Origin of the sequence: Microbacterium sp. HD4P20 (assembly GCF_019449275.2) — a bacterium.
In the GTDB taxonomy this organism is placed as follows: Bacteria; Actinomycetota; Actinomycetes; order Actinomycetales; family Microbacteriaceae; genus Microbacterium.
This window is the reverse complement of record NZ_JAHZQZ020000022.1, coordinates 57672-288357: the sequence shown is the minus strand read 5'-3', so window position 1 is coordinate 288357 and position 230686 is coordinate 57672. Positions and strand designations below refer to the sequence as shown.

The following is a 230686-nucleotide window of genomic DNA, read 5'->3' as shown; positions in this document are numbered from 1 at the left end:
GACTACTACGTGCTGGGCAACACGGCGCTGTCGTTCCCCGACGACGCAGGCATGATCCGCGTCGACGAGCACTCCGGGCTCGGCTTCGCGATCGCCACCGACTGCAACGGCCGGTACTGCCAGCTCGACCCCTACGCGGGTGCGCAGCTCGCCCTCGCCGAGGCCTACCGCAACGTCGCCGTGACCGGCGCGATGCCGACCGCCGTCACTGACTGCCTCAACTTCGGCTCGCCCGAGAACCCCGAGGTCATGTGGCAGTTCTCGCAGGCCGTCGACGGCCTGTCGGACGCATGCCTCGAGCTCGGCGTTCCCGTCACGGGAGGCAACGTCTCGTTCTACAACCAGACCGGCGACCAGCCGATCTTCCCGACCCCGGTCGTGGGCGTGCTCGGCATCATCGACGACGTCGCCCGCCGCATTCCGTCGGGCTGGCAGGACGCCGGCGAGAACATCTACCTGCTCGGCGTGACCGCCACCGAGCTCAGCGGCTCGCAGTGGGCCGGCACGATCCACGGGCACCTGGGCGGTCGCCCCCCTGCGGTCGACCTGGCCAACGAGAAGAAGCTCGCCGAGCTGCTGCACGCAGCCGGACAGCAGGCGCTGGTCTCGTCGGCGCACGACCTGTCGTCGGGCGGGCTGGCGCAGGCACTGGCCGAAGCGGTCATGCGCTTCGGGGTCGGCGCACGGGTGTGGCTGAACGAGATCATGGAGCGGGATGGAGTGGATGCCGCGACCGCGCTGTTCTCGGAGTCCACCGGCCGCGTGATCGTGAGCGTGCCCCGCGAGGACGACGTGAAGTTCCGCGGCCTGTGCGAGGGACGCGGCTACCCGGTGCTGCGCATCGGCGTCACGGACGCGGCCGGCGATGGCGATGACCCGGCGCTCGAGGTGCAGGGCCTGTTCACGGTGCCGCTCGACGAGCTGCGCGACCTGTCGACCTCGACGCTGCCGGCCGCGTTCGGCGCGACGGTGTCGGAGCCCGCGGCCTAAGATCTACTCATGGCGGCGGACGACGAAGAGTACAGCGGTTTCAACGACACGCGGCAGCGTCGCGTCAAGATCATCGCGTGGGTGACGATCGTCGCCCTCATCCTCGTCGGTGGCGGAGCCACCGTCTTCGCGCTCCTCTTCGGCTGAGAGCCCGCCGGGCAGACTTCCCGCGAGGCGTGCGTGCCTGTAGGTTCGGGCCAGGAGGATCCCATGGCCCAGAAGCAGTCCCTGTGGACGCGCATCAAGAACTTCATCTCCCCGCCGCGCGAGAGCTACGACTCCCGACAGGCGCGCCCCGGCGATGCGGGCGCCGGCCCGGGCGATCCCGTCTACGAGGCGACCGACCGGCGTCGGCATGGCGGCACGATGGAGATCGGTCACTGACTCCGCGGCACCGACCCAGCACACTCGCGGCCGCGGCGTCGACGCGCGCGGCTAGCATGGCAGGGTGGAGCCGATCCTCCTCATCGTGTCGAGCTGGTGGTGGGTCGCCCCGGCGGCCGCAGGCGTCGGAGCGATGTCGTACGCCGGCCTGACGGCCCGGGGGCGTCGCGCCCGCCGGATCGAGCTGGACGCTGCCAGGCACGAGGAACGCGCGGCATACCGCGCTCTGCATTCCGCGCGCGCCGAACTGCGCGCCGCCAAGGCCGAGGCGCTCGCGGTGAAGGCCGGACGCGATGCCCGCGCGCTGGCCGACGCCCGGCGCAAGCTCGCCACGACGCGGCAGACCGAGCGCGCCGCTTCGCTGCACCTGCGGGCTGCACGCGACCGTCTGCGGGCCACCGCCCTGCGGTACCGCGCGATGCGCCGCGACTCACCGCACCCGATCGCGGAGCTGGTCGCCCGCCACGACGCGGTCACGGCGCGATGGCTCGAGTACGAGACGGATGCCGGCAAGGCTCTGTCGTTCCCGCAGATGCTCGACCCCCAGCATCCGCCCACCCTCGCTTTTCTGCGCGCACAGCGTGAGGCTCAGACGCTGCGCGGGGCCGCGACGCAGGACAAGGTCGCACCCGAGACGTACCTGGCCTACCGGGACGCGGTGCAGGCGGCGGAATCCGCGTTCCAAGCCGCCGAGGACGATGCGCTCGGCATCGCCCGTGAGAGCGTGTCGGGTCTGTCGTGGGACGCGCTGCCGGCCCCGCTCACCACGTGGCTGCCGCGCGCGGCCGATGCGATCGGCGAGGCTGCGCGCGTGGTCGCCGACGTGCGCGACGCCGTCGCGAAGCGGCAGGGCGGGGGCGCGCCGCCGCCCGACGAGCCGCCGCGCGGCTGATCCGGCCGGCGGATCCCCAGCGACCTCCCGGGCGCCCGGCGCGGAGGCGACGGCTACCATGACAGGGTGGAGCCGATTTTCGAGTTCCTTGGGAACTACTGGTGGCTCGCCTTCCCGCTCTTCGGCGTGCTGGCGTCGGTCGGTAGCGCCTGGGAGCGGGGCGCGCGTCGACGCCACAAGCGACGCCTCGAGGTGCTGCACGCGAAAGCCGAGCTGAAGGCCGCCCAGGCCGCAGCGCGCGGCAAGCCGGTCGCCGCGGCATCGCTTCCCCCGGTGACAGCGGCCACGGCGACCCAGATCACGGCGCCGGCGGAGTCACGCGAGACGCAGGCGGCGCAGCTAGACCGCCTGTTCGCGACGCACGACGCGGTGACGGCGCGCTGGCTCGAGTACGAGCTCGACGTCGCCAAGATGATCGCGTATCCGGCCATGAGCGACGGCCGCCAGCCGCTCACCGCCGCGTTCCTGCGCGCGAAGCGCATCGCGGACGGTCTGCGGCCCGCTTCGTCCAAGGCGCGGCTCACGAGCGAGCAGCTCACCGAGTACCGCAACGCCGTCGCCGACTTCGAGGTGGCGTTCGACGTCGCCGAGCGAGATGCCCGTCGCCTGCGCGACTCGAGCTTCACCGAGGTCGAGCGCAAGCGCCTCGACACCGCCAAGCAGCTGCTGACGGTCGCGATCGACCAGGCGGCGACTCCGGCCGAACGCCAGCTCGCCTACCGCCGCGTCCGCGAGGAGCTCGATGGGCTCATCTCGATCTCGGATGAGGCGATCGAGGTGCTCGAGACCAAGGTGATGCTCGAGATCGCCCCGGCCGCGAAGGCCGCCGCCACGTCGGAGCCTGAGCCCGAGTCAAACGCCGAGCCTGAACCGCTGCCGGTGAAGCGCCCAAGCACCACGCCGCCGCCGAAGACGGCGCCGTGGCCGGTGCCGTCGCGGGGCAGCGGCGATGTGCCCGGGCGCGTGGTGCGCCCGAAGCCCCAGCACCCCGGCCGCTGACGACATCGATCGCGCGGCCGGGCCGGAACGACCTTCGCCGGCCGAGCGGGCCTGTAAGGCTCACCACTCGACCGGCGAAGAGTCCGGCTCACGGCCGGAATGGCCTCAGGACGTGAGGCCGTCGACGTACTCCTGGTTGTCGGCGATCCACTGCGCCACGACCTCGTCGTAGTCATCGCCGTCGAACTGGTTGAACATGGCGTCCTCCAGCGAGTACAGCAGGTCGCTGGGCATCTCGAAGTTCGAGATCCACTCGCTCACCTCGGGGAACTCGTCGCCGAACGCCGTCGACGACACCGAGTGGATGCTCTCGGCGTCGCCGAGCAGACCCTGCGGGTCTTCGAGGTCCTTCAGCGGGAACGCGTTGTACGCCCAGTGCGGACGCCACAGGGTCACGGCGATGTTCTCGCCGGCGTCGGTGGCCGACTGCAGCTCGGCGAGCATGGCCGGGGTCGACGCCTCGATGAGCGTCATCCCGTCCAGTCCATAGCCGGGCACGACCTCGTCGCCGGTGATGCGCATGAGGCCCGAGCCGGGCTCGATGCCGACGATTTCGTTGCCGAACAGGTCGGCGTTGGCCGCGAGCTCGTCGAGCGAGTCGATCGGTGCGTCCTCGTTCACGGCGATGGTGAGCTTGGCTTCGTCGTTCCACGCTCCGAGGTCGACGACGTCATCGCCGTACTCCTCGATGTAGTCGGCGTGCGTGATCGGCAGCCACGTGTCCAGGACGAGGTCGAAGTCGCCATTGGCGAGCCCGGCGTAGACGGGCGCCACGTCGGCGTACGTCAGCTCGACGTCATAGCCCTGCTCCTCGAGGACGGCCTCCCACAGGTGCGACGCGGCGATGCCCTCGTCCCAGCCGTTGAAGACGGCGATCTCGATCGTGCGGTCCGCGCCGCCCGTCTCGCCGCCGGTGTCGCCGGAGCCGGCGTCACCGTCTCCGCCGCCTGCGCAGCCGGTGAGCACCAGGGCGGCCGCGCCTGCCAGCGCGATCCCCGAGGCCAGGTTCTTTCTCTTGGTCATCATGAGTGACGTCCTCTCCATCCGCGTTGCTGTCCGCGGATCGGTCGTTGTTTGTCAGGCACGCGAGTCTCGTGCGCCTCCGGCGGGCTGATGGACCCGCCCGGTCTTGTGGAGTGACGGATGCTGCGAGCCGCGGCATCCGTCATCTGAGTCAGTGCACGGGGATCCGGCTCACCGAGCCGGCCGCGTCCTGCTTGTCGCGGGTGGTGCGACCCGACGCGACGCGACGCGCACGCGCGCGTTCCGGGTCGGCGAAGGCCGAGGTGACCCGGTCGAGGATCATCGCGATGACCACGACCGAGATGCCGGCCTCGAACGCCAGGCCGATGTTGATGCGGCCGAGCGCTTTCACGATCTCGCCACCCAAGCCACCGGCACCCACCATGCCCGCGATGACCACCATCGACAGGCTGAGCATGATGATCTGGTTGACACCGGCCATGATGCTCGGCAATGCGAGCGGGAGCTGGATCTGACGAAGGATGCGTCCCGGCGTGGCGCCGAACGCGTGGCCGGCCTCGACCACCTCTTTGTCGACGCCGCGGATGCCGAGTTCGGTGAGGCGCACTCCGGGCGCGAGCGCGAACAGGATCGTGGCGATCATGCCGGGCACGGCGCCCACTCCGAAGAACACGATCGCGGGGATCAGGTACACGAACGCGGGGATCGTCTGCAAGAAGTCGAGCACCGGGCGCACGACGCGCGACACATGGTCGTTGCGGGCGGCCCAGATTCCGAGCGGGATGCTGATCGCGGTCGCGATGACCGCGGCGACGAGCACGAGCGCGAGCGAGTCCATCGCGGCCTCCCACTGGTCGACCAGCACGATGAAGAACAGGCCCAGGCCCGTCCCGAGCGCGAGCTTCCAGCCCTTCACCCAGAAGGCGAGGGCGGCGAAGACGAGGATGACCGCCCAGAACGGCGGGCTGACGAGCACCCAGTCGAGGCCGTCGTAGACCACGCCGAGCACGGTGGCGATTCCGTCGAACAGCCAGCCGAGCACGTCGCCGAGGAAGTCGACGAAGGCTTCGATCCACTGGCCGAGGGGGAGTCTCACGTTGTCCATCACAGTGCTCCTTCCGTCGCACCGGCCGCGGCGGAGGCCGCTTCACCCACCGCTTCGAGCGTCTGGGCGAATTCGGCCTCGGGCACGGTCACGGGGGCGCCGATGATCGTAATGGGCGTGGTCTGAGGGTCGACGTTGCCGAGTGCGGCCAGCAGCGTGACACGAGGGATCGTGCCGAGCAGGCGCCCCGCGTCGTCGACCACCGCGATCGGGACCGGGCTCTCGACCGATCGCTCGACCACGTCGGTCAGCGGCTCATCGGGTCCGACCACCGGCTGGGTGCGGCTCACGAGGGCGCGCAGGTCGCTGCTGCCGTCCTTGACGGCGCGCACGACGGCGCGGTCGGTGACCGAGCCGAGGTAGCGGCGGTTCTCGATCACGGCGACCGAGCCCACCTGCAGGTCGCGCATGACGCGCAGGGCGCCACGGACGCCGGCGCTCAGCGGGGTCGTCGCGACCGGAGGAGCCATGACCGATCCGGCCGTCAGCACGCGCGCGCGGTCCACGTCCTGCACGAACTGCGCGACGTAGTCGTTCGCGGGGTCGGTGAGGATCTCTTCGGGGGTTCCGGTCTGGACGATCCGCCCGTCGCGCATGACCGCGATGCGGTCGCCGAGGAACATCGCCTCGTTGAGGTCGTGCGTGATGAACACGATGGTCCGGCCGAGTTCGCGCTGCAGCTCGACGAGCTGCTCCTGCATCTCGCGGCGGATGAGCGGGTCCAGAGCCGAGAAGGCCTCGTCCATGAGCAGGATGTCAGTGCCCGCAGTGAGCGCGCGGGCCAGGCCGACGCGCTGGCGCATGCCGCCCGAGAGCTCGTCGGGCATCGCGTCCGCGCGGTCGCCGAGTCCGACCTTCTCGAGGATCTCGCGAGCGCGCTCGCGGCGCTCGTCGCGTCCGACGCCCTGGATCTCGAGTGCGTAGGCGGCGTTGTCGAGCACCGACATGTGCGGCAGCAGCGCGAAATGCTGGAACACCATCGACACGGAACGACGACGGATGCCGCGCAGCGCCTTGGCCGAGGCACGCGTCACGCTCTCGCCCTGGACGAGCACCTCGCCCGCGGTGGGCGGCAGGAGTCCGTTCAGCATGCGGATGATGGTGGACTTGCCCGAACCGGACAGGCCCATGATGACGAAGATCTCGCCGGGCTGGACGGTGAAGCTCGCATCGATGACCGCGGCGGTGCCGCTCTCGGCGACCTCCGAGCGGGATGCGCCGGCGCGCATTCGTTCGACGACGGCGCGGGGGTTGCGTCCGAAGACTTTGAAGAGGTTCTTCGCCTCGATGGCGGGTGAAGCGGTGGCAGGTGGAGTGGACACAGTGCGCCTCGGCAGCCCGGTGCAGGGGGGCTGCATCGGTCACGCCCGGGTGACGGCCACACACGCGTGCGCTCTTTGCGAGCGACGGCGGCTGCGGATGTCGGATCCGCGCAAGGGCCGCCGACCATACGCTCACCGCAAGGCATCCCCAGGATGCCGTGCGAGACCGCGGACTGGTCGGGTAGACCCACAAGGGGCCTCATCCAACATGTCATTCAAGTGGATGCATCGCAAATTTGACCCGAGCACGGCTCGTCGCTATCGCGTGCGCGCGGTGCGGGTAATCGGCGATCCGCCTCACAACGTGTCACGCACCCGTTGAGCGGTTTCGCGCGCCATCTGTGCGGACAGTCCGGTGTGCGCTGCCGGATCCAGCAGTGTCCGGATTCGACTCGGCGACAGCGAGGCGGTTACGCGTTCTTCGCCAAGCAGGAGGTCGGCGAAGTCTGCGCCCTCGGTCGCCGCCCGCATCGCGAGGACATAGACGATGTGGTGCGCCTCGTCGCGACCGATCCGCTCTCCGAGTGCGAGCATCACTGCTTCGGACGCCAACAGTTCGCCGCTCAACTCGAGATTTCGCCGCATCCGCTCGGGAAACAACTCGAGCCCGGTGAGGATCGTGCGCAGTCGCACCAGCAGGTCGCCCATTCCCACAAGTGCCGACTGGATGGCGGAATCGAGCTTCGCTGTCGAACCCCCGTCCGCCTCGTGCGGGTGGATGACGGCGCCCATCGCCTCCGGGGCCAGGGCACGCAGGCGGGCGGCCAGATCGATCACGTCGCTGGAGAGCTTCGGATTCCGCTTGTGCGGCATCGTCGAGCTGCCGACGGAACCCTCCGGGACAGGCTCGGAGACCTCTCCGAACTCCGTCTGCATCATCGTCTCGATATCGAGCGCGATGCGCGCGCACGAAGCGGCCACCAACGCCATATCCGAGATGTAGCCCGCCTGCGGTGAGAGAAGCGCCCGCGAGGGCACCGCCATGGCCCCGAGACCCAGGCGCGTGGCGACGCCTTCCTGCACCCGAGGCCCCTGCTCACCGAGGGATGCGAAACTGCCGACAGCGCCGGCCATCATCACCCGAAGGCACGGCTCCACGCCGCGATCGAGGCGGTCACGTCCGTGCAACAGATCGTCGGCCCACGTCGCCGCCTTGAGCCCGAAGGTGATGGGCACCGCATGCTGGCCGTGTGTGCGGCCGGGCATGATCATGTCCGCAGAGCGATCCGCGAGTTCGGCGAGCGCGGCCAAGCACTCACGCAAGAGGGATCCGACGATCCCATGCGCGCGATGGAGCAGCACAGCGTTCCCGGACTGCATGATGTTCTGGCTCGTCGCGCCCCAGTGGACCCATCCACCGGCGTCGGGGCCGGCGGCACGCGCGAGCTCTTCGATGATCGGGACGAGAGGATGCCCCTGGCGCCTCATCCCCTCGACGATGCGGTCACGTTCCATCCGCTCGAGATCGCCGACCGAGGCGATGCGGTCGGCCGCTGATCGCGGAACGATCCCCTCGTCGGCCTCCGCTGCTGCCAGTGCCACCTCCACGTCGATCCAGGTCTGCCACACCCGGCTGGTCGCGTAGACGTCTCGGATGCCGGCGTCCGCCACGCTGTAGTCGGTGAAGCGCTCGGCCGCTCCCGCCACGTCGGCGATCGTCCGCATCGCACGGGGGTCGCTCGTCATCGCACACCCACTGCCGTGCTCACGGCGGTCTCCGCCGCAGGCGCAGCGCCCTTCTTCCCGCGTCGTCCGGAGCGCCGCTCGAGGAACGTCGTGATCAGGAGCACGACGAAGATGAGCGCGATCTGCAGCGTGCCGTAAGCGGCGGCCGAGCCGACGTCGGCCGAGTAGAGCCTGTTGTAGATCTCCACTGACATCGGCGCGTAACCGGCCGGGTAGACGATGACCGATGCCACGTACTCGCCGACACCGTCGATGAAGGCCAGGAGTGCGCCCGCGAGGACTCCCTTCCACACGAGCGGCAACACCACCGTTGCGATGGCCCGCAACGGCGAGGCTCCCAGCGATTGCGCCGCCTCGTCCACCGATGGGTCGAGGGTGTCGATCGAGGCACCCGTCTCTCGGAAGACGAGCGGCACGTAGCGGACGAAGTATGCGATCGGGAGGATCAGGAGCGATCCCACCAGCACGAGGCCGAGGTTGAACCACTCCGGCGAAGCGAAAGCGGTCACGATGTTGATACCGATCACCGTGCCCGGCAGCGCCCACGGAAGCATGATGGCCGCATCCATCGCCCCTCGGCCCCGGCGCAGCGGCCATTTCGATATGACCCAAGCGGCGGCGCCGCCGATGACCACGGCGCCGAGCGTCGCATACAGCGCCATCTGCACCGACACATTGATCGGCAGCAGGGACTCCGGATCCGTGAAGATGCTGACGTAATTGTCGAGCGTGTACTCGGGCGGCAGTACCTCCGTCGTCCAGGATCGGTTGACCGAGAACGACACGAGCACGATGGCGGCCACCGGGGCGATCAGCACGAGCGAGAGGACAGTCGCACCCGCGGCCGCGGCGCCGGCCATCCAGCCGGAGGCCCGCGTGCGAGATCGCTGAACGCCCTTGCTCAGGCTCCGGTGAACCTGGCGGCCCTGGTACCACCGCATCAGGAAGAGGAAGCCGATCGAGACGGCCGCGAGGACCGTCGACTGCGTGGCTGCCAGCGCGTAGTTCCCGCCCGTGCGCGTCGCGACGATCTGCATCGTCAGCGTCTGCACGTTGTACAACTGCGGAGCGGTGAAGGAGGCCATCGATGTCATGAAGGTCAGCAGGGCTCCGGCGACGAGCGCGGGGGTCAGCATCGGGAGCACCACGTTCAGCCACACCCGCCACCTGGGGGCGCCGAGGTTCGCCGCCGCCTCCTCGATCGAGGTATCCATGCCGGCGAGGCCGGCAGCGACGGAGAGATAGAAGTAGGGGTACATCGTGAACACGTGCACGAGCAGCACGCCGCCGACGCCCGACACCGCGACGCTCGCCGGATCGATTCCCAGCTGCCCCAACGCGCGCGGGACGATGCCCGTCTCGTTGAAGAGAAGAGTGAACGACACAGCTCCGATGAGGGGCGGAAGGGCCAACGGCAGTACCGAGAGCACCTCGAGCAGGCGACGCCCGGGGAAGTCGAAGCGCGTGAGCAGAACCGCCATGAGCGTGCCGACGATCGCACACAGTATGACCGTCGCGATCGAGATGCCCACGGACAGCAGGAGCGCCCGTTGGGTCGCCCCCGAGAGAAAGGACGAGTAGTTCTCCGCCAACCCCGCGCCGCCGGCGCTCGTGATCGCTGTCTGCACCATCGGCATGACCACGAAGAACGCGATGACGGCGAACACAGGGATCGCGAGGAAGACGACGAACCGTTCCCCCGGAGTGCGGAGATCGCGGCGTCGACGCCGACGGCCCGACGCCGGACGCTCGAGCGCGACGACTTCGGTCATGGTCTGGACGGCGGAGCTCACGACGGGATCAGCCATCCGCTGCGGGCAGCGACCGTCAATCCGACGCGCGAGCCGGCCTCCACGTCGATCTCGGGCGTCGAGACCGTCACGCGGGACCCAGCGATGTCGACGTCGAGCATCGCGGTGGAGCCCAGGAACTCCACCGATTCGATGACACCGTGGAAATCCGCGTCGGCCTCGCCGACGATTCGGATGGTCTCGGGCCGGATCGATGCCTGGCGGGTCTCACCGACCACCGGCGCCTCCTGGTTCGATCGATGCACGATGAGCCGACCGTCCCCGAATCGGACGTGGGCGACGTCCGGTTCGACAGATTCGATCTGGACGGCAACGACGTTGCTGCGTCCGATGAACCGGGCCACGAACGCCGTCGCGGGCTCGCTGTAGACCTTGCGCGGCGTGTCGATCTGGTGCGCCCGGCCATCGGCGAGCACCGCGATGCGGTCGCTCATCGCCATGGCCTCCGCCTGATCGTGCGTCACATAGACGGCGGTCGTGGCGGCGGATTTCTGCACCTCGCGGATCTGCATCCGCGTCTCCTCGCGCAGCTTCGCATCGAGATTGGACAAGGGCTCGTCCAGCAGCAGCACGTCGGGCTCGATCACGATCGCGCGCGCGAGCGCCACCCGCTGCTGCTGTCCTCCCGACAGCTGGTCGATGCGCCGTCGGCCGTAGCCCTCGAGTCCGACGCGCTCGAGCGCCCGATCCACCCGGCGGACGCGTTCGGCCTTCGAGACCCTGCGCAGCTTGAGTCCGTAGGCCACGTTGTCTGCGACAGGCATGTGAGGAAACAGTGCGTAGTTCTGGAACACCATGCCCGTGCCGCGCTTGTGAGGAGGCAGCCCCGTCACGTCCTTCTCCCCGAAGCGGATGCGACCCGCGCTCGGCTGCACGAAGCCCGCGATCATGCGCAGCAGTGTCGACTTCCCACACCCGGACGGCCCCAGCAGTGTGAAGAACTCGCCGGCCTGGACAGTCAGATCGACGGTGACGGTGGGCTCGGCCTCGGAGTCCTCGCCGTAGGTCTTGCTGACTCCGTCGAGTCGGATCGGGATCACGCGCTGTCTCCTCGGGGCGGGGTGGAGGGGGTTCCGGCGGCGGCGCGCTGCCCTCCGTCGAAGCCGCTCATCCCTGGTTCTTGATGTTCTCGAGCCAGTAGTCGATCCATTCCTGCTCGTGCTCGGCGATCACGGCCCGATCCACGGGGAACTCGACGATCTCGATCTCCGACAGCCACTCCGGCTCGGCCTCGATCTCCATCGTGGGAATCTGGAACGCGTTCTCGGCAAGCCACGTCTGCGTCTCGTCACTGAACATGTAGTCGGCAAAAGCCTCCGCCCCCTCCGGGTTGGGCGCGCCGGCGACCTTGGCGATGCCGTCCAGGTTGATGGGAGCGCCGGACTCCGGCACGTGGATCGCGAAAGCTGCCCCCTCCGCCGCCTGAGCGAGGATGTCCTGGTGGTTCCAGATGGTGATGGCCGCTTCCTGCCGCTCGAGGCGCAGGTATAGGTCCTCGGGGTTGGCGGCGTAGTCCTTCGTGTTCGCGTCCAGTGCACGCAGATATTCGTACCCGGCATCCGGTACGCCGTCCTCCGCGAAATGCTGATAGATCATCGCCGAGTAGACCCCGCGCATCGTGCCGGACGCCGCGACGTCCCGGATCAGGATCTGGTCGGCGTACTCCGGGTCCGTGAGGTTCACCCAGTCCGCAGGCACATCGGCTTCATCGATCATGTCGGAGTTGTACGCGATGAGTTGCAGTTGCTGCATCTCGGCGACCCATTTGTCGTCCTGGCCGTGGAATTCCTCGGGCACCCGGTCGAGGATGCCGTCCGACCATGGCTCGACGAGGTCCTCCGCTGCCGCGGCGTCGAAGAGCGACGGCGTCCCGCCCCACCAGACGTCCGCCTGCGTGTTCGCCCCTTCCGCCCTGATGCGGTCGGCGACCTCGGCTGCTCCGAGGGTCACGAGCTGCACGTTGTAGCCGGACTTCTCCTCGAAGTCCTCGATGATGTGGTCGGTGATCGCCGAGGGCCTCGGCGAGTAGATCGTCACCGTCCCGGATCCGCCCGTCGGACCATCTCCTCCGGCGTCGCCGCCGCTCGGCTGCTGCAGGCCGCAACCTGCCAGGCTCAGACCCGCGAGGGCGAGGGCCGCTCCCGCGACCAGGTTTCTGCGGTTCATTTCCAGGTGCCTCCTTTGGCGCGTGGCGCAAACTCTCAAACGTGCGGGATGCTGCGAACGGGTATGGTGGATCGATCCACCATAGTGGACGACAGGTTGCCACGAACAGATGAGAACTGTCAATCCCTCTTCGGTGCGTCGCCGTCAGGAGGCGTGGTCGCCGCAAGATTCGCGGACGATGAGGCGCGGCTCGTGCAGTTGGGAATTGACTGGCTCGCCGGTGCGCAGGGCTCGGATCAGCTCGGCGGCTGCCTGCTGGCCGAGTTCGAGCCCGTTCGTCTCGACGGTCGTCAGCGAGGGCACCGAATACCCGGTGGCCGCGACGCCGTCGTAGCCGATCACCCTCACGTCGGGCGCGTCGCCCGGCCGGTTGAGTCCGGCATCGTAAAGCGCTCGTTCGAAGCCCATCGCCACGGCATCCCCGTGACAGAGAACCCCGTCGGGCAGCTCCCCGCTCGCGACCAGAGCGCGACCGAGCCCGACACCCCCGTCGCCACTCGGCTCGCCGACGAGTTCCACGAACGACACATCCGAGCCATGCTCCTCAATCGCGCGCAACGCTCCCTCGATCCGGTCGGTCCGTGAAGGAACACCGGGGTTTCCGCCGAGGTACGCGATCCGACGGCAACCGTGTTCGAGCAGATGCCGCACAGCGAGACGACCACCCTGGACGTCGTCGGCGCCGACATAGGGGTGCGATCTCCCACGCACGTATCGCGAAACGAAGACCGACGGAACCGCCCAGTCCTGCAGCGTGGAGAAGAGTTCGTCACCGCTGCCGGTCGCCGGGATCATCGCCAAACCGGCGACATCATGTTCACGGAGGATGCTCACCGCGCGCTCCTGACGATCGAGCTGATCGAATGTCGACACCATCAGCGCGGTGTAGCCGGCTTCAGTGAGCGTGGATTCCAATCCGATGAGGAGCTCGCCGAAATGGGGTCGGTGGATGTTCGTGACGACCACACCGACGGCCCGCGAGGACTGTCGTCGCAGCGATCCTGCCGCCTGACTGTAGACGTATCCGAGGTCCGACATCGCCTGCCGCACCCGGGCACGAGTCTCGTCGGAGACCCTGCCGGTCCCCATGACCACGTTGGACGCCGTAGTGCGCGACACTCCCGCGACGCGTGCCACGTCTCGAAGTGTCACCCGCCGCATACCCGCCCACGGTAGTCGATGTCCGACCCCTCCGCGGTCGAGTCGATGTTGACATGACCGCCGCTACCATGGTTAGTTGGTGGAGTAACTAACCAACCAACAGGGGCGTGGTGTGATCGAAGAAGGCCGGGCGCTGTTCCTCCAGATCGCCGAGAGCGTGGAGGACGCGATCATCGACGGCTCCCTCGCCGAAGAGGCGCAGGCGCCGTCGACGAACGAGCTCGCCGGTTTCTATCGCATCAATCCCGCCACCGCTGCGAAAGGAATCGCGATGCTCGCCGACAAGGGCGTGCTGTACAAGCGGCGCGGGATCGGGATGTTCGTCGCGCCCGGCGCACGAGACCTGCTGCTGGGGGAACGCCGGACCGTGTTCGCCGACCGGTTCGTCGATCCGCTGCTCGCCGAAGCCCGCAAGCTCGGGCTCAGCCCCGAAGACCTCACCCTCCTCATCAACGACCGCGCCTCTGCGCACGCCGACTGAAACGGAAGACACTATGACGCACGTGATCGAGGTGAAGAACCTCACCAAGCGCTACCGCGACACTGTCGCGGTCGACGACGTGACCTTCACGATCGAGAAGGACACGATCTACGGCCTGCTGGGGCGCAACGGCGCCGGCAAGACCACGGTGATGTCGATTCTGACCGCGCAGAACTTCGCCACCAGCGGCCAGGTGCGAGTGTTCGGCGCGAACCCCTACGAGAACGCGAAAGTGCTCTCACGAATGTGCTTCGTGCGTGAGAGCCAGAAGTACCCGGACGACGCCCTCGCCAAGCACGCGTTCGGTGCGGCCCGCCTGTTCTTCCCGAACTGGGACGACGAGCTCGCGCAGCAGCTCATCGACGACTTCCAGCTGCCGATGAAGACGCGCATCAAGAAGATGTCACGCGGACAGCTCTCGGCGGTCGGCGTGATCATCGGCCTCGCCGCGCGAGCCGAGATCACCTTCTTCGACGAGCCCTACCTGGGCCTTGACGCGGTCGCTCGCCAGATCTTCTACGACCGCCTGCTCGAGGACTACTCCGAGCACCCGCGCACGGTGATCCTCTCCAGTCACCTGATCGACGAGGTGTCCAACCTCATCGAGCGCGTGCTGGTCATCGACCGCGGCAGGATCCTCATGGACGAGTCGACGGATGCCGTCCGCGATCGTGCCGCGAACATCGTGGGCGACGCCTCGGCGGTCGAGGCCTTCGTGGCGGGGCGCACCGTCATCCATCGCGAAACGCTCGGCAATGTGGCATCCGTCACCGTTCTCGGCGCGCTGTCTCTGGCCGACCGTCAGCTTCTTGCGGACACCGGGCTGGACGTGGCGCCGGTGTCTCTTCAGCAACTCATCGTGCGCACCACCACTGCGCACGCGAACACGGCCGATCGCGCCGCATCCACCCTCGACGAAGGGGCCCTGCGATGAACCGCACCGTCAGCGTCGTGCGCATGCAGCTGATCAACAAGCAGACCTTCATCTGGGTGCCGCTGCTGGTTCTCGGCTCTGCGTTCGCGATCTCGCTCGCCATCTACGCGATCCTCTTCACGGCCGGGGTCTCCGGACCGTTCTACGGGGGCGGCTCACAGGCCCCCCTGTGGGTGCTGCTGTTCGTGGGGATCTCGTCGCTGACGCTCACGTTCCCGTTCTCGCAGGCGATGAGTGTCACCCGACGGGAGTTCTTCTTCGGCACCATGCTGGCCGCGGCGATGTGCGCGGTCCTGCTCGGCGTGGTCTTCGCCGTCGGGGCCCTGGTCGAAGAGGCGACGGGCGGATGGGGGGTCAACGGCTACTTCTTCGCCCTCGACTGGGTCGTGTCGGGGGGACCGCTGCTCGCCGCGTTCTTCTATTTCGTGATGGCGATGCTCATCTTCATGCTCGGGTTCTGGTCGGCGACCGTGTACAAGCGGTTCGGCGCCCTGGTGCTGACATCCATCTGGGTCGGCGTCGCCCTCCTGCTGGTGCTTGCCATCTGGGTGATCACGTTCTTCGAGCTGTGGGGTGATGTGTGGACGGGGCTGGTCCAAGCCGGACCGCTCGGTTTCGCCGCCGGCGGGTTGGCGCTCACCGTTGTGCTCGGCGGGATCTCGTATCTCACGATTCGCCGCGCCGTTCCCTGAGCCCCTGCCCGAGCTCGCGCGCCAGGCTTCGGTGCGCGAGGCGGATGCCCCGGCCCGTGCGCGGTGCACGGCCGGGGCATCCGCATCTCTGCGCCGGACTGGCTGCTCAGCGCAGCGGCACCGAGACGTCGGAGCCGCCCTCGTGGGTGAGCCGGCCGCCCATCTGCACCAGGGTCGGCGACTCCACGAAGCCGCCGGCAAACAGTGCCTGACCCTGCGCGAACCCCGGCGAGCGCTCGAGGAGCGAGCTCGGCGCGAAGCCGAATACGTCCGCGAGCTCGGCGAGGTCGCGCGGCGAGCTCATACGCATGAGCGCGAGGTTGTCGCACTGCGACAGCGCGTTCGGGTGCAGTTTGGACGGCCGCTGGGTCGACAGCAGCAGCCACAGTCCGTACTTGCGGCCTTCCGCGGCGATCTGCACGATGCGCTCGGTCAGCAGGACTTCCATCGGCGTCGCCGGATCGGGACGGCACAGGTTGTGCGCCTCGTCGATGACGATGAGGCGCCCGACCCGCTCCTCGCGGCGCTCCCACAGATGGTCGAGCACGGCCAGCGCTGCGGTGCGCGACTCGGCCTGGGTCGGAAATCCGCCGAGATCGACGATGGTCGCGTCGGGCCGGTCGTCCATGTCTTCGGTGATGCTGCGCTGGCCCCACGCCCACAGATCCCACTCCGTGACCCCGAGGTTCTCCAGACGCATCGCGAGCCGGTGCCGGAGCGGCGTGTCGCTGGCCCGCAGGAATTCGATCAGGCGTCCCTGGGCGATCTGCGACACCTCGGACTCCACCTGCAGCAGCCCGTTGTACTCTTCGGCGTCGAGAACCGGGTCGAGGTTGAGGACCGCGGCGCGGGAGCGGAGCGGCAGATCGAGGAACCGTGCATGCAACGGTTCGGCTCCGTCGCGGCCGCCAGGACGGCGGACCCGGATGTCGCGGCTCTGCAGCTCAGCGGCCGCCTCGGGCGCCGCCTCGGCGCGGACCTCGCCGAGGCGGACGAAGTCGGAGTTCGGATCGAGCACGACCAGCGGCATCCGGGTCTGCAACAACACCTGTTCGAGCAGCACGCCGAGCGCGTAGGTCTTGCCCGAACCGCTTTGCCCACACCAGAACGTGTGGCGATTGAGCTTGGGGGCCAGGACATGGGCCGGCAGGCGATCCTCGGACTCCAGCAGTGAGCCGATGCGCAGTTCGCGGGTCATGCGATCAGCGTAGAGCGATGCGGCTGCGTCCTGTGCCGGCGCGGCCTCAGCGGCGGTCGGCCGCCTCGGTGTGGTGACGGATCACCTCGGCGACGACGAAGTTGAACCACTTCTCGGCGAAAGCGGGGTCGAGGTCGGCCTGCTCGGCGAGTTTGCGCAGCCGCGCGACCTGCTGCTCTTCGCGGGCAGGGTCTGACGGCGGCATGCCGTGCTCGGCCTTGAGGAGTCCCACCTGCTTGGTGGCCTTGAACCGCTCGGCCAGCATGTACATCAGCGCGGCGTCGATGTTGTCGATGCTGCTGCGCAGCCGCGCCAGCGTGGTCGTCGGATCTTCGGCCATGGCAGTCCTCCTCGTCGCCCCCGACGATACCCGAGCTCGGTTCCCGCACCCGACGCGAGCCGGTCACACGATCCGCATGATCTTCGAATTCACCAGTGTGCCGGCGGCATCCCCGCCCCTAGAGTGTGACCATGACCGACGCCTCGCCCCTCGCCGGCACCCCGGGCGACCCCGGCTCTTCACCGGCCGATCCCCTGCCCGCCGCCACGACGGCGACCACGGATGCCGGCACCGCCGGGTCGCTCGACGCCGCCGCACTCGCGGCGCAACCGGTCTTCACCGGCGAGGCACCTGCCGGCAAGACGTTCTGGGCCAACCTCAACAGCCCGTTCCGGCTGGGACTGGTCCTGACCCTCGGCGCCCTCGCGGCGGTCGCCCTCGGCCTGGCGTTCTGGAACCTGTCGACGATCATCATCTACATCGTCTTCGCGCTGTTCGTCGCGCTGGGCCTCGACCCGGTGGTGCGCTGGTTCGGCGGCCATCACGTCGCCCGGCCGTGGGCGATCCTGATCGTCTATACGGCGTTCGCACTCGTGTTCACCGGCATCCTGCTGCTGGTCGTGCCGGCGCTGGTCGGCCAGATGTCGCAGTTCTTCGGCGACATCCCGGAGCTCGTCGAGGAGTTCCAGGCCTCGGACTTCTACGCGTGGCTGAGCACGACGTTCGGCACCGAGGTCGGCACGATCATCGATCAGGTCGAGGCGTTCCTGACCAACCCGGCCAACATCGCGGCGATCGGCGGCGGCGTGCTGAACTTCGCCGTCAACGTCGGCACCACGATCTCGGGCCTGATCATCGTGCTCGTCCTGAGCCTGTACTTCCTCGCCGGCCTGCCGTCGATGAAGGTCGCGTTCAACCGGTTCGCCCCGGCTCGCAGCCGCGCGAAGGCAGGTGCGATGACCGATCAGATCACAGACTCGATCGGCGCCTACCTCATGGGAATGGTGGTGCTGGCGTTCTGCAACTCGGTCGTCGCGTTCCTGCTGCACCTGTTCCTCGGGCTTCCGTTCCCGGCTCTCATGGGCGTCCTCGCGTTCCTCATCACCCTGATCCCGCTCATCGGATCGGTGCTGTACTGGATGACCGCGACCATCCTCGCGCTGTTCACGGGGTGGCTCCCCGCCCTGATCTTCGCGGTCATCTACCTCATCTACATGCAGCTCGAGGCATACGTCCTCACGCCGAGGGTGATGAACCGGGCCATCGCGGTGCCGGGCGCGCTCGTGGTGATCGGCGCGATGGTCGGCGGCACGCTGCTCGGCCTGCTGGGCGCCCTCGTCGCGATCCCCGTGACGGCGTCGATCCTGCTCATCATCAAGCAGGTGTTCATCCCCCGGCAGGACGCAAAGATCTGAGGGCCGTCGCCGTCAGCGGGCGGGAAGCACGCAGGTCGGTGACGGCGCCGCGGCGCGGTAGCGCACGCGGCCGGGCACTCCGGTGCGCACGTCCAGCGTGAGCGAAGCGACCTCGTTCGACAGCTGGCCGGCGACGAGCAGGACGTCGCGCAACACAACATGGTGACGCGGCCAGTCCACCCCCGCATCGACGAGCGCCACCGAAGTGAGGGTCTCGCCGGCGCCGCGGACCCGCAGCGTCGCGATCGTGTTGCTGCCGCGTACGCCGGCATAGAGGAACTCGCCGTCCCGTGAGGTCGCAAGCTCGGCTGCGGCATCGCCGGGCAGGGTGCCGCCGAGCGGTGTGCCGCCGACGACCCGCCACGTGCCGTCGATGGCCGGCGCGAGCACGAACACCTCGCACGACAGCTCGGTGACGACGTACAGGTGCCCGCTCGGGTGCCACACCATATGCCGCGGGCCGCTGCCCCGGGGCAGCACCACCTGCTGCACCGCACGCAGCCCGTCGGCGGTCGAGCGCCACAGCCGCACCAGGTCGAACCCGAGGTCGGTCGTCGCGATGAGTCCGCCGGGCAGGAAGACGGCCTGGTGGGCACGGGAGGGACGGACGACGGATGCCTCGGCCTCGGCGGCGTCAGGGGCCGCGGGCAGTGGCTGCTCCGGCTCGTCGTACCCGGGGATGAAGCGGGCGAACTCCTCGCCGGCTGCCTCGCGCAGGGCGCGCGCCGCGGCGGCGAGGTCGATCCCCGCGGGCGCCTCGCCCGGCCTGGTGAATAATGCGACCCCCGGATCCGCGCTCGGATCGGGATCGGCGTACGGGTCCGTCGCTTCCGGCGCGACCACCGGCGTCGACGGCCGGCCGGCGGCATCCAGCGTCATGCGCACGACGCGCCCATCACCCCAGCTGCTCGCGACGAGGTAACGGGCATCGGGCGAGACGGCGACGTGGCAGGTCGCCTCGCCCGCCGGCACCGGCGCACCGAGCGGAGCGAAGCGGTCTTCGCCGGTGCGGCGGAATGCCTGCACTGCGCCGGTGTTCTCGAGGGTCGCATAGACGACGTCAAGGCTCGGGTGCGCTGCCAGCCACGAAGGCGAGTCGGCGGTCGCGGCCTCGCCGGTGAAGGCGAGGGCGCCGCCCGCCGAAGCCTCGTCGACGGCGCCGGCGTGCAGCATCCCGATGCCGCTCGCGTGGCCGCCCATGTCGGCGGTGTATCCGCCCAGCCACAGCTTCATGCGTCTCCGTTCGCCTCGAGGCGTTTCGTCTCGCTTCGCCCGCTCAACGAGCGGGAAGCGTCAGTCGACGAGGTCGTGGCGCACGATGACGGCGTCGCGGGCCGCGCCTACGCCGATCACCGAGATGCGGGTGCCGCTCATCTTCTCCAGCGCCAGCACGTAGTCCTGCGCCTCGACCGGCAGATCTTCGAACGTGCGCGCGCCCGTGATGTCCTGCTTCCAGCCGGGGAAGTACTCGAGGATCGGCTTGGCGTGGTGGAAGTCGGACTGGTTCACCGGAACCTCGTCGAACCGCTCACCGTCGACGTCGTACGCGACGCACACCGGCACGCGGTCGAGGCCGGTGAGGATGTCGAGCTTGGTCAGCACGAGGTCGGTGATGCCGTTGATCCGGGTGGCGTACCGGGTGATCGGCGCGTCGTACCAGCCCACGCGGCGCGGCCGGCCGGTCGTCGTACCGAACTCGAAACCGCGCGAGCGCAGCCACTCGCCCTGCTCGTCGAAGAGCTCGGTCGGGAACGGGCCGGATCCGACGCGCGTCGTGTATGCCTTGACGATGCCGACGATGCGGTCGAGCCGGTTGGGCCCGACGCCCGAGCCCGTCGACGCGCCGCCCGCGGTCGCGGACGACGACGTCACGAACGGGTAGGTGCCGTGATCGACGTCGAGCATCGTGGCCTGGCCGCCCTCGAACACGACGACCTCGCCCCGGTCGAGTGCTTCGTCGAGCAGCAGCGACGTGTCGGCGACCATCGGGCGCAGACGCTTGGCGTACGACAGCAGGTCTTCGACGATCTCGTCGACCGTGATCGCGCGCCTGTTGAAGACCTTCACCAGCAGGTGGTTCTTCTGGTCGAGGGCGCCCTCGACCTTCTGGCGCAGGATGTTCTCGTCGAAGAGATCCTGCACGCGGATGCCGACGCGGTTGATCTTGTCGGCGTACGCCGGGCCGATGCCGCGGCCGGTGGTGCCGATCTGGCGCTTGCCGAGGAAGCGCTCGGTGACCTTGTCGAGCGTGCGGTGGTACTGCGTGATGATGTGGGCGTTGGCGCTCACCTTCAGGCGCGACGTGTCGACGCCGCGGGCGTGGAGCGCCTCGAGCTCGGCGAACAGCACCTCGAGGTCGACGACCACACCATTGCCGATGACGGCGTTCACGCCATCGGACAGGATGCCCGAGGGCAGCAGGTGCAGCGCGTACTTCTCATCGCCGATCACGACCGTGTGACCGGCATTGTTGCCACCGTTGAACTTGACGACCCAGTCGGTGCGCTCACCGAGCAGGTCAGTGGCCTTGCCCTTGCCCTCGTCTCCCCACTGGACTCCGACGATCACGATGCCTGGCATGGGCTACTCCCCCGTTTATGGACGGTTACACCCCATCCTATCGATGCGCGCCGAGCCGGCCCGCTATGGTGACCGCATGCACAGCACCACGGGGGTCAGGGTCTGGTCCGTCGCACGCGGCGTGATGGCGCTGATCATGCTCGCGGCGATCATCGCTCAGCTCTCGGCGTCGCTCGCACGAGCCACCGAGCTCGATCGCGATGTCGCGACGACGTTTGCCAACTTCTTCAGCTTCTTCACGATCCTGTCGAACCTGCTGGCGGCGATCGTGCTGCTGTGGGCTGCGGTCTGGTACTGGACCAAAGGGCGCCGAGGAGCGGATGCCGAACCCGCCGGTCTCGCGGTGGCGCTGGCCTCTGTGAGCACCTACATGATCATCACCGGCATCGTCTACAACCTCCTCCTGCGCAACGTGGAGCTGCCCCAGGGAAGCGAGCCCATCCCGTGGTCGAACGAGGTGCTCCACCTCATCGCGCCGCTGTTCCTGCTTGCCGATGTCTTGGTCGCTCCGCTGCGCCGGCGACTTTCGTGGCGCTCGTTGTGGGCGGTGGTGGCGTTTCCGATCCTCTGGGTGATCTACACGATGATTCGGGGACCCTTGACCACGAACCCGGTGAGCGGCGACCCGTTCTGGTACCCGTACCCGTTCCTGAACCCGAACAGTCCGGGCGGATGGCCGTCGGTCATCATCTATATGATCGGCATCGCCGTCGCGATCATCTGTGTGGGCGCTCTTGTCGTGTGGTGGGGTCGGCGCGCAGGAACCACCGACGAAGCCGCGTCCGCAGTCGCCACCGCAACGACCGGCGCCTCAAAGCGCTGACGTGCTCGGGCATCGCTGCTGCCGCCGCCGAGAGTGGGCGGGGACGTCCTCGTCTCGTCGATCACCGCGGGTCAGGCATCCGGATGCCTCTCACTAAACTGGGTTCTTATGTCTAAGGTCCTCCAGTCCCTGCCCGTCGGCGAGCGCGTCGGCATCGCCTTCTCGGGGGGCCTGGACACCTCCGTCGCCGTCGCATGGATGCGCGACAAGGGCGCCGTTCCCTGCACCTACACCGGAGATCTCGGGCAGCCCGACGAGGACGACATCGCGTCGATCCCCGACCGCGCCCTCAAGTACGGCGCCGAGCTCTCGCGACTGGTGGACTGCAAGCCGGCCCTCGTCGAAGAGGGCTTCGGCGCGCTGGCCTGCGGCGCGTTCCACATCCGCTCCGGCGGTCGCACCTATTTCAATACGACGCCCATCGGGCGTGCGGTCACCGGCACCCTCCTCGTGCGCGCCATGAAAGAGGACGGCGTCGACATCTGGGGCGACGGCTCCACCTACAAGGGCAACGACATCGAGCGGTTCTACCGCTACGGTCTGCTCGCCAACCCCGCGCTGCGCATCTACAAGCCGTGGCTCGACGCCGACTTCGTCACCGAGCTGGGCGGTCGCAAAGAGATGAGCGAGTGGCTCGTCGAGCACGGCTTCCCCTACCGCGATTCGGCAGAGAAGGCGTACTCCACTGACGCCAACATCTGGGGGGCGACGCACGAGGCCAAGACCCTCGAGCACCTCGACGTGTCACTCGAGACCGTCGAGCCCATCATGGGCGTGCGCTTCTGGGACCCCGCGGTCGAGATCGAGACCGAGGACGTCACCGTCACGTTCGATGCCGGCCGTCCGGTCGCGCTCAACGGCACCGAATACGCCGACCCGGTCGAGCTGGTCTTCGAAGCCAACCGCATCGGCGGTCGCCACGGCCTCGGTATGAGCGACCAGATCGAGAACCGCATCATCGAGGCGAAGTCACGCGGCATCTACGAGGCACCGGGCATGGCGCTGCTGTTCATCGCGTACGAGCGCCTGGTCAACGGCATCCTGAACGAAGACACCCTCGCGACGTACCACGAGCAGGGCCGTCGCCTGGGCCGCCTGATGTACGAGGGTCGTTGGCTCGAGCCGCAGTCGCTCATGCTGCGCGAGTCGATCCAGAAGTGGGTGGGCTCGACGGTCACCGGTTCGGTCACGCTGCGCCTGCGCCGCGGCGAGGACTACACGATCCTCGACACCACGGGTTCGCGCCTGTCGTACCACCCCGAGAAGCTGTCGATGGAGCGCGTGGGCGATGCCGCGTTCGGCCCCACCGACCGCATCGGGCAGCTCACGATGCGCAACCTCGACATCGCCGACTCTCGCGTGCGCCTCGAGCACTACGCCGCCGCCGGCATCATCGGCGGCGCCACCGGCGAGCTCGTCGGCCACCTCTCGCAGGGCGAGGCCGGCGAGATCACCGAGCGCACCGAGCACCTCAGCGCCGAGGAAGAGGAGCTTGCAGAGGCGACGGATGCCGCCAACGAGGCATCCGCCTTCGACTCAGGCACCGACTGACCGGGCGCCACCGCGCGCCGAGCCACGCCACGCCACCGCACGCCTCGCCACACGACGTCACGCCACCGCACGCCTCGCCACACGACGTCGCGAGATCAGGTGACGAGCGGGCACCGCGCGGGGACTGAGCGGGAGCCGAGCGGGATCCGAGCGCGGTTGGGCGTCGAACACCCCGCCGGGTTACGATTCCAAGCATGGTCGCGCGACCCGACGCGCGACACGGAGTTTCACGGTGCCTGGCACCGCGTATCCCTTGGCCGACCCGAAAGACTTCAATGTCGAAGACCGTCACCGCGCCCATCGAAACGGGCGAGTATCCGGATGACGCGCCCCCGCGTCGCCGCCCGATCGGTCGCACCATCGGCATCACGCTGTACGGCATCGTCGCGGGCGTGGTCGTTCTCGCGCTCGTCGCGGTGGGATTCGTGGTCTACACGGTGCAGCGTTCGTTCCCGCAGCTGACCGGAGAGGTCGCCGTCGAAGGGCTCGACGACGAGGTCGCCGTGCAACGCGATGCTCTCGGCATCCCCACCATCACGGCAGACTCCGCGCACGACCTGTTCTTCTCGCAGGGCTATGTGCACGCGCAGGACCGCTTCTGGGAGATGGACTTCCGCCGGCACGTCACGAGCGGTCGGCTGTCGGAACTGTTCGGCGAATCCCAGCTCGCGACGGACTCGTTCCTGCGCACGCTCGGCTGGCGCGAGATCGCCGAGCAGGAGGTCGAAGCGCTCGGCGACGTCGAGCGGGCCTACTACGAGGCGTACGCCGACGGCGTCAACGCCTACCTCGCCGAGAACGACGGGGCAGATGCGTCGTTCGAGTACGCGGTGCTCGACCTGCAGAATTCCGGCTATGAGATCGAGCCGTGGACGCCCGCTGACTCGGTGGCGTGGCTGAAGGCGATGGCCTGGGACCTGCGCTCCAACATCGAGGACGAAACCGAGCGCGCCGTCATCGCCCCGGACTTCACGCAGGCCGAGATCGACGAGCTGTACCCGGCGTATCCGTACGACCGCAACCCCGTGATCGTGCCCGAGATCTCGACCGTGCCGGCTGTGGGCACGGTGCCCGACCTCGGCGAAGTCGCCGAGGGTGAGGCGACGGATGCCGAGACCGACGCTGGCGCGTCGCCCGGAACCTCCGGGCGCGTGGGCCCACCGTCGGCGTCGGTCGAGTGGACCGAGGTGAGCGACGTGGTCGCCGCCGTCAGCACCCTCGTCGGCGGGGTCGGCGAGGGCATCGGATCCAACTCATGGGTCGTCTCGGGGGATCTGACCGAGACCGGGATGCCGCTCCTCGCGAACGACCCGCACCTGGGCGCTTCGCTGCCCAGCGTGTGGCATCAGATCCAGCTGAAGTGCGCCGATGTGTCGGACGAGTGCCCCTTCGATGTCGCCGGCTTCGGCTTCGCGGGTGTGCCGGGCGTCATCATCGGCCACAACGACCGTGTGGCGTGGGGTTTCACCAACCTGACGACCGACGTCACCGACCTCTATCTCGAGAAGATCGACGGCGATTCCTACTGGTACGACGGCGCGCTGGTACCGCTCGAGGAGCGCATCGAGACGCTCGAGGTCGCCGGAGGCGACGACGTGCAGCTCAGCATCCGGTCCACCGTCAACGGCCCGATCATCTCGGGGCTGACCGATGACTTCACCACGATCGCCGACGGGCCCTTCACGGGCAACGACGGCACGGTCGTGCCGCCGACGGATGCTCCCGAGGGCGAGTACGCCGTGTCGCTCAAGTGGACGGCGCTCGAGCCCGGCACCACGGCCGCGGCGATCTTCGCGCTGAACACGGCCCGCGACTTCGACGACTTCCGGGGCGCTGCGGCGCAGTTCGACGTGCCCGCGCAGAACCTCGTCTACGCCGACGTCGACGGCAACATCGGCTATCAGACGCCCGGCAAGCTCCCGCTCCGCGGCGCGGCCGACGGGTCGATGCCTCAACCGGGATGGGACTCCGCTTACGCGTGGCAGGGCTTCATCCCGTTCGAGGAGCTGCCCGTGGTGTACAACCCCGAGGACGGCTACATCGTCACGGCCAACAACCCGATCGTCGGCGAGGAGTACCCGCACTTCCTCACGCGCGACTGGGATTACGGCTGGCGTGCGGCGCGCATCACCGAGATGATCCAGCGCCGGATCGCCAACGGCCCGTTCACGGCCGAGGACATGCGGCAGGTCCAGGCCGACAACCACTCGTTCATCGGCGTGCGCCTGACGGCCGCGTACCTCGACGTCACGACCGGGGATGACGAGACGGATGCCGCGCTCGACCTGCTCCGGGAATGGGACGGTCAGAACGCCGCGGACTCCCCGGCCGCCGCCTACGCCAACGTGCTGTGGGACACCCTGGCTCGCAACGTGCTCGTCGAGGAGCGTGAGAACCCGGTGCCGCTCAGCGACCAGGGCCGCCTGTTCCTCGTGTTCGACGCCTTGCTCGACGACCCCGAGTCGCCGTGGTGGACCAACCAGGCGCTGGGCGTCTCGGGGATGACCGACATGCTCAAGCGTTCGGCGATCGACGCACGCGAACGGCTCACCGAGCTGCAGGGCGACAACCCGACGAGGTGGAACTGGGGCTCGCTGCACGCGCTGCCGCTCGTGAACGACACCTTCGGAACCTCGGGCATCGCGCCGATCGAGTGGCTCTTCAATCGCGGACCGTACGCCGTCGGCGGCGGGTCGTCGGTGGTCAACGCCACCGGCTGGTCGCTGGGTTCCGACTTCGCGACGGTGACGGTGCCCTCGATGCGCATGGTCGTCGACCTGTCGGACTTCGACGCTTCGGGCTGGAACCACTTCACGGGCACAAGCGGCCACACCTTCCACCCGAACTACATCGACCAGACCGAGGCATGGCAGCGGGTCGAGCTCACACCGTGGGCCTTCACGCCCGATGCCGTCGACGCGACGACCGTCGACACGCTCGTCCTCACACCTGGGGGCTGATCCGGATCTGCGCCGGCGTCCGCGCTCCTCGGACGAATCTCGTCGAGATTGTCGGATCCCGCCCATCACGTTCGTAGCGATGGTGAAAGCGGGAATCCGAATCAGAACGACAAGGAGCAGCACCATGAGCGCCACATTCACCGTCGACTTCTTCTCGACCCTCGATGGGTACGGCATGTCCGAGGGCTGGCCGGGCTACTGGGGCAAGGAGGGTCCCGAGCTCATCGAGGACCGCGTGCGCACGTTCGCGCAGGACCAGGTGCTCGTCTTCGGGGCGACGACCTTTCGCGAGTTCCGGAGCTTCGTCAGGGACTACGACGAGCCCTACTACGACAGTCTCAACGAGCTGCCGAAGCTCGTCTTCTCGCGCACGCTCGAAGAACCGCTCGGGTGGCAGAACTCGAGGGTTCTGCGCGAGGATGCGGTGACCGCGATCGAGCGCCTGAAGCAGACCACCGACGTGCCGATGCGCTCGCACGGCAGCATCTCGCTGAACCGCGCTCTGCTGGCGGCGGGGCTCGTCGACCGGCTCGAGGTCATGGTCTTCCCCGTCGTCGGAGGGCGCGCGGGCGGATCCGCGCTGCTCCACGGCGGCGCGGAGCTCGATCTGGAGCTCATCGAGTCCACCGTGCTGGACGGCCGCACGCAGAAGCTCGTGTACGCCCCGCGTGTCCACGGCGAGATCCCGGCCGGTGTCGGTCCGAAGCTGCGCAACGCGAGCTAGTCGCAGGACGCCGCGGCCAGGGCGCCGCGCCGGTCCTCGGTGCGGACGGGCTCGGTTTTCGGCTCACGGTCCGGCGAATCAGTCGCACGCTTGAGGATGCGCCGGATGACGGCATCCACCACCGCTCCGATCAACGCCGCGACCACGATGGCGAGCACGATGGCCAGCAGCGGCTGGTCGTGCAGCCACTGCCCCGCGACGATGCCGAAGACCGCCGAGTACGCGGCCCACGTGATTCCGGCGGCGATCGACAGCGGCAGGAACCGGCGCAGCGGGTAGCCGGTGGCGCCGGCCGTCATGTTCACGGCGATGCGGCCCACCGGGATGTAGCGCGCGGTGAAGATGAGGAGCGCACCACGGCTGTCGAGGCCACGGCGAGCCCAGTCGACCGCCGTGGTGACGCGCTTGGTCCGCATCCACCGCCAGCGATCGGTGCCCAGCACGCGGCCGAGTTGATACGCGATGTTGTCGCCGATGATCGCGCCGACGGCCGCAACGCCGATGAGCAGCAGCAGGTTCGGCTGACCCGTCACCACCGAGACGGTGGCGGCGCCGACGACGACTGTCTCACTCGGGATCGGCGGGAAGAACCCGTCGATCACGCACACCGCGAGCACGACCAGGTACACCCACGGCGAGGCCGCGAGGTCGGTCACGAGGGTCGTCAGCATCGCGAGGAGGTCCATGCCTGCGACGCTACGAGCGGGACGGATGCCGGCACATCAGACCGAAGGATGGACTGCACCTTACTTTCGTCAGTCCTGCGGAGGACGTGCGGCTTCCTACGATGGGGGAATGCTTCGTGCCGGTCGTGCCCGGCGAGGGTCGTGGTCGACGCCGCTCGGTGTCGTGCTCCTGCTCCTCGCGACGTCGGTCGCGCTTCCACTGGCACGGTGGGGCGACTCGGCGCTGGTGCTCGCCCTGATCCCGGCGGCGGTCGCCGGGTACCTGGCCGGACGCCACATGGTGGGGCTCGTCCCGGCCGTGATCACCTTCTCCGTCGTGCTGGCAGGCTCGCTTCCCGTCTCGTATCTGATGTCGGGCACGGCGCCTCTCGACGACTGGATGGCCAGCGTCCTCATCGCGCTGCTCACCGCCGTCGCCCCGTGGTGGTTCGGCAGATTCCGGATGCTGCGCGATGAGCAGCGGAAATCGGATGCCGCGATCCTCGCCGACCGCGCGCAGGCCGACGAACGTGCGCGCATCGCCGATGACCTCCACGACACGATCGGCCACGAGCTGGCGCTGATCGCGGTGCAGGCCGGAGCCCTCGAGCTCGGGCGGGACCTCAGTCCAAAGCAGCGCGAGCAGTTCCGCGAGCTGCGCGAGGCCGCTGTCCGGGCGAGTGGGCGGTTGCGCGATGTGGTGCGGATGACCCGGCCCGAAGACGGGCCGAGCCGGCTCGACCCCCTCGGTGGCGAGGGCATCGACGCGCTCGTGGCCGGGGCGCGGGATGCCGGCATGAACGTCGAGGCGCGGATCGATCACGCCGTCGTGTCGACCGCCGATCCGCTCATCGCGGAGCTGGCCCTCCGGACCGTCCGCGAAGGGCTCACCAACGCCGCCCGGCACGCCCCCGGCGCGGCGGTCGTGGTCGACGTCGCGCAGGGTGTGGCCGGCGGTGTGACCGTGTCGATCACCTCGGCGGCGTCGACCGAGACCGGAGTGCGGGGCAGCGGCCACGGCATCCCGAGCCTTCGTCGCCGCGCCGAGCTGCTCGGTGGATCGATCGACGCGGGCGTGGCGCCCGATGGCGGGTTCGAACTGCGGCTTCGGGCGCCGATGCGCGCCGAGACGCTCGCGCAGGGTTCGCGGAATGCCTCGGACCCCGCGCTGCGCTCCAACGCCCGCGCTGCCCGCCGCCGAGTCTGGCAGGCGACGATCGTGCCGGCGGTGATCCTCGGGCTCGTACTCGTGGGCTTCGTCGCCATTCAGGCGATCACGTTCGCGCAGACCGCTCTCACGTCCGAGGTGTACGAGGGCATTGAACTCGGAACGACCCGGGCAGAGCTCGCACCTCGGCTGCCCTCCGGAATTCCGGGTCCGGTGCCGGTCGTCTTCGAGCCGACCAGGCCCGACGGATCGCAGTGCGAGTACTTCGCCGCCCGGGATGGCTGGCTGCATTTCACCGATGCGACGTACCGGCTGTGCTTCGATCAGGGTGTGCTGGTCGAGAAGACCCTGCTGGGAGCGTCATGATCCGCGTGCTCATCGCCGACGACGAGGCCATGATGCGCGCAGGCGTGCGGTCGATCCTCGAGTCCGACCCCGAGATCGAGGTCGTGTTCGAAGCGGGGAACGGCCGCGAGGCGATCGACGGCACGCAGCGGCACCGGCCTGATGTGGCCGTGCTCGACATCCGGATGCCGGTGCTCGACGGCCTGAGCGCAGCCACCGAGATCGCAGCCACCGTGCCCGACACCCGCGTCGTGATGCTGACCACCTTCGGTGAAGACGACTACATCGAGCGCGCGCTCGGCGGTGGCGCACTGGGCTTCCTGCTGAAGGCGGCCGATCCGCGCGAGCTGATCGCGGGCGTGCGAGCTGTCTCGGAGGGTGGCGCCTACCTCTCGCCCGACATCGCACGTCGAGTCATCGCGCCGTACCGCGAGGGTGACCGTGCGCGGGCCGCCGGGGCGCGGGAGTCGATCGACGGACTGACCGAACGCGAGCGCGAGGTGCTCGCACTGCTCGGCGCCGGCGCCTCGAACGCCGAGATCGGCACGCGGCTGCACCTCGTCGAGGGCACCGTGAAGGGCTACGTCAGCGCCATTCTCGTGAAGCTCGGCGTGCGCAACCGTGTCGAGGCGGCGGTGCTGGCGTACCGGGCGGGGATCGTCAACGCCGAGTGACGGAGCCGATCGCGGCGCACCAATAGGATCGCCTCGTGACCGCCAGCGTTGTTGATGCCCCGCCTCGGCGCCGGTCGTCCGTGACTCAGGCGATGTCAGCGTTCGTGGCGAAGGCATTCACGATTCGAGGTCGCGCAAGCCGCAGCGAGTACTGGTGGTCGATGCTGGTCAATGTCGCCGTGCTCGCGTTGACCCAGCGGATCGGCGGTTTCGCAGCGATTCGGCTCATCCGATGTGGAGAGGGCGTTCAAGTTCCACGCCGATAGGCGGATTATGCAGGATGTCGGCGACACTGGCGGGGCCGGCGCAGCGAATCAGTCGGCCACCGGTCTCGACGCCGTCGGCGAAGGTTCGTCGCATCTCGAGCACGCATCCGCTGGCCAACTGCAAGCGATCGCCCGCGACAGGCAGGAAGACGCTGCCCGGCCCGCGCCACACGTCGCCGACGACCTCGGGAATGCCGTTGATCACCGAACCGATGTAGGGAACCGGCAGGTACGACGCGGCCTTCGCGACGGCGCCGGTCACTTTGCGGATGTCTTCCTCGTTCTTCACCCACCGGTCGCTGTTGTCGAGATCGAGCCCGAGCGCGCCGGTTCCCACGGCGGGCTCATCGACCCACCCGGCGAACAACGGCATCTGGTACGTGAAAGTCCACCCGGTCTTGAGAGGAATCGCGGGGTGGGCGAAGGGATGCGTCGTGCCGTCGACGATGACCGCTCCAGCCAATGCGAGGACGTCGTGCTCCGCGGACGATGACTCCATCTCATTGCAGATCACCCGCAGGAGAGGTGCGCCGACCGAGCGCGGCCAGCGTCACCGTGAGATGTTCGAACCCCGCGCTCGCCGCCGGGTCGATCAGCCACTGGAGGACGGCTCCGTTCAGCAGCGCGAGACACACTGAGCCGAGCGTCGCGGCGTCGGACGCGGCCACCCGATCGCGCGAGATGCCGAGGACGATCCCGGTGAGGTCTACTCGTGCGCGTTCATACGTGGAGCGGTACTGGTCGCGCACCTCGGCCGAGAACTCGGCCTGTGCGAACGCTTGCACGCTCGCCGCGGCGACGCGGCGGTCTTCCGCATCGGCCGCCAGGATCGCACTGAGGAACTGCTCCAGTCGATCCGCGGGTGTTCCCACGGCGACGCCGTCGGCGGCCTCTGCGATGCGATCTCCCCACCCTTCGATGAGCTGGATCACCGCCGCGTTCATCAGGGCATCCTTCGACCCGAAGTGATAGCCGATCGAGGCGAGGTTCGCGCCCGGGGACGCGGCGACGATGTCACGCGCCGTGGTGTGTGCGAACCCGCGCTCGATGAGGCACACGCGTGCACCTTCGAGCAACTGCTCCCGCTGTCCCATGGGCTGATCCTATCTCGCTTTCTATACATCTGTGTTATACATATGTTCCGTACATGTGTATAACTTAGGAGGAGTACGACAATGACCGAAGACCACTCGCTGCTCGCGCCGCCGGAGCACACGCCGGCGATCCCCATCTCGATCGACTGGTCGGAAGCATCCCGCACAGTGGAGACGATCCTCACGACTCACCTATGGGCAGCTCCGCCGCTCGAACGCGGCGCAAGTGCCCATGACCGCGCATTCGCGGCGCTTCGCGATCTGAAGGTCGACTACGCCCGCTTCCTCCCCTGGTTCTCCAATCCGCTGGTCTCGGTGCCGGCCCTGTCGGCACCGACCGAGACGAGCACATCGTGGGACTTCTCGAGGCTCGACCCGTACGTCGAGGACTTCATGACCGCGGCCGAGGGGCGCCCGGTCGTGGCGAACTTCGCCACCATCCCGCACTGGATGTTCGTGGGAGGCGATCAGATCGAGATCGGCGCGGATCGCGACCACATCCATTGGGACTACGAACAGGGCACGCAATTCCGCGACGAGACGCTCGAGGAGGTCGCCGACTACTTCTACCGCATCGCGAGCTGGTACATCGCCGGAGGTTTCGTCGATGAGCTCGGCGTGCGCCATGAGTCCGGACACCGGTACAGGTTCGCCCAGTGGGAGGTGCTCTGTGAGCCGGATCTGAACCGCCGCATGACACCCGAGACATACACACGGCTCTACGACGCCGTCGTGACGCGCCTGCGCACGCTGGATCCCGAAATGAAGTTCGTTGGCCTGTCGCTCAGCCACGTCCACCACAACCCGGAATACTTCTGGCACTTCCTCGATCCCGCCAATCACGCCCCGGGTGTTCCGCTCGACGCCTTCTCCGTTCACTTCTACGCGTCGCCCGACATCGTGAACCCGTTCGGCCTTGAGGGGAACCCGCCCGCCGATCAGTGGGAGACCGCGTTCTTCGCGCAAGCTGACGGGTTCATCGAGCAGTTGCGCTACATCCGGTCGATCAGGGATCGACTCTCACCCGACACCCGCATGCTGCTCAATGAGATCGGCACCTACCCCTCGGATGTGATGAATCCGAGCCCGTCGATCCCCCCGGAGTACTGGGCCCTCAGCGCGACGGTCCAGTCATACCTCTGGGCGCGCAGCCTCGAGATCGGCGCCGATCTGTTCGGAGTCGCCGAGTTCAACGGCTACCCCGGCATGATCCCGGGAACCTCGCTCGTCGACTGGGAGACCGGCGAGCCGAACGCGCGCTATCGCGCCTTGAAGCTCCTCGCCGACAGCGTGCGACTCGGCGACGTCATAGCCCCGACGACGACGGGATACCCCGGCTTCCCCGACGCGCGGGTCTACGCGCAAGCCTTCGCGGGGCCCGACGGGTCGCGCACGGTCATTCTCGTGAACAAGCGCGGCGTGCCGGTCGAGATCGAGGTCGGCGGTTGGAGCGGAACATCGGTCCTCCGCTCCGTGGATGTGACATCCGGCGATCGAGAACCGAACGCACGCAGGACAAGCGGCGGCAGGCTCACCCTCGAGCCGCGCGCGACCGCCGTGCTCTCTCGAGATTGATCTTCGAGTTGTGTCGTCGCCGTCGGCGTCCATCCGGGCTTGACGACCCCGGCGACGAAATGGTCCCGGAGGGCGCCGCTATTCGTCCGTCCGGTCTTGCCGTCGCGTGACGATCAACCATGACGTGTAGTTCTCAATGACGCGTCCGCCGAGATCAGCGGCAGCGCGGGCTGCACGCTCCACCTCCTCGGGTGACCAGTCGCTGAACGTCGTGAAGAGGCGGTGGACCTGGTGTTGATCCAACTCAATGCTCCACCGATAGGTGTGCGTGGCTTCCAGGGAGAACAGGCCCGTGCGGGTGAGCGCGTGCGATGCTTCCGCGAGGTCCTCGGGGTTCCCGGCGCGTGGAGGAGCATCCCGCTCCGCCACGATCTGAGCTACCCACTCACGGAAGGGCGTCGAGACTGCGGCTGGATCACCGAAGACGTTCCGCCAGACGAGGAACCGACCGCGGGGACGAAGCCAACGGTGGACCTCCGGGAGGACGACGTCCAGATCCATCCAATGGATCGAAGTTGCCGCAACCGCGAGGTCGTATGCTCGGTCGGGCAACGTCACCGTCTCGGCCCGCTCCTGCATGACCGTAGCCGCGGGATAGGCCGTTCTCAGTTGTGCGGCGAGCTGCGGTCCCGGTTCCACCGCCGTGACATGCATTCCCGCGGCGAGCAACGGCCCGGTCGCCTGTCCGGTGCCCGCTCCGAGATCGACGGCACGGCCTCCGGGCTCGAGCACGCCGAGGTCGCGCACCGTGTTCCACAGCTCCTCCGGATACGGCGGCCGTGCTTCGCCGTACACGTCAGCATGCCCATCGAAATGCATCCCGTCCGGCATCCCAGCAGTCTAGACATCGCCATTCGGCCGCACGAGTACTCCCGCAAGCCGGTCCTTCCGCGGGCGGCCCGCGTGGGTCCGGAAGTCAGGCGGGGATGAGGCGCTCGACTCGTGCGAGGTCAGCGTCGTGCTCGTCGTGTTCGAGTTCGATGTCGTAGTCGTTCTGGATGTTGAGCCAGAAGCGCTCCGAGAGGCCGAACGCGCGGGAGAGCCGTAGGGCAGTGTCCGTGGTGATGCGTCGCTTGCCGCGGATGATCTCGCTGAGCCGTGTCTGTGGGAGTCCAGTCGCCTGGGCAAGGCGGTAAGCGGTGATCCCCAGCGGCTCGAGGAACTCGGTCTGGAGAATCTCGCCTGGGGTGATGGGGTCATGTGCCTTCGTCATCGGTGGTCCCTCCTCAGTGGTGGTCGACGATCTGGACGTCGGTCGGACCGGCAGATGTCCAGACGAAGCAGATGCGGTACTGGTCGTTGATCCGGGTCGAGTGCTGTCCGTCGCGGTCGCCGGCCAGCTTCTCGAGCCGGTTGCCCGGCGGGATTCGTAGGTCGTTGATCGTCTCGGCCGCGTTGAGCAGGCGAAGCTTCTTCTGCGCAGCGCGTTGCAGTTCCGGCCCGAACTGCCGGACATGTTCGCGCGCCCAAACCTTGCGCGTCGGCTCATCCGCGAAAGTCTGGATCACCTCCCTATACTAACGCGCACCGATAGTATCGGCAAGCATAAGTAGAAGACGAACGTGTTGGGCGGAGCTCGACGCGCGGGCCGGACCTCCGGTTGGGCGGAGCTCGCTTAGTCGGGCCAGATCGCAAGCGTCATGCCCAGTGCTACGGCCACTACGCCACACACGACGAATGCTGCTACGAGCAGCCGAGCACCAAGGCGGTCGTCCCCCACGAGTCAAGGATCGCCCTGCGAGACGAACGTTTGGGATCGGCACGCGCCAACCCCGTCACGTCGCGGGTCGAGACGCACGGAAAGCGACCGGTTAGGGCCAGATCTCCTGCAGCCACAGGAACGAGCATCGACGTCTGCACCGGCGTGCGATCAGATCGAGGGCTCGGCTATGTCGGTGCCCAGTCATAGCGTCCAAGCATGGCTGAATATACGACGATCGATCCATGGATCATCTCCGCCAACACGCTGGCCGAGATCTCGTTCCTCACGGAGGTCTTCGGCGCAACCGCGAGGGCCGAGCCACTTCTCGACGAGAAGGGACGCGTGCAGCACGCCGAGCTCGTCATCGGCGATTCGGTGGTCTTGCTATTTGATTCCCGCCAGACACTGCCCACCCACCTGCGCGTCTACGTAGGTGACGTCCATGAGGTGCTCGCCAGGGCGGAATCTGCAGGTGCTCGCGTGGTCACTCAGCCGACCGAGCTCGCCTGGGGCGACATCGTGTCTAGATTCCGCGATCCGCAAGGGCACCTGTGGTGGGTATTTCAGAAGCTGGACGTCGATGCCGGGGACGTGGAGCAGCGCGCACAAGATCCGCGATTCCAGCAGGCGATGGAGTACGTGCAGTCGTCTCTGGCCGACGAGATCCCGTCAGGGTAGGTGACGGCTAGCTCGTTGGGCTGTTCACGGCAGATGAGGCCGATACCGGCGGGGTACTGTATCCACGACCGATGTGCTTGGACCGGTTATCGCATACCCATGCCGGTCGTTTACCGCACGGCTCGGAGCGCGGATCGGATGCCGCCGAGCGCCATCGCTGCTTTTCCCGCCCAAGTCGCTGTCATTTGGCTCGCCTTTGAGTGCACGTGCCCGAGAGCACACGCAACGCGCCAGTGCGGTGAAACCTTCGTGCGGATGCCGGTCGGCTGGGGCGCGGATATCGGTCGTTGAGCGGTCCTTTATCGCGCCAGCGCGCGCATGGTGATCGAGGCGGAGAACCGATCGGCGGCTATGGTTCACGACTCGGTAAGATTTCACGATGCCTGAAATCCGTCATGCCCAGCTGCGCGACATCGACGCGGAAACGCTGTATCGCATGATGTGGCTTCGAGTCACCGTGTTCGTCGTCGAGCAGGCTGCCGCATACGCGGAACTCGACGGCCGTGATCTCGAAACGGGAACCGAGCACTTCTGGGTATCCGATGACGAAGCGGGCGACGTGCTCGCGACGCTGCGACTGCTGGATGACGGCGATGCCGCGCGTATCGGACGCGTCGCGACGGCGAGGGCGGCGCGTGGTGCCGGACTGGCAGCCGATCTCATGGGTCGCGCCATCGCAAGGTCGACTGAGAAGTGGCCCGACAGGACGATCCACCTCGACGCGCAGGCGCACCTGTCCTCCTGGTACGGGCAATTCGGCTTCGAAGTCACGGGCCCGCAGTTCGAGGAGGATGAGATTCCCCACGTCCCTATGACCCGCGCGCCTGGACCCGCGTGAACTGCGGCCTCATCCGCACGACCGAGCCGACCTAGCCCACACGTCTGACCGCCGGGCTGCGCGGCCGGCGTCCCTGATCGCGCGGGTACTACCCGGACTGCTTGCGCGCAATATTCGGACGACATCAAGCATGATGGCAACGTGCATCGACTCAGTCACCGCGGTCACCGATCGCTCCGTCCTGCATCCATCGTCATTGCAGTGCTGAGCACGCTGCTCCTGTCGGGCTGCACGGACTCTGACTTCTCGCTGACCGCCGAGGACGCAGTTGGAACGTGGCATGCGGGAAGCAACCTGCCCACGCAGTTGGAGCTCGTCGAAGGCGGCGTCTTCACCGTCACGGATTGGCCGCTGAACGTTCGGTGTGGTGGTGGGTCTCCTCGTACCGTCAAGGCGCTACAGGGGTCAGGAACCGTCGACTTCGCCGGTACCTGGGAGGAGGGGGAGTCCGGCTCGCTGAACGCACTGACGCTGTACCCCGATGGAGAGGCGTGTCCTATCTCCTCGATCACCGCCCAGTTCCGAAGCGAGAGCGGCGTGAAATACGCATGCCTGAGCCTCGGCGTCCCCAATGAACTCTCAAACGCCGAGAATTTCTTCATCCTCTACCTTGGGGAACCGCACGAGACACCGAAGTCGAACGCCTGCTACAGCTACAACTGAGCCGCAACCCTGTCCGCAAGCGAGCGGCCATTCGTCAACCCGTAGCGATAGTTCGATCTGACTGGTTCTGTGGTCGCATGACGTCGGACGGGTCGCCGGAGCATCACATGCAGACGTCGCTGATCCGGCAGCGGCTCGCCCTCCGGCGTATGCGCGCGTCCGGAGTGCTCTATCTCGTTCTGGGCACACTCGGTCTAGCTGGAGGCATTGCCCTCGTCGCGACTGGCTCAGTGGTCTGGGTCGGATGGGCCACTTAGGGTCCGGGCGCCGGGGAGCAGTAGTCCTGCACCCCTCAGGGATGCAACGGGCTCGAACTGGCGGTACAGCTCGCATGACGGTCCTCTATAGAGCTCTCGCCCCGCTGTCAGCGGGTGTTCGTGAGCGGCCTCGCGTAGGGTGCGCCGAAGCCGCGACTATTCACGTGCCAGCGAGGACAGGAGTCGGGTATTGGCATCGTGCCACTCGCGGGCATCACCCTCAGCCCAAAGCTCAGCAAGCTCGCCGTCCGGCGACGTTGCAATCGCCGCAGCCCGCTCCGCGGCCTTCACGAGGCGACTCGACGGCTTGCGGGCGCGAGCGACAAATCCTTGGACGCTATACGTGTAGGCATCGGACTGCGTCGGACGGCCGAGACCGTGCGTCATACCTGCCCATCGAGGACTTGCAGCGTGCGCGCGCCACGGGTGAAGCCATCGCGGCCAATCCTCGCGACTTCATCGCTCGCATCGGCGACTGGCGACACTACAAGCCGGACCCGGGGTTCGGAGCGCTCGCGCTCACCTGATGGGGAGGACAGCTCCCCGAACCCGGGCGCAGGCCATCCTCCCCGCCAACACGAAGCCGGTCGGGCGCCGCGCGCTGCGGTGAGGCTACTGCGGCCTCAGCCATGGACCCGGCCCATCGTGCGCATCTGCACTCTGCCCCGTAGGCGAGGATGGACGTGTGGCGGGAAGCGGTTCGGGTGCGGATAGCGGCGCGCGTGCGGATGGCGAGAGCCGTCGAGCGTGGCGTGAGCGGACGGGCGCTCGACGGCGGCGCGTTGATCCCGTGTGGGACTTCGCCGGATGGTTCGCGCTGTTTCCTGGCATGGCGATGATCTTCGCCGCGATTGGTGGCGGTCGCTCCGCAAGGCGATGGCCGATGGACGCGGACGAGTCATGGGCATGGGTGCTCGTAGGCGCCTCCGCGATGTTCGTGCTTGTCGCGGCGATGGCCATCCGACGCGCTTCGGGCGTCACTCCATCCCGGTACCCGGGTGCGGTCCTTATTGCGATCGTCGTGGTCACAGTCCTGACGCCAGTGAGCGTGTGGGTGCGCCTTGGGGGTGTCACGACCGGGCTCACGGGATGGACGGCGGGGGTGTGTGTGACGATCGTCGTATTGTCGACGTTCATGCTCGTCCCGCCGCGCGCCTCGATGTCGTAGGACGGTACTGGCCGTCCGCATACGGTCCTTGAGAGGACGCTCCGTCGGCAACAAGGCAGATTCCGTTGACGTCGGGGCACTCAGCGCCATTCGAAGAAGCCACCCAGAAGAAGACCGACGCTTATGTACACGACGAGGAACGCGAGTGAGATTGCCGCACCCCACGCGAGCCACCGGTAGTCATCCCAGGATCTCGGTCTGATCTGGCCCCACCGCTCACGATGCTGACGCTTCCGGCGGCGCGTAGCGCGAGATTCATCGCCGCGACGGAGGCTCATTCGACAAGTATCCCTACCGGATTTTCGTATGCAGGTCCTCGCGAGCGCATCGAGCGATTGCGGGTCCCCATGCGGGCCGTGCCCGAATCGTGACCCCTGCGTGCGGATCACAGCGCCGGATCGGTCTGCAGGCGATTGGTGCCGACCTCACTGACGCCCTGGCACCGTGGTAGCGGCTAAGTGCAGCCAACGGCAGGCCGGACTACTCGCCGGCTGGGCCGGACAAAGGTTCATCGGATAGCGGCGGCGCGGTTCCGGTGAAGGTCATGTCGGTCACGCGTACGTGCTTCCGCTTCTCTGCACCCGGATACCGTGCCTCCATATCTGCCTTCGTGGCAAGCGTCCCGTCCGCGTTCTGCCAGGGCCGATACTCACCGACCTGGGGCATCGATGCCCCGACGGCGAAACGGTTGTAGAACGCTGTCATCTGATCCGCGATCGAGCGGAGCTCCTCGTCCGAGTAGCTAACGTCGACGGGGAAATCCTTGTCACCGTCGCCAATCCGCTGGGTGGTGACGTGGGCCAGCTGCTTATGGATCTGCTGCACAAGTCCTGCCATCGCGTTGGCGACTTCGGTCTCGTCTTCAGAGCTCCAGTCCTCAGACAAGTAGCGTGCGAACTGATCGTCCTTGCGAGCGTTAGGTCCCGGCCCGCTGAGGAAGCCAACCATCGCGCGCACATCGAGCAAGAATGCCTGTAGAGCGGCGTGCCGGACCAGCAGAGGCATCTGCTCGTCGAGCATCACGCTGGGCAGTGTCGCGATCGCCTCGCTGAGAAGCGAAAGCTCCTGGATCGCATCGGTTCGGGGGAAGTGAAGGATGAGATCTTCGCCATCTCCAGCAGGAACGCGGATGTGCATGGGGTCAGTCTGGTGCACCTCGAGGACCGACAGCGGTGGGCTTCGAGTGCCGTTCGCCGTTCGGAAGCCGGTCGCTCATCGCACCGGGAGGCGGGCGCTCGCTCAGTGACTGAGGTAGTGCCACGCCATCCACAGAGTGGACCGTTGTCAAGTCTGAAGTCAGATGGCGGAGAGACTCTGTGGTAGCGCACCACCTCGGCTACTCGTCAGGGTGGAGCGCTCTCAGTTCGTTGAGGAGTTCGTCAGTACGCCGTCGGAAGGGGCGCGCGGGATCGGGATGGAACGCGTTGGATGGATCGGTCGAGGATATGGCGGATAGGTGCTCGCGTTGACTGTTCTCGTGAGCGATCACCCAAAGGTCCGCGAGCGTCAACATGATCGTGGCCGAGCCAACCCAGTCCGTCATGCCGTGCCGTGCCGAATGAATCCTCGGTCTTCCTCGTCGACATCAAACACCGCGCGGTGGTAGCCGACGCCGGCGTGCGCAGACTTGCTCAACAGACCATAGAACTGTCCCGCAGCCGAGGTGAGTTGCTTTAGGCGCCCGATGCACTTTTGCGGCTCGAGAAGGTTTATCGCGAGATCATCGTCTAGGTCCGCGGCCGCAACGGCCCATGCGATCTGCTCAAGCATTTGACGCGCGACCGTGTCAGCCTCGAAGCGCAGTCTCAGTTGATACAGCAGGTGCGCGGAGAAGAATGTGTATCGCAATCGGTGCAGCGCAACCGACGCAGCATAGATTCCGAGTGACATTGGCGCGTCAGGATTAGTGCTCAAGGCGGCGAGAGATGCGGCGATGTGCTCGTCGCCAGCGCGGTAGGCGCGCACGTACGCGGCACGCGCGGGGTCGCGCTCTGGCCCATCTCGTCTGCCATCCAGGTATCGACGCGCTGCGGTCATCCCAACGCCTAGCGTGCGTCCAACAGCGAGAGCGGACAGTTCCTCGGCGAGTTTTCCCTCCTCATCATGCATCCGGTCGTAGAGGATCGCTCCCGTGCCGGCAGAGGTGACGACGCTGAGATCCTCCAGGGTGCGAAACAGCGCTTCGGTACCCATCCGCGCCATCCAGTCAGGCGAGTCACCTTCATGTTGCATGACGCGACGCTAGCAATTCCCGCCCGCGGTGAGCGCCCTGCCCGCACGCAGATCGGTCGCTCAGCGTGCGGTGACCGTTCGCGCTCTGCCCTCGTGCCCATGCACGTATAGCCCGCCCGCCCACGATGCTCGGCGGGGCTCCCTTATCGAACGCGTTTCACCGGCAGCGAGCGAACGGGACTTTGCTCCCAGATCTGCCACCACCGCGGCCCCAACTGAACGCTCAAGGGCGTCGATCGGCTGACGCGCGCGGCATCGGGGCGAGACTGCGCCGGTTTCCACTTCCCACGCCCGAATGCCCCCGATCGACTACTCCGTCAGCACCAACGGCCCATCCGCCGTCAGCGCGATCGTGTGCTCGGAATGCGCGGCGCGACTGCCATCGGCGGAGCGGACGGTCCAGCCGTCGGCATCCATCCGGATCCGCGCCGTCGTCTTGGCCCACCATGGCTCGAGGGCGAAGACGAGCCCCGGTCGAAGGGGGAAGCCCCGACCGGGCCGCCCGTCGTTGCTGATGGAAAGGTCCTCGTGCATGCTGCGGCCGACGCCGTGGCCGCCGAACTCGAGGTTGACGGGGTAGCCGTATTTCGCCGCCACCGCACCGATCGCCGCGGAGATGTCGCCGACGCGGTTGCCGGGCTGGGCCGCTGCGATGCCCGCTGCCAGCGCCTCTTGAGTGGAACGGATCAGCCTCTCGTCTGCCGGGTCGGGGCGTCCGGCGATCACGGTGACCGCGGCATCCGCAACCCATCCGTCCACCGAGACAGCCAGATCGAGACTCACCACGTCGCCGTCGCGAAGCCGGTAGTCGTGAGGCAGGCCGTGCTGGGCGGCGTCATTGACCGACAGGCAGATGACGTTGCGGAACGGCCCATTGCCGAACGAGGGCGCGTAATCCCAGTAGCACGAGACGGCACCACGCTGCGCGATCGCCGCCCTCGCGGCATCCTCTATCTCGAGAAGGTTGACGCCGACGGCCACCATCTTCGACAACGTGGCTAGAGTGTCTCGCACGAAGGCGCCCGCCGGGCGCATCTGCTCGATCTCGGCGGGAGTATGGATGAAGATCATGACCGGTATAATAATACCGGTCATTGACGTGGAGGGAACACCGACATGATGGTTCGCGCACCCCTCACCCCTGAGCAACTCGCCGCGGGGCGCCGGCTCGGCCAGGCGCTGCGGCTCGCCCGCGGCTCCCGATCGCTGACCGACGTCGCCGGCCAGGCCGGAATCTCGCCCGAGACGCTGCGCAAGATCGAGACCGGCCGGATGCCGAGCCCGGCATTCGGGGTCGTCGCGGCACTCGGGGACGCACTCGGACTGTCGCTCGACGAGCTGGCCGACGAATGGGCCGGCGCAGCATCCCGAGGCGCGCGCAGCGCCTGAGCGCCCACCCGAGAGCTTCAGGCCTCGCGCTCGTCCCACTCGCGCCGCAGGTATCGGGGCGCCTGAACGCGCCACGCTTCGGTCACCAGCTCGACCAGATGGTCGTCGTCGATTCCGGCCATCCGGAACGCGACCTTCGGCTCGCCCCAGCGCGTCGTGGCGCCCAAGAACACGTCTGGCGCCATCTCGCGAAGGGCAACCGCGTCGATACTGTCGGCGACCTTGACGCCGACGACGAGTTCGCGCGCGATGATCGCGCGCATGTCTTCGGGGATGCTGGGCCACGGGTGGCATTCCCACGCGAAGAGCTTGCCGCGCACGAACCACGCGGCCCCTCCCGTCGTCGCACGCTCCTCGGCGCCGGGCAGCCCCGACGTCACGCGCCGCAGGTCGTCAAGGGTGGCCACACCTCGAGGGTATGGGCCACCCCTGACACCCGCGGAGCGCGAACTTCACCCCCGGCGCGAACTTCGCCCGCCCCGCCCGAGTCTCCCCGCAGGGCGCGAACCCCCTGTCAGGCCCGCTCCACCGGCAGCCACAGCTCGGTGGTCGCCGTGCTGAAGTCGTCCGAGCGATCGAGAATCGCCACCACCGACGGACCGGGGCGAAGCCGCCACGGGTTCGACGGGAACCAGTCCGCCGCCGTGGCCGCGTACGTCGACTGCAGAGCCTCGGGGTACGGGCCCTCGGTGCGGAACACCGCCCACGCCCCGGCCGGCACGTCGATCCTGTCGAGCTCGTCGGGCACCTCGGTGCCCTCGGCGACGGCAACGCCGTGGAGGTACGTCAGCTCGCTGCCGTCCGTGTAGTCGGGGTCGACATCGGCGCTCACCTGGAGCAGTCCCGCGGGTTCGGTGTTGCTCGCCTCTTTGAGTCGAGCGTGAGCGGATGCCGGCAGCCCGGTGATGTGCTCCTGGATGTGCGGATTGACCCCCTGGTGGATGAGGGGCACGCGGGTCGCATATCCGACCAGCGCGAACGCGGGTCGGTCGGTGATTCGAGTGTCCATGGTGGTGTTCCCTTCGACGGTCAGGCGGAACCTGAGTTGCGGTTGTGTGCGAAGGGGACCGCCGTTGCGACGCACGTCGCCAGGACTCACGCCGTGCACGGCTCGGAATGCCCGGTTGAACGCCTCTGTGGAGCCGTAGCCGTAGCGGACGGCGATGCCCAGCAGATCTTCATCGCCGAGCACGTCGGCCGCCGCGACAGCCATGCGGCGCCGCCGCACGTACTCCGACAGCGGCATACCGGCCAGCGACGAGAACATCCGGCGCAGGTGGTACTCCGTGGTGCCGAGACCGCTCGCGATGCCGGCGATGTCGATCTCATCGGTGAGCTGGCGCTCGATGATCTCGACGAGTCGGTTGAGAGCTGCGATCACGGCGTCCCCTTTCTGCATCAAGCCTCGTCATCGACGCGACCGCGCACCCGACAATCCCGGTCCGATTCAGTCGCCCTGCCCCGGCTGGGATTCGAGCAGGCGGATCTGCCCGCGGAGGAACGGCAGCACCGGCGCCCGGTACACCAGCGCGGGCGCGTGCTCGGGCTCGAGCGCGAACTCGGCCTGACCGAAGCGCCACATGCGGTTGAAGAGGAAGACCCCGAGCACCACGGTCTGGTCCGCCGGGACCTGCCACGTTCCGAGGCCCCATTGCACCGGCTGGCCGCGCCCGCCGATGACGAGCGTGGGCCTCACCCCGCCGTAGAGCGCGAACCGCGGCTTGTGCATCGTGAGGTCGATCCGGCGCGTGGTCGTGTCGCTCGGTGTCACTCGGAGTCTCCCAGCTCGGCGGGGTGTGTCAGTCGCCACCAAGCGGTGGGGGGCTTGATGCTGCCTTCGATTTCGAGATCGGATGCTGCGGCATCCGGCCCCGCAGACCAGATGAGGCCTCCCGCCACTTGGCCGTCTTCGTATGCTTCCGGTGCGGTGGTGGCCATCGTCACCGTGATCGGCGTGTCGGACCACGTGAAGACCGAGGCGCTGTCGCCCACGACGAGACGCGCGCTGGAGCCCCACGGGGTGGAGTAGGTCCCGACGACCTGCCCGGCCTCCGCGAGCGGCACGGAGCGGAATCCCTGACGGATGCTGCTGAGCAGAGCCGCGACGCTGCTGTTGACGGACTGACGCGACCACCCGCCGAGCATCACGCCGGTCACGCTCAGTGGCTCGGTGAGGCCTACGTCGAGCGATGCGGTGTACAGCAGGCTGTAGGTCCCTTCGCCGAGGTTGCCGGTCTTCAGCCCGGTGATCCCCTCGGTGCCGAGCAGATCATTGGTGTTCGACATGACGCCGAGCCCCGGTACCGAGACGGACGACGATCCGAGGATCTGCACGAGGACCGGGTTCGCCGCCGCGAGCTTGGCGATCGCAAGAAGGTCGCCGAGCGTGCTGGTGTTGCGAGGGTTGATGCCGGTGGGCTCGACGATGGTGGTGGACGTGAGGCCGTGGGCCGCGAGCCACCCACGCGTCGCGTTCAAGAAGGCCCACTCCGACCCGAACGCCCACGTCGCCACGGCCTCGGCGTAGTTGCTGGCGGACGGCACCAGCATCGTCGCGAGCGCGTCGTACTGCGACATCGAGCTGCCGGTGGGCATCGCGGCGATCGTCGCACCCAGAACGTAGTACTCGTCGTAGAGGTCGTGATCGGCCTTGTCGAAGGTGATCGTGGGTCCCGGCTCACCCGGGGCGAGAGGCTTGGCGTCGAGCACGACGAGGGCGGTGATCAGCTTGCTGATGCTGGCGATCGGACGAGCCTCGTCCGTGCCGCTGGTCAGCCATACTCCGCTCGCTCCGGCGCCGAGATACTCGTCCGCCCCGGCGACGCTGATCGCCGAGATGCCTTCGGCCGGGAGAGCGACGTTCGCAGCTGAGGGAACCGGCGCCGCAGGGGTTTGAGACGACAGCACCGGCGCACTCAGAGGCGCCGACAGCGCCCAGCCGACGTAGCCGCCCGACACCGCGAGGATGACGGCGAGCACGATCGCCGTGACGAGCAGACCACGGCGCCGCCGGCGTCGACGGCGCGCCGCATCGACCTGCGCGCGGCCCACCGGGAACTCCTCCTCGTGCCGCAGGAGCTCCGCGAATTCGGACAGCTCATCCGGCGTCTGGTGATGCGTCGTCATGGCGGGCCCCGTCGCTGATGTGGATCCATCATGCATCACCGCGGGTTGCCCGCGCGTTGGCCGCGACCGCGGAGTCAGCCGCCCGCAGCCGGAGGAGTGCGCTTGGATTCGGCGAGCTCGTCCACGTACAGACCGCTTTCGTCGATCGTGCCGTTGCGGTACGCCTGCCGCCCGACCATGTGCGCCGACAGCGGCGCGGTCGCGAGCTGGATCAGCACCACCGGAACGAGGAAGGCGACGACCGGCCACGACCGCAGCGAGAGCGCGACGGCCAGGCAGATGAGGATCAACCCCAGAACCTGAGGCTTGGTGGCTGCGTGGAGGCGCGCCGGCACATCGCGAAAACGCAGAAGTCCGATCGCCGCGGTCAGACACAGCAGCGCGCCGAGGAGGATCAGGATCAGCGCGGCGAGGTCGAGGGCTTGTTCGAGGTTCATCGGTCGACGTTGTCCCTTCGCGCCACGAATCGAGCGATCGAGATGGAGCCGAAGACGCCCACGGCCGCGATGATCAGCAGCGCCGGCAGGCTGCGGGTGTGCTGGTTGATCGCCATCTCGGCGCCGAGCACGCACATCACCTCGGTGAGGAGGACGTCGGATGCCACGGCCCGGTCGAGGATCGAGGGGCCGACGACGACACGCCACAGGGTCAGGAGGGCGGCCACCGTGAAGACGACGTAGATGACGATCAGCAGGACGTTCACTCGGCACCTCCGGCGATGCGGGCCGCGCGGTCGGCCTCACGGCGTGCGGAAGCCGCTGCCTTCACGGCCTGCAACTGGTCACGGGAACCCACCGCGCGCACGATGCGCGCCTCCCACTCGCGGATGTACTCGCGATGCTCCTCGACATCCTCATCACTGTGCACGCCGATCACGTGCAGGTAGAGGATCCGCCGGTCGCGGTCCGTCTCGAGGATGATCGAGCCGGGGATCAGGGATGCCGTCACCGCGGTGTGCGTCATGATCAGGTCGTCGTCCGTTGCGAGCGGCACCGCGATCATGGCCGATCCCGGCTGACGGCGCAGGTCCAGAGTCTGCCAGGCGACGATCAGCGAGCCTCGTACGAGTGCGACGAAGAACTGCACCACGAAGACGAGACCCCACCACGGGTTGAGGCGGCCGGAGAGCTCGGCCGGGGGCAGGCGGAAGATCCGCGTCACCACCACCGCTGCGACGAGGCCGGTGAGGAAGGCGAGCCAGGTCCACTGCCCCCACAGCAGCATCCATAGAACGATGAGCCAGGCGAAGAACGGCAGCTGCCGCCAAGCCCGCGCGAACAGACCCCGCTTGCTCGCAAGGCGCGGGGTTTCAGCATCCGTCACTCGCGTCATGGCTCGACCCCGTTCTCGGGCTCGCCGCTGCTGTCTTCGCGCTCCTGCTCGAGCTGTACGAGGGTCATCGGCTGCAGCAGTGCGCCACCGATGCGCGTGCACACGTCGTACAGCGGTCCGGCGAAGATCGTCAGCGCGACGGTGACGGCCACCATGCCTGCGGTGGACGCGGTCATGATCTTCGGGATGACCCGGCGCTCCGTCTCGAGTGCTGCGCCCTGCGAGGCGCCCAGATAAGAGATGCGCGCCTCGGTCTCGGCGGAGTCATCCTCTTCCCGCCAGAACGACAGGTTCCACGCACGCATGAGCGCGTACAGCGTGAGCAGGCTCGTGACGATGCCGGCAACCATCAGCACGATCATGAGGGGGGTTCCCACCTCGGCCGCGGCGTCGAAGAGGGCGAACTTTCCTATGAAGCCCGAGAACGGCGGCAATCCGCCGAGGTTGATCGCGGGGATGAAGTACAGCACGGCGATCACCGGCGCCGCCTTCATCAGCCCCTTGACGCGCAGGATCGAGGTGCTGCCGGCGCGGCGCTCGACGAGCCCGACGGCGAGGAAGAGCGTCGTCTGCACCACGATGTGGTGGACCATGTAATAGATCGTCGCGCCGATCGCGGCGGGCGTCGCGATCGCGAGGCCGAAGATCATGTAGCCGATATGGCTGACGAGCGTGAACGACAGGATGCGTTTGAGTTCGGCCTGCGCGACGGCGCCCAGCACGCCGACGATCATGGTCGCCAGCGCCACCCACAGCAGCAGCTGGTTGACATCGTTGTCGAGGAAGAGCTGCGTCTCGGTGCGGATGATCGCGTAGACGCCGACCTTGGTCAGCAGACCCGCGAACACCGCCGTGACCGGTGCCGGCGCGGTCGGGTACGAGTCTGGAAGCCAGAACGACAGCGGGAAGACCGCAGCCTTGATGCCGAAGGCCACCAGGAGCATGAGATGCAGCACGAGCTGCGTCTCTTGCGGCAGACTGCTCATGCGCTCGGCGATCTGCACCATGTTGACGGTTCCGAGCGCGCCGTAGATCATCGCGATCGCGGACAGGAACAGGATCGACGACACCAGCGACACGACGATGTACACCACGCCGGTGCGGATGCGGGACTCGGTGGAACCGAGCGTGATGAGCACGTACGACGCGACCAGCAGGATCTCGAATCCGACGTAGAGGTTGAACAGGTCGCCTGCGATGAAGGCGTTGAAGATCCCGGCGGCCAGGATCAGGTACGACGGATGGAAGATCGAGACGGGCGTCTCGTCGTCGCCGTCGGCGGCGCCCTGCCCCACCGAGAAGAGCAGCACGGCGAGCAGCACGATGCTCGAGACCATCACCAGCAGTGCCGCGAGCCGGTCGACGTAGAGCACGATGCCGAACGGGATCGGCCAGCCGCCGACCGACACGGCGATGGCCTGATCGCCGACGTCGACGACGAACAGCAGGACTGCCGCGATCGCGCACACCAGTGTGAGGGTGACGACCGACACCACGACCTGCGTGTGCCGGTGGCGGCCGGCGATGAGGGCGATCGCGGCGCCGAGGAGCGGCAGCGTCACGAGCAGCGGGACGAGGGCGGGAGCGAATTCGATCACGAGTCTTCACCTCCGTCGCGGCCACCGGTCTCGCGGGGCGGGGTGGCACGATCGACCGGCGCGTCGTCGCGAAGGCCGGCGAAGTCACGGCTGCCGATGATCCGGATCGGGGCGGTCTCGGTGCCGACGAAGTCCGTGGGGGTGTCGTCGTCGGTGTGTTCGATCTCGGTCTCGTCGTCCATGGCCTCTTCGACGTCGGCGGTGCCTTCGCGCACGGCGCGGTCGGCCTCGTCGTCCACGACGGTGTCGGCCTGTCCGAGCTGCCAGGAGCGGTAGATGAGAGCCAGCAGGAAGGCCGAGACGGCGAAGGTGATGACGATGGCGGTGAGCGTGAGTGCCTGGGGCAGCGGATCCGACATCTCGTCGGGCGTTGCCGCGGTGCCGAAGAACGGCGCGACGCCGGGCCGGCCCATCACGATCAGCAGGAGCAGGTTCGCGGCGTTGCCCAGGAGCAGGAAGCCGATCAGCACGCGTGTGAGGCTGCGTTCGAGCATCGCGTACACGCCGCACGCGAAGAGCACTGCCATCACGACGATGAGCACCAGAGAGACGTTCACGAGACACCCACCTCGCCCGGGCGACCCTGGCGCGCTTCGTGCGCCTGACGGTCGACTTCGGCCCCGAGGCTGCGCAGGACGTCGAACACGAGCCCGATGACGACGAGGTACACCCCGACGTCGAAGAGGGTCGAAGTGACGAACTCGACGTGGCCGATGATCGGAAGCTCGGTCTCGAAGAAGGTGCTGGTCAGGGGCGGCGCGCCGAAGAAGAGCGGGACGATCGCGCACGCGACGGCGATCGTCATGCCCGCGCCCAGGAGGCGCCCAGCGTCGGTCGGTGCAGCCGCGCCCAGTTCGTACCGACCACCCGCGACGTAGCGCATCACCAGGGCCATGCCCGCGACCAGGCCGCCGGCGAATCCCCCACCGGGAAGGTTGTGGCCGGCGAACAGCAGATACAGCGACACGATGATGATCGTGTGGAAGAGGATGCGCACGATCACCTCCAGGATGATCGAGCGATTCTCGGGTCGCACGCGCTGTCCGCCGACGAGCCAGGCCATACGCCCGCTGCCACGCTCGTTCGCGCCCTGCTGCAGCCCATCCGAGGTCTCGACGAGTGGCCGGCGGCTGCGGGTCGCTCCCGACGGGAGCGGAGAGAAACGTGAGAGCGTGTCGGCGCGGTGGGTGACGAAGACCAGGGATGCCACGCCCGTCGCGGCCAGGATCAGCACCGACAGCTCGCCCATGGTGTCCCAGCCGCGCAGGTCGACCAGCGCCACGTTGACGACGTTCCTGCCGTGCCCGAGTTCGTACGCGAGCTCGGGGAACGCATCCGAGATCGGCTCCTCGACACGTGCCGAGGTCGCCACGATCGCGACGAAGGCCATGGTGACGCCGACCGCCGCGCCCAGCACGCCGCGCGCCACCGGCCACACCGACGCGTTGTGCTCGCCGAGACGCGACGGGATGCGGCGCAGCACGAGCGCGAACGCCACGAGCGTCACGGTCTCGACGAGAACCTGGGTGACCGCCAGGTCGGGCGCGCCGCTCGTGGCGAACAGCAGCACCATGCCGAGGCCCGTGACCGACACGAGCACCACTCCCGTGTAGCGCTTGCGCGCGCGCACTGCCACCAGCCCCGCGGCGATCATGATCGGCGCGACCACGAGCTGCATCGGCGTCTGGAACGCGTCCAGCTGCGCACGCAGCTCTTGACTGGCCAGCAGCGCCGTCGCCTCGGCCGCCACGAAGACGACGAAGATCGTGCCGACATATACCGGCAGAGAGCCGCGCTGGGTGAAGCTCGTCGTCACGACCGAGAGGCGCGCGACGCCGCGCAGAGCGGCGTTGTAGACGTCGGCCGCGGTGAAGGGCAGCAGCCGCTTCACCGGGCGCCACGCCCGGCTCACCCAGAACACCACCACGCCGACGAGGATCGTGGCGAGCGAGATCCACAGCGCCGGCTCGAGGCCGTGCCACAGCGCGAGGTGGGCGGGATGCTCCGGAGCGGCCACGCCGGGTGTGGACAGCGGTGCTTGCTCGGCGTACGGAGCGAAGACCTTGTCGAGCCACGGCGCGAAGAACCCGGCGACGAGCGTGAGCCCCGAGAGCACCACCGGTGCAGCGAGGAACCCGATGGGCGGGTCGGGCCATTCCGTTTGCGGCATACGCTCGCCCGCGGCATCCCGCTTCGTCCAGAAGGCGCCCCAGACGAACCGGATGCCGTAAGCAGCGGTCAGGACGGAACCCAGAGCGATGCCCGCCAGCGCGACGATTCCCCACACCGCTCCGCCGGCCGCTTCGTGCAGCAGCGCCGCCAGCACGCCCTCCTTGGCGACGAAGCCGATCGTGGGAATGATGCCGACCATCGAGGCGATGGCGATGATCGAGAACGTCGCCATGACCGGTGCCTGCCGGCCGACACCGGACAACTCTGTGAGATCGCGTGTCGAGAGCTGACGGTCGATGACGCCGACGACGAGGAACAGCGCCGACTTGAACAGCGCGTGACTGAGCAGCAGCGCGAGTCCCGCGAGCGCGACATCTGCCGTGCCGTACCCGAGCACGACGGTCAGCATGCCGAGCTGGCTGACAGTTCCGAACGCGAGGACGCGCTTGAGGTCGGTCTCGCGCAGTGCCTGGAGTCCGCCGAGAAGCATGGTGAAGACGCCCAGGCCGATCACGATCGGCCGCCACGTCGGCGCGATCGCGAAGACCGGTGCGAGCCGAGCGATGAGGTAGATGCCGGCCTTCACCATCGCCGCCGCGTGCAAGTACGCGCTCACCGGCGTGGGGGCGGCCATCGCGCCCGGAAGCCAGAAGTGGAACGGGAAGATCGCCGACTTGCTGAGCGCACCCACGAGGATCAGCACGAGCGCCGCGTCGACGACGGGGCCGGTGGGTGCTTCGGCGAGGATGGTCGAGATGCTGGACGTGCCGGCATCGACGACGAGAAGCACGACGCCGATGAGCATCACGAGCCCGCCGAGCGTCGTCACCAGAAGGGCCTGCAGGGCCGCTCGTCGGCTCGCCGCGCGCTTGTTGTAGTAGCCGATGAGCAGGTACGACAGCACGCTCGTGACTTCCCAGAACATCACGAGCACGACGAGGTCGTCGGTGAGCACGAGTCCGTACATCGCGCCGGCGAAGGCGAGCAGCACCGCGGCGAACTGGCCGAGGTTCTCGGACTTGCCGCGGAAGTACCAGCGGCAGTAGATCATCACGAGAGCGCCGACACCGGTGACCACGAGCGTCATGAGCCACGACAGCGTGTCCATGCGCATCGAGAGGTCGATGCCGAGGGGTGGAATCCAGGCGTATGACTCGAACGGAATGTCGCCGGCCATCACCCGGGGTGTGAACACGGCGGCCTGAACGAACCCCGCGACGGGGAGGATCGCTGCGACGTAGAACGCGCGTGCGCCGATGTGCGAGACCAGCCACGGCAGCAGGAGCGGGACGACCGCGAACGCGCCGAGCACGAGGAGCATCCGGGCCTCCTCGTGGTCGTCGGCCGGGGGCTTCACGCGCGCGGCTCGGGCGATCGGGGTGTCGAAGCCAGTCTACCCGCGCAGCGCGCCCGTCCCTCTCCCGCCGCCCTCCCGCCCTCCCTCCCTCCCTCCCTCCCTTCCTCCCTCCCTCTCGCCGACCATGTCCCTTTCTCGCCGACCATGTGGGTTTGTCGCCGAGCATGTCCCCTTCACACCGACCATGTGGGGCATGGTCGGTGCAGAACCCACATGCTCGGCGCAGGAGCGACATGGTCGGGAGGGAGAGGGGGAGAGGGGGAGAGGGGGAGAGGGGAACAAGGGGGAGAGGGGGATGAGGGAGCGTGGGAGAGTGAGGCGTGGGTGTTCGACAGGCTCGGGGACGGCGCGGTGTCGCGATGCCCCGATGGGCGGAGGAATTGCTGGGGCTGGCCGCGGCGGTTGCGACCTCGGTCGGAGTCGTTGCGATGGTGGCGGCATCCGCACGCTCGGAGCTGATGTTCCGCGACGGGGACTCGCTCGTGACGACCCTCGTCGTGCAATCCGTCGCCGCCGGGCAGCCGCAGGACTGGGCCATGTCGACCGTGCTCTTCCTGCCGGAGACTGCCGTGCTCGGCATGCTGACTCTCTTCGGCCTCGGGGTGAACGGCACGCTCGCCCTCGCGGGCATCGTCAACCTCGTCGCCTTCTACGGCGCCCTCCGCGTCGTCGCCGGTTCGACGGCGCGGGTGCGCGCGCCCATCGCGGGAGCGCTCCTGGCCTTCGCGACGTTCGGGCTCATCGCCGTCAGCGAGACCTCTCCCTCTCGGGATGCGCTCGAGCTCGCGTCTCTGCTGACCCTGACGACGTACTACAGCGCGACGGTGATCGGCGTCGTGCTCGCCGTGGGCCTCGCTCGCCGGGCGCTGGACCGGCGGCATCGGCGCAACGTCGGCTCAGGGGGCAGTTCCCGCCGGTACTCCGCAACGGATGCCGCCGCAGCCGACCCTCGAACGACCGACCCCGACGCCTCGGGCGCCGTGCCGTGGACGCCGGTGGCTGTGCTGGGTGTCGTGGCCGCGGCATCCGTCGTCACGAATCCGCTGTTCGCGGCGTGGGCGACCGTCCCTCTCGGGCTCGTGCTCGTGGTGACGTGGGCACTGACGCGCAGCGGCACCGCGCTGTGGCTGGCAGGCGCGCTCATCGCGGGAACGGCCACGGGCTTCGTGGGACGGATGCCGCTGGCCCCGCTCATCGCCAACACCGGAGCCGGCTACGCCGATCCGTCGCGATGGGCGGAGTCGCTCGGCTACTACGGCACCCTGCTGGCCGAGCGGTGGAGCGCGCCGTGGGGAGCGGCATCCGCCCTCGTACTGCTCGCACTGTGGGCGTGGTGCGTCGCAGCGACCGCGGTACTCGCCCGCCGAGGTGACCTGGGCGCTGCGGTCGTGACCGCGTACGGCTGGGTGCTGCCGCTGCTCGTCGTGGTGGGCGCGATCGCGCTCGGCACCAACGCCGCGCGATACCTGCAGCCGGCGGCCTTCGCGCCGCTGCTCGGACTGATCGTCGTGCCGGGGTTGCTCTCGGCCCGCACGCGTGTCGCGGCGAGCACGAACCCGAGCCGTCGCTCAGCCGTCGCTGTCGGCTTCGCCGGCGCGGGCGCCGTCGTGCTGTTGATCCTCGCCGGGGCGGTCGGCGTCCCCCGGATCGTCACCGCGGTGACGGCGCCCGACGCCGACCTCGACTGCGTGGTCGAGTGGGTCGAGCGGTCGGGACGCACCGGCGCCGGCCAGTTCTGGACGGTGCGCTTGCCGAAGGCGCATCTGGCCGACCCGCGCGCGCTCGTGCAGGTCGACCACCAGCTGCGCGGCTACGCGTGGCTGGTCAACCGCGACGACTTCGCGGTGGGAGAAGTGTCGTTCCTGGTGCTGGATGCTCAGTCCCCCGCTTTCGATCTGCCCGAAGGCGCGTCGGTCGATGACGCCCGGCACGTCTCGTGCGGCCGATACACGATCGCCGACTTCGGCGACGAAGCGCTGCCCCTGGGCCCGCAGCGTTCCTGACCCAGGGGCAGGGCCCTATCGGCGGCGGTACCGCAGAACCGCGCATCCGTTGCTGAAGGTCAGCGCTTCTTCAAGCGCGAACTGCACCGGGGCGAAGTCCGCGGCGAACGCCGGCAGCCCGCTGCCGGCGACCACGGGGTACTTCTTGACGATGAGGCGGTCGATCTCGGGCAGGAGTTCACCCGCCAGCCGTCCTCCGCCGGCGAGATAGATCCCCAGCCCTTCCTGGGCCTTCAGCTCACGGATGTAGCCGCGCGGGTCATCGCGCACGAGTTCCACCGCCGAGTCGGGCGAAGCATCCATCGATCGGCTGACCACGATTTGCCGCAGGTGCGCGTACGGGCTCGTGATGCCGATCTCGAGCGCCGGATCGTACGTGCGGCGGCCCATCACGACGGTGTCGAATCCGCGATTCTGCACGTCGTCGATGCCGATCGCCTGCCGCACGTGCGTCGGCAGCACCTCGGGATAGGCGTCGTTCATATGCGCGCTGTGGTCTTCTGCGAGCGGGTAGAAGTCGACCTCGTCGTGGGGACCCGCGATGAACCCATCGAGGGTCATGCCGATGTAGTACGTCAGCTCACGCATGGTGGCTCCTTCCTGGCGACCGGCGGTCGCACTCCCGCAGACTAACCACTACATGTGGAGTACTGCAAGTGCAGTGGTTGTGTGCGACACTGGGGCGATGGTCGCCAACCCGCAACGCCGCCGCCAGCTGCTCGACGCAGGCATCGACGTGCTGGCACGTCAAGGTGCCCGGGGGCTGACCTTCCGCGCAGTCGACGAGGCCGCCGGAGTCCCACAGGGGACGACGTCGAACTACTTCGCCAACCGGGAGGAGCTGCTCCGCGAACTCGGAGGCTACGTCTTCGAGCGACTCACGCCCGATCCCGTCCCCGAGTTCGGTGCCCCGACTCGCGCCCGGGAGGTTCAGCTCATGAAGGAGCTGCTCGGCCGCGCGCGCGCCGACCGCGAGGGTTTTCTGGCGCTCTACGAGCTTCGGCTCGAGGCGGTACGGCGTCCGGACCTCGCGGACGCGATCGTGGACCGGTATGCCGCGAACCTCGACGAGATCTCAGCCGGACACGTCGAAGGCGGCTTCCCTGGCGATCGGCGAACGGCCCTGCTGCTCTACCTCGGCATGAGCGGCCTGATCCTGGAGTACCTCACCCTGCCGGGGCTGCTGCCCGGCGACGAGAACGGCATCGACCAGTTGGTCGAAGACCTCGTCACGGCCGTCGTTCCCCCGGAGTAGGTCGCGCGGGCGGCTGCGCCGCGGCTCAGCCGGCCGGAGCCGGAGCCGTGGTGTTGCCCTCGTGGAAGGTGCACGTGAAGTTGATCGAGGCCGCCACGCCGCCGTCGAGCATCGCGGCCACGGCCTCTCCCGCGGCGCGCCCCTTGTCGGCGGCCGGCTGCACCAGGGTGGTGAGTTCGTAGGGCGCCAGCCCGTCGACGACGATCCCGTCGAACCCCGTGACGCTGACGTCCTCGGGAACGCGGAGCCCCGCTTCCTCGGCGGCGCGGATCACCCCGGCGGCCAGCAGATCGGACTGCGCCATCACGGCGGTGGGCCGACGCGCCGGGCCGGCGAAGATCTCGCGACCGGCCAGGAGGCCCTCGTCGATGAAGCTGCCCGCCGCGGCGTAGGCCGGGGCATCCGGGAACACGTCCAACGCCCCCGCGAGGCGCTCGCGCGTGACGTCGATCGTTATGGCCGTGCCGTCGCCGAGCCAGCCCCGTTCCCACCCGGCTCTGGCGGGGAGCGCAACGATGGCGACGTCGCGGTGTCCGAGGGTGCGCAGGTGGCTGGCCGCGTGCCGCTGAGCCTCTCGGTTGTCGAGGCCGATCCGTGGGACGTCGTGGCCGGCATCCCCTTCGATGACGACCACCGGGATGCCACGTGCCCGCACCGCGTCGAGGGATTCGCGCAGAAGGCCACTGCAGCCGACGAGCACGGCCGCGTCGAGCGGGGCGGTGGTCAGCGACGGTCCCGATCCCGCGGGCTCGTGATCGCGCAGCAGCAGCAGGCCCGCTCCGAGCGGGGCGACGGCGTCGGCGAGGCCGTCCATCATGAGCGTCTTGACCGGATCGAGGAACGCCGTGCGCAGGTGCTCCTCGAAGACCACGCCCACGATGCCGGAGCGTCCGCGGCGCAGCGACGCCGCGCGGGGGTCCGGTCCGGTATAGCCGAGTGCGGCGGCCGCGTCGCGCACCCGGCGCCGGGTGGCATCCGACACGGGCGTCTTGCCGCTGAACACGACGGACGCCGTCGAGGGCGAGACCCCTGCCTCGCGGGCGACATCCGAGATCGTGGCGCGGCGCGTGCTCATGACGAGTCGATCGTAACCCGTCCGGTGCGCCGCGTGTCGAATCGATTCGGTACTCTGTCCGGATGGAACTCGTCCTGACCCGCTCCCAGTACGTCCGCTGGCGCACAGCGGTCTTCGCCATCTTCCTGGCGAGCGGCCTGAGCATCGCCACCTGGGCATCGCGGGTTCCCGCCATCAAGGTCACGCTCGACGTCGACAACATCCAGATCGGGCTCATGCTCCTGGGGGCCGGAATCGCCTCCATCGTCGGGCTCTCGCTGTCGAGCGTGGTGCTCGCGCGATTCGGCGCTCGAAAAGGGATGCTCGTGGCCATGCTCGTCTTCGCCGCGGGCGTCGCGATCATCGGCGTCGGCACCGACGTCCTGCAGTCCTTCGTCGTGGTCGTGGCAGGGCTCGTGCTGTTCGGCCTCGGCAACGGCGCGGTCGACGTCATGATGAACGTCGAGGGCGCGGCGATCGAGAAGCAGTCGAGCAAGACGATCCTTCCGCTGTTCCACGGGTTCTTCAGCTTCGGCACCGTGATCGGCGCCGGCATCGGCGCCGCTGCGGCCGGCTGGCACATCAACGTGCTCGTGCACACGGCCGTCATGGCGGTCGTTATCGTCGGCATCGCGTTCGCGACGTACGCCAACGTCCCCGAGACGGAGATCACCGGAGACACCGTCCCCACGCCCCCTCCAGGCGCCGCTGGCGCGTCGCCCGGAGCCTCCGGGCGCGTGGGCCCCGCCGCGGCCGACAAGGCGCACTGGCGCGAGCGTCTTCACACCTCGCTGTCTGCCTGGCGTGAGCCGCGCACCTACGCCCTGGGCGTGATCATGCTCGGCATGGCCTTCGCCGAGGGTGGCGCGAACGACTGGCTGGCGCTCGGCATGGTCGAGGGGCACGGCGCGACGCCCGCCATCGGTGCGCTCGGGCTGACGGTGTTCTCGGTCTCGATGACGGTGGTGCGGGTCTTCGGCGGACCGCTCGTCGATCGCTTCGGGCGCGTGAACACGCTGCGCGCGCTGTCGGTGCTCGCCGCGGGCGGTCTGCTGCTGTTCATCCTCGCGCCGAGCATCCCGCTCGTGTTCGTCGGAGCGGCGCTGTGGGGCGCGGGCGTGTCGCTCGGCTTCCCGCTCGGCATGTCGGCCGCCGCGGACGATCCGGCCAAGGCCGCCGCGCGCGTCAGCGCGGCCGCGACGATCGGGTACATCTCGTTCCTGTGCGGACCGCCCATCCTCGGATTCATCAGCGAGCAGATCGGACTGTTGAACACCCTGTACATCCTGGTCGCGCTGGCCGTGGCATCCGGTCTCGCCTCTTCGGCGGCCAAGCCGATCGCCGGCTCGACCGTGGGGGCAGGCCACACCCACCACTGAGCCGGCTCGTTCGTCGCGTCTATTCGATCGTCGAGGGTGTCGCGTCGTCGAGCACCGACCGGGCGAGGAGCGTGGCTCCGGCCACGGCCGCGGGCATGGTGACCACGGCACCCAGTGGCACGAGGAAGCACAGCTGCGTCGCAACGCCGAATCCCAGCATCCGTCCCCGATGCCTGCGCATCAGGGCCCGCCGCGTGGGACGCGTCATGCCGCGCGCCGTGAGCGCCCGCGCGCTGAGCTCGTCCGCGATCAGCCAGCCGGTGAGCAGCACACCGCACACCGTGCCCAGCACGCTGCCGACCACGGGGATGAGACCGAGGAGCACCGCGAGCAGCGCGACGGCGACACCGCGACCGATGAGCGAGAGGGTGTCGCCGACGGAGCGCCAGAAACCGTAGTCGGCGTCGAGCTCGGCCCCGCCGAGGTCGGCTTCGACCGCCTTCCAGATGCGCTCGTAGAACGGCTCGCCGATGAGGAGCGTGAGCGCCGTGAACGAGATCGCGACGAGGACGAGCGCGGAGCCGAACACGGCTGTGCCGACGGCGATCCGGATGACGGTGGCCCACAGCCCCGGCCACGAATCGGCGAAGGGCGTGACCGCTTCGGTGATTCCCGGGAGGAAGATGCCCAGCGCGATCAGACCCGACAGCAGCAGCGCGGCGACGATCGCGGCGGGAAGCATGCCGAGCGCCATGACCCCCGGCCGCTGCCGCCAATAGCCGAATCCGCGGGCCAGCAAGCCCACACCCCGGGCGAACTCACGCATGCCCTCAGCGTACGGGCCGGGGGCGCCGGGCAGGGGCCGGGCCGGGGCCGGCGCGGGCCCGGCACGGCGCTCGAGGGTCGCGTTCTGCGGGGTCGGCACCGAGGTTCCCGCGTGTCGCGCCACCCGAACACCGGGCAGCGACCCGGCACGACGCTCGGGAGTCGCATTCTGCGGGGTCGGCGCCGAGGTTCCCGCGCGTCGCGCCACCCGAAACCCGAACACCGGGCAGCGACCTCGCACGGCGCTCGGGGGTCGCACCCTGCGGGATCGGCGCCGAGGTTCCCGCGCGTCGCGCCACCCGAACACCGGGAGGCGACCTGGCGTGGGAGGGACGCCGGGGATGCGACCGGCGGAGAGTCGAACGCCGTCAGGCGTCGCCCGCGGCGAGCGCGACGGCGTGGGAGCGGCTGCGGGCGCCGAGCTTGGCCAGCACGCTCGACACGTGCGTCTTGACGGTCGCGACCGAGATGCCGAGATCGGCGGCCAGCTCGCCGTTGGACCGGCCTGCCCGCATGCCTTCGAGCACCTCGCGCTCGCGCTCGGTCAGGTGATCCAGACCGTGTGTCGCGGGGCCGGCCACCGGCCCGTCGTCCCTCGCGATGAGCGCCAGCGCGCGCCGGGTCACACCGGGGTCGAGCACGCCCTGACCCGCAGCGACGCGTCGCACGGCGTCGACGAGGGTCGCGGCATCCGTCGTCTTCAACAGGAACCCGGCGGCGCCCGCACGCAGCGCGCCGTCGACGAGTTCGTCCTCGTCGAAGCTCGTCAGCACGAGCACCTCGGCCGAGCCGCTCGCGACGATCTCGCGGGTCGCGGCGATGCCGTCGACTCCCGGCATGCGCAGGTCCATCAGGACGACATCCGGATGCAGCGCCGCAGCGTTGCGGATCGCCACCGCGCCGTCGGCTGCTTCGCCGACGACCTCGAGCCCGTGCGTCTCGAGCATGATCCGCAGGCCCTCGCGGATCGCGGCGTGGTCGTCGGCGAGGAGCACTCGCACCGATCCATTCATGCCGGCGCCTCCCGTGGGATCTCGGCCTGCACCGACCAGCCGCCGGGCACGGGCCCCGCCTGCAAGCGACCCCCGAGCGCTCGCGCCCGCTCGGCGAGCAGCTCGAGACCCCAGCCGCTGCCCACCAGGGCAGGCCGCTCGAGCCGCGCGCCGCCGCGCGAGTCGACGCGCACGCGCACGTCGGAGTCGTCGGCCTCGAGGGCCACCGCGACGTCGGCGCCCGCCGCGTGCCGCAGGCAGTTGGCGAGAGACTCCTGCACGATGCGGGCAAGCGCCTGGTCGACCGGCGCGGGCACGTCGCCGGCGATCGCATCATCCAACGTCACGTGCAACCCGTGGCGGCGGGCGTCCTCGACGAGCGTCGGCAACGCGTCGCGGCGCAGCGGAGCCGCCGGCGCGTCGGCACCCGTACGCAGCACCGCGATCATCGACCGCAGCGCACGGTGCGCCTCGAGGCTCGAGTCGCGTACGGCGCGCAGCGCCGCGCGATCGGCCTCCGGCGAGGCGCTCGACGCCGACCGATCGGCCGAGCCGGGGGAGGCCAGCGCCGCCTCCGCCCGGATCGCCATCGCCGAGACATGCCCGGCGACGAGGTCGTGCAGCTCTCGCGCCATGTCTTCCCGCTCGTGCCGCACCGCCTCGGCGCGGTCGCGCTCGGCGAGGCGCTCGGCGTCGAGGGCGCGCTGGCGATGAAGCTCCACCAGTTCGTGCGCTTGGGCAACCGCCGTCGCGTACCAGTAGGCGGTGCCCAGGAGCGCACCGATCTGCAGGCCGATCACCACTGTGACCTGCAGGTCGCGCGACACGGCGAAGGCGGCCGCCGTCACCAGCGCCGTGGCCACGCCGACTCCGAGCAGAATGCGGCGCCGGCCCGCCGCAGACGAGGTACGAGTAGCCGCGTACACCAGGTCGAGTACGACGATGAAGGTGGTGATGCCGCCGACGGTGAGCAGGTCGGCGATGCACAGCGCGACGCCCACCGCGAGCGCGGCGAACGGCGCCCTCGCCCGCACGAGCGCAAGCGCCGAGGCCGGCAACGCGAAGATCAGCGACCACCACGGCGACACCGGCGCGGGCAGCAGCGAGAACATCGACCACAGCCCCACGAGCCCGACGGCGGCCGTGAGAACCGAGAGGGCCGCATACGCGAGCGCGTCGGCCGGACCGCGGTGCGCTCGCACCCACGTCCGGACGGCGGCGAACACGCCGGAGCTGGTTTCCACGACTTCATGCAACCACTCCGGTCGGGCCGCGGCATCCGTCGAAGGAACGAGGCACCGCGGCGACGCCTCCCTCCTCTTGCCGATGTGCGCGCGTCGCGCCCGCGTGAGGCTCGCACCATGGAACTGATCGCCGACGCCCCGCTCGCCCTCACGCTCGTCGTCCTCGCGCTGCTGGACGGCCTCAGCATCGGCACGCTGCTGATCCCGGTGTTCCTCCTGCTCGCGCCCGGCCGCGTGCGTTCCGGCCGCGTGCTGCTGTACCTGGTGACGATCGCCACGTTCTACCTCGCCGTCGGCATGCTGTTCACGCTGGGCCTGGTGAACCTCGTCGACGTCGCGCAGGGGTTCCTGTCGTCGCCCGCTGGGCAGGTCGCGCGTCTCGTGGCGGGCGCCGCGCTGCTGCTAACCGCGATCCTCATGGGCACAGGATCCAAGAAGAAGGCGGATGCCGTAGCCACAGCATCCGCCACGAGCCGGGGTGCGCAGGCGTCGGGCCTGTCGCCGTCGTGGGCGACGACGTCCCTCGCCGGTTCGCCCCCGATCACCCCGCCCGCGCCTCCGGCGTCGGCGCCCGAGACTCCGGCGCCTTCGCGAATCACGCGCTGGCGCGACCGGCTGCTGTCACCGCAGGCATCGGGAGGCGCGGTCATGGCGGTGGCGATCGCGGCGGGGCTCGTCGAGGTCGCGACGATGCTGCCCTACCTGGTGGCGATGGGGATGCTGGCCGAGGCGCCGCTCGCGATGCCGCTGCGCTTCGGCGCCCTCGCGGCCTACTGCGCCGTGATGATCCTGCCCGCGATCGTGCTGCTCGTGCTGCGCAGCGTCGCCGCCCCTCTCGTGGAGCGTCCGCTCGCGAAGCTCGCGGCCTGGATGGAGCGCACCGGTCGCGAGAACACCGCGTGGATCATCGGCATCGTCGGGTTCCTCATCGCCCGCGGCGCGGCGACCGAGCTCGGCCTGTTCGAGCGGCTCGACGGCCTGCTCGGGTAAGGCACAGCTCGGCCGCCCCAGCTGCGAAGATTCACGAGCCGGACGTGTCGCCCTTGCCTTCGAGCGATGCCTGGTAGAGCTCGGCGTAGGTGGGTGTGTCCCTGATCAGGCCATCGCAGAACGCGGCGACATCAGGACCGATGAGCTCCCGCACACCCTTGCCGTCGGCGACGCCCTGCTCGAAGAAGTCCACGATCTCGGACAACAGCAGGCCCTCGGTCAGATCCACCGGACCCACTTTGAAGAGATATCGCTGCAGCTCCTTGTAGACGATCTGATAGTCGGGCGGGAGCGCCTTGACGCGTGCGGTGTGAGCTCGCCACTGCTTCTTGCCCTCGATGATGTCGTGAATGCCCATGTCAGGCTCCCAGCCGGTCGAGTTTGCGTGCCACGTTGCGGTTGAGCTGTTCGCGCCAGCGGTCGCGGAATGTGCGAGCCTTGTCGCCGCCGGCGAGTGCGGCGCAGAAGCCCGGGATGTCGTCGCCAAGGACCTCTTCGACGCTCAGGCCGTCAGCCGCCGATTCCTCGAGCAGGCCCAGCACGCCGTCCATGATCGGTGTGAGGTTTCGGCCGGTGAAGTCGCCGTGCGGAAGGAGCTGGATAGCGATCTCGCCCCACGCCTCGCGGTAGTCGGGGGGCAGTGCTTCGGCCCGCGCCTCGAACGCCTTCCAGTCCTTGGTGAGGTCGCTGCCGGTGATCGTCTCCCAGAAATTCATCCTTCGTCCTCCTTGAGCTTGTCGATCCGTGTCGTGACGTAGTCCCACTTCGCCCAAAATGTGGCGAGTTCGGCCCGCCCCGCGTCATTGAGCGCATAGAACTTGCGCGGTGGGCCCACGCCGGAAGGCCGCTTCGTCACCTGGACGAAGCCGTTCCTCTCCAGCCGGAGCAGGATCGTGTAGACGGTGCCTTCGACGACGTCAGAGAACCCGAGCTCGTTCAGGCGGCGCGTGATGGCATATCCGTACGTCTCCTCAGTGCCGATGATCTGCAGCACACACCCTTCCAGCGTGCCCTTGAGCATCTCGGTCAGGTCTTCCATTGCGCCTCGCGTCCAGTACTCCGTAGCAATGAGTACCGGTATAAAGTAGCACAGAGTAGCCGCCCGGGTCATCAGCATCCATCGTCCTCCGCACGCCGTAGGCTCGTCGGGTGCGTCTCGTCATCGCCCGCTGCTCGGTGGACTACACCGGCCGGCTCAACGCCCACCTGCCCTTGGCGACCCGGCTGCTGGTGCACAAGGGCGACGGCAGCCTGCTGGTGCACTCCGACGGCGGCTCGTACAAGCCGCTCAACTGGATGAGCCCGCCGTGCCGGCTGGACGTCGAGATCCCGGATGCCGAGTCCGCGGCCGCGGGAGTGCTCGAGCACTGGCGGGTCACGCACGCGAAGTCAGGCGATGCTCTGCTCGTTCGCATCTATGAGGTGCTGCACGACTCGTCGCACGAGCTGGGGCTCGATCCCGGCCTGCAGAAGGACGGCGTCGAAGCAGACCTGCAGCGACTGCTCGCCGAGCAGGTCGACGTCCTCGGCGACGGGCTGACGCTCGTGCGCCGCGAGTATCCGACCGCGATCGGCCCCGTCGACCTGCTCCTGCGCGACCCCGCAGGCGGCACGATCGCCGTCGAGGTCAAGCGGCGCGGTGACATCGACGGCGTCGAGCAGCTCACCCGCTACCTCGAGCTGCTCGGCCGCGACCCGCACCTCGCGCCGGTGACCGGCGTCTTCGCGGCCCAGGAGATCAAGCCCCAGGCCAAGGTGCTCGCCTCGGACCGCGGCATCCGGTGCGTCACCCTCGACTACGAGGGCATGAAGGGCGTCGAATCCGGCGCCCCGCGCCTGTTCTGACGCACTGATGGTCAGGACCCCGACGCCGAATAGGCTGGGGGCATGCCGAGCCGATCCCCCTGGACCTGTGTGCTGTGGGACGTCGACGGCACCATCGTCGACGCGTCGGAAGGCATCCTGCGACGGCTGACCATCGCGCTCGAGCATTTCGGCAAGCCTGCGCCGACGCGGGCGGAGCTCGTGCACTGGATCGGACCGCCGATGTACGAGTCGTTCCAGGTGAACGTCGGCATGACTCCGGAACGAGCCTCTGAGGCGGTCGCGTTCTACCGAGGACTCAACAAATCCGAGGGGTATGAGGCCGGCGCCAAGCTGTTTCCCGGCATGGGCGAGCTGATCCGGGATGTCGCGGCCGCCGGCATCCCTCAGGCGACCGCCAGCTCGAAGCCCGAGGTGCAGGTCGTGGCTCTCATGGACTACTTCGACCTGTCGACCTCGCTCACCGCGATCGTCGGCGCCACGGCCGACGAGCGCACCCTGGCAGCCAAGTCCGACATCGTGGCCGAAGCGTTGCGCCGACTGCACGCCGCCGGCGTCGACACCAGCCGACCCGTGCTCGTGGGCGACCGCCACCATGACGTCGAGGGCGGCGCGGCCCAAGGCGTGCCGGTGATCTTCGTGCGGTGGGGTTTCAGCTGGCCCCACGAGTCCGAGGGCGCCCAGGCCGTCGTCGACGATGCCGCCCAGCTGCGCTCACTGCTGCTGTTCGACGGGGTGGCCCCCGGACCGGCGGAGGGGACGGATGCCTGAGCTCGCGGCCTCGATCCTGGGATGGCTGGTGCCACCCCTGGTCGCGGTGGTCGTCGTGGCGCTGGCCATCGCGGTGCTCATGTGGGCGCTGCGGCGTGCGCGACGATCGCCGCGCGCACGGACCGCCGCCGAGCAGCTGCGGCTGAAGGCGGGAGCGGCGCTGGTACGGCTGGATGACGCCGTCGGCGAGCTCGACCTCGAGGTGGGCCTGTCGGGAGCGATGTACGGGGGCGGCGCTCCGGCCTCGCTGCGGCGAGCGCGCCTCACCGCACAGCACGCGCGTGACGCCGCGTTCGAGGAGTACCGGGCGATCAGCGGCACGGGGATGCTGCCCGACGAGGTGCGCCGCGTGGCGCAGCGCATCGAACGCACCGCGACCGAGGCGCTGGCTCGCATCGCCTCGGCACGCGCCGAGCACGGCGCTTGGGTGCGCGCCAACGTGTCGGCCGCAGCCCAGGTCGAGTCGGCCGCCGCGCGGCTGGCACAACTGCGCGCGTCGATGGGTGATCCCGGCGCACTCGTCGCCGAACTGTCGGCCCGCTTCGACGAGACCGAGTGGCGGGAAGCCGCGCGGGCGGCGCACGCCGCGCGGACCGAGGTCGCCGAGGCCGGGCGTCTGATCGACTCCGCGACGGCACGAGCGGCCGATCCGTCGCTGAGCGCTCTTCCCGACCTCGCCGCGGCCGAGCGGTCGCTGCGACAGGCCGAGACCGACGCGCGCATCCTCGAAGAGACCCACCGGCTGATCTTCCAAGCAGCACAGGCCGTGCCCGACGAGATCGCGGCCGCCCGCGCCGCGCTGCGACAGGCGTCCGTCACGCGCGCGCACCTCGAGGCCGACGACGCCGAGCGCCTCGGCGTGGAGCTGCGGGCCATCGAAGGCGAACTGACGAAGATCGAGACGGATGCCACACGCCGGCCCACCCGCGCGGTCGACGCGATCGCGCGCCTGCGCAGCCGCCTCGACCTCGCTCTCGGCGACGCCCGCACCGCGCAGCAGCGCCTGCGCGGTGCTCGCACGGCGTTGCCCGGAACCCTCGCCGCCGCACGCGGCGCGATCGCGCAGGCCGAGGCATCCGTCGCGCATGCCCGCGCCGGAGCGGACGCTCGATCGCGGCTGCTGTCGGCGCAGCGCGAACTCGCGCAGGCCCGCCAGGCCGAGGATCCGGTGGCCGCGCTGGACGCCGCGCGACGCGCCATGCGCGATGCCGAAGACGCCGCGGCGCTCGCCACGCCGCTCTGAGCCCGTCGCTAGGGTGAACGCATGAGCGACGACCCCACACGGACGCCGAATCCCGCAGTCGCCGTCGTGCGACGCATCCCCGCAACGCTCGTCATGGTGATGCTCATCCTCGCAGCCGGCGTCGCCTGGCAGGGACTGTGGCGTCCGTTCGAGGACTCCGCCCTGTACGACGTCGTCGCGTACGGCCTTCCCTCCCTGGGGGAGGGACGCTGGTGGACGCCGGTCACCGGGACCTTCTTCGTCAACCAGCCGTGGGTGTACGTCTTCACGATCACCGGCTTCTGGGGCATGGGCTACCTCGAGTACCGGCGCGGCTCACTCGTGGCCCTCGCCTATTACTGGATCGGGCAGCTCTTCGCGATCCTCGCCACCGCGCTGGTGCTGCTGCTGGCGTCGCAGCTGCCGTGGGAGTGGGCGCAGACGCAGGCCGCCGCGCTGGACGTCGGCGCGTCGGGCGGCACGATGGCCTGCATCGCCGCCGCCGTCGGACTGTTCATCGCGCCGTGGCGGACGCGGGCGTGGCTGGTGCTGCTGGCGTTCGTCTTCGTCGCGATGCTGTTCTGGGGCTCGCTCGCCGACCTCGAGCACCTGCTGGCCGTCCTGCTGGTGCTCTTCGTCGACCGGTCGCTGCGCATCCAGCGCACGACCGTGCGCGAGCAGCGCCTGATCGCGTTCGTATCGGTGATCGTGCTCGGAGTGATCCAGGTCGTCACGATCCTCGTACCCACCAACGGACCCTTCGGCGCGACCCAGCCGGCGTCCGGCGGATTCATCGACTTCGCGATCGACGCGATCGTCATCCTGCTGATCGCCAACGGCCTGCGCCGGGGCCGCCGGTGGTCCTGGGTGCTGGGCGTCATCCTCGCCGCGATCAACATCGCCACCGCTGCGCTTGTGCTCGTGGTGATCATCATCACCAGCGAGGCGCAGCTGGAGGCGACCATCGACGGCGAGACCGAGCTGGCACTGGCCAGCGGCGTGCTGTGGCTGCTGATGCTGATCTACCTGATCTGGGTGCGGGGCGCCTTCCGGGCCAAGCGCAAGTCGACCATCGGAGAAGCCCCGACTCCCACCGTCGACGACGTCAAAGAGCTGCTGCGCGCCGAGGGCGGCGGCACCCTGTCGTGGATGACCACGTGGGACGGCAACAGCTACGCCCGCACCACCGCGGGAATCGTCGCCTACCAGCGGCGCGCGGGGGTTGCGCTGGCCCTCGCCGACCCGCTCGGCCCGCCGGCATCGCGCGCGGCATCCGTCGACGAGTTCATCCGCATGGCCGAGCACGCCGGCCTCGTGCCGTGCTTCTTCAGCGCCGACGAGGCCACCCGTGCCGCGGTGCCCGCCACGTGGCGCAGCCTCGTGGTCGCCGATGACACCATCGTCGACCTGCCCGGACTGCAGTTCACGGGCAAGCAGTGGAACTCCGTCCGCTCCTCACTCAACCGGGCCGGACGCGAGGAGATGACGTTCCGGATGACGCGGCTCGCCGACGAGCCGTGGGGAGTGCAGCAGCAGTTGCGCGCCATCTCCGAGATGTGGGTGGGCGACAAGGGCCTGCCCGAGATGGGCTTCACGCTCGGCACCCTGGTCGAGGCGGAAGACCCGGAGGTGCGCCTGGCCCTGGCCATCTCACCGGAAGGCGACGTCGACGGGTTCCTCTCGTGGCTGCCCGTCTACGCCGGCGACGGCACGGTGCGCGGCTGGACGCTCGACCTCATGCGCCGCCGCGAGGGCGGTTTCGGACCCGTCATGGAGTTTCTGATCGGCTCGTCGGCAAAGCTCTTCTCCGAAGAGGGCGCCCAGGTCATGTCACTGTCGGGCGCACCCCTGGCCCACGAATACCCGGCGGATGCCGGCCTCATCGCCACCCTCAGCGACAAGCTCGCCACCGCGCTCGAGCCGGTCTACGGCTTCCAGTCGCTGCACCGGTTCAAGCAGAAGTTCCACCCGAGGTACGAGACGCTCTTCCTTCTCTATCGCGACGAGAGCGACCTCACCCGCATCGGCGGCGCACTCACGCGGGCGTTCCTGCCCGACGCGACACTGCGCCAGTTCGCCGGGGCCGGCCTCGACCTCGTACGCGGCGAACGCGAGTGAGCCGCGGCATCCGCCCTCTCGACAGCAGGGAACGGATGCCGCGGCGAAGCGACCGCACGAAGCGGTCAGCCCGCTCAGCTCAGAGCGGGCGGATGTTCTCGGCCTGGAGGCCCTTGGGACCCTGTGCGACGTCGAACTCGACGCGCTGGTTCTCTTCAAGGGAGCGGTATCCGGTCGACTCGATGGCGCTGTAGTGCGCGAACACGTCCGCGCCGCCGTCATCGGGAGCGATGAAGCCGAATCCCTTCTCGGAGTTGAACCACTTGACGGTGCCTTGCGTACTCATTACTCGCCGTTCTTTGCGGAAATCCCGCCGCCAGTTGCGGCGATTGCCTCCAACGTAGTGAAGCGCGGCAGCCGTCTGCGAGAGCGAATGCTGATCAGTGACACAAATGTTGCAACTCGCACGACGCACGGATCCCATCGCACGCCCGGGCTGAGTGATACTCGAAGCCCGGGCGTCGACGGATCCCCCCGGATAGGCCACGCCGTAGCGTGGACACCACAATCGTACCGATATATCGGCGGCGGGGCGAGGGTGGAAAACCCGGTCTATGCAGGTGAATCCTCCGGCGTACACTGGTCGCACCCATGACTACGCCCCTCGCCCCGCTGGTCCCGCGTGGCGCCGTCCTCGGCGATGAGGTCTACGCCCGCCTGGGCGAGGCCATCCTGGACGGCCGCCTGCCACCCGGGCAACGGTTGCGCGACCACGAACTCGCCGACTGGCTGGGAGTCTCACGCACGCCGGTGCGCGAAGCACTCCAGCGGCTGGAGCGGGTCGGCCTGGTCGAGGTGTCGCCCAATCGGTACACGCGGGTGTCGCAGCCGAACGACAAAGTGGAGGCCGACACTTTCGAACTGGTCGCCTACAACATGGGCATCGCGGTGCGCATGGCCACGGCGCGCTGCTCCGACGAGACCCTGGCGCACGCGCTCGAACGTCTGGAGGAAGTCCTCGATGCCTCTCGCGCCGACGACCCGGGAGCGCTGGCCCGAACCAGCCACATCTTCTTCCGCGAAGTGACACGCGCGACCGACAACCAGGCGCTGATCCAGTTCATCCGCGAGTACGAGATCGCGATCCGCCGCAACCTCGCGTCGTGGCAGCCGTTCCTGGAGTGCCCGATCGGGCGCACCGCAGCCTACGAGCGGTTCCGCGAGGCATTCGCTCGGCGAGATGGCGCCCAGGCCGAGGCGGAACTGCGCGGCATCCACGGATTCCCCTGATCCGCGCTTCTCGTGCACGCCCCGCATGGTTAGCGTTGTGCTCGTGAACCACATCGAGTTGCGGCCGCTCGACGACGATGACCTCGACGCCATCTTCGAGATGATGCGCGATCGCGAGGCGATCCAGATGGCAGCGTTCACCGCGCAGGATCCCGACGACCGTGACGCCTTCGACGCGTGGATCGCCCGCCAACGGGCATCGGCCGATGTGCTGAGCCTCGTCGTGACGGAGAACGGGGGTTTCGCCGGCACCGCGGCGGCGTTCACGGTGGACGGCGACCGCGAGGTCAGCTTCTGGATCGCGCGGCACGCGTGGGGGCGCGGCGTCGCCACCGAGGCGCTGCGGCTGCTGATCTCGAGGGAGGCGGCCCGTCCGCTGTTCGCGCGCGTCGCCGCGCACAACACCGGCTCGCGCGCCGTGCTGGAGCGCAACGGCTTCACCGAGGTCTCGCGCAACGTCGACTTCGCTCCTGGCCTCGGCCGGCAGACGGAAGAGGTCGTCTACACGCTGACCCCGACCCTGGACGGGTATTGACCCGGAGACGACAGAAGGGCCCCGTCCCGGGAGCCCACCCCCCAAGGGCGTCCGCGGTCTCCCCTCGCACACAAGAAAGGCTCACGAGGCCCCTAACGGGACCTCGTGAGCCTTACGGTGCGCGAGGGGGGACTTGAACCCCCACGCCCTTTCGGGCACTGGCACCTGAAGCCAGCGCGTCTACCAATTCCGCCACTCGCGCGAGTCACGGCATCCGAAGACCCCGCGAAACTCAACTTCCCGAGGATATCACGCGTCCCGCGCGGCCCGAACTCGAGCGTCGCGACCGACGCAGACCCGCCCGACTGACGAGAGGTTCATGCCGGGTACAGACTGTGCAATTAGCATGTACCAACCGGCACCCCCCGTCCGAGGAGCCCAGTGGGACTACTTGACAGCTTCGAGAAAGGTCTCGAGCGCGCTGTGAACAGCGCGTTCGCCAAGACCTTCCGCAGCGGCATCCAGCCTGTGGAGATCGCTTCCGCGCTCCGCAGTGAGCTCGACAAGAAGGCCGCGGTCGTCAGTCGGGACCGCATCCTCGCGCCCAATACGTTCACGGTTCGGCTGTCGCCCGCCGACGACGATCGCATGTCGGCTCTCGGCGACGCCCTCGTCCACGAGCTCGACACCCTGGTCCACAAGCACGCCAAAGCACAGGGGTACTCGTTCGCCGGTCCGGTCTCGATCTCGGTGAGTCGCGACGAGGACGTGTCGACCGGCACCCTCCGCGTCGAGTCGTCGACCGCCCAGGGCGGCCGCGTCTCGTGGCGCGGGGTCGTCGACGTCGAAGGTCGCCGCATCCCGCTGACGAAATCCCGCACCGTCATCGGTCGGGGCAGCGACGCCGACATCACCGTCTCCGACACGGGCACCAGCCGCAAGCACGTCGAGATCCTGTGGGACGGTGAGCGTGCCATGGTCCGCGACATGAACTCCACCAACGGGACGATGCTCGGCGACCGCAAGGTCACCGAGGCCGCACTGCCGCCCGACTCCACCATCCGCATCGGACGCACCGACATCGTCTTTCGCGTGGTCGCACAGGCCGCGCCGCCCAAGCCGCCGATGCCTGCCGACGAGGCGACGCGCATGTTCGACCTGCGCGAGGGAGGTCCGCTGGCATGAGCGAACTGACCCTCCTGCTGCTGCGCATCGGATTCCTGGTGCTGCTGTGGGCCTTCGTCTTCGCGGTCGTCTACTCGCTGCGCGCCGACCTGTTCGGTGTGAAGGTGAGACGGATGCCGGAGCCCGCGGCTGCCGCTCCGGCCCCGGCAGGCGCTCCCGCCGGCGCGACCGGCAGCGCACCGACCGCTGCTGTCGCCGCGGCCCCGTCGGCGGCCCGCGCCGCCGACGCCGGGGGTCCGGCCACCACCGACGCCGTCTCGCGCATCGTCATCACCAGCGGCCCGAAGGCCGGGCTCGAACTGCCCCTCGGCGACGAGCCCCTCACCATCGGCCGCTCGAGCGAGTCGGGCCTCGTGATCCGCGACGACTACACCTCGAGCCACCACGCGCGCCTGGTGCTGTGGGGCGACCAGTGGATGATCCAGGACCTCGACTCCACCAACGGCACGTGGCATGACGGCGCCCGCGTCACCTCGCCGATCCCGGTCAAGGTGGGCGCTCCGATCAAGGTCGGCGCGACGACCTTCGAGCTGCGGAAGTAGCGGGCGGACCCTCGTCACATGGTCTTCCAGGGCTCGAGCGCCGCCATCTCGCACACCGGCAAGGTGCGCTCCAACAACCAGGACTCGGGGTTCGCCGGCTCGAACCTGTTCGTCGTCGCCGACGGGATGGGTGGTCACGCCGGTGGCGACGTCGCCTCGAGCCTCGCCATCGCCCGCCTGGAACGCCTCGACCGCCCGTACGAGTCCACCCCCGCAGCCGAGAAGGCCCTGCGCGACGCGATCTCCGACACCGCCGTCGAGCTGATCGACACCGTGCACGTGCGACCGGAGCTCGCCGGCATGGGCACCACCGTGAGCGCCCTGCTCATGGTCGACGAGTACGCCGTCATCGCGCACATCGGCGACTCGCGCATCTATCTCTACCGCGACGGCGCCCTCACTCAGATCACGACGGATCACACGTTCGTGCAGCGCCTCGTCGACTCGGGTCGCATCACGCCAGAAGAGGCCCGCTACCACCCGCGACGCTCGGTGCTCATGCGCGTGCTCGGCGACATGGATGCCGATCCCGAGCTCGACTCGTTCATCATGCCGACCCAGCCCGGCGACCGCTGGCTGCTGTGCTCGGACGGCCTGTCGGGCGTTGTCGACGACGCCCACATCGCCAAGGCGCTCGACATGGGCCTCGCCCCCGGCCGCACGTCCGACCACCTGCTGAAGCAGGCCCTCGACGGCGGCGCCCCCGACAACGTCACGATCGTGCTCGTCGACGTCGGCGGTCAGCATCCGGTCTTCTCGGGCACGCCCACCGTCGTCGGGTCCGCGTCCAACCCGGTCGGCGTCGAGGTGCCCGCGGCGCGCACCGGTCGCACGAGCTGGCTGCATCCCAACCGGCAGGCGGCGAACGAGCCGACGCACTTCGAGCCGGCGGCGGAGTTCCTCGAGGAGCTCATCGAGGAGGACCGCCGACGCGTGCGCCGACGCCGGGCCGGCTGGATCACCGGGCTCGTGCTCGTGCTCGCGCTCTTCGCCGGCGCGATGTGGATCGGCTACCAGTGGACCCAGACCCGGTTCTTCGTGGGAGGCGACGAAGACACCGTCGTGATCTACCAGGGGGTTCAGCAGAACATCGGGCCCATCACGCTTTCGACGCCGTACGAAGACACGCAGATCCCGCTGGACTCGCTGTCGGACTTCGCACGGGCGACGGTGGAGCAGACCATCTCGGCGAGCTCCCTCTCAGACGCGCGGCGTATCGTCGCGAGCATCAGCGAAACGGCGGAGGGAGGCCGATGAGCAGCGGAACGACCGGCCAGGCGACCGCACCCGTGGCCACCGACACCGCCGTCATCCGCGCGCTCCGCCGCATCCGCGTACCGCAGACCCAGCGCAACCGCGAACTGGGCTTGCTCGTGTTCGCGTTCGCGATCAACGGCATGGCGATCGCACTCGTCCAGCTCGGAGCCCTCGGCGCGATCGACTGGACCTTCCTGGTCTACTGCGGCGGGCTCACAGCGCTCGTGTTCGCCCTGCACATTCTGCTGCGCCTTCGCGCGCGGGATGCCGATCCCTTCGTGGTGCCGATCGCCACGCTGCTGACGGGTCTGGGCCTGGCGATGATCTACCGGCTCGACATCGCCGCCGACCGGCACGGCTGGGAGGCGTACTCCACGAGGCAGCTGGCGTGGGCGGCGATCGCGCTCGTCGCCGCGATCGCGGTGGTGCTGCTCCTGAAGAACTACCGCGTGCTCTTCCGCTACACGTACATCTTCGGCTTCGTCGGCATCGTGCTGCTGATCCTGCCGATCATTCCGGGGCTCAGCGCCGGTGGCAACGCCGACGTGTGGGTCGACCTCGGATTCTTCACGTTCCAGCCGGGCGAGCTGGCCAAGATCGCTCTCACGATCTTCTTCGCCGGCTACCTCGTGCGCACCCGAGAGAGCCTGACCTCGACGGGCACGCGCTTCCTCGGGATGACGTGGCCGCGCGGGCGAGAGCTCGGGCCGCTGCTGGTGATCTGGCTCATCTCGCTCGGCATCATCGTGATGCAGCGCGATCTCGGCACCGGCGTGATGATCTTCGGCATGTTCGTCGCGATGCTGTACGTCGCCACCGGCAAGACCAGCTGGGTGCTCATCGGCGTCGTCCTGGCGGTGACGGGCGCGTTCCTCGCGTCGCGGGTCCTGCCGTACGTCGGCGCGCGGTTCACCAACTGGCTCGACGCCTTCCACCCCGAGCGGATGGACAACGAGAGCTATCAGCTCGTCAACGGCCTGTTCGGCATGGCGCACGGCGGCCTCATCGGCACAGGCCTCGGCCAGGGGCGTCCCTACATCACTCCGGTCTCCGAGAGCGACTACATCCTGCCGGCCCTCGGCGAAGAGCTGGGCCTCGTGGGCGTGTTCGCGATCCTGGCGCTGTACATGGTGTTCACGAGCCGCGGCATCCGCATCGGTCTCGCCGGTCAGGACGACTTCGGCAAACTGCTCGCGACCGGCCTGTCGTTCACGATCGCGCTGCAGGTGTTCATCATGGTCGGCGGGGTCACGCGCATCATCCCGCTCACCGGACTCACCACGCCATTCCTGGCCGCCGGCGGCTCGTCGCTCGTGGCGAACTGGATCATCGTCGCCCTGCTGCTGCGCATCTCGGATGCCGTCCGCAGTCGTCCTCGGGTGGTGATCGGCTGACATGACCAAAGAACTGCGCCGTCTCAGCATCCTGATGCTGATCATGTTCCTCGCTCTGTTCGCCTCCACGAGCTGGATCCAGATCCTGCAGGCCGACACGCTCGGCGCGAACCCCGCCAACAAGCGCACCCTGTACGACTCCTACGAGGTGCAGCGGGGCTCGATCATCGCCAGCGGCTCGGCCATCGCCTCGTCGGTGCGTTCCGACGACGTCTACAGCTGGCAGCGTGTGTACACGGATGCCGCGATGTGGGCGCCGGTCACCGGCTACATCAACCCCGCCCTGGGGTCGACATCGCCCGGCATCGAGCGGGCGATGAACGGCGCACTCAGCGGCACCGCCGGCTCGCAGTTCCTCAATCGCGTGGAGCGGATCTTCACCGGCCAGCCGCCCCGCGGGTCGAACGTCGTGCTGTCGCTGGATGCCGAGGTTCAGCGCGCGGCGTACGAGGCACTCGGCGACCTCGAGGGCGGCATCCTCGCGATCGAGCCGTCCACAGGGCGCGTACTGGCCATGGTGACCAGCCCGAGCTACGACACGAACGTGCTCGCGGCCCACATCCCCTCTGAGGTCAACGCCGCGTACGACGCACTGGTCGCCGACCCGGGTAAACCGCTGTCGAACCGGGCGATCGCCGGCGACCTGAACCCGCCCGGGTCCACGTTCAAGCTCGTGGTTGCCTCGGCGGCGCTCGCCTCGGGGGACTACACACCCGAGTCGACTCTGCCCAATCCCGCCTCGTACCAGCTGCCGCAGTCGAGCAGCCTGGTGTACAACGCCAGCGGCGGCACCTGCGGACCGGGCGAGACCGTCACGATCGCCGACGCGCTGCGGCTGAGCTGCAACATCCCGTTCGCGGAGCTGGCCGTCGAGCTCGGTGACCAGGCGATCCGCGAGGAAGCCGAGAAGTACGGCTTCGACCGGTCGTTCGAGCTGCCGCTGACCTCGACCGCGTCGAGCTATCCGCGCACCATCATGGACGATGCGCAGACCGCCCTCAGCGGGTTCGGTCAGGGCCAGGTCACTGCGACGCCGCTGCAGATGGCGATGGTGTCGGCCGGCATTGCCAATGGCGGCGTCGTGATGAACCCGCGCATGGTCGACCGCGTCATCGGTCCCGACCTGTCGGTGGAGCAGACGTTCGACGACACCGAGTTCGGGCGGGCGCTGGACGAAGACCTCGCGAACGAGCTCGTGTCGATGATGGTCGCCAATGTCAGTGATGGTGCGGCGTCGGGTGCAAGAATAGACGGGGTCGACGTGGCCGGGAAGACCGGTACCTCGGAGAACGGCTCCGGTGATCCCTACACGTTGTGGTTCACCGGGTTTGCGCCAGCGGAAAGCCCGCAGGTCGCCGTGGCCGTCGTCGTCGAAGACGGTGGCGGTCAAGGACAGTCGGGCAGCGGCAACACCATCGCCGCACCCATCGCGAAAAAGGTCATGGAGGCGGTGCTGGGCAGATGAGACCGACGCAAGGCGTGACCTTCGGCGGCCGTTACGAACTCGATTCGCGCATAGCGATCGGCGGCATGGGCGAAGTATGGGAGGCGACCGACCACGTCATCGGGCGCACTGTCGCCATCAAGATCCTCAAAGACGAGTACATGGGCGACCCGGGCTTCCTCGAGCGCTTCCGCGCCGAGGCCCGCCACGCCGCCCTCGTCAACCACGAGGGCATCGCCAGCGTGTTCGACTACGGCGAGGAGAACGGCAGCGCCTTCCTCGTCATGGAGCTCGTTCCCGGCGAGGCTCTGTCGACGATCCTCGAGCGCGACGGCTCGCTGTCGACCGACAAGACGCTCGACATCGTCGCGCAGACCTCGCTCGCGCTGCAGGCCGCGCACGCCGCGGGCCTGGTGCACCGCGACATCAAGCCCGGCAACCTGCTGATCACGCCGGACGGCCGCGTCAAGATCACCGACTTCGGCATCGCCCGTATCGCCGACCAGGTGCCGCTGACGGCGACCGGCCAGGTGATGGGCACGGTGCAGTACCTGTCGCCCGAGCAGGCATCGGGGCACCCGGCGTCGCCCGCGACCGACATCTACTCGCTGGGCATCGTCGCGTACGAGAGCCTCGCCGGCAAGCGTCCCTTCACGGGCGAGTCGCAGGTCGCGATCGCGATGGCGCAGATCAACGAGCAGCCGCCGCCGCTCTCGGCCACGGTGGCCGCGCCGGTGCAGAACCTCGTGATGGCGATGATCGCCAAGAAGCCCGAGGATCGTCCCGCCTCGGCCGCCGCCGTCGCGCGAGCCGCCACGGCGCTGCGCCGCGGTGATGTCGCTGCCGCCGTGGCCGCCGTGCCCGCCGTCGCCGGCGGTGTCGTCGCAGCAGACGCGGCGACGCAGCTGCTGACCGCCGGAGGCGAGACCGGCGCGGCCACGCGCATCATGCCGGCACCCGGCGAGCCCGGTGCCGAGGACGAGCCGCCTGCCGAGAAGAAGAAGCGCAGCCCGTGGACCTGGCCGTTGATCGCCCTCATCGCGCTGCTGCTGCTGGTGCTCGCGGGGACGATCTGGGCCGTCATGTCCAATCAGGGCAACCCCGAGCCCGGGCCGTCGACGCCGTCGAGCAGCGCGACGGCCAGCCGCACGCCGTCCAACACGCCGGCGCCGGAGCCCACCACCGTGAACGTCGTGCCGGGCGACTTCGAAGGCCAGACGTGCGACGCGGCGTCCGCCGCCCTGGACGAGCTCGGCCTGGCCGCGAACTGCGTACAGGGCAACGCCGCGCCGGATGCCGGGAGCGAAGGGCTGATCTACGACGTCAACCCGACCGGCAACGTCCCCGTCGCGACAATCGTCACCCTCACCTTCTACGGCGGCCAGGTTCCCCTGGATCCGCCCGCGACACCCACGCTTCCGGCTTCTGTCGCGCCCGGCGCGACGGCACAGGTCTCATGGGGTCAGTACAGCTGCCCCGCCGGTACCGGCAGCGTCAGTGCATACACCTTCACGGCGACGAACGGCGTGTTCGCCTCGACGGGACAGTCCACCGCGTCGTTCGGTCCCGGCGAGCGCACCGGCAACGTTCAGGTCACGGGTGCGGCGGGCCAGCCGCTGCTCGTGAGCTACACCGTGACCTGCACTGGCGGCTCCGCCGGGGAACGAACAAGTCCCGCGTCGGGTGAGGCCAGCGCTCCGATCGAGGCTGCTCCTACGCCCGGGCCGACCGACGAGGCCGACGACGAGGGTTGAGCGTCCGAGCGGGCCGCGCTGACGTGCGGCCCGCTCGCGCTCGGATAGTCTGGCTGGTGTTCCACGCAGGGGAGTGACTGTGACAGCTGAGCCGCGCGTGCTTTCGGGACGCTACCGCGTCGACGAGGCGATCGGTCGTGGCGGCATGGCCAGCGTCTATCGCGGGTACGACCTCACGCTCGGGCGAGAAGTGGCGATCAAGATCCTCGATCGCGAACTCGCCGACGACAATGCCTTCCGCACCCGGTTCCGCCTCGAGGCGCAGGCCGCCTCGAGGATGGCCCACCCGACGATCGTGCGCGTGTACGACGCGGGGGAGGACTCGCTCACCGGGCCCGACGGCGTCGTGCGACCCGTTCCGTTCATCGTCATGGAGCTCGTCAAGGGGCATCTGCTCAAAGACATCATCTCGGCCGGGCCGGTGCCGGTGACGGATGCCGTCCGCTATGTCGACGGCATCCTCGAGGCTCTGGAGTACTCGCACCGCGCCGGTGTCGTCCATCGCGACATCAAGCCGGGCAACGTCATGGTCACCGACGCCGGCCAGGTGAAGGTGATGGACTTCGGTATCGCCCGCGCTGTGTCGGACAGCTCGTCGACCGTCGCCGAGACGACCCAGATCCTCGGCACCGCGGCCTACTTCTCACCCGAACAGGCCAAGGGCGAGCCGGTCGATGCGCGTGCCGACCTCTATTCCACGGGCGTCGTGCTGTACGAGCTGCTCGCCGGCAGGCAGCCGTTCCGCGGCGAGTCGCCGGTGGCCGTCGCCTACCAGCACGTCAGCGAGGCGCCGCTGCCGCCGTCGGAGGTGAACGAGACGGTACCCCGCGCGCTCGACGCTGTCGCGCTCCGCGCCCTCGCCAAGGACCCGTTCCAGCGCTACCAAGACGCGGCCGGATTTCGCGAGGCGCTCGACGCGACCGTGGACGGCCGGCAGCCGTCCAAGCGTCAGATGGGCGCCCTCACCAGCGAGCTCTACGGTCCCAACCCCAAGCAGGCCGCCGAGACCGCCCGCTCGCTGCGCCAACTCAGCACCGACACCACGATGAAGCGCACGCAGGCGGGACCGCCCGTCGCGTGGATCTGGGCGGGCGTCGCTCTGTTGGCGGTACTGCTCATCTCGCTTCTGTTCTGGGTGCTCACGATTCAGCCGGGCGACGAGCTTCCGGCCAACGCGCGCGTCGTGCCCGACGTCGCGGGCATGACGTACGAGCGCGCCAACGAGGAGCTGGCCGAGCACGACCTGCTCGCGATCCGCGCCGAGGAGGCGAGCACCGAGGTGGCAGAGGGCAACGTGATCCGCACGGATCCCGCGGCCGGCACCTCTGTCACCCCCGAGCAGGAGGTCCGCGTGTACGTCTCGTCGGGTCAAGAGATGTCGACGGTGCCGACGCTGACGGGGCTGTCGCAGGATGCCGCGACCGCCGCCCTCGCAGAGGCCGGACTCGCCCTGGGCACCATCACGCAGCGCAACGACCCGGGCTTGGCCGGCGGCACTGTGATCTCGGCGGATGAGACCGAGGGGGCGGACGTTCCCGCCGGCACGACGGTGAATCTCGTCGTCGCCTCGGGTCGCGTCACCATTTCGGACGTACGGGGTTACACCGTCGACGCGGCCACCCGGGACCTCGAAGAGGTCGGGCTGACGGTGCTCACCCAGGAGGACCCGAACTGTCCGGCCGCTTCGCCGCCGACCGTGTCGGCGCAGTCGCTCGCGCCGGGCGACGTGCCGGTGCACTCCGAGATCACGCTCACCTTCTGCTCCGGCGCCTGACCCGTCTCGACCGTCGGTCGTTGAGCGAGGAGCGCAGCGACGAGACGAAACGCCCGTCAGCGGCGAGGGCTGAGCTGCGCGCCGCGGGCCGCGGCATCCGCAAATCCCACCGTCGCGAGCCAGTTGCCCAGCAGCCGATGGCCCCCCTCGGTGAGGATGCTCTCGGGGTGGAACTGCACGCCGTGGATGGGTGCCGTGCGATGGGCAACGCCCATGATGACGCCGCCGGTCGTGCTGCTTGCCACCACGAGCTCCTTCGGGAGCGTCTCGGGGACGATCGCGAGCGAGTGGTAACGCGTCGCGGTGAACGGGTCGGGCAGGCCGGCATAGAGCGGCCCGCCGTCGTGGCTGACGGGCGACGTCATGCCGTGCATCAGTTCGGGAGCGTGATCGACGCGCGCACCGAAGGCTTCGGCGATGGCCTGGTGACCAAGACAGACGCCGAGCAGCGGGATGCCGGACTCGGCCGCCGCGCGCACGACCGCGATCGACGCGCCGGCGTCAGCGGGAGCCCCGGGGCCGGGCGAGACGAGCACGCCCGCGCGTCCCGAGATGGCGGCCGCCGCGTCGTCGATGGAGTCGGCCTCGACCATGTCGGTGTCGGCACCGAGTTCGTGGAGATAGCCCACGAGGGTGTGGACGAAGCTGTCGTGATTGTCGACGACGAGGATCGGCGCGGGGCTCATCGCCTCCCCGCCCGCCACCTACTCAACAGTCACTTCCTGCGGGTTGACGAACTGGCTCACCCACGGGAACGCGAAGAAGAAGAGCCCGTAGAGCACCGCCGCGACGAGCACGAGCAGGATGATCGCGCGCACCCACCACGGGCCGGGAAGGATCCGCCACAGTCCTGCGTACATCAGGCCACCGCCTCGAGGGATGCCGGGGGGCCGGCGTGCATGGGAGTGAAGGACTCGAACACGCCGTATCCCACGATCCGCTCGGCGAGGGAGTACATCGGGCTGCAGCTGGTCATCGTGATGTACGGAGTTCCGGCGGGGACATCCATCGCCTGGGGGACGGGCAGCAGCACCTCGACCTCGCTCGGCGTGACGTACTCGAGGGTGCGGAACCGGTAGGTGTACCAGCCCTGTTTGGTCTCGACCACGATGGCATCGCCGACGTGGAGGTCGGCGATGCGGTTGAAGGGCGCGCCGAACGTCGTGCGATGTGCGGCGACGGCGAAGTTGCCCGGCTGGCCCGGCATGCTGGTACCGGGGTAGTGACCGATGTAGGTCTTGTCGAGAGTGCGCGCGCGGGAGACGCCGCCCGCCATCTGGAAGGCGTAGTCGCTCCCGAACCGCGGAATCCGCATGATGGCGAACACCTCTGCATCGGCGGGCTCTGGCAGGATCACCGGCTCCGCCGTGACATCGGCCGGCGCAGGCTCTTCGGTCGCAGCGGGTGCGGGCGGTTCGTACTCCTGCGCCCACTGCTGCGACAGCTGCTCGCTCTCGGCTTTGGCCTCGGCGCCATAGATCACGTCACCCAGCCACAGCTGCCACGCGACGTACAGCAGCACGATGGCGCCGGCGGTGATGAGCAGCTCTCCGAGCACGCCGACGACCGATGTTCGCCGACGCGGGCGGGGTCGTGATCGGGTTCGGAGGTTCCCGCCCCCCGCGGTTGCCAGTGCTTCCTCCACAGGGGGAGTCTAGTCAGCGCATGCTGTGGCCCGGCTGGCAGTTAGACTCTTCGCATGGCACGATCCGGCAAAGACGACGACTCGCTCGTCGAGCGCGCAGAAGGCGAAGCGGCACCCAACCCGGTGTGGTTCAAGCCCATCATGATCGGGCTCATGCTGATCGGTCTGGTGTGGATCCTCGTCTTCTACCTCAGTGGCATGCAGTACCCGATTCCCGGCATCGACGCCTGGAACCTCGTGATCGGCTTCGGCATCGCCTTCATCGGCTTCCTGATGACCACACGCTGGCGATAGCGTCCCAGCGACGAAAGCCTCGGTCCATCGTGACCGGGGCTTTTGAGTTGTTAACAACTCTGTTAACAGCTGTGAATTACACAGCTGTGATTCTCCCCACCCTGTGGATGAACCTGTGGATAAGTCCCGCTCAGCCGAGCACGAGGGCGGGAAAGGCCACCGGCACGAACAGCAGCGCGATGAGCCCGATACCCACTGCGGCCAGCAGCACGAACTGCAGGCGCCGCTGGCGCGCCGCACGGGTGCGCGTGAAGATCAGTCCCACGAGGAGGCCGGTGACCAGCCCTCCGACGTGCGCTTGCCACGAGATGTTGAACCCGGGGATGAAGCCGATCACGAGGTTGATGCCGAGCACGATCGCGATGCCGGCGATGTTGCCCCCGAGGTGCCGGCCGATCACGAGCAGCGCTCCGAACAGGCCGAAGATGGCCCCGGATGCACCCACCACCTGCGTGTCGAACGACAGGAGCGTGACGGCCACCGAGCCACCCAGCGCGCCCAGGACGTAGAGCGTCAGGAATCGCCAGCGCCCGAGCAGGGGCTCGAGGCTGCGGCCGATCATCCACAGCGCCAGCATGTTCAGGCCGACGTGCCAGAAGCTCGAGTGCACGAGCGCGCCCGTGAACAGGCGCCACGGCTCGAACGCACCGAAGAAGTTCGGGTAGAGCAGCGGAGCCCAGAAGAACAGCGCATTCTGGACGGCATCGCCCACGCCGGGGATGAGCCCGAGCAGGTACGCGAAGGCCGTGATCCCGATGATCGAGTACGTGACGATCGGCCGGCCGTCGTTGACCGCGACCGCCCGGGGCCGCGACCACCGGCGTTCCGCCTTGCGCTGTGCCGGCGACTGCGCCTGCTGCTGGTCGCGCAGGCACTCGGGGCACACGACTCCCACCGCGGCGGGCGTCTGGCACTCCGGGCAGATGGTGCGCAGGCAGCGCTGGCAGAGGACGAAGCTCTGCCGATCAGGATGCCGGTAGCAGAAGTTCTCGCGGTTGCGGCGGAAGTCGTCGGTGGTCACGCGGCCGGGCTCGATCGCTCGGGATCAGACCGCGACGATGTCGATCGACTGGATGACGACCGGCTCGACCGGACGGTCACCGGCAGCGGTCGGCACCTCGCTGATCGTGTCGACGACAGCCCTCGACGCGTCGTCGGCGACCTCGCCGAAGATCGTGTGCTTGCCCTGGAGCCACTCCGGGCCGCGGCCACCCTGGCCGGGCACGGTGATGAAGAACTGCGAGCCATTGGTGCCCTCTGCCTGGCCGGTGATCGCATTGCGGCGAAGGCCGGCGTTGGCCATGGCGAGCTTGTAGGGCTCGGTGAAGGTGAGTTCGGGGCTGATCTCGTCGTTGAAGGTGTATCCCGGACCGCCGACTCCCTGGCCGAGCGGGTCGCCGCCCTGGATCATGAAGCCCGAGATGACGCGGTGGAAGATGACGTCCTTGTAGAGGGGACCCTCGCCGGGCTTCTCGGTGGCGGGGTGCGTCCACGACCCGGTTCCGTCCGACAGTCCGATGAAGTTCTGGACCGTGCGCGGGGCGTGGTCACCGAAGAGATTGACGACGATGTCGCCGTGGTTGGTGTGAATCGTTGCGACTGCAGTGTGAAGGGGCATTCATACATTGAATCAGAGTTCGCTGCAACCCCTCCCGTCCGGGCATCGGTCTGGCAAGATGGGGAGACCGACATCCCCACGATAGGGAGGGCACCGTGAGCCTCAGCCGCAAGCGCAAGAAGGAACTCCACAAGCTTCAGAAGCAGGCCGAGAACCTGTGGGAGACACAGCAGGTGCTGGTGGGCGAGGCCGCGACGGTCGCTCGCGAGGCCGGACGACAGCTCGGCCACTACGGTCGCGAACGCGTCGCGCCGCAGGTGCAGGCCGGCTATGAGAAGTACGCCGCACCGTACGTCGAGAAGGGTGTCAAGGTCGGCCGTCAGGTGGTCGGCGACACGCTGATCCCCGCCGCCGGTGCCGTCGTCGGCTCCGCCCTGTCGGTCTGGGACGCTGCGAACGACACTCGTTCGCGCTTCGCAAGCGGGCACGGCTTGTCGATGCCCGACACGAAGAAGTACGCCAAGAAGGCCGACAAGTACTCGCGCGACGCGAGCCGCTTCCTCTCGTCGAAGCTGGATCGCGTGGCGCCGCAGAAGAAGGGGATGAGCGCAGGCGGCGTGATCGCGATCATCCTCGGGGTCGCTGCGGCGGTCGGTGTGCTCTACGCCGCCTGGCAGACGCTTCGTGCCGACGATGAGCTCTGGGTCGCCGACGACCCGCTTCGCGCCCCCGACGCGTGACCCCGTCCGGTCGTTGAACGAGCGAAACGAGACGAAACGTCTCGAGGGCGTCGATCGCGTCCGCACGGCGGCCGCCGAACGCGGTCTCGAGATCGAGATCAAGGAGCGTCCGGCGGCGAACAGCCTTCCCGAGGCGGCCGCGATCCTCGGCATCCGTCCCTCCGACATCGTGAAGACGCTGGTGGTGAAACGCAGCGACGACACGTATCTCTTCGCCTTGGTGCCGGGCGACCGTGCGATCTCGTGGCCGAAGCTGCGAGCGGTCGTGGGCGTCAATAAGCTCCAGCTGCCCGACCCGCAGCGCGCCTTCGAGGCAACCGGGTACGAGCGCGGCACGATCGTGCCGATCGGCAGCTCGCACGACTGGCCCCTTTACGCCGACGAACAGATCGTCGGCCGCCGCATCGCGATGGGAGCGGGCGCCCACGGCTACAGCCTGTTCGTCGGTTCAGACGCCCTGATCGCGGCGTATGGGGCGACGGTCGCCGACATCTCGCAGCCGGTCGGGTAGCAGCCGCCCGCTCAGCCCTGCCATCTCGAGCGCGATGTCGACCAGCTTGACGCGCTGCAGTTCGCGCACGTCGGCCAGAGCGAACCACTCCGCCCGATCGGTCGTGCCGTCGACTTCGTTGCGCAAGTGCCCGCCGATGAGGCGGGCGCGATAGACGATCCGCAGCGTGTGCAGCGGCTCGGTGCGTCCGGGCGTCAGTCGTCGACCGGGCGGAATGACACGGGAATGGATGCCGAGCAGTTCGTCGATCGCGACCCGATAGCCAGTCTCCTCCCGCACTTCGCGGCGTGCGGCGCTCTCGGGATCCTCACCCGGTTCGAGGCCGCCTCCGGGCATCGTCCACGCGGCGCGACGGCCTTCGTTCCAGTGTGCGAGCAGCAGGCGGTCATCCTGATCGAGGATGACCGCGTACGCCGCGACACGCAGATCCATGCTTCACCCTATCGACCGGTGCCGAACGACGAAGAAGCCGGTCACGGGGACCGGCTTCTGCGTCGTGCAGTCTGGAAATGTGGAGCCTAGGAGATTCGAACTCCTGACATCCTGCTTGCAAAGCAGGATCTATCCCGTGAACGGCGGGGAACAACGAGCCGCGGAAAGTCAACCCGGACGGCTGCATAAGGCCGGGCTGCGGTGGTGCGAAACGGGTCGCGTGCCAAATGGATTGCCAATAGAGGTTCGCTTGTCCGCTACAGCGCGCGGGTGACGATTGAGTACGTAGTATGCACAGCACTTGCCGCATACTTTGCGTCCCTGGCTGCGGTGGCGGTGACGTGGCTGTCCAATGCGTCTGCCCGCCGTAGAGACGTCCGCGTGAAGATTCTTCTGGCCACCGCGAGACACATTGAACGTCTCTATGACTATGCAGTTGCGCATAGCGCCAGCCGCATCGCCGGAGTGCGAATCATGCCACGTTCAACGGCGGCATGGCGCCGAAGAAGCCACCTACCACGTTGCTCAGGACAGAGATGTTGGCGGCGACGCAGCACTTCGGGGCAGACGGCAAGCTCGCGCTAGTCGACCTGCTTGATGACGTCGCCAAGGCAGAAGTCGAGAATGACGACTGGGCAAAGCTCGCTGACTGGGAGCGGGAGGCCACCGCGGTTGATCTCGCCGTCGAGAGAGTCGCCGGATGGAATGGCCGTGCCAAGCTGCCGATCTGAGTTCCTAGCGGTATGGCCGCATACGTCGATGGAACCCAGTCTTGAGTGGGAATCCGCGACACACAAAACTCTCACGACGAGAGCTTGGGCGGCGTGAACTGGGTGGACTGCGAAGCGGCGGTGACGGGTTACGTCAGCCAAGGGTGCGGTATGTGCGGCGGATTGTGAATTCGGCCGTACCACTCTCGGACGGCTGAGAGTGGTAGCTGGTCGAGTGGGTGCTCCCACAGGTCGGGAGGATGTAGGCCCGGAGCTCGCTGGCCCCGGAGCGCCCGTCCCCAGGACGTGTTGCTCATTGAGCCCTCGTACATGCCGCGGTGTGCTGCTACCTGCGATCAGTGGATCCTCAAGTGTGTGATTCGGGAGGACGCCTGAAGCCAAGCCCTCTAGCGCCGTGAGCCGAGATCGCACACACGACTCGGCGGGAAGCAACAGGAGCTGACCGCTCCAGCGGGACTGGCCGTCAGCCTCCGGTCGAACGTCGGCAGGGCCCGATAGATTGACGCAATGGAACCAGGACAGCTCTCGATGATCTCCTTGTTCACCGGAGCGGGTGGACTCGATGCTGGCTTGGACGCTACGGGAAAGTTCAACGTGCTCGCGGCCGCGGAATGGGACTCAGCGAGTTGCCGGACTCTGGAGGTGAACAGAGATGCTGGGCGCTTCGGGACGGCCGCGACCCGCATCTACGAGGTCGATCTGTCGGTGATGGATCCCCACGAGCTGCTGAGCGATCTTGGGCTTGAGCCGGGCGAACTGGATGTCCTAGTCGGTGGCCCCCCGTGCCAGTCGTTTTCGACCGCCGGCCGTCGTGGGACGGTTCAGGATCCCCGAGGCCAGCTGCTCTGGCATTTCCTTCGTTTCGTGGAGGTACTTCGTCCGAAGATGTTCCTCGTTGAGAACGTCCGCGGTCTATTGTCAGCCGCGCTGCGTCACCGCCCCATCGCTGATCGCCCGGATAAGGGCGGAGCGCCACTAAGCGCTGACGAGCAGCCCGGTTCGGTTGTGCGATCGTGGGTCGCGGACCTTCTCGCGATGAACGGCGGCGAGTACCGAGTCGACTCCTTCGAAGTCAATGCCGTTAACTATGGAGCCCCTCAATTGAGGGAACGTGTCTTGTTTATCGGAAACCGGATGGGCCGAACGGTCGAATTCCCTGCACCCACGCACGGCACGAGTGATCAGGGCCTCTTGCCCTTCAAGACTCTTGCTGACGCTCTGAGTGGTTTTGCGGAAGAAGCTCCCGTGATGATGGATTTCTCACCGCGGAAGAAGTACTTTCTCAGTTTCGTTCCTGAAGGCGGCAACTGGCGCGCCATGCCCGAACGCGTTCAGCAAGAGTCGATGGGCAGAGCCTTCTACGCGAAGGGAGGACGCTCCGGGTGGTGGCGTCGTCTGTCGTGGGATCTTCCCAGCCCGACCATCACGACGTTGCCGAATCACTCGAGCACAAGCATGTGCCACCCATCAGAGACTCGCGTCCTGTCCGTCGGAGAATGCGCACGGGTACAAGAGTTCCCCGAGGGTTGGGTATTCGTAGGCAGCGCGGCTCAGCAGATGAAGCAAGTCGGTAATGCCGTTCCCGCTCGCCTGGGTATGGTCGCTGGTGAATTGATTGCGGCCCACCTCCAGGCCGCCGCGACTGAAAGTTCCCCGGTGGTGGAGCTTGCGGGGTGGACGAACACTTACCTGCGCTCACATGTCCGGACGCGTTCGTGGTGGAAGAACGGACAGGCTGTGGTGCGCGAGCGATCGTTGGCGAGCTGAACTAGAACGCTCGCTCGAACAACTGAGTCCACATGTCGTCGTAGTCACCGGTGAGTTCAAACTCGCGGCGGAACGACTCGGCAAGCGCAAGTCTTGCCTCGATCATGTGTTCGTAGAACGTCTTGCCGCCGTGGGCCACCGCAAATCGCGCTTGCGCCTCACGGATGGCATCGAGAACTTTCATATGAGCGTTTCGGACCCCGGTGACGAATTCCCAGAGTTCTGCGCCCACGAGCACGTGTACGTATGGACCAGTGCCGCGTCGAACAAGGGCAGGCTTGTTGTTCAACTGCTTCTCGGTGCCATAGATGATCCCGAGGATGATGTCACACCCCGTCTGCGTGTTGATAGTCGGGAACCGCCCGAGCATCTCGTTCGCATGGGACTGATTCATCGTCCACGGGCCTGACTTCCAAGAGGTCAGGTACCGGGTGCCGTCCACAGTGATCTCGGCATCGATCGGGCTGTACACATCTTTGTCGAGCGCCTTCTCTGGGGGAGACGTCACGGTGAAGAGAGGGAAAATGTTGGTCTCTACGAACTTGCCAAAGGCAGTTGCATCACCGTGGGGCAGTTTTGCGTTCTGAAGGTACTCCGCCACCTCGAATGGTGAGAACACGTTGTACGCGGGCGCCATCAACAACATCAAGAAGGGGTTGAGGTTGTTCTTCGCGCTGACGACGCGCGCTTCCTGCATCGATGCGAACCGGCGCTCGATAAAGGCAAGTGACTCTGTCACCACAGCTTCGTACGTCTCTGGTGGCATCTCGTCTACCAGGCCGCCGCGTACGAGCGCCGACTGCACGACGAGCTCCACGTCCGCGGGCGTCTGCTGATCTTCCGGAGCAACTGGCGCTCGAAAAATCGGGGATTCTGGCGTCATCACAAGCCAATCTTGGCAGAGCATTGCCGTGCTGACCGGAGGGGTGCCACCCAGAGTGCCAAAGGTATCTGGCACCGGTGTGACTGCAGGTGGATGCTCGTGGTCGCTGCTGACTACCTGCGGCTCAAGCGTCAGAAGTCTGATGCCTTGAAAACACTGGCTCTTCGGACAAAAAATGTGGAGCCTAGGAGATTCGAACTCCTGACATCCTGCTTGCAAAGCAGGCGCTCTACCAACTGAGCTAAGGCCCCGGGGCAATGGGTGGGGCTACCAGGACTTGAACCTGGGACCTCTTCATTATCAGTGAAGCGCTCTAACCGCCTGAGCTATAGCCCCGTCTCGGTGCGGTGCTCGCGCCCCGCAACCTCCAAGACTTTACCCGACGAACGACGATTTCACGAATCGGCGGCGCCCGGTATGCGTCGCGGAATCAGTTGGATGTGAAGCCCACGAGCAGTCCGCCCGTGACCTTGACCGCCAGGTTGTAGATGCCGGCGACGACGGCGCCGAGCACCGTCACCACGACGAGATTCAGGATCGCCACGACCGCCGAGAATGCGAGAACCTGCGGGAAGCTCACGAAGTCGGAGAGCAGGATGCTGCCGTCGGTGAAGCTGGTGAAGAACGCATCGGCCTCGTCGATCAGACCCGTCGTCTGGACGACGAGGTAGACCACCAGGAACGACACGACCGTGACGACGGCGATCGCGATCGCCGCCAGGAACGACAGCTTCACCGCCGACCAGAAGTCGATGTACACCAGGCGCAGTCGCACCTGCTTGGCGCTGGTCTTGTTGCTGGATTTCTTCGCGAGCTTGTCGGCTACCGTGCTCATGCGTCAGTGCTCTCTTCGGGTGTCTCGGGCGAGGCGTCCGACCCTGTGGAGGTGTGAGCAGTCGGATCTTCGTCAGGGGCCTCGGCGGCGTCCTCGGCTTCTGCGGTCAGGATTCGCTCGATGTTGCGGGCGATCGCGAGGATGCGATCGTCTCCGGCAGCACGGGCGAACACGACGCCCATGGTGTCGCGTCCTTTGGCAGGCACCTCGGCCACGGCAGAGCGTACCACCTTGCCGCTGGCAAGAACCACCAAAACCTCGTCGTCGTCCGACACGATGAGACCACCCGCGAGATCGCCGCGATCCTCGTTGAGCTTGGCCACCTTGATGCCCAGCCCGCCGCGGTTCTGCACGCGGTACTGGTCGACCGCGGTGCGCTTGGCGTAACCGCCCTCGGTGACCACGAAGACGTATTCGTCGTCCTTGGCGACGGATGCCGAGAGCAGGCTGTCGCCATCGCGGAAGTCCATGCCCTTCACACCCGACGTCGAGCGGCCCATCGGGCGCAGCGCCGAGTCCGTCGCCGAGAAGCGCAGCGACATGCCGCGCCGGCTGATGAGCAGGATGTCGTCGCCCTCGTCCACGAGCAGAGCGCTCACGACCTCGTCATCAGCGTCGGCATCCGCGTCGTCGGATTCGTCCGAGCCGTTGGCCCGCAGCTTGATCGCGATGATCCCGCCCTGGCGGTTCGTGTCGTACTCGGTCAGGCGCGTCTTCTTGACCAGGCCGTTGCGCGTGGCCAGCACCAGGTATGTGGCGACGGCGTAGTCGCGGATGTCGAGGATCTGAGCGATCTCCTCATCCGGCTGCAGGGCGAGCAGGTTCGCCACGTGCTGACCCTTGGCGTCGCGGCCGGCCTCAGGGACCTCGTACGCCTTCGAGCGGTAGACGCGGCCCTTGTTCGTGAAGAACAGCAGCCAGTGGTGCGTCGTGGTGACGAAGAAGTGCTCGACGACGTCGTCGGCGCGCAACTGTGCGCCCTTGACGCCCTTGCCGCCGCGGTGCTGTGAGCGATAGTTGTCGCTGCGAGTGCGCTTGATGTAGCCGTCGCGCGTGACCGAGACCACCATCTCCTCTTCGGGGATGAGGTCTTCCATCGACATGTCGCCGTCGAACCCGTGGAGGATGTGGGTGCGGCGCTCGTCTCCGAACTTCTCGACGATGCCGGCGAGCTCGTCGTGCACGATGGTGCGTTGACGTGCGGGCGTCGCGAGGATGTCGGTGAGGTCGGCGATCTTCGCCTCGAGCTCGGTCGCCTCGTCGATGATCTTCTGACGCTCGAGCGCAGCGAGCCGGCGCAGCTGCATCTGGAGGATCGCATCGGCCTGAAGCTCGTCGATGTCCAGAAGCGCCTTGAGCCCCTCTCGCGCATCGTCGACCGTCGGCGAGCGACGGATGAGCGCGATGACCTCGTCGAGCGCGTCGAGCGCCTTGAGGTAGCCGCGCAGCAGGTGCATGCGCTTCTCGGCTTCGCGGAGTCGATACGCCGTGCGGCGCACGATGACTTCGATCTGGTGCTCGACCCAGTACGTGATGAAGCCGTCGAGAGGTAGCGTGCGCGGCACGCCGTCGACGATCGCGAGCATGTTCGCGCCGAAGTTCTCCTGCAGCTGCGTGTGCTTGTACAGGTTGTTCAGCACGACCTTGGCAACGGCATCCCGCTTCAGCACCACGACCAACCGCTGACCGGTGCGGTCACTGGTCTCGTCGCGGATGTCGGCGATGCCGGTGATCTTGCCCTCACGGGCGAGGTCGCCGATCTTCACCGCCAGGTTGTCGGGATTGACCTGGTACGGCAGCTCGGTGATCACCAGGCACGTGCGGCCCTGGAGTTCTTCGATCGAGACGACCGCGCGCATCGTGATCGAGCCGCGACCGGTGCGGTAGGCCTCACGGACGCCCTTGGTGCCGAGGATCTGCGCCCCGGTCGGAAAGTCCGGCCCGGGGATGCGCTCCATGAGCGCTTCGAGCAGCTCCTCGCGCGAGGCATCCGGGTTCTCGAGTGACCAGAGCGCACCAGCGGCCACTTCCCGCAGATTGTGCGGCGGGATGTTGGTCGCCATGCCGACCGCGATACCGACCGAGCCGTTGACGAGCAGGTTCGGGAAACGCGCCGGCAGGACCGTCGGCTCCTGCGTCTGACCGTCGTAGTTGTCTTGGAAGTCGACGGTCTCCTCTTCGATGTCGCGCACCATCTCGAGAGCGAGCGTCGCCATCTTGGTCTCGGTGTAGCGGGGCGCGGCTGCCCCCATGTTGCCCGGCGAGCCGAAGTTGCCCTGGCCCTGGGCGAGCGGATACCGCAGCGCCCACGGCTGCACGAGTCGCACCAGGGCGTCGTAGATCGGCGCGTCACCGTGTGGGTGGTACTGGCCCATCACCTCGCCCACGACTCGCGCGCACTTGGAGAACGACTTATCGGGACGGAAGCCGCCGTCGTACATGCCGTAGATGACGCGGCGGTGCACCGGCTTCAATCCGTCGCGCACGTCGGGCAGCGCTCGGCCCACGATGACCGCCATCGCGTAGTCGAGGTAGCTGCGCTGCATCTCCAGCTGGAGATCGACCTGGTCGATGCGACCGTGATCGTGCTCGGCGTTGGGGTCGGGGCGTTCTTCGTCAGCCATCTCTCGTCTTTCGTCTTCTGCGTTTCGTCTCGTCGCTTCGCTCCTCGCTCAACGCGAGGGTGTGCCGGTCGTTGAGCGAGCGAAACGAGACGAAACGCCCACGACCACGTATTCAGATGTCGAGGAAGCGGACGTCCTTGGCGTTGCGCTGGATGAACGTGCGTCGGGACTCGACGTCCTCGCCCATCAGCACGGAGAAGATCTCGTCGGCCGCGGCCGCGTCGTCGATCGTGACCTGTCGCAGCGTGCGCGTGCGGTGGTCCATCGTGGTTTCCCACAGCTCCTTGGCGTTCATCTCGCCGAGGCCCTTGTAGCGCTGCACGCCCGAGTCTTTGGGGATCCGCTTGCCGTTCGCGAGCCCGTGCTCGAGCAGTGCGTCGCGCTCCTTGTCGGAGTAGACGTACTCGTGCGCCGAGTTCGTCCACTTCAGCCGGTACAGCGGAGGCATGGCCAGGTACACGAACCCGGCCTCGATGAGTCCGCGCATGTAGCGGAACAGCATCGTCAGCAGAAGCGTCGTGATGTGCTGACCGTCGACGTCGGCATCGGCCATCAGCACGATCTTGTGATAGCGAGCCTTCTCGATGTCGAAGTCCTCGCCGATCCCGGTGCCGAAGGCCTGGATCATCGCCTGGACTTCCTTGTTCGACAGCGCCTTGTCGAGTCGAGCCCGCTCGACGTTGAGGATCTTCCCTCGCAGCGCCAGGATCGCCTGCGTGTGCGGGTCGCGTCCCGATACCGCGGAGCCGCCGGCGGAGTCTCCCTCGACCAGGAAGATCTCGCTGATCGAGGGGTCCTTGCTCGTGCAGTCCTTGAGCTTGTCGGGCATCGCGGCTGACTCGAAGACGCTCTTGCGGCGCGCGGTCTCGCGCGCCTTGCGCGCGGCGAGGCGGGCGCCGGCCGCATCGATGGCCTTGCGGATGACGTTCCTGGCCTGCGCCGGGTTGCGATCGAACCAGTCGCCGAGCTGATCGCCGACGACCTTCTGCACGAATGCCTTCGCCTCGGTGTTGCCGAGCTTGGTCTTGGTCTGGCCCTCGAACTGCGGTTCGGACAGCTTCACCGAGATGACCGCCGTCAAACCCTCACGGATGTCTTCGCCGGTGAGGTTTTCGTCCTTCTCCTTCAGGAGATTGTTGTTGCGCGCGTAGCGGTTCACGAGGGTCGTCAGCGCGGCGCGGAAGCCCTCTTCGTGGGTCCCGCCTTCGTGCGTGTTGATCGTGTTGGCGTACGTGAAGACGTTCTCGGTGTAGCTGGTCGTCCACTGCATCGCCATCTCGAGAGCGATCTTGCGGCCGGGGTCCTCCGACTCGACCTCGATGATCTCGTCGTTGACGACATCCGCGTGGCGGACCCTGTTGAGGTGCTCGACGTAGTCGACCAGACCACGCTCATAGAGGAAGCTGTCGTTGCGCGGCTGCGGCTCGTCGACGCCGTCCGAAGGGTCGTCGTCGGGCACCAGCGCGTTCGGGCGCTCGTCGCGCAGGCTGATGCGCAGGCCCTTGTTGAGGAATGCCATCTGCTGGAACCGCGTGCGGAGCGTGTCGTAGTCGAAGTCGACGGTCTCGAAGATCTCGTCATCCGGCCAGAACGTGATCGTCGTGCCGGTCTCGATGCTCTCCTCTTCCTTCGCGAGCGGCGCCAGCGGCTGGCCGCCGTCGCGGTAGGACTGCCGCCACACGTGGCCCTGCTGACGGACCTCGACTTCGAGGCGTGTCGAGAGGGCGTTCACCACGGATGAGCCGACCCCGTGCAATCCGCCCGAGACCGCGTACGCGCCGCCGCCGAACTTGCCACCGGCGTGCAGGACGGTCAGCACCACCTCGACGGTGGATTTGCCTTCGCTCTTGTGGATGCCGACGGGGATGCCACGGCCGTTGTCGGCGACCCGAACACCGCCGTCGGAGAGGATCGTGACCTCGATGTTGTCGCAGTATCCGGCCAGGGCCTCGTCGACGGAGTTGTCGACGATCTCCTGAACGAGGTGGTGCAGACCACGCTCGCCGGTCGATCCGATGTACATGCCGGGGCGCTTGCGCACGGCCTCGAGGCCTTCGAGCACCTGGATGTCGTCTGCCCCATATTCACCGGGAGCCTGAGCGAGGTGGTCGGGTTCCTCTGGAACGTTGTCGGGGTTGTCGGGCGTCATCTTCGCGAGGGCTCCATATCCTTCGATGGGGGCCTCGACAGTCTATCGGCTTTCGGCCCGGTCACGCGGCGTACGCGCCCCTCTGAGGCCAGGAAATCCGTCCGGACATCTCCAGAGATGCCTCAACCGTAGGTATCGCGCGGGCCACGCCCTGGAATCGTTCTGGGACCCCATTTCCAGGAGGGAACGTCCGGTCCGATGAAGCGCACCGCCGTGACCCCCGCCTCGGGGAACCGCCGGACGATTTCCGACAGGATGTGCGCCCGCATCAGCTGCAGCTGCTTGGCCCACGCCGTCGAGTCGGCCTGCACCGTGAGCGACCCCTCCGAGAACGCCACCGGGCGCGTGTGCCGCGCGGTGTCGTCGCCGGCGACCTCCGCCCACGCGCGAACGACATCTTCTCGCGCGAGTTCCTTGTCCCAGCCGGCCTCGCGCGTGAGGTCGGCCAGGACGTCGCCCACTCCGTGGGGATCCCGCCCCGGCGTGAACGGCGCGTTCTCGTCGTCCACCACGCGGCGTCGCTTCCGGCGGAAGGTGCGCGCCGACGGCTCCAGGCCCCGCAGCCGCAGGTAGGTGGCGATCGTCTCGGGAATGCGCGCGGCGTCGCCCTCGGGCGAGGGAGAACCGGATGCCGCGGCCTGCCGGTCGGCGCCTTGCTCAGGCATCCGTCGCCTCCACGATCTCCCCAGCTTCGACCCGCACCATGCGCGCGCGGAGATTGTCGGGAACGTCGCCCTCGACGGCCGCGGTCACCACCACCTGTTCGTAATCGCCCGCAAGCCCTGCCAGCCGGGCCCGGCGCTCGGTGTCGAGCTCGGCGAAGACGTCGTCGAGGATCAGCACCGGGTCGCCGAGGAGCGATTCTGCCCGCAGCAGCTCGGCCGACGCGAGACGCAGCGACAAGGCCACCGACCAGGACTCGCCGTGCGAGGCGTAGCCCTTGACCGGAAGCCCGCGGATGCGCAGCAGCAGATCGTCGCGGTGGGGCCCCACGAGCGTGAGTCCGCGCTCGAGTTCCGCGGTGCGGCGGGCGGCCAGCGCCTCGCGGAACTGCGCGGCGATGTCAGGGGGATGTGCGGGATCGACGGACGTCGCGGGGGCGTCGTCGACGTCGGGGTCCGCTCCCCGGATCGACAGGGCCCATTCGATCTCGGGGTCGTGGTCGGCACCGGCGATCGCGGTGTAGGCCGCGGCGAGCGGTGCGGCGAGGTCGGCAGCGAGAGCCAGGCGAGCCTGAATCACCTGCGTCCCGAGCGCCACGAGCTTGTCGTCCCACACGTCGAGCGTCGACAGCGCGTCGCCGCGGACGCCTCGGGCTCGGGCCGACTTGAGCAGAGCGGTGCGCTGCTTGAGCACGCGGTCGTAGTCACCCAGCACGCCCGACATGCGCGGAGTGCGCTGCACCAGCAGCTGATCGGCGAAGCGGCGGCGCGACGACGGGTCGCCGCGCACGATCTGGAGGTCCTCCGGCGCGAAGAGCACGACCTGCGCATACCGCGGAAGCTCGGACGGCTTGACACCGGAACCATTGACCCGGGCCTTGTTCGAACCCTGACGATTGACCTGCACTTCGAGCTGCACCCGCCGCTCACCGTGGGCGAGGCGGGCGCGGATGATCGCGGCATCCGCCCCGTCGCGAACCATCGGCGCGTCGTTCGACACGCGGTGCGATCCCAGCGTCGCGAAGAACGCGATCGCTTCGGCGAGGTTCGTCTTGCCCTGCCCGTTGCGGCCGACGAAGACATTCGGACCCGGAACGAGCGTCACATCGGCCGCCGCATAGTTGCGGAAGTCCACGAGACTCAGCTGCTCCACGATCACTGCGTCAGCCTAGTTCGAGTGTGCGACGTTTCGCCTGGCTCGTGCTCGCGGCCGAACCCGACCGCGCCGCGGCTACCTGAGCAGCAGGTTCGGCTGCAGCAGGTAGCGGAACGACTCCTCGGCCCGGTCGACCGAGGTCTGCGGGGTGATCAGCACGGGGCTCAGCTTGTTGGCGTTCTCGCTCGAGGTGAACGTGATGCGGACGAACTCGCTCTTGACCGCGCCGAGCGACTCGAGCAGATACTGCGGGTTCAGGCCCAGCGTGACGTCCTCGCCGACGAGGTTCGCGTCGACCGACTCGGTCGCCCGTGCCTGCTCGGTGCCCGAGGCATCCATCGACACGGCATCCGTGGTGAAGGTGAACCGCAGCGGCGCCGAACGGTCGAGCACGAGAGACACGCGCCGCACCGCCTCGGCGAGATCGGCGGTGTTCACGACCGCGTGGTGCTCGGTCTGCTCGGGGAACAGTCGTCGCACGGGCGGGAAGTTGCCCTTGATCAGCAGCGACGTGACGGTCTTGTTGCCCGCCGTGAACGCGATGATCTCGCGATCGCCGGTACCCGAGAAGGCGATCGAGATGTCGCCGCCGTGGGCGAACGTCTTGCCGACCTCGGTCAGGGTGCGGGCCGGCACGAGCGCGGTGGTGGACTCGTCCGAAGCGGTGCCGCCGCCGTCCCACGGGATCTCTCGCAAGGCCACCCGGTAGCGGTCGGTCGCGACGAGGCTGAGGCTCGTGCCCGACACTTCGAGCTGAACGCCCGTGAGCACCGGAGTGACGTCGTCGCGCGATGCGGCGAACGCGACCTGCGCGATCGCCGTGGCGAAGTCCTCGCCGGGCACAAGACCCGAGTCGCCTGAGACCTCTGGGATCGCGGGATACTCCTGCACCGGCATGGATGCGAGCGTGAATCGTGCAGAACCGCAGGTGAGGAGGATGCCGTTGTCTTCATCGACCGCGATCTCGACCGGTGCGTTCGGAAGCCGGCTGGCGATGTCGGACAGGAGTCGGCCGTGCACGAGGATCGTGCCGGGCTCGTCGACGGTCGCCTCGATCGTGGTGCGCGCCGATGCTTCGTAGTCGAACGCCGCCAGGGACAGGCCATCGGCGGATGCCTCGATCAGCACGCCGGCGAGGATCGGCTGCGGGTTGCGCTGCGGGAGGAGCTTGACGACGAACGATACGGCTTCGCTGAACACATCGCGATTGACGTGGAACTTCACGAACGCTCCCTCTGCAGCGGACCCGCAGGCTGCGGGCTCGGGGTTCTCATGCTAGTGGCACCTCTGCGGATTGCCAGTCCCGGTCCTGGGAAGGCTCGGCTCCGCCCGCTCTGTCCACGTAAAGGTGATCGAACGGTTTCAATGAGAAAGAGTTTTGTCATGGTGTTAACGGCTGTGGAAACTGTGGACAACTCCGCCGATCCCAATCCGCACACCGAAACCACATCCGTGTGAGTTGTGGAGCGGCTGCGGATGGACGTCGAATGGCGGATGCCGTGGGCCGCGGCATCCGGAATCCATCCACAGGGCGTCGACAGATCTTCACAGCAGTTTCCGCAGCCGCGAGGAGTTATCCACAGGTTTTCCACACTGTGCAGAACGCGAATGATGGCCCCGTCGGTCACTGGTGTCAAGGACTTCTTGCGGCATATGCCGCGGGGTCCGGTCAGCGGCCGTTACGGCCGAGCTGCGTGGTGATCTCGGAGACCTGGTTGTAGATCGAGCGGCGCTCTTTCATTAGGTCGCTGATCTTCTTATAGGCGTACATCACCGTGGTGTGATCGCGGTTTCCGAACAGCTGGCCGATCTTGGGCAGCGACAGACTCGTCCGCTCACGGCAGAGATACATCGCGATCTGTCGCGCCGTGGCGACCGACTGCGACCGGCTCGAACCGTACAGGTCGTCGACTGTCAGCTTGAAGTATGCGGCGGTCGCCGTGATGATGTCGGTCGGCGAGATGACGTTGGCGTCATCTTGATCGACGATGTCGCGCAGCACCGTCTGGGCCAGCGACATGTCGAGCGTCGAGCGGTTCAGGCTGGCGAAGGCCGAGACACGGATGAGCGCACCCTCGAGCTCTCGGATGTTGCTCGAGACCACCGTTGCGATGTACTCGAGCACCTCATCGGGGATGTGCAGCCGCTCGGACTGCGCCTTCTTGCGCAGGATCGCGATGCGGGTCTCGAGGTCGGGCGCCTGCACATCGGTGATGAGGCCCCACTCGAACCGGCTGCGCATGCGGTCCTCGAAGCCGGTGAGGTGTTTGGGCGGCACGTCGCTCGTGATCACGACCTGCTTGTCGTGGTCGTGCAGCTGATTGAACGTGTGGAAGAACGCCTCTTGCGTCTCGGCGCGGCCCTGCAGGAACTGGATGTCGTCGATCAGCAGGATGTCGACATCCCGATACCGCGCCTGGAATGCCGAACCGCGGTTGTTGGCGATCGAGTTGATGAAGTCGTTCGTGAACTCCTCGCTGGACACGTACCGCACCTTGATGCCCGCGTAGAGACTGATGGCGTAGTCGCCGATGGCGTGCAGAAGGTGTGTCTTGCCCAGACCGGAGTCGCCGTAGATGAACAGCGGGTTGTACGCCTTTGCAGGAGCCTCTGCCACCGCTACCGCGGCGGCATGTGCGAAGCGGTTGGACTGGCCGATGACGAAGTTGTCGAATGTGTACTTGGGGTTGAGGCGGGTATCGCTTCGCGAGACGGATGCGGGCTCAGCCGGCGCGTCCAGCGGCGGGCGTCCGACCGACCCGGAGGCCGGAGCGGGGTGGCCGCCGGAGAGTGCGCCGGACTGGATCGAGATGGGAGCACTCAGATGCGCATCGGCGAGGTCGGGGTTCACGACCACGCGGAAGGTGGACGCCGGATTCTGCCCATCCTGCTCGACCCGGGAAAGGGCCTCCATGATGGGTGCCCGCATGCGCTTGGTGAACTGCGCGGCCGTCAGGTCGTTCGGCACATCCAGATAGAGGGTGCCTCCCATGACGCCCTGTGGAACGGCGAGGCTGAGGAATCCGTGAAGCTGCGGGGTGATCCGCTCGTCGTTCACGAGTTCTTCGAGCACGGCTGACCAGACTGGGACGTCTGGGACTTCGTGCGGTGACATGGCCCCCCCGGGTTGTTGATGATTCCACCGGGTGCCGCGGAATCGCCGTGACCTGGCCTGTGGATAACTGCCGGAGCCACGCTAGTCAGCGGGCGTCGCGCGAGCAAACTCCACTGTAGGACCGGCCCGCGTGTCACTGCCACGCCGAGTTCGCGATTGGGGGCATAATGACACGTTCCTGACTCGGTTTGAGTTATCGGGCGACTCGACGTAGCCTTAATCGGTTGACTTGTGCCTTCGCGGCAGTCCCTTTGTAAGAGCGTCCCCGGTCTCGAGCGTCCCGGTGACACCTGATCGGAAGAAATCCCATGACCAAGCGCACCTTCCAGCCCAATAACCGCCGCCGCGCCAAGAAGCACGGTTTCCGCGCCCGCATGCGCACCCGCGCCGGCCGCGCCATCCTCTCGGCTCGTCGCTCCAAGGGGCGCACCGAGCTCTCGGCCTGACCCGAGCGGTGCTCGCGAGGCCGAATCGACTCACCCGCGGGACGGAATACAAGGCCGTCGTCCGTCGGGGACGTCGTTGCGCCGGAGCGCACACCATCACCTACGTGAACCGCGTCGAGACCTCGGGTCCGGCGCGGTTCGGTTTCATCGTGAGTCGTCAGGTGGGAGGCGCTGTGGTGCGCAACACGATCCGCCGACGGCTCAAGGCCGTGTGCGCGGAGTCCCTGTCGTCCGTGGCTGACGGCAACGAGGTCGTCATCCGTGCGCTTCCGAGCGCTGCCACGGCCTCGTTCGCAGACCTGCGGGACGAAGTGTCACGGTGTCTCGAACGGAGAGCAGCATGAGCGTCCTCCCGGCCTATGCCCTCGGCGATGCCAGGTTCGAGGCATCCGGTGTGCTGCGCAGCATCCCGCTTCTCCCCCGCAATGCTGCGCTCGCTCTTCTCCACGGCTACCGTGCGACGATCTCCCACACCTACGGCGACGTGTGCAAGTACTACCCGTCGTGCTCGGCCTACGCCGTCGGCGCGGTCCAGCAGCATGGTGCCGTCATCGGGTCGGCGCTTACGGCGCGCCGCATCGCCCGCTGCCACCCCTGGGCCGCCGGCGGCGTGGATGACGTCCCCGCGCACAAGAACTTCCGGCACGCGCTGACCCGCCACGGTTTCGTCGTGCCCGCCCCCACCGGAAAGGACTGATCCGCCGCATGGATCTCTTGCTGGCCTCCACCCCCTCCCCGACGCCGCCACCGGCGGGTGGATTCGATCTCATCGGAACCATCCTGTGGCCGTTGAAGTGGCTGGTCGAGGCCGTCCTCGTCTTCTGGCACTGGCTGTTCACCGCGATCGGCATGCCACCTGCCGATGGCATCACGTGGGTGCTTGCGATCGTCGGCCTCGTGATCGTCGTGCGTTCGGCGATGATCCCGCTCTTCGTGCGGCAGATCAAGAGCCAGCGGAAGATGATGGAAATCGCTCCTGAACTGCGGAAAGTTCAAGAGAAGTACCGCGGCAAGAAGGACCAGCTCTCGCGTGAGGCGATGAGCCGCGAGACGATGGCGCTGTACAAGAAGCACGGCACCACGCCGGTGTCGAGCTGTCTGCCACTCCTGGTTCAGATGCCGGTGTTCTTCGCGCTGTTCAGTGTGTTGAACGACGTCACGCGGCACTACGACGACGGAATCGGTGGCGTCGGGCTCCTCAGCGCCGAGCTGACGGCGGAGTTCTACAACGCCAAGCTCTTCGGTGTCGCGTCGCTGCACGAGACGCTCATCCAGGCGTTCGAGACGGGCAACACGGCGGCGATCGTGATCCTGCTGACGCTGGTCGTGCTGATGATCGCGTCGCAGTTCTTCACCCAGCTGCAGATCATTTCGAAGAACCTCTCCCCCGAGGCCAAGACCGGCCAGGCGTACCAGATGCAGAAGATCATGCTCTACGTCTTGCCGTTCGCCTTCGTCTTCTCGGGTGTCTTCTTCCCGCTCGGTGTGGTCATCTACTGGTTCGTGTCGAACCTGTGGACCATGGGGCAGCAGTTCCTGGTGATCCGTGAGATGCCGACCCCCGGTTCGGATGCCGCGAAGGCACGCGAAGAGCGCCTGGCGCGTAAGGGCAAGGCGATCGACGCGCAGGGCAAGGTCGTGCCGATGGAGAAGTACCAGGCCGAGCAGCAGCGCCTTCTCGAGGAGGCCGAGCGTGCGCGGGCCGCGGCTCCCAAGCGCCAGCAGCCGGTCGGCAAGCAGCGCGCGAAGAAGCAGGCGCAGAAGCAGACACCGAAGCCCGGTGGGTCGGCGCCCAAGGACGGAGCGACCGGGTCCCCCGGCGCCTCTGGTTCGGCATCCTGAATTCCCCTCCCTTCTCACACCCCGAGGATGACTCCATGAGCACGTCACCCGACTACTCCGTCGATACTTCCGTCGACCGCGCACCCGCCACCGCTGAGCAGCTCGAAGAGGAAGGCGACGTGGCGGCCGACTTCATCGAAGGCCTGCTCGACATCGCAGACATCGATGGTGACCTCGACCTCGACGTGCGTGCCGGGCGTGCCTACGTCTCGGTGCAGGCCCCCGAAGGCGGGTCGGTGTCGCTCATCGCTGATCCCGACACGGTGCAGGCGCTGCAGGAGCTGACCCGAATCGCGGTGCAGAACCGCACGGGTCGATTCTCACGCTTGATCCTCGATGTCGGCGGTTCACGCGACACACGTCAGCGTCAGCTGGAACAGCTTGTCGGACGTGCCATCGATCGGCTCGAGGACGGTGCTTCTCAGGCCTCCCTCCCCGCGATGTCCAGCTACGAGCGAAAGCTCGTCCATGACATCGTCGCCGAACGTGGATTCGTGTCGGAGTCGTACGGTGACGGCGCTGACCGCCACACCGTGATCCGTCGCGCCTGACGCGTTTCACGTGAAACATTCATGACGGAGATCGAGCAGGAACCCGACGCCGCCGGCACAGTCTTCGGCGACCGTATACACCTGGCACGGCAGTTCGCCGATGCCTTGGGTCGTCACGGCGAGGAGCGTGGCCTGATCGGCCCGCTGGAGCCGCCGCGGTTGTGGTCGCGACACATCCTGAACAGCGCGGTCATCGCCCCGCTGTTCTCGGGCCGTGTCGGAGATGTCGGATCGGGTGCCGGTCTGCCGGGTCTCGTGCTGGCGATCGCCCGCCCGGACGTCGAGTGGGTGCTGATCGAGCCGATGGAACGGCGTGTGGCGTGGCTCGCCGAGCAAGTTGATGCACTTGCCCTGTCGAACGTGGAGGTCGTGCGTGCTCGTGCGGAGGATTGGAAGCGTGGACCCTCCCTCGACGCGGTGACTGCGCGTGCCGTCAGCGCGCTGCGCACGCTCGTCCCGATCACCGCTCCCCTGGTACGCGACGGCGGTGAGCTGATCCTTCTCAAGGGCGCCGCCGCGACGAACGAGATCGACGCTGCGGAGAAGCAGCTGCGCAAGTTCAAGGTGACGAACGCTCGCGTCGAAGTGGTGGGCGCCGACCTCCTCGACGAGCCATCGCGAGTGATCCGCGCCACCGTGCGCTGAGCGTCGACAGGACTCGTTTCCCGAACCGGCGCGCGCGTGGCAGGCCGGCGGCTGCGGTTCGTGCCTGTTGGGTGTTGCCCACCCGAGACGTTCCCGGCGTAGCGTCGCATCGATGTTTCACGTGAAACCCATTGGAGAGGGCACGATCGCCCATGCTCGGGCGACGGTCTTTGGGCCCAACGACGAGCGAGGGGCAGCTGCTCCATCGAGGTCCAGCTGCCGGCGGCCGGATCGTGCGGGTGCCTCGCCTGGTCGGCAAGGATTGTTGGGGGATCTTTCACGTGAAACCCACGATGGTGTGCCGACGGCCCGACCTGGGAACCAATCTTTCGAGCACGCCGAACGAGGCGCGCGAAGGAGCGCGACGAGATCCGGTCTGGCGGCGCTCCGTCGGAAGTCGAGTAGACGGTGCTGGCCCTGCGTTGTTCGGTGAGGCCGGCCCACCTCCCTATCCCGCTGATCGAGCAGCGAGGGGTGAGCATATCGAGATCCGTCGCGTGACGGCACAGTGGTCGGCACCGCCCGCTGCCGAGCGGGGGACGGGCAGTCAGTGGCCCTCGTGCGCAACGGGCGCCGCTCCTCCCCACTCATCGGCCCATGCCCGTTTCCAGGCTCGCTCGTACCCGACGAAGCGGCACACTCGCAGGGCACAGGATCGGACGATGAACTGCATGTGCATTCTCGAATGCGCCGATCGCTCGTTCTCTGTGGGAAGCACCCGGAATCTCGGACGCCGTCTCGCACAGCACCACGACGGAGAAGGCGCCGAGCACACGCAAACTCGTCGCCCCGCCCGACTCGTCTATGTCGAGACCTTCGCCCGCATCGACGACGCCTACCTGCGTGAAGAACAAGTACAGCGATGGGGCCGCGCGAAGCGGCTCGCGTTCGTTAGCGGAACTCCGGAGCAACTGCCGACCCTCAGCAGGAAGCAGTTCAGTGAGCGTGCGTGAGGACGGCGACGTAGCAGGGCCGCGTCTTGGTGGCGACGCGCGCGCCCAGCGGACCGGCGCTCGCACAGAACCGACGACTCTGCGCGCCTAGACCCCACCCATCGCGGGCACGGGACAGGCAAGTGCGCGACGGAAGAATCGACAGTGGCTTGAAGGTGTTGGGCTTCCGCGTTGACACGCTCCCACCCAGGACCAGCACACGTTCCCTGTCGCGTGGTCGCCATGTTGTACGCGTCGGCTCTGTGCGGCGAACGGTGGCGGCCTCGACGATGGATGTTTCACGTGAAACGAGAGCGTGGCGCTTCCAATGCGACGCGTACGCGACGCTTGAGGACGACCCCAGCGTGCGCGCGGAGGTCGAGTGTTTCACGTGAAACGAGAACGTGACGCTCCCAATGCAACGCGCACGCGACGCTTGAGGACGACCCCAGCGTGCGCGGAGGCCCAATGTTTCACGTGAAACTGGAGACCGATGCCGTGTCGCGATCTCCGCCGTGAGCTCACGGGACAGTCGAGTGCGCGGTTCTCGATGCGCTCGTTCTTCGCTCCTCGACCGGCGGGGATGAGGGGGCGTCGGAAGGTTGGGCAGGGTCCTGAGTGGAGGTGTCCGCACGCTCGTTCCTCGCCACTCGGGCCGGCGGGTGGCGTGGGCGCACGGCGGTTCGCTGGAGGGCGGCGGGTTGGCGCTGTCGGAGGGACCAGGCACTGTTGACTGGAGGTCGCGGAGGTCCGCCCGAACAGTAAGGAACGCATGAGCAGCTGGCTCCGACGGCTAGGGATGGGAGGAAGGCGGGATAGGGTGGAAGGCGATGTTGAGCGGCTCGCACAAGGGGGAGAGTTTCACGTGAAACAACCCGCCGAGACCGAGGTTCAGGCATCACTGTCCCCCGACGACCAGCCGATATCCTCGGGGCCGGAGGCTTCCGTAATCATCGCCGACGACCGTGCCGAAGCCCTACAGGGCGAGGCCGCGGAGGAGCGGACTGCTCAGCGAGAAAACCCTGCCGATCTGGATTCGAACGACCTGCCCGACCCGAATGTCGATGACACCCGGCCGGAGCCCGACGACCCCGCTCAGGCCGAGCCTTCACCCGGTGAAGAGGCGCAGCCCGCACCCGCACCCGGCGCAGAGCCGACACCCGAGCCCGAGGACGCAGCCGACGGCACCGCTGAATCCGAGAACGAGGAAGAGGAAGCCCCCATCGCGCAGCACGACGGCGCCACCACGGTGGAAGCCCCTACGACGGCTGAGGCCGAGGACTCCCCGATCGCCCGGGAACTCGCGGACCTCACGGCGCGCCGCAAGGCGCTCGATGCGGCCGAGGTGCAACTCACCGGCCGCACACGGGTGCTGACCGTGTCGAATCAGAAGGGTGGCGTGGGCAAGACCACGACCACCGTGAACCTTGCTGCCGCTCTTGCCGAACGCGGCGCTCGCGTCCTCGTCATCGATCTGGATCCCCAGGGAAATGCCTCGACGGCGCTCGGCGTCCCGCACACCTCCGATATCCCGAGCGTTTACGACGTGCTCATCGATGAGTTTCCGCTCGCCGACATCATCCAAGTCAGTCCGGAATCACCGAACCTGCTGTGCGCACCCAGCACCATCCACCTTGCGGGCGCCGAGATCGAACTGGTCTCGCAGGTCGCACGCGAGCACCGGCTTCGTGTCGCGGTCGACGACTACCTCGCGAGCCTCGAAGAACAGCTCGACTTCATTCTGATCGATTGCCCGCCATCGCTTGGACTGTTGACGATCAACGCCTTCACCGCGGCGACCGAGCTGCTGATTCCGATTCAATGCGAGTACTACGCACTCGAGGGCCTGAGCCAGCTGCTTGGCACGGTGCGAATGATCCAGAAGCACCTGAATCCGCGACTGCAGCTCTCCACGATCATGCTCACGATGTACGACGGTCGCACTCGTCTCGCGCAGCAGGTAGCTGATGAGGTCCGTGAGCACTTCCCCAGAGAGGTGCTCCAGACGATCATCCCGCGATCTGTCCGTGTTTCTGAGGCGCCGAGTTTCGGTCAATCCGTTCTGGCCTACGATGGACAGTCGGCCGGAGCCATCGCATACCGCGAAGCGGCTGTTGAGATGATCCGGCGCGACAGCGCCTCGAACGAAAGAGGCATCTGATGGCAGCGAAGCGCACCGGACTGGGCCGTGGAATCGGCGCGTTGATTCCGACGAACGAGCAGGTCGACGACCGCCCCTCCGACGTCTTCTTCCCCCGCGCTGTCGCGGTGGATGAAGCTCCGCCGGCCGAGGCCGAGCCGGCCGACCCCGAAGAGAACCTCGTCGCGGTGCCCGGGGCGCACCTGGCACACATCGACCCGCACGCGATCGTGCCGAATCCGCGCCAGCCCAGAACCCACTTCGACCAGCACCACTTCGCCGAGCTCGTGCACAGCGTGCGAGAGTTCGGGGTCTTGCAGCCGGTCGTCGTGCGAATGAACGACGACGGCAAGTACGAGCTCATCATGGGTGAGCGGCGCACTCGGGCGGCGCGCGAGGCCGGGCTGGCCTCCATCCCCGCGATCGTGCGAGACACCGCCGACGAGCACCTGCTCCGCGACGCACTGCTCGAGAACCTCCACCGCTCGGAGCTCAACCCGCTCGAAGAGGCATCGGCGTACCAGCAGCTGCTCGAAGACTTCGGAATCACGCAGGAGGAGCTGGCGACTCGGATCGGCCGTTCACGTCCCCAGATCAGCAACACCATCCGCCTGCTCAAGCTTCCGGTGCCGGTGCAGCAGCGGGTCGCCGCCGGGGTTCTCAGCGCCGGGCACGCGCGAGCGATCCTGTCACTCGAGGACGCCAACGCGATGCAGCGTCTTGCCGACAAGATCGTGAACGAGGATCTCTCGGTGCGTGCCGCCGAAGCGGCGGCGAAGATTCCGGATGCCTCCGGCATTCGCGCCGCCAAGCCACAAGCCGGCTCTCGTCGAGCCCACCTCGACGAAGTGGCCGAGAGGCTCGGCGACCGCCTGAACACACGGGTCCGCATCTCGCTCACCGCGCGTAAAGGCCAGATCAACATCGATTTCGCCACCATCCAGGACCTCAACCGCATCCTCGAGGAGATCGGCGAGACCGGCTACGGCTCCGTGTAGACCGAACCCGCATCCAGCGACGCACGAAGTCCGGCCGCACGACGCCGCAACAGCTCGGCTTCCGCGCCGTTGCCGGGCAGATCGGCGGCCGCGAGGTACGCCGACGCCGCGGCATCCGCCTCCCCGACCCGTTCGAGCAACTCCGCCCGCACCGCCATCCACGGCCGGAAGCCTGTGAGCTCCGCCTCGAGTTCATCCACCACGGATAGTCCCGCGGCGGGGCCATCCACCATAGAGACGGCTACTGCGCGATTCAGTCGCACCACCGCCGAGGGCGCCAGCGACTCGAGAGCGTCGTACAGGGCGAGGATCCTGCGCCAGTCCGTCTCGTCGAACGTGGGTGCCCTTGCATGGCATTCGGCGATCGCCGCCTGCAGGCCGTAGTACCCAAGGCCGCGTGCCAGACCCTCGGCAGCTCGCAGCGCCTCCTGGCCCCGCGCGATAGCGGCGCGATCCCATCGGGCCCTGTCCTGCTGCTCCAGGGTCAGCGGAAGTCCATCGGTTCCGCGGCGCGCAGACAATCGCGACGACTGGAACTCCATGAGGGCGATGAGCGATCCCACCTCGGGCTCGCCGGGCATGAGTGCGTCCAACTGCCTGGCCAGCCGCAGCGCTTCCCCTGCGATCTCCGGCCGCACCGAAGAGTCGCCCGCGGCGGCCGAATAGCCCTCGGTGAAGAGCAGGTAGATCACCTGGAGCACGCTCGACAGTCGTTCCGCGCGTTCGGCGCGGTCGGGAACCTCGAACGGGACCCCAGCGGCCGTGAGAATGCGTTTGGCCCGCACGATCCGCTGCTGCACGGTGGCCACCGTCATCAACAGGACCCGCGCAATCTGCTCCGTCGTCATGCCCGCGACGGTGCGCAGCGTGAGTGCAAGCCGAGCGTGCGGTGTGAGCACCGGGTGGCATGCCACGAAGACAAGCCGCAGCACATCGTCGTCGATGCGGTCAGGGTCGGCAAGGTCGGGAACCGGGTCGGAACCCTCGGCATCGCGCGCCTCGGTGACGAACAGCGGCTCGCGCTGAGCCAGGCGTTCACGCCGCCGCCACCCGTCGATCGCGCGCCGCTTGGCCACCGACATCAGCCATGCGCCGGGATTGTCGGGGATGCCCCTGCTCGGCCAGCTCGCGACTGCCTCGAGCAGCGCCTCCTGCGCGAGGTCCTCCGCCCATGCGAAGTCGCCGGTGTGACGGGTGAGGGCGGCGACGATCCGCGCGGACTCGGCTCGCCACACGGCCTCGACAGCACGGCGCGCGAGCTCGTCGGTCATGATTTCAGCGTAGAGCGCGCGATGGCCCGCGCTCACGCCCGAGAGTCGTACCCTGGATTGGTGGCGAACGACGAGCAGACCAGGCGCCCCCGCGCCAGCCTCGAACTGCTGCGCGCCGAGGCGGCGGACGAGTTGTCGGTGCTCGTGACGGAACGACTGCGTGCCGGTGAAGACCCGTGGGACTTCATGGAAGACCTGCCGAGTGTCGACGAGCTCGTGGTGTTCATGCTGCGCGCCGAGAACATCGCCGAGAACGGCGGTTCACGCCCGAACGCGTCACGTCATTACCGAGTGCTGCGCCAGATCGCCTTGGACTACCCGCCACTCACGCCGGCCGTCTGGCGCCTGCTCGGCGACGCGAACACGCACCGCCGTTGGGACGCGATCGTGCGTGCCGACGCGTCCTGAGGTTCGCCGGGCTGCCGGCATCCGTGGAGTCCTCAGAAAATGGATGCCGCAACCGGCATGTAACGCGAAAGCCCCGGCGATCGGGACCTCTCACGGGTGAGGGTCCGACGGCCGGGGCGACGCGGACGAACTACGCGATGTAGGTCGCGAGATCCTGCTCGAGGGCGAACTTCGGCTTGGCGCCGATGATGGTGGTCTCGACCTGGCCCTTGTTGAAGACCTTCATCGCCGGGATCGACGTGATCTGGTACTTCATGGCGAGGTCGGGGTTCTCGTCGACGTTGAGCTTGAGCACGGTGATCTTGTCGGGGTGCTCGGCCTGGATCTGGTCGAGGATCGGCGAGACCATGCGGCACGGGCCGCACCACTCGGCCCAGAAGTCGACGAGCACCGGCCCGTCGGCCTGGATCACGTCCTGCTCGAATGTGGCGGAAGTCGTCGCCTTGGCGGTCATGTGTTCGTCTCCTTCGGTGGGAAGCCTGCTTCTTGGCGAAACGCTGCGGCTGCCCGCATTGTTCCGAACGTCCTAGGCGGCGTTGACCTTGGCGGTCTCTGCACTCTCAGCGCTGTCGCCGTCCGCACCGGGCAGCCCGTCGATCTCGGCGACGTCGGGGGCGGGTGCGCCGGCCTCGCCGAGCGCCGCGAGGTAGTGCTCGACGTCGAGGGCCGCGACGGTGCCGCTGCCGGCGGCGGTGACGGCCTGACGGTAGGTCGGGTCGATCACGTCGCCCGCGGCGAACACGCCGGGCAACGAGGTGCGCGAGGAGCGGCCGTCGACCCAGATCGTTCCCTCGGGCGTGAGGTCGAGCTTGCCGTGGACGAGGTGCGTGCGCGGGTCGTTGCCGATCGCGACGAACACGCCGTCGAGCGCCAGTTCGGAGCGAGTGCCGTCGACGGTGGACTCGAGCACGACGCCGGTGACGGCGTCGTCGCCGATGATGTCGACGACCGCGCTGTTCCACACGAACTCGATCTTGTCGTTCTTGAACGCACGCTCCTGCATGATCTTCGACGCGCGCAGCTCGTCGCGACGGTGGATGATGTACACCTTCGACGCGAACTTGGTGAGGAAGGTCGCCTCCTCCATCGCCGAGTCGCCGCCGCCGACGACCGCGATGACCTTCTCACGGAAGAAGAAGCCGTCGCACGTGGCGCAGTACGACACTCCCCGGCCGGAAAGGCGCGCCTCACCGTCGATGCCGATCTTGCGCGGCGCCGACCCGGTGGCGAACACGATCGAGTCGGCCTCGTGGCTGCCACCGCTGCCGAGCGTGATCTTCTTGATCGGCCCCGCGACGTCGAGCTCGACGACGTCGTCGTAGAGCACCTCGGCGCCGAAGCGCTCCGCCTGCTCCTGCATCTTCGCCATGAGATCCGGCCCCTGGATGCCCTCGGGGAAGCCCGGGAAGTTCTCGACGTCGGTCGTGTTCATGAGTTCGCCACCCGCTTCGACCGAGCTGGCGACGACGAGAGGACTCAGATTCGCCCGTGCGGCATAGATGGCGGCGGTGTAGCCCGCCGGCCCTGACCCGATGATGATGACCTGACGCACGAGCGCCCCTTTCGCATGGTTCGTGTGCTTCAACACATGGTAGCCGCGGGTCATTCCGCGAGCCCGCGTCCTTTCCGCGAGGTGACAAACGGATGCCGCAGACTATGCGCCGCGGCCGCCCGGGAGCATCCGCCGCACGAGCTGCGCCGCCACGCTCAGCTCGGGAGCGCGCAGCAGCGCCAGGAACGCGACGTACACGCCGAGCGCGACGAGCCCGATGATGGCCGCGCCGACCGCACCGAGCAGTTGGCTGGATGTGGTCCAGCCCCCGACACCACCCAGCAGCACGAACGTCAGCCACCCGGCGCCGGCCGCCGGAACCGCGGCGAGCGCGAACCGCCCGAGCGCCAGCATCCACGATCCGATACGCAGCCCTCCGAGCTTGCGCTCGAGGAGGATGGTGGCGATCACGAGCTGGACGATGCTCGCAAGTGACTGCCCGAGCGCGACGCCCGCGGCAAGAAGCGAGAGCGGTAGAAGCGCGGAGGCGATCCATGCCGTCGCAGCGACGATGACGCCCTGAACCAGGGTGAAGAAGAACGGGGTGCGCGTGTCGTTGTACGCATAGAACGTGCGCTGAATGACGAACAGGACTGCAAGCGGAACGAGGCTGACAAGGAAGCACAACAGGACGGGAGCTGCTTGCGCGGCCTGAGCGGCGGTGTTGGTGAAGATTCGGCTGGCAGGGACCGCACCGACGGCGAGAGCCGCGGTCGCAAAGACGATGAAGAACCCGAGCGTACGGATGCTCTGACCGATGTCGCGCCGCACGTCTTCGTCGCGACCCGCCGCGGCATGCTCACTGAGCTGAGTGAAGTAGGGCGTTCCGATCGACAGCACGATGATCGAGTAGGGCAGCATGAACAGCAGCCAGGCGTATTGGGAGGCAGCGATCGCCGGACCATTCTCCGACGCTCCCGATAGCACGCGAGACTGCACGATTCCGGCCAGTTGGCCGACGAGCATCATGAGGAACGTCCAGCCCGCTAGCCGGCCCAGGTGGTTCAGGCCGACCCCGCGCCAGCGAAAATCAGGTCGGACGCGGAGGCGTGCGGCACGCCAGAAGCACAGCAGGATCACCGCTTGCACCACGATTCCCGCGGTGGCCGTACCGCCGACAACGGCGATCATCTCTGGAGTCCATACGCCTACGGCCGTGATCGGGCCGCCGAACAGCACGATGAAGGCGACGAAACCGGCGATCGAAACCGCGTTGTTGACGATCGGGGCCCAGGTATACGGGCCGTAGACGCGGCGGGCGTTGAGAATCTCCCCGACGAGGGCATAGAGACCGTAGAAGAACACTTGCGGAAGGCACCAATAGGCGAAGGCTGTCGCGAGCGCAAGTTGCTCAGTGGTGAACCGGTCGGCGTACAGGTGGACGAGAACGGGAGCCGCGACCACTGCCAAGATCGTGGTCAGCAGCAGTCCGGCGACACCCAGGGTCACGAGCTTCGATACGAACGCGCTTCCGCCGTCGTGGTGCGCGGCGGCCTTGACGATCTGCGGCACCACGACAGCGCTCAGGAGGCCTGCGGAGATGATGGCGTAGATATTGTTCGGTAGCTGGTTCGCGACGGCGAATGCGTCGGCGGCACCGCTGTTGACGGATCCGATCGCGGCCACCAGCACGACAGATCGAATGATCCCGGTCAGCCGGGAGACGATCGTGCCGGCGCCGATCAGGACGCTCGCCCGGCCGATGCCGCTCAACGCTCGGGCTCTTCAGTCGGGGCGGGGCCGTCGCCAGGGGTGCCGGCTTGGGTGGCGCCGGGCTCCGGTTCGCCACGCCGACGTCGCCGGCGAATCCGCAGCACCGTGCGGACGACGCCGATCGTCAGCAGGCCGCCCACGATCGCCGCGAGGACCGCGATCCCCACGGCCTCCCACTCGGCCCACACGTTGACCTCGACGGTCTGCGGCGGTCCGATGGCGACGAACGCGGGACTGCGCAGCTGCAGCGCGAGGGTCACTTCGCCGCTGCCGACGCGGGCCTGCACGGGTACCTCGACGCGCGTGTTGCTCTGCGCCGTGGCGATCACCGTGGTCTCGCGCTGGACGTCGAGTCGCAGGTTGTTCGGCGTCGTGTACAGCACGAGGTTGACCGGGTAGTCCAGGTCGTTGCGCACCCAGAACCGCAGCGACGCGTTCGATCCGAACAGGTCGCCCGCACTCGCGGGCACCAGCCCGACCGAGTCGAGGGTCGCGGATGTCGCGGCGCGATGCTCGGCCAGCGCCGTGGGCCATGCGGGATCGGCGACCCACGCGACGCCGAGCAGCTGCAGGATCTCTGCGCGCTCGGGGCCGGTGAGCAGTGCGGGGTCATCGAGGATCGTCGCGAACCGCGCGAGCGCGCTCTCGTCGGCGAGGAGAGTGGAAGCCGCGGCCGCGCGCTCCGGCTCGGGCTCGGCGTCGCCGATCGCGACCTGCCCCGGCTCGCTCGCGATCAGTCCGGCCAGCGATCTCGGCACGGTGCCCGGTGCCGTGCTCGCCGTGGCGATCGCGGTGCTCAAGCCCACCCGGTCGCGGTCGGCGCTGCGCCCGAGCGAGACCAGGAGCGGGCCGTCGGCCTCGGCGGCCGCGAAGGCCAGGAAGGCGGTCGCGGCCGTGAGCGGTGCACCGCGCAGCCACGACTTCTCGCGGACCGACGCCTCGTTCAGCTGCTCCGAGACGTCGGTGTCGTACACGAGGACGGCCGCCTCGCCGGCGCGTCCGTGAGCGGCCACCGTGCTGCCATCGGAGCCCCCGGCGGTCGAGGTCGACGGGATCAGGGTGAGCGACGCCCGGTCTTCGGCGGTGAGCCCGCCCAGCTGGGCGACGACGTCGGGGGTGGCCGTTCCGCCGGCCGGCCAGTACACGCCGGCCCGCGCGTCGTCCCCCACCGAGAGCAGCTGTGCCAAGTCGGGCACGGTCGGCTCGCCGGTGTCGGTTTCTACGTCGGGCGTCGGAGTCGTCGTCGGAGAGGGCGTGGGGGTCGGGGTCGGGGTCGCGGTGGCGAAGTCGGCCGGGTCGAGGTACGCGGTCAGCGACGTCGGCGACAGCGGCCGGGTGAGACCCGCCTGCAGCTGCGCCGTCACGTCGGCGTCGCCGAACTGCAGCGCGAAGCGCGAGTTGGGCAGCGCCATGAGCCGGCCGAGCCAGTCGATCGCAGACGCTGGAGCCGACGACCCGAGCACGCGGATCGACGCCGGGATCGCGGGGTCGATGGCCAGAATCGCCCCCGTGCCGTCGACGCCGTCGAGCTGAGCCGTGAGACCGCCGTCCTGGGCCGTCAGCAGCGCGAGCTCGTCGGCGGTGAGCAGGCCGGCGGTGAGTCCGCCGGCGGTGATCGGCACGACCACGCCCATGCCCACCTCGCGGTCGTCTGCCGGCACGATCATGGCGCTCGTCGCAGTCACGACGCCGGACTCCGTCGGGTACGAGGCGACGAGGGGGTAGACGCCCGGCCCGCGGCCGGCGAGTGCGGCCGCATCGGGCGCGAGACTGATGCTCGTCACCTCCTCCGAACGCGGGGCGACGGGGTCCAGGGGTGCGGTCGAGACGGGATCGACCCCGACGCCGTCGGTCGTGCCGTCGAGCCATCCGGCCAGCGCCTGCCGGTCGGGCAACGGCGTAGCGCCGAGCGACAGGGTCACCTCGGCGGCCGGCAGCTCGGCATCGGTGCCGTTCTGTCGTGTGACCGCGGCCGTCAGCGACTCGCCCGGTCGTACGATGCCGTTGGCGACCGGCGAAAGGACGAACGCGGTCGTGCCCGGCGCGACGGGGGGCGTCGCGGTGGGTGTCGGGGTGGGGCCCGGAGCAGGCGACGCGCTTGCGGCAGGGACCGCGACGGGGGCCAGCAGCGCCAGCGCGACGACCGCACTCGCGGCGATGGCCGCGGCCAGGCGCGGCGCCCGAGGCCGGGCGCGGCGCCGGGCGTGGCTTCCCGGTGTGGTCACGATCATCCTGTCGGGGGGTTCGCTCCTGTGCGATGGCCTGACCGCACGACGACTGCGATTCTACGGTCCGACGCTCCGAGCCCCCCGAACATCGGCGGCGCGCGGCTCATCCGGCCTGGAGTACGGGGGTCGATGCCGATGCCGCAGGGTTGAATGGTCCCGTGCTTCCCGAACCGGATCCGGCCGTGTGCCGTGCGCTCGCCGCCGATCTCCACGACGCCGGATTCTCGGCCGAGGCCGTGCGCGCGGCGTGGGGAGACGCCGCCGATGACGCGATCGCGCGTGGGCTCCGGTCGCCCGCCGATCGGGCGCTGGGCTCGCGCGACGACGCCCTGGCCGTGCTGAGCAGACTTCTCGTGCTCGGGATGCCGCAGGGGAATGAATCCGTCGACCGCTCGCTGGTGCGCACGCGCGCGCGTGGCCTCGTGAGGCTGGGCCTCGCCGACGTCGCCGACGACATGGTGCGGCCGCTGGCGGTGGTACGGCCGCAGTCGTTCAGCCCGACCGCGGTCTCTAGTCAGTGGTGGATCGCGAGCGATCTCGACGAGGCTGCGCTCGGTGGGCCGCTTCCCGAGGATCACGTGCTCGGGGTGGGCGGCGCGTCGCTCACGCTGGCGAGCCTGCACCTGCCGACGCCGGCGACGCGTGTGCTCGACGTGGGTGCCGGATGCGGCATCCAGGCACTGCGCGCCCGGGCCTACGCCGATCGCGTCGTCGCCACCGACATCTCGGCGCGAGCACTCGCCTTCACCAGGCTGAACGCGCTGCTCAACGGGGTCGACGGCATCGAGGTGCGGCTCGGCAGCCTCTTCGAGCCTGTCGCCGGCGAGCAGTTCGACCGCATCGTGTCGAACCCCCCGTTCGTGATCACGCCGCGGCTCGCCGATGTGCCCTCCTACGAGTACCGCGACGGCGGGATGGTCGGCGACGCGATGGTGGCGGCCTTCGTCACCGGGGTCGGTGCGCACCTCGCGCCCGGCGGTGTCGCGCAGCTGCTCGGCAACTGGGAGACGCGCGAAGGAACCCCGGGCCTCGACCGCGTGCGGGAATGGGTCGAGGCATCACCGGTTCCGCTGGACGCCTGGGTCGTCGAGCGGGAGAGCCTCGACCCGCTGTCGTACGCCGAGCTGTGGGTGCGCGACGGTGGGACCCAGGCGGGAATGCCTGGATTCGCGCGCCTCGTCGACGTGTGGCTCGACGATTTCGGATCCCGTCGCGTCACCGAGGTCGGATTCGGCTACATCCTGCTGCGCCGGCCGGTCTCGGGAGCGCCGACGCTCGCGCGGTACGAGCGGCTCTCGGGATCGACGTCCGGCGGCGAGGGGCTGGGCGCGCACCTGGCCGACGCGCTCGCCGCCCACGACCGGCTCGACGGTCTCGACGACGACAGGGTCGCGGCATCCGTCCTCCTCGTCGCCCCCGACGTCACCGAGAACCGTCACCACCTGCCCGGCGCCGAGGACCCGACGGTGATCGAGCTGAGGCAGGGCGGCGGGTTCGGCCGGGCGCTCGCGGTCGATCCCGGGCTGGCGGCCCTCGTCGGCGCGTGCGACGGAGATCTGCCCGTCGGCGTCCTCATCGACGCGATCGCGCAGCTGCTCGAGGTCGATGCTCCCGCGCTGCGGGGCGACCTGATCCCGCGCGTGCGCGAGCTGCTGTTCACCGGCTTCCTCCGCTTCGCCTGAGCGAGCGGGCTTTAGGCTGGAGATCATGCTCAACATGGCCGAGGGCCTCGCGCGCCTCGGCGCGCTCGCCGAGTCCCGCGTCGTCGACACGCTCGCCCGCGCGTTCGCCGACGCCGGGTTCGATCTCGCGATCGTGGGTGGTCCGGTGCGCGACGCGCTGCTCGGCCGCGCCACGAACGACCTCGACTTCACGACCGACGCGCGTCCCGACGACATCCTGCGCATCGTCAAGCCCATCTCGAGCGCGCAGTGGGATATCGGCCGCGCGTTCGGCACGATCGGCGCGCGCATCCGCGGCGAGCAGGTCGAGATCACGACCTACCGCGCCGACAGCTACGACGGCGTGACGCGCAAGCCCACGGTCGAGTTCGGCGACACGATCGAGGGCGACCTGGTCCGTCGCGACTTCACCGTCAACGCGATGGCGCTGCGCGTGCCCGGCCGCACCCTCGTCGACCCGACTGGGGGCGTCGAGGACCTCGTCCGCACGATGCTGCGCACACCCGCCGATCCATCGGTCAGCTTCGGCGATGACCCGCTGCGCATGCTGCGCGCGGCGCGGTTCTCCTCCCAGCTCGGTTTCGATGTCGACCCCGCCACGGTCGAGGCGATGACCGAGTTGCGCTCGACGCTCGAGATCGTGAGCCCCGAGCGCATCCAGGCCGAGCTGGTAAAGCTCCTCGCGACCGACGACCCGCTGCGTGGCATCCGTCTGCTCGTCGAGACGGGGCTGATGCGCGAGTTCCTCCCCGAGGTTCCCGCGCTGCAACTCGAGATCGACGAGCACCACCACCACAAGGACGTCTACGAGCACTCGCTCACCGTGGTGCGGCAGGCCATCGATCTCGAGAAGCAGCGGAACCCGGATGCCGCCCCCGACGTCGCGCTGCGGCTGGCGGCGCTGCTGCACGACATCGGCAAGCCCGCGACGCGGCGCCTCGAGCCCGGCGGTGGCGTGACGTTCTACCACCACGACATCAAGGGCGCGCGGATGGCGCGCAAGAGGCTGCAGGCGCTGCGCTTCGACTCCGACACGATCGGCGCCGTTGCGCGCCTCATCGAGCTGCACCTGCGGTTCTTCGGGTATTCGGAGGGCGCGTGGACCGACTCGGCGGTGCGCCGGTACGTGCGCGATGCCGGTGGCGAGCTGGAGCGGTTGCACATCCTCACCCGCGCCGATGTCACGACCCGCAACGCCAAGAAGGCGGGGCGGCTGGCCCGCGCGTACGACGACATCGAACGCCGCATCGCCGAGCTCGCCGCCCAGGAGGAGCTCGAGGCCATGCGGCCCGAGCTCGACGGCAACCGCATCCAGCAGGTGCTCGGCATCGGCCCCGGCCCCGAGGTCGGCGAGGCCTACCGGTTCCTGCTGGACCTGCGCCTGGACGAGGGCGTGATGGGGCCGGATGCCGCGGAGCAGCGACTCCGGGAGTGGTGGGCCGCGCGGTCATAACCATCCGGCAGCGGCACCTGGGGAGATGGCTCCGTCGCCGCGCACCGCGACTTCCCTTTAGCCTGAGGGTCGGACCGGCCGAGTCCGGGGTTGCGGCATCCCCCTCCCCTCTGCCTAGCGTGGAAGCACGCAACCGAGAGGGGACATGTGCTCGACGTCATGGAGGAGAACTGGCAAACGTGGGCCGGATTCGGGATGGTCGCCGGCGTCGCGCTGGCGATCGCCCTGGCGATCATGGTCACGGCCACCGTCGCGCTGACGCTGCTCGGCCGCCGGAAGGAGTGGCCGCAGCGACTGCAGCGGCGCGCGAGGTGGCCCTTCCGCATCACGGTCCTGATCGTTGCGCTCGCCGTCTCGGTGGCCGCGATGCCCATCGACCCCGAGCTGCGTGGCGGCATCGAGCACCTGTTCGGGATCCTCATCATCGCGTCGGCGGCATGGCTGGTCGGCGAGCTCTTCCTGTTCTTCGTCGACAGCGGCACCAAGCGGTACCGGCTGGTCGAGAGCGACACGTTCTCGGCCCGCAAGATCCGCACGCAGCTGCAGATCGTGCGGCGCCTCGTCATCGTGGTGATCGTGGTGATCGCCATCGGTGCGATCCTGATGACCTTCGATACGGTGCGTGCGCTCGGCGCGAGCCTGCTGGCCTCTGCGGGCATCGCGTCGATCGTCGCGGGCCTGGCCGCACAGTCGGTGCTGGGCAACCTGTTCGCCGGGGTGCAGCTGGCCTTCAGTGAGGCGATCCGCGTGGGCGATGTGGTCGTGGTGCAGGGCGAGTGGGGCCGCATCAACCAGATCACGCTGAGCTATGTCGTGCTCGAGGTCTGGGATCAGCGCACCCTCGTGCTGCCCTGCACCTACTTCACCACGAACCCGTTCGAGAACTGGACCAAGCTCGGCAGGGCGCTCCTGGGCACGGTGTACTTCGACCTGGACTGGCGAGTGCCGCTCGACGGCATCCGTGCCGAGCTCGACCGCGTGCTCGCCGAGACCGATCTGTGGGACGGCGTCAACAGCGGCGTCCAGGTCACCGATGCCGTGGGCGGCGTGCTGCAGGTGCGCATCGTCGTCAGTGCCGCGGACTCCGGACGCATGTGGGACCTGCGCTGCCTGGTGCGCGAGCGGATCGTCGAGTGGTTGCGTCGAGAGGCGCCCGAGGCCCTGCCCCTGCGCCGCGTGCACATGGACGCTCCCGTGGCGGCGGACGCCGAGGCATCCGCCGCCTGACGGGAGCGATCCGGTTCAGCGGCTGTCGCGGATGTCTCGCGCGAAGCCCTCGGCGTGGGCGCGGAGCGCGTCGATCCGCCGCTGCCGCGCGGCCTCGACGTCGTACCCGAGGTAGGCCGGCGGCAGGGGCCGGCGCACGTTGGCCGAGCACTCGAACCGCTCGCACAGCAGGGTTCCCACCGTGTTGCCGTTGCGGCCGGCCTGGCCCGAGCGCTTGGCGCTGAAGAAGACGACGTCGTTGGGCAGTGTGACGTCCTCGCACCACGAGCACTGGGCCCGGCTGCGCGCGCGCTGCTCGGTCTGGCGCAACAGGATGCCGACGGGGCGGTCATCGACAGGCACCACCATGAAGCCGGCCAGCGGCTGTTTCGGGTCGCGCCAGCCGAGGTAGTCGAGGTGTTCCCAGCCCACGTGCGAGAGGTCGGGCAGGACGATGGCATTGCGTTCGCGCAGAGAGGCGTTGACGAAGGACGCGCGAAGGTCCTTCTCGGTGAATGCGTGCATGATTCCTTGCTTCACAAAGGCTCGCCGAGATGGGGCGAGAGTTCGGATGCCGCGAACCGGCGGTCCGCGGAGGCTCAGCGGCGTCGCGCACGGCGACGCGCACGACTACCTCCGCTCGGCGCGAGGAGCGCCGGCGACCTCCTTACGCCCGGTGGGCGTCGCAAAGCTCAGGGATTGCACGCGACAAGCCTACGCCTGCGCGCGGCAGCGGCAGCGGCGGCATCCACGACACCTGATGTCGACAGCGCATCACTGCCACGAACCGATGACGAATCGGAGTTCCTTTCCGCCGGAGCCTTGACGGAAAAATCCTCCCTCCGTTTGATGGGTCGCGACACACCACACGGAGGGTCACACCGCATCAGTGCTCGGCACGGGGGGCGGCCGTCCGGATCTCGACGCGTGCCCGGGTACGCGCCGCTGTCGTGCGCCCGCGCGGCACTTCGATGAAGAAGGAGACCCACATGATGCGATGGCGAACAGCGAGCCTGGCCACGGCGGCGGCGATCGCCGCAGCCCTGCTCGTCGGCACCCCCGCCGGCGCGGCCGCCCCCACCGCGGCCGCCCCCAGCGAGACAGCGCCCATTGAAACAGCGCCCATCGAGACCACGAGCGATCCTGCATCCGCGACCTACGCGAACCCGGTGACGGCGGGTGTCGTCGACACCTTCCCCGATCCGGCGATGATCCGCGGCAAGGACGGCGCCTGGTACGCGTACGGCACCACGAACCCGATCCTCCAGAGTTCGGGCGAGCCGGGCGAGCACATCCTCCCGGTGCTCCGCTCGACCGACATGGTGCAGTGGGAGTATGTCGGCGACGTCTATCCGCAGGATGCCGCCCTGCCCTCGTACTGGGCGGCGAACACACGCCCGTGGGCTCCCGACATCAGGTACATCGACGGCCAGTACTACCTGACCTACTCCCTCTCCAACGGTGGGGTCGCGCTCCTGACGGCCGACACGCCGACAGGTCCGTGGACCGACCGCGGGCCGCTCGTCGGGGGTGCGGGCGTCGCCGGGTGCCCCACGGGAAACATCGATCAGGCGCTGTTCACCGACAGTGACGGCGCGCACTACTTCTACTGGGGCAGCTACGACGTGATCTGCGTCTCGGAGATGAACGCCGACGCGACGGCGCTGACCGGTGAGGTGACTCAGGTCGCCCAAGGGCGCCGCATGGAGGGCGCCTTCGTCGTTCAGCGCGACGGCTTCTACTACCTCATGTACTCCGACGCGGGATGCTGCGACGGGGCGTTCAGCGGATACACCGTGAAGGTGGGCCGCAGCGAGAGCCCGACCGGTCCGTTCGTCGACGATCACGGAGTCGATCTGATGGCCCTCTCGAGCAAGGGCGGCTTCGTCCTGACATCCAACGGCAACGGATTCGCCGGACCGGGCCACAACGCGGTTCAGACGGATCTGGCCGGTCAGGACTGGCTCGTCTACCACGCGATCCCGGCAGCCGACCCGGACTTCCCGCCCGTCGACACCAGAAACGGCCGACTCAATCTGTCGAAGCGCCCGATGATGATCGATCGCCTCGACTGGATCGACGGCTGGCCCGTGGTCAATGCCGGCGCCGGTCCGTCTGCGGGCGAGCAGACGGCGCCCGTCTCGTCGCCTGCACTGGGCACCGACTTCGCGGCCGGCCTGGATGGCTGGCGGGGGCGAGGCGAGGTCGAGATCGTCGAGTCGGCGGATGCCGGAGCCCACGCACGCGTCGCGTCCGGTGCCGCGCTGACCAGCGAGGCGCAGAGTTCCGGTGACCAGCGTGTGCAGGGCGACGTGCGGTTCGCCGAGGCAGGCGACGCCGGTGCCGCGGGCCTTGCGATGGGCGTGCGCGGGCGGAACGGGGCGACGGCGTGGATCGACCGCGAAGCCGGTGAGCTCCGGCTCGAGGTGACGCATGGGTCGCGTTCGGCGGAGCAGTCGGCGCCGCTCCCGGCGAGCTTCTCGTACGGGACGTGGCACGTCGTCTCGATCGAGTGGCGGGGAGGCACGGTGTCGGCTGAGGTCTCGGCAGACAACCTCAACGACCCGCTCGCGACCGCGACGGTCGAGGCGCCGCGGCAGGCGAAATCGCACGGCGCGATCGGCGTATCGGCCGAGGGGGCGGCGGTCGACGCCGACAACCTCAGCGCGGCCGCGCTGTACCAGCCGGTGACCGAGCGCGTCGCCGACCCGCAGGCGGACGAGCTGCTCGCCGAGCACTCCGACGAGTTCGGCGTCGACGGCGCCCCCGAGGCAGCGGACGACGCCTGGACGTGGGTGCGTCCGCCGACGGCAGGACCGGTCGTCTCGGGCGGTTCGCTCGTGTGGCCGACGCAGGGTGCCGAGCTGCACCTCGCCAACAACACCGCACCGGTGCTGCTGCGCGACGCGCCGCGCGAGGACTTCATGGTCGAGACGAAGCTGACCTTCGACGGCGATCGCGCCGCCCAGCAGGCGGGCCTCGTGCTGTACGAGACCGACGACCGGTACCTCAAGCTCGCGCACTCCGTGCTGCCGCTCAATCGCAAGCCGGGGCAGTTCCTGCATCAGACCGAGTTCGGCAAGGAGAGCGAGCGGCCGACCGCCACTCCGCCGGCCGCCGTCGCCCACGGGCCGATGTTCGGCGCTGCTCCCGCCGAGACGACGTGGCTGCGCCTGTACGCGCAGCTCGACGCCGGGAACGGCGAATGGGACGTGCGCATGGCGTCCAGCACCGACGGCGCGAAGTGGCAGTGGGGTGGCTCCTGGTCGCTGGCGACTCTCGGCGACCTGCGCATCGGGCTCATCTCGTACAACGCCCCGGGCGCGACCGCCGAGTTCGACTATCTCCGCACGTACGCGATGGGCGGTGCCGAGCGCGCCTTCCCCGCGAGCTGGCCGATCCCCATGCCGTACGGGCTGGCAGACGGGCGGGAGGAGCTCATGCCCCGCGCCGACAACTCGCTGATCCTCGACCTCGAGCTTCGCCCTCAGGACGCGGAGCTCGGCCGGGTGTGGATGCGTGACACGTACGTCAACCGGTTCGAGGTCGACGGCGAGACCGTCTATGTCGCCACGGGAACCACCAAACCCGGCGAGCTCGACAAGGCGGCCCCCTGGAACGACGGCATCTACGTATGGATCGCGCCCGCGCTCGATGGCCCGTGGCAGCTCGTCGACACGACGGGCATCCGTCCTGATGAGGAGAAGGGCAAGGTCTGGTCGCCGGAGTTCGTCGGTGAGAACACCGACGACCGCGTGGTCGTGACCGACTGGCAGGCCTACAAGAACCCGGACGACCCGGCGACCAAGGCGGGCAACGCGTGGGCGCCGGAGCTGCACTACATCGACGGCAAGTGGTACCTGGTGGCCTGCATGGGCGATCAGAGCGCGTTGACCGGCTCATTCATCCTGGTGAGCGAAGGCGGACCGGAGGGCCCGTACCGGAACATCGAGGCGAACATCGACCACCCGCTCGGCGAGCCGGTGCGCGCGAACAATCCGCAGTACTACCACATCGACGGCGGACTGTTCGATGACGGCGACAAGACGTACCTCGTGCTGCACAACGACCTGTACTCGGAGTTGACGCCCGACATGGAGAACCTGGTCACGCCGACCGACCTGCCGGCGTTCACGCAGCGCAAGTACGCGCCCGAGCCCTACCTCGAGGGAGCGACGGTGACGAAGATGGACGGCAAGTACTACCTGATGCATGCCGCATGGTCGTGGAAACCCACGCCTTCGTCGGGTCCGACCTATCGGGCGGGCACGGGGCTGCGCGAGCAATACGACGCCATCGTCGCTGTGGCCGACTCGTTCGAGGGACCGTACACCGCGAGGTACACCGCCGGTGTGGGTGCCGGTCACAACAACATGTTCATCGACGAGCACGGCGATGCGTGGATGACGTTCTTCAACAACCCGGCACACGGCTACTGGGCCGATCCGTCGCGCATCGGCGACGCGGCCGTCCCCGGCATCGTGCGGATGGAGAAGAGCGGTCCGCTCGGCGAGGTGCTGACGGTGGCTCGCCCCGCTGACTGACGGGTTCGTCGACGCAGCGGGGTGCTCGCCGATACGGCGGCGCCCCGCTGCGCGCAAGCGCGACGTGTGCGAAGGCAACGTTTTGGTCACGCCACGGACTAATCCAGGAATCTTTCTGTCGGGCTGTTGACGGAAAAATTCGAGGTTGAGAGTGTGGCACGCATGTCATCGACGACCGGGGTTCACGCACTGGTGCGGCGCACCCATGAAGAGCGGGTGCTCTCGGCACTGCGCAGCCACGGTGCGCTGAGCCGGGGAGAGCTGGCCAAACGCGTCGGGCTGTCGCGCACCACGCTGTCCGAGATCACCGCGCAGCTGCTGCAGCGCGGTGCGATCATCGTGGCCGACACGGATGCCGCCACGCGCGCCGGCAGCGGGCGCCCCGCCGAGCGGCTCGCCCTGGACCCCGAGTCGGGGCAGTTCCTCGGCGTCGACTTCGGGCACCGCCGCGTGCACGTGGCGGTCGCCGATGCGTCGCACGACGTGATCGCGCAAGGCGTCGAGCGCTACGAGGACGACATCTCGTGGCCCGAGCGCATCTCGATCGCCTTCGGACTGATCGATCGACTCAGCCGCGAGACCGGTGTCCACTATGGAGCCCTGCAGGCCATCGGCATCGGTGTGCCCGGACCATACACCTCGGCTCGGGCCGGCGTGCCGGCCGTCAGCTGGAAGAAGCAGCTGGCACCCGACGGCGTGGACGACGCCTTCGCGGAGCGATTCCACGCCCCGGTCATCGTCGACAACAACACCCGGCTCGCGGCGCTCGCCGAGGCCATCACCCGGCCCGACGCCGTCGACAATCTTCTCTACCTGCGACTTTCCGACGGTGTCGGCGGCGGGCTGGTGGTCGCGGGGCGACTCGTCACGGGTTCGCGCGGCTTCGCGGGCGAGCTCGGGCATGTGACCGCCGACCCGACCGGGCTGCCCTGCCGGTGCGGGAAGCGCGGATGCCTCGAGACCGTGGCATCCGTGCCCGCCATTCTGCGCGCATGCCGCGAAGCAGGCGGCGACGTCGACACTCTCGATGACCTCGCACTGGCGGTGGCCAAGGGTGACCCCGCCGTCGACATGGTGCTGCGCAGCGTCGGGTCCACCGTCGGGCGCGTCCTCGGTGCGGCCGCGATGACCCTCAACCCCCGTGAGGTCGTGATCGGCGGGGAGATCGTGCACATCGCGCCGGTGCTCGTCGAACAGGCCGCCGCGACCCTCCGGTACGAGCTCTACTCGATCCCGTCCGATCAGCCCCACATCGTCCGGGCCGCCCAGCTGCGCGACAGCGACGGCGCCCTCGGTGCGATCGCGGCCATCTTCCACCAATCCCCTCTCCTGGCCGGATACCCCGACCCGACGGCATCCAGCCGTTCCCTCCCGCAGCAAAGGAGCGCACTGTGAACCCGCATCGACCACGCAAGCGTGCGAAGGCGATCCGATGAGCGGCAGCGCACAGCCGGCCGCGCCGTCGCGCGCCGACATCCAGCCGTACACGATGAGCTCGTCCGCAGACATAGAGCGACTGCCCGCCGATGGCCCGAAGCCGCGAGCGAGATCCGGCCGTAGCCGGCTGTCCAAGCGCTCGCGCCTCGCGATCCTCAATGTCGTCTCGATCGTCGGCGGCATCGGGATCTGGTGGTTGCTCGCGCTGAGCGGGCTGCAGCTGCCCACCCCGCCCGAGGTCGTCCAGAAGGCGGTCCAGCTGTGGAACGCCGGGATCCTGCAGGAAGACCTGCTGGCCAGCCTGGCTCGCGTGCTCAGCGGCTTCCTGCTCGGCAGCGCAGTCGCCATCCCGGTCGGCTTCCTCATGGGCTGGTACACCGTGGCGCGCGGACTTTTCGAGCCCTGGATCCAATTCTTCCGCACCATCCCGCCGCTGGCCCTCCTGCCGCTCGTGCTGGTGCTGATGGGCATCGGCGAGATCCCCAAGGTCTTCGTGATCTTCCTCGCCGCGTTCCTCGCGTGCGTGATCTCGACCTACCAGGGCGTGGTCAGCGTCGACAAGACGCTCATCAACGCCGCCCGCGTCCTTGGGGCGAAGGACGGCACCATCTTCGCGCGGGTCGTGGTGCCGGCATCCACCCCGTTCATCCTCGTCGGCATGCGCGTGGGTCTCGGCTCCGCGTGGGCGACCCTCGTGGCCGCCGAGCTCCTCGCGGCGCAGGCGGGACTCGGTCACCGGATGCAGGCCGCACAGATCTACTACGACCTCGCCACGATCTTCGTGAGCATCGTCATCATCGGAATCCTCGGCCTGGTGATGGACCGCCTGCTGCTGTTCGCCGAGAGCAAGCTGACCGGATGGCAGGAACGCCGATGACCGACACCATGACCGCCGCCAAGATCTCTGTGCGCGGCATCCGCAAGACCTTCCCGCTCAAAGACACCGAGTTCGTCGCGCTCGACCACGTCGACCTCGACATCGCCGACAACGAGTTCGTCACCGTCGTGGGACCGTCGGGCTGCGGCAAGTCGACGCTCATGAACATCCTGGCTGGGCTCGAGGAGCCGACATCCGGTGAAGCCCTCGTCGACGGCCGAGCGGTCTCGGATCCCGGCCCCGAGCGCGGCGTGATCTTTCAGCAGTACGCCCTGTTCCCCTGGCTCACCGTGCGCAAGAACGTGGAGTTCGGGCTCAAGGTGGCGGGGGTGTCGAAGACCGAGCGCCGCGAGCGGGCGAACCACTTCATCCGCATGGTCGGCCTCGAGCAGTTCGCCGATGCGCTGCCGAAGATGCTCTCGGGAGGCATGAAGCAGCGATGCGCGATCGCCCGTGCCTACGCCGTGAACCCGTCCATCCTGCTGATGGACGAGCCGTTCGGAGCGCTGGATGCCCTCACCCGCGTGAAGCTCCAAGAGCAGCTGCTCGACACGTGGAGTCGCGAGAAGCGCACGGTGATGTTCATCACCCACGACGTCGACGAGGCGGTGTTCCTGGCCAATCGCGTGATCGTGATGGCCGCCGCCCCTGGCCGTATCTATGAGGTCATCGAGGTCGATCTGCCTTACCCCCGCACGGAGGACGTGCGCCTGAGCCCCGAGTTCGGGGCGCTGCGCAATCGCGTCTGGCACGCCGTGTACCACCAAGAGCCCGGCACCGCAGCCGGAACCGCGTCGCACTGAGACGCCGAACCCGACGAAGGGAACAACAGCAATGAGGATGAACAGGAAACTCATCGGCGCGGCCGCGGCCGGCATCGCCGTCGCCGTCGCACTCACCGGATGCGCGAGCGGGTCCGGAGGAAGCCCGGATGCCGGCGACGCCGACGAGAGCGAGTACGAGGACGTCATCGACGTGGACTTCGGCTACATCCCGGACTTCAACGGCACCAGTCTTCTCGCGATCGCCGAGGACCAGGGGCTGTGGGACAAGTACGGGCTCAACGTGACGACCCAGAACTTCACGAACGGTCCGCTGCAGATCCAAGCGCTCGGAACGGGCGACCTCGACTTCGGCTACATCGGCCCGGGAGCGGTGTGGCTTCCCGCATCCGGTCAGGCCAAGATCGTCGCCCTCAACACCCTCGGTCAGGCCGACCGGGTCGTGGCGCAGGCCGGCATCGAGTCCATCGAAGATCTGCGCGGCAAGACCGTCGCCTTCCCGGAGGGCACCTCCGGCGATATGATCCTGACGCTCGCGCTCGAGGAGGCGGGCATGACGAAGGACGACATCAACGCCGTGGCCATGGAGCCCGCGGCCATCGTCGCCGCGCTGTCATCGAAGCAGGTCGACGGCGCCGGCTTCTGGTATCCCGCCCTGGCCACCGTCATGGAGCAGGTGCCCGACCTCGTGGAGCTGGCTGAGAACAGCGACTTCGAAGACACCGTCGCCTTCCCGACGGCGTTCGTCGCCGGCAATGACGTCGTCGCTGACGAGCCCGAGAAGGTCGACCGCGTGCTCAAGGCGCTGCGCGAGGCGATCGCCTTCCGCGCCGAGAACACCGACGAGGCGATCCAGCTGACCGCCGACTTCTCGGCGCTCGACCCGGCGCAGGTCGAGGCAGACGCGGGCAACGTCCAGATCCTCTCGCTGGAAGAGATCGACGCACTGACCGAGGACGGCACCGTCGACACGTGGCTGGCGGGCATGGTCGACTACTTCGTCGCCGCCGGCAAGCTCACCGAGCCGGCTGACCCTGCCGACTTCTACACCGGCGATCTCTTTCTGCAGGCAGGCGAGTAATCCGACATGAAGTCGAGCAACATCCTCTTCCTCATGACCGACCAGCACCGGGTCGACACCCTCGGGGCCTACGGCAATGCCCTGGCGGCGACTCCCGTGCTCGATGAGCTCGCTCGCACCGGAACGCGATTCGATCGGTGGTACACCCCGACCGCGATCTGCACCCCGGCGCGCGCGAGCCTGCTGACCGGTCAAGCCCCGTTCCGGCACCGTGTGCTTGCCAACCATGAGCGCAACGTGGGGTATCTCGAAGACCTCGCCGACGGATCGTTCACGTTCGTCGAGGCGCTGCGGGAGAAGGGCTACAACACGGGGCTCATCGGCAAGTGGCATGCCGGTACCGAGAAGAAGGCGGCGGACTTCGGGTTCGATGGTCCCGACCTCCCCGGCTGGCACAACCCCGTGGACAATGAGGACTACCTCGACTTCCTGCGCGAGAACGGTCTGCCGCCGTACGAGATCAGTGACCGCATCCGGGGCACATTGCCCAACGGTGGGCCGGGCAACCTGCTGGCTGCCCGGCTCCACCAGCCCGTCGAGGCGACGTTCGAGTACTACCTCGCGTCCCGCACGATCGAGCTGCTGGAGCGCTATGCCGACGACGTCCGGCGAGAAGAGACGCCGTTCTTCCTCGAGCTGAGCTTCTTCGGTCCGCATCTGCCGTACATCATTCCCGACGAGTACTTCGACATGTTCGACCCCGCGGCCATCGAGCTGCCACGCTCGATTGCCGAGACGTTCGAGGGAAAGCCGCCGGTGCAGCGCAATTACAGCGCCCACTGGACGTTCGACACCATGCCGATCGAAGTGACGCGCAAGCTCATCGCCGTGTACTGGGGCTACGTCGCACTCATCGACCAGCAGATCGGGCGGGTGATGGCGGCCCTCGAACGCTTGGGCCTGGTCGACGACACGGCGGTCTTCTTCACGTGCGATCACGGCGAGTTCACCGGCGCGCACCGCCTGCATGACAAGGGCCCGGCCATGTACGAGGACATCTACCGAACCCCGGGGATCGTGCGGATCCCGGGCGCACCCGCCGGACAGGTCCGCACGGAGTTCGTCTCGCTGCTCGATGCCACGGCCACGATCCTGGAGCTGGCCGGCATCGATCCCTCGCCGGCGGTCGACTCCCGAAGCCTGGTTCCGCTCGTGCAGGGTGAGAACCCCGCGTGGGCTCCCGACATCGTGTGCGAGTTCCACGGGCACCACTTCCCCTACCCGCAGCGGATGCTGCGTGACGACCGCTACAAGCTGGTCGTGAACCCCGACTCGGTCAACGAGCTGTACGACCTGCAGCAGGATCCCGACGAGCTCTCCAACGTCTACGAGCAACCCGGGATGGATGCCGTCCGCTCGCGGCTGATGCAGCGCTTGTACGGCGTGCTGCGCGAGCGAGGGGACAACTTCTACCACTGGATGACGACGATGTACGACGTCGGTGCCGTCGACCACGACCCGACGCAGTCAGGGCTCGACGAGACGACGTACCTCTCGGGCGACGAGGCGTCGGCGGCATGACCCGTCCGAACATCGTCGTGATCCTCACTGACGACCACGCCGCCCACGCCATCGGCGCGTACGGTTCGGTCGTCAACGAGACGCCTCGCATCGACGAGATCGCGGCGGCGGGGGCACGCTTCGACAACTGCTTCGCCACCAATTCGCTGTGCTCGCCGAGCCGCGCGTCGATCCTCACCGGAACGTACAGCCACATCAACGGGGTGACGACACTCGTCACCCCGATCGACGCGGGGCAGCCCACCTTCGTGTCACGACTGAAGGATGCCGGCTACCGGACGGCGATGGTGGGCAAGTGGCACATGGGCGACGGGGAGGGGCACAACCCCGAGGGCTTCGACTACTGGGATGTGCTCATCGATCAGGGCGAGTACCACGACCCGCACTTCCTCAGTTCAGAGGGGCTGCGCCAGGTCGAGGGTTATGCGACAGATGTCATCACCGATCTCGCGCTGGCCTGGCTCGAGTCCCTCGAGGGCGATGACCCGTGGTGCGTGCTGATCTGGCACAAGGCCCCGCATCGTCCCTGGCAGCCCGCAGACCGTCACGCCGACCTCTACTCCGACCCGATTCCGCTGCCGGCGACGTGGGACGACGACTACGCCACCCGCGCGTCGTCGGCCCGGCGCGCCGCGATGCGCATCGCCGAGCACCTGAACGCGGAGGATCTCAAGCAGGACCCGCCGGCAGGCCTTTCGTACGAGGACGAAGCGCTGTGGAAGTACCAGCGCTACATGCAGGACTACCTCCGGTGCGTCGCATCCGTCGACGACAACGTCGGGCGCGTCACCGACTGGCTCCGCGCACGCGATCTCTTCGACGAAACGCTGATGCTGTACTCGTCCGACCAGGGCTTCTTCCTCGGCGACCACGGCTGGTTCGACAAGCGGTTCATGTATGAGGAGTCCATCCGCATGCCTCTGGTCGTGAGCTGGCCCAACCGGCTCCCGGCGGGCACGGTGCGCCGCGACATCGCGACGAACGTGGACTTCGCCCAGACCGTCCTCGACGCCGCCGGGGTCGCCCCGGATCCTCGCATGCAGGGACGGAGCCTGCTGGAGGCGACCGGCCGGGACGGCTTCTACTATCGCTACTGGGAGCACGACGACGGCTTCCACAAGGCGCCCGCGCACTACGGCTACCGCGATCACCGGTACAAGCTCATCTACTTCTACAACGACGGGATGGGACTTCTCGGAACGGGGCCGTTCACGTATCCCGGCGAGTGGGAGCTGTACGACCTCGAGCGAGATCCCGACGAGCTGCGCAATGTCGCCCGCGATCCGGCTTACGCTTCGGTCTTCTCCGACATGCGACGCCGGCTGCGCCAAGAGCAGCTGGCGGTGGCCGACGCTCCCTACGCCGGCGAGCCCGCGCTCGCCTGATTCGAGCCTCCGGCTCGGTCAGCGCGAGAAGAAGAACCCGAACACGCCGGCCTGAGACAGGAGCCAGAACAGCACGACAGCACCGACGGCCACGAAGGTCACCCACGGCACGCCCCGCTGCAGGCGGCGTCCCTGCTGTGCGACGCCGGGGGGAGGACGCAGCGTCTCCAGCGGCGCAGAGAAGGGGACGGATGCCACGGCGTCCCCTGCGACGCCGGCTCCCGGGTAGGGCGTCAGATCCGACGTCGACGCTGCCGCTGCGGCCCGCAGGCGTTCATCGCGCCACCGCGCCCACTGCGCGAACTTGTCGAGCAGTGCGCCTACGACGGAGAAGAGCCACGCCCACGTCGCGGGGTCGAGAGTGGAGAAGTCGCGCTTGGCGTAGAGGAAGAGCCAGTCGTCGACGATCTCGACGTCGAGGGCGGCGGCGTTGTCGATGAAGCGGGCCATGATGTCGGGCGTGAAGAGATAGAGCGCGTCGGTCTCGTAGCCGGCCGGGCAGGAGAGGGAGAAGTACCGGTCGAAGTCGCCCTCGAGGCTGAGGCGCTGGTCCTTGTCGAACGTCGCCGGCAGGTTCGAGCCGAACAGGCCGTTGTTGCCCGTGGCGTCGAGCACGATGTGGGGCAGCGGCACGTCGAGCTTGACGGCGACATACCCCCATTTGTGGGTCGTGCGGTTCTTGCCCGACCCGGTGGTGTAGCGATAATTCGCGAACTCCACGAACCGCGGGCGTTCGCCGCGGACGAGGTCCGAGGCTTGGCGCGAGCTGCCGAGCGAGAAGATCATGCCGGGCAGGCCGGGGTTCGCGAGGCGCGGGAGGTAGCTCATGCCGTTCGCCCGCGCGAAGCGGTCCAGTCGCAGCATGCGGGCGGACGCCCCGCGTCGTGCCACGACCGCGGCGACCACGGCGCCGGCCACGATGACGACGAGGACCACGACGGGAATGAACGTGAGCAGCAGGAATCCGATGCCCTCGCTCGCGGCAGAGGCGGCCACCGCGACGATCGTGCCGACCATCGTGAGGAACACCGAGAGGAACACGATGCCGAGCACCGTGATGCCGACGATCGCGGCGACGTTCGCCGAGGGCAGGCGTCCGGTGCGGCGAAGCTCGTGTGCGAACGCCCGCGCCGCGGCCGGGTCGACCGGCTCGACGAGCGGACGTGCGTCGAACGGGTACGCGGCGCCGGGCTGCGGCATCCCGCTCACCGGTTCACCTCGTCGGCGTCCCACTGCAGCGAAGCGCCCTCGCGGATGCCGAGTGCTTCGATGCGCGGATCCGTGCACAGTGCCCGCTGCAGCTCGGAGGAGCCGGCCACGATCGTCGAGTCCCAGTCCACCTCGCTCACCATGACCCACGCCCGGTCGGCGGGCCAGACGATACTGGGGGACTCCGCCCTCGGTGGGAAGCCGTGAGCGTCGCCGAGCCGGTCGCGCCACGGAACGGTGCGCACCCACTCCGGATCGGCAAGCTCCGACATCGCGGCGCGAAAGAGGACGAAGTCGCGATTCGGCAGACTCAGCCGTGGGCCGCGCGAGATCTCGTCCGACAGGATGCCGGGCTGCCACGTCGGCCGGCGGAAGACGTCGTTGAAGACGTCCCGCGTCGAGCGCGCCAGGAACTTGAGGTGATGGCCGGTCTGCGCGTCCGCGGCGTCCGGCTCGTTCACAGCGGTGAGCAGTGCGCGCGAAGGGCCGTACCCCATCGCGCCCACCAGGCTGCCCCAGCCCTCCCAGAGCGCGACGAAGCCGTCGTCCGGAGTCGTCGTGTGAGCGGCCGCGACGCCGGCCACGGCGCTGAGCGTCGCGGCATCGAGCTGCCCTTCCTGAGGAGCATCGAATTGCCAGCCGTCGGCAGACTGCGCCTGCTGCCACGCGTTCGGGTCCCATTCCCCGCTACGGGCTCGCACGAGCGATCCCCACTGCGCACCGGCGTGCATCTCGGTGCCGAATGCCTGCGCCGCATCGGCCCACCGGGCGGCCGTGGTCTCGATCTCGACCTGGCGGCCGGCGAATTCCTCCCACGCGTGCCGATTCCTGTCGTACGGAAGCGGCGGCCACTCCCCGTCGACAGGACGCGACCGGGTCGTGCCGTGGAAGACGCGGGTATAGAAGGGGAAGCCGCGCGGGACCACGTCGTGCATCGTGCCCCGCCACGGCTCGTCGACGCGATCCCTGATCCACGCGCCGGCCTCGACATCCGCCGTCCACTCCATGATGCCCACGGTACCGGTGCCGCTTCGTGCCCGACCCGCCCCGTCCCGAGTGCTTCGAACCCACGGTTCGGCCCGTGCCGGCGCATCCGGTACCATAGGAGGGTTGTCCGCATTGCACCCCTGTGTGCAGAACCCGGACGACGTGCACACACCCTCCTGCTCCCGGGAAATGCCCGGCAGCCGTTCTAGTCCGAAGGAGGTGGGTAAGTGACGCACCAGTACGAACTCATGGTCATCCTCAACCCGGAGATCGATGAGCGCCAGGTCGGCCCGAACCTCGACAAGTTCTTGAAGGTCATCACCAACGATGGTGGCTCGATCGACAACGTCGACATCTGGGGCAAGCGCCGTCTCGCTTACGAGATCGAGAAGAAGACCGAAGGCATCTACGCCGTCGTCAACTTCACCGCGTCGAGCGCAGCCACTCAGGAGCTCGACCGTCAGCTGAAGCTCAACGAGCAGATCATGCGCACCAAGGTGCTCCGTGCCGAAGAGGCCATCGCGATGGTCGCCTCGGAGAAGCAGCGCGCCGACGAGCGTGCCGCCCGCAAGAGCGCCAAGGCAGCGAAGGTCTAAGCGCCATGGCCGGCGAGACGATCATCACCGTCGTGGGAAACCTCACGGCTGATCCCGAACTGCGTTACACGCAGAACGGCCTCCCCGTCGCGAACTTCACGATCGCGTCGACGCCACGCAACTTCGACCGCCAGGCCAACGAGTGGAAGGACGGCGAAGCGCTGTTCCTCCGCGCGAGCGTGTGGCGCGAGTTCGCCGAGCACGTGGCCGGTTCGCTGACCAAGGGCATGCGGGTCATCGCGACCGGCCGCCTCAAGCAGCGCAGCTACCAGGATCGCGAGGGCAACAACCGCACCGCGATCGAGCTCGAGGTCGACGAGATCGGCCCGTCGCTGCGCTACGCGACCGCGCAGGTCACCCGCGCTGCCGGTGGCAGCAGCGGTGGCGGTGGCGGACAGGCCCGTCCCGCTCAGGTCGCCGACGAGCCGTGGTCGACCCCCGGTTCGGCGAACGCCGGCGGCAACGCCGACGCGTGGGCTGCCCCGGGCACCTACGGCGACGACACACCCTTCTAAGGGCTGATCTCACAAGCAGATTCCGGATGCCGAGGCTTCGGCATCCGATCGAGTAAACGTAAGGAAAGACCATGGCTGGAAAGGCAACCGGCGACCGCCGGAAGCCGCGGAAGGGCGCGAAGAACGCTGCCCCCGCGAAGGCGATCCGCGTCGGCGTCATCGACTACAAGGACGTCGCCACTCTTCGCAAGTTCATCTCGGAGCGCGGGAAGATCCGCGCCCGTCGTATCACCGGTGTCTCGGTGCAGGAGCAGCGTCTGATCGCCCGCGCGATCAAGAACGCGCGCGAAATGGCGCTCCTGCCTTACGCCGGCGCTGGCCGCTAAGGAGTACCGACATGGCAAAGCTCATTCTCACGAACGAGGTCGCCGGGCTCGGTGGAGCCGGTGACGTTGTCGAGGTCAAGAACGGGTACGCCCGCAACTACCTCATCCCCCAGGGCTTCGCGGTCTCGTGGACCCGCGGTGGCGAGAAGCAGGTGGCGTCGATCCGCGCCGCCCGCGAGTCGCGCGCGATCCACGACCACGAAGAGGCCGTCGCTCTCAAGGACGCCCTCGAGTCCAACAAGGTCCGCCTCGCCGTCAAGGCGGGTGCCGAGGGTCGCCTCTTCGGTTCGGTGAAGACCACCGACGTGGCCGACGCCGTCAAGGCCGCCGGCCTGGGCGAGCTCGACAAGCGCAAGATCCACATCACCTCGCCGATCAAGTCGGTGGGCGAGCACGAGGCGACGGTCCGTCTGCGCGACGACCTCACCGCCGTGATCACCCTGCAGGTGGTCGCCGCCAAGTAAGGCGCGAAAAGCGAAGAACGGATGCCGCAGACCTCACGGTCTGCGGCATCCGTTGTTTCATGTGACGGATGCCGCGAGCCCCCCGGGTCGCGGCATCCGCATCTTGTTTCATCCCGTGTTGTTTCATCCCGTGGTGACAGCGACCCGATCCAGGCGGGGCGGAGCGCTGCGATTCGGAATGTGAGAGGTACGGGAGGGCCGGCTTGGGGACGGCCCTCCCGCCTGCTCGCGCGGGGGTACGGGGGCGATGCGTTCGGGACGCGAGAGCCCCCGCGCCCTTACGCGGAGCGGCGCCGCGACACGCGCGCGATCACGCCGGCCATCAGGAGCAGAAGCCCCATCAGCAGTGCGGGAAACGCGCCCGGCCCTCCCGTCGTGGCGAGTGTGGAAGCGTCACCGGCAGCCGAGCTCGTTCCCGTGACGGTGTTCTTGCCGCCGTCACCGGGGTTGCTCGGGTTGCTCGGGTTGCTCGGGTTCGTGGGGTCCGTGGGATCGGTCGGGTCCGTGGGATCGGTCGGGTCCGTCGGGCCGGTGGGACCGGTCGGGTCCGTCGGGCCGGTGGGACCGGTCGGGTCCGTGTCACCGAGCAGGTCGGTGAGCAGATCGTCGACGAGCCCGGTGTTGTCGGCCGCGTCCGCGATGTTGTCCGCGGCGTTCTGCACCGTGTCGGAGACAGCGCCGAGCACGTCACCGCCGTTGAGCAGCTCGTCCACGATCGACCCGGCGTCGTTGAGCCCGTCGTTCACCAGCCCGTCTACGACCTGGTCGGCGGTGTTCTCAGCCACGTTCGTGACCGTCGTGCCGAGGTCGGAGCCGAGGTCCGAGACGGTGGTGCCGAGGTCGTCGATCACCCGATCGATGTCGCCGTCGAGCAGGTCGTCGACGGTGTTGTCGCCGTTGTCGACGAGGTTTCCGACGAGTCCTCCTTCGACGAGGATGCCGTCGCCGACGACGTCGTTCAGGCCCGAGTTCTCACCCAGCAGGCCGTCGAGGATGACGCTGCCACCGGTGGTGCCGGTGAGGTGGTTCAGCAGGTCGCCGACCGGGTCGATGATCGGCTCGAGTGCGCCGTCGCCGCCCAGGATCGGGTCGAGCACGCTGTCGCCCGCGAGGCCGTCGATGAGGCCGTTGTCTTCGGTCAGACCCGTCAGCAGGCCGTCCGCATCGTTCACCGGCGTTGCCGGCGTCGACGTCGGGCCACCCTCGAGAGTCGTCTCGAGAGCGTCCTGGGTCAGGCCGGACGTGTCGGTCGCGTCGGCGGTGTTGTCGCCGAGGTTCTGGACGAGATCGTTCAGGCCGCCACCTGCGACGCCGCCGTCCAGCAGACCGAGGGTGTCGGTGAGCAGGTCGTCGACGAGGCCGTCGATGACCTGGTCGTCCGTGTTGGCGGCGGCATCGGTCACTGTCTGACCGACGTCGGTGCCGAGGTCCTCGATGGTGGTGCCGAGGTCGGTGACGGCGGCCTCGAGGTCGCCGGCTGCGACGTCGTTCAGAAGGGCGTCGCCGTTGGCGGCGAGGTTGCCGACAGTGCCGCCCTCCACGAGAGCGCCGTCTCCGACGACGTCGTTGAGAGCGCTGCCGTCGCCGACGAGGGCGTCCACGACCGTGGTGCCGGCGGTGGTGTCGGTGACCTCGTCCACGACCTCGGCGACGGCATCGGTCACCGGCGCGATGGCGCCGTCATCGCCGAGGACCGGCTCGACGATGGCATCGCCGACGAGCGAGTCGACCAGACCGTCGTCGGCGACCACGGACGAAAGGATGTCGGGATCGGTGGGTGGTTCGGCCGCGTTGGCGACCGTTGCGCCGAGCAGCGTGATGCCGCCGGCGAGCAGCGTGCCCCACAGGGCGCGCTTGCAGAAGGTACGCATGGTGTTCCCCTTACAGGTGAGTGATCGGTCGCAGCGCGCAGAGAGGCGCTGCTCAGCACGCGAGCGCGCGCTGAAGCGTGCCGCCATCAGAGGGCGGCAGCGACCCGATCAGTCAGGGGAGACGTCGGTGGATCCGACAGGCGCCGCTGGGGCGTGGTCGTCCTCGGGGCCGACTCGATGCGTCCAGGCACGGTGTGCATCGAGGGGTCCGAGGGCGTCGATCGCCCAGGCACCGGAACCCGCACCACCGGGTCCCGCGGAAGAAGAGGAAAGGCAGAGTCCTGGCCCACTGCCGGGCACGCCCGACAGGGTGGCAGAGAACACGATTGAGCTCTCGACAGCCGCAGGGCCGCCAACGGCCGCCTTCTTCGCCGTCGAGAAGACAGGCGATGTAAGGAGCGCGAGGTCGGTGGCATCCGCCGCCTGAGCGATCGCCTCGGCACCGGCCGCATCGGCGGCCTCGGCCACCTCCACAAGACCGGGAAGAGTGGGGACAGCGGGAAGATCAGGCAGCTCGGGAAGGTCGACGCCGGGCAGTGCCGGCGTGCCGGTCGAGGGCTGGCCCACGGTTGCGCCGGTGTCTTCGACGGCTCCTACGACGCCGCCGAGGGTGTCGTCGACGGTCCCGCTCAGGTCGGTGACAGCGTCGTCGAGTCCGACGCCGGAGACGATCCCGCCGACGATGGGGACCTGCGTCACGAGGTCGACCACCGGTTCGGTGATGCCACCGACGACGCCGCCCGAGACGATGTTCGAGACGGGCTTCGTCACGGTGGTGACGACCGTTCCGACGGCTTGGACGACCTGGCTGACCGGCTGCTGGACGGGAGCGGGAGCCACCTCGACGACGCTGTTCACGACGTCGGTGGCTCCGGTCGCCACCCCAGAGACGGTGTCGGTGAGGGTGGACGCGGTCTCATCGACCAGCGACGTCACACCACCGAGGGCACCCCCGAGAAGGCCGTCGTCGTCGGACTGCGCCGCATTCGCACTCGAGGCGCTGAGGCCGAATGTGAACGAGAGGACGATCCAGGCGAACGCGGCTGCCGCCCCGATCAGGGCCAGTCGCACGACCTTCAGCAGCTGCTGCGAGGCTGCGATCTCCACGTTCACCTCCCACGACGAACAATGCCACACGCTCCGGACGGAACGTGCGTGAGGGTGCCTGGATGTCAGAGACTACGCCCCCGCGCGTGCCGTGTCCAGCATTCTCGCAGCATGTCGGGCAGGGCGTGGCGCTTGTGCGATCGCGCGCCCGCGGCCGCCGTGAAGGGCCCGGACTTTGTACACAGGCGAGCCCGCGGCGCACAACCTTCAAGCGGCACTTCAACCACATCTTCCTCCACAGCCTGTGGAACAGGGAAGACCAGGCCAAACGGGTAATAGTGCGACAGGTCGGGCGGCATGCGGGAATTTGTCCACAGCAGTTGTGCACAGGTCTACCGGCGTTTCTCGCAGACTCTCCACATAGTTATCCACAGGCCGTGTTGCGACTGTCGGGGGCCGTCCATACCGTGGGGTGCGGCCCACTCGGGAAGGGCGGCCACGGGCGCGTGACCAGCGCAGCTCCCGCGTCTCACACCCTCGCACGGTGCGACATCGTGGTTCCTGCCCAACCCGCGGCGTTCGCTCTGGATCCGGAGCGGACGATGTCGGACCATGCCCGGATGATGTGATTCAACGATCAGGAGGACTCGCAGCCTATGTCGATCGCTGACATCTCCGAAGAGCGCATGGGTGGTCCGCGCGAGTACGAGCGCACTCCCCCGCACGATCTGCTCGCCGAGCAGAGCGCTCTGGGCGGCATGATGCTGTCGAAGGATGCCGTCGCCGACGTGATCGAGACGCTCCGGGGAACCGACTTCTACATCCCCAAGCACGAGCTGATCTTCGAAGCGATCCTCACGCTCTATTCGCACGGCGAGCCGACCGACGTCGTCGCCGTCACGGATGAGCTCATCAAGACCGGTGAGCTGCAGCGCGCCGGCGGCGCCGACTACCTCCACACGCTCACCTCGATCGTGCCGACCGCAGCCAATGCCGGCTACTACGCGTCGATCGTGTCGGAGCGCGCACTGCTGCGCCGCCTCGTCGAGGCGGGCACGAAGATCGTGCAGATGGGCTACTCGGGCCAGGGCGAGGCGCTCGATCTCGTGAACAACGCCCAGGCCGAGATCTACTCGGTGACCGGCACCGAGGCGGCCGAGGACTACGTGCCGCTGACGATCGCGGTGGATGCCGCGGTGGAAGAGATCGAGGCGGCCCGCGGTCGCGACGGTCAGATGACCGGCATCCCCACCGGCTTCGCCGGCCTCGACCAGCTGACCAACGGTCTTCACCCCGGCCAGATGATCATCATCGCCGCGCGTCCCGCGATGGGTAAGTCGACGCTCGCGCTCGACTTCGCTCGCGCCGCCGCGATCAAGCATGACTTCCCCACGATCTTCTTCTCCCTCGAGATGGGGCGCAGCGAGATCGCGATGCGCCTGATGAGCGCCGAGGGCGCGGTGCCGCTGCAGTCCATGCGCAAAGGCACGCTCGACTCGCGCGACTGGACGACGATCGCCGCGACGCGCGGCCGCATCAACGACGCCCCCCTCTACATCGACGACAGCCCGAACATGACCCTCGTCGAGATCCGTGCGAAGTGCCGTCGCCTCAAGCAGAAGGCCGGCCTGAAGATGGTCGTCATCGACTATCTGCAGCTCATGACCTCGGGCAAGCGCGTCGAGTCGCGCCAGCAAGAGGTCTCGGAGTTCTCGCGTGCGCTCAAGCTCCTCGCGAAAGAGCTGCAGTGCCCCGTCATCGCGCTGTCGCAGCTGAACCGTGGTCCCGAGCAGCGTGCCGACAAGAAGCCCGCACTGTCAGACCTGCGTGAGTCGGGCTCGATCGAGCAGGATGCCGACATGGTGGTGCTGCTGCACCGCGAGGCGGCCTACGAGAAGGAGTCGCCGCGTGCCGGTGAGGCCGACCTGATCGTCGCCAAGCACCGCAACGGCCCGACCGACACCATCACGGTCGCCTTCCAGGGCCACTTCTCGCGCTTCACCGACATGGCCCCTGGCGACTTCGGGTAGTTCCTGTCCGTTCTGCCGCAAAATGTCAAAATCCAGCCAAGAATGTCCCGAGATGTCAATTTTGACATTTGCGGTGATGCGCCGGTCCTGACCCGCACGGTCTGTATCTGCGCAGACGTCAAGCGCCGGCTAGCTTGACGCCGCCCGTCCCGACCCTCGCGGCGGTGCGCCCACCCACCGAGGGCGTCGCTGCCAGGATCGTGAATGGTGCGAGCCGTTTCATAGTGAAGGGTCACCGGCTGTGCGGCAGATCAACGTCTGACTTCCTTCGCCAAAAAGATGGAAGGGATCGCCGCTCTGGAGGGAATACCTAGTGTGAGCACCGACAGCGACATCCTCAAGCGTGCCGAGCGGACTCCGCAAGCGTTCGCCGAAGTCTTCGACAGGCATGCCGCGGCGGTCGAGTCGTTCCTGCGGCGCCGGTTGGGGGCGCAAGCTGCTGAGGACGCGCTGAGCGAGACGTTTCTCATCGCGTTCCGTCGACGGGGGTCATTCGATCACACGTGGGAATCGGCTCGGCCGTGGCTGTTGGGGATCGCTGCTCGCGTGGCGGCGAAGAACCACGTGGCTGAGGCGCGGCACTGGCGCGCGGTGGAAGCGGCTGCCGGACGTGGGGAAACGACGAGCGGCGGTGGGATAGACGAGGCCACCGGACGATTGGATGCTGCCGCTGCGATCCGTGCCCTGGCACCGCGCATCGCGGCGCTGTCCGCGAAGGAGCGCAACACGCTTTTCATGTATGCCTGGTCCGACCTCCCACCGGAGCAGATCGCGCAGGCGCTTCAGGTGTCCGTGGGCACGGTGTGGTCGCGGCTGCATCGGATCAGACGCAAGCTCGCCCCGCCGGGGTCTCACTCTGTTCGGCTGACGTGGATAGCAAAGGAGATGGATCATGGAGCTGTTCGAGATGGTGCGTGAGATCGAGAACACGCCAGATCCCTCGACTCCGGCGCGGATCGCACGATCGCGCGAGCGGGTGCTGACCGAGTTGGGCGCTGCGCCGAAGCGACGTGTTCGCTCGCGCTGGGTGTGGGGTGGCACCGCCGCCCTGGGAGGCCTGTCCACCGCAACCATCGTGGCAAGCGTCATCATCGCCGGCCTGGCCGCTCCCGTTGTCGTACAGCCGGCGTCGGCGGCCGCTGTCGAGGTTCTCAACGACGCCGCCGAAGTCGTAATCGAGGGGACGGACCCAGTAGTCGGTCCGGGTCAGTATCTGAGAATCCGCGAGACCTACGAGCTGGTGTCGCTGTGGGACGCCGACGCGGGCTTCAACACAGCCACACTTCCCACCTCGGAAGGCGCAGTCCACGTACGCGGCGTCAGAGACCTGTATGTACCCAGCGACCGCACCGAGGACTGGATTCTCGACGGCCGGGCGCCGAACGAAGTACTCGAAGTGTGGGGCGACCCGCGAGCCAAGGCCGCCTACGACCAGATGGCCGCGGTCTCGCCCGGAACGGACTCGGATCCCACCGGGATTCGGGCGCTTCCACAGGGGGCTGACGAAAGCGGGGCTCACGGAGCACCGCAGGTGACTCCCTCACCCGGTGCCGCGGACAGCGAAGACACCCCGCCGCCGGCAGACGAGGAGGTTGGGTACTACGACCGGTTCCGGCCGTTCTATGACGAGATGCCGAGAGACCCGCAGCAACTGCTCGCGTGGTACCGGGACAACCTGCAAACCTCCTCGGACGACTGGTATGTGTTCCAGAGCATCGGCCAGGGACTTCGGACCAACCTGATGCCGAGGGACCTGCGAGCAGCGTCACTCCGAGTTCTCGGCATGCTCAGCGGCGTCGAAGTGGCGGCAACCAACGGGACGATCACCACGCTCGCAATGCCTGCCCAGCTCGGCGGAGGAGAGTTCGGGGACTTGCTGGTGTCCGAACTCGACATCGACACCAGCACGGGGCAGATCGTCGGGATCCGGGAGACCTACCCTCACCGCTCCACCAGCCTTATGCCAGCAGGCGTCCCCTGGGCCTCCTGGCACATCGAGATATCCGTCGTGGACGGGGCACCGACACCCTGATGCGGCCCCCAGCAGTTGACGTCTGGACCGCCGGTGACGGACCAAGCCGAGGCTTCGTACGGGAGTGCTCAGTTATCGCTTGCGAGTTGGGACATCTCGCGCCGGAATCTCGAGACCACTTTTGTGGACATTTCGAGCTCAAGGCAACCCGACTCGGGACATCATTCGTCAGAATGTACAGTAGAGCGCCGACTTTGCTGAGAGATGACTGACTAGGTTGTCTTAGCGCCACGTCGATTGTCCCGTTTAGCGTTGGGACAATCTAGGAATCCTTCCCAGCAGCGCGTTCACCACCCAGCCGGAGGCCGCCGCATGTCGCACTGCGGCGGCCTCCGGTCGCGTTCAGTTGTCTGATGCGAGCTGCGGGTAGACGGCTTCGAGGGGGGCGGACAGTCGGGCCTTGGCCTGGATGGAGGTGTCGTCGGCGAGGACTTCGTACCCGCCGGCCTCGAGGACATCGAAGACCTGGGTGACGAGGTCGGCGGGGTCGAGCTTGGGGCCTTCGGCGTGGGCGGCCATCGCGGTGTCGACGTAGCCGACGTGCACGCCCACAACCTGGACGCCTGCGGGCTGCAGCTCCAGGCGCAGGGAGTTCGTCGCCGACCAGAGGGCCGCCTTGGTGGCCGAGTAGATGCCGGCGACGGCCCACCACGACAGCGCCGAGTGGATGTTGATGATGGAGGTGTTGCCTCCCTTCGCGGACAAGATCGGCGCGAAGGTGCGGGCCAGGAACAGGGGGCCGAGGAAGTTGGTCTCGACGTTATGGCGGATCTCCTCGTCCGTGTGGGTGAGGATGCCCGCGGACGAGACGGATGCGCCGGCATTGTTGATCAGCATCGTGACGTCGGGGGCCTGCTCGGTGGCGGCCCGAATGGAGGCGGGGTCGGTGACGTCGAGGGTGAGGGGCACGATGCGCTCGTCGCCCCAGTGGCGGGGGTTGCGGGCGGTGGCGTAGACCTTGGCGGCTCCTCGGGCGATGGCTTCGTGGACGAAGTGGGTGCCGATGCCGCCGTTCGCGCCGGTGACGAGGACGACGGCGCCGTTGAGGGAAGTCATGAGATGGATCTCCTTGAGGTGATGTTCGGATGGTCGAGAAGGATGGCCGGGGAGGCGTCGGGTTCGCCTGCCCCGGCCACATCGAGGGTTAGACGCGGGCGAGGGTGGGGTAGTCGATGTACCCGTGCGCGCCGCCGGTGTAAAGGGTGGCGGGGTCGAGCTCGTTGAACGGTGCGTCCTGCTGCAGGCGTTCGACGACATCCGGGTTCGCGAGCGCGAATCGGCCGAGCGGTGCGATGTCCGCAAGCCCGGTGTCGATGTCCGCGGCGATGCCGTCCCGGTCGCGCCCGTACCGGACGACGAGGACGGCCGTCGGCCACACGTCCCGGAATGACTGCAGCAGCTCGTCGTCGCCGAGGTGATGCACGTGGAGGTAGGCCAGGTTCAGGTTCGCGAGCTCGCTCACGAGGTACCGGTACTGGGCGCGCACCGCTTCGGTGTCGCCCTCGTTCAGCCCGCCGAGCGGGAAGGCGGGGGAGATGCGGATGCCGGTGCGGTCCGCGCCGATCTCCTGGGCGACGGCCTGGGCGACCTCGATCACGAACCGGGCCCGGTTCTGGACGGACCCGCCGTACTCGTCGGTGCGCTGGTTCGCGTTGGGGGCGAGGAACTGGTGCAGCAGGTAGCCGTTGGCGGCGTGGATCTCCACCCCGTCGGCGCCGGCGGCGATCGCGGAGGCGGCGGCGTGACGGAACTCACCGATCACGTCTCGAATCTCGGGGACGCTGAGCTCACGCGGGACTGGCGTCTTCTTCGGGCCTTCTGAGGTGAACATGTCCTGTTCGGCGGAGATCGCCGACGGGGCCACGGGCTGACGGTGGTGCGGGGTGTTGTCGGGGTGGGAGATGCGCCCCACGTGCATCAGCTGGATGAACAGGTGCCCGCCGTTTTCACGCACGGCGTCGGCGACCTTCGCCCACCCCGCCACCTGTTCCGGGGTGTAGATGCCGGGAGTGTTCACGTACCCCTGCCCATCCTCGGACGGCTGGGTGCCCTCGGTGATCAGCAGCCCCAGCGAGGCCCGCTGACCGTAATACTCCGCGGCGAGCTTTCCCGGTGTGCCGTCGGGGTTGGCGCGGTTGCGGGTCATCGGGGCCAGAGCCAGGCGGTGCGGGAGCTCGATGCGTCCCAGGGTGAACGGCTGCCAGAGAGACGAAGACGTCATGACGGGTGAGGGTCCTTTCGTTGAGGCGTCGCCTGATCTCCGGTGGGCGACGGTCGTCGCGCAACGGCGTGGGAAGATGAGTCAACGCACATCCGAGTCCACACGATAGTGACTACACTCATAACTGGGGTAAATCAGAGCCTATTCCCCTCGGAGGAACACCATGTCAGTGGCGACACCGCCGCTCGGGCGACGCGAGCGGCAGAAGCAAGACAAACTCGCGCGCATCACCGCGGCCGCCAGCGAACTGTTCGCAAAGCACGGGGTGGACGAGGTCACCACGCAGCAGATCGCGGACGCCGCCGATATCGGCACGGGCACGCTGTTCCTGTACGCGAAGACCAAGGGGGAGCTGCTCCTCCTGGTCCAGAACGCGCACTACGCCGACGCGCTGAAGCGCGGTCGTGCCGCGGCTATGGGGGAGTTGACGGCGGTGGACGCGGTCCTCGCCCTGCTGGGACCGGTGGTGGAGTGCAACCGCGTCCAGGTCGACAATGGCCGCACCTACCTGAGGGAAATGGTCTTCGGCGACCCGAGCGAACCCCAGCACGCGGCGGCGCTGGATATCGTCGCGCAGACGGAACAAGCGGTTGCCGACATCCTCGTCGAGCGTGCGGGTATCGACGCGGGGGAAGCGACGACGCTCGCCCGGGTGATCTCGGCCATCCAATTCCTCGAGCTCGCGGCCAGCGTCAACAGCGACTCGACGGTCCCCGAGCTGCTTGCGAGCACCCGTGCCCAGGTCGCGGCGATCCTGCCGGTCTGATTCCAATCACGACGACACACGAATTCCCATCATGACGACACACGAAGAAGACTCCGAGCGCTCGCGTACGATCCGCTACCAGGTCCCGGGCAGGGACAGGCGGACACTGTTCGCCCGATCCGGGCTTGAGCAGCTTCGGGCCGTGGCCGCGGGCGAGGCACCAGCCCCGCCGATCAGTAGCCACATCGGGCTCGAGATCGTCACCGTGGAGGAGGGTGACGTGGTGATGACGGCGGTTCCGGACGAGTCGCACTACAACCCGATCGGGTCGGTGCACGGCGGGTTCTTCGCCACCGTCCTTGACTCCGCGTGCGGGTGCGCGGTGCACTCCACCCTCCCGGCCGGCGTCGGATACACCAGTCTGGAGCTTAAGGTCTCGTTCCTGCGCCCGATCACCGCGGACACCGGCACGGTGACCGCGCACGGGTGGGTCATTCGTAAGGGCCGAAGTGCGGTGTTCGCGGAGGCCGACATCCGCGACAGCCAGGGGCAGGTCCTCGCGACCGCGTCCAGCACCTGTCTCGTCGTCCGACCGGACCCTGCCCCGTGACGCGTCTGGGCCGGCGCGGCGCGTTTTGGGCTGCCGCGTCGGTCCTGGCCCTCGCGCTGTGGTCCTCGGGTGCGCCGAGCGTGCTCTACCCGATCTACGCCGCGAAGTGGGATCTCACTCCGGTTGTCGTGACGACGGTGTTCGCGACGTATCCGCTGGCGCTGATCGTGGTGCTCCCGCTGTTCGGGAACCTGTCCGATCTGTTCGGCCGCAGGTGGGTCATGATTGCGGGCGTCGCGCTCATCGGCATCTCCGGGGTGGTGTTCGCTTTCGCACCTCATGTCGGCTTCCTCTATATCGGCCGTGTCCTGCAAGGGGCCGGGGCGGGTCTCGCGATGGGGGCTGCCACCGCATCCTTGATCGAGAACAACACCACGCGCAGCCCCCGCTTCGCGAGCACCACCGCCACGGTCGCCACCGCGACCGGCCTCACCGTTGCGCTGCTTCTCAGCGGAGTGTTCGCCGAGTACCTGCCTCTCCCGCTGTTGTGGAGCTACCTCGTCCTCTTCGCCCTCGCCGCGGCCTCTACTGCGGCTCTGCTGGCCACACCCGACGATCGACCGCAGGCGAAGGCCCGGTGGCGACCACAGGCTCCCTTCGTCCCCGCGGGGATCCGGATCGGGTTCTGCATCGCCACGCTCTCGGTCAGTCTCGCCTACTGTGTCGGGGCGATCTTCCTCTCTCTCGGCGCGCACATGATCGACCAGTTCACGCACACCGACAACACTGCTCTCGTCGGCATCCTGCTGGCCGCCTCCGCCGCGTTCATCGGGATCACCGGACTCTTCCTCGCCCGATTCCACGCCCATTCCCTCATCTGGGCAGGCACGGCACTGACACTGGCCAGCCTCGCCCTGATGGCGGCCGCCAGCGCGCTCCAATCGCTCGCACTGTTGCTGGCATGGTGCGTCGTCGGCGGCATCGCCTACGCACTGGCGTTCACCGGTGGGCTCGGCCTCATCAACCGACTCGCCCCCCAACACCACCGCGGCTCGACTCTGTCCTTCCTCTACCTCATCGCCTACACCCTGCAAGCCGCGACCGCGATCGGCGTCGGCGCAGTCGCCACCGCAATCTCCCTGCGCGCCGCCATCGGAGCCGCCGCGATCGCGGTCACCGTGCTCGCCGTCGCCGTCGCCGTCCTGCTGATCGCCGAGGTCCGAAAAGCCTCTCGGCCGCAAACGCCTCAGTGGCAGTGAGCCACCGTCAAGGGCCCTCCGCCACCAGGCAGGGATGAGAGCCAGATCGCACCTCCTCCAGGCTGTTCGCTTCTCCTGGTCCAATCGCGCCCGCCGACTCGGAGTGGCGAGGCTGCGTGCCATCTCGCTTGGTACGATTACTGAGCGAACTCACGTTTGAGTAAACTCGGTGGAAGGAGTTCGAGCTGTCAGCTCGAGCACCTGAGGGAGGAGCATTTCATGGACCACGCGGCGCACGAGCAAGGGGCCGCGTCGGTGCGCTTCGCCAACGCACCTACACGCAGGATCGAGGCCGGCGGCACGGAGTTTGTCTACCGCGAGCTCGGCAGTGACGGCCCGCACGGTGTCCCGCTGGTCGGCATGACGCATCTGGGGGCGAATCTGGACAGCTGGGATCCGGAGCTCGTCGACCTGCTGGCCGCGGAACGTCGGGTGATCCTGCTCGGTTATCGTGGCGTCGGTGGCTCGGCCGGCACGCCCCGCGATCGGTTCGAGGACATGGCGGCCGATGCGATCGCGGCGATCCGGGCGCTGGGTCTGTCGCGGGTGGATCTGTTCGGGCTGTCGATGGGCGGCATGGTCGCCCAGGAGATCCTCGAGCAGGCCCCCGACCTGGTGGACCGAGTGGTGCTCGCCGGCACCAGTCCGCAGGGCGGCACGGGGTTGTCGACGATGACGGGAGTGTTCGTGCGCGGCGTCGCACGCGGGCTGGTGACGTTCACCCCCCCGACCTCTGTGCTGTTCTTTACGCGCACTCGCACCGGCAAGCACGCGGCGAGGAGGTATCAAGCGCGTCTGAGGCGTCGGACCGTCGGGCGGGAGCAGCCGGTCTCCCCTGCCGCGCTGCGGGCGCAGTTGCGCGCAGTGAAGCTCTGGGGGCACCAGCGTCCGCCGGGAGCATCGGTGTTCTCGGGCCCGGTACTGGTCGTCCACGGCGACAGCGATCGGATGGTCCCGCCCGCAAACGCCGACGCCCTGCGGCACCGGTTCCCGTCCGCGCAGGTCCGTGTGTTCCCGGACTCCGGGCACGGTGTGGTGTCCCAGAACCGCCGGATCGTCGCCGACCTCATCGGCCGCTTCCTGGCCGCCTGACCACGACCAATTCAAGGAGAAGCCGCATCATGCGAGCGTTCGTGTTCGACAAGTACCAGCAGCCCGTCCACGAGGTCGACATCCCCGAGCCCACGGTCGGCGACTGCGACGTCCTGATCGGGGTCGAGGCCGCAGGGCTGAACCACCTCGATGAGCGGCTCCGGGCGGGTGAGTTCACCGCCGGGGACCGGGTGTATGCCCGGCCGCGGGATCACCGCATCGGCACCTTCGCCGAACGCATCTCGGTCGACGAAACAGACGTCGCCCTGGCTCCGAGCTCGATCAGTACGGTGGAGGCGGCATCCCTTCCGCTGGTCGCACTCACCGCATGGCAGGCCCTGGTGGAGAAGGGCAATGTGCAGCCGGGGCAGAAGGTGCTCATCCACGCCGGTGCCGGCGGGGTCGGATCGATCGCGATCCAGCTTGCCAAGCACCTGGGTGCGAAGGTCGCGACCACCGTGTCGGGCAAGAACGCGGACTTCATCCGGGAACTCGGTGCCGACGTGGTGATCGACTACCGCACCCAGGACTTCGAGATCGAGCTCTCCGGCTACGACTTCGTCCTGGACCCCCTCGGCGGAGACAACCTCACCAAGTCGCTCACGGTCTTGAAGCGTGGCGGAAAGGCCGTCGGCATCTCCGGGCCACCCACCCCCGCGTTCGCGAAAGCTGCCGGCCTGAACCCAGTGCTGCGCCTGGCCATCACGGCCCTCAGCCGCAAGACCCGCGCCCTCGCCAGGAAGCTCGGCGTGACCTACGAGTTCCTCCTCATGCACGCCTCCGGCGACCAGCTGCGTCAGATCGCCGAGCTCGTCGACGCCGGCGTCATCCGCCCGGTCGTGGGCGCGACCTTCCCCTTCGACCAGACCGTCCAGGCCCTCGCCTCGCTCGGCACCAGCAGCATCCGCGGGAAAGCCGTCATCACCGGCGTCGACCAGCCCGCATAACCGCTATCCGCCAGTCCGCTTTCCGAGCACACTCAGATCCTCAAGGAGCACCCTCATGAGCACCACCGAACCCGTCATCACCTCCTACGCCAAAGCCCCGGCCAAGACCGTCACCGTCGACGGGGACACCTTCGCCTACCGGGAACTCGGCCCGAAAGAAGAGATCCCCGTGATCTTCTTCGTCCACCTCGCCGCAACCCTGGACAACTGGGACCCGCGCGTCATCGACCAGATCGCGAAGACCCGCCACGTCATCGCTTTCGACCAGCTCGGCGTCGGTGCCTCCTCCGGGCGGGTTCCCGACACCCTCGAAGAAGCCGCGGCCGACGCCTACCGGTTCATCACGAAGGGCCTGGGCTACGACAAGATCGACATCTTCTCGTTCTCGATGGGCGGCATGATCGCCCAGGACCTCGTCGTCGCCCACCCCGGGCTGGTGCGCAAGCTCGTGCTCACCGGCACCGGCCCGCGCGGTGGGAAGAACATCGACAAGGTCGTCGGCACCACCTACTGGGACATCTTCCGCTCCGTGATCACCCGGTCCGACCCGAAGGAGTTCCTCTTCTTCAACCGCGACACTGCCGGCAAGCGGGCCGGTAAGGCGTTCGTCGAACGCCTCAAGGAGCGTACTCAGGACCGTGACAAGCCGATCAGCAACGCCTCGTTCAGCCGCCAGCTCAAGGCCATCCAACGGTACGGGCGCTCGACCCCCTCAGACCTGTCCGTGATCACGAGCCCGACCCTGATCGCCAACGGCGACAACGACCGCATGGTCCCCTCCGTGCTGTCCGAGGACCTGCACCGGCGGATCGCAGGGTCCGAGCTGATCATCTACCCGGACTCCGGCCACGGCGGCATCTTCCAGTACTGGGAGAAGTTCGCCCCGATCGCCGCCAAGTTCCTCACGGACTGAACCCGGAACCGAAGCCCCTGCACCCGCCGGTGAAGATCGGCATCGCTCTCGAGACTGTTGACCCTGCCGAAGCCGGGCAGGAATGACTTGTGTCCGCACATGTCCACTTCCGCGCATAAATGCCCCCAATTCGATAGTTCAGCGTTCCGTGTATCCCCGCTGTCATGCCGACGATGACCGCCACTGTCACGCACACCGATGTCCCAGCGTCCAGGGTGCGCGGAGGCGTCGGGGCGCAGGCCCAGAACGGTCTTCGCGTCGGTGAGCTGTAGTCCGACCCAGCCCGGGCCGTTGTCGAGCCACTCGGCGTCGACGACGGTGCCGGCGTCGATACCCAGGATCACGGCCAGGGTCGAAACCAGGTCGGGGTCGAGTGCGCCGGAGCGGATTCGCGGCGGCGCGGAGAATGCGAGCAGGTCACCATCGATCCGGACAGGGATCAACCCGGCGCCACACTCCTGCACCAGCAGGCCCGGATCCGCGGGCCCCGCATCGTGAAGCTTGGGCGCTCATGCCTTGTTGCCCGTCAGGGCGAGCGTTCCGCCGAGCCCGATCATCATGCCGCCGCCCGTCGCCCGCAAACGCGACATGCGCTGCGGAGACGAGGCGAACCACGTGCGGACGGTGCCCGCGAGGAGGGCCCAGATCGCGTCGCAGACGAAGGCGATGAGGGTGAAGATGGTTCCCAGCACGATCATCTGCAGCGCAATCGCTCCGGCGTGGAAGTTCACGAACTGCGGCAGCGCGGCCACGAAGAACACGATGGTCTTCGGGTTGGTGATGCCCACGATGAAGCCCTGGCCGATGGTCTTCGCCGCCGACTCGCGCGTGCGGCCGACCGGACCCGCCGTGGTGACGTCGATGCGGCGGTGACGGATCGCCTGCACGCCGAGATATATGAGGTACGCAGCACCCAGCAGCTTCACGATCGTGAACAGCACGATCGACTCGGCGACCACGGCGCCGACCCCGAAGGCGACGGCGACGACCAGCGGGAGCACGCCCAGCTCGTTGCCGAGAACGCTCAGCAGACCGCCGCGACGGCCCAGTGATAGCGATCGGCCGATGACGAACAGAACACTGGGCCCCGGGATCACGATCAGGATCAGCGAGGCAATCGAGAAGGCGAGCACGGCATCCCACGACGGCATAGGTCGACCATAGTGGCCGCCCAGCACCGGGGAACGATGCGCCCGGATGACATGACTGATGGCACCTGCGCGCGGACGGTTGCCGCCCATAGCGTCGGAGGCGCTCACGACGGAAGGATGCGGGATGGACGTGACGAGCATGTATCCGGTGCTGTTGACCACCGACGTCGCCACCAGCGCGGGTTTCTACCGCGAGCACTTCGGGTTCGAGGTGACGTTCGAGTCGGATTGGTACGTCAGCCTCAAGAGCGGCTCCTGGGAACTGGCGATTCTCGAGGCGAGCCACAGCACGATTCCCGAGGGGTATCGCGGCGTGACTGCGCGTGGCATCCTGATCAACTTCGAGGTGCCCGACGTGGATGCCGTCCATGATCGCCTCGTAGCCGCCGGGCTGGAGCCCGTGCTGCCGTTGCGGTCGGAGGACTTCGGCCAACGCCACGCGATCTTCGCCGGCCCGGACGGCGCCCTCCTCGACATCATCACCCCCATCCCACCCTCGGGCGCCTTCGCCGAGCAGTTCTCGGAGTCAGCGCTCGCAGAAACCGAAGGAGCAACCCATGAGTAGCACTGTTCGTACATCCTCGCCCGCCCGCAGCGGATACCGTCTGTGGTTCCTGGTCGACGGCCTGGTCACCGGTGCGAACGCGGTGCTGTACCTGCTGTTGAACCAGCTGCTCCCGGAGTTGATCGGCGGCACCAGTCCGCTGTATCTGACGGTGGGCATCTTCCTGCTCGTCGTCACCGTCGGCCTCCTCGTCGTCGCGCGGTCGGGCGGGCGCCCTGCGGCGCTCGCGTGGGTGCTGGTGGTCATCAACTTCCTGTGGGCGGTGGCGTCGTTTGTGATTGCGGCGGTCAACCCCTTCGGCTTGAACGGCTTCGGGGTCGCGTGGACCGTGGCGCAAGGTCTCATCGTCCTCGCCTTCGGGATCTTCCAGGCCCGGGCGCTGCGAACCTCGCCAAGGGGATGACGCAGGCATCCCCTCGTCACGCCTCGGCGGATCGGTCCAGCGCATCGGGCGACCACGATGGGGTCGCGCGCGGAATGAGCGCCGAGATCGTGAACCCTGCGCGCGGCGCGGACTCCAGCGTCAACGTGCCGCCGAGGAGCTCGACGCGCTCACGCATGCCGGTCAAGCCGTGACCCGGAGAGATCCGAGTCGTTCCCACACCGTCGTCCACGATGGCCAGCCGGGCATCGTGGGGCGTGACGTCTACGCCGATCCGCATTGAACGCGCGCGGGAATGCCGCAGCGTGTTGGTGATCGACTCCTGAACGCAGCGCAGGATGACAGCGGTCTGCGCCGGTGTCACGTGCGACTCGCCGTTCACCTCCAGCGACACCTCGAGCCCCGGGACGCCTTCCGCCAACTCAATCAATGCCGAGGTCAGGTCCGGTGGGGTCGCACGCATCTGCGTCACTGCGTTGCGAACAGTCTCCAGCAGCTCCTTCGCGATGGATCGCGCCCGCAGGATGTGCAGATTCTGTGCGTCACCGTCCGTCAGATGCGACGCCACCTCGAGTTCCAAGGACAGCGCGGTCAGCTGGTGTCCCGCAAGGTCATGGAGGTCGCGGGCGATCCTCAACCGCTCTGCCTCTCGGGTCGAGGACTCCAGCAGGGCCGCGGTCGATCGCAGCTCCGCGTGGGCGAGGACAAGCTCTTTTCGCGCCTCGGACTCGTTCCTCAAGGCGAACACCACCAGCGAACCGAAGACCTGAAAATTGGCGTACGCGAAAACTCCCATGAGCACGTCGGGGAGCGGCCAGCCGGCCGAGCCGAAGAGGAACCCGATCGCCGCTGTCTGGACCGCCGCCACCACCACGACCGCGCGAAGCGACCAGTAGTACGAGACGGCCGCCATCGTGACCACGCCGAACAGCAGTGCATTCCCGCCCTGCTCCGGATAGAGCGCCACGAGGGCGAGGCCGAGCGTGATCAGAAGGACCAGCAACGCATTCACCGGGACTCGGCGGGGCCGCGGCGCCAACCCGTGGATGAGCATCAGCGCGAGGATGAAGAGAAGGAAAATCGACCACCATACCCACGGCATCGACGGTCCGCCGAGATCGGTGAGGGTGGATTCCAGCAGCACGATGATGGCGGGAATGTCCGCGCACGCGATGCTCGCCCACGCGAGTTTGCGCTGCGGCGTCCACCGCGATCGCGCCGGAGGATTCATGACAGAAGTCCGCGAAGCCGTGTCGCATGACGAGGGCGCCGGTGCTCACGCATCCCGATCGCCTCCCTCGGTCGAGCTGTTCTCTCCCGGCGTGAGGATGCCGAGTTCCAGCGCCCGCAGCACGGCACGAGTGCGATCGGTGACGTCGAGCTTCATCAGCACGCTCGACATGTGGTTCTTGACGGTGCCCTCTGCAAGGAACAGCCCCTTCGCGATCTGGCGGTTGGACCAGCCGCTCGCCGCCAGGCGGAGCACGTCACGTTCACGATCGGTGAGGTCCTCCAGTCGTGGCCCCCGAGCCGTTTCATGCGGGTAGCGTGCGACCGCGCGCAGCAGCCGGTCGGTCAGAGCCGGCTGGAGCAGGGTTCCCCCGGCGGCAACCGTCCGGATGCCACCCAGGAGCTGGTCGAGTGTCACGTCCTTCAGCATGTAGCCTTTCGCGCCGGACTCGAGCGCGCTGAGGACGAGCTCGTCGTCGTCGAAGGTCGTGAGAACGAGCACGGGAATGTCCAGTCCGCGTGCACGCATGGCATCGAGCGTCGCAATGCCGTCCAGTCCCGGCATCCGCAGATCCAGAAGGACCACGTCTGCCATGCCGGCCGTCATGAACTGCAGAGCTTCGTTCCCGTCCGCACAGTCCCCGACGACTTCGATCTCCTGGCTCAACCCGAGCAGACTGCGGATGCCCTCACGGACCAGATGCTGATCGTCCACGACCAGCACGCGAAGAGGAGCAGTCACGCTGACCTCCTCTGTTTACCAGGAGTGTAGACAACCACCTGCGCGGGGCAACCGTGCCATTGGTCACCCACCGCGCTCGGCGCAGGTCAGGTGATGCCGCGGAAGAACGTGCGGATGTCCTCCGCGAGCAGTTCCGGCTCCTCCATCGCCGGGAAGTGACCGCCCTCGGTGAACTCGCTCCAGTGACCGATCGCCTCCGTCGGGTCCATCACGCGGCGCACGAGCGGATGGGTGTCGAACACCGCCCATCCGGACGGCACGCCGGCGGCCATGATGAAGTTGAGCGTTGAGTGCTCCGACTCGTAATAGAACTGCGCGCTCGAGGCACCGCTGCGGGTGAACCAGTACAGGCTGACATTCGTGAGGAGCTGATCCCGGTCGACCGTGTCGTCCGGCGTCCCGTAGCCGGCGCCGGCTCTGGTCTTGAATTTCTCGGCGATCCACGCGAGTTGGCCGACCGGCGAATCGGTGAGTGCAGCGCCGATCGTGTCGGGACGGTGGTCCTGCATGGCGAGATACCCGCGCTCGGCCGCATACTCGGCACGCACCCCCTCGAGCTGGGCGGTCTCGTCGTCGGACAGGCCCCCGGGGTACGGGAACTTCTCGCCGGCCAGCCCGATGACGGCGCGGTCGGCGCCGAGGTGCAGGCCGATGACGCGCTCCGGGTAGACGGCGGCCAGGCGGCCGGCCGTGCCCGCGCCGACGTCGGTGCCGTGGACCGCGAACTTGTCGTACCCGAGACGCGTCATGATCTCGGCATACGCCTCCGCCGTCCGCGCCAGCTCCCAGCCGGTCGCCGACAGCGGGGTGGAGAACCCGAATCCGGGCAGCGACGGAATGACGACGTGGAACTCGTCGGTCAGCAGCGGGATGAGGTGCTGGTAGTCGACGAAGGAACTCGGCCAGCCGTGGTTCAGCATCAGCGCGGTGGCGTCCGGCTTCGCCGAGCGGACGTGGACGACGTGGAAGGTCTGGCCGTCGACGAGCGTCGTGAGCTGTTCGAACTCGTTGAGCTTCGCCTCCCGCGCGCGCCAGTCGAACTGGCCGCCCCAGTATTCGGCGAGCTCCTTGAGGTAGGTCAGCGGGATGCCGCGGCTGAAGTCCGCGCGATCGTCTCGGCCAGGCGTGGGGTTCGGCCAGCGTGTGTGTGCCAGTCGCGTGCGCAGGTCATCGAGGTCCGCCTGAGGAACGTCGATGCGGAACGGGGTGAGTGCCTTGTTCTCATTCATGGCTCTCACGCTCGCAGGCAATGCGGCAGGTTAGCTTCCGCGATTGCTGAGATCATCGTGAACATGTTGGAGACCTCGGCTCGTCTGCTCGAACTGCTGTCGCTGCTCCAGCTCAGACGCGAATGGACGAGTTCCGAGTTGGCCGAGCGGCTGGCTGTGAGTACGAGGACCGTCCGAGCCGACATCGGCAAGCTGCGGTCCCTCGGCTACCCGGTGGACGCACGCCCGGGCGTTGCCGGCGGGTACCGGCTGGTCGCCGGGACGGCGATGCCGCCGCTGCTGCTCGACGACGACGAGGCGGTCGCGGTCGCGGTCGGGCTTGGCGCAGTGGCGACGTGGCGGCTCGGTGTCGAAGAGACATCCCTCACCGCACTCGCGAAGCTCGAGCAGGTGATGCCCTCGCACCTGCGTCGGCGCGTCGACGCGGTGCGCGGGGCGACGAGCATCGTGCCCGGGGCTCAACCGCCGCTCGACCTCTCGATGCTCAGCGCGGTCGCCTCCGCGATCCGCGCCCACGAAAGGCTTCGCTTCGGTTACACGAAGCCCGGGGGCAGCGAGGAGCCAAGGCACATCGAACCGCAACGGCTCGTGAGCTGGGGGTCGCTCTGGTACCTGCTCGCCTGGGATCTCGACCGTGGCGACTGGCGCGTCTTCCGAGTGGACCGCATGGTTTCGCACACACCGACGGGCGCGCGGTTCCGGCCCCGAATGATTCCGGAGGACGACGTCGTCGAGTATGTCGTGAGACGCGTCATCCAGGCCGGCTGGACGTATCGTGCCCGCGTGCTGGTGCATGCTCCTGCCGCCGAGGTCGCCGCCAAGATCGTCATCCCCGTCGACATCCAGGTGGTCGACGAGTCCACCTGCCATCTCGAGCTCGGTTCCGACGATCCGCACCGGCTCGCGCTGTGGATGGCGCAACTCGACTTCGACCTCGAGGTGATCGAGGGAGATGAGCTTGCGATGGCGTTCGACCGCCTCTCTACGAGGTTTCTTCGTGCGAGCAGAGGCGAGTCCGCGACTTAGGCCGGGCTTCACCCGCAGGGTGAAGCCCGGCCCGTCATCTCCTCACGGCTTATAGCCTGTTGGCCGAGGTCAAGAGTCGTACCGGGGGGCGCGCACTGAGCGAGACATATAGAGACCACGCGTGAGCGGCGACGCAGGCGAGCTAGAGGCCATCACTCGCGACGAGCGGTGGGATGAGTTGGCCGCACTCCTGGACGATCGGTTCTTCGCGTACTTGCTGCTGCAGCCCAACGAGCTGCGCAGCGCCCTCGAAGCGGTCCCAGAGCAGTGGCTGCGCGACCATCCGCGCTACCTCATGTCGAGGTCGCTCGCGCGCGGCGCGCGCCACTCGGTCGGCATGATCGACGGGCGAGATTTCGCGCGCTTCCGTGAATGGGTGCACTCGCAGGAGCATCCCGCCACGAGAGACAGGCTGGGCCTCCTCACCGGCACGCTGCGGCAGCATCTCGCCGTCGGCCGTACCGCAGACGCGAGCGACACAGCCTCGCAGATCTTGGAGACGATCGACCGGGCTACCGACAACGACGGCTTCCACGACGTCCTGGCCCCGGTGCTGCTGCGCGCCGGCACCGCCAAGCTCCTCGCCGGTGACATCGCCTCGGCGTTGGCATGCTTCTCCGAAGCCCGGCGATGGGCGCGAGTGCGGTCGGCTCACCCCTTCGAGCGGGTCGCCTCGTGGTACCTCAGCTTGGGATACGCCTTCGCGGGGAACTACGCCAGGGCAGATCGGGAATTGCAAGGGGCGACCCCCGACCTCTCCGGTCGAAGCGGAGAGGTGGCGGTGTATGCGAGGGCGCTGACCGCGGTCGGTCGGCTGCAGCGACAGGATGCCGCCTCCTGGGTCGCGGCGGCGAGCGAGCTCGACGCCACGAGCGAGTTCTCATGGATGCGGGTGCACCTGCGCGCGCGCAACGCGCTGTACTGGGGCGACCGCGAACTGATGGTGCACGAGGTCGAGGACCACCTGATGACCAGTCGACGTCTCATGCGACCGGGGTCGATGGCTGGAGATCAGCTGCGCGCTGACCTGGCGGATCTGTATCAGACCCTCGGCAACCTCTCGGCGGCGGAGCACGTCCTCAGCGCAGCCGGGATCAGCGACGTGCACCGGTCGATACTGACCTCACGTTCGCGGCTGCATGTCCTGCAAGGCAAGCACGCGCAGGCGCTGGCCCAGCTCTCCGAGGCGGAGGAGCAGACCGGCGGCCGGGTGCAGTTCTCGCCGAACTGGCGTGTCGTTCAGGCCACCGCCGGACAGTACATGGGCGAGCCTGTCGATGTCGAGTCCCTCCGTTCGGTGGCGCTGTCGCTCGACCACACCCAGGCCTTCGACGCGCTCATCGAAGGGTCGGTGGAAGTGCGCGATGAGGTCGCCCGGCGACTGCGATCTCATCCATCTCCGCTGCCGGAGATCTATCCACTCGCACCGTCCGCTTCGCGGGTCGTATTGACGCCACGCGAACGCGAAGTGCTGGACGCCCTCCGTCAGCACCCGTCGATCAAGGGCCTCGCCGCGGCCCTGCACATCTCCCCGAACACGGCCAAGACGCATCTTCGCGCGCTATATCGCAAGCTCGGTGCCAGCGGGCGGGAGCACGCCCTGCGCATCGCCTCGCGCGGCCGAGAGTAGCTCACCCTCTCCGTCGCCCCGGGGTGAAATCAGTCTGATCCGGGGGTGAAACCGGGGGCACTCCTTCGCGATCACGCTCTGTCTTGGAATTGACTGTGAACGGCTTTCAACGATTCAGAGCCACGCGCCGGCCTCGTGCCGGCGCCCGTCGGGGGGCGAAATGGAACACAAGAGCATGTTCGAAGCTGCACGTACTGGTCGACCGAAGCGGCACTCAGGCGGTCGCAGGCGGGCGGCGCTCGCGGCTACTGCGATCCTTTCGGTGGTGATCGGCGCCATGTCGGCAGTCGCGCCCGCGACAGCGGCCGAGGCGTTCTCATGGAGCGGCACTCGCATGGATGCCGCGGCCACACGCTCCGTCGACCGCGCGGCCGCGCCCAACGGCGGGAAGGCCGCCAGTATCATCCCGCCCGAGTCGACCGCGACTCCGTACTCGGGGGCCAGTCCGGCCCCGAGTCCGACTCCGACAACGGGCGAGACGCCGACGAGCGAAACTGCGCCTTCGGTCACCGAGGATCCAAAGGCTCTCGAGCTTCCCGTGCGCATCGCGCCGGAAGACGTCCAGGCGGTCGAGGAGCAGCAGCCGACCGAGGGTGTGGTGATATCTCCGCTGGCGGCCGTTGGCACGGCGGGGACATACATCCAGCAGGCGCAGTCCTGGTTCGCTTACGTCGGGCCGGGCGAGAACCTCGACGTCGTATTCACGAAGGCCAACAACTTCGGCACCGACAATGACACGACCGTCCGGCTGCGCGGCCCCGGTGGAGTAGACGAAACGTGTACGTTGGTCGCTGCGGAACCCGTCGGCTCTGTGTGCGCCTTCTCGGACCGCACCTCGACGCCTGGAATCTGGCAGGTCGACTTCGATTCGAACGGTGCGATCTCGCGGGCTGACTTCTTCTCGTGGAGCATCGCCGTTCAGGCAAACGGTACGGACCTGTCGGGCCGTGTGTACTCGAACTCGTACGCGATTCGGCAGGCCGGCGAGGCGCGGGTCGACTTCTCACTGTGGTACAAGAGCGAGCGGGGCTACCTCTACCGCGGGGATTACCGTGCCTTCAATGGCATCAACTCCCTCTTCACCGCAGACGCGACCGGCGTTGCAGAATTGGGCACGTGTGTCTCCGCCTACGAGAGCATGGATCTCGGCGTGCCGGGGGTTCCGAACCCGTCCTCCTTCCCGTATGGCGATGGCGGGCGGCTCTGGGATCCGCCGGCTGGCGAGTGTGGTGATCCGTACAAGCTGTTCTTCGAGGCTCCCGATCCCTCGATGCCGCCAGCCGCACCACTTTGGGATGGTTCTTCAGTCTGGCTCAACCCAGCTGAGGCTCTCCCGGAGGTGTCAAGCCTGTCGTTCGCACCCGACGGCCCGACGACCCGTATCGGACAGTTCAGTTTCGACATCATCGGCTTCACGGGGCAGCTAGACATTCAGATCGACGCGAACGGTGACGGCGACTACTCCGACGTCGTAGACACCACAGTCCCGGCGGCGGTCACGCAGGACGGCACAGTCACGGTCGAATTCGCCGGGCTCGACGGCAACGGCGACCTGATTCCGGCAACGCGCGATATCAACGCCCGAGTGGCGATCACCAAGGTCGGCGAGATCCATTTCGAGAACGCCGAGGTTGAAGTGCGCGGGAGCCTCGAGGTCACTGCGCTCAACGGGCCGGACAACGGCTCCAAGACACTGCGCTGGAATGACACCAGCCTCCGGGTGGCCGACCGTAGCGGTACCATCCCGGCCGTCGACGGACGGGCCGGCGTCGACAGTGCCGGCGGCGTGCATGGCTGGACCTGCGCCCCGATGGTGGACTGCAACGCCAACGACGGCATCAGTGGCGGTTGGGGCGACTTCCGAGTCGTCGACGACTGGACCTACCACGCCATCGAGGAGTTCGCAGAGGTTGACATCCCCGCGACCCCGTTTGACTACGGTGACGCACCCAGCACCTATGCCACGTTGCTGGCTGACGGCGGCGCTCACCACGCACTTGTAGACGGGTATTCGCTCGGCGCTGAGATCGACTCGGAGACCGACGGCCAGCCAAACGCCACCGCCGACGGCGATGGTGCCGATGAGGACGGCGTGATCTTCAACCCGGCTCTGGGCTACCCCAGCCCGACCATTCGGACGGGCGTGGATCCGACCTCGCAGCAGCCGATCGAGAACACCCTCGAGGTGACCGCATCCGCCGACGGCTTCGTGTCTGCCTGGGTCGATTGGAACCAGGACGGCACCTTCGCCGAGGATGAGCGGATCGCGAACGCCCAGCCGGTGACGGCGGGCAGCAACGATGTCACGTTCACGCAGGGCACGAACCCGGCGGGTATCGAGTCGTATGTTCGCGTGCGGTACTCGACGGATGCGGCGTCGATCGCGGCTCCCACGGGTGCTGCCCCGGATGGTGAGGTCGAGGACTACCGCGTGCTGTTCGAGCGCCTGGTCCAGCCGGACACTTGCACGGTGACTGGCACCGAGTACTACGCCTTCACATTCAGCCGGCCAGTCGATCAAGCCGGAACTGGTGGGGTAGGTTCGACGGCTCGCTACCAGAACGTCACAGTGATCAACGGCGTCGCGGTCGACATGGTCGTGGAGGTGACCGCCGGGACATTGAGCCCCACCGGATTCTTCACAGCCGCCGGCGATGACCCGGCATGGAACGTCCGCTCGGATGGCACCATTCGGTACAGCTTCTACGAAGCAGGTACGACCGATCCGGTTGACATCAATGCGGTGTTCACCGTCAACGACATGGACGGCACCCCAGACACTCTCGATGAGGTCAGCACCTGGGATGCCGATGACTTGGCGGCGTACGCGATCACACAGGGAAGCCGAGTCGTCATCGCCGAGTCTGGCGACTCCGTAACCTTCACGGGCCACGGATTGAATACCGGCGACCCGGTGAGCCGATTCCAGGTCGCGCTCGAGGGACGCAGCACGTTCGAGGTGAGATGGCAAGGATCGACCAATGCCGGCTTCACCTTCGACGGTGACGGGGACATCGGCATCCAGCCGCCGGCGTGCCAGGACTTCGGCGACGCGCCGGACAGCTACGGCACGACGGTGGCTGCGAACGGGGCGAACCACACGATCGTGCCCGGTCTGCTGCTCGGCTCCGAGATCGACTTCGACCCGGACGGTCAGCCGACCGCAGGAGCGGACGGCGACGACTCGAATCGTCTCGCCGACGAGGACGGCGTCGCCGACGCGATCGTTGTGACCGTGGGCGATCAGACCACGGTGACGGTGGCGGCGACCAATTCGACCACGTCGGATGCAACGCTCGGCGGGTGGATCGATCTGGACGGCAGCGGCGCGTTCGACGCGGGCGAGCTGGTCACGGTATCGGTGCCGGCGGGGTCCGGCGCGGCGGAGTACAGCCTCGTGTTCCCAGCCGGAACCACGACGTCAGACACGTTCGCGCGGTTCCGCCTGTTCCCGGACGGCGAGACCGTTGCCCCGATCGGCGCCGCGACCGGCGGCGAGGTCGAGGACTACGCCGTCACGGTCGACCAGCGTTCCCTCTCGTTCGAGAAGACCTCCGACGCCACGGAGGACACCCGTCCCGGCGATGTGGTGACCTACACCGTCACGGCGACGAACACCGGCACGGCCGACTACACCGCGGCGAACCCTGCCGTCGTGCTCGACGACCTGAGCGGCGTGCTGGACGACGGCACCTACAACGACGATGCTGAGGCATCCGAGGGGCCGACCCCGAGCTATGCGGTGCCGCTGATCAGCTGGGTGGGCCCGCTCGCCGCGGGCGATGCGGTGACGATCGAGTACACGGTGACGATCGCCGGCGGCGGCGATGGTGAGGTTCGGAACGTGGCGTTCGGCCCGGGCTGTGAGCCTGGCGACCCCGACTGCGACACCACCACGCCCTCGTGCGACCCGCCCGTCGACGGGGTGGACCCGGCCACGGGCATCCCGTGCGCTGAGTCGGAGCTGCTGCTGCCGAAGCTGACTCACACGAAGGTTGCCGACACCACCGAGCTGCCGGTCGATGGCGGCGAGGTGGAGTACACGATCACGGTGACCAACCAGGGCCCCGGGGTCTTCACCGACGCGGCCCCGGGCTCGATGTCGGACGACCTCTCGGGCGTGCTGGACGACGGCACTGTGACCGACGGCCCGACGACGGACATCGGGACGGCGACCTTCGACGCGGCCGATGAGACGATCCGCTGGGAGGGCGCGCTCGGTGTCGGCGAGGTCGCGACGATCACCTACACGGTGACGTACGACGACTCGACGGGCGACAACGTGCTGCTCAATGTGGCCTGCCTTCCCGCCGAGCTGGCACAGAACCCGGGGGACCCGTGCCGATCGGTGCAGATTCCTGGATCGGCGCTGCAGGACCGCAAGACGGTCAGCCCTGCCTCGGGCACCGCAGTGGTCGCGGGCCAGGATGTGACCTACACGTTGTACTTCGAGAGCACCGGCCAGGCCGACGCGACCGTCGACACCTTCGACGATGTGTCCGACGTGCTGGACGACGCCACGCTGATAGCGGGCCCGACCACCTCGAACCCTGCACTGCAAGCCACCTTGAGCGGATCCGAGATCGACATCACGGGCACGGTTCCCGCCGGTGAAACCTACACGGTGAGCTACACCGTCACGGTGAACGAGTTCGCGCAGCAGGGCGACCACGTGCTGGGCAACGTCCTCGGCGGTGAGGAGGGATGCCTGACCGGCGACCCGACCTGCCGCACCGAGAACCCGGTGAAGCATCTCGCGGTGACGAAGACCTCGGATGCCGCCGACGACGTGAACGTGGGCGACACGGTGGCGTACACCGTGACGGTGACGAACGATGGTGAGGGTGACTACACCGATCAGGAGCCGGCCGTCGCGCAGGATGACCTCATCGGTGTGATCGACGACGCCACCTACAACGGTGATGCGACCGCATCGGATGGTTCGGTGTCGTACGCGGCTCCGATCCTGACGTGGACGGGCGCGCTCGCCGCAGGCGATTCGGTGACGTTCACGTACACGGTGACGGTGACCAACGCCGGCGACCACGTGCTGGAGAATGCGGCCGGCCCGGTGTGCACCGCTCCCGAGATCTGTGACCCGCCGATCGTGGTCATCACTCCGCTGCCGCACGTCGTGCCTGCAAAGAGCTCGGACCCCGCGACGGGTGCAGGCGTGAACGAGGGTGATGTGATCACGTACACGCTGAGCTGGACGAACGACGGTGAAGCCGCGGGCGTGATCGCCGACACGGACGACCTGTCCGATGTTCTCGATGACGGTGATATGACTGCTGAGCCCGTGTCGTCCGACCCTGCCGTCACGGCGGTGCGAACCGGCGATGAGATCCGGGTCACCGGTCCGATCCAGATCGGTCAGACGATCACGGTGACCTACCATGTCACCATCAAGCCGGACGGAGACCGCGGCAACAACATCGCCCGCAACGTCCTCACGCCCGAGGTTCCCCCGGAGGTCTGTGCCGAGGGCGACGTCGACTGCGAGGAGTTCCCGCCGCCGGTGACGGAGCATCCGATCGGCGAGATCGAGGACTCCAAGACGGTCGACCCGGCCTCCGGGACCTCCGTGGTCGCCGGACAGGACGTGACCTACACGCTGACCTTCCAGAATGTGGGAGAAGCCCCGGCCGACGTCGACACGTTCGATGATCTGACGGGTGTGCTGGACGACTCGAGCTTGACGTCGGGCCCGACAAGCTCGGATGCGGTCCTGACCGCTACGTTGAACGGCGAGCAGATCGACATCGCCGGCACCATCCCGGTGGGCGGCACGGTGACGGTCACCTACACGGTGACGGTGAACGAGTTCGCGCAGCAGGGCGACCACGTCCTGGGCAACGTGCTCGGCGAGGACTGTGCTGAGGACGACACCTCCTGCCGCACCGAGAACCCGGTGAGGCACCTGGCGATGACGAAGACCTCGGATGCCGCAGCCGACGTCAACGCGGGTGACACGGTGACCTACACGGTCACAGTGACCAACGATGGCGAGGGCGACTACACGGATGAGAACCCTGCTGTTGCGCAGGACGACCTGTCTGGTGTGATTGACGACGCCTCGTACAACGGCGATGCGACTGCCTCGGCTGGTTCGGTGTCGTATGCCGCTCCGATCCTGACCTGGACCGGTGCGCTGGCCGCGGGCGAAAGTGAGACGTTCACCTACGCCGTGACGGTCACGAACGCCGGTGACCATGTGATGGAGAACACCGCCGGTCCGGTGTGCGCGGATCCTGAGATCTGCGACCCGCCGGTCGTCGTGACCACGCCGCTGCCACATGTCGTGCCCGCCAAGTCCTCCGACCCGGCCACCGGTGAGGGCGTGAACGCCGGCGATGTCATCACGTACACGCTGAGCTGGACGAACGATGGCCAGGCGGCCGGTGTCATCAGTGACACGGATGACCTGTCCGACGTTCTCGATGACGGTGATGTGACTGCCGAGCCGGTGTCGTCCGACCCTGCCGTCACGGCGGTGCGAGATGGCGATGAGATCCGGGTCACCGGGCCGATCCAGATCGGTCAGACGATCACGGTGACCTATCAGGTGACCGTCAAGCCGGACGGAGACCGGGGCAACAACATCGCCCGCAACGTCCTGACGCCCGATGTCCCCCCGGAGGTCTGTGCCGAGGGCGACGTCGACTGCGAGGAATTCCCGCCTCCGACCACGCAACACCCCATCGGCGAGCTGGACGACTGGAAGACCGTCGACCCGGCGTCGGGGGGCACGGTCCAGCCTGGTCAGCAGGTGACGTACACGCTGCACTTCGAGAACATCGGTGAGGCTGACGTGGCCGTCGACAAGGACGACGTCCTGACGGCGGTGCTCGACGACGCGACGATTACGTCGATGCCGAACAGTTCGGACCCGAGCCTGGCCGTCTCGCCGTTGAACGGTGACCGGTTCACGGTCGCCGGCACGCTGGCCCCGGGCCAACTCGTCACGGTTACTTACACCGTCATGGTGAACCCTGACGGGCAGCGCGGCGACGACCGACTCGGCAACGTGCTGGTGCCGGTAGGTGAGGTGCCCCCTGAGGAGTGCGTACCCGCCGACGGGGAGCGTCCGGACTGCACGGTCAACCACGTGTCGAACGTGGTGCCATCCAAGTCTGCAGACCCGGAATCGGGCACTGACGTGTCGCAGGGGCAGCAGGTCACGTACACGCTCACGTTCGAGAACGTCTCGACGAACCCGGCCGCCGCGGACGTTGCCATCGACTACACCGACTACATGGTCGAGGTGCTGGACGACGCAACGCTCGCAAGCGGACCGATCAGCTCGGATGCCGGCGTGACGGCCTCCGTGGTCGGCGACACGATCTGGGTGACCGGGGCGGTCGCATCCGGTGAGACTGTCACGGTGACCTACTCCGTCACGGTGAAGGCGTACGAGCGTCAGGGCGACCACCGCCTCGGCAACGTCGTCGCGATCACCGGTGAGGATCCGGTGTGCGCGCCCGGCTCCGACCTCTGCACCGATCACGACCTGGTGCCGCCGCCGCCCCCGCTGGCGGTCACCGGTGGTGGCATCGCGTGGGGAGCCATGATCGCGGCGCTGAGCCTGCTGATTCTCGGAGGCGGTGCACTTCTGATCGGTGCGCGTCGGCGTGCAGCGGTCGCCGGTCTCGCAGACCACGGTGCGGATCGGGAGCTGCAAAGCCTCTGACCCGATCGGCTGTGCCCCGCCATTGAATGGCGGGGCACAGCCGTATGGCCAGAGTGACAAACGCCGGCGGGCGCGGCTGCGATTCTCATCGTCGCGGGCCGTCGAACGGTGCGCTGACGACGACGAGCGCGGGACTTCCGGCGACAACGTCACGAACCTGCGACTCAGACGTCTTGAAGTGTGGGCGGTCGATCTCGGGTCTGGGGCCCGGGGTCGCGTGTGGTGCATGCTCTGCTGCGCCCGCAAGCTCGCGAGATGTACGGGATTGGGAACCGGAGATGAGTCCTCACCTAGACAGCAATACGCCCGCCGGTGATCCTGTCGCGCTCAACGAGTTCGCGGCGCACGTGGCCGCCGGCCGATTCGCGGAGGCTGCGAGTCTTGTGCGGCGCGACTGGATCAGACTGCTGGAGTCGACGGATCAGCGGCTTGCCCGCATCCTCGAACCGCTGCCGCCGCACGTCTTCGATAGATTCCCGACACTGGCTGTGCTTCTGGGCGTCGCGTACATTCACGTTCCCCATCGGCGGCTGCGTAGCGAGCAGTACTTCCAGCTCGCCACGAAAGTGGCAGGCGAGGGCAGGCCCGGCACTGATCCGGCCGATCAGGTTCTGGTGCTCGCTGCTGCCGCGGTCGCGCACCGCCTTCTCGGTCGTCCGGAGGCCGGCGCCGCCGCTGCGGCGGTGTCGTTGAGTCTGCTGACGAGGCTGCCACTCGATCGGCGCTCGACAGTGGGAGCGCTGTCGCGAATCTATTCCCAGCTCGGAACGACGCTCTACTACGGCGCGCGGCGCGCAGATGCGATCCGTGCCTTCGAGCTTGGTCTTGCAGAGTCGCCGAGGGAGGGGCATCCGGACGGGTTCGGAAACGTGGCGATGCTGGCAGGTATCCATGCTCTGGACGGGGCGGTGGACGAGGCATCGGCGTATCTCGACCTCGCTCGTGCGCCGGGCTTCGACGATGCGGATCGAGCGGGGTACCCCGCAACGTTCTATCGGCTCGCAGAGGCGACCAGCGCTCTGGAACGATTCGATGCGCCCGGGGCGCGCGCACACCTTGCGGCGATGCAGCATGACCGTCGGACGATCGAGCACTGGCCGGCCATCGCCGCCGTGGAGGCCGCCGCGGGGTTGATCGAGGGTCGCCCCGCTGAAGCCCAAGCCGACCTGGAAGCGCTCGTGCGTCTGCGCGGCTCCCAGGGAAAGCTCCCGGCGCCGCGCCGGATGCTGGCGCCTTCGCGGGCGCTCTTCAAGCTGGCACTCGGCGACACCCAAGCCGCGGAAGCGATCCTCACCAGGGATGGGCAAGGAGATGTGGTCGCGCACGTCGGCCTCGCTCGAGTCGCGCTGGCGATCGGAAGGCCCGGAGCGGCGCTCGCGCGCGCGAGAGATCTGGTGGCAGCCCCGCTCTCTCCTCGGCTGACGGCCGAGCTGTATACGGTCGAGCTGGCTGCGCTGGCGCTCGTGGGCTCAGCTCGCACCCACGCGGTGGCCGACGAACTGGCGGCGCTGGCGGACCGGACTCGTCAAGGGCTGGCCCTCGCCCTCATCCCGGACGACGACTACCAACGCGTGCTCGACCTGCTCGGCCGTCGGGGCCACGACGCGCTCGTCGAGCGGCTGCCGCCGCGGGCGGTTCTGCCCGGTGGGGATGTCGGGGCCCGTCTGACAGATCGCGAACGGGTCGTGCTGCAGCACCTCGCGGGCAACCGCGCCGTCGCGGCGATCGCAGCTGAGCTGCACGTCTCGGTGAACACGGTGAAGACGCAATTGAAGAGTGTCTACCGAAAGCTCGGCGTCAACAGTCGCGATGCCGCGCTCGCGATGGCGTACGAGCGGCATCTCATCACACTAGACAGGCGGGCGCCGAGTGACGGTGCAACCCGGGGGTGATCCGGGGGTGAAAACGCGTTCACCCGTCCTGCGCCGGACGAAAATGGAGACGTAGACACCATGCGTGAGCGGCAGATTCGCCTCTGCCGCCGCCTGGAGGCCTCAGCCGTATGGAGTCTGCCGCCGAAGACTGACCCCAAGCAGTTCCGGCAATGCCGTGGGGCCGAGCCTCGGCCCCACGGCATCAGACGACGACGGCGGCGACCAGGCAGAGGGCTCCCGCGACCAAGAAGATGGCCCACGACAGGTGGCGGCCGCGCGTGAAGATGATGGGCAGCACCGCACATGCCAGGCAGGTGATCCCGATCGCGGCGACGATGGCGCGCTGGTCGGCGTCGAGCGCCGCGAGCACGAGCACGGCGGCGACGCCGAAAGCCAGCAGTGTGGTGATGTGCCACGCGAAGCGGATCGTGCCGGCGGTGAACTCCGGCCCCCCGAACAGCTTCGGCAGGTCGTCCCGCCGCAGGAGACGACGGATGATGTAGCGCTCGCCCAGGATCGAGTGGAACAACCCGAGGGCGACGAGGAGCGTGGCGGCGATGAACAGCACGGGGGCGGCGGACATGACGCGAGTATCCCATCCGCCGTGCGGGTGCCGATCCTGTATGGTCAGTGTGTGCTGACCATTGCTTCTCGTCTCGACGTCATGAACCGGCTCGGCAGGGCGATGGCCGACCCCAACCGGTCGCGCATCCTGCTGCACCTGCTCGAAGGCCCACGTTATACGGCGGAGCTCGCGCATGAGCTCGATCTCACTCGGACGAACGTTTCCAACCATCTGGCGTGCCTGCGCGGGTGCGGTCTGATCGTCGCGAGTGCCGAGGGCCGCCGCACCCGCTACGAGATCGCCGATCGGCACTTGACCCAGGGGCTGGTGCAGCTGCTGGAGGCCGTCGTCGCGGTCGACGACGGGTCTCCGTGCACGGACGAGGGATGCGAGTGCTGCGCATGAGCGCCACCCTCACCGACGCGCGCCGAGCCACCTTGCAGCGCCGCGTGCGGTGGATCGTTGTCGCGACCATCGTCTACAACCTCGTCGAAGCGGTCGTCGCGATCGCCGCCGGCTCGATCGCCTCGTCGGCAGCCCTCATCGGATTCGGACTGGACTCGACCGTCGAGGTGGCCTCGGCCGCCGCGGTCGCGTGGCAGTTCACGCGGCGCGATCCAGAACGGTGGGAGAAACCTACACTCCGAGTGATCGCCGTCGCCTTCTTCGCGCTCGCGGCCTACGTCACGGCGAGCTCGCTGATCGCTCTGCGCACGCAGGTCGACGTCGAGCACTCGCCCGTCGGAATCGTGCTGACGGCGGTGAGCGTCGTGGTGATGCCGTTCCTCTCCTTCGCTGAGCGTCGAGCCGGCACGGAACTCGGGTCGGCCACCGCGGTCGCCGACTCGCGTCAGACGCTCATCTGCGCCTACCTCTCGGGTGCCGTCCTGGTCGGCCTCGTCCTCAACAGTCTCTTCGGCTGGTGGTGGGTCGACGCGATCGCGGGGCTCGTCATTGCGGCGTTCGCCGTGCGCGAGGGAATCGAAGCTTGGCGAGGAGACGCCTGCGCCACCTCGGTGGGGATGCTCCTCGAAGAAGGCCACGACGCCGACCATCACTGACTCGCTGTGCGCTGCGGAACCGTCACCGCCCGCGTCGTAGGTTTGAGACATGGCTCGCATCCTCGCCGTGACCGGCGGTCACCTCGTCCCCGTCAGCTCTGACCCCATCCCCGGGGGCACGGTCATCGTCACCGATGGCGTCATCACCGCCATCGGCGGACCCGAGACCCCCGTTCCCGACGATGCTCGGGTTGTGGACGCGTCGGGCCGGTGGGTCGTCCCGGGCTTCGTCGAGTCGCACGGACACCTCGGCGTGCACGAGGATGGCGAGGGCTGGTCGGGCGAGGACACGAACGAGATGACCGACCCGAATGGTGCGCGCTTCCGTGCTCTCGACGGCATCGACATCGAAGAGGTCGGATTCCGCGACGCGCTGCGAGGCGGCGTTACGACCGCTGTGGTCAAGCCCGGATCGGGCAACCCGATCGGCGGGCGCACGGTGGCGATCAAGACGTGGGGCGGGCGCACCGTCGACGAGCAGATCCTCACCACGGATGTATCGGTCAAGTCGGCTCTCGGTGAGAACCCCAAGCGTGTGTACGGCGACAAGAAGCAGACTCCGTCGACGCGACTGGGCGTGGCATCCGTCCTTCGCGAGGCGTTCGTCGCCGCGCAGACCTACGCCGACAAGCGGGCCGCGGCCACCGAGAAGGGCGAGCCGTTCGAGCGCGACCTCGGCAAAGAGACGCTGGCCGCGGTCCTCACCGGCGAACTCGTGTGGGATCAGCACTGCCACCGCCATGACGACATCGCGACGGCGATCCGCATCGCCGAGGAGTTCGGCTACACGCTGGTGGTGAATCACGGCACCGAGGCGCACAAGATCGCCGACGTGCTGGCAGAGAAGCAGATCCCGGTCATCTTCGGGCCGATGCTGACCTCACGCTCGAAGGTCGAGCTGCGCGACCGCGCCATCGGCAACCTCGCGCTCATCGCCGAAGCCGGAGTCAAGGTCGCCATCACCACCGATCACCCCGTGGTGCCGATCGACCACATCAGGCTCCAGGCGATCCTCGCGGTGCGCGAAGGGCTGCCGGCGTCGACCGCGCTGGCGGCGCTGACGACGAACCCCGCCGACATCCTGCGGCTGGGCGACCGCGTCGGCGCCCTCGAGGTTGGCCGCGACGGCGACATCGTGGTGTGGTCGGGCGACCCCCTCGCCGTGGACTCCCACGTGGAGCGCGTCTTCATCGAGGGCCGCGCGGTATACGAGCCGGCACACCATGCGTCGTCCCCGCGCGTCGTCGAGCGCTGGGAGCGCTTCGGGCGCTCATCCTGGACGGACTAGGTCAGTACGCCTGGTCCTCAGAACGGTGGCGGATCGCCGTCCGCGGTCAGGTCGTCGGCGTTCACAAGCCACGGCTCGCGCAGCATCCGCCGTCGTCGCTCGCGTTCTTCGTCGAGGATGAACCGGACGACGGGCTCGGGCCGGTCGGTGTGCTTGCGGCCGTTCGGGCTGGTCCACACGAGCACGCCCGGCGAGATCTGCGCCACCGTCCAGGCGGTGTGATGCTTCACGGTGTGGTGGCGGCGACACAGATGGGCGAGGTTGTCGTGGCGGGTCGGACCGCCGTGCTGATGATCGATCGTATGGTCGATGTCGCAGCGCCACACGGCCTTGCGGCATCCGGGAAAGCGGCACCGCTCATCCCGTGCGGCGAGGAACCGGTTCAACTGCTTGCCGGGACGGTAGCGGTCCACCGCGAGCACCGTCCCCGTGACCGGTGAGGTCATGACCCGCTCCCACCCGGTGGCGCCGGCGGCGAGGGCCCTCGCGGTGTCGGCGTCGATGGGACCGTAGCCGGCGAGCAGACACGGCTCGTTCGAGGCGCCCGTCATCGTGAGCACCGGCAGCGAGACCTGCACCCTGCCACGGATCGCGTCGAGTCCATCGCCCGCCACGCACCGGTCGGGCCCGGCCGTCAGTAGCAGATCGGTGACGATGTCGGCCTGGATCTGCGCCGTCGTGCGCGTGTCTTCGTCGTCAGGCTCGCGCGCGGCGATCACGGAATGCGCCTGCTGAGCGAGGCGATCACGGATGCCATGGATCAGCGTCGCCGTCGCGAACAGGGTCAGCGCGCCCATGCCGTCGTCGAGGTCGCACGTCTCGATGCGCCTCTCGGCGGCAGCATCCTCGTGCCGCTCGTCGAGGGTGCGTTCGAGAAAGCGCTCGGCGATCACCCGGAGGACGGATGTCAGCCGGCCGGGCGTGAGTTCGGTCGCACGGTCCAGGGCGATGGCGACGAACGCGGCGCGAGCGTCGTCGTCCTGGATCGCGGCGCCGGTGTCGTGGATGACGCTCAGGTGCTGCCGGGAGATCTCGGCTCGCTCGAGTGCGTCGACCCCGGCAGCGAAGCGGCGGCACAGGTCGGTGGCCTCCGAGAGCAGGCGCGTCACCGTCCACTCCGACACGTGCGTCGCCGTGGCGAGTTCGGCGATGAGCGCGCGACGATCCAGGTCGACCCGGCGCAGCTGGTCGGCCGTCGCATCTGCGGAAGGGGCGAGAGTTGCTGCGGCCTGGGCGAGCAGACGGATCTCGGCGGCGTCCTCTGCAGCACGTCGACGTCGGCCGGCCTCGAAGGCGTCGACCAGGCGCTCCGCACGGTCGAGGCGACCGCGGTCGAGAGCGGGTTCGAAGGCGGGGTTCGCGGACATGAGACTCGCAGACAGGAGGAATCAAGGAGAGAGATTCAGCGCTCTCGCGCCCTCATCCATCCGACAACCTCGCGGCTCCGCCGCGTCCCATCCGCAGCCCGCCTGTCCGGCGGGCACTCATTCATCGAATCTCTGCTCGTCAGTCTACCCGATGGTATGCGTGCAAGACAAGAACTAATTTACGATTCTCGGGACTCCGGCACACCACGAGCTGCGGCCCAGGAGGCCAGTACACGCCTCCTCAGGCACTCCCGCCCGCGCCCGCAACACGCAAGTATCGATGACAGCACGGCACGACCGTGCCCGTTCAGCAAGGAGAACCATGCGCGGAGTCATCATGCACGCGCCCGGCGACGTCCGGGTCGAAGATCGCGACACCCCGACCATCGAGCGGCCCACCGACGCGATCATCCGCGTCACCGCCACCTGCATCTGCGGGTCGGACCTGTGGCCGTACCGCGGCGTGGAGCCCGTCGACCACACCCCGATGGGACACGAGTACGTCGGCGTCGTCTCCGAGATCGGCGCCGACGTCAAGAACGTCGAGGTCGGCGACTTCGTGGTCGGCTCGTTCGTCGCCTCCGACAACACGTGCGAGATCTGCCGGGCCGGCTACCAATCCCGCTGCGTGCACAACGTGATGATGGGCTCGATCGGCACGCAGGCCGAGTACGCCCGCATTCCGCTCGCCGACGGCACGCTCGTACCCACGCCCGGGACGCCCGACCCCGACCTGATCCCGTCGCTGCTCGCAGCATCGGACGTGCTCGGCACGGGGTGGTTCGCGGCGGTCGCCGCCGAAGCGGGCCCCGGCAAGACGGTCGCCGTGGTGGGCGACGGGGCCGTCGGACTGCTCGCGATCCTCGCCGCCAAGCAGCTCGGCGCGGAGCGGATCATCGCGATGTCGCGTCATGCCGACCGCCAGGAGCTCGCGCGCCGGTTCGGCGCGACCGACATCGTCGAGGAGCGCGGACGCGAGGGCGCCGCGAAGATCAAGGAACTCACGAACGGCCTCGGCGCCCACTCGGTGGTCGAGGCGGTCGGCACGCAGGAGTCCATGGATCAGGCCATTCGCGCCACTCGCCCCGGGGGCCACATCGGCTTCGTCGGCGTTGCCCACAATGTCTCGATCGACGGCCTGAGGCTGTTCTTCTCCGGCGTCCACCTCCACGGCGGACCCGCCCCGGTGCGCCGATTCCTTCCCGACCTGATCCAGCTGATCTGGGATCGCGAGATCGACCCGGGCGTGGTCTTCGACCTCACGCTTCCGCTCGAAGAAGCCGCCGAGGGCTATCGCGCCATGGACGAACGGCGTGCCACGAAGGTGCTGCTGACGGTCTGATCCGGATGCCGGCGGTCGGCCCCCTTCGACGGCCCGACCGCACGGACGAACCACCGGCCCGCCTCAACGCCCTCGGGGCCGGTCAGGGCGACGGCCTGCCCGGCGCGATGGCCGTGCGGAACAGTGCGACGAGAGCTGTGCGCGTAGCGACACCCGTCCGGTCCTTGAGGACCGCCATGTGCTTGTCGACGGTCTTCTCGCTGATCCCCAGGGCCGAGGCGATCTCGGCATTGGAGGCCCCGGCCGCGACCAGCGCCGCCACTTGGCCCTGGCGCAGCGTGAGCTGCACCACCCCGCCCGGCGGCGGTGGAACATCGACGGGGAGCTCGACGGTGGCCAGCTCTTCGCGCCGCGAGAGGCCGAGGGCGGCGAATGCGCCGCGGACGTAGCCTTCGACGGTGCGGATGCCGAGGAAGAGCTCGTGCGCGATCTCCCGGTTCGTGTGCCCGGCCGCGGCGAGCGTCGCGACCTCGAGCTGCCGCGTCGAGAGCGTCACGCCCGTCGCCGGTCGCGGTGGCCGGAACAGCTGAACCGCCCGGACGCGGAATGCGGCGGCGCGCGACTGCGCGGCGAATTCGTCCAGCGCGGCGAGCGCCCGGTACGCAGACGACCGGTGCCCGCGCTCGACCGCGCCGGCGAGCGAGACCCACCGCGTTCGGAGGATCTCCGAGTCGATGCTGCCGGGGATCTCGGGCACCCCGCCGCTCACGTCGAGCGGGCCTCCGTCGCGTCGCGTCCGCATGCGGTGCAGTGTCGCCTGCTGCCACGGCGATGGCATCATGTGCTCCACGATGCGCAGCATGCGACGGCACACGTCCGCCTCGCCTTCGGCCAGTGCTGCGGTGAAGATCACCTCTGCGAGCCAGCAGCGATTGCTGCTGCCCACCTGCAGGTCGTCGATGTCGCCTTCCGAGAGTGCGATGCGCCGTGCGGCCTCGAGGTCGCCGTGGCCCGCGAGCATCAGGGCGACCGACGCGATGACGCCGTGCCCGAGCGAGCGCCGTCCGTCACGCCAGGTGCCCGCGAGCAGTTCCCGCTCGAGCCGCTCCACATCGTCGGGCGGCGTCGTGGCGGTCATCACCGACAGCACGTACTGCGTGCCCCGCACCGTCATCCACCAGCCCAAATTCGGAGCATCCGAGAACCCCGCGGCCGCGCGCTCGAGTGGTTCAGCTGCCTCGTCGACCCGCGCCGCCGCCGTGAGCGACACGCCCTCGACGTAGTCGACGTACGGTTGCAGCCCCCGGATGCCGCTGCGCTCGGCGAGGCGGCTCACCAGCCCGGCCGCGGCGAGCGATTCCTCCTGCATCGAATGCGTGAGGACCAGCAGCGGAGTCAGCACCACGAGATCGAGGGCCGAGAGGATGTCCGTCACGTCGGCGTGGTCGATGTAGGCCAGAAACCCGTCGTGCACCTCCTGGACTCGCGCGAGCTGACGGTTCCAGTCGAGGTCCGTCGGTGGCTCGCGCCACCCATCGGACGGCTCGACGCCGTCGTTCATGAGGAGCGCATACGAGATCGCCAGCTTGATGCGCAGCGCGGTGGCGTCTTCACCGTCGGGCCACTCATGCCCCGCCCAGTCCACAGCCTCCAGGCCGGGCTCGAACGCGGCGCCCGCCAGTTGCTGGCCTCGGGCTTCGGAGCGCACCGCCGGATCGTCCACGGTGCTGAGGATGTCGGCGAGGCGCCGATGGGCTTGCCTCTCGAATCCGGCGAGCTGCTCGTACCGGGCCAGCCGGATGCGGTCGCGCGGGTCGGCCGATTCCGCCAGGCGGCGCCCCGTGGGGCCTGTCACCAGGTCCCACAGGCTGTCGATCGCGAGCCGTTCCGACTCGATCACTGCGGCCCGGGTCGCATCCGCGGTGTCTGTCATCCACCTTCCTTCCCCCAGCTCCCCGGGGTCAGCGTAGAGAAGAACAGCGGCATGCGGAACGAAATGCGTAGGAACTCCCATACCCGGCGGCGCGGGCGATCTCTACCGTCGAGCGGGTGACTGCCATGACTCCTGCCAGAAAGCTGGCCGCCGCCGTCGTCGGGGGCGGCATCCTTGTGACCTCTCTCCTCGCGGTTCCGACGGCTTCCGCCGTCGGGTTGACCTGCGACTGGACGGGCGCCGGCGCGGACGGCCTGTGGTCGAACGCCGCGAACTGGGCGAACTGCGCCGACGCGGCTCCCGGAGAAGGCGACCTGCTGCGATTCGGCCCCGGTGCCGCCACGCTCACGACGACGAACGATCTCGCCGGCGTCTCGTTCGAGGACGTCGAGTTCGCGATCGACGGCTACTCCGTGAGCGGGTCGCAACTGCGGACGAACGGTCTCACCGTGGCGGGCTCGACGTCCCTCGAGGTCAACGTGATCCTGCCCGTTGCGGCGGGCGAGACCGCCTATCAGATCTCGGCGCCGCTCACGGTGCCGATCCCGTGGGAGATCGAGTTCGACCAGGAGCCCTTGACGGTGGCGGCTCTCCAGCTCAGCGACGGCGCCGTGGTCGACGCGCGCCTGGACGGCGCAGGCGATCGACTGAAGGTCGGCGGCGACGGCGTCGTGCAGGCGCGCGGCCTGTCGTATCCCGGAGCCCTCGAGCTGTCGGGGAATGCACGTGTGCGCTGTGGCGGGATCGAGTGCGGCATCGCGGGCGGTCAGGTGACGATCACGGATGCCGCGGGCCTGGAGTTCACGGCCGACACGGCATTCGCCCGCTCGATCCAGATCGGACCCGGCACCGCTTACGCGGTCGATGCGGCCGGGCACGCGGTCGATCTGGAGGGGCCGGTGAGCCTGGCCGGATCCGCGGCCGTGCGCGGCGGGCAGGACAGCGCGCCGATGCTGTTCTCCGGCGGCGTCGCGCTCGCCGACCACCACCTCACGGTGCACGGCGCGACCGCCATCCCGCTCTTCGCGAACCTTACGAGCACCGCGGCGGGCGGGCTGCAGGTCGGCTCGGCTGACATTCCGGGCAGCATCCATATCGAGGAGGGCCAGCTCGATCACAACGGGAGCACCGCGGCGTCCGGTCCGGGCTCCCTCATCGTCGCCGACGACGCGTTCGCGCTGGGACCGGACGCGCTTCCCGGTACGACGCTCGAGGGGGGCGCAACCCTCGGGACGGACTCGGTGATCACCCTCTCCGAGGAGGTCGAGCTGATCGACGGCTCGGCTGTCGCGGCGCTCTCGTCGGGGGCATCCCTCACGCTCGCGAACGCCTCGTTCAGTGGGGGCGCGAACATCCAGACGCGGGCGTCGTCGTCGAGTCTCGTCATCCAGCAGCTCTCGAGCTCGGACGGCAGCACCCTCGTGCTCGGCAGCGCCGGCGCGGATGCGCCGATCATCTTCAGTGCGGACGGGCTGAGCGACTATACCGGTGTGACCGTGGCCACCAGCGGGTCGGTCCAGCTCGATCGGGAGCTGTCGATTCCCGGCGACTTCCGCATCGTCGACGCCGCGGTGACGACGCTGCACACGCTGCCGGACGACCTCCACAACCTGATCGCCGACACCTCCGCCGTCACGATCGACGGCGCCGGGTCGCTCGTGATCAACGACAACGAGCGGATCGCCTCGCTCGCCGGCCCGTCCGGCGTGGTGCACGTCGTGCACCCGGATTCGGGGCTGACCGTCGAGGGATCGGCGACGACCGCCTATGCGGGGGACTTCATGGGCCCCGGCCACCTCGCCCATGAGGGCGCCGGCACCCTGCACCTGACCGGCGACTGGACTCAGGCGGCGCTGGGCTCGACGCTCGACGCCGAGGGCGGCACCGTGATCGTCGACGGCTCGATGCCGTTCACGACAGCGGAGGTGTTCGGCACCCTCGCCGGGGCCGGAGTCCTCGGCGAGGTGGTCATCGACGCAGGCACGGTGGCGCCGGGCACCTCACCGGGCTGCCTCACGGTGGAAGGAGCCGTATCGGGAAGCGGCACGATCGCCGTCGAGCTCGGCGGCGCGGAGCCGTGCGACGCCCACGATCAGATCCTGAGCCAGACCCAGGACCTCGCGACGGTGACGTGGTCGGTCGCGTTGACGGACGGGTTCCAGCCTGCTGTCGGCGACGAGTTCGTGGTTCTCTCGACCGCGAACGGCGGGCCCGCCCTGCCGGCCGCCCAGGCGACGGCCGGCGACACGGTCTTCGATGTCGTGTGGGACGGCAGCGATGTCATCCTCCGTACCGCCGAGGTGCCTGTCGACCCACCCGTGGAGCCCCCGGTGAACCCGCCGGCACCCGGGGAGAACCCCGTCCAGCCCGACAACCTCGCTGTCACCGGCGCGGACTCCTCGTGGGTGTCGTGGATCACCGTTGCGGGTGCGCTCGCCGCTGCGGGTGCGGTGCTCGCCCTCCGGGCACGCGTGCGGCGCCACGGCTGAACGGGCCGAGACGCCCGACACGAGGACGGGGGGATGCCGCGGCATCCCCCCGTCCCCGTGCCCGGGGGTCTCGCGCTCAGCTCTCGAGCGTCACCGTGTCGATGGTCACCGCGGCAATGCCGGGGTGGTCGCTGAAGACGCCGTCCATCCCCTGGTCGATGTACACCTGCAGCTCGCCGGCGAGGTCGCCGTAGGCGGCCGGGTCGGCGCTGGAGCGGAACTCGGCCGGCAGGAACTGGTTCTCGGCGCGGAAGGTCCAGCCGTGCACCGAGAGCCCGGCGGCGTGCGCGTCGGCGGTCACCGAGGTCGGCGTCCCGAGCGTGCCCGCCGCCGTGCGCGGGATCATGACCGACTTCTCGAGGCCCACGCCGTCGGCGTACGTCGCCACCTCGGCCAGGCCCGCGGGCGTCACGAGGTCCTGGTAGGTGCGCGTGTCACCGGCGAGCGTGAAGTCGTACGGGCGGCCCGACGAGCTCACGAGCTGGGCGAGCGTCACGTCGGTGAGCGCGTCGAGGTCCTTGAGGTTCGACACCTCGAAGCTCTGCAGGATCACGGGAGCCTGGGCGTGGTCGAGGCCGTTTGCCTGCAGGGCCGCGACGAGGGGCTCCTCGAGCGACAGACCGATCGCGTCGAAGTACGACGGATGCTTCGTCTCGGGGTACACGCCCACGGGGCGACCGTCGCAGCTGACCGAGTGGCGGGCCAGGTCCATGACCTCGTCGAGGGTCGGGATCAGGTAGAGGCCGTCGAAGGCCGTGTTGCCCGGCCGCACCTGCGGCAAGCGCTCCTTCGCTCGTAGGGTGCGCAACTCGGCGAACGTGAAGTCCTCGGTGAACCAACCCGTGATCGACGTGCCGTCGATGAGCTTCGTCGTCTGGCGTGCGGCGAACTCGGGCCGCGTCGCGACATCCGTCGTGCCGCTGATCTCGTTCTCGTGACGCGCCACCAGCACACCGTCCTTGGTCGAGACGACGTCGGGCTCGATGTAGTCGGCGCACTGCACGATCGCCGTCTCGTACGCGGCGAGCGTGTGCTCGGGGCGGGATCCGCTCGCACCGCGGTGACCGATGAGGCTGACCGTCGACGGCTGGATCTTCGTCTTGTCGAGGTCGATGATCGCGAACTCCGTGTCATCCGGTGTGCCCGGAATGCGTGCGTCGTTACCGGGGTAGTTGTTGTCGTTGCCGATGAGCAGGCTGCCGTCTTTCAGCTGCACGACCGTCTCGAACGACTGGACCGGCAGTGAGAAGATCTCGCCGGTGCCGTAGCCGTCGCCCGCGCCGATCCCGTGCGGGTTCGCGATGCGCAGCGCGTCGAGCACGAGCGACTTCTCGAGATAGCCCTCGGCGTCGGCGCGTCGCAGGTCGACCTCGTAGACGCGCTTGGTGACGGCCTGCTCGCCCTCGAAGTCGTCGCGCTCGATGAGGATCAGCACATTGTTCCGGACCGTGAAGGCGTCGCCGATCACGTTCGCCTCCTGGTCGGTCTGGTAACTCCACGTGCGGCCGGTGTACTGGCCGGCGCGGGTGTCGAACTCGAGGATCTCGCGGCGTCGCAGGTCGGCGTCGTCGGCGTACGAGCCCTCGACCACCGGATAGAGGTATCGGCCGTTGGTCGACGCCGCCATCGCCTCGAAGCCGCGGCTGGCGCGCACGCGCGGGGTCTCGCCCGGCTGAAGGTACGGGTTCTGCGGCGACTTCGCGCCGTCCAGCGAATAGGGCTTCTCGAGCAGGGTGCCGTCCGCGTCGAAGTGCAGCAGGAACGGACCGAACTCCTCGCCGACCCAGAACGAGCCGTCCTTCGCGCGCACCACCGACTCGATGTCGAAGTCCGCACCGGTGAGCAGCCGCTCATCGGTGCCGTCGTTCACGATCGGGAAGTCCAGGACGCCGTTGCGGTCGTTGTAGGAGATGAACCGCTCGATCTGGATCGCACCTTCGCCGCCGTCGGCGGTCTGCCACGCCGGACGCACCAGGTAGTTGCGCAGCAGGAAGTCTTCCGAGTTGCCCTTGCTGCCGAAGCCGTTGTCGGGCTGGGCCCAGAACGTGCCGTCACCGTTGTCGAGCATCGCCGAGAAGCCCGGGATGACCTGCCCATCCCACGGACCGGTGCGACCGTTCGCCGGCGAGGCGAGCGCCCCCGAGGCCGGCCCGGGCTCGAGGTGGTCGGCCGAGAGGGTCGCACGCGCGACCAGCGTCGGCACGTGGGTCTGGACGTACGGCGACTGCGAACGTCCGTCGGACGCCTCCGCTGCCGGCGGGGCTGCGGAGGCGGCTGACGGGAGGAGGGCGACGGCGGCCACCGTCGCGGTGGTCACGGCGAACAGGCGCGTCAGCGCGCGCGGAGATCGGTTTCGACTCATGGCCACGACACAACCGGTGACGACGCTCGCCGCGATGTCAGCCCGCCGACGATCCCGGGGCGAATCGGTGAACGCCGGGCGAGCGGCGCGTGAGAATTCGCTCATGCGCGGCGTGTGGATCGCGCGCGTGCTGAACCCGGGCGATCAGGGCAGGAGCAGAATGGCGGGATGGATGCCGCAGCCCCGCTCGCCCGCACCGAGATGCCCGCTCCCAGCTTCGTCATGTCGGACGAGGGCTATCAGATCGCCACGTACGTGTGGGGCGAGCCCGACGCCGACCCGGTGCTGTGCGTGCACGGGTTCGCGTCGAGCTGCCGGGACAACTGGGTCGCCACAGGATGGGTGCGGGATCTGACGCGAGCCGGCTTCCGCGTGATCGGCGTGGACCAGCGGGGCCACGGCGCGAGCGACAAGCCGCGTGACCCGCGGGCCTACTCGATGGGGTCGTTCGTATCCGATCTGCTCACTGTGCTCGACACCTACCTCCTCGACGAGGTGCGCTACGTGGGCTATTCGCTGGGAGCACGCGTCGGCTGGCAGTTCGCGGTCGACGCCCCTGAGCACGTGTCACGGGCGGTGCTCGGAGGCATCCCTGACGGACGCCCGCTGGCGCGACTGCAGATCGATCAGGCACGGGCGTATGCCGAAGAAGGCATTCCGGTGGAAGATCCGGTGACCCGCAACTATGTGACGCTGGCCGAGCGGGTCGCCGGCAACGATCTGAGCGCGCTCGTCGCGCTCGCGGAGGGCATGCGCTACGGGGATGCCGACCCTGACCCTGACCGTCCGCCCCGGCAGTCGATCCTCTTCGCGACGGGGTCCGAGGACGCGATCCTCGAGCGTTCGCGGTCACTCGCTTCGGGCACGCCGCGAGGTCTCTTCGAGGAGATCCCCGGCCGCCACCACTTCAACACGCCCGGTTCGCGCGTCTTCCGCCAGCGCGCGGCCGCGTTCCTCACCGGCGACATCTGAACACGGGCGACGGCACGCCGATGCCCCCGGGCTCAGCGACCGGGGGCATCGGCGGATCTGGGGCTCAGCGGTCGTCGGTGAAGGCGTCCTTCACGTCGTCGCCGGCCTGCTTGAGGTTCGCCTTCGCCTGATCGGCCTTGCCCTCGTTCTCGAGGCTCTGGTCGTCGGTGGCTTCGCCGAACTTCTCCTTGGCCTTGCCCTTCATTTCCTCTGCATTGTGCTTGACGTCATCTCCGATGCCCATGGGCGATCTCCCTTCTCTGTGACGGCCCGGCGTCTGCCGAGCCACGATCTCGTGCGCCGGTCTAGGCTCCCAGCCCGACGCGATCCACCTTGCGGTGGTAGTGCGTGCCCGCCTTGCCGCCGAGAATGGCGGCGACGAGCGTGACGATGGCAGCGCCGATTGCGGCGAGGATGCCCGTCATAGTGGCTGTCTCCGGCGTCACCGGGATGCGGGGGAACCCGCCGATGGTCGACAGGATGTCCCACTGTGCGCCGCCGAGGGCGGTGATGATGGCGACGACGGCGGCGACGACGATCGCCCACAGCCACACCGCGATCCCCTGCTTGAGGCCGCTGAATCGGGCCATGCGACCGGCGACATAGCCGCCGATGAAATAGGCGATGAACAACACCAGGCCGAGCGCGATAGCGCCGATCCACGTCGCTGTCCCCGGATCCTGGGCCGCCGCCTCGGTGGCGTTCTCGATCGCGTTGGGTGACGCCAGGCCGACGGCACCGCCGATGGCTGCGACGAGGGCGGCCAGCAGCACGGTCGCGCCCATGGCGGTGAGCCATCCGAAGAACGCGGTGCCGAACTGGAAGCCTCCGAAGCGCTCGTGCTCACGGCTGAGGACCTCCTCGCGCAGCGAACGCCGTTCGTCGACCGTGTCGGTTCGCTCGACCGTGACCTCGCGGTCCCTCGCGGCAGCGCTGTCGGCCGGCACGGAGCGCCCGACCGGAACGGTGCGGTCGTCATCGCCCGGGTACGTGCCGTCGGCGCGCCGCGGGTCGTTCGATCCGTAGTCGGTAGCCATATCGGCAAGCTATGCGACGGGGGCCGATTCCCTCATCCCCGTTGCAAACGGGCCGTCCGCGGCGTAACCTGTGCCGCCGACGGCCCGCTGGGGCCTCGCTGATGGATCAGGAGACCGCCTTCTTCACCAGCGCCGAGATCGTCTTCTGGACGGCGGATGTCCACGCCGTGACGGCGAATCCGATCGGCCACATGTCTCCGTCGTCGAGGGCCGCCGCTTCGTCGAAGTTGATCGTCGCGTACCGGGTCTTGAACTTCGACGCGGGCTGGAGGAACACGACCACCTTGCCCGCCTCGTCGGCGTAGGCCGGAAATCCGTAGAACGTCTTCGGCACCAGGTCGGGTGCGACTTCGCCCACGAGCTTGTGCAGGCCCTCGGCCAGCTTCTTGTCGGTCCCTTCGAGCTTGCCGATCGCCTCGAGCACCTGCTTGGTGCCCGCCTCACGGTTCTTTCCCGCCTTCGCCTGGGCGCGCAGTTCCTTCGCGCGCTCCTTGACCGCGTCGCGCTCCTCCTGCGACAGTCCATCCGACGTCGTCTTGCCGGCCATGTCTTCCTCCTTCACGATGGTGGGCCCTCCCTGGCCCGTGTGCCTCACGCTACGCGCGGGGCCGCGACGCGTGCTTCTCCATTCCTGCCCGATGAGGAGGAGGCGAGTGGATGGGCCGGCCGGCGCGTCTTGAGTGCGCGGGCGCGCGCACCTACCGTGAGGTGTCACGCCGAAAACGTGACGACGCGAAGACCCGAGCCGCCGGAGCAGCCATGACCGCGACATCCGTTCCCACCCAGATGCACGCCATCTCGACCCAGACCCGTTCGACGGTCGATGACGTGCTCGACTACGCGCGGCGCCGGGCCCTCTACGAGGACGTGCCCCTCGACAAGCCGATGACGCCGCAGGACCTGTCGCGTCTTGCCTCCGGCTCCATCACGGCCGACGGCATCGGTGCACGGCGCGCCATCGCCCTGTTCGAGAACGTGCTCGCCCCCGCCTGCATCTCGACCGACCACCCGGGCTACCTGTCGTTCATCCCCTCTGCCCCGACCAAGGCTTCACTGGCGTTCGACGTCGTCGTGTCGGCATCCGCCATCTACGCGGGCTCGTGGATGGAGGGCGCGGGCGCGGTCTTCGCCGAGAACGAGGTGCTGCGCTGGCTCGCCGACGAGTTCGGGATGCCGCGGGACGCGGGTGGAGTCTTCGTCCAGGGTGGGACGATCGGCAACCTCTCGGCGCTGGTGACCGCGCGGGATGCCGCGCGCCGTCGCAACCGCGACGAGGGCCGTGCCGATCCGACACGCTGGCTGGTGGTGTGCAGCGCCGAGGCGCACTCGTCGATCGCGTCGGCGGCAGCCGTGATGGACGTGGATGTGGTCACCGCCGAAGTCGACACCGACGGACGCCTGCACGGCGACGCGGTCGCGCGCGTGATCGCCGAGCACGGCGATGCGGTGTTCGCGGTGGTGGCGACCGGTGGCACGACGAACTTCGGCATCGTGGATGACATCGCCGGTGTCGGCGCGGCGGCGAAGGAGCGCGGCGTCTGGTTCCACGTCGACGGCGCGTACGGACTGGCGGCGATGCTCGTCGAGAGCATGCGGCCGGCGTTCGCGGGCGTGGAGCTTGCCGACTCGGTCATCGTCGACCCGCACAAGTGGCTGTTCGCTCCGTTCGACGCGTGCGCGCTGATCTACCGAGAGCCGTCCCTTGCACTGTCCGCGCACACGCAGAAGGCCGAGTATCTCGACACCCTCACCGGCAAGCCGGACTGGAACCCGTCCGACCTCGCCGTGCAGCTCACGCGTCGCGCGCGCGGCCTGCCGCTGTGGTTCTCGCTCGCGACGCACGGCACCGAGCCGTACCGCGCCGCCGTCGCGCACGGCATCGAGCTGGCGCGTCGCATCGCCGACGAGATCCGCGTGCGCGACGGACTCTCGCTCGTACGCGATCCGCAGCTGTCGGTCGTGGTGTTCCGCCGTGAAGGCTGGACCCTCGCCGACTACGAATCGTGGTCGAATCACCTGCTGGATGAGCAGCGCGCATTCGTGGTGCCGAGCTCCCACGCCGGTGAGCCGGTGCTGCGCTTTGCGATCGTGTCGCCGCTGACCACGTTCGAACTGCTCGTCGACGTGCTCGACACCCTGCGCTGAGGCCGAGGCGAATGCCTTCACGGGCGGCGCACGTAGGATGGAGGCATCCGTTCCCGCATCCGGGAACCCGCCGCTCCGCAGGAAAACCGTGACCTCAGCCTCTGCCCGCACGTTCGACGTGCGCCACGTGCAGCTGGCGCGCGCCGCATTCGCGGCGATCGCGGCGGTCATGATCACGTTCTCTCCCGACCACTCCGCCGCCGTCGGCGCGGCCGTGTTCAGCGGCTTCGCGATCGCGACCGGCATCGTGCTGCTCCTGGCAGTGTGGCTGGTCCACCCCGCGGGCCGCCGGTGGCCGGCGGCCGCACTCGGCGGCATCGCGCTGGTCGCAGGCATGGCGGGCGGCCTCGCGCCGCTGCGGACGGTCACCGGCTACTTCGCCGTCGTGATCGTGTGGGCGCTCGTCAGCGGTGCGGTGGAGCTCATCTCCGGGTCGCTGGGCCTTCGCGCTCGCACGTCGCGCCCCGAGATCGTCCCGGGCGTCGCCGACGCACGGCCCGCGGCACCCGTCGGGCCCCGGTCCGAGAGCCGCGACGCCGTCGTGGTCGGCGCCCTCACGCTGCTGCTCGGATGCGCGCTGCTGTTCGTCCAGCCCGGCTACGCCCTCGAGTACACGATCGAAGAGGCAGCCCGCACGTTCACCCTCACGGGCGTGACGATCGCCGTCGGGCTCTTCGGCGGCTACGCGGCGATCCTCGCCGTGTACCTCGGCATCGCCGGACTCTCCCCCAGGCCCACCGCCACGACGGACGCATCTGCCCCGGCCGACCAGAAGGACTCCGTGTGAGCGACGACCGACCCACCCGCCGCGACCTCATGAAGCCCGTTCAGCTGCTCGGGCTGGCGTTCGGCGCCGCCGCGTTCGCCGGCATCGTCACCCTGGTGTCGATGGGCTTCTTCCAGCAGCGCACCGGCGAAGAGGCGCAGGCCGCTGTCACGCTCGCCCTCATCATCGCCGGCGTCACGTTCATCGCGGTGCTCGTGATCGTCGCTTTGCTTCTCCTGGCCGTCGATCCCGCGCAGGTGTCGAAGCAGGTCGACCGCCCGGTGCTGCTGCCCGACGCCGACGACGAGAACCACGATGACGACGAGAACCCGGATGCCGTGACCGGCGACGCCCCGAAGGCCTGAGGCTGCCTCCAACCGTTGACAGTCTTCGCACGATCGCGCGCACCTCGCTGGATTCGGCGCGATTTCTGCGAGATCGGCGCGGAACCGCGAAGTCTGTGAACCCTGCTCAGCCCAGCTCAGCCCAGCTCGTCGACCAGCTGCGACGCCAGGCCCGCGTACGTCGCGGGGGTGAGGGCCAGCAGGCGCTCCTTGGCGGCATCCCCGATGTCGAGTCCACGCACGAACTCGGCGAGCTCCGCCGCGCCGACGCGGCGGCCGCGGGTGAGGTCCTTCAGCAGCGCGTAGGGGTCGGTGATCTGCGATCGACCCGCCGCGATCTCGGCGCGAACCACGGTCTGGATCGCCTCGGCGAGCACCTCCCAGTTGCCGTCGAGGTCGGCCAGCAGCACTTCCTCGGCGAGCGAGATCTCGGTCAGCCCGCGCTGCAGGTTGTCCAGCGCCAGCAGCGAGTGCCCGAAAGCGACGCCGATGTTGCGCTGCGTCGTCGAGTCGGTGAGGTCGCGCTGCAGTCGTGAGGTCACGAGCGTCTGCGACAGGGTGGCGAGCAGTCCGCCGGCGATCTCGAGGTTCGCCTCGGCGTTCTCGAACCGGATCGGGTTGATCTTGTGCGGCATGGTCGACGAGCCGGTGGCGCCTGCGACCGGGATCTGCGTGAAGTAGCCGATCGAGATGTACGTCCACGCGTCGGTGGCGAGATTGTGCAGGATGCCGCCGGCATGACGCACGCGGTCGTACAGCTCGACCTGCCAGTCGTGGGACTCGATCTGGGTGGTGAGCACGTTGAAGTCGAGCCCGAGCCCCTCGATGAACGACCGGGAGAGCTCCGGCCAGTCGACGTCGGGTTCCGCGGAAAGGTGCGCCGACCAGGTTCCGGTCGCGCCCGAGAACTTCGCGAGGTACTCGCCCCGCTCGATCTGGTCGGCGACGCGCGAGAGGCGCCACGCGAACACCGCGAGCTCCTTCCCCATCGTCGACGGCGTGGCCGGCTGGCCGTGCGTGCGGCTGAGCATCGCGGCATCCCGGTGTGCCACCGCCAGCTCGCCGAGCGCGCCGATGACCGCGCGCAGCTTCGGCAGCCACACCCGCTGCACGGCCCGCTGCACGGTGAGGGCGTACGAGGCGGAGTTGATGTCTTCGCTCGTGCACGCGAAGTGCGTGAGCTCGGCGATGCCGTCCAGCCCGAGCGTCGAGAGGCGATCGCGCACGAGGTACTCGACGGCTTTCACGTCGTGGCGCGTGACCGCTTCTTTGGCGGCGAGCCAGTCGATCTCGTCCTGCCCGAACTCGAGGTAGAGGGCCCGCAGGCGGGCTTTGTCGTCCTCAGCCAGCGGCGACGTGCCGAACAGCGAGCGGTCGGTGAGGACGATGAGCCACTCGACCTCGACCTCGACACGCGCGCGGTTCAGTCCCGCCTCGGAGAGGTAGTCGGCGAGCTCGCCGACCGCGGCGCGATAGCGGCCGTCGAGCGGGCTGAGGGGCTGCGGAGGCAGAGAGGTCACGGTGCTCCCATCGGGATGCAGGCGCCAGTCCGGTGTCAGCGCACCGGACGGATGGCGGGTTCGAGCTGCCGGAAGAGCGCCCGGCTCGCGCTCTCGATCATACCGAGCACCTCGTCGAACATTCCGGGCCCGGCATAGTACGGGTCGGGCACGTCCAGGGTGTGCGCGGACGGATCGAACGACAGCAGCAGCGCGATCTTGTCGGCATCCGTCTCGGTCCGGGCCCAGCCGCGGAGGATGCGCTCATGGCTGCGGTCCAGAGCGACCACCAGGTCGCTGTGGGTGAAGTCGGCGTGCGTGAACTGCCGAGCCCGGTGGCGCGTGCCGTCGTAGCCGGATCTGGCCAGTGCTTCGATCGTGCGCTGGTCGGCCCGTTCGCCCACGTGCCAGTCGCCGGTCCCCGCGCTCGTGGAAGCGACGCGCAGCCCCAGACCCGAGGCTTCCGCGAATCCCCGGAACACGACGTCGGCCATCGGTGACCGGCAGATGTTGCCGGTGCAGACGAAGACGACGCGGAAGGGCTCCACGGCGGTCGAGGACATGGGTTCCATTCTCGCGCGGGCGCCGCGAGCGCCCAAGGGGAGATTCGGCGCCCAGCCGCAACCTCACGTTAAGGAACTCTCCTCCTCGCGGTCTTCCGAGACGGATGCCACTCCCCTACGTTGTGAGGATCGAGGAGGGCTGCCGCCCTCCTCGCCTGTCGTCCCCCGCCTACCTCGCCGCCGTCACCGTCATCGTCATCGTCACTGGAGGATCTGTGCCCCTGTCCCGTTCCCCACGCCGCCTGGCGGCGGCCGTCAGCGCCGCAGCGCTCGCGGCCGCGGCCGTCATGGTCGCCGCGCCGCCCGCGGCCGCGGCATCCGGAGACCTGCTCATCAGCGAGTACGTCGAAGGCTCGTCCAACAACAAGGCCCTCGAGATCTACAACCCGAGCACCGCGGCCGTGGACCTCGCCGCGTCGGGGTACGCCCTGCAGGTGCACTTCAACGGCAACCCCTCGGCCGGGCTGACCGTGCCGCTGAGCGGCAGCGTCGCCCCCGACGAGGTGTTCGTCTTCGCGCACGCGTCGTCTGGTCCCGCGATTCTGGCCCAGGCCGACCAGACGTCGTCGTCCGGTCTGTTCAACGGCGATGACGCGGTGGTGCTCGCCAAGAACGGCGTGATCGTGGACGTCTTCGGCCAGGTCGGCGTCGACCCCGGCAGCGAGTGGGGCACCGGGCTGACGTCCACCTCCGACAACACCCTGCGCCGCACGGCCGACACGTGCGTCGGCGATGTCACGGCGGACGACGCGTTCGACCCGGCGGCGGGCTGGACCGGGTTCGCGACCGACACGTTCGACGGGCTGGGCGTGCACGACGCCGACTGCGCGCTGCCGCCCGCGACCGATCCGGGCACCGGCCCCGACCCGGTGGAAGCGGGCTGCGACCTCGAGCCGGTCGCCATCGGCGCCGTGCAGGGCGCGGGTGCGGCGACGCCGGTCGCCGGTGACGACGTGCTCATCGAGGGCGTGGTCGTCGGCGACTTCCAGACCGGCGGCTTCGACGGGTACTACGTGCAGGATGCCGGTGACGGCGACCCCACGACGTCCGACGGCGTGTTCGTCTACGCGCCGGGCGGCGCCGAGGTCGCCGTGGGTGACGTGGTCTCGGTCGCGGGCGAGGCCACCGAGCACTTCGGCATGACCCAGGTCGTCGCGGCCGACGTCGAGCTGTGCGGCACCGCCGAGGTGCCCGCGCCGACCGCGCTGAACCTGCCGCTCTCGGAGGAGCAGCGCGAGGCCGCGGAGGGAATGTACGTCACCCTGCCGCAGCAGCTGACGATCGCCGAGACCTTCGAGTACGGCCGCTTCGGAACCTTCAGCCTGTCGCTCGGACGCCAGATGCAGCCGACCGGCCGGTATGACGCCGGCTCGCCGGAAGCGATCGCGCTCGCCGCGAAGAACATCGCCGAGAGCATCACGGTCGACGACGGCCGCGGGTCGCAGAACCCCGACCCGGCGATCCACCCGAACGGCGAGGTCTTCACTCTCGAGAACACGTTCCGCAGCGGCGACCTGGTCACGAACGTGACCGGCGTGCTCGACTACCGGTTCGACGTGTGGGCCGTGCAGCCGACCGAAGGCGCCGACTTCGCCGTCGGCAACCCGCGCACGCCCGCGCCCGAGGTCGGCGGCGAGCTGAAGGTGGCGAGCTTCAACGTGCTCAACTACTTCACGACGCTCGATTCACGCGGCGCCGACGACCCGGCCGAGTTCGAGCGCCAGGAGGCGAAGATCGTCACGGCACTCGCCGAGATCGACGCCGACGTGTTCGGCCTCATCGAGATCGAGAACAACGGCACGGCGGTCGCCGCCCTCACCGCGGCGCTCAACGAGCGGCTGGGCGCGGAGGTCTACGACCACATCGAGACCGGAGTGATCGGCACCGACGTCATCACCACGGCACTGATCTACAAGCCGGCGTCGGTCACGCCGGCGGGCGCGTTCCAGCTGATGGATCAGTCGAAGGACGCCCGCTGGCTCGACGACTTCAACCGTCCGGGGCTCACGCAGAGCTTCACCGACGCGGCGGGCGCGACCTTCACCGTCGTCGTCAACCACCTGAAGTCGAAGGGCTCGGACTGCAACGCCGTGGGCGATCCGACCGACCCGAACGGCCAGGGCAACTGCAACGGCGTGCGAACGCAGGCAGCCGCTGCGCTCGCCGACTGGCTCGCCACCGACCCGACGGGTCAGGGCGCGGGTCGCGAGCTCATCATGGGCGACCTGAACGCGTACGCCCAGGAGGACCCGATCCAGGTGCTCGCGGGCGCCGGCTACACGGATCTGCTCGCGCAGTTCCAGGGGCAGGACGCCTACTCGTACGTGTTCGACGGTCAGCTGGGCTACCTCGACTACGCGCTCGCCGGCGGCGACGTGCTCGACGAGGTGACCGGGGCCACGACGTGGAACGTCAACGCCGATGAGCCGAGCCTCATCGACTACGACATGTCGTTCAAGCAGCCCGCCCAGGACGCGCTCTACGCGCCCGACGCGTACCGCTCGAGCGACCACGACCCGGTGATCGTCGGACTCGACCTGACGCCGCCCGACACGACGGCACCGACCGTCGAGGCCGTCGCCCTGCCGTCGTTCATCCTCGTGCCGAACAACAAGATGCGCACCGTCCGCATGCTCGTCGAGGCCGAGGACGACCGCGGTGACGTGACCGTCGAGCTCACCGATGTCGCCGTCGATGGCAAGCGCGGCGGCGAGTGGGAGCAGACGGGCGACCGCACGTTCGAGGTCAAGGCCGTGAACGGCACGGTGTACACCTTCACGTGGACGGCGACGGATGCCGCGGGCAACACCGCGACCGACACCGCCAAGGTGGTGGTGGGGGTCAAGGGGCTGCGCGGGCTCTTCTAGCTCGCACACGACGAGGCGCCGCTCCCCCGGGGGCGGCGCTTCGTCGTTCTTCCTTCCTCCCCTGCGCTTCGGGCCGGGCCGCGTCATCCGTCCGCTCCTCCCCAAGCGGGGCGCTCCACTCGTCATGCACAGATCGGTCGCAGCGGGCTCGTGAGAACCGCCGCGGCCGACAGCATGGACGCGTGAACGACCCCGCCGCCCCCGCCTCGCACCAGCTGGCCGTCGTCGTGCGCGATCTGGCTGCCCTCATCGAAGGGCTGACGGATGCCGCGGCCACCGCGCGCGGCCTCTCTGCGGCGACCGACTGGCAGTCCTCGGCCGCCACCGCCTTCCACGAGAAGGCCGAGCTGTGGGCGGGTCAGGTCTCGGGACTGATCTGCCTCGCCGAGACTGCGCGGATCGATGCGGCTCACGCTCGCGATCGCGCCGCCTTCCGCGAGGCCGACGCGTACGCCGCCGCCTTCGCCCCGGCGGGCGCGCGATGAGCGGCGACGGGCGCGCGATGAGCGGCGACGGGCTTCCGCCGTTGCCCGAGGGTGGGCTGCCCTTCGACGACGGCCACACGGTGGACGCTCATTCGAGGGATCGCTTCAGCGGGCTCCCCGAGGCCTGGCCGCGAGCAGAGACGGGGCTCGAGCTACGGGGCGGCGGAGCCGTTGCCGTCGACACCGTCAGCCTGCGCCACACCGCAGGTCTCTTCGTCACCGCTGAGACCGACCTCGAAGGGATCTGCCGGCGGCTCGGCAACTCGCAGGGCACGCTGCTGGGGCTGCGGGAGTGGGACGCGCTGTCGTCGGTGACGGTGCTGTTCCAGCGTCTCGTCGAGGTGAGAGCAGAGGCCGAGCGCATCGCCGCAGCCCTGCGCGAAGCAGCCATCGCCTACGAGCTGGTCGAACTGAACGCCGAGCACCGCACGGCTGTGATGGCCGGCGATGGGGCCCGGGCGACGGTCATCGACGCACGGATGACGCGCCTGAGTCGGGAGCACCCCGACGCGTGGACGAAGGCGCTCGAGTCCGAGTTCAACCGCACGGTCAACTGGCCCGGCGAGCTCGCGCGGCAGGCGGCCGAGAGCGGGCTCGTCGTCGGCTCCGAGTTCGGCGGTCCCGCGGGAGTCGGCACCGGCGCCGCCCTCGGGCTCGGCACGATCGTGGGCGCCGCGGTGCTCGGGATCGGCGGTCAGGGCCGGCTCGCTCGCGACGCGCGCCTCACCGGCCAGGCCGGCCCGGTGACCCTGACGCCCGTACCCCCGGTGGCGGCGACCGGTGCGCCGCAGAGCCTGGCTGCGGTGACGCAGCGGATGCCGGGGGCCGGGGACTCCCGGGTGCGCGTCGAGAAGTACGCGATGCCCGACGGCTCGAAGCAGTTCGCGGTCTACATCGCCGGCATGCAGTCGTTCGCGTACGGAGGTGACGACCCGTGGGACAACCAGTCGAACCACGAGCTGTACACCGGCCGGCAGTCGGAGTCGTATGCCGCGACGACGCAGGCGCTGGCTGAGGCCGGTGCGCAGCCCGGCGACGTGGTGCACGCGTTCGGTCATTCGCAGGGAGCCATGATCGGTTCGCATCTGGCGCTCGAGGGCGAATACGACACACGCACGCTCGTCACCTTCGGCAATCCCGTCGCCGCCGACGTCGGCGCGGGCACGCTCAGTGTGACGCTGCGCCACACCGACGACCCGGTGGCCGCGCTCGCTGGCGGCGGGCACAACGCCGCCGTCGGTGCGCCGGGCAGCTTCGTCGCCGAGCGCGTCGCCCACACCGACATCGGCCTCTCGGACGCCGACGTGCCCGCCCACCGGATGGTCATCTACGCCGACACTGCGGCGATGGTCGACGCCTCCACCGACCCGCGGGTCGGCGAGCTGCGGGCGGTGTTCGATCAGCTCGCAGAGGCCGAGTCGGTCGAGGTGACCGAATACGCCGCGACACGCGGTGAAGCCGGCGTCAGTCCTTCTTCCGCGGGCGGAGGATGATGCCGAAGATCCAGTTGATGAGCGAGATGATGATCGCCGCGACGACGCCCCACCAGAAGTCCTCGACGCGAAGTCCCCAGTTCCACCAGTGCGTGAGCCAGGCCGTGAGCCACAGCAGGAACGCGTTGATGATGAGGCCGATGAGCCCGAGCGTCAGGATGTAGATGGGGAAGGCCAGCACCTTGATGACCGTGCCGATGATCGTGTTCACCAGGGCGAAGATCACCGCCACGAGCAGCAGCGTGAGGATCAGCTGCAGTGTCTCGCCGGGTGGGAACGGGATGACGAAGACCTGAAGCGCCGGGATCAGGGTCACGACCCAGATCGCGAACGCGTTGACGACGACGCGGATGAGGAAGCCCATGCGCGTCAGTCTGGCATGCCGGTGCGACGCGCCGGAAGGGCGCGCAGTCGCCCGCTCCCACGCACCGCGCTCACCTGGCGCACGAACGCATGGCGCGGCATCCGTCCCCCGCTCTTAGACTCGGGGCGTGACCGACGCACCAGAGATCCCTGTCCGCGTGCGCGCCGAGGTCGCCGCGCTGCCACCCTATAAACAGGGCAAGCAGGCCGGCGCCGAGGCGTTCAAACTCTCGAGCAACGAGAACCCGTTCGATCCGCTGCCGGGCGTCCTCGCTCGCGTCCAGGCCGCCACCGCGTTGAACCGGTACCCGGATGCCGCGGCCAATCGCCTGCGCGCGCGCCTCGCCGAGCGGTTCGCGGTCGGCGTCGATGGCGTGCACATCGGGGCCGGCAGCGTGTCGATCCTCGCGCAGCTCGTGCAGGCCACGTCCGGACCCGGCGACGAGGTGATCTACGCGTGGCGCTCTTTCGAGGCGTACCCGTGGCTCGCCGTGGTCGCCGGATCGACGGCTGTCGAGGTGCCGCTCACCATCGGCGCCCGGCATGATCTGGACGCGATGGCCGCCGCCATCACCGAACGCACGCGTGCGATCATCGTCTGCACCCCCAACAACCCCACCGGGCCGGTCGTCACGCAGGCGGAGTTCGACGCGTTCGTCGAGCGAGTGCCGTCGGACGTGCTGGTGATCCTCGACGAGGCCTACTCCGAGTTCGTCACGGCGCCCGCCGCCGTGGACGGCACCCGGGTGCTCGCCGGCGGAGCGCACCCCAATGTCGTGGTCCTGCGCACGTTCTCGAAGGCGTTCGGGCTCGCCGGGCTCCGCATCGGCTATGCCATCGGTCACCCCCGCGTGCTCGACGCGGCGCGCACCACCGCCATCCCGCTCTCGGTCACCGCTCACGCCGAAGAGGCGGCGCTGGCCAGCCTGGACGCGCACGACGAGCTGATCGAGCGGGTGCGCTCGATCGCCGATCGCCGCGACCGCCTGGCCGCCGCGCTGCGCGAGGCGGGCTGGCAGATCCCCGACGCACAGGGCAATTTCGTGTGGCTGCCGAGCGGCGCCGAGACGCTCGAGGTCGGCGCGGCCTTCGATGCGGCAGGCCTGATCGTCCGCCCGTTCGCCGGCGACGGCATCCGGATCTCGGTCGGCGAGGAGGAATCTGTCGACAAGGTCCTACGGATCGCGGCATCCGTTGTGAAGGACCTCCCACAGGGTCACTCGGGCCGCGGGCTAGCGTAGAACGGTGACGCCTCCCGAAGAGTCGGCGACGACTGCCCCCACACCCCCGCCAGGCGCCGCCGGCGTGTCGCCCGAGGACCCCACTCTCGTCCGGCTCCTGCAGGCGGACGGCACGTTCGCCCCCAGCGCCGCCGCCGAGCCGTACCTCGAGCTCGTGAACGGCCTCGGCGACGCCGATCTCGAGCAGTTCTACCGCGACATGGCCGTCATCCGGGCCTTCGACGTTCAGGCGACGAACCTGCAGCGCCAGGGCCAGCTCGCGCTGTGGCCGCCGAGCTACGGCCAAGAGGCCGCGCAGGTCGGCTCGGCGCACGCCGCCCGCCCGCAGGACCACATCTTCCCGTCCTACCGCGAGCATGTCGTGACGAAGATCCGCGGCGTCGACCCGATCGACATCATCCGCCTCATGCGCGGCCTCACGCACGGCGGCTGGGATCCCTTCGATCCGAAGAACGGCAACACCCACATCTACACGCTCGTGCTCGGGGCGCAGACCCTGCACGCCACCGGCTTCGGCATGGGACTGGTCTTCGACGGCCGCTGCGGCACCGGCGACCCTGAGCGCGACGAGGCCGTCGTCGTCTACTACGGCGACGGCGCATCCAGCCAAGGCGACGTGCACGAAGCCATGGTGTTCGCGGCGAGCTATGCGACCCCCGAGGTCTTCTTCCTGCAGAACAACCAGTGGGCCATCTCGGTTCCGGTCGCGACGCAGTCGCGCTCCCCGCTCTACAAGCGGGGCGAGGGTTACGGCATGCCGAGCATCCTCATCGACGGCAACGACGTCCTCGCGAGCTGGGCGGTGACCCGCCGGGCGCTCGACGAGGCGCGCTCGGGCTCGGGGCCCCGCGCGATCGAGGCGATGACCTATCGCCTCGGCGCGCACACCACGAGCGACGATCCCACGAAGTACCGCACGTCGGACGAGGAGGAGTCGTGGCGCCGCCGCGATCCGATCGCGCGCATGAGGGCGTACCTGCTCGCGCGGGGCGCGTCCGAGGCCTTCTTCGCGGACGTGGAAGCCGAGTCCGAAGCGCTCGCCGACGACGTCCGCACGCGGACCAACGCGCTGGGCGGGCTCGACCGCGAAGCGATGTTCGCGCACGTGTACTCGGAGGACCACCCGCTCATCGACGAGCAGCGCCGCTGGCTCGCCGACTACGAGGCATCCTTCGAAGGAGGCGCATCGTGACAGATACCCGGTCGTTGAGCGAGCGCATTTCGACAAGCTCAGGAACCGCGAGCGAGACGAAACGCCCCGAGCCCTCCGTGCACGCGGATGCCGAGACGCGGGCGGTGGAGACCATGCCGCTCAGCCGCGCGATCAACGCCGGCATGCGAGCGTCGCTTGCGAGCAGCGACCGTGTGCTGCTCATGGGCGAGGACATCGGCAAGCTCGGCGGCGTGTTCCGCGTGACCGAGGGGCTGCAGGCCGAGTTCGGCGAGCGGCGCGTGATCGACACCCCGCTGGCAGAGTCAGGCATCGTCGGCACCGCGATCGGCCTGGCGATGGCGGGCTTCCGGCCGGTGGTCGAGATCCAGTTCGACGGCTTCGTCTACCCCGCGTTCGACCAGATCACATCTCAGCTCGCCAAGATCACGAACCGCCACGAAGGCGCGCTGCAGATGCCCGTGGTCATCCGCATTCCGTACGGCGGGCACATCGGCGCGATCGAGCACCACCAGGAGAGCCCCGAGGCGTACTTCACGCACACCCCGGGTCTGCGCGTCGTGAGCCCCTCGACGCCGAACGACGGGTACTGGATGATCCAGGACGCGATCGCCTCACCCGACCCCGTGATCTTCCTCGAGCCCAAGGCCAAGTACTGGCAGAAGGGCGAGGTCGACACGTCGGCCCGCGCGCTGCCCCTGCACGCTTCGCGGGTCGTGCGCCGCGGCACCGACGTCACGCTCGTCGGCCACGGTGCGATGGTGACGACGCTGCTGCAAGCCGCCTCGGTGGCCGAGTCGGAGGGCACCTCGTGCGAGGTCGTCGACCTGCGCTCGCTGTCGCCCGTCGACTACGGCCCGATCCTCGACTCGGTGCGCCGCACCGGCCGCATGGTCTACGCGCAGGAGGCTCCGGGGTTCAACTCGCTCGGCTCCGAGGTCGCCGCGACCGTCATGGAGCGGGCGTTCTACGCGCTCGAGGCCCCCGTGCTGCGCGTGTCGGCCTTCGACACGCCGTTCCCCGCCGCCAAGCTCGAGGGCACCTACCTCCCCGACGCCGATCGCATCCTCGAGGCCGTCGACCGCGCCCTCGCCTACTGACCCGTGAGGACCACATGAGCACGCAGACCTTCCTTCTCCCGGACGTCGGCGAGGGGCTGACCGAGGCTGAGATCGTCTCGTGGCGGGTGGCCCCGGGCGACGACGTCGCCGTCAACGACGTGCTCGTCGAGATCGAGACCGCCAAGTCGCTCGTCGAGCTCCCCTCGCCGTTCGCCGGCACGGTCGGCGAGCTGCTGGTACCCGAGGGCGAGACGGTCAACGTCGGGGCGCCGATCATCACGATCGCATCGACGACGGATGCCGCGGGCCCGGCGACCGTCGGACAGTCCGAGCACGGCGAGCCCGACGCGGCACCGGACGCCGGCGACGGTGCGGTGCTCGTCGGCTACGGCACCGGGGGTCACGTGCAGTCCCGCCGCCGTAAGACAGCGGCTCCTGCCGCGCAGCGGGTCGCGGCATCCGTCGGCGTCGTCGCGAAGCCGCCGATCCGCAAGCTCGCGCGCGACTTGGGCGTCGAACTGGCCGCTGTCTCGCCGAGCGGCCCGGCCGGCGAGGTCACGCGCGAAGACGTCGTGCGCCACGCGTCGCAGGCCAGCGTGTTCCGAAACATCGAGACGCCCGAGTGGGGCGACGTGCGTGAAGAGAGGATCCCGGCGCCGCAGCGCTCGGCCGGGCCGGCTGGGCCCCCGCGGCCGGAGGCCGCGGGGACGGTGTCCCCGGCGACGCCCGCTCCCGATGCCGCGGGGCGCGAGGAGACGATCGCGGTCAAGGGCGTGCGCAAGGCGACGTCGTCGGCCATGGTGCAGTCGGCGTACTCCGCACCTCACGTGTCGGTGTGGACCGACGTCGACGCGACGCGCACGATGGAGCTCGTCAAGCGACTGAAGGCCTCTCCCGACTTCGCCGATGTCAAGATCTCTCCCCTGCTCATCATGGCGCGTGCCGTGATCTGGGCCGCACGCCGCACGCCGATGGTCAACGCCGCGTGGGTCGACGCCGAGGGCGGCGCCGAGATCCGGGTGCGCCGATACGTCAATCTCGGCATCGCCGCCGCCACGCCGCGCGGCTTGCTGGTGCCCAACATCAAGGACGCACAGGAGCTGTCGATGCGCGAACTCGCCCGCGCGCTCGAGAAGCTCACGCTCACCGCGCGAGAAGGGCGCACCACGCCCGCCGACCAGCAGGGCGGCACGATCACGATCACCAACATCGGCGTGTTCGGAATGGATGCCGGCACCCCGATCATCAACCCCGGCGAGGCCGGCATCGTCGCGATGGGCACGATCCGCCAGAAGCCGTGGGTCGTCGACGGCGAGGTGCGCCCGCGCTTCGTCACGACGGTGTCGGGATCGTTCGACCATCGCGTGATCGACGGCGACGGCATGTCGCGGTTCATCGCCGACGTCGCCTCGATCCTCGAGGAGCCCGCGCTGCTGCTGGACTGAGGCGGGCCAGCGGTCAGAGAACGATTATCAATAGCGGTAGAATGGCCGACATGGCCCCGAATCGACGCTCCCTGACCCTGCTCGGCCTGGCCGCGGCATCCGTTCTCGCCCTTGCGGGCTGTGCCGGCACACCTCAGGCCGCCGGCGACACCGAGCCGGAAGCGGGCCTGACGGTGGTGGCTTCGACCAACGTCTACGGGCAGATCGCCGAGCAGATCGGCGGAGACCTCGTCGAGGTCACCTCCATCATCACCAGCGAGTCGCAGGACCCGCACTCGTTCGAGCCGAGCGCGCGTGACCAGCTCACCGTCGCCGACGCCGACCTGATCATCGAGAACGGCGGCGGGTACGACGCGTACGTCGACGCCCTGATCAAGTCCAGCGGCAGCGAGGCTCACGTCATCACCGCCGCGGAGTACTCGCACGACTGGCCCGAGAACGCCGGTCACGAGGAAGAGCACGCCGACGAGCACGCGGATGAGACGGATGCCGCGACCGACGAGCACGCCGACGAAACGCACGCCGACGAGACCGATGCCGCGACCGACGAGCACGCCGACGAGCATGCCGAGGAAGGCCACGAGCACATCGAGGGCTTCAACGAGCACGTCTGGTACGACCCGCACACCATGGCCTACGTCGCCGAGGCGATCGCCGAGGAGCTCGGCGAACTGAGCCCCGACGACGCTGAGACCTTCACCGCGAACGCCGAAGCGTTCGTCGGCGAGATCGAGGGCCTGGAGGACTCGCTGGCCGAGATCGGCAGCGCGCACGAGGGCGAGCACGTCTTCGTCACCGAGCCGGTGCCGGGCTACCTCGTCCGTGAGGCGGACCTCGAGAACGTGACGCCCGAAGCCTTCAGCGAGGCGGTCGAAGAAGGACAGGATGTCGCACCCGCGACCCTGCTCGAGTCCCTGGGACTGATCGAGTCGGGCGAGGTGAGCGTCGTCATCACCAACACCCAGACGGGTGGAGCCGAGACGACCCAGATCGTGGACGCGGCCGAGGCCGCCGGCATCCCGGTGATCGCGTTTTCGGAAACGCTGCCGGAGGGCCAGACTTACATCTCGTGGATGCAGGAGAACATCGAGGCGCTGAGCGCGGCACTGGACGAGTGACCGCCGGCTCGCGCGAGCCGATCCTCACCATCCGGGATGCCGCGCTCCGGCGCGGTGACCGCGAGCTGTGGTCGGGCCTCGACCTCGACGTGCACGCGGGCGAGCTGATCGCCGTTCTCGGCCCGAGCGGTTCGGGCAAGACGACGCTCCTGCGCGCGATCCTCGGCCTCGAAGATCTGTCGAGCGGCAGCATCCGAGTCCTCGGCAGTGAAGTGCGCAGTCCAGGCAGCCGCCGCGTCGGCTACATCCCGCAATCCCGGCCGCTCCCACGCGACACGGCGCTGCGCGGCCGAGACCTCGTCGCCCTCGGCGTCGACGGCCATCGGTTCGGCTTTCCGCTCCCGCGGCGCGGCGACCGCGAGCGCGTCGACGCGCTGATCGACGCGGTCGGAGCGCGGGAGTTCGCCGACCGGCCGATCGGACAGCTGTCGGGCGGCGAACAGCAGCGGCTGCGCGCCGGACAGGCGCTGGCCGACGATCCGCTGCTGCTGCTGTGCGACGAGCCGCTGACGAGCCTGGACCTGGCCAACCAGCAGGCCGTGATCAGTCTCATCGACCGGCACCGGCGCGAGAAGCTCCCCACGGACTCTCCCCCCGCCGCTGATGTTTCAGGCCGAGCCTCCGGCCGCGTGGGCCCCGCGGCCGTCATGGTCGTGACCCACGACATCAACCCGCTGCTGGGCAAGGTCGACCGCATCCTCTACATCGCGAACGGCCGGTTCACGCTCGGCACTCCGGAGGAGGTGCTCCGCTCGGAGGTGCTCACGGCGCTCTACGGCGCGCATGTCTTCGTGCTGCGGGCGGGCGACCGGCTCGTCGTCGTGGGTGCGCCCGATGCCGAGGCATCCCATCACCATCACGACGAGGTGCACGAGTGAACTGGGACGACGCCGCCGACGCGATGTTCGGCGGCCTGCCGTACTACGGCGAGATCCTCGCCCTGGTGTCGAACTCGGTGTGGGCGGGGGCCGTGCTCGGTCTCGTCGGCGGTCTCATCGGCGTGTTCATCATGCAGCGCGACATGGCATTCGCGGTGCACGGCATCAGCGAGCTCTCGTTCGCCGGGGCCGCGGCGGCGCTCCTCATCGGCTGGGACGTCGTCACAGGCTCGATCATCGGATCGATCGCGGCGGCCGCGATCATCGGGTGGCTCGGCGCGCGTGCGCGCGACCGCAACTCGATCATCGGCGTGCTGATGCCGTTCGGGCTGGGGCTCGGCATCCTGTTCCTGTCTCTGTACGACGGCCGCAGTGCCAACCGGTTCAGTCTGCTGACGGGGCAGATCGTCTCGGTGCAGTCGGGCCAGCTCGGCTGGCTGATCGGGATCGGCGCCGTCGTGCTGCTGGGACTGCTGCTCATCTGGCGGCCGCTGCGCTTCGACTCGCTCGACCCGCAGTCCGCCGCGGCGCGCGGTGTGCCGACGACCGCCGTCTCGCTGGCCTTCATGCTGCTGCTGGGGCTGATCGTCGCCGTCGCCGTGCACATCATCGGCGCCCTGCTGGTCATGGCGCTGCTGGTCACGCCGGCCGCCGCGGCGATGCGGGTGGCGTCGGGACCGCTGTCTGTGCCCCTGCTGTCGGCCCTGTTCGGATTCGTGTCGGCGGTCGGCGGCATCCTGCTCGCGATCATGGGCACGCTGCCGGTCAGCCCGTACATCACGACGATCTCGTTCGTGATCTACCTCGTCTGCCGGGTGATCGGCGCCCGACGCGGTCGCGTGACGCGCGCCGCGACCGTCACCGCGGGATGAGCCGGCGCAAAAGTGGCGCCCGGCCGATGTCCAGGCGCCGCGGCTAGACTCCCGGGCATGGTTCAGCGCAACACCTGGCAGCGCGAGCGCGTGCGCGAAGCGCTCGCCGACGCCCGTGGCTTCGTGAGCGCGCAGTCCCTGCACGCGACCTTGCGCGACGAGAACACCGGCATCGGCCTGGCCACGGTGTACCGCGCGCTGGCCGGCCTCGCCGCTCAGGGCGACGCCGACTCGCTGCAGAGCCCCGACGGCGAGGCGCTGTATCGCGCCTGCATCAGCGCCGGGCATCACCACCACCTGATCTGCCGCTCGTGCGGGCTGACCGTCGAGATCGAGGCGACCGACGTCGAGCAATGGGCCAAGCGCACGGCCGAGCGCCATGGCTTCAGCGAGGCCGAGCACATCGTCGACATCTTCGGGCTGTGCGCCTCGTGCTCGGCTGAACGCGACGCGACGGCCGGGGAGATGAAAGACGTCGAAGAGCGTGACGCGGACTGACCCCCGCCCTCCGGCCGGTCGCGCTCGCCCCCACCGTCACGAGACGGCTGCGCAGGCCGCGGCACGGCCCTCGTCGTCGGCCCGCACCCTGGTGTGGCTCGGCGTCGGCCTCGTCGTCGTCGCAGGACTGTTCCTGGTCGATTGGCTCGCCCCGCAGCTCTTCCCCGCGCCGCTTCCGACGCGCGCACAGGACGGACTGACCCTCGCCATCAGCGTGCTCATCGAGTCGTTGCCCTTCGTGGCGCTCGGGGTCGTGCTGTCGATCGTCGTGCAGGTGTGGGTGCCGCCGGGGGTCATCGAGCGATGGATGCCGCGCCGCGCGTGGGCACGACGCGCGGTGCTGTCACTCCTCGGCATGATCGTGCCGGTCTGCGAGTGCGGCAACGTGCCGTTCGCGCGCGGCCTGCTCATGCGCGGCTTCTCGGTGCCCGAGACCCTGACCTTCCTGATCGCGGCGCCCATCGTCAACCCCATCGTGATCATCACGACCCATCAGGCGTTCGGTCTCAGCGACGGCGTGCTGATCGCCCGGCTGCTCGGCGGGTATGCCATCGCCAACCTCATCGGCTGGCTTTACAGCCGGCATCCCTCTCCCGACGCCCTGCTGACCGACCGCTTCCGCGACACGTGCGCCCTGATCGCGCACGAGCCCGGAGGCCGCGGCCGGCGCACCATCTCGCAGTTCGTGGTCGAGCTGCGTGCGGTCATGCCGGCGCTCGTGATCGGGTCGGCGCTCGCCGGGGCGGTGCAGGTGCTGGTGCCCCGCGAGGCGCTCGTGGCGATCGGCTCCAATCCGGCACTGTCGATCGTGGCAATGGTGGCCCTGGCCATGGTCGTGTCGATCTGCTCGAACGTGGACTCGTTCTTCGCGCTGTCGTTCGCCTCGACCTTCACGCCCGGCTCGATCGTCGCTTTCCTGCTGGTCGGGCCCCTCGTCGACGTCAAGATGCTCGCGCTCATGCGCACGACCTTCACGTGGCGGACGCTCGGCGGCATCGTCGTGGTGGTCGTGCTCGCGGCCTTCGCCATCGGGACGGCGGTGAATCTCTTTGCGTAAGGCAGGATTCGTCGGCACGCGGTGGCTCGGCGTGGGGCTCGCCGCGGCGCTCGCCGTGGTCACCCTCTCACTGGCCCTCACGGGGCAGCTGGGGCTGTACATCAACCCGGAGTCCGCGTGGTTCGCGGTGTCGATGGCCGTGGTCGTGCTCATCGGAACGGTCGCATCCTTCGCGCTCCCGCTCGGCGCCGAGGCCGACCACGGCCACGACCACGGACAGGGTCACGACCACGACCACGACCTCGGTCACGACCACGACGACGACGCTGCACCTGTGGAGCACCCCCGGCACCCCGCCGCGGTCGGGGCGACCGTGGTCGGCGGGATCGCGGCATCCGGAGTCGTCGTCCTGGCACTCGCCCTGCCGCCGGCGTCGCTGTCGGCTGAGCTCGCGATGTCGCGCGACGTGGGGGCCCCGCCCCTGTTCGGCGGCGCGTCGACCGTCCAGCTCGCCTCGACCGGTGACACCGCCTCGTTCGGGGTCGGCGAATGGTCGACCACCTTCGCGACCGCGACGAACCCCGACGCGTTCGACGGCGACCCGGTCGAGCTGACCGGGTTCGTGACGCCGTCCGAAGACGGCGGCTTCGGCCTCACCCGGCTCGTGATCACGCATTGCGTCATCGACGCGCAGCCCGCGAGCGTGCCGGTCCTGGCCCCCTCGGACGCTCCCGACACGGGACAGTGGGTCACGATCACGGGCACCGTGCGCTCCTCGTCGGACGGGCGGCTCGCGATCGACGCGGTGTCGGTCGAGTCGATCCCCGAGCCCGAGGATCCCTATGAGTACTGATCCGTATGAGCACTGAGTCCGGCACGCGTCGCGCGCGTTCGCGCCGGCGGCGGGGCCGCGCGTTCGCCGGCGCCTTCGCGATCGTCATCGCGGCGCTCGGCGTGCTCGGGCTCGCCGGTGCTGCGGCGAGCATCGCCCAGGGTCCGCGGATCACCGACGTGTTCGTGGATCCGGCGGCGGCGGCCGAGGCATCCGGATCCCGTCTCATCGTCACGACCTCACAGTCGCTGGCCGACGTCGACGCGTCGCAGGTGACGATCACACCCGCCACGCCGTTCGAGGTCGATACGGCGGGCCGCAGCATCGGGGTGCGCTTCACCCTGCCGTTGTGGGACGACACCGAGTACACCGTCGAGATCGCCGACGTCGCTTCGGTCGCCGGTGGCCCCGCCGCGACGGTCTCGGAGACGTTCCGGACGCCCGCCGCGCAGATGTTCCTGCTGCAGCGTTCGGGTGCCACCGACGGCGGCGACCTGATCTACCGCACCGACCTCACCGGCAACAACGCGGTGCCGGTCTTCACGCACCCGAACATCGAGGACTTCCGTGCCACGGCCTCGCACCTCGTCGTGTCGGTCCGCACAGAAGAGGATCGCCCGAGCCTGATCGTGACAGACCTCGACGGTGCCAACGAGCGCGAGCTCACGCTTCCCGGCGACGGGTTCGTGTCGAACCTGCAGAGCGCCGACCGCGGCGAGCTGATCGGATACACCTTCTCGGACGCCGAGCTCAGCGCCGATTCGGGACGCGAGAGCAGGCTCTACACCGCGTCGCTGAAGGATCCGGATGCCGCGCCCGCCGAGATCGCGGTGGAAGGGGCCGACCCGCGCGTCGCCGAGTGGCGGTTCGTGCCCGACACCGACAGCATCCTGCTGCTCTCGTTCGACGGCGCGCTGCTGCTCACCGGGTCGGGGGGCGAGGGCGCGACAGCGCTGGGGACCGCCATGGCGATCGAAGGCATCGCGCGCGGCTCGAGCGAGGCCGTGGTCGATCGCGTCGAGCAGACGGCGGTGGTCGACCTGACGGATGCGAGCGAAGAGCCGCTGGTCGCGCCGAGCACCGAACTCGGTGGGACGAGCTCGGTGACGCCGCTGCCGGACGGCTCGACCATCCGCACCGCCGCCGTCCTGGAGGGCGAGGTGCCCACCGGACGCACGGCCGTCGCGCTCGTCGCCGCCGACGGGCAGACGCGCCCGCTCACCGAGATCGCGGCGACGGATGCCGTGCTGCAGGTGTGTGTGTCGCCCAGTGCCCGCTATGCCGCGGTGCTGGTGGCCCCCGACGCGGTGTCGAACAGCTACGACACGTACCAGCTGCCGCTGCCCGAGCGACCCGAGACGCGCATCCTCGAGATCGCCGACGGCGAGCCCGTCGTGGCGCTCGCCGGCGCCGCGATCTCCTGGTGCCAGGTTCCACCGCAATGACCGCGGCCCGAAGTGGGCCGCCGCCGGCGACCGCGAGCAGGCGTCTGCCTGCGTAAGATCGCGGCATGTCCGGATCCGAGCTTCGCGCCGCCACCCGCGCGGAACTCGCGGGTCTTCCTGCCGACGTCGCACCCAAGCTGCTCGGCGCGCACCTGACGACCATCGTCGCCGGTGAGGCAGTGACAGTGCGCCTCACCGAGGTCGAGGCGTACCACGGCCGTGGCACCGGCCCGATGGCCGACCCCGGCTCGCACGCCCGCATGGGACCGACCGCGCGCAACGCCACGATGTGGGGCGAACCCGGGCACCTGTACGTGTACCTCAGTCACGGCATCCATTCCTGCGTCAATGTGGTGTGCGGTCCGGAAGGCGTCGCGGGCGGAGTGCTGCTGCGTGCGGGGCAGGTCATCGAGGGGACGGATGCCGCGGCCCGCCGCAGGCCTGCCGCCAAGACCGTCCGCGACCTCGCACGCGGACCCGGCCGGCTCGGCGACGCGATCGGCCTGCGGCATCCGGTCCACGACGGAATCGACGCGGTCGCCGGCACGCCGTGGCACGGTGCCGTGGCGCGCCTGGAGCTGCTGACGGATCCTCTCGCCGACATCGCGTCGGGCCCGCGCGTGGGCGTCGCCGGCGTCGCGGGTACGGCGGCGTTCCCGTGGCGGTACTGGGTGCCCGGCGACCCGACGGTGTCGCCGTTCCGCTGGGGCCGCGGGGCTCAAGAGGCCGCCGACGCCGTGCTAGACTGACTCTTTGTCTGCGCGCACTCCAGCACGCAGTTCGCGTTTCGTCTCGCAAGCTCGCTCAACGACCGGAAGATTCCGGGCGGTGCCGAGGTGCGTCTCGGAATGTAGACAAGGGATCTTGGGTGGGGCCGTCCGGCTTCACGGTACTAAGGAGACATCACTATGGCAGCAGTGTGCCAGGTGACTGGAGCAGTTCCCGGCTTCGGTCACAACATCTCGCACTCGCACCGCCGGACGAAGCGCCGCTTCGACCCGAACGTGCAGAAGAAGACATATTTCGTGCCGTCGCTGGGCCGCAACATCAAGCTCAACGTGTCGGCGAAGGGCATGAAGGTGATTGACGCACGCGGCATCGAGTCCGTCGTCAAGGACCTCCTCGCGAAGGGTGTGAAGCTCTAATGGCGAAGAAGGCTCAGGACGTCCGTCCGATCATCAAGCTGCGTTCCACCGCGGGCACGGGTTACACCTACGTCACGCGCAAGAACCGCCGCAACAACCCCGACCGCATCGTGCTCAAGAAGTACGACCCGGTCATCCGCAAGCACGTCGAATTCCGAGAGGAGCGCTGATCTCATGGCCAAGAAGAGCAAGATCGCGCGCAACGAGCAGCGCAAGGTGATCGTCGACCGCTACGCCGCCAAGCGCGCCGAGCTGAAGAAGGCGCTCGTGTCGCCGACGTCGACCGACGAAGAGCGCGAGGCCGCTCGCGTGGGCCTGCAGAAGCTGCCCCGCAACGCATCGCCCGTGCGCGTTCGTTCGCGCGACGTCATCGACGGACGCCCCCGCGGTGTCCTCACCAAGTTCGGCATCTCGCGTGTCCGCTTCCGCGACATGGCACACCGTGGCGAGCTGCCCGGCGTGACCAAGTCGTCCTGGTAAGCCCAGCACGAAGCCTCGAAGGCCCGGAGTTCCTCGGAACTCCGGGCCTTTCGCCGTTGCGGCTGCTCGTTCCGGCTGCTCGTTGCGGCTGCTCGTTGCGGCTGCGTGGCAGGGCGCGGCATCCGCGCCGTCGCGCGGCGTGGCGGATGCCGGAAGGTGCAGCGCGGGCTCGACCGGGTGGGGTCAGGGGGCCGTGCGACCGCGGTGGCCATGGCCGTGACCGCTGGCCGCGCTCTCGAGGACGTCGGCCGCGGAGTCTCCGGCCAGGTGCGGGTACTGGTGCCGGAGCACGCGCGCCAGCTCGTCGATCACACTGGCCAGGGCTCGTCCTTCCGCCCGGACGTCCGCGCTGGCCGTCGCGAGGGCAGCGTCGCGCAGTTCGAGCGCGTAGCGGAGGGCACCCGGCGCCGAGAGCCGCTCATCCCCCTCCGCGAAGTAGAAGATCTCGGCGTTCTGGACGAGGTCGGCCGTCAGCTCCGCGAGCGACCGCGACACCGACCGGACGATGGCCGCGGCACGCTCCGGGCTCAGCTCGGCCAGGTCGCGCGTCATCCCCGCCTCGTGCAGGCTCGTGAGCTCGATCGCGACCGCTCGCCGGCGCGACAGTGCGGGATACAGCTGCATGAACCACGAGACGGACGCCGAGAGCATCGCGAAGCCCGTCAGCGCCTCCAGAGGCGCGATGGCCCGGATGACCGGGTCGACCGGGACGACATCCCCCAGCCCCAGGGTGGTCAGCGCCACGAGTGAGAACGTCATGGCTTCTGCGAACGGGTGGTAGGCGGACGGGTCGACACCTGAATAGGCGAAGCCGTCGAGGATGTGCGGAAGGTACACGAGCGCCCAGCCGCCAGCGATGAGCGTCAGCCAGACCAGGACTGTCGCGAGGATCGTCAGGGGACCGCTGGCGGTGGCCAGTCGCCTGCCCCGCCTGCTGAGTCTCCATACCGTCCGGAAGACGACGGTGCTGAGCCGCCCCGTCGCGGTGGGACGAAGGAGGGTTTGGAACACATCGTTCAGGGCGACGACGACCAGGACGATGCCCACGATCGTGCTGAGAGCAGCCATGCCGCCACAGTAGCCGCCGCCCCGAGCGCCCCGGGCTTCCCCGCGGTCCGCGGCGACAGGGGGCGTGGTCGCTCGGGCCGTCCCCGCCCTGCGTGAGGCGTCGGCCCCGATTCGTAGACTCGACTAGCGAGTGGGGGTGATCGGATGCCGCTGGACCCGTTCTTCGACGAGCGCTTGCGCACGCACCGCAAGTACCTGATCGACAGGGCTCTGGGCAACGTCCGCGCGCGACTGACCGCGCTGTGGCCGTTCGCCCGGTCCGCGGGGCCGGCCGCGGTCGCGGCCGCCGAGAAGGCGCCCGCCGCCGCCGTGAAGAGCGCGGACCTCCCGGCACCGACCGGCACCGGGACGCCGCAAGCCGGCTCAGGACCGGCCCTCGGTCCCCGGTCGCGCGCGCGTGCGAAGCATCGCAAAGCCGCCCTCGCCTGGGATCGTCGCGAGCTCAAGACCGTGGGAACCCCGGGCCCGAAGGTGCGCGCCACCGAGCACCGCCTCGCACCCGACGGCGCGCCCCCGTTCCGCGTGCGGATCTACTACCCCGAACCGCCCCGCGACGGTGGTAGCGACGGCACCGATGCCCGCCCCGTGCCCGCAGCGCTCACCTTCTTCGGGGGCGCGTTCCGCATCGGCGGCATCGACTATCCCACGACGGATGCCGCACACCGCCGCCGCGCGCTGGACGCGGGCGTCGCGATCGTCGCCGTCGACTACGCACTCGCACCCGAGCACCGCTATCCGGTGCCGGTCGAGCAGGCGTACGCCGCTCTGACGTGGCTCTTCGCGCAGGCACCGGACCTCGGGATCGACGCCGCGCGGATCGGCGTGGCGGGCACCTCGGCCGGTGCGAACATCGCCGCCGCACTCACGCTCGCTAACCGTGATCGGGCCGCGCGTCCGCTCCTCTTGCAGGTGCTGGAGGTGCCGGTGGTCGACCTCACCGGCCGCAGCCTCGACCTGAGCGCGACGCGGGCGCTCCGCATCCCGAGCCTCATCGCCCTGCGCGAGCTGCGCTCGGTGGCGCGCACCTACCTCGCCGACCCGCGACAGGCGCGCGAGGCGTACGCGTCGCCTCTGCTCGCCTCGTCGCACGAGGGTCTTCCGCCCGCTGTCATCCTGACCGCCGAGTACGACCCGCTGCGCGGAGACGGCGACGCATACGGCGCCGCGCTGCGCCGGGCCGGGGTCGATGCGAGCGTCGTGCGGTATCAGGGTGTCACGCATGACACCCCCATCTTCACCGGGGTGCTGCCGGCCGCGCGGCGCTGGCACGAAGACGTCGTCACGGCCCTGCGCCGCCTGCACGCGTGACCCGGCCATGGGCGCGAGCGACGATGCGCAGGCCACTTTCGTAACATTTGTCACTCTGGTCACACGACACGCCGTATCGATCGTCAGAAAACCGCGGAAATACGCGGGTTTGTCGGCGTTGTCGGGTACATTCGGGACCGGTCCATCAGACCAGCCGGGGGGCGATGCCGTCCGGTCCGAGCAATGACAAGACGGCGATGAGTCGTCTTTGGAGGACAACCAAATGGCTGACAAGTCCATCACCAAGACCGAGCTCGTCGCGAGCATCGCCAGCGCGACCGGGCAGAGCCAGTCCGCCGTCTCGAGCGTGCTCGACTCCCTCTTCTCCACCGTCTCCGAGGCGGTCGCCAAGGGCAGCAAGGTCTCGATCCCCGGCTGGCTCTCGTTCGAGCAGGTCGCCACGTCGGCTCGCACGGGCCGCAACCCGCAGACCGGCGCAGAGATCAAGATCCCCGCGGGCAAGCGCGTCAAGGTCACCGCGGGCTCGAAGCTGAAGGCTGCCGTCAAGTAGTCCGACAGACCTTTCGAAGGGGGATGCCGCGACCCGCGGCATCCCCCTTCTGCCTTCCCGCACGTCGAGCGAGCGTAGCGAGACGAACGGCCCGGACGCAGGCGCTGGTTCGATGCGTTTCGTCTCGCTCGTCCCTCGCTCGCTCAACGACCGGGGGCAAGATACGGGCGACGTAGGCTGGAACGCGTGATTCCCACGCCCACTGCACGCGCTGCCGACGCGCCGCGCGGAGCCTCCGGACGTGTGGGCTCGACCCGTGTGCTGCGGGCCGTGGGTCCAGCGATCCTCGTTGCGACCGCGCTCATCGTCCTGGTGTGGGCGCTGGCGTTCGGCGGCGGTGCGGCGCCGCTCGCGATCGGCGACCCGGGGCCGGCGGCACGCTGGGGACTTCCGGTCGCGAAGCTGTTCGTCAACCTCTCGGCCGCGGGCATGGTGGGCGTGCTTGTCACGGCGCTGTTCACCCTGCGCGCCGGCGACCGCGAGTTCGACATCGCCCTCGATGCGGCATCCATCTCGGCCGCGATCTTCACCCTCGCCTCGGCGGCCACCGGGTTTCTCACCTTCGTCACCGCGTACAACCCCGCGATCGACGCCGGCCCCGAGTTCGGTGCGCTGCTCGGCCGCTATCTGGTCGAGTTCGAGGGCGGCCGCACGTGGCTCATCACCACGATCGCCGGCGCCGCGCTCACGGTGCTGACCTTCGCCATGAGGTCGTGGACCGCCACGCTGTTCGTCGCGATCCTCGCGGCGGCCACGCTCGTACCGATGGGCACGCAGGGCCACTCCGGCGAAGAGGCGTTCCACCACGAGGCCATGACCGCGCTGATCCTGCACATCATCGCCGCGGCGGTGTGGCTGGGCGGGCTGCTCCTGCTGGTGATCGTGCGTCCGCTGCAGTCCCGCGACCATCTGCCGTCGACCGTCGCGCGGTACTCGAGCATCGCGCTCGCGGCCTTCGCCGTGGTCGCGGTCTCGGGCACCGTCCGCGCCGCGATCGGCCTGCAGGAGTGGTCGGCACTGCTGTCGCCCTACGGCGCGATCCTGGGCGTGAAGATCGTCGCCCTCATCGCACTAGGCCTGTTCGGCGCCTGGTATCGGTCACGCCTGATCGGCCGATTGGACTCGGATGCGGCATCCCGTGCCTTCTGGACCCTGATCGCGTTCGAGCTCGTGCTTATGGGTGCGGCGAGCGGTGCGGCTGCGGCACTGGCCCGCACTCCCCCGCCCGCGGTGACGCTGCTGCCCGAGGAACTGTCGCCGGCGGAACGACTGACCGGCGCACCGCTGCCGGTGGAACTCACGCCCGAGCGCTGGCTCACGGCGTGGAACATCGACCTGCTGTGGGCGATCGCCGCGGGGTTCGCGGTGTTCTTCTACCTCGCCGGAGTGTACCGGCTGCGCCGCCGCGGCGACGCGTGGCCGCTGTCTCGCACGATCGCGTGGGTCTCGGGCTGGCTGCTGCTGGTGTGGGTCACCGGCGGTGTGGTCAACGTCTACCAGGACTACCTGTTCAGCATGCACATGGTCGGCCACATGCTTCTGACCATGGCGATCCCGCTGCTGCTGGTCGTCGGCGCGCCCGTGACGATCGCGGCGCGCGCCATCCGCAAGCGCGACGACGGCACCCGCGGCGGGCGCGAGTGGATCCTGTGGGCGGTGCACTCGCCGGTCGCACGCATCCTCACCAATCCGTTCGTCGCGGCAGGGCTGTTCATCGGCTCACTCTGGGTGTTCTACTACACCGATCTGCTGCGCTGGTCGCTGTACGACCACCTCGGCCACGAGTGGATGGTCGCGCACTTCCTGTTCACCGGGTACCTCTTCGTGCTCACCCTGATCGGCATCGACCCGGTGCCGTACCGGCTGCCCTACCCCGGCCGGCTGGTGCTGCTCATCGCAATCATGGCGATGCACGCCTTCTTCGGCATCGCGATCATGATGCAGGAGGGGCTCATGGTCGCCGAGTGGTTCGGCTCCATGGGGCGCACGTGGGGAGCGACGCCGCTGGAAGACCAGTACACCGGCGGGGGAGTCGCGTGGTCGATCGGCGAGATCCCGACTCTGATCCTGGCGATCACGGTCGCGATCCAGTGGAGCCGCAGCGACGCGCGAGAGACCAAGCGCAGCGACCGGCACGCGGACCGGACGGGTGATGCCGAGCTCGAGGCCTACAACGAGCGCCTGGCCGCACTCGCCGAACGCGACGCCCGCACGGGCGGCTGAGGCGAGGGGCCTACCGCGTGTCGGGGCCTGTGACGACGATCGACACCCGGCCGTCGGGCTGGACCGTGATCGACCCCTTGACGATGAAAGGGACGTCCTCGCTCACGGGACGCACCTTGCCGTCGAAGAGCGAGCGGATCTCGACGTCGATGTGCGCGACCGCTTCGGCGGGGGTGATTCTCCAGCCGGCGCCGTCGGGAACCACCTCGACGGTGGGCTGCTGCGCGATCGACCACTTCGGGAGGGAATCGATGCGGTCCTGGACGAAGTACCCGAACGGGCAGGCCGTCGGCTGGAGCACCTCCTGCGTAGTGCACGAGGTGAGGAACTTCTCGACCTCCTCCTGCACGACGGCGACGAACTCGTCCGTCGCCTGCGCCTGCACCTGCACCGGGATCGCATCGAACGGGATGTCCGAGAGCACCGCGACGCCCGGGGTGCTCGAGATCGCGGTGTCGACCGAGACGGAGTAGAGGCCGGGCGAGAACACCAGCAGCGGCACGGGGGCCATGGGATCGGCATCCGGTCCGTCGGGCGACACCTGACGCTTGTCGATCGTGAACCCGTTGACGTCGAAGGTCATCGAGCCCGCGACCTGGAGGTTCATGACGGCGAGCGGGCTGGTCGCGAAGCGCCACGTGGGCGCGAGACCGATCGAGCCGTCGCGTTCGACCTCGAACGTGGTGCTCCCGGGGTAGCCGCGTGCGTCGTACTCGACGGTGACGCGGGTGATGTCGCCGTCCTCCTCTGCGCCCACGACGCGCGCATTCCGCAGCGGGGCGAGCGCTGCCTCGCGCAGCAGGGCCTCGTCGGCGGTCGGGGGCAGGCCGGCGGCTTCGAGTTCGGCGGAGCTCACGGTCACGCCCGGAACCGCGAGGGCTTCGGCGGCGTCGCCGTCGGCCAGCATGGCGACGTATCGCTCGACGAACGCGGCAGGGCTGTAGAACTGCCGCTCGAGCGCGCCCCACGCGGCAGGGACGGCCGCCACGAGCAGCAGGCCGACGATGCCGAGGGCCACCAGATCCAGGGCCAGCCGTGCGCGTCGCCTCCGCTTGCGCGGCGGCTGGATCACCGCAGCGACCGAGGGAGGGGTGGCCGCCGGCGCCGTCGCCGAGGGCAATCGAGGTGCCCCCGCGCGCCCCGCATCCGTGTCCACCGCCCCTTGATCCACGCGACCAGTCTAGGAAGCCGATGCCGGGAAGCTCGTGTGCGTCATCGTCCTGCCGCCCCGATCCCCGGATCGGCGGGTTCCGTCCACCGATCGGGGCCAAGAGCCCCGCACCCCGGCATCCGGTCGTTAGCATGAATCGGTGACCACGCCGCCTCCTTCTGCCGCCGTCGCGCTGTCGGCCGAACAGGAGGCGCTGTTCCGGCTCATCGAAGACACGCGCGAGCACGTCTTCGTCACGGGACGCGCGGGCACCGGCAAGTCCACGCTGCTGCAGCACCTCGCGTGGCACACCTCCAAGCAGATCGCGGTGTGCGCGCCCACCGGCGTGGCCGCGCTGAACGTCGAGGGCCAGACGATCCACTCACTGTTCAAGCTGCCGCTGGGCATCATCGGCTCCCATGACGAGCCGCAGAACGACGCGACGCGCAAGCTGCTCAACGCGATCGACACGCTCGTGATCGACGAGATCTCGATGGTCAACGCCGACGTGATGGACGCGATCGACCGGGCCCTGCGGCACGCCCGCGGACGCCGCGGCGAGCCGTTCGGCGGGACGCAGATCGTCATGTTCGGCGACCCGTACCAGCTGGCTCCCGTGCCGCCGCGCGGCGACGAACTGCGCTACGTGCGCGACCACTACCGCTCGTTCTGGTTCTTCGACGCCAAGGTGTGGGTGGGCGAGACCGCCACCGACGGCATCCTGGATGTCGGCTCGTACGGCGCGGATCTGCACATCCGCGAGCTCGTCGACATCCACCGGCAGTCCGATCCCGTGTTCAAGTCGATGCTGAACGCCGTGCGGTACGGGCGGGTCACGGCCGACATCGCGCAAGTGCTCAACGACACCGGCGCCCGCACGCCGCCGGACCCTGCCGACGGCGAGCATCCGATCATCACGCTGGCGACCCGCAACGACATCGTCAACAACATCAACCGGCGTCACCTGAACGAGCTCGTCGGGCGCGAGCAGACTGCGATGGCCGATGTGAGCGGGGATTTCGGACGAGGGGATGCCGCCTACCCGGCCGACATCGAGCTGAAGCTGAAGGTGGGCGCACAGGTGATGTTCCTGCGCAACGACACCGGGTCGTTCGGCGAGCCGCCGCGGTGGGTCAACGGCACGATCGGCACCGTCACCCGCATCGCCGGTGAGAGCGTGCGGGTCGACGTCGAGGGCGAGGAGTTCGACGTCGAGCCGGCCGTGTGGGAGAAATACCGCTATTCATACAACCCCGGCTCGAAGCAGCTCACGCGCGACATCGTCGCCGAGTTCACGCAGTTCCCGCTGCGGCTCGCATGGGCCGTCACCATCCACAAGTCGCAGGGCAAGACCTACGACCGCGCGATCATCGACCTCGGTTCGGGCGCGTTCGCCCCGGGGCAGACCTACGTCGCACTGTCGCGGCTCACGTCGCTCGACGGGCTGTACCTGTCGCGGCCGCTGCGGCCCCGCGACATCCAGGTCGACCCCGACGTGCAGCGGTTCATGGCGGGTGTGCGGGCACAGGCATCCACCCCCGTCCTCCCGAGGGCGTGACGGAGCCTCCGACATCCCCAGGCCGTCCCCGCCGCCCACCACGTGCGAAAACACTCGCCGTTACCGGCTGGTGTTTCGCGGCGGACCGAGCCGGGGAGAACCACTGTGACGGGAACGTCCCGGGGCCCCGGAACCGGCGCCACCGAGCGCTCAGGCGACGTGTGCGGCCTTCGCGGCGGCGAGATCGTCGAAAAGTTCGGTGTTGAAGCGGTAGGCCAGCAACACCTCGTCGATCACACGCTCCTGCTCGGCGGCATCCCACGGCGCCGCGTCGAGCTGCTCACGGTAGACGTCCTTGAAGGCCTTGGGGTCGGCGATGTCCTGGAAGAGGTAGAACCCGATGCCGTTGGTCTCGAAGCCGAAGCGCCGCGACATCAGACGGCCGATGAACTGTCCGCCCGACAGGTCGCCCAGATAGCGGGTGTAGTGGTGGGCGACGAAGCCGCCAGGCCACGTCGCGCCGACCTGGTCGATGCGCTCGACATAGCGCCGCGTGGTCGGCAGCGGCTCGACGCGCTCGCGCCAGTCGGGACCGATGAGGAACTCGAGATCGGCCTCGAGTGCCGGCAGGCGCGTGAGCTTGTCGCTGATGAAGACCTTCGCGACCGGGTCGTTGCGCATCCGGCCCGCCGTGCGCTCGAGCGCCTCGTAGATGAACCAGTGCTGCACGACGAGGTTGACGTAGTCCTCGCGCGTGCCCTCGCCCTTCATGAGGTCCCTCATGAAGCCGGCGTGCTCGCTCGACGAGTGCGCTCGGCTCGAGCGCTCGCGCAGCGCGGCGGAGAACGGGATCGGGTCGCTCATGGGCCCAGTGTAGCGAAAGGGTTAGGTGCGCCTAAGTTTGATTTTCGAGGTCGTCACGCGTGGGGGCGCGGTTCCACGCCGAGCCGCCGACACGCCTCGTCGTACAGCGCGACGATCTCGCGCCGCACCGCGGGCCGCTCCGAGATCGGCCCGCCGGGCCACGGCACCTCGACCGTGACGGTCCTGGTACCGGCGCCCGTGTCGGTGTCGGAGTCGGTGTCGGCGTCGGCGAGGATCGCGGTCCAGCGCCCGCCGTCGCCGTCGAAGCCGGTCATGGACGCCGACACGATCGCGTCGCCGTCGACGCCGTCGGCGAACGCGCGCGCGATCAGCAGGTTGTCGTCGGCGTGATCGCCGTTCATGTGACCGAGGACAGCCGTCAGCACGGCGTCGTCGAAGAGGTGCGGCATCCCTACACCCTACGGACCGCTGGACGGCAGAGACCACCGCGGTGTGTTTGAATTCATTGCACGATCACCGGGGGGTGAGCAATGCGGACCCGCTCCAGAAGACACCGCGCCGTCGCGGCGGTCTCCGGCGTTGTCGCGTGCCTGCTCGCGCTCGCGGGATGCTCGATCGATCAGCCCGTCGAGGTCGACACACCGCCGCAGGCGGAGGTTCCGCTCCCCGACGAGACGGTGCAGCAGCTGCAGGATGCCGTGACCCAGGCCATGGGCTTCACCGGGTCGTCCGGCGCGATCGTCGGCGTATGGGCGCCCTGGAGCGGCAGCTGGGTCACGGGGCTCGGCACCGAGCGCCCCGACGGCGGAGACGTCACCGCCGAGCTGCAGTTCCGCGCCGGCAAGATCACGCGGGCGATGACGTGCGACGTGCTCTACAAGGTGGCCGCCGAGGGCATCGTGAAGCTGGGCGACAGTGTCGCGCAGTATGTCGCCGGCGTTCCGGACATCGCAGAGGTGAGTCTCGAGGAGCTGTGCGACGGCACGTCGGGGATCGGCTCGTTCGCGGGCCAGCTCTCTTCCATGTGGCTGACGAATCCAGAGCGCACGTGGGATCCTCGCTACCTCGCGAGCTTCGGTCTCGGGCAGCCGCGCGAGGCCGAACCGGGTGTGGCCTATCGCGACTCGGACGCCGGGTACGTCCTTCTCGGACTCGCGCTCGAACGCGCTACCGACCGGAGCGCCGCCGAGCTCATCGAGGCCTACGTCACCGACCCTCTCGATCTCGAGGCCACGCACCTCGGCGCGCTCGATGCCGGCACCGCCCTGGACGGCGGGCAGGCGATGCCCACCGCCGAAGGGCCGCTGGACTGCGCGGCGCCCCGGGATCTCACGGCTGCGTCGTGGACCATCGGATTCACGGATGCCGGCGCGGTGACCGACATCGACGACCTCGGTCGCTACGTCCAGGCGTTGGCGTCGGGCGCGATCGTCACCGATGAGGACCGGTTCGCCGATGCGCTGCCCGCCACGCCTGACGCGCCATCTTGGTACACCGCGGCGGGTGGGGCGCTGCAGGCCGGACCGCTCGTCGGTCAGTTCGGCAAGGTCCCCGGCTACATCACCGCCGCGTTCTCTGATCCCGACAGCGGGCTGACGGTCGCCGTCGTGCTCAACAACTCCGCCGCCGACGGAGCGGTCGGCGCGTACCTGGCATGGCAGCTTGCCGCCATCGCATCGAAGGCTCCGGCGGCCGAGGGCCAGGAGATGCCCGAGGCCGGCCTGCCGTGGACGCCGGAGCAGTATCGCGACGCGATCGCGGCCGCGGCGGTGTGCACGCCTCCCGCACCGCAGTGACGCGGCCGTGACGCCGCTGAGCCGTCGCGCCGGCACGACGCCGGCGATCGCGCTCGTCGTGGTGGGTCTCGCGTGCCAGGAGGTCGGCGCGTCGCTCGCTGTGCTGCTGTTCCCCGCGGTGGGACCGCTCGGCATGGTGATGCTGCGCCTGGTGTTCTCGGCGGTGGTGCTGCTGCTCATCGCCCGCCCGTCTCTGCGCGGACATTCCCGGGCCGACTGGTCGGGTGTCGTCCTGTTCGGCGTCGTGCTCGCCGTCATGAACGCGTTGTTCTATCTCGCCCTCGAGCGCCTCGCCCTGGGCGTGACCGTCACGATCGAGGTGCTTGGTCCGCTGGTGCTGTCGATCGTGGCGAGCCGCCGCGCCTCGGCATGGCTGTGGGCGCTGGTGGCGCTCGCGGGCGTCATCGCCCTGGGTGGCGGCGGATGGGATCGCCTCGACCCGCTGGGAGTCGTCTTCGCCCTGGGCGCGGCGGCGAGCTGGGCGTTCTACATCCTCGCATCGGCACGGGTGGGCCGCGCCTTCCCCCGGCTCGACGGCCTCGCACTCGCGATGGCGGTCGGCGCGGTCCTCGCTCTTCCTCTCGGAATCGCGGATGCCGGAGCCGCCCTCCTGCGGATCGAGCTCGTCGCGCTCGGTGCCGCGGTGGCGCTGCTGTCGTCGACGATCCCGTATGCGTTCGAGCTGGTGGCCCTGCGCCGGCTCCCAGCCGCGGCGTTCGCCATTCTGATGAGCCTCGCGCCGGCCACGGCGGCCGTGGCCGGCTTCGTATTCCTGGGCCAGCATATGACGTGGCTCGAGGTCGCCGGCATCGCCCTGGTGATCGCGGCGAGCATCGGCGCGGTGCGCTCGTCGTCGCGTGCGGCGAGGGAAGCTGCCGAACCGCTCGCCTGATCCGGTTCACCCTCGGGCGATCGCCGCCTCGATCAGACGGGCCGATGCCGCGGCGCCGTCCTCACCCGCGTACGCGGCTGCGACCTCGCTCGCGGCATCCCGGATGCGCTCGTCGGTGAGCACGCGGCGGACCGCCGCAAGGAACTCGGGCTTGCGGACGCGCCGCGGCGAGACGGCGATGGCATTGCCCCGTCGCTCGCACATGCGCACGTGCCAGGTCTGCTCGGGCTGGAGCCCTATGCCGACGAAGGGGATGCCGGTGGCGCAGGCCGTCTGCACCGTTCCCTGCCCGCCGTGCAGGACGGCGGCGTCGACGAGCCCTCCGAGCCGGTGTGCGGGGACGAGATCGACGACGTGGATGTTCGGAGGCAGCGCATCGCCCGGCTCGAGGTAGTGGCGGATCGGGGCGATGACGTTGACCGGCAGAGTGGCGAGCGCGTGGGCCGCGTCCAGCGCCACCCGTCGGCTGGCCGAGGAGCCCAGGCCCAGGTAGACGAGCGGTTGCTGCGCGGCGGCCAGCTCGGCGACGATGGCCGGCAGCGGCGCGTCGAGGTGGGCGAAGATGGGCCCGACTCGCTCGAAGCCGGACGGCAGGCGGAAGCCGTCGAGTTCCCACGCCATGTCGGTGACGAGGTTGCGGTCGGCGGTGATCAGCGACGCGACGGTGCGCAGCGGCGGCACACCGTTCGCGCGGGCGACATGACGAAAGGCGCGCGGCGCCAGGGGAGCGCCGTCGTATATCCAGCGGAAGGCGCTCGTCGCGACGCGATCGGCGGCGCGGGCGATCCAGCCGTCACCGCGGATGAACTCCATGCGCCTCGTCTGGGCGACCTGGGCGCGGGTGAGGGCGAAGGGAACCGGATAGAACAGCGGGACGTGTTCGGCCCGGGCCGAGAGGAAGGACGTGACGTTCGATCCGGTCACCACGACTGGGGACCGGTACTCGCGGATAAGGCGTCGCTCGACCTCGACGCGCGCGGCGACCAGTTCGCGGGTGAACGGGCTGCGCAGCGCTCGGCCCTGGTCGAAGGCGACGGCCAGATCCCGTTCTTCGCGGCTCCAGGCGGGTGCGCACGCGCGGTACTCGAAGCCGGCTTCGACGATGAGGGAGACGAAGTCGTCCTCGTAGCCCATGAAGACCGGCGTGTGGGCCGGATCCAGGGCGCGCGCCACCTGGATCATGCGGGTGGTCTCGGCGAGATTGAAGGTCACCGGACAGAACAGCACATTGGCCATCGGCACCGCTCTCCCCTCAACCCGTCGCCACGCTCGCCGGCTCAGGCGCGGCCGGCACTGCGTCTCGAGCACGGGCGGTGGAGCCGCGGACGCGCAGCTCGGGCAGCACGTACGTGCGCTGCACCGGCCGCCGCGGGCCGTCCGTGAGACGGCCCACCATGGTCTCGACCGCGAGTCGACCGACCTGCGGCTTCGGGGGCCGCAGCGCCGTGATCGGCGGTTCGGCGCTCTCGGCCACCTCGTCGTCGTATGCGAGGACCGCCAGGTCGTCGGGCACCGACCAGCCGTGGTCGCGCGCGTGCTGCTGCAGGAGCACGGCCTGCGGATCGGAGTGGATGAGCACCGCCGTCGTGCCGGTGTCGCGACAGGTCTGCAGCAGACCGTCGATCGCGCGCTCCCGGGCGCCTCCGTCCAGCGTGTCGAGCGCGGTGTCGAGATCGAACGTGCTGGCCATGCCCAGCTCGTCGAGCGCCCGCACCCAGCCGCGGCGGAGCTGCCACGAGGTCGGCGAGCCGGGGGATGCCAGAAGACCGACGCGACGATGACCCAGGGCCGCAAGATGGCTCGCGGCCAATGACCCGCCGAACACATGGTCGGTGGTGACCCATTCCAGCCGAGTGAGTGCGAGCACGGACGGCACGCGTCTCTCGGCCAGCACGACGGGGATGGGCAGGGCGTCCAGCCACTGCAGCAGTGCCGAGCCCTCCGGCCCCTGGGTTTCGGTAGCGACGATGAGGCCGTGCAGCGTGCCGGACTCCACGAGCGAGCTGATCTGGCGACGCTGGTCGGCGGGGGAGTAGCTCGCACCGCGCAGCACGAGCTGCACACCGGCATCCGTCGCCGCTGCCCGCGCGCCGACGATGATGTGCGGCCAGTAATAGCCCAGCGACGGCACGACCATGCCGACGCGGAACCGCGGCGGGCCCGAGGTCGGCGCCGCCCTCGGCACCGAGGTGTCGAGCCGGCTGCGCAACGTCGCCCCGCCGTGCACGCGCGTGAGCAGACCGCGGTCGGCGAGCGCGCCGATGTCGCGCCGGATGGTCAGCTCGGCCACCGCGAACTCGCGCGCGAGCTGCGACACGCGAACGGATCCGACGCGCCGCAGCTCGTCCATGATGCGCTCGCGACGCGCGAGCGCGAACCGTGGCGGCGGGGTCGGATCCACGGCGATCTCCTTCGATGCGCGTGCGAATGTGTTCGGTTAGACCGTACTGTGACGATCGCACATCGCGGCGTTCTCCGCTTCTCCTCGCGCCGTTTCCCCGGTGCGTACGAGCTCCGTTGGGCGAAAGAGTTCGAGTGTGTTCGATCTTGTACGGATCGCTTCTCGGGTCCGCGGGCGTGGTGGTTTCCTGGCGGACGACCCGAGTGGGCTCCTTTCAACGACGAGGTATCCGAATGGCGAAGATGTCATCGGCCCGGATCACGGCTGCGCTGAGCGCTGCCGCGGTCGTGCTGGCCGCAGCCCTGGTCCCCCTTTCGCCCGCCGCGGCAGCCGGCGGTGGCGCGAGCGCAGTCGCGGAGGCAGGGGCGGCCGCGAGCTCCGGCATCCGGGGCACGCTCGCGACGGCCGACGAGGCCTTCGCCGAGCTGCCCACCCTGACCTACGACGACGTGGCGCAGTGGGCCGAGGTGCTCGTGAACGGCGAGGACGTCGAGCGGGATGCCGAGGGCCTTCCGTTCAACACCTTCGGCGGCTTCGGCTCGGTGTCGTGCAACAACACGTCGAACCTGCTCCTGGACTACAAGGAGGAGCAGCCCGAGGTCTACTGGCGCATCATGCACCTGCTCTTCGACCCGCAGACGGGTGCCGGCCTGAAGCACATCAAGGTCGAACTGGGTGCCGACAGCAACACCTCGTCGGGCGCAGAGCCAGCGACCAAGCGCTCGGCCGACGAGCCGGCGAACGTGCTGCGCGGAGCCGGGTTCCACTTCATCGCCGACGCGCAGTCGATCAACCCGCACATCGAGGTCGAGGCGCTGCGCTGGGGCGAGCCGTCGTGGACCCAGGCCACCCCCGACCTGCGGTACCAGTGGTACAAGGAGACCATCGACGCCGCCTACGACACGTACGGCGTCGAGTTCGACTACATGAGCCCTTCGCAGAACGAGGTGCACGCGAACTACATCGGCGCCGAACTGGCGTGGACCGTCGACTTCGCCCAGCGCCTGGAGCGCGATGCCCAGGTCGAGGGCGCCCGCTACGACTACTCGAAGATCAAGATCGTGGCGCTGGACTCGTACCGCAACGTCGGCGCGGTGTCACGGGCCATCCTCGACAGCCCGGCCGCGCTCGAGCAGGTCGACGCGATCGGCTACCACTACGACATCGCCGGCGACCCGAGCCTGACGCGGCTCAACAAGGAGTTCGGCATGGAGATGCTGTACTCCGAGGGCGTCGCGCCGATGATCGACCCTCAGTACCGCATCAACGCCGATCCCGCGCGCGGCGGCATCGGCGGGACGGTGGGCGCCGTCGACATCGCCGACCGGTTCATCAACGCCTACCGGTGGAGCGGCACCGAGCCGAACCCGGGCCACATGACGACCTTCCTGTTCCAGCCGGCCGTCAGTGCCATGTACGAGGGCTCGCAGTACTCGCCGAAGCACCTGATCCGTGCCTCCGACCCGTGGTCGGGCTACTACGAGGGCGGCGTCGGCATCACGATGGTGCGCCACTTCATGCAGTTCATCGAGGAGGGCTGGGAGTACATCGAGGGCGCCTCCGGAGGCGACGGCGCCAAGGGCGACGGCGGCACGGTCGTCGACACCTCGACCCGCACCTACCTGACGCTGCGGACGCCGGCTGCCGACGTCGCCGCGGGGGAGGAGCTGGAATTCACCCAGGTGCACGCGAACAACACCAAGACCGTCCGCAACTTCGAAGTCAAGGTCTCTGCACTCGACACCGGGGCCGACACGCCTCTGGCGGTGTGGGAGACGCGGGGACCGGATGCCGGCGACGAGGTCGACGCGAACTACCTGCAGAGCATCGGCAAAGTCCTGCCGGTGCGCGCCGAGACCATCGGCGGCATCGAACATTTCGTCTACCGCGTTCAGGTGCAGCCGTACTCGGTCGTGACGCTGTCGACGCTGCCGCGTGGCATCCACGGCACGACGGAGTCGTACGCACCGGGGGAGTACGCGTCGCCGGCGACCGACGACATCCTGCCCCTGCCGTACGGCGACGACTACGAGTACGCCGGCTACGAGGTGCAGTCGATCAACGGTGTCGAGATGGACTACGTCACGCGGCGCGGCGGCTCGCCCCGCTACACCGCAGACCAGAACGGCGCGTTCGAGGTCGTGGCCTCGGGCACCGATCGTGGCAACGTGATGCAGCAGCGCATTCATGCGCACAACCGCGGCTACACGTGGAACGTGTGGGGCGACGGCTCGCAGCGCAACCCCTCGACGGCCACCCCGGCGACGGTGCTCGGCGACCACGCGTGGACCAACTACACGGCGTCGGTCGACTTCCGCCTCGACACGGTGGTGCGGGATGCCGCGCTCGACAACTTCGCCGGGCTCGGCGTGCGGCAGGTCGTGGCCGAGGGCGCCGACCTCGCCACCTACTCGGCGCGCGTGCACGATGACGGCACGTGGGAGCTGCGCAAGCTGGGCTCGACGGTGGCATCGGGCACGGTGTTCATGTTCGACGCTTCCGCGTGGCACACGCTCGAGGTCGAGGCGAACGAGAACATCATCACCGCGCGCCTCGATGGCGAGGCCCTCGGCACCTACGCCGACACCACGGCGAACCCGACGATGGCCGGTCGCATCTCGATCGTGAGCGGCTACTACAACACCTCGTTCGACGACCTCGCGATCACGCCGATCGAGGGCCGCTCGTGGGCGAGCGTCAAGATCGACGATGCCGACGCTCGCGTCGCGTACCCCGACGGCTTCTCGTTCACGCAGGCCGGATTCGCGCACCTCAACCGCACTCAGCACGTGCTCGCGGCCGGCCGTTCGGCGTCGTTCGACTTCGAAGGCACCGGGTTCAACCTGCTGGGCGCCACCGGAGCGGCGACCCTGTCGATCGTCGTGGACGGCGAGCCGGCGCGCACCGCGACCGTCGGGGGCGTCGGCAACCGCCAGACCTCGTACTGGCTGCGCGGGCTGCCCGAGGGCCCGCATTCGGTGACGGTCACGGTGGTCTCGGGCACGTTCGTGCTCGACGGCATCGACGCCGTCATCGGCGGCGAGTCGTCGGGGCCGGTAGAGCCCGAGAAGCGCCCGGTCGCCGTCACCGAGACGCTGCCGCGCCTCGTCGCGACGGTGGGCGCGGTGCCTGCCCTGCCCGAGACGGTGGGTGCGCGCAGCGAGGCCGGCGGGGCCATCGACGCGCCGGTCGTGTGGACGGCTGCACCCTCGCAGTTCGCGTCGCCGTACGCGATGGTCAAGGTCGACGGCGTGTTCGCCGACAACCCCTCGCTCGCGGTGAGCGTCTACGTCGAGGTCGTGCCCGAGGGGGTGCAGTACTTCGTCGACGCCAATGCGCCCGCGGACGGCGCGGCGTATCCGGCCGTGCGGGATGCGCTGGGCGACCAGCTGCGCAACGGCAGCGCGGATGCCGCCTACACCGAGGCGTCCGGATGGGGGCGCGTCGGCACGTACAGCGCCAAGGGGCGGCTGAACCTCACTCCGTACGACAAGCTGCGCGAGACCGGCTGGTACTCGGCGAACGCGGCCACGCCGATCGCCTACCGCTTCTCACTGCCCGCCGGAGAGTACGAGATCGCCTCGGGTCACACCGAGTGGTGGAACCCGGGAACGAACAGGTCCCGTGCCGTCGCGACGACCGTGGAATACACGGATGCCGCGGGCCAGCCGGTCTCGGCCGCCATCGGGGCGCACACCTTCGCCAACGGATCGATCGGCACCTCCGCGGTGCTGCGAGGCGCGTTCACTCTCGACCACGACACCGTGGTGACCTTCACGGTCGCCGGGGCCGGCGGAACCGAGGCTCCCGCGCTGAGCTGGGTCGGCATCAACGACGCCCCCGCCGACCCGGTCGACCGGTCGGCGCTCGCCGCGGCCCTCGAGCGCGCGCAGACCGCGCCGAGCCGCGCGTACACACCCGAGTCGTGGCAGCACCTGCGCTCGGTCGGCCTCGAGGCCAAAGCGGTGCACGACGATCCGACTGCGACGCAGGAACAGCTGGATGCCGCGGCCGCGGCGCTGACGACGGCCCTCGACGCGCTCGTCGAGGTCGCCTACCTTCCGCTCGACGACTATCGGATCGCCGTGGAGGTCGGCACCGAGCTGGCCGCGGGCGCGGGGCTTCCGGCATCCGTCGCCCTCGCCACGATCAGCGGGGCCCACCAAGACGTTCCGGTCACGTGGGACGGAACGCCGTCGACGGCCGTGCCGTACGCGGTGAGCACCGTCACCGGCACCGCCGGTGGCACGACCGTCACCCTCGCGGTCGAGGTCGTACCGGCGAAGGTCGTGTACTTCGTGGACGCGGCCGGCGTGAAGGGGTCCAACGCGAGCAATGCCGGCATCGACTCGCCGGCCCACGCGGCGGTGCAGGCCTTGCGCGGCGATGGGCTGCGCAACGGCGTGGCCGATCGGCGGTACGACGCCGAGGCGGGATGGGGCCTGGTGAACCCGATCGACTCGGGCGCCGGATTCGTGGGCGCCAAGGCCCGCGTCGCCGGGGCGTACGACAAATTCGTGACCACCGGCTGGTGGGCGAGCGCCGGCGGGTCGGTCGACTACCGCCTCACGCTGCCGGCAGGCGAGTACGAGCTGACGTCGGGCTACCGCGAATGGTGGGGAGTGACCCGCCAGGTGCAGCCCAGTGTCACGATCGGCGACGAGACGGTGACGGGCGAGCCGGTTTCGCTGTCGGGCGCGGCGCTGCAGGGCACGTCGGTGATCCGCTTCACCGTCGACGAGCCCGGCGAGGTGCTGTTCCGGGCCGCGCGCGGGGCCGGCACGGCCGATCCGGTGCTCAGCTGGCTCGCCGTGGCCGACGTCACGCCGCCGAAGGCGCCGGACGCCCCGAGCGGAGTGACCGCGACTCTGGTCGACCTCGACGTGGACGTCGCCTGGACGGCTCCGGCATTCGACGGTGGCGCGCCGGTCTCGGCGTACCGCGTCTATGCGACCGGCGGCGAGACCGTGCTGTGCGAGGTGCCGGCCGGGGCCACCATCTGCCGGGTGACCGGCGTGGAACCCGGCTCGACCGCGTCGTTCCAGGTGACGGCGGTGAACCTGGCCGGCGAGGGTGAGCGGTCGACGAGCTCGAACGACGTGACGCTGCCCGAGGTGTCGCAGAACGACGGTGCCACCGGCGTGCCGGGCACGGCTGTGCTGTCGTCGAACGACGGGCACGACACCGGGCTGAAGGACGGAACGTTCCAGCTGACGATGGACCTGTGGTGGGGCGAGAACGCGAGCCTGTTCAAGCTCTACCGCGACGGCGAGCTCGTCGCCAAGGTGCCGCTCACGATCGCGACGCCGCAGGCGCAGCGGGCCGTGGTCGACGTCGCCGGACTGCCGAACGGCACGTACGAGTACACGGGCGTGCTGGTCAACTCGAAGGGGTCGACCGACACGAAGCCGCTGACCGTCACGGTGGTCGACGCGGCACCCGGCAAGCCGGTGCTCTCGAGCGACAACTGGTCGGGATCGGGGTCGTACACCGTGACGGCCGACCTGTGGTGGGGCACGAACGCCACGTCGTACCGGTTCCTCGAGAACGGCGTCGAGGTGGGTGCGGGCGAGCTCGTGGCGGCGACCCCCGGCGCGCAGCGGGCGACGTTCGCCGTCGCCGGCAAGCCGAAGGGCTCGTACGTGTACGTGGTCGAGTTCACCAACGCGGCCGGCATGACGACGTCGAAGGAGCTCACCGTCAAGGTGCGGCGCTGACGCCACGCCATGATCCGGACGGCCCGGGCGGCGCGCCGGGCCGTCCGCGGGCGGGTCGCCGGGCGGCACGCCGCGCGCGCCGCTGGTACGGTCGGGGCGTGCAGCGTACGAGGTGGGCCGTGCTCGGCCCGGGAGCGATCAGCCGGGACTTCGTGACGGGACTGCGCAGCGCGCAGCACGGCGTGCTCCATGCGGTGGGCAGCTCATCGGCCGAGCGGGCCGCGAGGTTCGCGGCGGAGCACGGGGCCGTGGCATCCGGAACCTACGACGACATACTGGCCCGCGACGACGTCGACTCGGTCTACATCGGCACCGTTCACACCACCCACGCCGACCTCGCGATCCGCGCCCTCGAGGCGGGCAAGGCGGTGCTGTGCGAGAAGCCGGCGAGCCCCGACGCCGACGACGTCGAACGCATCCTCGCCGCCGCGGCACGCACGCAGCGGCCGTTCCTCGAGGCGTTCAAGACCCGGTTCGGACCACTGGCCGAGGCCCTGAACGGTCTGGTCAGCAGCGGCGAGCTCGGCGTACCGCAGCGGCTCGAGGCGGCGTTCGGGTTCGCCGCCGCGTCGCGCGAGGGCCGGCTGTTCGATCCGGCGCTCGCCGGCGGCGCGATCCTCGACGTCGGCTGCTATCCGGTCGCCCTCGCGGTACAGGTCGCCGCGGCGGCGGGAGCGCCGGTCGACGCGCCCGCGGTGAGCGCGGTCGATGCCGAACTGGTCTCGGGCGTCGACGGCTCGGCGTCGGCCGATGTCCGCCTCGGGTCGTTGGTCGCGGCTGTCTCGACGTCGATCGAACGAGAGCTCCCGGCATCCGGGCTCATCCGGTTCTCGGACGGCGAGCTGTTCCTCCCCGACGCGTGGGGCGAGCGCGCCGTGAGCGCATCGACCCTCGTCGTGCGCCGGGGCGGCTCGGAGCGGGTCGTCGAGGTGCCGGTCGTGCAGCCGATGGCCGCGGAGGCCGATGCCCTGTCGCTCGCGCTCGCCGAGGGCCGGCTCGAGGTGCCCGAGATGCCCTGGTCGCACACGCGCGCCGTCGCCCGCGTGCTCACCGATTGGCACGCCGCCGCCTTCGCCGGCTGACGCCTCGCGCCCATGAAGTGGGGTGGGTCAGGCGCCGCGGGGCGGGGCGGTCGAGCCGCGCACGTTCAGCCGCGGGCTCAGCACGACCCGGTGGACCGGCCGGCCGGGATCGTCCAGGCGGCGCGCGATGAGGTCGACGGCGGCCTGACCGACGCTCGCGCGCGGCGGGCTCACGGCGGTGAGGGCCGGCGTGAACAGCTCGGCGACCTCGTCGTCGTAGGCGATGACCGACAGATCGCCCGGCACCGAGATGCCGCGGTTGAGGGCCAGGTCGACGAAGGCCATGGCCTCGGGGTCGGAGTGCACGACGATCGCAGTGACCGAGTTCACCAGCGCCGAGTCGAGCGTCGCATCGACGACGGCCGAGAAGTCGGGGCTCGTGCGCGGGGGCAGCACCGACTCGAAGTGGTCGCTCGGCGTGAGGCCCAGCTCGGCGCACGCGGCCTCCCAGCCCGCCGTGATCTTGCGTGACGTGGGCGAGTTGCGCGAGATGATGAGCGCCACGCGGCGATGCCCGAGCGCCGCCAGATGCCGGGCGGCCAGCACTGCGCCCAGGGCGTGGTCGGTCGTGACCGACTCGACCGGTGCCCCGTCGGGCAGCAGCACCGCCTCGCGCTCGACGAGCACGCTGGGCAGACCCGTCTCGGCCATCCACTGCACCACGTCCTGCGCGTGCGGGGTGTCGGTGTTGGGGGCGACCACCAGGCCCCGCACGTTGTCGCTGTGCACGAGCCGGTCGAGCACGGGCCGCTCATCCTGCAGTTCGTACGACGCGCCACGCAGCACGACGTCCATGCCGATGCGCCGGGCCTCGGCTTCGGCGCCGCGCACGACGCCCGGCCAGTAGTAGTTCAGCGACGGCACGAGCAGCGCGATCGAGCCGGTGCGGGTCGCCAGCAGCGGATGCCTCGACCCGCCGTCGCCGGCATGCGCCGGCGCCTCGGCCGCCGGCACCGCCCCGCCGTGCACGCGCACCAGCAGGCCCTCACGCTCCATCTGCGCGAGATCGCGGCGCAGGGTGACGGGCGCCACGCCGAGTTCGTCCATCAGCTGAGCCACCCGCACCGCGCCGTCGCGCTCGAGGGCCGTCAGGACGTGCGCACGCCGCTCCGCGGCGAGCAGCGCCGGGTTCTGGTCGGTCATCGGGCGTCCTCCGCGTTCGTCTGGTCCAGTTCTACCGTGACCACGACGTGGTCGCGCGTCGTCACGTCGAGGTCGAGCCGTGTCAACTGCGGCCCCCACACGTGCGAGAGCATCGGGTCGTCGAGCTCTCGCACCACGAGCTCGGCGCGGATGCCGGTGGGCCACGTGATGCGCACCGACGACGCGCCGTCGAGGGGTGTGACCACGACGGATGCCTCGTCCTGGCGCACCTCGCCGGCCAGCAGCATCCGGATCCACGTCCGCTTTCCGTCCGCCGAGCCGCCGGACGGCCACGCGTCCTCGATCGTCACGCGGCCGCTGACGCGGTCCAGCCTCACGGTGCGCCGCCACGGCGCGGCCACGCCGGGATAGGCGCGCGACAGGTCCAGCGACAGTGAGGTCGCGGCATCCGACACGAACGCCTCGACACCGGATGCCGCGAACTCGGCGCCCGCGCGTTGCTCGACGCCGCCGATGACCGGCACGTTGTGCCAGCCGCTCTGCATCGTCCAGATGGCGTACCGATCCGGGCCGAAGGTCTGCAGGGTGTACGTGGGCCGCCCGGCGTCGACGATCACGGGCACCCCGTCGCTGGCGACGACGAACGAGCCGACGTCGTTGTGGTTGTGGTGCTCGTCGTTGTGTCCGCCTTTCGCGGCGAGCGTCAGACCTGCGGCCGACCCGGCGCGGCTCCGCGTCACGAGCACCTGGGTCGATGCCAGCCACACGTCGCGAGGGAGCGGTGAGTGGTCCGTCGCGGCGCCGACCCATTCGGGGTCGGTGATGCCGCGCAAGAGGCGTCCGAGGCCCTCGGTCTCGGTCGCGGCGGGCTCGCCGGCATCGCGGTGGGCGGCGGCGTGGGCCGCGGCATCCGGATCTCCCACCGCACGTGCCGCGCGATGCAGGGCGTGCCACGGCTGCGCGGCGGGCGGACGGGCCTGGCCGTCGGCGAGGTTGAGGTACCAGTCGCGGGCGAGATGCATGCGGTGCGGAAAGGCGACGGTTTCGTGCAGCGCGGGGATCGCAGCGGCATCGAGCACGCCGCCGGTCGCGTGGCGCAGGATGTCGAGAGCCTCGAGCGCCCGGCAAGCCCCGTTCCACCAGTACGCGTACCCCTCGTCGATCGCGCCGTCGGGCGGGAGCGCGGTGACGTACCGGTCGATCCCCTCGACCGCGAGCGCCACGATCCGCCCGCGGTCGGCGGCATCGGCCGGGTCGTCGAGCAGTCGCAGTGCGGCGACCAGCACGTTGCCGTGGATCCACGGGTTCCAGTTGTGCACGTCGCCGTCGAGTCCGAGCCAGTGCCAGTCGCGGCGCCGGGTGAACGGCTCGAAGACGCGCACGCGTGCTTCGTGCCGGATGCGGGACCGGATGCCGGGATACCGGGCCTCGAGCTTCTCGCCGAGGAGGTGGTCGATCCAGGCCAGCTGGCCCACGACCTCGCCGGCGCCCAGGTCGAGGTACGGGTCGGTCACCACGGGCAGCACCGACCCGTGCGCGCGCGGCGCGTCGTCGTGCGCCGGCCAGCACCACGAGCTCTGCTCGCACAGCAGCCACACCCCGTCGAGCACAGCGCCCAGCTCCGCGGGCCCGAGGGTGTGGGCCGCGGCGAGGGCGGCGCGCGAGAGGCGCCGCTGGCGCTCGAACGCGACGGACTCCCAGCCCACGCGGTCGCCGTCGTCGTGCACGCGTGCGGCGGCGGTCGCGAGCGGAACGGGCCACGGGGCGGTCCGGTCGGCTTCGGCTCGGCGGAGGATCTCGGCGATGGCGATCGGATCGGCGCTGCCGCCGCGACCCCACACCGTGCGGTCGCCGGCCGGGGCGACGGGGAGAGCCTGATCGGGCGCGGCCAGCAGCGCCCCGAGTGCGGATTCGAAGCCGTCGGCATCAGCGCCCGCCTGCGCGCGGTACCGCGCCGCCAGCACACCGTCGAAGACGGGAGCGGGCCTCGGGACCGTTGTCGTCACAGCTTCTCCTCGTCGATTCGCCGATATCGATCGCAAGGTAAAGCGATCAGAAACGATCATAACGAATCCGAATCAGCCTTGCAATGACCGAAACGGATTGCTACGCTCCCAAACGGTCGCCCTTCTGATGCGCAATCGGGACGGTGACGTATCGAAGGAGATTCCGTGACGATCGAGCAGCCGGCAGCAGCAGCGGTGCATTCCGCCGTGGGCGCCGACTGGTCGCGTGCGCAGTGGGTCGCCTACGCCGACCGCTTGCTCGACACCGCGCGATCCTACGCGTCACCCGGCCACGCCCGCATCACCTTTCCGGGAGAAGAGGGCGGCTACGGCCGCGCCGTCGACGGGTTGGAGGGCTTCGCCCGCACCTTCCTGCTCGCGGGCTTCCGCCTGGTCGGCGACCGGGGCGAAGGCCTCGACGAGCTCGCCGACTTCTACCGTCGCGGCGTGACGACGGGTGTGGACCCGGATGCCCCGGACCGCTGGGTGCGCCTGGACGAGCACGCCCAGGCCAAGGTCGAGGCGGCCTCGCTCGCGCTCGTGCTCGACATGACCCGCCCATGGATCTGGGACCGCCTCGACGCCCTCACGCAACAGCGGGTCATCGAGTACCTCGCCCCCGTCGTGGGTGACTCGACCTATCCCAAGACGAACTGGCTGTGGTTCCGCATCGTGGTGCAGACGTTCCTCCGCTCCGTCGGCGGACCGTGGTCGGCGAAGGACGTCGCCGACGATCTGGCACTGCACGACTCCCTGGCCCGGGAGGACGGCTGGATCTCGGACGGGCCCGAGCGCTCGTACGACCACTACGTCGGATGGGCACTGCACGTCTACCCGGTGCTGTGGTCGCGCATGCAGGGCGCCGAAGAGCTCGCGGGTGGCCGCACCGCCGCCGACGTCGCGCGGCTCGACCGATTCCTGCAGGACGCGGTCGCCCTCATCGGCGCCGACGGGTCGCCGCTCCTGCAGGGCCGCAGCCTCATCTACCGGTTCGCGGCGGCAGCACCCTTCTGGGTCGGTGCGATCGCCGAGGTTCCCTCGGTGCCGGTCGGCCAGCTTCGCCGCGCGGCGAACGCCGTGGTCGCGCACTTCGCCGATCACGACGTGCCGGGGGCCGACGGCGTCCTCACGATGGGCTGGCACCACGAATGGCGCGAACTCGCGCAGTCGTACTCCGGACCCGGGTCACCGTACTGGGCGGTCAAGGGACTCCTCGGTGTGGCCCTTCCCGCCGACCACCCGGTGTGGTCGGCGCCGTCCGAGCCGCTGCCGGTGGAAGCAGCCGATCAGCTGCGTGTCGTGCGCGCCGCCGGCTGGGTGGTCTCGGCCACGCGCGAAGACGGCATCGTGCGCGTCGTCAACCACGGCACCGACAAGGCGGCCGCGGGTGCCCTCGTCGGCGATTCGCCGCTGTACGCGCGCATCGGCTACTCCACGGCCACCGCCCCGCTCGCGAACGAACGTGCGTGGGAGGAGCCGCTCGAGCAGTCCGTCGCACTCGTCGATGCCGCCGGCCGGGCGACCCATCGTGCCGCGATGGAACTCCTCGACGTGCGCGAGCAAGACGACGAGCACGGCCGACTCGGCATCGCGGTGTCGCGGTCCCACGCCCACTGGCTGACGTCGCGCCCCTCGCCGCACCGTCACGGCTCCGGCCTGAGCGGCGACATCGAACTCGCCGGCGTCCTCACCGTGCACTCCCTGGCCCGCGGGCCTTGGGAGGTGCGCCTGGCGCGTGTCGAATCGCTCGAGCCCGGCGTCTCGGCCGACGCCCTGCGCCTCCGCGTCGGCGGCTGGGCTCTGGCAGGCAGCACGGTCGAGACCTCGACACCGGATGCCTCGGCCGTGGCCGTCGCGGCGGGCCTGCGCAGCGGCATCCGTCCCCTTCTCGGCCAGGGCGACGCGCGCGTCGAGCTGCGCCGCGACGCCAGCCCGCTCGGTGCCGAGGCGGCCGTACCCGTCCTCGAGTACCCGGTCGTCGAGGGCGCGTGGATCGCGACCCTCGTCGAGCTCACCGCCGCGCCGCGCCCCGACACGGCCGCAGCCGCCGTCGCCCTGAGCGCCGACGGACCCCAGACCACCGTCTCGGTCACCTGGCCGGACGGGACGGCGACCACGAGTCGCCTCGCACACCCCGGCGAAGCGCCCGGCGCGATCCGGTAACCCCGAAGGGCCCGATGACGGGTCCGGCAATCACAAAGGAGTACCCCCCATGAAGCGCAAGTTCGCAGCCGCGGCCGGCGTCGCCGTCGTGGCGACGCTCTCGCTCGCCGCCTGCAGCGGCGGCTCCGAGACCCCGGCAGAGGAGTCGGGTCCGGTCACGCTCACCCTCTCGGGCTGGAGTCTCGACACCACCCCCGAGTTCCAGGCCCTGGCCGACGCGTTCCACGAAGAGAACCCCGACGTCACGATCGAGCTCAAGGGCTACGACCCGGCCGAGTACAACACGCTGATCACCGCCGACCTCGCCGCGGGTTCGGGCCCCGACATCATCACGCAGAAGGAGGTCAAGTTCGTCTCGACCTTCGTCGAGGGCGGCCAGCTCCTCGACGTGTCCGATGTCGAGCTGCCCGACGACATCAGCGGCGCGGCGTCGTACGAGGTCGACGGTGCGGCCTACGCGGTGCCCTACCGCAACGACTCGTGGGTCCTGTACTACAACAAGGACCTGTTCGACCAGGCCGGCGTCGAGCACCCGGACGGCTCGTGGACGTGGGACGACTACAGCGAGGCGGCCGCAGCGCTGACCGAGGGACTCGCCGCGTCCGGCGCCAAGGGCGCCTACCTGCACCGCTGGCAGTCGACGGTGCAGGGCTTCGCCAGCGCGCAGTCCGACACCGACGTCCTCACCGGCGACTACGAGTACATGGAGCCGTTCTACGAGAACGTGCTGGCACTGCAGACCGCCGGCGACCAGGTCGACTTCAACACCTCCAGCGCCAACCAGCTCACCTACCAGGGCGAGTTCGGCACGCAGAAGGCCGCCATGCTGCCCATGGGCACGTGGTACGTCGCGACGCTCATCGCGCAGCAGGCCTCGGGCGATGCTGACGACTTCGAGTGGGGCATCGCGCCGATCCCGCAGTCCGACGAGTCCACCGCCGGACTGGACAACACCCCGGTGACCTTCGGCGACCCGACCGGCTTCGGCATCAACGCCGGCATCGACGAGTCCAAGGTGCAGGCCGCCAAGGACTTCCTGGCCTTCGCCGCTGGCGAAGAGGGCGCGCAGATCCTCGCCGGCATCGGCATCACGCCCGCGCTGCTGAGCGACGCGGTCGTCGAGACCTACTTCGCTGTGGACGGCGCCCCCGCCGACGACCTGTCGAAGTTCGCGTACTCGACGCACGAGGTGTTCCCCGAGAACCCGACCTCGAGCAAGACGGCTGCGATCCAGGGCATCCTGAACGACATGCACACCGCGATCATGTCGGGCTCGGCTCCCGTCGCCGACGCGATCACCGAGGCGCAGGAGCGCGTCGCCAACGAGGTCGGCCTGGACTGACCCCGGGTCGCCTCGCGACCACGCGGGCGACGCTTCGTCGACCGCCGCCCCGCGGCGGGCTCAGGACCCGAACCTGAGCCCGCCGCCGGGGTACCCCCAACGTCTTCCCCATCCACCCGGAGGTCCGCCATGGCGACCATCACCGCGACCGAGACGGGCGCCGCGCCCCCGTCGGTGCCGCCGCGCCGCCGGCGCTCGAAGCTGCGGCTGCGCAACACCCTCATCGGGTGGAGCTTCATCCTTCCGAACTTCATCGGGTTCGGCGTGCTCACCCTCGTCCCGATCATCGTGCTGTTCTATATGGCGTTCACGAACTGGAACGTCTTCGGGCAGGCGGACTGGATCGGACTGGCGAACTTCGAGCGCTTGATCGGCGACGGCAGCTTCCGCATCTCGGTCGTCAACACCTTGTACTACTCGGTGCTGCACATCCCGCTGACGATCGTCGTCTCGCTCGGGCTCGCGCTGCTGCTGAACAACAAGCTGCGGGGCGTGGCGTTCTTCCGCACCGCGGCGTTCTTCCCCTACATCACCTCCATCGTGGCGATCGCGGTGGTGTGGAACCTGCTCTTCAGCCCCGAGTACGGTCCGATCAACGAGTTCCTCCGGTTCATCGGCATCCAGAACCCGCCAGGCTGGCTCACCTCGCCGGAGTGGGCGATGCCCGCCGTCGTCATCGTCGGCACGTGGCGCGACATGGGCTACTACATGATCCTGTTCCTCGCCGGGTTGCAGACCGTGCCGCGCGAGCTGCACGAAGCCGCCCGCGTCGACGGCGCCAGCGTGTGGCAGCGGTTCGTCAACGTGACCCTGCCGTGCCTTCGGCCGACGATGTTCTTCGTCACCGTCATGCTCACGATCAACTCGTTCAAGATCTTCGACCTCATCCTCGTCATGACCGATGGCGGCCCCGGGCAGTCCACGCTCGTGCTGTCGCAGTTCATCTACCGCAAGGGCTTCGAAGAGAGCCAGTTCGGCTACGCCTCGGCGGCGGCCGTCGCCCTGTTCTTCATGTGCATCATCGTGACGATCCTGCAGTTCCTGTGGAACAAGAAGCGGAGCATCTGATGACCGGCACGACTCAGTCAGACCTGCGGACCGTCGCGATCGTGGCTCCGCGGGCGCCGCGACGGGGCCTGCGCAAGCTGGCCGGTGGTGGCGACCCCCGCCCCGTCGACACCGAGAAGATGACGCCGGCGCGCCGCGTCGGTCGCATCGCGATGTACCTCGCCCTCATCGTGTTCGCGATCGGCCTGCTCACACCGTTCGCCTGGATGGTGATGAGCTCGCTCAAGACCGCGAACGAGGTGTTCTCGGTGCCGGTGCAGTGGTTCCCCGAGACGTTCG

Annotated in this window: 210 protein-coding genes and 4 tRNA genes (2 of these 214 only partly in view); 121 read left to right on the top strand and 93 right to left on the bottom strand. The window is 68.7% G+C overall.

The features are described 5' to 3' along the window. The 5 genes from purL to K0817_RS17865 form a co-directional block, all read left to right on the top strand. A protein-coding gene (gene purL, locus K0817_RS17885) for a phosphoribosylformylglycinamidine synthase subunit PurL (RefSeq protein ID WP_253735490.1) crosses the window boundary here: on the top strand, positions 1 to 990 show its 3' portion. 1359 nt of this gene lie to the left of the window's left edge; only the last 990 of its 2349 coding nucleotides appear in the window; its start codon lies off the left edge, out of view; its stop codon occupies positions 988 to 990. A gap of 9 nt (positions 991 to 999) precedes the next feature. Further along, on the top strand, positions 1000 to 1137 hold the full coding sequence (locus K0817_RS17880; protein WP_219983031.1) for a hypothetical protein: 138 nt from the start codon (positions 1000 to 1002) through the stop codon (positions 1135 to 1137). A 63-nt stretch (positions 1138 to 1200) separates the two neighbouring features. Next, positions 1201 to 1374, top strand: coding sequence for a hypothetical protein (locus tag K0817_RS17875; RefSeq protein WP_219983030.1), 174 nt, complete (start codon positions 1201 to 1203; stop codon positions 1372 to 1374). A gap of 64 nt (positions 1375 to 1438) precedes the next feature. Next, positions 1439 to 2266, top strand: a complete 828-nt coding sequence (locus tag K0817_RS17870) for a hypothetical protein (RefSeq protein WP_219983029.1) — start codon at positions 1439 to 1441, stop codon at positions 2264 to 2266. Between the two features lie 66 nt (positions 2267 to 2332). After that, entirely contained in the window at positions 2333 to 3265 is a 933-nt protein-coding gene (locus K0817_RS17865; protein ID WP_219983028.1) for a hypothetical protein, read from the top strand. Between the two features lie 105 nt (positions 3266 to 3370). Here the strand turns inward: K0817_RS17865 and K0817_RS17860 are convergent, their stop codons facing one another. From K0817_RS17860 to K0817_RS17825, 8 genes are all read right to left on the bottom strand, one after another. Further along, positions 3371 to 4291 (bottom strand): glycine betaine ABC transporter substrate-binding protein, encoded by a 921-nt coding sequence (locus K0817_RS17860; RefSeq protein WP_219983027.1) that lies wholly within the window; start codon positions 4289 to 4291, stop codon positions 3371 to 3373. A gap of 148 nt (positions 4292 to 4439) precedes the next feature. Continuing rightward, positions 4440 to 5354, bottom strand: coding sequence for a proline/glycine betaine ABC transporter permease (locus tag K0817_RS17855; RefSeq protein WP_219983026.1), 915 nt, complete (start codon positions 5352 to 5354; stop codon positions 4440 to 4442). Further along, entirely contained in the window at positions 5354 to 6676 is a 1323-nt protein-coding gene (locus K0817_RS17850) for a glycine betaine/L-proline ABC transporter ATP-binding protein (protein ID WP_253735489.1), read from the bottom strand. Before K0817_RS17850 ends, K0817_RS17855 begins: the two co-directional genes overlap by 1 nt. Positions 6677 to 6973: 297 nt before the next feature. Continuing rightward, the gene (locus K0817_RS17845; RefSeq protein WP_253735488.1) at positions 6974 to 8362 is read right to left on the bottom strand and encodes an adenylosuccinate lyase family protein; all 1389 of its coding nucleotides are present in this window, start codon (positions 8360 to 8362) and stop codon (positions 6974 to 6976) included. After that, positions 8359 to 10155 carry an iron ABC transporter permease gene (locus K0817_RS17840; protein WP_253735487.1) on the bottom strand — a complete coding sequence of 599 codons (1797 nt, stop codon included), beginning with the start codon at positions 10153 to 10155 and terminating at the stop codon, positions 8359 to 8361. The genes K0817_RS17845 and K0817_RS17840 overlap by 4 nt, the downstream gene beginning before the upstream one ends. Next, positions 10152 to 11213 carry an ABC transporter ATP-binding protein gene (locus tag K0817_RS17835; protein WP_219983022.1) on the bottom strand — a complete coding sequence of 354 codons (1062 nt, stop codon included), beginning with the start codon at positions 11211 to 11213 and terminating at the stop codon, positions 10152 to 10154. The genes K0817_RS17840 and K0817_RS17835 overlap by 4 nt, the downstream gene beginning before the upstream one ends. A gap of 67 nt (positions 11214 to 11280) precedes the next feature. After that, entirely contained in the window at positions 11281 to 12339 is a 1059-nt protein-coding gene (locus tag K0817_RS17830; RefSeq protein ID WP_219983021.1) for an extracellular solute-binding protein, read from the bottom strand. 144 nt (positions 12340 to 12483) lie between these two features. Then, positions 12484 to 13476 (bottom strand): LacI family DNA-binding transcriptional regulator, encoded by a 993-nt coding sequence (locus K0817_RS17825; protein WP_219983020.1) that lies wholly within the window; start codon positions 13474 to 13476, stop codon positions 12484 to 12486. A gap of 136 nt (positions 13477 to 13612) precedes the next feature. Between K0817_RS17825 and K0817_RS17820 the strand changes: the two genes are divergently transcribed. From K0817_RS17820 to K0817_RS17810, 3 genes are read left to right on the top strand one after another with little or no spacing between them, the layout of a single operon-like run. After that, positions 13613 to 13981, top strand: a complete 369-nt coding sequence (locus K0817_RS17820; protein WP_219983019.1) for a GntR family transcriptional regulator — start codon at positions 13613 to 13615, stop codon at positions 13979 to 13981. Between the two features lie 13 nt (positions 13982 to 13994). Beyond that, positions 13995 to 14915, top strand: a complete 921-nt coding sequence (locus K0817_RS17815; protein ID WP_219983018.1) for an ABC transporter ATP-binding protein — start codon at positions 13995 to 13997, stop codon at positions 14913 to 14915. Next, positions 14912 to 15607, top strand: a complete 696-nt coding sequence (locus K0817_RS17810) for a hypothetical protein (RefSeq protein ID WP_219983017.1) — start codon at positions 14912 to 14914, stop codon at positions 15605 to 15607. Before K0817_RS17815 ends, K0817_RS17810 begins: the two co-directional genes overlap by 4 nt. Before the next feature lie 106 nt (positions 15608 to 15713). Here the strand turns inward: K0817_RS17810 and K0817_RS17805 are convergent, their stop codons facing one another. Together K0817_RS17805 and K0817_RS17800 are read right to left on the bottom strand one after the other, a co-directional pair. After that, the gene (locus tag K0817_RS17805) at positions 15714 to 16805 is read right to left on the bottom strand and encodes an ATP-binding protein (protein ID WP_219983016.1); all 1092 of its coding nucleotides are present in this window, start codon (positions 16803 to 16805) and stop codon (positions 15714 to 15716) included. A gap of 46 nt (positions 16806 to 16851) precedes the next feature. Next, positions 16852 to 17145, bottom strand: coding sequence for a chorismate mutase (locus tag K0817_RS17800; protein WP_219983015.1), 294 nt, complete (start codon positions 17143 to 17145; stop codon positions 16852 to 16854). A gap of 131 nt (positions 17146 to 17276) precedes the next feature. On the opposite strand from K0817_RS17800, the gene K0817_RS17795 reads away from it, so the two are divergent. Continuing rightward, the gene (locus tag K0817_RS17795) at positions 17277 to 18500 is read left to right on the top strand and encodes an AI-2E family transporter (protein WP_219983014.1); all 1224 of its coding nucleotides are present in this window, start codon (positions 17277 to 17279) and stop codon (positions 18498 to 18500) included. A 12-nt stretch (positions 18501 to 18512) separates the two neighbouring features. Here K0817_RS17795 and K0817_RS17790 read toward each other — a convergent pair whose 3' ends face one another. Both K0817_RS17790 and K0817_RS17785 read right to left on the bottom strand, forming a co-directional pair. Then, positions 18513 to 19733, bottom strand: a complete 1221-nt coding sequence (locus tag K0817_RS17790; protein WP_219983013.1) for a beta-propeller fold lactonase family protein — start codon at positions 19731 to 19733, stop codon at positions 18513 to 18515. A gap of 60 nt (positions 19734 to 19793) precedes the next feature. Further along, a complete protein-coding gene (locus tag K0817_RS17785) occupies positions 19794 to 21080 on the bottom strand; it encodes an adenylosuccinate synthase (RefSeq protein WP_219983012.1) in 1287 nt (428 codons plus the stop codon). 76 nt (positions 21081 to 21156) lie between these two features. On the opposite strand from K0817_RS17785, the gene K0817_RS17780 reads away from it, so the two are divergent. From K0817_RS17780 to K0817_RS17765, 4 genes are all read left to right on the top strand, one after another. Beyond that, a complete protein-coding gene (locus K0817_RS17780; RefSeq protein ID WP_253735486.1) occupies positions 21157 to 21903 on the top strand; it encodes a Pr6Pr family membrane protein in 747 nt (248 codons plus the stop codon). Between the two features lie 108 nt (positions 21904 to 22011). After that, the gene (gene argG, locus K0817_RS17775; RefSeq protein ID WP_219983011.1) at positions 22012 to 23454 is read left to right on the top strand and encodes an argininosuccinate synthase; all 1443 of its coding nucleotides are present in this window, start codon (positions 22012 to 22014) and stop codon (positions 23452 to 23454) included. Between the two features lie 275 nt (positions 23455 to 23729). After that, complete coding sequence (locus K0817_RS17770) at positions 23730 to 26414, top strand: penicillin acylase family protein (RefSeq protein WP_219983010.1); 2685 nt, start codon at positions 23730 to 23732, stop codon at positions 26412 to 26414. 124 nt (positions 26415 to 26538) lie between these two features. Then, positions 26539 to 27138 carry a dihydrofolate reductase family protein gene (locus K0817_RS17765; protein WP_219983009.1) on the top strand — a complete coding sequence of 200 codons (600 nt, stop codon included), beginning with the start codon at positions 26539 to 26541 and terminating at the stop codon, positions 27136 to 27138. On the opposite strand, the gene K0817_RS17760 is transcribed toward K0817_RS17765, so the two are convergent. Next, the gene (locus K0817_RS17760) at positions 27135 to 27824 is read right to left on the bottom strand and encodes a DedA family protein (RefSeq protein ID WP_219983008.1); all 690 of its coding nucleotides are present in this window, start codon (positions 27822 to 27824) and stop codon (positions 27135 to 27137) included. The two genes, K0817_RS17765 and K0817_RS17760, sit on opposite strands and share 4 nt — an antisense overlap. 109 nt (positions 27825 to 27933) lie before the next feature. On the opposite strand from K0817_RS17760, the gene K0817_RS17755 reads away from it, so the two are divergent. Further along, on the top strand, positions 27934 to 29337 hold the full coding sequence (locus K0817_RS17755) for a sensor histidine kinase (protein WP_219983007.1): 1404 nt from the start codon (positions 27934 to 27936) through the stop codon (positions 29335 to 29337). Then, complete coding sequence (locus K0817_RS17750) at positions 29334 to 29990, top strand: response regulator transcription factor (RefSeq protein ID WP_219983006.1); 657 nt, start codon at positions 29334 to 29336, stop codon at positions 29988 to 29990. The genes K0817_RS17755 and K0817_RS17750 overlap by 4 nt, the downstream gene beginning before the upstream one ends. 85 nt (positions 29991 to 30075) lie before the next feature. Here the strand turns inward: K0817_RS17750 and K0817_RS17745 are convergent, their stop codons facing one another. The 3 genes from K0817_RS17745 to K0817_RS17735 all read right to left on the bottom strand — a co-directional run bounded on the left by K0817_RS17745 (position 30076) and on the right by K0817_RS17735 (position 31350). Continuing rightward, on the bottom strand, positions 30076 to 30219 hold the full coding sequence (locus K0817_RS17745; protein ID WP_219983005.1) for a hypothetical protein: 144 nt from the start codon (positions 30217 to 30219) through the stop codon (positions 30076 to 30078). Then, positions 30216 to 30593, bottom strand: coding sequence for a hypothetical protein (locus tag K0817_RS17740; RefSeq protein ID WP_253735485.1), 378 nt, complete (start codon positions 30591 to 30593; stop codon positions 30216 to 30218). The genes K0817_RS17745 and K0817_RS17740 overlap by 4 nt, the downstream gene beginning before the upstream one ends. Positions 30594 to 30756: 163 nt before the next feature. Further along, complete coding sequence (locus K0817_RS17735) at positions 30757 to 31350, bottom strand: TetR/AcrR family transcriptional regulator (RefSeq protein WP_219983003.1); 594 nt, start codon at positions 31348 to 31350, stop codon at positions 30757 to 30759. A gap of 81 nt (positions 31351 to 31431) precedes the next feature. On the opposite strand from K0817_RS17735, the gene K0817_RS17730 reads away from it, so the two are divergent. Continuing rightward, positions 31432 to 32925 carry a hypothetical protein gene (locus K0817_RS17730; RefSeq protein ID WP_219983002.1) on the top strand — a complete coding sequence of 498 codons (1494 nt, stop codon included), beginning with the start codon at positions 31432 to 31434 and terminating at the stop codon, positions 32923 to 32925. A 78-nt stretch (positions 32926 to 33003) separates the two neighbouring features. On the opposite strand, the gene K0817_RS17725 is transcribed toward K0817_RS17730, so the two are convergent. The 3 genes from K0817_RS17725 to K0817_RS17715 all read right to left on the bottom strand — a co-directional run bounded on the left by K0817_RS17725 (position 33004) and on the right by K0817_RS17715 (position 34433). Further along, positions 33004 to 33756: a trans-aconitate 2-methyltransferase gene (locus tag K0817_RS17725; RefSeq protein ID WP_219983001.1), complete on the bottom strand. Its 753-nt coding sequence runs from the start codon at positions 33754 to 33756 to the stop codon at positions 33004 to 33006. Between the two features lie 85 nt (positions 33757 to 33841). Next, complete coding sequence (locus K0817_RS17720) at positions 33842 to 34138, bottom strand: HigA family addiction module antitoxin (RefSeq protein ID WP_219983000.1); 297 nt, start codon at positions 34136 to 34138, stop codon at positions 33842 to 33844. Between the two features lie 13 nt (positions 34139 to 34151). Further along, entirely contained in the window at positions 34152 to 34433 is a 282-nt protein-coding gene (locus K0817_RS17715; protein WP_219982999.1) for a type II toxin-antitoxin system RelE/ParE family toxin, read from the bottom strand. A gap of 410 nt (positions 34434 to 34843) precedes the next feature. Between K0817_RS17715 and K0817_RS17710 the strand changes: the two genes are divergently transcribed. The 4 genes from K0817_RS17710 (at position 34844) to K0817_RS17695 (ending at position 38231) form a co-directional block, all read left to right on the top strand. Then, positions 34844 to 35305, top strand: a complete 462-nt coding sequence (locus K0817_RS17710; protein WP_219982998.1) for a VOC family protein — start codon at positions 34844 to 34846, stop codon at positions 35303 to 35305. A 379-nt stretch (positions 35306 to 35684) separates the two neighbouring features. After that, the gene (locus K0817_RS17705; RefSeq protein ID WP_219982997.1) at positions 35685 to 36143 is read left to right on the top strand and encodes a GNAT family N-acetyltransferase; all 459 of its coding nucleotides are present in this window, start codon (positions 35685 to 35687) and stop codon (positions 36141 to 36143) included. 201 nt (positions 36144 to 36344) lie between these two features. Further along, the gene (locus tag K0817_RS17700) at positions 36345 to 36806 is read left to right on the top strand and encodes a hypothetical protein (RefSeq protein WP_219982996.1); all 462 of its coding nucleotides are present in this window, start codon (positions 36345 to 36347) and stop codon (positions 36804 to 36806) included. A 1140-nt stretch (positions 36807 to 37946) separates the two neighbouring features. Beyond that, on the top strand, positions 37947 to 38231 hold the full coding sequence (locus tag K0817_RS17695; RefSeq protein ID WP_219982995.1) for a hypothetical protein: 285 nt from the start codon (positions 37947 to 37949) through the stop codon (positions 38229 to 38231). 480 nt (positions 38232 to 38711) lie between these two features. On the opposite strand, the gene K0817_RS17690 is transcribed toward K0817_RS17695, so the two are convergent. The 3 genes from K0817_RS17690 to map all read right to left on the bottom strand — a co-directional run bounded on the left by K0817_RS17690 (position 38712) and on the right by map (position 41534). Further along, on the bottom strand, positions 38712 to 39368 hold the full coding sequence (locus K0817_RS17690) for a hypothetical protein (protein WP_219982994.1): 657 nt from the start codon (positions 39366 to 39368) through the stop codon (positions 38712 to 38714). 402 nt (positions 39369 to 39770) lie between these two features. After that, positions 39771 to 40463: a hypothetical protein gene (locus K0817_RS17685; RefSeq protein ID WP_219982993.1), complete on the bottom strand. Its 693-nt coding sequence runs from the start codon at positions 40461 to 40463 to the stop codon at positions 39771 to 39773. A 309-nt stretch (positions 40464 to 40772) separates the two neighbouring features. After that, positions 40773 to 41534, bottom strand: a complete 762-nt coding sequence (map, locus tag K0817_RS17680; RefSeq protein ID WP_219982992.1) for a type I methionyl aminopeptidase — start codon at positions 41532 to 41534, stop codon at positions 40773 to 40775. 48 nt (positions 41535 to 41582) lie between these two features. Between map and K0817_RS17675 the strand changes: the two genes are divergently transcribed. Next, complete coding sequence (locus K0817_RS17675; protein WP_219982991.1) at positions 41583 to 41852, top strand: helix-turn-helix domain-containing protein; 270 nt, start codon at positions 41583 to 41585, stop codon at positions 41850 to 41852. A 17-nt stretch (positions 41853 to 41869) separates the two neighbouring features. On the opposite strand, the gene K0817_RS17670 is transcribed toward K0817_RS17675, so the two are convergent. The 10 genes from K0817_RS17670 to K0817_RS17625 form a co-directional block, all read right to left on the bottom strand. Then, positions 41870 to 42259 (bottom strand): MmcQ/YjbR family DNA-binding protein, encoded by a 390-nt coding sequence (locus K0817_RS17670; RefSeq protein WP_219982990.1) that lies wholly within the window; start codon positions 42257 to 42259, stop codon positions 41870 to 41872. Between the two features lie 107 nt (positions 42260 to 42366). Then, on the bottom strand, positions 42367 to 43233 hold the full coding sequence (locus tag K0817_RS17665) for an AraC family transcriptional regulator (protein WP_253735484.1): 867 nt from the start codon (positions 43231 to 43233) through the stop codon (positions 42367 to 42369). Between the two features lie 66 nt (positions 43234 to 43299). After that, positions 43300 to 43623, bottom strand: a complete 324-nt coding sequence (locus tag K0817_RS17660) for a hypothetical protein (RefSeq protein WP_219982988.1) — start codon at positions 43621 to 43623, stop codon at positions 43300 to 43302. Continuing rightward, positions 43620 to 44978: a D-alanyl-D-alanine carboxypeptidase family protein gene (locus K0817_RS17655; RefSeq protein ID WP_219982987.1), complete on the bottom strand. Its 1359-nt coding sequence runs from the start codon at positions 44976 to 44978 to the stop codon at positions 43620 to 43622. The genes K0817_RS17660 and K0817_RS17655 overlap by 4 nt, the downstream gene beginning before the upstream one ends. 74 nt (positions 44979 to 45052) lie before the next feature. Beyond that, the gene (gene mnhG, locus K0817_RS17650; protein WP_219982986.1) at positions 45053 to 45415 is read right to left on the bottom strand and encodes a monovalent cation/H(+) antiporter subunit G; all 363 of its coding nucleotides are present in this window, start codon (positions 45413 to 45415) and stop codon (positions 45053 to 45055) included. Continuing rightward, positions 45412 to 45681 carry a monovalent cation/H+ antiporter complex subunit F gene (locus K0817_RS17645; RefSeq protein ID WP_219982985.1) on the bottom strand — a complete coding sequence of 90 codons (270 nt, stop codon included), beginning with the start codon at positions 45679 to 45681 and terminating at the stop codon, positions 45412 to 45414. The genes mnhG and K0817_RS17645 overlap by 4 nt, the downstream gene beginning before the upstream one ends. Next, positions 45678 to 46310: a Na+/H+ antiporter subunit E gene (locus K0817_RS17640; protein WP_219982984.1), complete on the bottom strand. Its 633-nt coding sequence runs from the start codon at positions 46308 to 46310 to the stop codon at positions 45678 to 45680. The genes K0817_RS17645 and K0817_RS17640 overlap by 4 nt, the downstream gene beginning before the upstream one ends. Then, complete coding sequence (locus K0817_RS17635; protein ID WP_219982983.1) at positions 46307 to 47908, bottom strand: Na+/H+ antiporter subunit D; 1602 nt, start codon at positions 47906 to 47908, stop codon at positions 46307 to 46309. Before K0817_RS17635 ends, K0817_RS17640 begins: the two co-directional genes overlap by 4 nt. Further along, the gene (locus K0817_RS17630) at positions 47905 to 48465 is read right to left on the bottom strand and encodes a Na(+)/H(+) antiporter subunit C (RefSeq protein ID WP_219982982.1); all 561 of its coding nucleotides are present in this window, start codon (positions 48463 to 48465) and stop codon (positions 47905 to 47907) included. The genes K0817_RS17635 and K0817_RS17630 overlap by 4 nt, the downstream gene beginning before the upstream one ends. Beyond that, on the bottom strand, positions 48462 to 51401 hold the full coding sequence (locus tag K0817_RS17625) for a Na+/H+ antiporter subunit A (RefSeq protein WP_219983161.1): 2940 nt from the start codon (positions 51399 to 51401) through the stop codon (positions 48462 to 48464). Before K0817_RS17625 ends, K0817_RS17630 begins: the two co-directional genes overlap by 4 nt. Before the next feature lie 395 nt (positions 51402 to 51796). Here K0817_RS17625 and K0817_RS17620 point away from each other — a divergent pair, with 395 nt between their 5' ends. Further along, a complete protein-coding gene (locus K0817_RS17620; protein ID WP_219982981.1) occupies positions 51797 to 53440 on the top strand; it encodes a hypothetical protein in 1644 nt (547 codons plus the stop codon). 15 nt (positions 53441 to 53455) lie between these two features. Here K0817_RS17620 and K0817_RS17615 read toward each other — a convergent pair whose 3' ends face one another. After that, positions 53456 to 54028, bottom strand: coding sequence for a dihydrofolate reductase family protein (locus K0817_RS17615; RefSeq protein ID WP_219982980.1), 573 nt, complete (start codon positions 54026 to 54028; stop codon positions 53456 to 53458). A 97-nt stretch (positions 54029 to 54125) separates the two neighbouring features. Here K0817_RS17615 and K0817_RS17610 point away from each other — a divergent pair, with 97 nt between their 5' ends. Further along, the gene (locus K0817_RS17610) at positions 54126 to 54695 is read left to right on the top strand and encodes a TetR/AcrR family transcriptional regulator (protein ID WP_219982979.1); all 570 of its coding nucleotides are present in this window, start codon (positions 54126 to 54128) and stop codon (positions 54693 to 54695) included. Positions 54696 to 54720: 25 nt separating this feature from the next. Here the strand turns inward: K0817_RS17610 and K0817_RS17605 are convergent, their stop codons facing one another. After that, positions 54721 to 55770, bottom strand: coding sequence for a LacI family DNA-binding transcriptional regulator (locus K0817_RS17605; protein WP_219982978.1), 1050 nt, complete (start codon positions 55768 to 55770; stop codon positions 54721 to 54723). A 62-nt stretch (positions 55771 to 55832) separates the two neighbouring features. Between K0817_RS17605 and K0817_RS17600 the strand changes: the two genes are divergently transcribed. Next, the gene (locus K0817_RS17600; RefSeq protein WP_219982977.1) at positions 55833 to 57128 is read left to right on the top strand and encodes an MFS transporter; all 1296 of its coding nucleotides are present in this window, start codon (positions 55833 to 55835) and stop codon (positions 57126 to 57128) included. A 19-nt stretch (positions 57129 to 57147) separates the two neighbouring features. On the opposite strand, the gene K0817_RS17595 is transcribed toward K0817_RS17600, so the two are convergent. From K0817_RS17595 to K0817_RS18755, 3 genes are all read right to left on the bottom strand, one after another. Then, positions 57148 to 57894, bottom strand: a complete 747-nt coding sequence (locus tag K0817_RS17595; RefSeq protein WP_219982976.1) for an EI24 domain-containing protein — start codon at positions 57892 to 57894, stop codon at positions 57148 to 57150. A 367-nt stretch (positions 57895 to 58261) separates the two neighbouring features. Further along, positions 58262 to 58906, bottom strand: coding sequence for a response regulator transcription factor (locus tag K0817_RS17590; protein WP_219982975.1), 645 nt, complete (start codon positions 58904 to 58906; stop codon positions 58262 to 58264). Continuing rightward, the gene (locus tag K0817_RS18755; protein WP_253735483.1) at positions 58903 to 60129 is read right to left on the bottom strand and encodes a histidine kinase; all 1227 of its coding nucleotides are present in this window, start codon (positions 60127 to 60129) and stop codon (positions 58903 to 58905) included. Before K0817_RS18755 ends, K0817_RS17590 begins: the two co-directional genes overlap by 4 nt. Before the next feature lie 117 nt (positions 60130 to 60246). Between K0817_RS18755 and K0817_RS17580 the strand changes: the two genes are divergently transcribed. After that, positions 60247 to 61119 (top strand): GAP family protein, encoded by an 873-nt coding sequence (locus tag K0817_RS17580; RefSeq protein WP_219982974.1) that lies wholly within the window; start codon positions 60247 to 60249, stop codon positions 61117 to 61119. A gap of 31 nt (positions 61120 to 61150) precedes the next feature. Here K0817_RS17580 and K0817_RS17575 read toward each other — a convergent pair whose 3' ends face one another. Genes K0817_RS17575 through K0817_RS17565 form a run of 3 tightly spaced genes read right to left on the bottom strand, consistent with a single transcriptional unit; the run spans position 61151 to position 62158 of the window. After that, positions 61151 to 61477, bottom strand: a complete 327-nt coding sequence (locus K0817_RS17575) for a DUF1048 domain-containing protein (RefSeq protein WP_219982973.1) — start codon at positions 61475 to 61477, stop codon at positions 61151 to 61153. Between the two features lies 1 nt (position 61478). Beyond that, a complete protein-coding gene (locus tag K0817_RS17570; RefSeq protein WP_219982972.1) occupies positions 61479 to 61835 on the bottom strand; it encodes a DUF1048 domain-containing protein in 357 nt (118 codons plus the stop codon). Further along, positions 61832 to 62158 (bottom strand): PadR family transcriptional regulator, encoded by a 327-nt coding sequence (locus K0817_RS17565; protein WP_219982971.1) that lies wholly within the window; start codon positions 62156 to 62158, stop codon positions 61832 to 61834. The genes K0817_RS17570 and K0817_RS17565 overlap by 4 nt, the downstream gene beginning before the upstream one ends. Before the next feature lie 110 nt (positions 62159 to 62268). Here K0817_RS17565 and nucS point away from each other — a divergent pair, with 110 nt between their 5' ends. The 4 genes from nucS to K0817_RS17545 are packed head-to-tail and all read left to right on the top strand — an operon-like array spanning position 62269 to position 67054. Then, on the top strand, positions 62269 to 62964 hold the full coding sequence (gene nucS, locus K0817_RS17560; protein ID WP_219982970.1) for an endonuclease NucS: 696 nt from the start codon (positions 62269 to 62271) through the stop codon (positions 62962 to 62964). 42 nt (positions 62965 to 63006) lie between these two features. Further along, positions 63007 to 63714 carry an HAD hydrolase-like protein gene (locus K0817_RS17555; RefSeq protein ID WP_219982969.1) on the top strand — a complete coding sequence of 236 codons (708 nt, stop codon included), beginning with the start codon at positions 63007 to 63009 and terminating at the stop codon, positions 63712 to 63714. Beyond that, positions 63707 to 64957, top strand: coding sequence for a hypothetical protein (locus tag K0817_RS17550; protein ID WP_219982968.1), 1251 nt, complete (start codon positions 63707 to 63709; stop codon positions 64955 to 64957). The genes K0817_RS17555 and K0817_RS17550 overlap by 8 nt, the downstream gene beginning before the upstream one ends. 21 nt (positions 64958 to 64978) lie before the next feature. Beyond that, complete coding sequence (locus K0817_RS17545; protein WP_219982967.1) at positions 64979 to 67054, top strand: bifunctional lysylphosphatidylglycerol flippase/synthetase MprF; 2076 nt, start codon at positions 64979 to 64981, stop codon at positions 67052 to 67054. 79 nt (positions 67055 to 67133) lie between these two features. On the opposite strand, the gene K0817_RS17540 is transcribed toward K0817_RS17545, so the two are convergent. After that, entirely contained in the window at positions 67134 to 67340 is a 207-nt protein-coding gene (locus K0817_RS17540) for a cold-shock protein (protein ID WP_168913342.1), read from the bottom strand. Between the two features lie 305 nt (positions 67341 to 67645). Between K0817_RS17540 and K0817_RS17535 the strand changes: the two genes are divergently transcribed. Then, positions 67646 to 68284, top strand: a complete 639-nt coding sequence (locus K0817_RS17535) for a GntR family transcriptional regulator (RefSeq protein WP_219982966.1) — start codon at positions 67646 to 67648, stop codon at positions 68282 to 68284. Positions 68285 to 68327: 43 nt separating this feature from the next. Continuing rightward, positions 68328 to 68819: a GNAT family N-acetyltransferase gene (locus tag K0817_RS17530; protein ID WP_219982965.1), complete on the top strand. Its 492-nt coding sequence runs from the start codon at positions 68328 to 68330 to the stop codon at positions 68817 to 68819. A gap of 118 nt (positions 68820 to 68937) precedes the next feature. Here K0817_RS17530 and K0817_RS17525 read toward each other — a convergent pair. Beyond that, positions 68938 to 69021, bottom strand: a tRNA-Leu gene (locus K0817_RS17525). A 179-nt stretch (positions 69022 to 69200) separates the two neighbouring features. Between K0817_RS17525 and K0817_RS17520 the strand changes: the two genes are divergently transcribed. The 7 genes from K0817_RS17520 to pknB all read left to right on the top strand — a co-directional run bounded on the left by K0817_RS17520 (position 69201) and on the right by pknB (position 78109). Continuing rightward, a complete protein-coding gene (locus K0817_RS17520; RefSeq protein ID WP_219982964.1) occupies positions 69201 to 69944 on the top strand; it encodes a DUF3662 and FHA domain-containing protein in 744 nt (247 codons plus the stop codon). Further along, a complete protein-coding gene (locus tag K0817_RS17515) occupies positions 69941 to 70486 on the top strand; it encodes an FHA domain-containing protein (RefSeq protein WP_219982963.1) in 546 nt (181 codons plus the stop codon). The genes K0817_RS17520 and K0817_RS17515 overlap by 4 nt, the downstream gene beginning before the upstream one ends. Positions 70487 to 70504: 18 nt before the next feature. Continuing rightward, on the top strand, positions 70505 to 71743 hold the full coding sequence (locus K0817_RS17510; protein WP_219982962.1) for a PP2C family serine/threonine-protein phosphatase: 1239 nt from the start codon (positions 70505 to 70507) through the stop codon (positions 71741 to 71743). Continuing rightward, positions 71740 to 73137 (top strand): FtsW/RodA/SpoVE family cell cycle protein, encoded by a 1398-nt coding sequence (locus tag K0817_RS17505; RefSeq protein ID WP_219982961.1) that lies wholly within the window; start codon positions 71740 to 71742, stop codon positions 73135 to 73137. Before K0817_RS17510 ends, K0817_RS17505 begins: the two co-directional genes overlap by 4 nt. A 1-nt stretch (position 73138) precedes the next feature. Beyond that, complete coding sequence (locus tag K0817_RS17500; RefSeq protein ID WP_219982960.1) at positions 73139 to 74602, top strand: penicillin-binding protein 2; 1464 nt, start codon at positions 73139 to 73141, stop codon at positions 74600 to 74602. Beyond that, positions 74599 to 76335: a serine/threonine-protein kinase gene (locus tag K0817_RS17495; protein ID WP_219982959.1), complete on the top strand. Its 1737-nt coding sequence runs from the start codon at positions 74599 to 74601 to the stop codon at positions 76333 to 76335. Before K0817_RS17500 ends, K0817_RS17495 begins: the two co-directional genes overlap by 4 nt. Before the next feature lie 79 nt (positions 76336 to 76414). Further along, on the top strand, positions 76415 to 78109 hold the full coding sequence (gene pknB / locus K0817_RS17490; protein ID WP_308211915.1) for a Stk1 family PASTA domain-containing Ser/Thr kinase: 1695 nt from the start codon (positions 76415 to 76417) through the stop codon (positions 78107 to 78109). A gap of 56 nt (positions 78110 to 78165) precedes the next feature. Here pknB and K0817_RS17485 read toward each other — a convergent pair whose 3' ends face one another. From K0817_RS17485 to K0817_RS17475, 3 genes are read right to left on the bottom strand one after another with little or no spacing between them, the layout of a single operon-like run. After that, positions 78166 to 78795: an aminodeoxychorismate/anthranilate synthase component II gene (locus tag K0817_RS17485; RefSeq protein WP_219982958.1), complete on the bottom strand. Its 630-nt coding sequence runs from the start codon at positions 78793 to 78795 to the stop codon at positions 78166 to 78168. A gap of 18 nt (positions 78796 to 78813) precedes the next feature. Then, positions 78814 to 78969 carry a hypothetical protein gene (locus K0817_RS17480; protein WP_219982957.1) on the bottom strand — a complete coding sequence of 52 codons (156 nt, stop codon included), beginning with the start codon at positions 78967 to 78969 and terminating at the stop codon, positions 78814 to 78816. Beyond that, entirely contained in the window at positions 78969 to 79742 is a 774-nt protein-coding gene (locus tag K0817_RS17475) for a class E sortase (RefSeq protein ID WP_219983158.1), read from the bottom strand. The genes K0817_RS17480 and K0817_RS17475 overlap by 1 nt, the downstream gene beginning before the upstream one ends. Before the next feature lie 66 nt (positions 79743 to 79808). Between K0817_RS17475 and K0817_RS17470 the strand changes: the two genes are divergently transcribed. After that, positions 79809 to 80048 carry a cell division protein CrgA gene (locus K0817_RS17470; protein WP_219982956.1) on the top strand — a complete coding sequence of 80 codons (240 nt, stop codon included), beginning with the start codon at positions 79809 to 79811 and terminating at the stop codon, positions 80046 to 80048. Positions 80049 to 80178: 130 nt separating this feature from the next. Here the strand turns inward: K0817_RS17470 and K0817_RS17465 are convergent, their stop codons facing one another. Then, entirely contained in the window at positions 80179 to 81069 is an 891-nt protein-coding gene (locus tag K0817_RS17465; protein WP_219982955.1) for a rhomboid family intramembrane serine protease, read from the bottom strand. Positions 81070 to 81093: 24 nt separating this feature from the next. Then, the gene (locus tag K0817_RS17460; RefSeq protein ID WP_219982954.1) at positions 81094 to 81666 is read right to left on the bottom strand and encodes a peptidylprolyl isomerase; all 573 of its coding nucleotides are present in this window, start codon (positions 81664 to 81666) and stop codon (positions 81094 to 81096) included. Positions 81667 to 81761: 95 nt separating this feature from the next. Between K0817_RS17460 and K0817_RS17455 the strand changes: the two genes are divergently transcribed. Together K0817_RS17455 and K0817_RS17450 are read left to right on the top strand one after the other, a co-directional pair. Next, on the top strand, positions 81762 to 82346 hold the full coding sequence (locus tag K0817_RS17455) for a DNA helicase (RefSeq protein WP_219982953.1): 585 nt from the start codon (positions 81762 to 81764) through the stop codon (positions 82344 to 82346). A gap of 13 nt (positions 82347 to 82359) precedes the next feature. Then, positions 82360 to 82857 (top strand): aminoacyl-tRNA deacylase, encoded by a 498-nt coding sequence (locus K0817_RS17450; protein WP_253735481.1) that lies wholly within the window; start codon positions 82360 to 82362, stop codon positions 82855 to 82857. Here K0817_RS17450 and K0817_RS17445 read toward each other — a convergent pair. Then, positions 82795 to 83289 (bottom strand): NUDIX hydrolase, encoded by a 495-nt coding sequence (locus K0817_RS17445; RefSeq protein ID WP_219982951.1) that lies wholly within the window; start codon positions 83287 to 83289, stop codon positions 82795 to 82797. The genes K0817_RS17450 and K0817_RS17445 overlap by 63 nt on opposite strands. An 80-nt stretch (positions 83290 to 83369) precedes the next feature. Then, positions 83370 to 83434 (bottom strand) — tRNA-Ser (locus K0817_RS17440). Positions 83435 to 83783: 349 nt separating this feature from the next. Here K0817_RS17440 and K0817_RS17435 point away from each other — a divergent pair. Both K0817_RS17435 and K0817_RS17430 read left to right on the top strand, forming a co-directional pair. Next, on the top strand, positions 83784 to 84020 hold the full coding sequence (locus tag K0817_RS17435) for a hypothetical protein (RefSeq protein WP_219982950.1): 237 nt from the start codon (positions 83784 to 83786) through the stop codon (positions 84018 to 84020). A 507-nt stretch (positions 84021 to 84527) separates the two neighbouring features. Next, complete coding sequence (locus K0817_RS17430; RefSeq protein ID WP_219982949.1) at positions 84528 to 85787, top strand: DNA cytosine methyltransferase; 1260 nt, start codon at positions 84528 to 84530, stop codon at positions 85785 to 85787. A 1-nt stretch (position 85788) separates the two neighbouring features. Here the strand turns inward: K0817_RS17430 and K0817_RS17425 are convergent, their stop codons facing one another. From K0817_RS17425 to dnaA, 10 genes are all read right to left on the bottom strand, one after another. Then, positions 85789 to 86670: a PmeII family type II restriction endonuclease gene (locus tag K0817_RS17425; protein ID WP_219982948.1), complete on the bottom strand. Its 882-nt coding sequence runs from the start codon at positions 86668 to 86670 to the stop codon at positions 85789 to 85791. Between the two features lie 178 nt (positions 86671 to 86848). After that, a tRNA-Ala gene (locus tag K0817_RS17420) sits at positions 86849 to 86921 on the bottom strand. Between the two features lie 11 nt (positions 86922 to 86932). Beyond that, positions 86933 to 87006 (bottom strand) — tRNA-Ile (locus K0817_RS17415). A gap of 94 nt (positions 87007 to 87100) precedes the next feature. After that, positions 87101 to 87505, bottom strand: coding sequence for a DUF3566 domain-containing protein (locus tag K0817_RS17410; protein WP_219982947.1), 405 nt, complete (start codon positions 87503 to 87505; stop codon positions 87101 to 87103). Next, positions 87502 to 90129, bottom strand: coding sequence for a DNA gyrase subunit A (gene gyrA, locus K0817_RS17405; RefSeq protein WP_219982946.1), 2628 nt, complete (start codon positions 90127 to 90129; stop codon positions 87502 to 87504). The genes K0817_RS17410 and gyrA overlap by 4 nt, the downstream gene beginning before the upstream one ends. A gap of 112 nt (positions 90130 to 90241) precedes the next feature. Further along, complete coding sequence (gene gyrB / locus K0817_RS17400; protein WP_219982945.1) at positions 90242 to 92278, bottom strand: DNA topoisomerase (ATP-hydrolyzing) subunit B; 2037 nt, start codon at positions 92276 to 92278, stop codon at positions 90242 to 90244. Between the two features lie 122 nt (positions 92279 to 92400). Next, positions 92401 to 92943: a DUF721 domain-containing protein gene (locus K0817_RS17395; RefSeq protein ID WP_219982944.1), complete on the bottom strand. Its 543-nt coding sequence runs from the start codon at positions 92941 to 92943 to the stop codon at positions 92401 to 92403. Then, entirely contained in the window at positions 92936 to 94099 is a 1164-nt protein-coding gene (recF, locus tag K0817_RS17390) for a DNA replication/repair protein RecF (RefSeq protein ID WP_219982943.1), read from the bottom strand. Before recF ends, K0817_RS17395 begins: the two co-directional genes overlap by 8 nt. A 72-nt stretch (positions 94100 to 94171) precedes the next feature. Further along, positions 94172 to 95320 carry a DNA polymerase III subunit beta gene (gene dnaN / locus K0817_RS17385; protein WP_219982942.1) on the bottom strand — a complete coding sequence of 383 codons (1149 nt, stop codon included), beginning with the start codon at positions 95318 to 95320 and terminating at the stop codon, positions 94172 to 94174. Between the two features lie 445 nt (positions 95321 to 95765). Further along, positions 95766 to 97211 carry a chromosomal replication initiator protein DnaA gene (dnaA, locus tag K0817_RS17380; RefSeq protein WP_219982941.1) on the bottom strand — a complete coding sequence of 482 codons (1446 nt, stop codon included), beginning with the start codon at positions 97209 to 97211 and terminating at the stop codon, positions 95766 to 95768. A 308-nt stretch (positions 97212 to 97519) separates the two neighbouring features. On the opposite strand from dnaA, the gene rpmH reads away from it, so the two are divergent. The 9 genes from rpmH (at position 97520) to K0817_RS17340 (ending at position 104765) form a co-directional block, all read left to right on the top strand. Beyond that, positions 97520 to 97657, top strand: a complete 138-nt coding sequence (rpmH, locus tag K0817_RS17375) for a 50S ribosomal protein L34 (protein WP_219982940.1) — start codon at positions 97520 to 97522, stop codon at positions 97655 to 97657. Between the two features lie 8 nt (positions 97658 to 97665). Further along, entirely contained in the window at positions 97666 to 98001 is a 336-nt protein-coding gene (rnpA, locus tag K0817_RS17370) for a ribonuclease P protein component (RefSeq protein ID WP_219982939.1), read from the top strand. Further along, positions 97998 to 98354 (top strand): membrane protein insertion efficiency factor YidD, encoded by a 357-nt coding sequence (gene yidD / locus K0817_RS17365; RefSeq protein ID WP_219982938.1) that lies wholly within the window; start codon positions 97998 to 98000, stop codon positions 98352 to 98354. The genes rnpA and yidD overlap by 4 nt, the downstream gene beginning before the upstream one ends. Before the next feature lie 8 nt (positions 98355 to 98362). Next, entirely contained in the window at positions 98363 to 99499 is a 1137-nt protein-coding gene (gene yidC, locus K0817_RS17360) for a membrane protein insertase YidC (RefSeq protein ID WP_219982937.1), read from the top strand. A gap of 35 nt (positions 99500 to 99534) precedes the next feature. After that, complete coding sequence (locus tag K0817_RS17355) at positions 99535 to 100050, top strand: R3H domain-containing nucleic acid-binding protein (protein ID WP_219982936.1); 516 nt, start codon at positions 99535 to 99537, stop codon at positions 100048 to 100050. Between the two features lie 21 nt (positions 100051 to 100071). After that, the gene (gene rsmG / locus K0817_RS17350; RefSeq protein ID WP_219982935.1) at positions 100072 to 100695 is read left to right on the top strand and encodes a 16S rRNA (guanine(527)-N(7))-methyltransferase RsmG; all 624 of its coding nucleotides are present in this window, start codon (positions 100072 to 100074) and stop codon (positions 100693 to 100695) included. A gap of 152 nt (positions 100696 to 100847) precedes the next feature. Continuing rightward, positions 100848 to 101648, top strand: coding sequence for a GIY-YIG nuclease family protein (locus K0817_RS18800; protein ID WP_374209561.1), 801 nt, complete (start codon positions 100848 to 100850; stop codon positions 101646 to 101648). Positions 101649 to 102876: 1228 nt separating this feature from the next. After that, entirely contained in the window at positions 102877 to 103788 is a 912-nt protein-coding gene (locus K0817_RS17345; protein ID WP_308211917.1) for a ParA family protein, read from the top strand. Then, complete coding sequence (locus K0817_RS17340; RefSeq protein WP_219982933.1) at positions 103788 to 104765, top strand: ParB/RepB/Spo0J family partition protein; 978 nt, start codon at positions 103788 to 103790, stop codon at positions 104763 to 104765. The genes K0817_RS17345 and K0817_RS17340 overlap by 1 nt, the downstream gene beginning before the upstream one ends. Here K0817_RS17340 and K0817_RS17335 read toward each other — a convergent pair. Further along, on the bottom strand, positions 104750 to 106036 hold the full coding sequence (locus K0817_RS17335) for an RNA polymerase sigma factor (protein ID WP_219982932.1): 1287 nt from the start codon (positions 106034 to 106036) through the stop codon (positions 104750 to 104752). The two genes, K0817_RS17340 and K0817_RS17335, sit on opposite strands and share 16 nt — an antisense overlap. 60 nt (positions 106037 to 106096) lie before the next feature. On the opposite strand from K0817_RS17335, the gene K0817_RS17330 reads away from it, so the two are divergent. After that, positions 106097 to 106444 carry a tryptophan synthase subunit alpha gene (locus tag K0817_RS17330; protein WP_374209560.1) on the top strand — a complete coding sequence of 116 codons (348 nt, stop codon included), beginning with the start codon at positions 106097 to 106099 and terminating at the stop codon, positions 106442 to 106444. Positions 106445 to 106574: 130 nt separating this feature from the next. On the opposite strand, the gene trxA is transcribed toward K0817_RS17330, so the two are convergent. The 4 genes from trxA to K0817_RS17310 all read right to left on the bottom strand — a co-directional run bounded on the left by trxA (position 106575) and on the right by K0817_RS17310 (position 111934). Next, complete coding sequence (gene trxA / locus K0817_RS17325; RefSeq protein ID WP_219982931.1) at positions 106575 to 106898, bottom strand: thioredoxin; 324 nt, start codon at positions 106896 to 106898, stop codon at positions 106575 to 106577. A 72-nt stretch (positions 106899 to 106970) separates the two neighbouring features. Further along, a complete protein-coding gene (gene trxB, locus K0817_RS17320; RefSeq protein WP_219982930.1) occupies positions 106971 to 107996 on the bottom strand; it encodes a thioredoxin-disulfide reductase in 1026 nt (341 codons plus the stop codon). A gap of 102 nt (positions 107997 to 108098) precedes the next feature. Beyond that, on the bottom strand, positions 108099 to 109709 hold the full coding sequence (gene murJ, locus K0817_RS17315; protein WP_219982929.1) for a murein biosynthesis integral membrane protein MurJ: 1611 nt from the start codon (positions 109707 to 109709) through the stop codon (positions 108099 to 108101). Continuing rightward, complete coding sequence (locus K0817_RS17310; protein ID WP_253735480.1) at positions 109706 to 111934, bottom strand: DUF6049 family protein; 2229 nt, start codon at positions 111932 to 111934, stop codon at positions 109706 to 109708. The genes murJ and K0817_RS17310 overlap by 4 nt, the downstream gene beginning before the upstream one ends. A gap of 161 nt (positions 111935 to 112095) precedes the next feature. On the opposite strand from K0817_RS17310, the gene K0817_RS17305 reads away from it, so the two are divergent. From K0817_RS17305 to K0817_RS17295, 3 genes are all read left to right on the top strand, one after another. Next, positions 112096 to 113619 carry a methyltransferase gene (locus tag K0817_RS17305; protein WP_219982927.1) on the top strand — a complete coding sequence of 508 codons (1524 nt, stop codon included), beginning with the start codon at positions 112096 to 112098 and terminating at the stop codon, positions 113617 to 113619. Positions 113620 to 113644: 25 nt separating this feature from the next. Continuing rightward, on the top strand, positions 113645 to 115072 hold the full coding sequence (locus tag K0817_RS17300; RefSeq protein WP_219982926.1) for a CCA tRNA nucleotidyltransferase: 1428 nt from the start codon (positions 113645 to 113647) through the stop codon (positions 115070 to 115072). 147 nt (positions 115073 to 115219) lie between these two features. Beyond that, positions 115220 to 116299 (top strand): mechanosensitive ion channel family protein, encoded by a 1080-nt coding sequence (locus K0817_RS17295; RefSeq protein ID WP_219982925.1) that lies wholly within the window; start codon positions 115220 to 115222, stop codon positions 116297 to 116299. A 15-nt stretch (positions 116300 to 116314) separates the two neighbouring features. On the opposite strand, the gene K0817_RS17290 is transcribed toward K0817_RS17295, so the two are convergent. Next, positions 116315 to 116803: an FBP domain-containing protein gene (locus K0817_RS17290; protein ID WP_219982924.1), complete on the bottom strand. Its 489-nt coding sequence runs from the start codon at positions 116801 to 116803 to the stop codon at positions 116315 to 116317. 464 nt (positions 116804 to 117267) lie between these two features. Here K0817_RS17290 and K0817_RS17285 point away from each other — a divergent pair, with 464 nt between their 5' ends. From K0817_RS17285 to K0817_RS17255, 7 genes are all read left to right on the top strand, one after another. Beyond that, positions 117268 to 120822 carry a family 43 glycosylhydrolase gene (locus K0817_RS17285; RefSeq protein ID WP_219982923.1) on the top strand — a complete coding sequence of 1185 codons (3555 nt, stop codon included), beginning with the start codon at positions 117268 to 117270 and terminating at the stop codon, positions 120820 to 120822. A gap of 162 nt (positions 120823 to 120984) precedes the next feature. Then, a complete protein-coding gene (locus K0817_RS17280; protein ID WP_253735479.1) occupies positions 120985 to 122217 on the top strand; it encodes an ROK family transcriptional regulator in 1233 nt (410 codons plus the stop codon). 37 nt (positions 122218 to 122254) lie between these two features. Further along, complete coding sequence (locus K0817_RS17275; RefSeq protein ID WP_253735478.1) at positions 122255 to 123136, top strand: ABC transporter permease; 882 nt, start codon at positions 122255 to 122257, stop codon at positions 123134 to 123136. After that, positions 123133 to 123939 (top strand): ABC transporter ATP-binding protein, encoded by an 807-nt coding sequence (locus K0817_RS17270; protein WP_253735477.1) that lies wholly within the window; start codon positions 123133 to 123135, stop codon positions 123937 to 123939. Before K0817_RS17275 ends, K0817_RS17270 begins: the two co-directional genes overlap by 4 nt. Positions 123940 to 123976: 37 nt before the next feature. Next, positions 123977 to 124999 carry an aliphatic sulfonate ABC transporter substrate-binding protein gene (locus K0817_RS17265; protein ID WP_219982922.1) on the top strand — a complete coding sequence of 341 codons (1023 nt, stop codon included), beginning with the start codon at positions 123977 to 123979 and terminating at the stop codon, positions 124997 to 124999. 6 nt (positions 125000 to 125005) lie between these two features. Next, positions 125006 to 126520, top strand: coding sequence for a sulfatase-like hydrolase/transferase (locus tag K0817_RS17260; protein WP_219982921.1), 1515 nt, complete (start codon positions 125006 to 125008; stop codon positions 126518 to 126520). After that, the gene (locus tag K0817_RS17255; protein ID WP_219982920.1) at positions 126517 to 127905 is read left to right on the top strand and encodes a sulfatase; all 1389 of its coding nucleotides are present in this window, start codon (positions 126517 to 126519) and stop codon (positions 127903 to 127905) included. The genes K0817_RS17260 and K0817_RS17255 overlap by 4 nt, the downstream gene beginning before the upstream one ends. Positions 127906 to 127923: 18 nt before the next feature. Here the strand turns inward: K0817_RS17255 and K0817_RS17250 are convergent, their stop codons facing one another. Together K0817_RS17250 and K0817_RS17245 are read right to left on the bottom strand one after the other, a co-directional pair. Further along, positions 127924 to 129105, bottom strand: a complete 1182-nt coding sequence (locus K0817_RS17250) for a hypothetical protein (RefSeq protein WP_219983152.1) — start codon at positions 129103 to 129105, stop codon at positions 127924 to 127926. Positions 129106 to 129110: 5 nt separating this feature from the next. Continuing rightward, the gene (locus tag K0817_RS17245) at positions 129111 to 130121 is read right to left on the bottom strand and encodes a hypothetical protein (protein ID WP_219982919.1); all 1011 of its coding nucleotides are present in this window, start codon (positions 130119 to 130121) and stop codon (positions 129111 to 129113) included. Positions 130122 to 130328: 207 nt separating this feature from the next. Between K0817_RS17245 and rpsF the strand changes: the two genes are divergently transcribed. From rpsF to rplI, 4 genes are all read left to right on the top strand, one after another. Further along, on the top strand, positions 130329 to 130697 hold the full coding sequence (rpsF, locus tag K0817_RS17240; protein WP_219982918.1) for a 30S ribosomal protein S6: 369 nt from the start codon (positions 130329 to 130331) through the stop codon (positions 130695 to 130697). 5 nt (positions 130698 to 130702) lie between these two features. Next, the gene (locus K0817_RS17235; RefSeq protein WP_219982917.1) at positions 130703 to 131212 is read left to right on the top strand and encodes a single-stranded DNA-binding protein; all 510 of its coding nucleotides are present in this window, start codon (positions 130703 to 130705) and stop codon (positions 131210 to 131212) included. Between the two features lie 71 nt (positions 131213 to 131283). Further along, a complete protein-coding gene (gene rpsR / locus K0817_RS17230) occupies positions 131284 to 131538 on the top strand; it encodes a 30S ribosomal protein S18 (RefSeq protein ID WP_013584646.1) in 255 nt (84 codons plus the stop codon). Between the two features lie 11 nt (positions 131539 to 131549). Beyond that, the gene (gene rplI, locus K0817_RS17225; protein ID WP_219982916.1) at positions 131550 to 132002 is read left to right on the top strand and encodes a 50S ribosomal protein L9; all 453 of its coding nucleotides are present in this window, start codon (positions 131550 to 131552) and stop codon (positions 132000 to 132002) included. A gap of 278 nt (positions 132003 to 132280) precedes the next feature. Here the strand turns inward: rplI and K0817_RS17220 are convergent, their stop codons facing one another. Beyond that, a complete protein-coding gene (locus tag K0817_RS17220) occupies positions 132281 to 133873 on the bottom strand; it encodes a hypothetical protein (RefSeq protein WP_219982915.1) in 1593 nt (530 codons plus the stop codon). Positions 133874 to 133981: 108 nt separating this feature from the next. Beyond that, complete coding sequence (locus K0817_RS17215) at positions 133982 to 134980, bottom strand: hypothetical protein (RefSeq protein WP_253735476.1); 999 nt, start codon at positions 134978 to 134980, stop codon at positions 133982 to 133984. Positions 134981 to 135576: 596 nt separating this feature from the next. Here K0817_RS17215 and dnaB point away from each other — a divergent pair. The 3 genes from dnaB (at position 135577) to K0817_RS17200 (ending at position 138982) form a co-directional block, all read left to right on the top strand. Continuing rightward, complete coding sequence (dnaB, locus tag K0817_RS17210; protein ID WP_219982914.1) at positions 135577 to 136950, top strand: replicative DNA helicase; 1374 nt, start codon at positions 135577 to 135579, stop codon at positions 136948 to 136950. Between the two features lie 315 nt (positions 136951 to 137265). After that, positions 137266 to 137868, top strand: coding sequence for a sigma-70 family RNA polymerase sigma factor (locus tag K0817_RS17205; protein WP_219982913.1), 603 nt, complete (start codon positions 137266 to 137268; stop codon positions 137866 to 137868). Then, positions 137843 to 138982 carry a hypothetical protein gene (locus K0817_RS17200; protein ID WP_219982912.1) on the top strand — a complete coding sequence of 380 codons (1140 nt, stop codon included), beginning with the start codon at positions 137843 to 137845 and terminating at the stop codon, positions 138980 to 138982. The genes K0817_RS17205 and K0817_RS17200 overlap by 26 nt, the downstream gene beginning before the upstream one ends. A 342-nt stretch (positions 138983 to 139324) precedes the next feature. On the opposite strand, the gene K0817_RS17195 is transcribed toward K0817_RS17200, so the two are convergent. After that, a complete protein-coding gene (locus K0817_RS17195; protein WP_219982911.1) occupies positions 139325 to 140038 on the bottom strand; it encodes an SDR family oxidoreductase in 714 nt (237 codons plus the stop codon). Between the two features lie 88 nt (positions 140039 to 140126). Then, the gene (locus K0817_RS17190) at positions 140127 to 141203 is read right to left on the bottom strand and encodes an alkene reductase (RefSeq protein WP_219982910.1); all 1077 of its coding nucleotides are present in this window, start codon (positions 141201 to 141203) and stop codon (positions 140127 to 140129) included. A 163-nt stretch (positions 141204 to 141366) separates the two neighbouring features. On the opposite strand from K0817_RS17190, the gene K0817_RS17185 reads away from it, so the two are divergent. The 6 genes from K0817_RS17185 (at position 141367) to K0817_RS17160 (ending at position 146670) form a co-directional block, all read left to right on the top strand. Then, the gene (locus K0817_RS17185) at positions 141367 to 141969 is read left to right on the top strand and encodes a TetR/AcrR family transcriptional regulator (protein ID WP_219982909.1); all 603 of its coding nucleotides are present in this window, start codon (positions 141367 to 141369) and stop codon (positions 141967 to 141969) included. Positions 141970 to 142000: 31 nt separating this feature from the next. Further along, complete coding sequence (locus K0817_RS17180) at positions 142001 to 142519, top strand: PaaI family thioesterase (RefSeq protein WP_253735475.1); 519 nt, start codon at positions 142001 to 142003, stop codon at positions 142517 to 142519. Next, entirely contained in the window at positions 142516 to 143718 is a 1203-nt protein-coding gene (locus tag K0817_RS17175) for an MFS transporter (RefSeq protein ID WP_253735474.1), read from the top strand. The genes K0817_RS17180 and K0817_RS17175 overlap by 4 nt, the downstream gene beginning before the upstream one ends. A 219-nt stretch (positions 143719 to 143937) precedes the next feature. Beyond that, positions 143938 to 144810, top strand: coding sequence for an alpha/beta fold hydrolase (locus K0817_RS17170; protein WP_219982908.1), 873 nt, complete (start codon positions 143938 to 143940; stop codon positions 144808 to 144810). A gap of 29 nt (positions 144811 to 144839) precedes the next feature. Then, positions 144840 to 145757: an NADP-dependent oxidoreductase gene (locus K0817_RS17165; protein WP_219982907.1), complete on the top strand. Its 918-nt coding sequence runs from the start codon at positions 144840 to 144842 to the stop codon at positions 145755 to 145757. A 55-nt stretch (positions 145758 to 145812) separates the two neighbouring features. After that, positions 145813 to 146670: an alpha/beta fold hydrolase gene (locus K0817_RS17160; protein WP_219982906.1), complete on the top strand. Its 858-nt coding sequence runs from the start codon at positions 145813 to 145815 to the stop codon at positions 146668 to 146670. A gap of 509 nt (positions 146671 to 147179) precedes the next feature. On the opposite strand, the gene K0817_RS17155 is transcribed toward K0817_RS17160, so the two are convergent. Then, a complete protein-coding gene (locus K0817_RS17155) occupies positions 147180 to 147821 on the bottom strand; it encodes a LysE family translocator (protein WP_219982904.1) in 642 nt (213 codons plus the stop codon). A 124-nt stretch (positions 147822 to 147945) separates the two neighbouring features. Between K0817_RS17155 and K0817_RS17150 the strand changes: the two genes are divergently transcribed. Then, positions 147946 to 148386: a VOC family protein gene (locus K0817_RS17150; protein WP_219982903.1), complete on the top strand. Its 441-nt coding sequence runs from the start codon at positions 147946 to 147948 to the stop codon at positions 148384 to 148386. Beyond that, on the top strand, positions 148379 to 148789 hold the full coding sequence (locus K0817_RS17145; RefSeq protein ID WP_219982902.1) for a hypothetical protein: 411 nt from the start codon (positions 148379 to 148381) through the stop codon (positions 148787 to 148789). Before K0817_RS17150 ends, K0817_RS17145 begins: the two co-directional genes overlap by 8 nt. Positions 148790 to 148805: 16 nt before the next feature. On the opposite strand, the gene K0817_RS17140 is transcribed toward K0817_RS17145, so the two are convergent. The 3 genes from K0817_RS17140 to K0817_RS17130 form a co-directional block, all read right to left on the bottom strand. Next, positions 148806 to 149999, bottom strand: coding sequence for a sensor histidine kinase (locus K0817_RS17140; protein ID WP_219982901.1), 1194 nt, complete (start codon positions 149997 to 149999; stop codon positions 148806 to 148808). Between the two features lie 45 nt (positions 150000 to 150044). Continuing rightward, positions 150045 to 150740, bottom strand: coding sequence for a response regulator transcription factor (locus K0817_RS17135; RefSeq protein WP_219982900.1), 696 nt, complete (start codon positions 150738 to 150740; stop codon positions 150045 to 150047). Positions 150741 to 150826: 86 nt separating this feature from the next. Further along, positions 150827 to 151969: an epoxide hydrolase family protein gene (locus tag K0817_RS17130; protein ID WP_219982899.1), complete on the bottom strand. Its 1143-nt coding sequence runs from the start codon at positions 151967 to 151969 to the stop codon at positions 150827 to 150829. A gap of 63 nt (positions 151970 to 152032) precedes the next feature. Between K0817_RS17130 and K0817_RS17125 the strand changes: the two genes are divergently transcribed. The 4 genes from K0817_RS17125 (at position 152033) to K0817_RS17110 (ending at position 164207) form a co-directional block, all read left to right on the top strand. Next, on the top strand, positions 152033 to 152995 hold the full coding sequence (locus K0817_RS17125; protein ID WP_219982898.1) for a YafY family protein: 963 nt from the start codon (positions 152033 to 152035) through the stop codon (positions 152993 to 152995). A gap of 121 nt (positions 152996 to 153116) precedes the next feature. Next, on the top strand, positions 153117 to 154625 hold the full coding sequence (locus K0817_RS18750) for a helix-turn-helix transcriptional regulator (protein WP_219982897.1): 1509 nt from the start codon (positions 153117 to 153119) through the stop codon (positions 154623 to 154625). Positions 154626 to 154890: 265 nt separating this feature from the next. Beyond that, on the top strand, positions 154891 to 162315 hold the full coding sequence (locus K0817_RS17115) for a GEVED domain-containing protein (protein WP_253735473.1): 7425 nt from the start codon (positions 154891 to 154893) through the stop codon (positions 162313 to 162315). 278 nt (positions 162316 to 162593) lie between these two features. Continuing rightward, a complete protein-coding gene (locus tag K0817_RS17110; protein WP_253735472.1) occupies positions 162594 to 164207 on the top strand; it encodes a LuxR family transcriptional regulator in 1614 nt (537 codons plus the stop codon). Between the two features lie 184 nt (positions 164208 to 164391). Here the strand turns inward: K0817_RS17110 and K0817_RS17105 are convergent, their stop codons facing one another. Then, positions 164392 to 164772: a hypothetical protein gene (locus tag K0817_RS17105; protein WP_219982894.1), complete on the bottom strand. Its 381-nt coding sequence runs from the start codon at positions 164770 to 164772 to the stop codon at positions 164392 to 164394. 51 nt (positions 164773 to 164823) lie between these two features. Here K0817_RS17105 and K0817_RS17100 point away from each other — a divergent pair, with 51 nt between their 5' ends. Genes K0817_RS17100 through K0817_RS17090 form a run of 3 tightly spaced genes read left to right on the top strand, consistent with a single transcriptional unit; the run spans position 164824 to position 167103 of the window. Next, a complete protein-coding gene (locus K0817_RS17100) occupies positions 164824 to 165159 on the top strand; it encodes a metalloregulator ArsR/SmtB family transcription factor (RefSeq protein WP_219983148.1) in 336 nt (111 codons plus the stop codon). Beyond that, positions 165156 to 165815, top strand: a complete 660-nt coding sequence (locus tag K0817_RS17095) for a cation transporter (protein WP_219982893.1) — start codon at positions 165156 to 165158, stop codon at positions 165813 to 165815. Before K0817_RS17100 ends, K0817_RS17095 begins: the two co-directional genes overlap by 4 nt. A gap of 49 nt (positions 165816 to 165864) precedes the next feature. Then, the gene (locus tag K0817_RS17090; RefSeq protein WP_219982892.1) at positions 165865 to 167103 is read left to right on the top strand and encodes an amidohydrolase; all 1239 of its coding nucleotides are present in this window, start codon (positions 165865 to 165867) and stop codon (positions 167101 to 167103) included. Positions 167104 to 167120: 17 nt separating this feature from the next. On the opposite strand, the gene K0817_RS17085 is transcribed toward K0817_RS17090, so the two are convergent. Further along, positions 167121 to 168470: an HNH endonuclease signature motif containing protein gene (locus K0817_RS17085; RefSeq protein WP_219982891.1), complete on the bottom strand. Its 1350-nt coding sequence runs from the start codon at positions 168468 to 168470 to the stop codon at positions 167121 to 167123. A gap of 322 nt (positions 168471 to 168792) precedes the next feature. Here K0817_RS17085 and K0817_RS17080 point away from each other — a divergent pair, with 322 nt between their 5' ends. Then, positions 168793 to 169812 (top strand): zinc-dependent alcohol dehydrogenase family protein, encoded by a 1020-nt coding sequence (locus tag K0817_RS17080; protein ID WP_219982890.1) that lies wholly within the window; start codon positions 168793 to 168795, stop codon positions 169810 to 169812. A gap of 82 nt (positions 169813 to 169894) precedes the next feature. Here the strand turns inward: K0817_RS17080 and K0817_RS17075 are convergent, their stop codons facing one another. Then, positions 169895 to 171685, bottom strand: coding sequence for a LuxR C-terminal-related transcriptional regulator (locus tag K0817_RS17075; RefSeq protein ID WP_219982889.1), 1791 nt, complete (start codon positions 171683 to 171685; stop codon positions 169895 to 169897). A gap of 116 nt (positions 171686 to 171801) precedes the next feature. Here K0817_RS17075 and K0817_RS17070 point away from each other — a divergent pair, with 116 nt between their 5' ends. Further along, positions 171802 to 174174, top strand: a complete 2373-nt coding sequence (locus tag K0817_RS17070; protein WP_219982888.1) for a hypothetical protein — start codon at positions 171802 to 171804, stop codon at positions 174172 to 174174. Positions 174175 to 174250: 76 nt separating this feature from the next. Here K0817_RS17070 and K0817_RS17065 read toward each other — a convergent pair whose 3' ends face one another. Continuing rightward, positions 174251 to 176536, bottom strand: a complete 2286-nt coding sequence (locus K0817_RS17065) for an esterase-like activity of phytase family protein (protein WP_219983147.1) — start codon at positions 176534 to 176536, stop codon at positions 174251 to 174253. A gap of 168 nt (positions 176537 to 176704) precedes the next feature. Between K0817_RS17065 and K0817_RS17060 the strand changes: the two genes are divergently transcribed. Then, complete coding sequence (locus tag K0817_RS17060; protein ID WP_219982887.1) at positions 176705 to 177508, top strand: alpha/beta fold hydrolase; 804 nt, start codon at positions 176705 to 176707, stop codon at positions 177506 to 177508. A gap of 64 nt (positions 177509 to 177572) precedes the next feature. Here the strand turns inward: K0817_RS17060 and K0817_RS17055 are convergent, their stop codons facing one another. From K0817_RS17055 to K0817_RS17045, 3 genes are all read right to left on the bottom strand, one after another. Next, entirely contained in the window at positions 177573 to 177752 is a 180-nt protein-coding gene (locus K0817_RS17055) for a CsbD family protein (RefSeq protein ID WP_219982886.1), read from the bottom strand. A 61-nt stretch (positions 177753 to 177813) separates the two neighbouring features. Continuing rightward, the gene (locus K0817_RS17050; protein WP_219982885.1) at positions 177814 to 178545 is read right to left on the bottom strand and encodes a hypothetical protein; all 732 of its coding nucleotides are present in this window, start codon (positions 178543 to 178545) and stop codon (positions 177814 to 177816) included. Positions 178546 to 178651: 106 nt separating this feature from the next. Further along, positions 178652 to 179092: a hypothetical protein gene (locus K0817_RS17045; protein ID WP_219982884.1), complete on the bottom strand. Its 441-nt coding sequence runs from the start codon at positions 179090 to 179092 to the stop codon at positions 178652 to 178654. 212 nt (positions 179093 to 179304) lie between these two features. On the opposite strand from K0817_RS17045, the gene K0817_RS17040 reads away from it, so the two are divergent. From K0817_RS17040 to K0817_RS17030, 3 genes are all read left to right on the top strand, one after another. Continuing rightward, positions 179305 to 180690 (top strand): aminotransferase class V-fold PLP-dependent enzyme, encoded by a 1386-nt coding sequence (locus K0817_RS17040; protein WP_219982883.1) that lies wholly within the window; start codon positions 179305 to 179307, stop codon positions 180688 to 180690. Between the two features lie 88 nt (positions 180691 to 180778). Further along, positions 180779 to 181477 (top strand): acyl-CoA synthetase, encoded by a 699-nt coding sequence (locus K0817_RS17035; RefSeq protein ID WP_219982882.1) that lies wholly within the window; start codon positions 180779 to 180781, stop codon positions 181475 to 181477. Then, the gene (locus K0817_RS17030; RefSeq protein ID WP_219982881.1) at positions 181474 to 181821 is read left to right on the top strand and encodes an amino acid transporter; all 348 of its coding nucleotides are present in this window, start codon (positions 181474 to 181476) and stop codon (positions 181819 to 181821) included. Before K0817_RS17035 ends, K0817_RS17030 begins: the two co-directional genes overlap by 4 nt. A gap of 116 nt (positions 181822 to 181937) precedes the next feature. On the opposite strand, the gene purB is transcribed toward K0817_RS17030, so the two are convergent. Both purB and K0817_RS17020 read right to left on the bottom strand, forming a co-directional pair. Continuing rightward, positions 181938 to 183320: an adenylosuccinate lyase gene (gene purB, locus K0817_RS17025; RefSeq protein WP_219982880.1), complete on the bottom strand. Its 1383-nt coding sequence runs from the start codon at positions 183318 to 183320 to the stop codon at positions 181938 to 181940. A 35-nt stretch (positions 183321 to 183355) separates the two neighbouring features. Further along, a complete protein-coding gene (locus tag K0817_RS17020) occupies positions 183356 to 183862 on the bottom strand; it encodes a low molecular weight protein-tyrosine-phosphatase (RefSeq protein WP_219982879.1) in 507 nt (168 codons plus the stop codon). Positions 183863 to 184077: 215 nt separating this feature from the next. Between K0817_RS17020 and K0817_RS17015 the strand changes: the two genes are divergently transcribed. From K0817_RS17015 to K0817_RS17005, 3 genes are all read left to right on the top strand, one after another. Further along, the gene (locus K0817_RS17015) at positions 184078 to 186729 is read left to right on the top strand and encodes an ExeM/NucH family extracellular endonuclease (protein ID WP_219983146.1); all 2652 of its coding nucleotides are present in this window, start codon (positions 184078 to 184080) and stop codon (positions 186727 to 186729) included. 182 nt (positions 186730 to 186911) lie between these two features. After that, the gene (locus tag K0817_RS17010) at positions 186912 to 187214 is read left to right on the top strand and encodes a hypothetical protein (protein WP_219982878.1); all 303 of its coding nucleotides are present in this window, start codon (positions 186912 to 186914) and stop codon (positions 187212 to 187214) included. 17 nt (positions 187215 to 187231) lie between these two features. After that, entirely contained in the window at positions 187232 to 188707 is a 1476-nt protein-coding gene (locus K0817_RS17005; RefSeq protein WP_219982877.1) for a hypothetical protein, read from the top strand. On the opposite strand, the gene K0817_RS17000 is transcribed toward K0817_RS17005, so the two are convergent. Further along, a complete protein-coding gene (locus K0817_RS17000) occupies positions 188679 to 189071 on the bottom strand; it encodes a phage holin family protein (RefSeq protein ID WP_219982876.1) in 393 nt (130 codons plus the stop codon). The genes K0817_RS17005 and K0817_RS17000 overlap by 29 nt on opposite strands. Positions 189072 to 189198: 127 nt before the next feature. On the opposite strand from K0817_RS17000, the gene K0817_RS16995 reads away from it, so the two are divergent. The 15 genes from K0817_RS16995 (at position 189199) to rpsN (ending at position 202253) form a co-directional block, all read left to right on the top strand. Then, positions 189199 to 190311, top strand: coding sequence for a histidinol-phosphate transaminase (locus tag K0817_RS16995; protein ID WP_219982875.1), 1113 nt, complete (start codon positions 189199 to 189201; stop codon positions 190309 to 190311). Positions 190312 to 190375: 64 nt separating this feature from the next. Then, on the top strand, positions 190376 to 191503 hold the full coding sequence (locus K0817_RS16990; protein ID WP_219983145.1) for a thiamine pyrophosphate-dependent dehydrogenase E1 component subunit alpha: 1128 nt from the start codon (positions 190376 to 190378) through the stop codon (positions 191501 to 191503). A gap of 113 nt (positions 191504 to 191616) precedes the next feature. Beyond that, positions 191617 to 192582, top strand: a complete 966-nt coding sequence (locus K0817_RS16985; RefSeq protein WP_253735505.1) for an alpha-ketoacid dehydrogenase subunit beta — start codon at positions 191617 to 191619, stop codon at positions 192580 to 192582. Positions 192583 to 192596: 14 nt separating this feature from the next. Continuing rightward, on the top strand, positions 192597 to 193988 hold the full coding sequence (locus K0817_RS16980) for a dihydrolipoamide acetyltransferase family protein (protein WP_219982874.1): 1392 nt from the start codon (positions 192597 to 192599) through the stop codon (positions 193986 to 193988). 50 nt (positions 193989 to 194038) lie between these two features. Continuing rightward, on the top strand, positions 194039 to 195106 hold the full coding sequence (locus K0817_RS16975) for a metal ABC transporter solute-binding protein, Zn/Mn family (protein WP_219982873.1): 1068 nt from the start codon (positions 194039 to 194041) through the stop codon (positions 195104 to 195106). After that, on the top strand, positions 195103 to 195984 hold the full coding sequence (locus K0817_RS16970) for a metal ABC transporter ATP-binding protein (protein WP_219982872.1): 882 nt from the start codon (positions 195103 to 195105) through the stop codon (positions 195982 to 195984). Before K0817_RS16975 ends, K0817_RS16970 begins: the two co-directional genes overlap by 4 nt. Further along, positions 195981 to 196856, top strand: coding sequence for a metal ABC transporter permease (locus tag K0817_RS16965; RefSeq protein ID WP_219982871.1), 876 nt, complete (start codon positions 195981 to 195983; stop codon positions 196854 to 196856). Before K0817_RS16970 ends, K0817_RS16965 begins: the two co-directional genes overlap by 4 nt. A gap of 57 nt (positions 196857 to 196913) precedes the next feature. Continuing rightward, complete coding sequence (locus K0817_RS16960) at positions 196914 to 197354, top strand: Fur family transcriptional regulator (protein ID WP_219982870.1); 441 nt, start codon at positions 196914 to 196916, stop codon at positions 197352 to 197354. Next, positions 197341 to 198411, top strand: coding sequence for a permease (locus K0817_RS16955; protein WP_219982869.1), 1071 nt, complete (start codon positions 197341 to 197343; stop codon positions 198409 to 198411). Before K0817_RS16960 ends, K0817_RS16955 begins: the two co-directional genes overlap by 14 nt. Further along, complete coding sequence (locus K0817_RS16950) at positions 198404 to 199204, top strand: TIGR03943 family protein (protein WP_219982868.1); 801 nt, start codon at positions 198404 to 198406, stop codon at positions 199202 to 199204. Before K0817_RS16955 ends, K0817_RS16950 begins: the two co-directional genes overlap by 8 nt. Positions 199205 to 199209: 5 nt before the next feature. Then, positions 199210 to 200628 (top strand): hypothetical protein, encoded by a 1419-nt coding sequence (locus K0817_RS16945; RefSeq protein WP_219982867.1) that lies wholly within the window; start codon positions 199210 to 199212, stop codon positions 200626 to 200628. Between the two features lie 65 nt (positions 200629 to 200693). Next, positions 200694 to 201377 (top strand): DNA-3-methyladenine glycosylase, encoded by a 684-nt coding sequence (locus K0817_RS16940; RefSeq protein ID WP_219982866.1) that lies wholly within the window; start codon positions 200694 to 200696, stop codon positions 201375 to 201377. Positions 201378 to 201536: 159 nt separating this feature from the next. After that, on the top strand, positions 201537 to 201773 hold the full coding sequence (rpmB, locus tag K0817_RS16935) for a 50S ribosomal protein L28 (protein ID WP_168913235.1): 237 nt from the start codon (positions 201537 to 201539) through the stop codon (positions 201771 to 201773). Continuing rightward, on the top strand, positions 201773 to 201943 hold the full coding sequence (rpmG, locus tag K0817_RS16930; protein WP_005051772.1) for a 50S ribosomal protein L33: 171 nt from the start codon (positions 201773 to 201775) through the stop codon (positions 201941 to 201943). Before rpmB ends, rpmG begins: the two co-directional genes overlap by 1 nt. Positions 201944 to 201947: 4 nt before the next feature. Beyond that, on the top strand, positions 201948 to 202253 hold the full coding sequence (gene rpsN, locus K0817_RS16925) for a 30S ribosomal protein S14 (RefSeq protein ID WP_019180467.1): 306 nt from the start codon (positions 201948 to 201950) through the stop codon (positions 202251 to 202253). 183 nt (positions 202254 to 202436) lie between these two features. On the opposite strand, the gene K0817_RS16920 is transcribed toward rpsN, so the two are convergent. After that, a complete protein-coding gene (locus K0817_RS16920) occupies positions 202437 to 203321 on the bottom strand; it encodes a potassium channel family protein (protein WP_219982865.1) in 885 nt (294 codons plus the stop codon). Positions 203322 to 203465: 144 nt separating this feature from the next. On the opposite strand from K0817_RS16920, the gene K0817_RS16915 reads away from it, so the two are divergent. The 3 genes from K0817_RS16915 (at position 203466) to K0817_RS16905 (ending at position 207363) form a co-directional block, all read left to right on the top strand. Further along, a complete protein-coding gene (locus K0817_RS16915; RefSeq protein ID WP_219982864.1) occupies positions 203466 to 204629 on the top strand; it encodes an alpha/beta hydrolase in 1164 nt (387 codons plus the stop codon). A 223-nt stretch (positions 204630 to 204852) separates the two neighbouring features. Further along, positions 204853 to 205140 (top strand): HU family DNA-binding protein, encoded by a 288-nt coding sequence (locus K0817_RS16910; protein ID WP_219982863.1) that lies wholly within the window; start codon positions 204853 to 204855, stop codon positions 205138 to 205140. Between the two features lie 243 nt (positions 205141 to 205383). Continuing rightward, positions 205384 to 207363 carry a cytochrome c oxidase assembly protein gene (locus K0817_RS16905; protein ID WP_219983143.1) on the top strand — a complete coding sequence of 660 codons (1980 nt, stop codon included), beginning with the start codon at positions 205384 to 205386 and terminating at the stop codon, positions 207361 to 207363. A 10-nt stretch (positions 207364 to 207373) separates the two neighbouring features. Here the strand turns inward: K0817_RS16905 and K0817_RS16900 are convergent, their stop codons facing one another. Next, entirely contained in the window at positions 207374 to 208534 is a 1161-nt protein-coding gene (locus tag K0817_RS16900) for a hypothetical protein (protein ID WP_253735471.1), read from the bottom strand. 139 nt (positions 208535 to 208673) lie between these two features. Between K0817_RS16900 and K0817_RS16895 the strand changes: the two genes are divergently transcribed. Next, positions 208674 to 210071: an ATP-dependent RecD-like DNA helicase gene (locus K0817_RS16895; RefSeq protein WP_219982862.1), complete on the top strand. Its 1398-nt coding sequence runs from the start codon at positions 208674 to 208676 to the stop codon at positions 210069 to 210071. A 150-nt stretch (positions 210072 to 210221) separates the two neighbouring features. Here the strand turns inward: K0817_RS16895 and K0817_RS16890 are convergent, their stop codons facing one another. Together K0817_RS16890 and K0817_RS16885 are read right to left on the bottom strand one after the other, a co-directional pair. Then, a complete protein-coding gene (locus K0817_RS16890) occupies positions 210222 to 210875 on the bottom strand; it encodes a heme oxygenase (biliverdin-producing) (protein WP_219982861.1) in 654 nt (217 codons plus the stop codon). Positions 210876 to 210928: 53 nt separating this feature from the next. Beyond that, entirely contained in the window at positions 210929 to 211285 is a 357-nt protein-coding gene (locus tag K0817_RS16885; protein WP_219982860.1) for a DUF2470 domain-containing protein, read from the bottom strand. Between the two features lie 81 nt (positions 211286 to 211366). On the opposite strand from K0817_RS16885, the gene K0817_RS16880 reads away from it, so the two are divergent. Both K0817_RS16880 and K0817_RS16875 read left to right on the top strand, forming a co-directional pair. Then, positions 211367 to 212632: a serine hydrolase domain-containing protein gene (locus tag K0817_RS16880; RefSeq protein WP_219982859.1), complete on the top strand. Its 1266-nt coding sequence runs from the start codon at positions 211367 to 211369 to the stop codon at positions 212630 to 212632. Between the two features lie 16 nt (positions 212633 to 212648). After that, positions 212649 to 213524 (top strand): DMT family transporter, encoded by an 876-nt coding sequence (locus K0817_RS16875; protein WP_219983141.1) that lies wholly within the window; start codon positions 212649 to 212651, stop codon positions 213522 to 213524. 6 nt (positions 213525 to 213530) lie between these two features. On the opposite strand, the gene K0817_RS16870 is transcribed toward K0817_RS16875, so the two are convergent. Continuing rightward, entirely contained in the window at positions 213531 to 214760 is a 1230-nt protein-coding gene (locus K0817_RS16870) for a glycosyltransferase (protein WP_253735503.1), read from the bottom strand. Positions 214761 to 214776: 16 nt separating this feature from the next. Then, a complete protein-coding gene (locus tag K0817_RS16865) occupies positions 214777 to 215925 on the bottom strand; it encodes a substrate-binding domain-containing protein (protein ID WP_253735470.1) in 1149 nt (382 codons plus the stop codon). A 233-nt stretch (positions 215926 to 216158) separates the two neighbouring features. Between K0817_RS16865 and K0817_RS16860 the strand changes: the two genes are divergently transcribed. Next, positions 216159 to 221642, top strand: coding sequence for a fibronectin type III domain-containing protein (locus K0817_RS16860; protein WP_219982857.1), 5484 nt, complete (start codon positions 216159 to 216161; stop codon positions 221640 to 221642). Positions 221643 to 221740: 98 nt separating this feature from the next. Next, positions 221741 to 222724 carry a Gfo/Idh/MocA family protein gene (locus K0817_RS16855; protein ID WP_253735469.1) on the top strand — a complete coding sequence of 328 codons (984 nt, stop codon included), beginning with the start codon at positions 221741 to 221743 and terminating at the stop codon, positions 222722 to 222724. A 27-nt stretch (positions 222725 to 222751) separates the two neighbouring features. Here K0817_RS16855 and K0817_RS16850 read toward each other — a convergent pair whose 3' ends face one another. Together K0817_RS16850 and K0817_RS16845 are read right to left on the bottom strand one after the other, a co-directional pair. Further along, a complete protein-coding gene (locus K0817_RS16850) occupies positions 222752 to 223867 on the bottom strand; it encodes a substrate-binding domain-containing protein (protein WP_219982856.1) in 1116 nt (371 codons plus the stop codon). Beyond that, positions 223864 to 225834 carry a heparinase II/III family protein gene (locus K0817_RS16845; RefSeq protein ID WP_253735468.1) on the bottom strand — a complete coding sequence of 657 codons (1971 nt, stop codon included), beginning with the start codon at positions 225832 to 225834 and terminating at the stop codon, positions 223864 to 223866. The genes K0817_RS16850 and K0817_RS16845 overlap by 4 nt, the downstream gene beginning before the upstream one ends. A 165-nt stretch (positions 225835 to 225999) precedes the next feature. Between K0817_RS16845 and K0817_RS16840 the strand changes: the two genes are divergently transcribed. From K0817_RS16840 to K0817_RS16825, 4 genes are all read left to right on the top strand, one after another. Continuing rightward, the gene (locus K0817_RS16840) at positions 226000 to 227997 is read left to right on the top strand and encodes a DUF2264 domain-containing protein (RefSeq protein ID WP_219982854.1); all 1998 of its coding nucleotides are present in this window, start codon (positions 226000 to 226002) and stop codon (positions 227995 to 227997) included. A 49-nt stretch (positions 227998 to 228046) separates the two neighbouring features. Continuing rightward, the gene (locus K0817_RS16835) at positions 228047 to 229339 is read left to right on the top strand and encodes an ABC transporter substrate-binding protein (RefSeq protein WP_219982853.1); all 1293 of its coding nucleotides are present in this window, start codon (positions 228047 to 228049) and stop codon (positions 229337 to 229339) included. Between the two features lie 129 nt (positions 229340 to 229468). Then, positions 229469 to 230407 (top strand): carbohydrate ABC transporter permease, encoded by a 939-nt coding sequence (locus tag K0817_RS16830; protein WP_219982852.1) that lies wholly within the window; start codon positions 229469 to 229471, stop codon positions 230405 to 230407. Positions 230408 to 230526: 119 nt separating this feature from the next. Beyond that, positions 230527 to 230686, top strand: the 5' portion of a protein-coding gene (locus tag K0817_RS16825) for a carbohydrate ABC transporter permease (protein ID WP_253735502.1). 671 nt of this gene lie beyond the right edge of the window; the window shows 160 of its 831 coding nt (coding positions 1-160); its start codon is at positions 230527 to 230529; its stop codon lies off the right edge, out of view.

Bases quoted from the DNA above. Each gene is read 5' to 3' on its own strand.
- K0817_RS17880 (WP_219983031.1), top strand. From the start codon at position 1,000: ATGGCGGCGGACGACGAAGAGTACAGCGGTTTCAACGACACGCGGCAG.
- K0817_RS17875 (WP_219983030.1), top strand. From the start codon at position 1,201: ATGGCCCAGAAGCAGTCCCTGTGGACGCGCATCAAGAACTTCATCTCC.
- K0817_RS17860 (WP_219983027.1), bottom strand. From the start codon at position 4,291: ATGATGACCAAGAGAAAGAACCTGGCCTCGGGGATCGCGCTGGCAGGC.
- K0817_RS17855 (WP_219983026.1), bottom strand. From the start codon at position 5,354: ATGGACAACGTGAGACTCCCCCTCGGCCAGTGGATCGAAGCCTTCGTC.
- K0817_RS17845 (WP_253735488.1), bottom strand. From the start codon at position 8,362: ATGACGAGCGACCCCCGTGCGATGCGGACGATCGCCGACGTGGCGGGA.
- K0817_RS17830 (WP_219983021.1), bottom strand. From the start codon at position 12,339: ATGAACCGCAGAAACCTGGTCGCGGGAGCGGCCCTCGCCCTCGCGGGT.
- K0817_RS17815 (WP_219983018.1), top strand. From the start codon at position 13,995: ATGACGCACGTGATCGAGGTGAAGAACCTCACCAAGCGCTACCGCGAC.
- K0817_RS17810 (WP_219983017.1), top strand. From the start codon at position 14,912: ATGAACCGCACCGTCAGCGTCGTGCGCATGCAGCTGATCAACAAGCAG.
- K0817_RS17805 (WP_219983016.1), bottom strand. From the start codon at position 16,805: ATGACCCGCGAACTGCGCATCGGCTCACTGCTGGAGTCCGAGGATCGC.
- K0817_RS17800 (WP_219983015.1), bottom strand. From the start codon at position 17,145: ATGGCCGAAGATCCGACGACCACGCTGGCGCGGCTGCGCAGCAGCATC.
- K0817_RS17795 (WP_219983014.1), top strand. From the start codon at position 17,277: ATGACCGACGCCTCGCCCCTCGCCGGCACCCCGGGCGACCCCGGCTCT.
- K0817_RS17790 (WP_219983013.1), bottom strand. From the start codon at position 19,733: ATGAAGCTGTGGCTGGGCGGATACACCGCCGACATGGGCGGCCACGCG.
- K0817_RS17785 (WP_219983012.1), bottom strand. From the start codon at position 21,080: ATGCCAGGCATCGTGATCGTCGGAGTCCAGTGGGGAGACGAGGGCAAG.
- K0817_RS17780 (WP_253735486.1), top strand. From the start codon at position 21,157: ATGCACAGCACCACGGGGGTCAGGGTCTGGTCCGTCGCACGCGGCGTG.
- argG (WP_219983011.1), top strand. From the start codon at position 22,012: ATGTCTAAGGTCCTCCAGTCCCTGCCCGTCGGCGAGCGCGTCGGCATC.
- K0817_RS17770 (WP_219983010.1), top strand. From the start codon at position 23,730: ATGTCGAAGACCGTCACCGCGCCCATCGAAACGGGCGAGTATCCGGAT.
- K0817_RS17765 (WP_219983009.1), top strand. From the start codon at position 26,539: ATGAGCGCCACATTCACCGTCGACTTCTTCTCGACCCTCGATGGGTAC.
- K0817_RS17760 (WP_219983008.1), bottom strand. From the start codon at position 27,824: ATGGACCTCCTCGCGATGCTGACGACCCTCGTGACCGACCTCGCGGCC.
- K0817_RS17755 (WP_219983007.1), top strand. From the start codon at position 27,934: ATGCTTCGTGCCGGTCGTGCCCGGCGAGGGTCGTGGTCGACGCCGCTC.
- K0817_RS17750 (WP_219983006.1), top strand. From the start codon at position 29,334: ATGATCCGCGTGCTCATCGCCGACGACGAGGCCATGATGCGCGCAGGC.
- K0817_RS17745 (WP_219983005.1), bottom strand. From the start codon at position 30,219: ATGAGCCGAATCGCTGCGAAACCGCCGATCCGCTGGGTCAACGCGAGC.
- K0817_RS17735 (WP_219983003.1), bottom strand. From the start codon at position 31,350: ATGGGACAGCGGGAGCAGTTGCTCGAAGGTGCACGCGTGTGCCTCATC.
- K0817_RS17730 (WP_219983002.1), top strand. From the start codon at position 31,432: ATGACCGAAGACCACTCGCTGCTCGCGCCGCCGGAGCACACGCCGGCG.
- K0817_RS17725 (WP_219983001.1), bottom strand. From the start codon at position 33,756: ATGCCGGACGGGATGCATTTCGATGGGCATGCTGACGTGTACGGCGAA.
- K0817_RS17720 (WP_219983000.1), bottom strand. From the start codon at position 34,138: ATGACGAAGGCACATGACCCCATCACCCCAGGCGAGATTCTCCAGACC.
- K0817_RS17710 (WP_219982998.1), top strand. From the start codon at position 34,844: ATGGCTGAATATACGACGATCGATCCATGGATCATCTCCGCCAACACG.
- K0817_RS17705 (WP_219982997.1), top strand. From the start codon at position 35,685: ATGCCTGAAATCCGTCATGCCCAGCTGCGCGACATCGACGCGGAAACG.
- K0817_RS17695 (WP_219982995.1), top strand. From the start codon at position 37,947: ATGGACGCGGACGAGTCATGGGCATGGGTGCTCGTAGGCGCCTCCGCG.
- K0817_RS17690 (WP_219982994.1), bottom strand. From the start codon at position 39,368: ATGCACATCCGCGTTCCTGCTGGAGATGGCGAAGATCTCATCCTTCAC.
- K0817_RS17685 (WP_219982993.1), bottom strand. From the start codon at position 40,463: ATGCAACATGAAGGTGACTCGCCTGACTGGATGGCGCGGATGGGTACC.
- map (WP_219982992.1), bottom strand. From the start codon at position 41,534: ATGATCTTCATCCATACTCCCGCCGAGATCGAGCAGATGCGCCCGGCG.
- K0817_RS17675 (WP_219982991.1), top strand. From the start codon at position 41,583: ATGGTTCGCGCACCCCTCACCCCTGAGCAACTCGCCGCGGGGCGCCGG.
- K0817_RS17655 (WP_219982987.1), bottom strand. From the start codon at position 44,978: ATGACGACGCATCACCAGACGCCGGATGAGCTGTCCGAATTCGCGGAG.
- mnhG (WP_219982986.1), bottom strand. From the start codon at position 45,415: ATGAACCTCGAACAAGCCCTCGACCTCGCCGCGCTGATCCTGATCCTC.
- K0817_RS17640 (WP_219982984.1), bottom strand. From the start codon at position 46,310: ATGACGCGAGTGACGGATGCTGAAACCCCGCGCCTTGCGAGCAAGCGG.
- K0817_RS17625 (WP_219983161.1), bottom strand. From the start codon at position 51,401: ATGCTCCTCGTGCTCGGCGCGTTCGCGGTCGTCCCGCTCCTGCTGCCG.
- K0817_RS17620 (WP_219982981.1), top strand. From the start codon at position 51,797: ATGCCCCGATGGGCGGAGGAATTGCTGGGGCTGGCCGCGGCGGTTGCG.
- K0817_RS17615 (WP_219982980.1), bottom strand. From the start codon at position 54,028: ATGCGTGAGCTGACGTACTACATCGGCATGACCCTCGATGGGTTCATC.
- K0817_RS17610 (WP_219982979.1), top strand. From the start codon at position 54,126: ATGGTCGCCAACCCGCAACGCCGCCGCCAGCTGCTCGACGCAGGCATC.
- K0817_RS17605 (WP_219982978.1), bottom strand. From the start codon at position 55,770: ATGAGCACGCGCCGCGCCACGATCTCGGATGTCGCCCGCGAGGCAGGG.
- K0817_RS17600 (WP_219982977.1), top strand. From the start codon at position 55,833: ATGGAACTCGTCCTGACCCGCTCCCAGTACGTCCGCTGGCGCACAGCG.
- K0817_RS17595 (WP_219982976.1), bottom strand. From the start codon at position 57,894: ATGCGTGAGTTCGCCCGGGGTGTGGGCTTGCTGGCCCGCGGATTCGGC.
- K0817_RS17590 (WP_219982975.1), bottom strand. From the start codon at position 58,906: ATGAATGGATCGGTGCGAGTGCTCCTCGCCGACGACCACGCCGCGATC.
- K0817_RS17580 (WP_219982974.1), top strand. From the start codon at position 60,247: ATGGAACTGATCGCCGACGCCCCGCTCGCCCTCACGCTCGTCGTCCTC.
- K0817_RS17575 (WP_219982973.1), bottom strand. From the start codon at position 61,477: ATGGGCATTCACGACATCATCGAGGGCAAGAAGCAGTGGCGAGCTCAC.
- K0817_RS17570 (WP_219982972.1), bottom strand. From the start codon at position 61,835: ATGAATTTCTGGGAGACGATCACCGGCAGCGACCTCACCAAGGACTGG.
- K0817_RS17565 (WP_219982971.1), bottom strand. From the start codon at position 62,158: ATGGAAGACCTGACCGAGATGCTCAAGGGCACGCTGGAAGGGTGTGTG.
- K0817_RS17555 (WP_219982969.1), top strand. From the start codon at position 63,007: ATGCCGAGCCGATCCCCCTGGACCTGTGTGCTGTGGGACGTCGACGGC.
- K0817_RS17550 (WP_219982968.1), top strand. From the start codon at position 63,707: ATGCCTGAGCTCGCGGCCTCGATCCTGGGATGGCTGGTGCCACCCCTG.
- K0817_RS17545 (WP_219982967.1), top strand. From the start codon at position 64,979: ATGAGCGACGACCCCACACGGACGCCGAATCCCGCAGTCGCCGTCGTG.
- K0817_RS17540 (WP_168913342.1), bottom strand. From the start codon at position 67,340: ATGAGTACGCAAGGCACCGTCAAGTGGTTCAACTCCGAGAAGGGATTC.
- K0817_RS17535 (WP_219982966.1), top strand. From the start codon at position 67,646: ATGACTACGCCCCTCGCCCCGCTGGTCCCGCGTGGCGCCGTCCTCGGC.
- K0817_RS17515 (WP_219982963.1), top strand. From the start codon at position 69,941: ATGAGCGAACTGACCCTCCTGCTGCTGCGCATCGGATTCCTGGTGCTG.
- K0817_RS17510 (WP_219982962.1), top strand. From the start codon at position 70,505: ATGGTCTTCCAGGGCTCGAGCGCCGCCATCTCGCACACCGGCAAGGTG.
- K0817_RS17505 (WP_219982961.1), top strand. From the start codon at position 71,740: ATGAGCAGCGGAACGACCGGCCAGGCGACCGCACCCGTGGCCACCGAC.
- K0817_RS17500 (WP_219982960.1), top strand. From the start codon at position 73,139: ATGACCAAAGAACTGCGCCGTCTCAGCATCCTGATGCTGATCATGTTC.
- K0817_RS17495 (WP_219982959.1), top strand. From the start codon at position 74,599: ATGAGACCGACGCAAGGCGTGACCTTCGGCGGCCGTTACGAACTCGAT.
- K0817_RS17485 (WP_219982958.1), bottom strand. From the start codon at position 78,795: ATGAGCCCCGCGCCGATCCTCGTCGTCGACAATCACGACAGCTTCGTC.
- K0817_RS17480 (WP_219982957.1), bottom strand. From the start codon at position 78,969: ATGTACGCAGGACTGTGGCGGATCCTTCCCGGCCCGTGGTGGGTGCGC.
- K0817_RS17470 (WP_219982956.1), top strand. From the start codon at position 79,809: ATGGCACGATCCGGCAAAGACGACGACTCGCTCGTCGAGCGCGCAGAA.
- K0817_RS17460 (WP_219982954.1), bottom strand. From the start codon at position 81,666: ATGCCCCTTCACACTGCAGTCGCAACGATTCACACCAACCACGGCGAC.
- K0817_RS17445 (WP_219982951.1), bottom strand. From the start codon at position 83,289: ATGGATCTGCGTGTCGCGGCGTACGCGGTCATCCTCGATCAGGATGAC.
- K0817_RS17435 (WP_219982950.1), top strand. From the start codon at position 83,784: ATGGCGCCGAAGAAGCCACCTACCACGTTGCTCAGGACAGAGATGTTG.
- K0817_RS17430 (WP_219982949.1), top strand. From the start codon at position 84,528: ATGGAACCAGGACAGCTCTCGATGATCTCCTTGTTCACCGGAGCGGGT.
- K0817_RS17425 (WP_219982948.1), bottom strand. From the start codon at position 86,670: ATGACGCCAGAATCCCCGATTTTTCGAGCGCCAGTTGCTCCGGAAGAT.
- K0817_RS17410 (WP_219982947.1), bottom strand. From the start codon at position 87,505: ATGAGCACGGTAGCCGACAAGCTCGCGAAGAAATCCAGCAACAAGACC.
- gyrA (WP_219982946.1), bottom strand. From the start codon at position 90,129: ATGGCTGACGAAGAACGCCCCGACCCCAACGCCGAGCACGATCACGGT.
- gyrB (WP_219982945.1), bottom strand. From the start codon at position 92,278: ATGACGCCCGACAACCCCGACAACGTTCCAGAGGAACCCGACCACCTC.
- K0817_RS17395 (WP_219982944.1), bottom strand. From the start codon at position 92,943: ATGCCTGAGCAAGGCGCCGACCGGCAGGCCGCGGCATCCGGTTCTCCC.
- dnaA (WP_219982941.1), bottom strand. From the start codon at position 97,211: ATGTCACCGCACGAAGTCCCAGACGTCCCAGTCTGGTCAGCCGTGCTC.
- rpmH (WP_219982940.1), top strand. From the start codon at position 97,520: ATGACCAAGCGCACCTTCCAGCCCAATAACCGCCGCCGCGCCAAGAAG.
- yidD (WP_219982938.1), top strand. From the start codon at position 97,998: ATGAGCGTCCTCCCGGCCTATGCCCTCGGCGATGCCAGGTTCGAGGCA.
- yidC (WP_219982937.1), top strand. From the start codon at position 98,363: ATGGATCTCTTGCTGGCCTCCACCCCCTCCCCGACGCCGCCACCGGCG.
- K0817_RS17355 (WP_219982936.1), top strand. From the start codon at position 99,535: ATGAGCACGTCACCCGACTACTCCGTCGATACTTCCGTCGACCGCGCA.
- rsmG (WP_219982935.1), top strand. From the start codon at position 100,072: ATGACGGAGATCGAGCAGGAACCCGACGCCGCCGGCACAGTCTTCGGC.
- K0817_RS18800 (WP_374209561.1), top strand. From the start codon at position 100,848: ATGCTCGGGCGACGGTCTTTGGGCCCAACGACGAGCGAGGGGCAGCTG.
- K0817_RS17340 (WP_219982933.1), top strand. From the start codon at position 103,788: ATGGCAGCGAAGCGCACCGGACTGGGCCGTGGAATCGGCGCGTTGATT.
- K0817_RS17335 (WP_219982932.1), bottom strand. From the start codon at position 106,036: ATGACCGACGAGCTCGCGCGCCGTGCTGTCGAGGCCGTGTGGCGAGCC.
- trxA (WP_219982931.1), bottom strand. From the start codon at position 106,898: ATGACCGCCAAGGCGACGACTTCCGCCACATTCGAGCAGGACGTGATC.
- K0817_RS17300 (WP_219982926.1), top strand. From the start codon at position 113,645: ATGCTCAACATGGCCGAGGGCCTCGCGCGCCTCGGCGCGCTCGCCGAG.
- K0817_RS17290 (WP_219982924.1), bottom strand. From the start codon at position 116,803: ATGCACGCATTCACCGAGAAGGACCTTCGCGCGTCCTTCGTCAACGCC.
- K0817_RS17285 (WP_219982923.1), top strand. From the start codon at position 117,268: ATGATGCGATGGCGAACAGCGAGCCTGGCCACGGCGGCGGCGATCGCC.
- K0817_RS17280 (WP_253735479.1), top strand. From the start codon at position 120,985: ATGTCATCGACGACCGGGGTTCACGCACTGGTGCGGCGCACCCATGAA.
- K0817_RS17275 (WP_253735478.1), top strand. From the start codon at position 122,255: ATGAGCGGCAGCGCACAGCCGGCCGCGCCGTCGCGCGCCGACATCCAG.
- K0817_RS17270 (WP_253735477.1), top strand. From the start codon at position 123,133: ATGACCGACACCATGACCGCCGCCAAGATCTCTGTGCGCGGCATCCGC.
- K0817_RS17265 (WP_219982922.1), top strand. From the start codon at position 123,977: ATGAACAGGAAACTCATCGGCGCGGCCGCGGCCGGCATCGCCGTCGCC.
- K0817_RS17260 (WP_219982921.1), top strand. From the start codon at position 125,006: ATGAAGTCGAGCAACATCCTCTTCCTCATGACCGACCAGCACCGGGTC.
- K0817_RS17255 (WP_219982920.1), top strand. From the start codon at position 126,517: ATGACCCGTCCGAACATCGTCGTGATCCTCACTGACGACCACGCCGCC.
- K0817_RS17250 (WP_219983152.1), bottom strand. From the start codon at position 129,105: ATGCCGCAGCCCGGCGCCGCGTACCCGTTCGACGCACGTCCGCTCGTC.
- K0817_RS17245 (WP_219982919.1), bottom strand. From the start codon at position 130,121: ATGGAGTGGACGGCGGATGTCGAGGCCGGCGCGTGGATCAGGGATCGC.
- K0817_RS17235 (WP_219982917.1), top strand. From the start codon at position 130,703: ATGGCCGGCGAGACGATCATCACCGTCGTGGGAAACCTCACGGCTGAT.
- rpsR (WP_013584646.1), top strand. From the start codon at position 131,284: ATGGCTGGAAAGGCAACCGGCGACCGCCGGAAGCCGCGGAAGGGCGCG.
- rplI (WP_219982916.1), top strand. From the start codon at position 131,550: ATGGCAAAGCTCATTCTCACGAACGAGGTCGCCGGGCTCGGTGGAGCC.
- K0817_RS17220 (WP_219982915.1), bottom strand. From the start codon at position 133,873: ATGCGTACCTTCTGCAAGCGCGCCCTGTGGGGCACGCTGCTCGCCGGC.
- dnaB (WP_219982914.1), top strand. From the start codon at position 135,577: ATGTCGATCGCTGACATCTCCGAAGAGCGCATGGGTGGTCCGCGCGAG.
- K0817_RS17200 (WP_219982912.1), top strand. From the start codon at position 137,843: ATGGAGCTGTTCGAGATGGTGCGTGAGATCGAGAACACGCCAGATCCC.
- K0817_RS17195 (WP_219982911.1), bottom strand. From the start codon at position 140,038: ATGACTTCCCTCAACGGCGCCGTCGTCCTCGTCACCGGCGCGAACGGC.
- K0817_RS17190 (WP_219982910.1), bottom strand. From the start codon at position 141,203: ATGACGTCTTCGTCTCTCTGGCAGCCGTTCACCCTGGGACGCATCGAG.
- K0817_RS17185 (WP_219982909.1), top strand. From the start codon at position 141,367: ATGTCAGTGGCGACACCGCCGCTCGGGCGACGCGAGCGGCAGAAGCAA.
- K0817_RS17180 (WP_253735475.1), top strand. From the start codon at position 142,001: ATGACGACACACGAAGAAGACTCCGAGCGCTCGCGTACGATCCGCTAC.
- K0817_RS17170 (WP_219982908.1), top strand. From the start codon at position 143,938: ATGGACCACGCGGCGCACGAGCAAGGGGCCGCGTCGGTGCGCTTCGCC.
- K0817_RS17165 (WP_219982907.1), top strand. From the start codon at position 144,840: ATGCGAGCGTTCGTGTTCGACAAGTACCAGCAGCCCGTCCACGAGGTC.
- K0817_RS17160 (WP_219982906.1), top strand. From the start codon at position 145,813: ATGAGCACCACCGAACCCGTCATCACCTCCTACGCCAAAGCCCCGGCC.
- K0817_RS17155 (WP_219982904.1), bottom strand. From the start codon at position 147,821: ATGCCGTCGTGGGATGCCGTGCTCGCCTTCTCGATTGCCTCGCTGATC.
- K0817_RS17150 (WP_219982903.1), top strand. From the start codon at position 147,946: ATGGACGTGACGAGCATGTATCCGGTGCTGTTGACCACCGACGTCGCC.
- K0817_RS17145 (WP_219982902.1), top strand. From the start codon at position 148,379: ATGAGTAGCACTGTTCGTACATCCTCGCCCGCCCGCAGCGGATACCGT.
- K0817_RS17140 (WP_219982901.1), bottom strand. From the start codon at position 149,999: ATGAATCCTCCGGCGCGATCGCGGTGGACGCCGCAGCGCAAACTCGCG.
- K0817_RS17130 (WP_219982899.1), bottom strand. From the start codon at position 151,969: ATGAATGAGAACAAGGCACTCACCCCGTTCCGCATCGACGTTCCTCAG.
- K0817_RS17125 (WP_219982898.1), top strand. From the start codon at position 152,033: ATGTTGGAGACCTCGGCTCGTCTGCTCGAACTGCTGTCGCTGCTCCAG.
- K0817_RS17110 (WP_253735472.1), top strand. From the start codon at position 162,594: ATGAGTCCTCACCTAGACAGCAATACGCCCGCCGGTGATCCTGTCGCG.
- K0817_RS17105 (WP_219982894.1), bottom strand. From the start codon at position 164,772: ATGTCCGCCGCCCCCGTGCTGTTCATCGCCGCCACGCTCCTCGTCGCC.
- K0817_RS17095 (WP_219982893.1), top strand. From the start codon at position 165,156: ATGAGCGCCACCCTCACCGACGCGCGCCGAGCCACCTTGCAGCGCCGC.
- K0817_RS17090 (WP_219982892.1), top strand. From the start codon at position 165,865: ATGGCTCGCATCCTCGCCGTGACCGGCGGTCACCTCGTCCCCGTCAGC.
- K0817_RS17085 (WP_219982891.1), bottom strand. From the start codon at position 168,470: ATGTCCGCGAACCCCGCCTTCGAACCCGCTCTCGACCGCGGTCGCCTC.
- K0817_RS17080 (WP_219982890.1), top strand. From the start codon at position 168,793: ATGCGCGGAGTCATCATGCACGCGCCCGGCGACGTCCGGGTCGAAGAT.
- K0817_RS17075 (WP_219982889.1), bottom strand. From the start codon at position 171,685: ATGACAGACACCGCGGATGCGACCCGGGCCGCAGTGATCGAGTCGGAA.
- K0817_RS17065 (WP_219983147.1), bottom strand. From the start codon at position 176,536: ATGAGTCGAAACCGATCTCCGCGCGCGCTGACGCGCCTGTTCGCCGTG.
- K0817_RS17060 (WP_219982887.1), top strand. From the start codon at position 176,705: ATGGATGCCGCAGCCCCGCTCGCCCGCACCGAGATGCCCGCTCCCAGC.
- K0817_RS17055 (WP_219982886.1), bottom strand. From the start codon at position 177,752: ATGGGCATCGGAGATGACGTCAAGCACAATGCAGAGGAAATGAAGGGC.
- K0817_RS17050 (WP_219982885.1), bottom strand. From the start codon at position 178,545: ATGGCTACCGACTACGGATCGAACGACCCGCGGCGCGCCGACGGCACG.
- K0817_RS17045 (WP_219982884.1), bottom strand. From the start codon at position 179,092: ATGGCCGGCAAGACGACGTCGGATGGACTGTCGCAGGAGGAGCGCGAC.
- K0817_RS17040 (WP_219982883.1), top strand. From the start codon at position 179,305: ATGACCGCGACATCCGTTCCCACCCAGATGCACGCCATCTCGACCCAG.
- K0817_RS17020 (WP_219982879.1), bottom strand. From the start codon at position 183,862: ATGTCCTCGACCGCCGTGGAGCCCTTCCGCGTCGTCTTCGTCTGCACC.
- K0817_RS17005 (WP_219982877.1), top strand. From the start codon at position 187,232: ATGAGCGGCGACGGGCTTCCGCCGTTGCCCGAGGGTGGGCTGCCCTTC.
- K0817_RS17000 (WP_219982876.1), bottom strand. From the start codon at position 189,071: ATGGGCTTCCTCATCCGCGTCGTCGTCAACGCGTTCGCGATCTGGGTC.
- K0817_RS16985 (WP_253735505.1), top strand. From the start codon at position 191,617: ATGCCGCTCAGCCGCGCGATCAACGCCGGCATGCGAGCGTCGCTTGCG.
- K0817_RS16980 (WP_219982874.1), top strand. From the start codon at position 192,597: ATGAGCACGCAGACCTTCCTTCTCCCGGACGTCGGCGAGGGGCTGACC.
- K0817_RS16975 (WP_219982873.1), top strand. From the start codon at position 194,039: ATGGCCCCGAATCGACGCTCCCTGACCCTGCTCGGCCTGGCCGCGGCA.
- K0817_RS16960 (WP_219982870.1), top strand. From the start codon at position 196,914: ATGGTTCAGCGCAACACCTGGCAGCGCGAGCGCGTGCGCGAAGCGCTC.
- K0817_RS16945 (WP_219982867.1), top strand. From the start codon at position 199,210: ATGAGCACTGAGTCCGGCACGCGTCGCGCGCGTTCGCGCCGGCGGCGG.
- K0817_RS16940 (WP_219982866.1), top strand. From the start codon at position 200,694: ATGTCCGGATCCGAGCTTCGCGCCGCCACCCGCGCGGAACTCGCGGGT.
- rpmB (WP_168913235.1), top strand. From the start codon at position 201,537: ATGGCAGCAGTGTGCCAGGTGACTGGAGCAGTTCCCGGCTTCGGTCAC.
- rpmG (WP_005051772.1), top strand. From the start codon at position 201,773: ATGGCGAAGAAGGCTCAGGACGTCCGTCCGATCATCAAGCTGCGTTCC.
- rpsN (WP_019180467.1), top strand. From the start codon at position 201,948: ATGGCCAAGAAGAGCAAGATCGCGCGCAACGAGCAGCGCAAGGTGATC.
- K0817_RS16920 (WP_219982865.1), bottom strand. From the start codon at position 203,321: ATGGCTGCTCTCAGCACGATCGTGGGCATCGTCCTGGTCGTCGTCGCC.
- K0817_RS16915 (WP_219982864.1), top strand. From the start codon at position 203,466: ATGCCGCTGGACCCGTTCTTCGACGAGCGCTTGCGCACGCACCGCAAG.
- K0817_RS16910 (WP_219982863.1), top strand. From the start codon at position 204,853: ATGGCTGACAAGTCCATCACCAAGACCGAGCTCGTCGCGAGCATCGCC.
- K0817_RS16890 (WP_219982861.1), bottom strand. From the start codon at position 210,875: ATGAGCGACCCGATCCCGTTCTCCGCCGCGCTGCGCGAGCGCTCGAGC.
- K0817_RS16885 (WP_219982860.1), bottom strand. From the start codon at position 211,285: ATGCCGCACCTCTTCGACGACGCCGTGCTGACGGCTGTCCTCGGTCAC.
- K0817_RS16880 (WP_219982859.1), top strand. From the start codon at position 211,367: ATGCGGACCCGCTCCAGAAGACACCGCGCCGTCGCGGCGGTCTCCGGC.
- K0817_RS16870 (WP_253735503.1), bottom strand. From the start codon at position 214,760: ATGGCCAATGTGCTGTTCTGTCCGGTGACCTTCAATCTCGCCGAGACC.
- K0817_RS16860 (WP_219982857.1), top strand. From the start codon at position 216,159: ATGGCGAAGATGTCATCGGCCCGGATCACGGCTGCGCTGAGCGCTGCC.
- K0817_RS16850 (WP_219982856.1), bottom strand. From the start codon at position 223,867: ATGACCGACCAGAACCCGGCGCTGCTCGCCGCGGAGCGGCGTGCGCAC.
- K0817_RS16835 (WP_219982853.1), top strand. From the start codon at position 228,047: ATGAAGCGCAAGTTCGCAGCCGCGGCCGGCGTCGCCGTCGTGGCGACG.
- K0817_RS16830 (WP_219982852.1), top strand. From the start codon at position 229,469: ATGGCGACCATCACCGCGACCGAGACGGGCGCCGCGCCCCCGTCGGTG.